Here is a 230,686-nt window from a genome sequence, read left to right as displayed (position 1 = left end):
GTTCCAGAAGATCGCAAAGACGAGTTTGGTGTGGCTCAGCGCCAGATCGCCCATATTCAGGCAGATTTGCAACGCACACTCAAAGAACAGAAACATCTTGCTGATTTGGGTCTCGCCGTTTCCAAGATCAACCATGACATGCGCAATATTCTGGCATCCGCACAGCTCATGTCTGACAGGCTTGCCGACACGGAAGACCCCGCAGTCAAACGATTTGCGCCAAAGCTCATTCATACATTAAGCCGTGCTATCAGCTATTCCGAGAGCGTGATGGCTTATGGGCGCTCACAGGAACTGCCGCCCGCGCCGCGCCGCGTGAAGCTGCACACTATCATTGAGGATGTGCGTGAGACACTGAACGTCGACAAAGAAAACGGCATTGAGTTTGAGAATCTGGTTACCGAAGATTTTGAGCTCAATGTCGATTCCGAACAGCTCTTTCGTGTTCTCTGCAACCTATGCCGTAATTCGGTACAGGCCATGGAACGTGACAGACCAAGCGACGTATCAACCGTCAAGCGGCTAACCCTTTCCGCAGGGCGTATTGGGACCACAGCGATCATCGGTGTTGAGGACACCGGCCCCGGCCTACCACAGAAAGCACGCGACAACCTTTTCACTGCATTCAAGGGATCGACCCGCAGCGATGGGACGGGCCTTGGTCTGGCCATTGCTCAGGAACTGGTTCGCGCGCATGGCGGAACCATTGAGTTACGCGAAGATCGGCCTATTGGAGCGCATTTCGAGATTCGTCTGCCTGACTTGTCCAATTGGCATGACAAAAAGCATAGCCGATCTGAGGGCAACTTAGCCTAATTTTGCCATTCTCCAAAAAAATACATGTGAAATCATAATGTTGAACCAACTGATTCCCGTCAGAAATCATTGGCATGCGAATCTCTGGCGGGGTTTCTTCCATTATTAGCTAGTTTTCCACATTCTAAAGCACCAATGAAAAGCCCGGAAAACCGGGCTTTGACAAAAAAACTTCACAGAACTTCATTTTTTTCCAAGAAGGCGCTTGCATTTAGCAATGGGGCCGATTATCAACCGCCCATCGCCGCAGACGACGCGGCACACAGGCATGCACCCGTAGCTCAGCTGGATAGAGCACCAGACTACGAATCTGGGGGTCAGAGGTTCGAATCCTTTCGGGTGCGCCATTCTTTTCAATAGGTTACGTGGATGAACGGTAGACACTGCCTCAGCGGCTGTCGGCTATTATGCGCTAGCTTTATTGTTTAAAATCACAATCCTCATCGAACAAATGAACCATACTATTTTTTATGGTTGAAGCCTACGCGATTGAAAAAACAAAAAAGCCAGAGTGCTTTCACACTCCGGCCTCTCAAACTGATTCCGCTTTCGCAGATCAGATAATCAATGATGCATCATGTCGTGCGCGATATCTTTGCCGCTTGATGACGACGGATAATAAGTCGGCCAGTTGGTAACTTCTTTGAGCAGAGCCGCACGATCATTACCCCAATAGAGATGGTAGTGATCGGCCTTTTCCGGCGCTATGCGGTGATCGCTGAACTGCATATATTCAGGCGCAGAACTATCGCCCTCAACCTTCTTAAAGATGAAACGAACGCCGCGATTTCCCTTGGCATAGGTCAGAATTTCATGGCCATCGCTGGCGTATTTGCCGGTAGACGCTTTATCGCCTTTATAAAATGACACTTCGTCACCCTTAATGACGATACGGTCCACATCCGTTCGATAACCAATCTCATAATAGTCAGTATATTCCTTGGCACTCTTATCGCCATGCTCCGCCTTGTGCGCGAAAACAGCATCAAGCGTTCCGTCTTTCAAATATGGATAAACTGACTGCCAATCACCCGCCCAATCGGAAAGCTGACGGTCCTTGACCTGATTGTCCTCGAAATAACCGTTTGCAGCGGTTTTTTCGTCTTTGTGCGCGTGGCCATGCGAATGCGAATGAGTGTGACTGGACACAGATTTTTCCTTTGTCTCCGCCAGAGCCTGCCCTGCGAAAGCCAGAGCCGCGCACAGACTAACCGAAGCCAGCAATTTTACCATATCTGATATCTCCTGATATTTAAGTTATGTAATATCGTTACGTTCAGGGAGATAGACGTTCACAGGACATTTGACAAGAAGAACTATCATCATGAGCAATTTATTAAGTGCCAGCGCGTGAAAAATGGGCGCACTTGCCTCAGCCATGTTTTCGGCAAGCAGGCGCTCCACGGCGAGCCCTGAGTGCCTGAGGGCCATATACTAGGCATACAGAGCCCACATGATAACGGGCTTCGGATTATTGCGATTTTGGACTCCGTCTGCATCACGGAAATTACGGCCGAGACGAACAAGATCGCGCTCACGCTCCCAGATAAGCTCTGCGCAAGCCTTAATACCCACAGCGTCTAATTGGACAATAGATTTAGGGGTAATGGGACAGAGTTGTATTTCGTCGCAACAACCCTGCCTATGCGATTATCAACTTTAAGACCTTTTTAGCTTTCTGGAACTTCACCAAATCATGCGGAAACAAAGGCGCACCATCCGGAAATTTTGCAATGCAAACATCCCACATTTCAACATAGCTGTTTGAAATTGCCCAAGCCTTCTGACGGTCTTTCTTTTCCAATCGCCTAAAATTAATCTTTAATGCGCTGTCTTCACGCAGCGGAAAATGGCTCAGTTTCTCAACAAATGGATATTTTTCATCACAGAGTTCTTCGAGAACTTTCTCCGCCGAATTCTGCAAAACCAAACTATAAATTTTATGAGCCTGTTCTTCAAAGAAACACAAGTGCCGCTCAAGCCATTGCCAAGCTTCTTGCTCTAGCCTAAGTCGCTCGGCCTTCTGGTCCCGTGCACGACCAGTGATAAAACTGATGATCAATCTAAATATGCTAATCAAATCTGACATATTATTACCCCGACGATAATTCTATGCCCTACTCATAGTAACAAAAAGGGGCGTTGAAACGCCCCTTAAAATGCTCGCTAAAATTGGGATCAATCATCACCCATCTTGAGTGCCTGAATAAAGGCCTCTTGCGGGATTTCCACCTTGCCGAACTGGCGCATGCGCTTCTTGCCTTCCTTCTGCTTGTCCAGAAGTTTGCGCTTACGCGAAATATCGCCGCCGTAACACTTAGCCGTCACGTCCTTGCGCAGAGCTGAAATGGTTTCACGCGCCACGATGCGTCCGCCAATCGCTGCCTGAATAGGAATTTTGAACATATGCTGTGGGATCAGCTCTTTGAGCTTTTCGCAAAGCACACGGCCACGCTTTTCAGCAGCCGAACGGTGCACCAGCATCGAAAGCGCATCCACCGGCTCTTCATTGACGAGGATCGACATCTTAACCAGATCACCTTCGCGGTAATCCGAAAGATTATAGTCGAAAGAGGCATAGCCCTTCGAGATCGACTTCAGACGGTCGTAGAAATCGAACACGACTTCGTTGAGCGGCAGATCATAGGTGATCATCGCACGCGGGCCAACATAAGTGAGATCGATCTGGAGACCGCGACGCTCCTGACAGAGCTTCATGATCGTACCAAGATAATCATCTGGCGTCATGATAGTGGCGCGAATCCACGGTTCTTCAATCGCTTCGATCTTCACAACATCCGGCATATCAGCCGGGTTGTGCAGTTCTTTCTGCGAGCCGTCCTGCATGTTCAGGCGATAGACAACCGAAGGCGCTGTCGTGATGAGATCGAGATCAAACTCACGCTCAAGACGTTCCTGAATGATTTCAAGATGCAGAAGCCCCAAGAAGCCGCAGCGGAAACCGAAACCAAGTGCAGCCGACGTTTCCATTTCAAAGGAGAACGACGCATCATTGAGGCGCAGTTTGCCCATGGCAGAGCGCAGATCTTCAAAGTCTGCCGCATCAACCGGAAACAGTCCGCAGAACACAACTGGCTGTGCAGGCTTAAAGCCAGTCAAAGGCTTTTCCGTCGGGCGACGATCTTCGGTGATGGTATCACCAACGCGCGTATCAGCCACTTCTTTAATAGAAGCAGTAATAAAGCCGAGTTCGCCCGGTCCGAGCTCATCCATCTGAACCATCTTCGGCGTAAACACGCCGGTGCGTTCAACTGGATATTTCGCGCCTGTACCCATCATGCGGATGGTCTGGCCTTTTTTCAGCACGCCATCAATCACACGGACCAGAACGATCACGCCCAAGTAACTGTCATACCAGCTGTCAACCAGCATGGCCTTCAATGGGGCATTGCGGTCGCCCCCTTTCGGAGGCGGCAGCTGCTCAACAATCGCTTCCAGCACATCAGGAATACCAAGACCAGTTTTTGCCGAGATCATCACGGCCTTGCTCGCGTCAATGCCGATCACTTCTTCGATCTGGTTCTGAACGCGCTCAGGCTCTGCTGCCGGAAGATCAACCTTGTTCAGCACCACCACGATGTCGTGGTTGTTGTCGATGGCCTGATAGACATTGGCCAGCGTCTGCGCTTCAACGCCCTGCGAAGCATCCACCACCAGGAGCGAACCTTCGCACGCAGCCAGCGAACGCGAGACTTCGTATGCGAAGTCGACGTGTCCGGGGGTGTCGATAAGGTTCAGCACATAGTCCTCGCCGTTCTTCGCCTTATAGTTAAGACGAACGGTCTGGGCTTTGATGGTGATGCCGCGCTCGCGCTCGATATCCATCGAGTCGAGGACCTGGTCCTTCATCTCACGCGTGTCCAGCCCGCCCGTCAATTGAATGAGGCGGTCGGCCAGCGTCGATTTGCCGTGGTCGATATGGGCGACGATCGAAAAATTGCGAATATGGTCTAGTGGTGTGCTCATGCGCGCGATTTACCAGTAAGCCGCGAAATCTCAAAGCGGTATTGCATGTTTAATACGGGAAAAGCGGCCTTTGTCGCAGTCGTGACAACAAGTCCCCTTTGCGTTGTTGCCAAAAGGCGATAAATCAGCGCCAGAAAACATGCCGCAATGATCAACTCGGGCATCATATCCGGCGATATAATCAGGCTTTCATGCAGGAGTTCAGGATGAAGACCGAACCAAACGAAGTTCACAACAAGCCGAAACTGGTCACCGTTTTTGGCGGCTCTGGCTTTGTTGGACGCGCGGTCGTAGCAAGCCTCACCAAGCGCGGCTATCGTGTGCGCGTTGCAGTGCGCAAGCCAGATGCTGCTTATTATATGGCACCACTCGGCAATGTCGGTCAGATCCAGATGCTTCAGGCGAATGTTCGCAATCGCGCATCGGTAGAACGCGCGATCATCGGCGCCGATCACGTCATCAACCTTGTCGGCATTCTTTCGGAAAGCGGCAAGCAGCGTTTCAACGCCGTTCAGGTGCTTGGTGCAAAGAACATCGCTGAAGCCACCAAAGCTGCTGGCCTGAAGCTCACGCATCTTTCGTCGCTTGCAGCAGATGCAAATTCGGCATCTGACTATGCTCGCACGAAAGCGGAAGGTGAAAAGGCTGTTCTGAGTGTACTGCCCGATACAGTCATCCTGCGTCCATCGATCATTTTCGGCCATGAAGATCGTTTCTTCAACCGCTTTGCCAATATGGCACGCTTCTCGCCATTCCTGCCGGTTATCGGTGGCGGCGAAACCAAGCTTCAGCCAGTTTATGTTGGTGATGTTGCCGAAGCTGTTGCACGCGCCGTCGATGGCGATCTTACCGCTGGCACGATTTATGAATTGGGCGGGCCAGACGTACAGCCGTTCAAGCATTGGATGAAAGATATGCTCGGCGTCATCGCACGCAAGCGTATTATTATCTCCATGCCTTTCTGGGTTGCACGCATTCAGGCAGCGGTTTTGGGCCTTTTGCCAAATCCCCTGCTCACCAATGATCAGGTGACATTGCTGAAATCCGATAATGTTGTTTCCGATGAAGCAACAAAACAGGGCCGCACGTTGCAGGGCATCGGCATTAAGCCTGAAGCCGTCGATGCAATTCTGCCAGCCTATCTCTGGCGCTACCGCGTCGCTGGTCAGTACACCAAGACCGGATTTGCGTGAGATTAAAACATAAATGAATTAAAGGGGCCGAAAGGCCCCTTTTCTTTTGCATACTGTTTGCGGGTTAGCCCCAAATCAGAAGTGCTGCCATTCCGAGTGAGCCGACGATCAGACGCCACCAAGCAAACAGCTTGAAGCCATGACGCGAGACATAATCAAGCAAATGCTTGACGACAAAAACGCCTGAAATAAACGCCATGATAAAGCCCACGACGATCAGCGCTGTGTCATTCATCGACAGCGAGCTGTGGCTTTTATAAAGATCATAGGTAAAGGCACCGGCCATTGTTGGCATGGCGAGGAAGAACGAAAACTCTGCCGCCGAACGCTTATCAGCCCCAAGCAAAAGTGCGCCAACAATCGTGGAACCTGAGCGCGAGACGCCGGGGATCATGGCAAGGCACTGCACAAAACCAATCGCCAGACAAATCGGCAATGGATAATCCATCACATTATTATAGCGCGGCTTAAGATCGAGCTGATCGACCCAAAGCAGAATAAAACCGCCAAGGATCAGCATAATGCACACCAGCATCGGCGTTTCAAACAACACGCTCTTGATAAAGCCATGCGCCATTGCGCCGATAACGGCAGCAGGTAAAAAAGCCAACAGAATGCCGAAAACAAAGCGCCGTGTGCGGGCATCACGCGGAAAATCGGTCAGAATTTTAATGAGTTTTGACGAATAAACCGTCAGGATCGCGAGGATCGCACCAAGCTGAATGAGCACCTCGAAGGTCTTGCCGTTGGATTCAAAGCCCAGAAAATGGCCGATCAGCAGCAAGTGACCCGTCGACGAAACAGGGATGAATTCCGTCAAACCTTCGACCAGACCGAGAAAAGCGGCTTCCAGAAGATTATAAATTTCCATGAAGTCAGTACCTTAGAAGGTGGCAGGATAAAAATGGCGCATCTTGACGAGCTGTTAAGCATGAAAGTGCTACAATTAGCGCCTACAGCGATTGCTTGTCTCCATCAAGCTTAGCACCTATAACCTAAACATTCCGTTGAGGTGGCTTAAATCTCCTGACAGCAGAAAAACCTGCTGCCGGTGCAAATGCCAGCCACAATTCCTGAGCGGAATTCAATCAGAGCTTTTTTAGTCGAGAGTACCGCGTCGATTATGCTTACGCTTTTTCATCATCCTATGTCTTCAGGCTCGCGCTATGTGCGGCTTATTCTCGGCGAGTACGATGTTGAAGCGGAAATGATCGAGGAGCGTCCGTGGTCGCGCCGCAAGGAATTCCTTGCGCTTAACCCGGCAGCAACGCTTCCTGTGCTTTTGGCCGAACGTGACCTGCCGGTCGTCGGCGCAACCGTCATTGCCGAATATCTTGACGAGACACGCGGTGCCTTGAAGCGCAGCCGTCGTCTTCTGCCGGAAAGCCCAATGGAGCGCGCCGAAGTGCGCCGCTTGGTTGATTGGTTTCTGCTCAAGCTCGAAAATGAAGTCACGCGCCATATCGCGCGTGAACGCGTGTTCAAGCTTCAGATGGCCGACGAAATGGGCGGCAGTGCACCTGATTCGACCGCCATTCGTGCCGCGCGCACCAATATTCGCCAGCATATGCGCTATATTGACTGGCTTGCAGCCACCCGCGACTGGCTTGCCGGTGGTCATCCAAGTTATGCGGATATGGCAGCGGCGGCATCTATTTCCGTCCTCGACTATCTTGGTGAAATCGAATGGGGCGAGACAAAAGCTGCGCGCGACTGGTATGCTCGCATGAAATCGCGTCCTGCTTTCCGTCCGCTCCTGGCTGATCGTGTGCGCGGACTGGCTCCAGTGGCTCATTATGGCGACCTCGATTTCTGACAATAATCAAGCTGCGGAAAAAGCACTCAAGCTCAAGCGGTTTCTGATCGAAGAGGCGAAAGCTGTCGGCTTCGATGCCGTGGCTTTCACTGGCCCTGATTCCATCCCGCAAGCGCCCCAGCGTCTGCGGCAATACATTGCTGACGGCCATCATGCCGATATGCTCTGGATGGAAGAAACCGAAGAACGCCGCGGCAATCCGAGCGTTTTATGGCCGGAAGTCCGGTCAATCATGGTGCTTGCCATGAATTACGGCCCGGACAGCAACCCGCTCGAAATTCTCAAACACAAAGACCGCGCAGCAATCTCGGTCTATGCGCAGAATCGCGATTATCACGACATCATCAAAGGCAAGCTCAAGCATGTAGCGAGCCGTTTTGCTGCGCGCGCAGGTCAGGATGTCAAAGTCTTTGTTGATACGGCACCCGTGATGGAAAAGCCGCTAGCGCAGGCCGCAGGGCTTGGCTGGCAGGGCAAACACACCAATCTGGTCAGCCGCGAACTCGGTTCATGGCTGTTTCTCGGCTCAATTTTTACCACCGCTGACATCCCGCCCGATCAGCCGGATCGCGATCATTGCGGCTCGTGCCGTGCATGTCTCGACGCCTGCCCGACCAAGGCCTTCCCCTCGCCATACAGGATCGATGCGCGGCGCTGCATCTCCTATCTCAGTATTGAGAACAAAGGCCCGATCCCGCTCGAATTTCGCAAAGCAATGGGCAATCGCATCTATGGTTGCGATGATTGCTTGTCGGTTTGCCCCTGGAACAAATTTGCGCAAGCAACCAGGGAGATGAAGCTGAGAGCGCGCGATGAGCTCAAGGCGCCAAGGCTTGCTGATTTTCTGGCCCTTGATGATCCGAGCTTCCGCACGCTGTTTTCCGGCTCCCCCGTCAAACGCATTGGACGCGACCGCTTTTTGCGCAATGTTTTGATTGCAACGGGTAACTCTGACGATCCTTCGCTGGTACCGCAAGTGGAAAGCCTACTCGAAGACCCTGCTGCTGTTGTGCGTGGAGCGGCGATCTGGGCATTCAAGCAACTCGCAGATGAAGAACATTTCGAAATTCTAAAAAATCGTCTGGCCTCTCTGGAAGAGGATGATACGGTGCGTGCAGAATGGAAATTGGAGGACTGTTAGAATGCGCATTTTTCTGTTTGGAGCCGGTTATTCTGCGAGAGCCTTTTCCCGCCTGATGACCGGAGAGGCAGAACGCATTGACGGTACCACCCGTAACGAACAAAATTTCCCGCTTCTCGAAAAATCCGGCATCGCACCGATCATTTTCGACGGTGAAACTGCTTCACCGGAACTCATTGACCGTCTCGCAAAATCAACCCACGTAGTTATCTCGATTTCACCGCGTGATAATGGCGATCCATCGCTTGCAATCGTTGAGGAAGCACTGCGTCGCCCCGGCAATACTGTTCGCTGGATCGGCTATCTTTCAACAGTCGGTGTCTATGGCAATTTTGATGGCAACTGGATTGACGAGACCGCGCAACGCCAGCCCGGTTCGCGACGTTCACTTGAACGCGTTGAGGCAGAAGATTCATGGGAAGCGCTGAGTGAGCGCCACGGCACGCCGGTTGCTCTTTTGCGCCTGTCAGGAATTTACGGCCCCGGCCGCAATGCTTTCATCAATCTTGAACGCGGCACCGCACGACGCGTTATCAAGGAAGATCAGGTCTTCAATCGTATCCATGTGGAAGATATTGCCGGATCATTGCGCTTTCTTGCAGGCACCAACACCGGCGGCGCATTCAACATCACCGATAATGAACCAGCGCCACCGCAAGACGTCGTCACCTATGCCGCAGAACTGATGGGCGTTGCCCCGCCGCCGGAAGTTCCGTTTAACGAAGCGGAAATGACGCCAATGGCACGCTCATTCTACGGCGAAAATAAACGCGTCTCCAACCAGCGCATCAAAGCTCTGGGCTATGAATTTATCTATCCCGATTACAAGACGGCCTTTAGCGCCATGTGGCGGGATGAGAACTGGCGCTAAAGCGTATCGCGTAAAAGTGGGAACCAACTTTGGCTAAAGACACGCGCAAAATAAGTGATTAATTGCCGTTTTGATCAACGCGAAGCATAATCCTAGCTATCCGTTCGAATGATTCGAGCAATATTTATTTGGAAACTGCCCATGGCTAAGAGATTTCTCTCCAAATTCTGGTCGCGTTTCGTCCTTGCAACCTGCCTTTCGGCGATGATTGCGCCGGAATTCGCTGCGCAAGCGCTTGCGCAGGATGCACCAGCAAAACAGGCATTCGGTAGCAAAAAGCTTCCAGTGGTAGCGCAGGAGGCCCAATCCATTGGCTTTTATGCCAAGGGCTGCCTTTCCGGTGGCGTTGCGCTCCCTTTGGATGGTCCAAACTGGCAAGTTATGCGCTTGTCGCGCAATCGCAATTGGGGGCACCCGCGCACAATCGGGCTCTTAGAAAAGCTTTCCCGCGATGCCGTAAAAGACGGCTGGCCGGGACTTCTAGTTGGAGATATTTCGCAGCCGCGTGGCGGGCCAATGCTGACCGGCCATGCCTCACATCAGGTCGGGCTTGATGCCGACATCTGGCTGACGCCCATGCCCAAAAAGCGCTTCACAGACGCCGAGCGCGAAAGCGTGTCTGCCGTATCAATGTTGAAAAGCGATTCACTTTACGTCGATCCGAAGAAATGGACGCCAGCGCGCACCGCACTCATCAAACATGCTGCCAGCTATCCAGAAGTTGAACGCATCTTCGTTCATCCTGGCATCAAGAAGCAACTTTGCGACACCGTCACAGGCGATCGAAAATGGCTTGGAAAAGTGCGCCCTTACTGGGGCCATTTCTATCATTTCCATGTGAGATTGCATTGCCAGCCGGGATCGCCGGATTGCACGCCGCAGCCGAAAGTCACAGGCGGCGATGGTTGCGATAAGTCGCTTGCGTGGTGGTTTACAGATGAGCCGTGGAAGCCAGCAAAGCCATCCAAAGAGCCGCCGAAAAAGCCAAAGCCAGTGATGGTTTCAGATCTACCAAAGGCTTGCGCTTCGGTGCTGAACGGTCCCTCGCCCGATTCCATCGCAGATGTGATCTATAATGCCAATTAAAGCGTGTATAGAAAACAAGCTTTTCACTGGCTTATGGCTTCGCTATAGCTTTCAAACGATTTAACTCAGAGCACATCCCGAAAAGTGGGAACCGGTTTTCGGAACAAGATGTGCGTAAAAAAACGTGTGACAAGGTTATCATTCTCATGTCCGACCGCCTGCGCATTGCATTGATTGCCCACGATCTGAAAAAGGACGAGATGGTTGCTTTCGCACGCAGCCACGAGAAGTCTTTGGCGCACTACGATATTGTGGCAACCGGCACGACTGGCGGGCTTATTCAGGAAGCGTGTCCTTCGCTCAATGTTTTGCGTGTTAAGAGCGGTCCATTGGGTGGTGATCAGCAAATTGGTGCAATGATCGCAGAAGGCACTGTGCAAGCATTGTTTTTCTTCATTGATCCGCTTTCGCCACTCCCGCATGACGTGGACGTGAAAGCCCTGACCCGTCTTGGCAGCGTCTACGACATTCCGATGGCACTCAACCCTGCAACGGCAGACAGACTTATAAAAGTGCTGGATTAATCCAGCACTCCGGTATCATCCGCCAATAATAAGAATAAACGAGACAGCAAGGCACACAATGATTAACGCTGACCAGAGTTTCAAGTTTCCCGTCCTCGTCGGCGACATCGGTGGCACCAATGCGCGTTTTGCACTGCTTGTTGATTCTCATGCCGAGCCTAAAGAATTTCCGGTCGTTCAAACGGCTGATTATGCAACGATTGATGATGCAATCGAGCAAACAGTGCTCAACCACACATCCATTCGTCCGCGCTCGGCAATTCTTGCGGTTGCAGGTCCAGTCGATGGCGACGAAATTGATCTCACCAATTGCGATTGGGTTGTGCGCCCAAAGCAGCTGATAGCCAATCTGGGCTTTGAAGACGTAACCGTTCTCAATGATTTTGAGGCACAAGCGCTCGCCGTTGTCTCAATTGATAAAGAATATTTGCATCAGATCGGTGGCAATGACGAAGAGATCGTCGCCACCCGCGTTGTGCTCGGACCAGGCACAGGCTTAGGCGTTGCCGGGCTTGTGCGCACCAGCAAAGCATGGGTTCCCGTCCCCGGCGAAGGCGGTCATATCGATATTGGCCCACGCAGCGCGCGTGACTATGAAGTGTTCCCGCATATCGAGACTATTGAAGGACGCGTTGCAGCGGAACAGATCCTATGCGGTCGCGGTCTACGCAATCTTTATCTTGCAATCTGCGCCGCCGACAAGGTGACTCCAGTTCTTGATACGCCACCGGATATTACCGCAGCCGGTCTTGATCGCAGCAATGCACAGGCTGTCGAAACGCTGGAACTTTTCGTGACCTATCTGGGACGCATTGCTGGTGATCTGGCGCTCGTTTTCAAAGCACATGGCGGCGTCTATTTGTCCGGCGGCATTCCACAGCGCATTCTCTCCGCGCTTCAGGCCGGATCGTTCCGTACAGCCTTTGAAGACAAGGCACCACACAGCCATTTCATGCGCGAAATTCCGGTACGCGTAGTGGTCCATCCGCTTGCCGCTTTAAGCGGATTATCCGCATTTGCGCGCGCGCCGACGCGGTTTGAAGTCGCTACCAAAGGCCGTCGCTGGCGCATTGACTGATGGGGCTTTTATTCTCAGGCATGGTCAAGCCACAAAGATAACGCTATAGAAGCGCTGCAAACAGACACCTATTGCGGCCTTTGGCTGCCAAATAAAAAGCACTTTGCCCGTGAGCTTATTCAAAAAGAAAAAGAAGAAGATCGACCCGAGCGAGGCCACGCGCGTCATTCGCCGCATGATGTCGGAGAATGTGCATCAGTATAAAAAGAGCTATGCGATTGCAATTTGCGCATCCCTGATCGTGGGTGGCTCAAATGCTGGTCTGGCTTATATGATGAAGCCGATGATCGACAAGATTTTCTATGAACAGCAAATCGGTCTCATCTGGATTATCTGCGGAGCTATCCTCAGCATTTTCGTCATGCGCGGTCTGTCGAGCTACGTTCAGGCGGTCGAGCTTGCCAAGATCGGCAACAATCTGGTTGCCCGCTATCAAAAGCGCATTTTCGACCATCTGATGAAGCTCGGGCTGGATTTTTATAACGATACGCGCTCTGGCCATTTGGCAGCGCAGATAAATCAGAACGTCAACGGCATCCGTGATCTTCTCAACATGACCATCACCTCGATCGCGCGCGATTTCGTGTCGCTGATCGGTCTGGTCGGCATGATGTTTTATACCGACCCATATATGTCGGCGGCAGTCTTTCTGATTGGTCCACCGCTGGTTCTTGCGGTCGCCTATATTTCGCGCCGCATCCGCACCGTTACCCGTGATCTGGTGCATCTAAACTCGCATCTGCTGGGTGCGATGCAGGAATCTGTTCAGGGTATTGCCATTGTGAAAGCCTTCACAATGGAAGAGCAGCTTCGTGGCAAAATCGATCTGCTCATCGATCAGACCGAAAACCGTAGCAACAAGATTGCCCGCGTTTCAGAACGCACGACCCCTATTTCAGAAATTCTCGCTGGCATCGCGATTGCGGGCGTTTTGGCCTATAGCGGATATAATGCAATTCTGAACCAGCAGCCTCCCGGCTCTATGTTCGCTTTCATCACAGCCCTGCTTCTGGCTTATGATCCTGCCCGCCGTCTGGCACGTCTGCAGGTTGGCCTTGAACGCGCACTCGTTAATGCGCGCATGATCTATGAAGTTCTGGATATTGAACCTAATCAGGGTGATGCGCCGGACGCAACAGAGCTTAAAGCTGGCACAGGCGAAATTGACTTCCAGAATGCGCATTTTTCCTATGCAAATAAAGTGCCTGTTTTGCACGGCATCAGCTTTACCGCAAAGGCAGGTGAAACCACCGCAATCGTTGGCGCATCAGGTGCTGGCAAATCAACGCTAATCAACCTTGTGCAGCGGTTTTACGATGTCACGGACGGGAAAATTCTGTTCGACGGACAGGATATTGCCAAAGTCACGAAACATTCGCTTCGCCATTCCGTGGCCTATGTCTCCCAGCAACCCTATCTGTTTGAAGGCACGATTGCCGATAATATCCGCTACGGACGCCCGGATGCGACACAGAATGATATTATCGAGGCTGCCAAGCTTGCCAACGCACATGAGTTCATTCTGCAACAACCACAGGGCTACGACACGCCCGTTGGTGAAAACGGCGTAACACTTTCAGGTGGTCAGCGTCAGCGGGTGTCGATTGCCCGTGCGATTGTGCGCAATGCGCCAGTTCTGCTGCTTGATGAAGCAACATCAGCACTCGATAACGAGTCGGAAAAGCGCGTTCAGCAGGCGCTCGATCACATCATGCATGACCGCACGACCATCGTCATCGCGCACCGACTTTCAACAGTTGTTAACGCGGACCGTATCGTCGTTATGGAAGCAGGACATGTTGTCGAAGAAGGTCGTCACGGCGATCTGATTAAGATACCCAACGGCGTCTATGCCCGTTTCTATGAACTGCAGAGCGGCAAAGACGAATTGCTTATCGGGAACAATGGCACGGAGGAAAAGTCCATTGGCTGAGAATGCTGAAATCGGATTGGTGGTTGTTGGTGCGAACGGTCGCATGGGACAAGCGCTCATCCGAGCTATCCATGCTATTGATGGGGCTCGCCTTGCGGGTGCCATTGCGCGTCCCGGCTCACCATTTCTTGGTAAAGATGCAGGCGAAGTCGCAGGCGTCGGCAATCTCGGTATCGCAATCACGGATGATCCGTTACCAGTGTTCGCAAAAGCGCAGGGCGTCCTTGATTTCACCACGCCCGCCACAAGCGTTGATTATGCCGGCCTCGCGGCTCAGGCGCGCATCGCGCATGTTATTGGCACAACGGGTTTTTCGAACGATGAGAACGAGAAGCTTCTGGCGGCAGCCCGCCACGCAACAATCGTCAAGTCTGGCAATATGAGCCTTGGCGTCAATCTTCTGTCCGGCCTTGTGAAAAAGGCTGCTCAAGCGCTTGGACCTGAAGACTTCGACATTGAAATTCTCGAAATGCATCACAAGCACAAGGTCGATGCGCCATCAGGCACCGCCCTTCTGCTGGGTGAAGCCGCTGCCCTCGGTCGCGCCATCCATCTTGAACAGAACAGCGTGCGTGTTCGCGATGGACATACCGGCCCGCGTGAGCAAGGCACTATCGGTTTTGCAACATTGCGCGGCGGTTCTGTCATTGGCGACCATGACGTCATTCTGGCTGGCGAAGGCGAGCGCATCACGCTCTCTCACCATGCGCAGGACCGTTCAATCTTTGCCCGTGGCGCTGTGAAAGCGGCACTTTGGGCGCATGGCAAAAAGCCCGGCCTTTATTCCATGCTCGATGTTCTTGGACTTAACGACTAACTAATAATTATCCCAACGGAGTGCTGCGATGTCTCGTACCCTCGTCCTGGTCCGCCACGGCCAAAGCGAATGGAACCTCAAGAACCTGTTTACCGGCTGGCGCGATCCGGGCCTCACCGAACAGGGCCACGCTGAAGCTAAAGCTGCTGGTCAGCGCCTGAAGGCTGCTGGCCTTAAGTTCGACCTCGCTTATACATCGGGCCTTTCGCGCGCGCAGGTTACGTGCCAGCACATCCTCGACGAACTCGGCCAGTCCGATCTCGAAACCATCCGCGATCAGGCTTTGAACGAACGCGACTATGGCGATCTGTCTGGCCTCAATAAAGACGACGCACGCGAAAAATGGGGCGAAGAGCAGGTTCACATCTGGCGCCGTTCCTATGACGTCCCTCCTCCGGGTGGCGAAAGCCTGAAAGACACCGGTGCGCGCGTCTGGCCTTATTACCTGCACACCATCCAGCCACACGTTCTGCGTGGCGAAACCATTCTGGTTGCCGCACACGGCAATTCGCTGCGCGCGCTGATTATGGCGCTTGATGGCCTGACACCGGAAGAAATCCTCAAGCAGGAACTCAATACCGGCGTTCCGATCATCTACAAGCTGAATGCCGATTCGACTGTCGCTTCCAAGGAAGTGCTTTCTGCATAAGGATTTTTCGGGCGCGGAAGCTCTAACGCCCCGCGCCCGATCTGCGTTTTCCTGCCTTTTTGATTGCTTCAATCCGCAATGTGAAAAAAAGCTGATAGAAGTAAGAAATCACGATTGACAGAAGCAGGCTGACCCCTTAGATCGGTCCTCGTCGCCCAGATGGCGGAATTGGTAGACGCACCAGCTTCAGGTGCTGGCGCTCGCAAGGGCGTGGAGGTTCGAGTCCTCTTCTGGGCACCATTTCCAAGTCTTCAGACCACTACCAAGGTCCAGAAGCACCCCAAAAAGCCCGCGCAAGCGGGCTTTTTTGTATCTTACGGTTGAATGTGGTTCTCAAAAATTCAAGACGCAGTTACCCGTAAGGGGCGCCGCCACCGCTCTTTCAAGGCAATACGGCGGCTGCAAACAGCCGCCGTATTCCAGCACAATTTAGACGTGACGAAAGCAGCGCCCATCTGTTTCACACCGTACGCGCCGGAGCTTCGGTTAGAGTATTGCCACCCAGTTTTCGCAAAATGAAGTAGGTTAAGGTGATCCCGAGCAGCGACAGCACAGTTGCAAGCATAAAGAGATCTGCATAGCCTAACTTGTCTGCCAGATAACCTGCCACTGAAGATCCAATCAGATAGATCAGCAGTTCTGCACAAGCAAGAATCGTAAAGTCCGTTCCGGGCTGATCGGACGAAGAAAACTTCATGAAAAACGAATAAATCGCGACCAGCTCCATATATCGCAGAAAGGTTTGAAAAGCCGAGGCAGCCATTGCAATCTCTACACCGGGCCAAATTTCACCTGCATTGAAGGTAAGCGCCAGAAAACATACAGTTCGCGCCAATCCAAGAATAATAAGCGTAGAAAAAAGCCCGGTCGAGCGGATCAGGATCGCTGCCATAACGGCACCAACCAGCCCGGCTGTTGCCGCGGAAGCACCTGAAAGATAGCCGATCCACGACAGCGGCAAGCCAATATCAACCAGATATGAGCCCTCCATCCCCCTGACCATCCCTTCGCTTGCACGATAGGTCAGTGCAAAACCCAAGATATACCAGGCGCTCGGCTGCTTAAAGAAACGCTTCAAACTGGGACACGGTGCTGTTTCACTTGTTGTATTATCTGGTTTCTCATCCATGCCAAATGCGGCAAGCAATGGTAATAGCGAAAGGGCCGCTACGATCAGGATGGTCGGCCGCCAGCCAATCTTATGGAAGAGCACGAGCGCAAGCGTGCCGCCTATGATAACGCCAAGAGCCACAGCACCTGCCTGAATTGCATTGCCTGTAGCACGCGTCTGATCATTAAGGCGACGCACCGCATAACCATCCGTCGCAATGTCCTGCAAAGACGACAGGAGCGTAATGCAGAAACAGATTGCAAATAGAGCCCCCGCCTGTTGCGGCTGAACCAGCGCCATACTGGCAATGCCGAGAGAGACAATAATCTGAGTGACAATGACCCAGCTTCTGCGATGCCCCCAGCGCTGAATAAGCGGATGTCGATCCACGAAAGGCGCAATAGCAAACTTGGCAATGAGCGGAATCATCAAAAGATAGAACAGCCCTATTGCGGTACGCGAAGCGCCCTGTTCGCGCATCAATGGCGGAAGAGCAACGAGTAACAGATAGGTCGGTATCCCCTGCGCGAGATAGAGACCACCAAGAACGGCATAAAGGCGCGCATACGCGCCTTTTGGCTCCTCAATAGACGGCAGCTGTCGTTCAGTCATCAGAATTTCTTGCTCACAGACAGCGCAAAGGTACGGCCACGACCTTTGTAGTCAAAGATTTCTTCAGGTGCCAATGCACCATAAAGAGCCTTGGCGCGCGAGCCCCAAACCGTATTATATTCCTTATTGAACAGGTTCAGGACACCGAAATTAAGCGTCGTATCGATTTTCTCAACGCGATAAGAGCCCATCATATCGAACAGGGTATAGCCTTCGATTTTATACCCGGCATAGTCATCAAGATTGAATACGTGCTGCCCCTGCAAACGAAGGTTAAGCTGGTCATTGCCCCAACCAATATGGCCACCAAGTTTGGATACGCTGGCGCTGCCAATCGTATCTTTGACCCAGTCACCATCATTCTTAACCTCGGTGCGCACCCACTGCCCTAAAGCGCCAATGTCAAAACCATGGCTGAGCTTCATGCCAGCCTTACCCTCAAAGCCATAAACCCTTCGGTCATTATCCTGCAATTCAACGGCAAGCGTAGTACGGTTGAGCACAATCGAACGGTCAGAGGTGGAGTAAAATCCAGCTCCCTCCAGGTTGTAAGTTCCGTCATCAAGGCGATAGCCAATTTCGAATGAATTGGTTTTGATCGCTTCAAGCGCCGAGTCTGATACATTGACGCTGCTAAGCAAATTGTAATGCCCGCCGGACAGGGCATATACACCAGCGCCGTAATATTTTGCGGGATCAGGAAGCTCAAAGCCCTGACTGAAATTCGCATAGACTTGCTGCGTATCAGTCAGACTGTAAGTAGCACCGGCATTAAACAGAAAAGCGTCATAATCTACGTCTCCTCCTGACATCGAATCCGCCGAAGACGCCAGACCATTCAGAATAGCGATCTGCTGTGCCGCGCCGACGAAATCGCCAACTTTTGTCTTTGTGTACTGATAACGAACGCCGCCGCTGAACGTCAGCTTATCGGTCGCCTTATAAGAACCTTCAACAAATCCTGCCAGATTTGTCACATCGATCTTAGGGTAAAGACCTGTAACGCCCATTGTTTCAAAATTCATTGCCCCAGAAGCAAGTGCTGTCCTCATATCGAAGATATTCTGGCTGGATGAAAGCGAGTCTCTGTCGGCATCAATGCCGTAAGTGATGTTGATTTTTTCTGTCGGCTCGGAAATGACAGCAGCTTTCATACCATAATAATCAGTATCCTGAGAGCTGCCATAGAAATAGGTTGAACTCGGGAACGGATGAAAATTCATCTGTTCACTGCGATAGAACCCTTGCACCAACAGCTGCTGACCGAAAAGTCATTGTCGGTATAGGTTGCATTGACCATAGCGCGACGGGTGCGCGGATTGAAATCCGACGTATAATTATCGCGCGTTTCAATGAGGCTCGGATTGCGCAACCCGGCGAGATTCTGGCCGAAGTAAACACTATAATCGGACTTCTGTTCAGAGTTGAAAAGCTGGCCAGTGACTTCAAGCCTGCGATCAGCATCAATCTGGAAGCCAACATTGCCCATAAAATCAATACGCTGATTGAAGGCTGTTGAAGTCTGAGTAATGTCAGGCACAATCATGGTCCCGTCAGCATCATAGAATGCTCCGGTCCGATTGCCTGCTAAAGAGAGACGCGCATCCCAGGCTTCACTGTTATACGTGACTGCGGCGCCGCCATTCCGGTCAAAGTCCTGACTGGTCCTGAAACCGCTCTCGATACCAGCAGTGACTTCGGCATGCACACCTTCAGGCGCGTCTTTGCCTTTTTTGGTGATGATATTGATGATACCGCCAGTTGCATTGCCGCCGTACAGCGACGTTGCACCGGACAGAACCTCAATTCGCTCAATGTTGAATGGATCAATTGAATCAAACTGGCGGCTTAAGCCACGAGCGGAATTCATCGATATGCCATCAATCAACACAAGTGCCGTGCGTCCGCGAAGGTTTTGACCATAGGATGTGCGTGCACCTTGACTGGCAGGGTCAAAGCTTGGAATTTCCTGTGCAAGAATTTGCTGAATGGTTTCGCCCGAACGCGCACGCATTTCGATTTGCTGAGCATCTACGACATAGATGGTGCGGGCAGTTTCAGAAATCTGCTGTCCACCACGGCTGCCTGTCACTGCAATAGTATCCAGAACCATAACGCCATTGGTTTTAGCAGCAGGTTTTTCAGCCTGAACCAATTCCTGCTTTTTGTCCTGCGCCATCGCATTGCCAACGATGCTTCCAATTGCAATGAGCGTGAGAAGCGAAACGCCGTGATATTTACTGTGCATTATTCTCTCCGAAGAAGCGAAGACGCATTGCCTCGCTTATATGCGCGATTGTCAAACAAGACCATTGCAGTCATATTTAAATAATCTATAGGAACCTTGCTTGGAGAAAAGCGAACCTGAAGGGGACTAAAGTGAACCTCGAAGGCTGTAGAGAGTTGAAATGACAGAAGCGATTATGCCGCAAAAACTCGGAAATATAGCTTCAAGGGTGCCTGATGGTTTGCAACCTTGCCTTCAGATCCTGCGCGATATGATGGGCACCCCCTTGATAACCCAAGCGAACGGCGATCTTTCATCCGTGCGCGGACTATTCTGGAAACACCCTCTGTTGTCTTTGACGACGATCTACTTCCCGCTCAATCGAACCTTTTTATCCGCACCGGGGTCACGAGAAGCAGGCATTTTAATTTTAAGAGCGATGAGCTGTCCTGTCTCGGTAGAACAAAAGGATAGCCGGATAAATATGGCGCGTGGTGACGTTGTTTTTGTTCCGTCAGACGCTCCGCTTTTGCTAACGTTACCGACAGGTGGACGCCTTGATTGCGCATATATTCCGCGAAAGGCAGCGACACATGAGATTCCGGACATTGGTAAACTGTTCGGCAAGCCCCTGCCTTTCACACATCTGCCTTTACAGCTACTGGTGACCTATGCAGGTTATCTGCTGCAAAATGAGCATCAAAACGAACGCGATGCTGCAACAATGGTTCAACATTTTTATCAGCTATTGCCAATGTTGGTTGAGAATCTGCAGGCCATAAATAAACAGGTTTCACCAATCAGGCGCATCGAAACTATTAAAGAACAAATTGAAGAGCAAATTTCCAATAGCGATTTCTCTTTAATACAATTAGCGCAATCCGAGGGCATTACATCTCGCGCTATTCAAAAATTATTCAAGCGAGAGAACACCACCTTCTCGCGCTATCTACTACAACGGCGACTCGAGGTTGCGCGCTCAGTAATTGTGCGTGGTGATCAATCCGGCATTGCACAGATTGCTTATAATGCGGGCTTCGACGACCCTGCGTATTTTAGCCGGGCATTTCGAAACCTGTATGGTTTTACGCCCTCAGTATTGCGTCAACAAGTCAGCCAGTATTTCAAGAGCAGTGCTTAGCATTCTCAGGTGACTAAGGCTTAGCGATCAACCCATGTTGATGCAAAACCAGCGCAACTGCACCCAGCACGGTATCGTCATTACGTAGAAACTTACCAATGATGAAGTTTGGTTTGCGAACATGCGGTGCATGTGTCGGCGGCCGCACAGCATGTTTCTCGAAATTCTGCTCAACCAAACGCAGAAAGCTTGGTCCGATGGCCGCAATCTTTCCAGCAATGATAATATCAGGCGGGCTCAATATGGTAGAGGTGATGCCAATCGCCCAGCCCGCCATTTCAGCAGAATCCTGTATTAGCCGGTCATAAGGTGAAACACCTGTTTGTGCCTGTCTGATAAAGTCATCAAAGGTAAGCTTTTCGCCTGTGGCCTGCTCAGCCATCTGCATCAAATTAAAGCCACCCGCATAGGTTTCCAGACACCCACGATTGCCGCATTTACAAAGGGGCCCGTGCGGGTTGAGTGAAATATGACCAAACTCTGCAGCATTGCCATAAGCACCGCGCTGAACCGTCCCATCAATAACAATCGCACCGCCAATACCAAGATCGAATTTGTATAGAACGAAATTACTCAGACCAATGGCAGCACCCCAGGTCATTTCAGCCAGCGCGCCACAATGACTTTCGTTTTCTGCAAACAGTGGGCAGTCGATATGAGCGGAAAATATCTCCGCAATATCAATGCCACACCAGGTCGGCAGGATAGAACCGTTCAACACGGTACCTTCGTAAGAAACCGGGGCCGAAATCGCTAAACCGACGCCGAGCAAATCACGAATTGCAATATTAAGCTTCGCACATTCAACAGCCAGTTGGTCTCGAACGCAGATCGCAGCTTCTTGCGGGGTGTAATCTTCGCTCATCTCGAACCAGATATCAGCAATGACATTATGGCCCAGATCACAGACCGCGATACGTATTTCCGCGAGCCCGAACAAAACTCCCGCACAATAAGCTTGGGAAGGGTTGAGCGATATAATTTTGGTAGGGCGACCAAAACCGCTGCTTCGCGTTTCCGTCTCGAGAACGGCCTCGTTGATTTTAAGTTCCGTCAGGATTGTAGAGACTGTCGAGCGTGCAAGTCCCGTCTTCTTTACAAGATCCGTTGCACTTGCTGAACCAAGGCTGGCGACCGTCCGGAGAATTTTTCCAACGGGAGATTCGTGATCATCAAATATCTCTTTAAAGCCAACCATTAATCCTCCAGCCGTATCCATGACGCGAATTACTCACAGGTGCAACTTATTTCGTTTTTGAATAAATGTGCGAAATTAATGCACTTTATAACCTAACAAGCCGCTATTTTCATCATACTTTTTTCGTGTACGAAATAAGTATTGACAGGTTTAGACAGTTTAGCGAAATTAGATGGGAGGTCGGGCCGATGGAGGAGAACCAATGGGCCCTGATTTCGACATCGAATGTTTGGTGATGTGCAGTTATGGGACGGGTGGAAACCACCCGTTGCGAGGAGGAACCGAGTGCAAAATCTATCCGCAATTCTGAAGTCTATAAGCCTGACCAGTGTGCTTGCTCTTGGCGTCGCAACAGCGCCCGCTCATGCCGAGAAGCTGACGATCTGGACGCTTAATTTTGATAACAATGCCGCCAATGTCGCACTGAAAAAGGTAGCGACTGATTTTGAAGCGGCAAATCCTGACGTGCAGGTCGAGATTGTGCAGCGTGCCATTGATGAGCACAAAACAGCGCTTCGTGTGGCAGCAGGCTCCAATCGCGGACCTGATATTTATTTCAGCTGGGCGGGTCTCGGACTTGGCGGCGAATATGTGAAAGCTGGCTTATCGCTGCCGCTCGATAAATATTACACTGAATATAAATGGAAAGACGAGCTGCTCCCGGCCTCAGCGGCCTTTGCTGACCTGTATCCAGGTGGCAAACACGGCGTTCCTTTCACCTTCAAGGGTGAAGCAGTTTACTACAATAAGAAATTGTTTGAGCAAGCTGGCATCACAGAAGAGCCGAAAACCTATGACGAACTGCTGGCTGCCGCGCAAAAACTCAAGGATGCCGGCATTCCCGCCTTTACATTTGGTGGATCGGTCAATTGGCATGTTATGCGTCTGATGGACGTCATTCTGGAAACAAAGTGTGGTGCTGAAAAGCATGATGCTTTGAAGGCAATGCAGGCAGACTGGTCTGGGGAGCCTTGTGCAAAGGATGCCTTTGAGGAATTCGGTAAATGGACGAAGGATTATACGCTTCAGCCATTCATGGGCATTGATAACAAGCAATCTTACAGCCTCTTCACCGCAGGGCGAGCAGCTATGATGCTGGAGGGAGACTGGCTGGTAAGTCAGTTGAACGGTACCGGCGTCAATCTGGATGATTATGGTATTTTCACATTCCCGACCGACACCGGCCGCCTCTATGGCTTTGGTGAGTATAATTACATCAGCTCAAAAAGCAAAAACCCTGATATTGCAGCGAAATTCCTGGATTATTTCCTGTCTACTGAAGTCCAGCAGGATCTCGTCGGGCAGATCAGCGCAGTCTCTGTCAATAAGAACGTAAAATACGAAAATCAAATTCCGCTCGAAGCTGAATGGCTTGATATTTTTAACAAATACGGCACCGTTTATATGAACGGCGATCAGGCATTCCCGCTGGATGTGACGACCGAATACTTCCGCGTTATCAACAGTGTTGCTGCCGGTGACATGACCTCCGATGACGCCGCAAAACAAATGCAAACGTTCATCACGGCCCGAAACTAATCCTCCCCGGATGCGGGCTGCCTGAGCATATTGTTCAGGCAGCTCGCAGGACCACAATCATCAAGGCGGCTTATTGCTGCCTGGAGGAAAGCATGTCGCTGAAAGCAATCATTCAGACACCACGTAGCCAAGCGTCAATATTGCTGATCCCCGCATTAGCAATATACGGCGTGTTCGCGCTCTATCCAATGCTCGACGTCATTATCATGAGCTTCCAGAAATGGAATGGGCTTGATCCTGAGCGCCGGTTTGTTGGTTTCTCCAACTATTCTGCAATATTTACCAATGACCCTGTGTTCTGGGTTGCTTTCAAAAATACCATCATCTGGACATTGTTGAGCCTCGTCATTCCTCCTGTCGTCGGCTTGTTGCTGGCATTGAGCCTCAACCAGAAAATATTCGGCCGAAACAGCCTGCGTGCGATATTTTACCTCCCGGTTATCATCGCACCGATCGCTGTCGCGACGATGTGGAAATGGATGTACGATCCGTTCTTCGGGCTGTTTAACCAGTTGCTGACCAATTGGGGATTGCAATCCTGGATTCAGGATTGGCTCGGTAACAAGAGCATCGCGCTTTACTCAGTCTTTGTTGCCTATGTCTGGCAAACCGTTGGTTTTTCGATGGTCTTGTTCCTTGCCGGACTTCAAAACGTGTCACAAACGCTTATTGAAGCCGCAAGAATAGATGGCGCCGGGCGTTGGGCAGTCTTTAAGCATGTGACATTGCCCGCACTTCGACCAACGATGACCGTCGTTCTGGTGCTTTCCATCATTTCATCACTCAAAGCATTCGATATTGTTTATGGCCTCACCGGTGGTGGCCCAGCGCAAGGCACGCAGATGCTGGCACTTTGGGCCTTCACACAAGCTATGCAGATTTTCGACTTTGGGCGTGGCGCAGCAATTTCCGTCGTCCTGCTCCTGATCACGATGACAATTGTAGTTCCGTACCTGCGCTGGATGCAGAAAAACGAGGAGTTGGAATCGTGACCGCCACTTCGCTCTCTCAAGCTCCGTCTAAGATACAACGTGACCCGGTGCTGATCGGCTTGTGGATCAGCTTGTTCGTGATCGCTGTCATCTGGGTCGCCCCTTTTGTTTTCATTGTGTTTACATCATTGAAGACACCTGCCGCCGTAACAAGTACCGGGGCATTCATGCCACCTGTCGAATGGGCATGGGGTAATTATTCAAGCGCATGGAACCGTGGCAGCTTTGCCAGTTCGTTCTTCAACAGCGTGATCATCACGGCGATCAAGGTTCCAATCGGACTGCTGGTGTCTGCCATGGCCGCCTATGCCCTGGCCAAGATAAAGCTACGATTCAATAAGCTACTGCTTCTGATCGTTGTTTTTGGAACGATGATTCCGTTTCAGGTCATGCTCGCTCCGCTGTTCACGCTCGTAAACTCTTTCGGGCTGATTGATACCTATATTGGCGTCATTCTGCCTTACATTGCGTTCGGCGTCCCTTATCAGGTCTTCATCCTGCATGGCTTCTTCAAAGGAATTCCAAAGGAGTTGTCCGAAGCAGCTCTGATTGATGGTGCAAGCCACTTTACCATCTTCCGCCGTATTTTTCTGCCGGTTTGCCTGCCTGTTCTCGCAGCGCTTTTCATTCTGGACTTCGTGTCGACGTGGAATGAATTTGCGATGGCACTTGTGCTTTTGCAAGATCAGGGCATGTGGACACTTCCGCTGGGACTGATGTCATTTCAGGGGCAATTCTCCAGTGATTACGGGCAGTTAAATGCGGCAATCGTGATGACCGTCCTTCCCGCCACGATCGTCTATCTGATCTTCCAACGTTATTTCGTTTCTGGCCTGACCTCTGGCGCGGTCAAAGGCTAACGAGCATTCAGTAAATTCTGAGGAGAAAACGCATGTCTGGTGCAACCGTCGAAAAATGGGGTGTTTTTGAAGCATCCTTTGCTGGACCTTCCGCTGGCAATCCCTATCTCGACGTGGCCTTTGATGCCATTTTCAAACATAAAAGCCGTGAAGTTCGCGTTCCAGGTTTCTATGACGGCAATGGGACTTATCGTCTTCGATTTATGCCGGACCTTGAAGGCGAATGGACATTTACCACACGCTCCGCAACAAAGGAGCTTGAGGGTAAAACTGGCTCCCTTCAGGCAGCGCAGCCTTCAGCCAATAATCACGGACCGGTTCGCGTGCGTAACAAGTTCCATTTCGCCTATGCGGATGGCACGCCGTTCTTTTCGTTTGGTACGACCTGCTATGCCTGGACACATCAGCCGCTCGACATGCAGGACGAGACACTGGAAACGCTTGCAAACGCGCGCTTCAATAAGATCCGTATGGGTGTTTTCCCGAAAGACTATCCTTATAATACCAACGAACCTCTGCATCTCTGCTTTGAGAAAGATGCCGACGGCAAAGAGAACTTTGACAGACCAAATCCCGAGCATTTCAGGCATTTTGAAAAGCAGGTTGCAGCGCTATGTGAACTAGGCATTGAAGCCGATATTATCATGTTCCACCCTTATGATCGGTGGGGCTATGCAGACATGAGCGCTGAGCAGGATTATCGCTATGTCGAATATCTCGCTGCCCGCCTGTCCGCCTATCGCAATGTATGGTGGTCGCTCGCCAATGAGTATGACTTCTTGCTCGACACAAAGCCGATGGAACAGTGGGATCGATATTTCCAGATTCTGGAAGAGAACGACCCCTATCAGCATCTGCGCTCTATCCATAATGGCGATGTCAATTCAAACTATGACCACCGCAAACCTTGGGTCACGCATATCTGCATTCAGAACCCAGATGTGAAAAAGACACAGGAATGGCGTGACACATACGGCAAGCCAGTCGTGAACGACGAACCCGAATATGAAGGCGACATTCTCGAATCCTGGGGTAATTTGACCCCACAGGAACTGGTACACCGTTATTGGATCTCAATGGCGCGCGGTGGCTATGTCGGTCACGGTGAAACCTATTCCGATGCCAATGATCTTATCTGGTGGGCAAAGGGCGGTAAGCTGCACGGCGAAGCATGGAAGCGCATCGGCTTTCTTCGCGATCTTCTGGAAGCGGATGTCAAACATGGGCTGGAGCCCATTGCGCCTGCAAAACAGTGGCCCTGGTCACGCGTTTCAGGTGCACGCGATGGCGACGGTGATTTCAGGCTGATTTACCTTGGTGAACACCAGCCTGTTGTGTGGTCATCCGGGCTTCCTATGGATAGTGACGACTATGAAGTTGATCTGATCGACACATGGGAAATGACGATAGAGCCGGCGAAAAAGATCGCTGCTCCTATCACCCATCCAGTGCGACATGGCGCAATCGTGCGTGGTGGAAAACCGGACGCTGCCTTTGGTGTATCGCTGCCGCGCAAGCCATATCAGGCACTGCGTGTACGGCGTAAGAAATAAATCAGGAAGGTTTGCATATGTCTGAGTTGAGCATTGCGAATGTCAAGAAATCTTATGGGACAGTTGACATCATCCATGGTGTCGATGTCGAGATTAACGATGGCGAGTTTGTCATTCTTGTTGGCCCTTCTGGCTGCGGAAAGTCGACACTGCTGCGCATGATTGCAGGCCTTGAAGACATCACATCAGGAGAGATCAGCATTGGCGGGCGCGTTGTAAATAATCTTCAGCCCAAGGACCGCGACATTGCGATGGTTTTCCAGAACTATGCGCTCTATCCGCAAATGACTGTTGCCCAGAATATGGGCTTCGCGCTGGAGCTTGCAGGCTCCAGCAAGCAAGACATAGCCACGAAGGTCAATGAAGCGGCAGAGATTTTAGGGCTTCAGCCGCTCCTTGATCGAAAGCCTGCACAATTGTCGGGTGGACAGCGTCAGCGTGTTGCAATGGGGCGCGCAATCGTACGCAACCCAAAAGTGTTTTTGTTTGACGAGCCACTGTCTAACCTTGATGCAAAGCTTCGCGTAAAAATGCGTGCCGAAATTAAGGCCCTGCATCAGCGGCTGAAAACGACCATTGTCTATGTCACGCATGATCAGATCGAAGCCATGACAATGGCCGACAAAATCGTGGTGCTGAACGCTGGCAAAGTTGAGCAAATTGGCTCGCCGTTAGAACTATACGACCGCCCGAAGAACGTTTTCGTTGCAGGCTTTCTTGGATCCCCCGCAATGAACTTCTTTAGCGGAACGCTCAAAGATGCAAACCAGCTAAACTTGGAAAGCGGCCTGATTATAAATGTCGCTGGTGCACCGTCTGATGCTGTTGGTAAAAAGGTTGTTTTCGGCATCAGACCTGAAGATATTTCAATTGGCAGTGCTGACGACATTGAAGCAGTTGTGAAGGTTGTGGAACCAACCGGATCTGAAACGCACGTTGTCCTGGATATTCAGGGCCAGGAACTTACCTGGGTCGTGCGGGAGCGCATTGCATTGGAAGTGGGCCAGCCGGTGCATGTTTCATTCTCAACACCGAAATGCCATTTCTTCGACGATGCGTCCAAGCAACGTTTATGAGAAACAATACACAGTAAACACAAAAAAGCCCGGCCAAACCGGGCTTTTTTCTTTGTCGACAGTGCTGGTACATCCGCAGTCACCGCAACAGTTATGTCCTCATAGTGAAAGCGAATGGTTAATAAAACGTTAACCCGCCAGGCTTTCTAGCATCGCAAAGCTTTGGGCCTTGCCACATGCAGCAACTCCGCGCATCCTGCCTGAAAGTGATTGCAAGTTGAGGACCAAATCAGATGGTGCAGCCTACCTATGATCTTGAGTTCGGCGAGATTATTCGCTGGCTCAAAGAGCATGGCCTCATTCTACAATCTGATCTCGAAGGAAACAGCGAACTTTCCACGCGTGCCGAGCGCATGGGTCGTAAACGTCGGCGTGAGGCAGAAAAGCAAAGCAAGCAGTAAGCCACATAGAAGGCCTCAGAAAAACAAGGGAACGGCCTGACAAAAGCAATGGGGGAGCAAAATGCGACACAAGAAGCTGTTCGACTTTGAACGCCATAGTGTGTTTTTCAAACTGTTTTTCATCTGTGCTGCCTGTGCGATTTTAGGCAGTCTCATGGGCCAAAATGATGATTCAGCTTTCTGGCGCTGGCTTCACTATCTCACAAAGCCCACGGCAACATTGCTGCTGCTCTGCGCTATTCTGGCAGCCCCGCGCCTGATCTCCAAAACCTATGGCTTCACGATTGCCTTTGGTCTTTTATTTGCAGCTGCGGGTGACTTATTTCTGATGCTGCCGGGCGATTATTTTCTGGCAGGACTCATCTGTTTTCTGATCACCCATTGCATCTATATCTATGCGCTGTGTCGCAATACGAAATTCGCAGGCAACAAGCTTGTCTTTGTAATATTTACCGTTTTTGCAATTGCGATTATAGCGGGCCTTTGGACCAGCCTGCCCAATGCCATGAAAATTCCGGTTGTTATCTATGCGATTGCGCTTGCAGTTATGGCAGCGCAGGCTTTCAGCCGCGCAATCTCAATGCCGCCCGAAACCACATCGCGTTATAGCGCATGGCTTGCTGCCGCTGGTGGCCTATTTTCCATGGCAAGCGACACGTTGCTGGCCTTCAACCGCTTCCACACGCCAATCCCGTTGGCTGGATTTTGGGTCTTAAGCACGTATTATGCAGCACAATTCCTCTTTGCCCGATCAACCGAGAACTTTGCCTATGAGCGCTGATACTCAGCTTCGCACGACCTTTCAGCGTTTACGGCAAAGCTGGCTCGACGACCGCCCCTCCTATGAGCAGCGTGTCGATGATCTGCGGCGTTTGCGTAAGCTGCTGCATGAGCGCCTTGAGGATATGGCAAAGGCGATCAATGCGGATTTTGGCAATCGCTCGATCCATGAAACACTGCTGGGTGAAGCCAGTGTCGTTTTTGCCGAAATCGACCACACGCTGCATCATCTCAAACGCTGGATGAAGCCGCAGCGCCGCAAGGCTGGCTGGAAGCTTTGGCCTGCGAAGGCCGAAGTGCGTTTTGTGCCGCTTGGTGTTGTCGGCATTATTTCGCCGTGGAATTATCCGGTCAATCTCGCACTTGCTCCACTCGTTGCTGCAATCGCCGCCGGAAACCACGTTTTCTTGAAACCTTCCGAGCATACACCGCATACGTCCGAATTTCTGCGTAAGCTGATTGCCGATGTGTTTCCAGAAGACCGTGCCACGGTTGCGCTGGGTGATGCCGAACTGTCAGCTGAATTTTCCGCCCTGCCCTTTGATCATCTGTTCTTCACAGGATCAACTGCCGTAGGTCGCAAGATCATGAAAGCAGCAGCTGAAAACCTTACGCCCGTCACACTGGAACTTGGTGGAAAGTCACCTGCCATTGTCAGTGAAAGCGCCGACATAAAGCGTGCTGCTGCATCCATTGCGACGGGCAAATATTTCAACTCTGGCCAGACCTGTATTGCGCCAGATTATGTGCTTATCCATCACAGCAAGCGCGATGCATTTGTGGGCTTGTTAAGAGAAGAAACGCAAAAGCGTTATAGCGGCGAGACGGCTCAAGCAGACCGCACGACGATCATCAATGAGATGCAGCATTCACGTCTTGCTGGATTGCTTGATGACGCAAGAAGCAAAAGCGAAGCCGTCATGCCTTTATTGGACGAAGCCGCAACGCCGAGCCATCCACGGCTAATGACACCGACGCTTATTCTTGAACCAACGCCGACCAGCGCAATCATGAATGAGGAGATTTTCGGCCCGCTGCTGCCGGTCATCAGCTATCGGTCGATTGATGAGGCAATTGCCTCTATTCTGAACCATGAGCGGCCCTTGGCGCTTTATTGCTTCAGCGATAATTCGGCAGAAATTGAAACCGTGCTTTCGCAAGTCGTGGCCGGTGGCGTATGCATCAATGATACCCTCTATCATTTTGCCTGCGGTGATCTGCCCTTTGGCGGCGTCGGGCAAAGTGGCATGGGGCATTATCACGGACATGACGGCTTTCTGACATTCTCCAAAGCCATGCCGGTACTGAACAAATATACGCCCGCCTCAACGGATATGATCAAGCCGCCCTATACCGGCCTGACTGATCGGATCATCCGTTTCATCACGAAATAGAATATAAATACTGTTCAAACTGCAAAATGCCCTATTTAAGAGTAACGATACTCTTCGGATCATAATACGAGGCAGCAACGCGTGCAGAAGAAGAAAACACCGGGTCGGATTTCAACAAAGATACTGACTGCAATCCGTAACCGGCCCGGCTTCCGACCACATCATCCCGATACGCCAGAAGGCGATATTACGATTGCGTCGTATAATGTGCATAAATGCATTGGCGTGGATAAAAAATTCGACCCGCAGCGCACCGCCGATGTCATCAGTGAGATCGATGCGGATGTGATCGCGCTACAAGAAGCCGACAAGCGCTTTGGTGAGCGTTCCGGTCTGCTTGATCTCGGTTTGCTGGAAAAGCGCCACGGTCTCGTGCCTGTGCCGATCACTTCAACCATGCCGAAGGGCCATGGCTGGCACGGTAATATATTGCTGTTTCGCGAAGGCGTGGTGCGCAATGTTCGCCAGCTTTCCTTACCCGGCGTTGAGCCTCGCGGCGCGCTTGTGGCAGACCTGCAATTTTCATCTGGCCTTTTGCGAGTGATCGCCGCCCATCTTGGGCTTTTAAAGCGCTCGCGTCAGCAGCAAGCCGAAAGCATCCTTTCAGCCTTGGAAGAAGCCGATACGTTGCCAACCCTCTTGATCGGTGATCTCAACGAATGGCGCATAGGCAAAAACTCGTCGCTGGCTTCGCTGATGCCGACTTTCAACCATGTCGCAACGGCAGTGCCAAGCTTCCCGTCACGCTTTCCGGTCTTCGCGCTTGATCGCGTTCTCGGCACACCACATAATCTGATAACGGCAGTCGAAGTGCATAACACGCCGCTCGCGCGTATGGCGTCGGATCATTTGCCTATCAAAGCGCATCTTGATCTCAGAACTGCTTCGCAGCTTTTGGAAGAGTTCAATCCATCGCTGCTGACCAGCAACTCTACCATTGAGAATTAAAGATAAGGCGATCCGAGCCAGATAATCCGGTCGATAAGCCGCTCATGGAATGGGCGGTTTTTAAGCCGTGTGAGGTTGACTTCACGGCTGGTTTCAATCGCCTTGCCGATGCGTTCTTCCACCTGAAGCGCCACGTCCCGATCCAGAATTTCAAGATCAATCTCAAAGTTCAGTCGAAGCGATCGCGCATCCAGATTGGATGAGCCGACATAGGACCATGCGCCGTCGATAGTCATCAGCTTGGAGTGGTTAAAGGCACCACCGGCCCGCCAGATGCGGCAACCGCCTTTGAGCAACTGATCGAACTGCGCACGCATGGCGCGATCCACCAGCTTGAGATTGTTAACGCCCGGAATAACCACATCGACGGAAACCCCGCGCCGCGCTGCTGTGATCAGCGCACTGATGAACTCACGGTCCGGCAGCAGATAGGGCGACATAATCAGGATATGCTCCTGCGCAATCGAAAACGCGCCCATCATCATGCGGTGGTTGGTTTCGATATTCTTATCCGGCCCAGAACCAACGACACGGATCAGCTTCCCTGTTCCCGGTGGATCGTTTGGTGCAACGATGCTCCACGCATCGCCCGTCAAAAGCTCGCCCGTTGCAAAGCGCCAGTCTTCAGACGCCACATGAAACAGATCCGCAACCGCCGGGCCTTCGATATGAAAATGCGTGTCAAATGCTACCGCATCACCAGCGATTGCTTTCACAAAAGCGCCGCGAATGTTCATGCCCCCGGTAAAAGCGAGCTTGCCATCAACGATCAGAATCTTTCGGTGGGTGCGCAGATTGGCATAGGGCAGACGCAGACCCATGATGATATTACCGTTGAAGACATCAACGATAATGCCTTTTTCCTTCAACAGCCCGACGATGCTCGGAATGGAATAGCGTGCGCCCACGGCATCGACCAGCACGCGCACTTCAACACCGCGCTTAACTGCTGCTTCCAGAGCATCGGCAAATTTCTGACCAATCGCATCACGATCAAAAATATAGGTTTCGAGCATGATGCTGCGTTCAGCCTTAGCAATGGCTTCCAGCATTTGATCATAGGCTTCGTCGCCGGTTTGCAGCATTTGGATATTGTTGCCGCTGGTGAAATCATAAAGGCTGACAGTGTCGCCGAGGATTTTCATCGCGCCAAACTGTCGGCCAAAGGCTGCGCGCACCCGATCATTGGTCGTGTCGAAATGAGACAGATGATAGAGTGCTATATTGCCAAGATTTTCGCGTTGATGACTGAGCGTATTGCGTCTGATCCGGTTAACGCCAGCCAGACCATAAACCACGGCCCCAACGATAGGCGACAGCACGATGACGCCAACCCAGCCAAGTGCGGTGCGGACTTCGTCTTTCGTCATTGTGGCGTGAATTGCAGCTACTGCACCCAGAATGATCGACAGGACTGCGAGGATATGCGGCCAATAATGTGAAAGAATATCAAACATAAACCGACCTTATCCTGAAACGCACTGCAACAGCTTAGAGATATAATGGAAAGCCCCCTACGCCAACACTCATTTACCAAATAAACCAAACTTATAGAGTTCACTGGTCAAATCTGTGATCTACTTTATATTAGCCGCGGGACTTGCAATCAGAGGGACATCTCATGGCAACAACGCAAAGTAATTTTAACCGGTCTAATCTTCCGACAGAAGTCACAACAAAATGGGGCTGGTTTGTCGCTCTTGGCGTGGCGCTACTGATTCTAGGCGGCATTGCGTTCGGTAATCTCGTGCTCGCCACCGTGGTTTCGGTTTACTATGTCGGCATCATGATGCTGGTCGCAGGCATCATCGAAATCATTCATGCATTCGGCGTGAAAACATGGGGCGGTTTCTTCTTCTGGCTGCTCAGCGGCCTTCTCTATTCAGCCGCAGGTATCGTCGCATTCACCAATCCAATTTTGGCCGCTGGCGTTCTGACCTTCCTTCTCGCAGCAGCACTAATTGGTGCGGGCATTTTCCGCGTCTGGCTTGGCTTTCATTCGAAGCCAGCAGCTGGCTGGGGCTGGATTGTTGCAGCAGGTGTTATCACCGCACTCGCGGGCCTCGTCATCGCAATGCAATGGCCAGTCAACAGCCTGTTCATTCTCGGCCTGTTCTTGGCAATCGATCTAATCTTTCAAGGCTGGTCGTTTATTGCATTTGGCCTTGGCATCAAGCGCTAATACAGCTCTTCAGACGACACAAAGCGGCGTTCACACGCCGCTTTTTTCATTTCAACTCGACCTTTTGCCCAATGACTGCTAGATGCAGCGCAACATCTTCGCGGCGCGCGTTTTGCGCAGCCCATCCTTTCGCAATTACGAGTTTCTTTTATGTCCGCTCAAGACCATCCAGTTTCAAAGCGCCGCACCTTCGCGATCATCGCGCACCCGGATGCCGGTAAAACCACACTCACCGAAAAGCTGCTGCTATTCGGCGGCGCTATTCAGCTTGCCGGTGAAGTTAAGGCCAAGAAAGACCGCATCCAGACCCGTTCCGACTGGATGAACATCGAACGCGATCGCGGTATCTCCGTCGTCACTTCCGTGATGACGTTTGAGTATAAGGATTGCATCTTCAACCTACTCGATACACCAGGCCACGAAGACTTTGCGGACGATACTTATCGCACGCTGACCGCTGTGGATTCCGCCGTCATGGTTATCGATGCCGCAAAGGGTATCGAGCCACGGACGCTGAAGCTCTTTGAAGTCTGTCGTATGCGCGATATCCCAATCGTGACCTTCATCAACAAGATGGACCGCGAAGCCCGCGACCCACTCGAAATTCTTGATGAGATCGAAGAAAAGCTGGCGCTAGATACAGCACCCATCACATGGCCAATCGGCTCTGGCAAAAGCTTTGCTGGCACCTACGACCTGCGCAACAATACCGTGCGCCAGAAGGATGCCGAAGAGAAGCCGACCAAGGTCAGCGGACCAGAAGAAGCGGCAAAGCTTCTGCCTGAAAATGAACGCCAGGCTTGGATTGAAAGCCTGGAACTGGCACAGGGCGTTTGCCGCCCGTTCGATCTCGCATCCTTTCAGGAAGGCCATATGACGCCGGTTTATTTCGGCTCGGCACTCAAGAATTACGGCGTGCGCGATCTGATCGAAGCTTTCTGTGATTTTGGCCCAAGCCCACGCGACCAGAAGGCAGATGCCCGTATGGTTGGCGCAACCGAAGCCAAGATGACCGGCTTCGTATTCAAGATTCAGGCCAATATGGACCCGAACCATCGTGACCGTATTGCGTTCCTGCGCGTCTGCTCGGGCACACTTTCGCGCGGCATGAAGGCCAAACTGGTTCGCACCGGCAAGCCAATGAGCTTGTCTGCGCCGCAATTCTTCTTTGCACGCTCCCGCCAGATTGCCGATGAAGCCTTTGCAGGTGACGTGGTCGGAATCCCCAACCACGGCACATTGCGTATCGGTGACACGCTGACCGAGGGTGAAGACATCCTGTTCCGTGGCGTGCCAAACTTCGCACCGGAAATCCTGCGGCGTGTGCGGCTTGATGATGCAATGAAGGCGAAGAAGCTGCGTGAAGCGCTTCAACAGATGGCGGAAGAAGGCGTTGTTCAGCTTTTCGTGCCGGATGATGGTTCTCCGGCGATTGTCGGTGTCGTCGGCGCTCTCCAGATCGACGTTTTGACCGAACGCCTGAAGATCGAATATTCGCTGCCCGTCGGCTTTGAAATGTCGCGCTTCTCTGTTTGTCGTTGGATTACGGCGGATGAACCAGCCGAGCTTGACCGCTTCATCGCTTCGCATCGCGCCGATATTGCGCATGATCTCGACAATGATCCGGTGTTCCTCGCGCAGAATGGCTTCTCGCTCAACTATGAAGCTGAGCGCTGGAAGGCAATCCGCTTCGCCACGATCAAGGATTATCAGGTCCGCGATAAGGCCTGATAAAGCGTATCCCGAAAAGTGGGAACCGGTTTTCGGATAAGATACGCGTTAAAACAGAGATTTAGTGCTGATTAGCCCATCCGCAGATGCGTAAGCTTCTGCGGATTGCGGATGAGATAGACCGCTGCGATAAGTCCATCCTGCACATCCAAGGCCACCACTTGCGGCAGTCCATCTGCCTCTAAGCTCATATGGCCGGGTAGCCCGTCGAACAACGCAAAATGGCGAATGTCCGGCACCAGACCGTCCGTCTTGCGCGCGATACCCTCATAAAAACGCATAATCTTGTCACGCCCGTAAATCGGGTTGAGAGCGGCATTGCGGATACCGCCACCATCAGAATACATCACAACATCTTCCGCGAGCAGCCCTTTCAGCGCCGTCATGTCCCCGCTGCGGGACGCCTGAAAGAAAGCCTCGGCAATTGTTCGTCCACGATCTTCAGGCATGGAAAACCGCATCTTTTCCTGCCGAACATGGCTGCGCGCGCGGCTCGCCAGCTGGCGACAGGCCACAGCATCGCGATCAAGCACGCGCCCAACCTCATCAAAGCCCATATCAAACACGTCATGCAAAAGAAATGCCGCCCGCTCCAGCGGCGACAGACGGTCAAGCGCGAGCATCAGTGTCAGCGTAATGTCGTCACTGCGATCTTCTTCGTCCTCGACAAGTGGTTCAGGCAACCAAGTTCCGGGATAGGTTTCGCGTCTCACGCGCGCTGATTTCAGATGGTCGAGCGCAAGACGGCTAACCACACGGGTGAGCCAGCCCTGCGGCTCACGGATGGTTTCACGATCCACAGCGCTCCAGCGTAGCCATGCATCCTGCACGATGTCTTCGGCTTCGGCATGCGTGCCCACCATGCGATAAGCAATGCGGATGAGCCGAGGCCGCAAGGCCTCGAATACACCCGCTTCATTCATGTTTGGCTCAAGCGGCAGCTGCATCGGCTTTGACCGGATGAACAAGGCGCAGGCCGACAGCAATGCGGTTCCATGCATTGATGGTGGTAATCAGCATGGTCAGATTGACGATCTCTTCGTCTGAGAAATGTGCCTTCAAAGCATCAAAATCCTTATCCGGTGCGCCAGTCTGTGCCAGCAGGGTCAACGCCTCGGTCCAGCCGAGTGCCGCCCGTTCTCGCGCAGTATAAAGCGGTGATTCACGCCATGCAGCAACCAGATAGAGGCGCTCTTCGGTTTCGCCAGCCTTCCGCGCATCAGCCGTATGCATATAGATGCAATAGGCACAGCCATTGATCTGCGAGGCTCGGATTTTCACCAACTCATAAAGGCTATATTCAAGCCCGCAAGCGGCAACACGCTTTTCCAGCTCCACCATTGCCTGCATGATCTGCGGTGCGAACGTATAAGGGGCAAGTCTTAGTTCCATGATCTCTTCTCCTTGATGTTGACCCGTATTGGTCGTTCATCATCAAGACGAGATAGCTTCATCGGAATGTGACATGCCCCGCATAAAAAATCAGCTTTTTATTTCGAGAAGTGCGGCTGCAATTTTTTCTGCAAGCTTTTCAGCAACTTGCTCCTTGCTCATTTCCGGCCATTCTTCGATGCCAGCATGACTTAAAATACGCACGCGATTGCGATCGCCGCCCATCACGTCACCCGACACATCATTGGCAACGATCCAGTCGGCACCCTTTCGCTCAAGCTTGCGTCCAGCATTGGCCAGCACGTCCTGCGTTTCCGCAGCAAAGCCCACCACAAGACCGGGACGCTTCTCACTATGTCCAACACCGGCCAGAATATCAGGGTTTTCGACCATGCTGAGCATCGGCGCGCCCTCGCCCGGCTGTTTCTTGATCTTCTGATCGGCTGAATTGGCGGTTCGCCAATCGGCAACGGCTGCAACCATCACAGCCACATCAGCAGGCAAATGGCTCTCAACGGCTGCCTGCATCTCCCGCGCGGTTTCAACACGGATAACGTTCACACCTTCAGGATCAGGGATCGTGACCGGACCGGACACCAGATGCACCGTTGCACCTAAGCGCGCGAGGGAGGCCGCGATGGCATGGCCCTGCTTGCCCGAGGACCGATTAGCAATATAGCGCACCGGATCAATCGGCTCGTGGGTCGGGCCGGATGTCATGACGATCACTTTGCCTGCAAGCGGTTTTACTTGTGGTGCGAGTAAGCTTTCAATGGCTGCAACAATTGCAAGCGGCTCACTCATGCGACCTGTGCCCGCCTCTCCGCTTTCCGCCATCTCGCCCTTTTCAGGGCCAATGAAATGCACGCCGTCTTTTTCTAGTGTCAGACGATTGCGCTTGGTTGCCGGGTTATCCCACATGGCAGGATTCATTGCGGGAGCCACCAAGACCGGAATCTTGCGCGCAAGAAGAACCGCACTCGCAAGATCATCGGCAATTCCATTGGCCATTTTGGCCATCAGGCCAGCCGTCGCAGGTGCCACAACGATCAGATCGGCATCACGCGCAAGGCGAATGTGGCCGACATCCTGCTCATCTTCGCGCGAGAAAAGGTCGGTAAACACATGATCGGCAGCCACCGCGCCAATGGTCAGCGGTGTCACGAATTGCTGTGCTGCAGCCGTCATCAGCGGACGTACATGCGCACCACGCTCACGCAATCGCCGGATAAGATCAGGTGCTTTATAGGCCGCAATTCCACCACTGATAATGAGAAGAACGCGCTTGCCTTGCAATGAACCTGAAACCGACGGCGAAGCTTTGGCAGTGGACTTTGGCTCTTCAAGACCGCCAAGTAGAAGCCTTGCTTCTTCTTCCATGGAGCGTCCGTTTTGAGCGGCTCTTACGCGAAGCCGTTCTTTTGCAGCGTCATCAAGATTGCGGATGGTAATGCTGGCCATTTGATTGCACCGGATCGTTTCTGATGCAATCAATGAAATCACTCTTTTGTCGAATAATCAACAAACAGATACATTAAAGCTCAATATAGAGCTTAATTGCAATCGCAGCGAGTGAGATTGCAATCACGATCTGCGCAATACGACCCCATCGCGTATGCCGCGCTTCCGCCTTGCCAATGGCCTCCGCTGTCTCTGCATCGAAATGCAAACCCTTGACCGCCATCGCGTCCATCGCAGCCGTAGCGCGATCCATCCGTGCAACCATTTCTGGCGTTTTACGAGCGAAATGCAGCAGCGCATATGCACTGTCTTTTGCATCGAGCAACATGCCCTGCGGTCCAAGATTCTTGCGAATCCATCCGCCGACCACGGGTTCTGCCGCTTTCCACATGTTGAAATGCGGGTCGAGCGTGCGCGAAACGCCTTCAACCACGACCATCGTCTTCTGAAGCATCAGAAGTTCTGGCCGCGTTTCCATGTCGAACAGCTCCGTCACTTCAAACAACAATGTGAGAAGCTTGGCCATCGAAATGGTTTCGGCTGGCTGGCCATGGATCGGCTCGCCAATAGCGCGGATTGCCTGCGCAAAGCTCGCCACATCATGCGTATGCGGCACATAGCCTGCTTCAAAATGCACTTCCGCCACACGCAGATAATCACGCGTAATAAAGCCATATAGAATTTCTGCAAGAAAGCGCCGTTGATCCTTGTTGAGCCGCCCGGTAATACCGAAATCAACGGCAACAATGACACCCTGCGGATCAACGAACAAATTGCCCGGATGCATATCCGCATGGAAAAAACCATCGCGCAGAGTATGGCGCAGGAAAGACTGGATCAGTGTTTCCGAAAGCTTTTTCAGATCAAAGCCTGCCGCTCTCAAGCCATCGATATCCGACATTTTAATGCCGTCAATCCATTCAAGCGTCAGAACATCGCGACCCGTGCGCTCCCAATCCACATTGGGGACGCGAAAGCCCTCATCGTCCTTGATATTCTCGGCAATCTCGGACAGCGCTGCCGCTTCAAGCCGCAGATCCATCTCGATACGCGTGGTCTGATGTAGTGTTTCCACCATCTCGACCGGGCGCAAGCGCCGCGTAAACGGTATATGCCGCTCCTGCATGCGAGCGACCATGAAGAAGCTTTCAAGATCACGCGCGAAACGCTGACGAACACCCGGACGGATGACTTTAACCGCAACCTTATGCGGTGCGCCATCCTTCATCACATAGGCAGGATGCACCTGCGCCATGGATGCGGCTGCAATCGGCGCTTCGAAACTCACATAGAGATCATCAATCTTGCGGCCAAGAGAACTCTCGATAGCCGCAACGGCCTCAGTCTGCGGGAAGAAATCAAGGCGATCCTGCAAAAGCTCGAGATCAGCGGCAACGTCCTTGCCCACAATATCAGGACGGGTTGCAAGAAACTGACCGAGCTTCACATAGGAAGGCCCAAGCTTGTTCATCGCCCTCGAAATACGCTCGGAGCGAGGCGCATCTTTCGCACGCTTACGCGCAAGAAGCTTCGCAGCCTTGTGCCCTAAGGCTGGCAATCCAGCCGCATCATCAACAGGCAGCGAACTCAACACGCCTTCGCGCGCCATAATCCAGCCAGCATGCATCAATCTCAAAGCCGCAGAAATATTGCTCATACTGATCTCAGAGCTTCCAGCCAGAATGAAGGGCTGCGATACCACCTGTGAAATTGCGGTAGCTCACGCGCTCAAAACCCGCCTCGCGGATCATGCGTGCAAAATCTTCCTGCTTAGGGAATTTGCGGATCGATTCCACAAGATAGCTGTAGGATTCAGCATCACCCGTAATCATTTTACCAATCTGCGGAATAGCGTTGAACGACCACTGGTCATAAATCTTATCAAGTAATGGCAGTTCGACTTCGGAGAATTCAAGGCACATAAAACGGCCACCGGGCTTTAACACGCGATAGGCTTCGGACAGCGCCTTGTCGATATGTGGCACATTACGAATGCCAAACGAAATTGTGTAAGCATCAAAGCTCGCATCTTCAAAGGGTAGCTCTTCGGCGCTCGCTTCAACAAATTCGAGATTATCGGCTAAGCCCTTCTTGATCGCACGTTCACGCCCAACACCGAGCATTGAGCCGTTAATATCGAGAATAGTTACATGCGCCTGACGGTTCGAGGCTTCAACAATACGGAAAGCAATATCGCCCGTACCACCAGCCACATCGAGCGATTTGAAGCCCGGACGCTTGGATGGTGCCAGCCAGCCGATCATCGCATCTTTCCAGACACGATGCAGACCACCCGACATGAGATCATTCATCACATCGTAGCGCTTCGCAACCTTATGGAAAACGTCGTTGACCAGCCCCTGCTTTTCGCTTTCATCGACTGCCTTGAAGCCGAATGAATGCTCCATGCCACCTTGTGCGCCCACGCGGTCTGCATTGCCGTTCTGCTGGCTCATAACTATCCTGCCGGTTCATGTGCGAAACGAAGCCGATCTCCGTTTTCCGTTTGCTTGATGCATATAAAGCTTGTACCGGACGATACAAGCACAGACCGCAAGCCGATACCCCTTTTGTGATCTCCACTTGCGCATCTGTGCAAAATGTTCAAAGAAATAGAAAACTGTGCGTGCGCGCCTGCCACGCGTTTTCTCCGGCTTAATTAGCCGTTACAGTCGATAAAGATAACAAGAAAAGTGGAAACAACATGGGCGTTAATGTCGTCAGCCATCCGCTTGTCCAGCACAAGCTCACCATTATGCGCAAGCGCGAAACTTCAACCGCCAGCTTCCGTCGTTTGCTGAAAGAAATTTCGCTGTTGCTTTGCTATGAAGTGACACGCGATCTCGAACTAACCACCATGCATATCGAAACGCCAATGATGCCAATGGAAGCGCCAACGCTTGAAGGCAAGAAGCTGGTTTTCGCTTCGATCCTGCGCGCTGGCAACGGTCTTCTGGAAGGTATGCTGGATCTGGTGCCAGCAGCACGCGTGGCCCATATCGGTCTTTATCGCGATCACGACACGCTTCAGCCAGTCGAATATTACTTCAAAGCACCGGAAGACATCGTCAACCGCCTCATCATCGTGGTCGATCCGATGCTTGCAACCGGCCATTCGGCAATCGCAGCGATCGACAAGCTGAAGGAACGCGGCGCGACCAATATCAAGTTCCTGTGCCTGCTGGCAGCACCGGAAGGCATTGAGCGCTTCACGGCGGCTCATCCAGATGTTGATGTCTTCACCGCCTCCATTGATGATAGCCTTGATGAAAAAGGTTACATCATTCCGGGTCTCGGTGATGCTGGTGACCGCATGTACGGCACGAAGTAAGTTTCAAACCTTACGATAAGCACTATACTAATCCGCGTATTGGCCGCTCGATAATCGATATTGAGCTGCCAGCGCGGATTTTTTATCTCTTCAATATCAACTGGTATGGAACATCGCTCATGTCTACCGAAGCCCGCCTGACAGAACTTGAAATCCGGGTTGCTCAACAGGAACAGACGATTGAAGAGCTTTCTGCCGTCATTGCGGAGCAGTGGAAAACGATAGACCGTCTCGACAAAAAACATTCGGCCCTGACGGATCGCTTTTTGACGCTCGAAGGGCAAACCGCACCCGAAATTCCCATCACAAAGCCACCGCACTGGTAATGCAATGATTGAAATCATCACCCTTGAGCATCGAAAAGATCTCGCAGCAATTTGCGCAAAATGGAACCATGCCGAATGGGGACAGGCAGCGGGCGCAACTGAAGAAGAAGTCGCCTCAGCCTTACAGGATATTATCCATTCAAATGATGGTCAGGCAGCGCGTGCCGCGCTTTGGAATGGCGAACTGGCAGGCTTTGTTCTTCTGATTCATAGTGACCTCGACAGCCACCCTCACCTCAAGCCATGGGTTGCGAGTGTGCTGGTTGCACCGGAGTTTCGCGGGCGTGGTATTGCTAAGGCGCTCATGACAGCGATTGAAACGGCTGCTCATGATCTCGGTTATAGCGAGGCTTATCTCTACACCTATAAGCCTGATCTTTACCGCAAAATGGCATGGGGTGATTTTGAAGAACTGACCGGCGAGAATGAAGGCATGCTGATCTTAAATAAGAAAATCGCGCGGGGCTAACCGCGCGATTTTTTGCTTCTTATGATGCCGCCGGTATTGGGCAGCTCACACCTGTTCCGCGCAAACCGCAATAGCCATTCGGATTCTTGGCCAGATACTGCTGGTGATAATCTTCCGCGTAATAAAACGCCGGAGCATCAGCAATTTCCGTCGTGACCGGACCCAGACCACGCGATGCCAGCGCGGCCTGGTAAGCGTCCCTGCTCTTTTCAACCGCTTCACGATCCAGCTCATCAAAGGTGTAGATCACCGAACGATAAGTCGTGCCGATATCATTGCCCTGTCGCATGCCCTGCGTCGGATCATGCTCTTCCCAGAAGAGCGTCAGCAATTCATCAAGACTAACAACCTTTGGATCATAAACGACCAGCACCACCTCGGCGTGGCCAGTCAGACCCGTGCAGGTTTCCTCATAGGTCGGATTGGGCGTGATGCCGCCAGCATAGCCAACGGCAGTTACATAAACACCCGGCACCTGCCAGAACAGCCGCTCTGCGCCCCAGAAACAACCCATGCCGAACATGACCTGCTTCATGCCTTCCGGCCATGGCCCCTTAAGCGGCTTACCCGATACATAATGCGATGCTGCCGTCGGAAGCGCCGCAGCGCGACCCGGTAAAGCGTCCTGATGTGAAGGCATTTCTACCTTTTTGCGATAGCTGTCTAGGAAACTCATTTAACACCTCCTGAAGAGCTGAGAATATGCACATACTGCGCAACGCTCTTGGACAAACCGATCTTATGTAACTTCCGAAGATAGCGCCCGGAGACCAATGCTAACGCGCGCTAAAATTACCAAAGCGCTTTTCGCGACGATGGCCAGCCAGATAAAACAAGAGTGCGAGTATGCCGAACACCAGCCAGCCCGGCTGCTCCAGCAAAGGAACCAACACCCTGTCCCAAGCCGCTATGCCTATATAGTGCGTCACAAATGCTTCTGCATCCCCCAGCAGTTCTGGTGCACCAACAGCCCACATATCCAGAAATGGCTTCACGACGAATTCTTGCGCTCCGACCGAGCGCGCGCCATCCAAAACTGCAAAAACGACTGCCAGCGCCAGACACACAACCGCAAAACTGCGCAATACAAAACGAAACACGATTCTCTGCCTTCGATTTCACCCATGCAAATCGTGCCAAAATGCACGATCCATGCCATCTAGCCTCTGCCTAACTCATCACTAAATCATACCATAAGGCAGATGCAGCATGCATCATCGAATAAAGCACAAGTTTTTCAATATATTTTCCATTTAAAAAACAATTATTTAGCTCTTAAAAAGCCACAGGGCCGTGACTTGATACAAATTAAATAGAAAACTGACAAATAGCAGTTGAACATATGCGCATTCTGGCTATATTGCGCGCCGCAGCACCTGTTTTGGCAACTAACCAATGCCTGATTTGAAGCGGTGTCGTGTTTGCGAGAGTTCTGACCGCGCTTGCGGATTTCAAGACAGCAAATGAGTGGAGAGGTGGCCGAGTGGTTGAAGGCGCACGCCTGGAAAGTGTGTATACGGGGAACCGTATCGCGGGTTCGAATCCCGCTCTCTCCGCCAGACAATTCAAATAAGCATTTAGTCTGTTGAATTAAGTGGGTTAAAGCCCCAAAATTATATGACGACCTTTAGAAAATCAGCAGCAAACAGCCTGCCAAGTTTACCGCGCAACGCTATCACTCTCGAGGCCGCTATTTGAATAGAACGCGCAGCATCGCTTCCAATGTTGAATGACGATAGCGAATATAGATGCGCGGAATGCCAAACGCATCGTCGGTCGATTTGGCACGTTTACTCACTGTCGTTGTAGCGTTGAGATATCCAGCTTCCTTAACAATCTGCCTGTGGACCGGATCATTTCCACCGTAAGGATAGCAGAAGCTGGTGACTTCCGATCCGAGCACGTCTTCTATTTTTCTTTTGCAATCAGCAATTTGACGCTGCGCCTCCTGGTGGGAAACTTGAGGGAGAAGGCAATGATCCAATGTGTGGGCACCGACCTCATGCCCTAATCTAGCCCATTCACGTAATTCACTGGCATTCATACACGGCGACTGCGGTATGCCTTCTTTTGCATCCCAGACATTACTGCCACCAATTTGATTAGCGACAAAATAATTGGTCGCAGTGAAGCCAACTTCCGCCAGCGCAGGAGCTGCATGTTCAAGTGTATTCAAAAATCCATCATCAAAAGTAATGACGACGACTTTACCCTTCTTGTCACCTCGCAAATAAGGCCAAGCATCACGAACTGAGAGTCCTTTATAACCCAATGACTTCAGCCATTTCATCTGAGAACGGAAACTCTCAGGCCGAACGAAAAGTCCTTTGTATGGAACTTTAGGATCAGGCAGCCGTGCTATCTGGTGATAAAGAAGAACAGGTACTGACATTATTAATTAGCCTCAGATAAAACACTAACAATTAGGGGGCAATCAATATGCAGTGCTATATTATTAATCTTGACCGCGCACCAGAACGAATGCATCGCATATCTGAGTTGTTACAATCTTATTCGGCAAACTTCATTCGTCACCCTGCTACTGATGGCGCGCATTTTACAAAAGATGAAATCGCCCTTTACAGAAGCAAACGCACTCAAGGCAAGCCACTCACTACTGGTGAGATCGCTTGCTCTGAATCGCATCTAGCTATTTACCGGCAGATAATAGCATCCGCCGATGACTACGCTATTGTTATGGAAGACGACTTGCACCTATCCAATGATGCGGGTGATTTCATCAACTCTACAGACTGGATCCCCAGAGGGGCCGAAATTATTAAGCTAGAGACCGTTGATGAACCTACACTCATATCGACGCGAACAATAACAACCAAAAACAATCGTGAATTGGGCCAGCTATATTACAAGCATTGGGGGTCTGGAGCTTATGTAATAAGCAAATCAGCCGCTCGAAAAATGCTGGATCAATATATACCGGGTTCGACACCAATCGACGATTATCTTTTTGATCCCAGCGTGGCTCAATTCTCGCTATGGCAACTTCAACCCGCAATCGCTATTCAAGACGTCATTCTTACACGATTCAGCACGGCGAATGCCCCCTATTTAACCAGTGAAATTGAGATCGAGCGCCAAAAAGAACCGCGGTCCAAGCGCCGAAAAATTGGTTTACGCGCACTTGCTAAAAGAGAAACCATTCGCCTCGTACGCAAGAGCAGCAATCGTCTAAAATTCTTCTGGGGTATTTATATTTCCAATAAAATTATCAAGAAAAAAATATCCTTCCGATTGTAAAAATAACCCACAATAAATTGGATACTGGACTAAATAACATTTTATAGTTTACATTTGTTTGTTTACCAATACACATCAAACATGATTTAATATTTCAAAATATATTTTTGTTAAGTTTTAATAAATAGCGAATTTTAATAACGAAAATAACGATACTTAAGAAAATATTATTAAGGAAATTTTATGGCTCTTAATGACGAGACGACATGCAAAACCAATGAAACTAGCTGGCGTAAAGCCTTCTTGTCAGTGCAGAGCATGCGTATAGGCGTCGTGCCGCTTCCAATATATTTACTCATAACGCTGCTGATCGTTGGCTTCGTATTGATTGGCAAGGTGCCCTCAGATTTGACGATGTCTATCGGCATTCTGTCTGTGGGTGGCTTTCTTTTTATGGAGCTCGGTAAGCGCTTTCGAATACTGGGGCTGATGGGTGGAGCTGCAATTATGGCATTCGTAGTGCCGTCGGCTGCCGTCTTCTATGGCATTATTCCAGCATCGGTTGCGACATCCGTGACAACCTTCAGCAAACAATCCAACTTTCTCTATCTCTACATTGCAGCCATCATCGTCGGCAGCATAGTGAGTATGGACCGCCGCGTTCTGATAAACGGCTTTTTCCGAATTTTTGTGCCTCTTGCCGCAGGATCAATTGTTGCGTTGATCACGGGAACTCTTGTGGGCGTAGCAATGGGACTAACGGCCATCCATAGTCTCTTCTTCATCGTGGTGCCCATTATGGCTGGAGGATTAGGAGAAGGCGCAATTCCACTCTCTATGGGATATTCGCTCATTCTTCATCAGCCGCAAGATGTTCTGTTCGCTCAGATTATACCGGTTGTTATGCTCGGCAGTTTTACAGCCGTTTTCCTATGTGGACTGCTCAATTTGCTGGGAAAGCACTATCCGCATCTCACCGGCGAAGGGCGACTACAGCCAGACGACGAAAACACAGCATCCTCAACTGACAAAGCCTTCGAAGCTATCGCAATCACAGATATTGCAGCAGCAGGCGTTACGATTGTCAGCCTATATTTGCTAGGCGTCTATGTTCAGGACTTAACAGACTTTCCGGCGCCGATATGCATGCTATTCTTGGCTGTTGCAGCCAAAGTTGGCAAACTATTCGAGCCGCGTATCGAAAGCGGATGTCATCATGTCTACAAGTTTTTCTCAACTATTGTGACATGGCCGCTACTGTTTGCAATGGGAGTGGCTTATACGCCTTGGGCGAAATTTATTGCGGTATTTAACTTACCCACTGTCGTGACAGTCTTCGCAACGGTTTTCTCTCTGATCACGACAGGTTTCTTCGTTGCCCGGTTTGTTAAACTTTACCCAATCGACACCGCGATTGTGACCGGGTGCCACAGTGGACAAGGTGGGACTGGTGACATTGCAATTTTGACCGCTGCCAACCGTGTGGCTTTGATGCCTTTCGCACAAATAACAACGCGCATTGGCGGAGCAATTACAGTTTCAATCGCGATTATAACATTAAGATATATTGTCTAAATTCCAGACCAGTAGCGTCCCGCATTATAGCGAGAACAATGCAGATCAACGCACCACTCCATATCTATGGAGGAGGCTACATTACGACTGATATTTTATGAGAGTTAGAGCAATTCATTGAAGGACTGGTGCTGCGAGAGAGGATTGAACTCTCGACCTCTCCATTACCAATGGAGTGCTCTACCACTGAGCTACCGCAGCATTCTCTTGAACGCGGCGGACTTCTGACACATCATTACGCAAATCGCAAGCAACCAAATGCAATTATTTTGACATAATGTGGAAATCACCCTCACGTCGCTATAAAACCCACTTTCCGCAGGCGATACACCATAGTACACAGATCTGATGAGCGAAAAAGACATCGAAAACAACAAACAGAACCAGCCTGACCCGCGTGAAAAACGGCGTGCAGAGCAGCTACGGGCGAATCTGATGCGCCGCAAAGTGCAATCACGTTCACGACGTGCGGGCGATGCAGACGAACGCAACGACGGCATTACAGCCGGCAAACAGGATCAGGATTGAAATCCGTTGCCTTTGATCAGCTGCTACGATTTTAAAAACTGCCTTTTTAGCGAATAAGTATGTTGTGAAGCCTTCCTTGAAGATAGGGAAGAGCTGTTATAAAAGCGCAATTAATCTCTTGCTGGCGTCACCGCACGACTATGATTCGTGATCGACGTAATTTCGCCGCAGGATCAGTCAATTTCATATTGCAATACTGCGAGTCCCAAGACCGCAGAATTTGCAAATATCGATTACCGGGCAACGGCTTCGGCCCAGAAGGTGAAACAGCATGGATCGCATCAAAATCGTCGGCGGCAATAAGCTTAATGGCGTCATTCCTATTTCTGGCGCAAAAAATGCCGCTCTGCCGCTGATGATTGCTTCGCTTCTCACCGACGATACGCTGACGCTTGAGAACGTACCGCATCTCGCCGATGTCGAGCAATTGATCCGCATTTTGGGCAATCACGGCGTTGATTATTCAGTTAATGGCCGCCGTGAACATCAGGACGGTTCTTATTCGCGCACCATCCATTTTACGGCCCGCACGATTGTAGATACCGTTGCTCCTTATGAACTGGTTTCCAAGATGCGTGCGAGCTTCTGGGTTATCGGACCACTTCTGGCGCGTATGGGCGAAGCAACTGTATCGCTGCCAGGTGGTTGCGCGATTGGTACGCGCCCGGTTGATTTGCTGCTTGAGTGCCTTCAGGCGCTGGGTGCACAGATCGACATTGAAAACGGCTATGCCAAAGCACGCGCACCAAAAGGCGGTCTTGTTGGCGCACGTTATCGCTTCCCGAAGGTTTCGGTTGGCGCAACCCATGTCATGCTGATGGCAGCGGTGCTTGCCAAGGGCGAAACCATTATCGAAAACCCTGCACGCGAACCAGAAGTCGTCAATCTTGCCGACTGCCTGAACGCAATGGGTGCAAAAATCACAGGTGCTGGCACCGAGACAATCCACATTCAAGGCGTAACCAGCCTGTCAGGCGCACGCGTTCGCGTCATTCCTGACCGCATCGAAACCGGCACCTATGCCATGGTTGTCGCGATGACCGGCGGTGATGTTGTGCTCGAAGGTGCTGAAGCAAGCCAATTGACTGCCGCGCTTGATGTCCTTCGCAAGGCCGGTGCGGAAATCACCGAAACCAATAGCGGTCTTCGCGTTGTGCGCAACGGCCATGGTATTCATCCAGTTGATGTGACGACTGATCCATTCCCCGGCTTCCCAACCGATCTTCAGGCACAGTTTATGGGCCTGATGACGATGGCCAAGGGTACATCGCATATTACTGAAACGATTTTCGAAAACCGCTTCATGCATGTGCAGGAACTGGCACGTCTTGGCGCCAAGATTTCGCTGTCGGGCCAGACTGCTACCGTTGAAGGCGTCGAGCGCCTCAAGGGTGCACAGGTTATGGCAACAGATCTGCGCGCTTCGGTTTCGCTGGTTATCGCTGGCCTTGCAGCCGAAGGCGAAACCATTGTCAACCGCGTTTATCATCTTGATCGCGGCTTTGAACGTCTGGAAGAAAAGCTTTCGCGTTGCGGTGCCAACGTCGAACGTATCAGCGGATAAAAATTCAAAAGCCGGATTTGCTAACAGCATTCCGGCTTTTCTTTTATTCCTAAAGCGTGTCGCAATTTATCGTATTCAATCGACACGCTTTATCTTTTTGTTTTTACGCATGTCGTTATCGGAAAACCGGTTCCCACTTTTCCGCGACATGCTTTAGCTTATTAATCAACAGGCTGAAAAGTCTGTCGATTTTTTTGTGGCTACATGTAAAGTTGCTTCCAACATCATTTGAGAATAGCAGGGAATGATACCAGATATGGAAATGTTGAAGCTTGTGGCGCTGGATGAGGAAGATTTGCAGGTCCTGTCCGCCCATCTTCAGGATGCGGTTCTGAAAGTATCAGACCTGCAATATCTGGCGGCGGATAAGCGCTTTGTACTCACGCTGAACCGTTTTGCGTGGGAAGAAGCCAAGCCAAAGCTGTTCCGCAAGCCGCAATATCAGCGTCGCCGCACCGCTTTGCATTTTAACCGTGTCACGGCGGTCAAAGGCAGCGGTATCGACCGGCAGAAGTCGGAAGAGGTTCTTTCGCTGCTGGCTATCCGTTTTATCGCCAGTGAAGCACCAGCCGGAACTTTGGAACTGACATTCTCGGCAAATGCCGCTATCCGTCTCGATGTAGAATGCATTGAAGCGCAGCTGACAGATCTTGGCCCCGCATGGGAAACCGCTTCGGTGCCAAAACACGAAGCCTGATTGCCGCTTTGACTTAAGGGCTTTGCCCAGAATAAAAATTAAAGGAATACCAGCGTGGCCACGACGCTCAGACAAAACGATCCCGATTTTGAACAGCAATTTGCAGCTTTCCTCACAGGCAAGCGCGAGGTTTCTGAAGATGTTGATCGTGCTGCGCGCGAAATCGTTGATCGTGTGCGCCGCGAAGGCGATGCTGCGCTGATCGAATATTCGCTTCGTTTCGACCGCATTGATCTGAACAAAACCGGCATTCGTATAACGGAAGCTGAAGTCGATGCGGCTTTTGACGAAGCCCCTGCCTCGACCATCGAAGCATTGAAGCTTGCGCATGAGCGCATTGAAAAGCACCATGCGCGTCAGCTACCGAAAGATGACCGCTATACCGATGCGCTTGGCGTTGAACTCGGTTCACGCTGGACTGCAATTGAAGCGGTCGGCCTTTATGTTCCGGGCGGCACAGCAAGCTATCCAAGCTCGGTTCTAATGAATGCCGTGCCTGCAAAGGTTGCAGGTTGCGAGCGCATCGTGATGGTCGTCCCCTCGCCTGATGGTAAGCTCAATCCGCTGGTCCTGGTGGCAGCGCGTCTTGCCGGTGTTTCGGAAATCTATCGTGTTGGTGGTGCGCAGGCTGTTGCGGCACTCGCCTATGGCACAGAGACCATCGCCCCGGTTGCAAAGATCGTTGGCCCCGGCAACGCATTCGTGGCCGCAGCCAAGCGCATCGTATTTGGCACTGTCGGCATCGACATGATTGCCGGACCATCGGAAGTTCTGGTGATTGCCGACAAGGATAACAATCCAGACTGGCTGGCTGCTGACATTCTGGCGCAGGCTGAACATGACACGGCTGCGCAATCTATCCTGATGACCAATGATGAGCCTTTCGCAAAGGCTGTCGAAGAAGCCGTCGAACGTCAGCTCAAAACTTTGCCGCGCGCTGAAACAGCCGCCGCTAGCTGGCGCGATTTTGGTGCGGTCATTCTGGTTGATGATTTTGAAGCGGCCATTCCACTAGCCAACCGGATTGCTGCCGAGCATTTGGAGATCGCCACCGCTGACCCCGAAACGCTTTTGCCAAAAATCCGCAATGCCGGTTCAATCTTTATCGGCGCTTATACGCCAGAAGTGATCGGCGATTATGTCGGCGGATGTAACCACGTTCTGCCAACCGCACGTTCGGCACGGTTCTCGTCTGGTCTGTCGGTTCTGGATTATATGAAGCGCACCTCGCTTCTAAAACTCGGCCCCGATCAGCTGCGCGCACTCGGGCCAGCAGCCATCGAAATCGCCCGTGCCGAAGGCCTTGATGCTCACGCACAATCCGTCGCCATACGGCTTAATCTATGAGGGATCATGACCGCTGGCGTTCCTAATGCCCGATTGATCGACATCGAGCTGGATGAGTCCATCGGCCGCTCGACGCCTGATGTCGAGCATGAACGCGCGGTCGCGATTTTTGATCTGGTTGAAGAAAACGCATTCTGCCCAGTCGGCGACGATTTAGGCGGACCCTACAAGCTCAAACTGTCGCTGATGGAATCACGTCTGATTTTTTTGATCATGCGCGAAAGCGGCGACACTGTCGCGACTCACATTCTATCGCTCACTCCGCTTCGCCGTGTAGTGCGAGATTATTTCATGGTCTGCGAAAGCTATTATGAAGCGATCCGTTCCGCCAGCCCCAGCAAGATTGAAGCCATCGATATGGGACGGCGCGGTCTGCACAATGAAGGATCGCAAGTTCTGCAAACCCGCTTGAACGGCAAAATCGAAGTCGACTTCACAACCGCACGGCGGCTTTTCACGCTCGTCTGCGTGCTGCACTGGCGGGGCTGATCCTTGATGCCGATTGAGGACATGATTACAGCACCGGAAGAGATTGAGGCCGCCAAACGACCAACTTCAGTGCTTTTTGTCTGCGGAAAAAACGCGATCCGCTCGCCGATTGCTGAACTTCTTGCCAGAAAACTGTTGCCGTCCAATATGTTCATTGCTTCCGCAGGTGTGCAGCGCGGGGAACGTGATCCCTTTGTCGATGCGGTGCTTGTTGAAGAAGGTCTGTCACTGGATGATCGTCAGCCACGCGGGCTTGAAGAACTGGCAGATGGTTATTTCGACCTGATCATTACACTGACCCCGCTTGCACATCACACGGTGCTTGAAAAAATGCGTGGCTTTTCAGTCGATGTGGAATATTGGCCCACACCTGACCCAACGCTTGTGACAGGCAGCCGCGAGCAGATCATGAATGCTTATCGCGATGTTAGGGACCGCTTAAAGCGCCAAATTACACAGCGTTTGGCCCCAAATTAACAGCGCCCGAGGCTAATCCAATTCCGTTGTTCACAAATGCCGTCTAATCATATAGGTTCCGGCCAAATTTAAAGCTATGGCCCGGTTTTGGGCCAATTTATCGTAGAAAGAAATAGGTATCGTATGCCGAAAGAAGAAGTCCTAGAGTTTCCAGGTGTTGTTACGGAACTGCTGCCAAACGCAATGTTCCGCGTAAAGCTCGAAAACGACCACGAAATTATTGCTCACACGGCTGGCCGTATGCGTAAGAACCGCATCCGCGTTCTCGCAGGCGACAAGGTTCTGGTTGAAATGACCCCTTACGACCTGACCAAAGGCCGTATTACCTATCGCTTCAAGTAAGTCTCAACTCGCTTTTCAGGAAAACTGGTGTCTATGAGCGCGCAACATAAGCTGGTTCTTGCCTCCGGCTCTCCCCGCAGGATTGAGCTTCTGGGGCAAGTCGGCATTGAGCCAGATCATATTCAGCCGGCTGACATTGACGAAACGCCTGAGCGCGCGGAACATCCGCGTTCGCTCGCGCGTCGTCTTGCGCGTGAGAAGGCAAAGGCGGCACAGGCACAATTGCAGGGTGATGAAAACCTCGCCAATGCTTTTGTTCTGGCAGCTGATACGGTTGTAGCTGTAGGACGTCGCGTTCTGCCAAAAGCGGAAATCACCGACGAGGCGCGGGAATGCCTGCGTCTTCTGTCGGGGCGCACGCATAAGGTGTTTACCGGGGTCTGCGTAATCCTGCCCAATGGTAACCTACGCCAGACGCTTGTTGAAACGCGCCTGCGTTTTGAACGTCTGACGCGCAAACAGATCGACGCCTATCTCGCCTCTGGCGAATGGCGCGGCAAGGCTGGCGGCTATGCCATTCAGGGGCTTGCTGGCAGCTTCGTGGTCAAGCTGGTTGGCTCTTACAGCAATGTTGTGGGACTGCCGCTTCAGGAAGTTGTAAGCCTGCTGGCTGACGGTGACTATCCGGTTTATGCAAACTGGGAAAGCGGCAAGGTCTGAGATTTCTATGAGTGATAAGAAAGACATATCAACAGCACCGGACGCGCGCGTAACACCGTTGCGCCCGACACGCCCCTGCCCTGAATGCAGCAAGCCGTCGGCTCGCGATTCTTATCCGTTCTGTTCGCCGCGTTGTAAAAGCATTGATCTCAATCGTTGGCTTTCGGGAAGCTATGTCATTCCCGGAAAAACGATTGAGGAAGAAGAAGAAAACGACAACTGATACTTTTCTATGAGTGATTTCCACAATCAAATCGGTGCTTTAGCGCGTTTATAAGAAATCTTATAAAAAGTGCGATAGGGTGCTGGACAGCGCGAAATTTAATGCTATAACGCACCCACTTCCGGCGGACACCAACACCGCCACTAAGTGAGAGATCACTGACAGGATGCCCGGATAGCTCAGTTGGTAGAGCAGCGGATTGAAAATCCGCGTGTCGGCGGTTCAAATCCGTCTCCGGGCACCACTAAGCTCTTCAAAAATAAGAGTTTTCTTTCTTCTCTTTGATCTGGCAAACTATGGAAATATGTTAGCACAGTGCTAGCACAGTGTCCTAAATTGCTCTTTCCTTTCAATGCAGCCCGTGCTGACCCCATCCGGCGTTAGCACAGTTTTAGTGCATCCCTGCTAGCAGCGTAACGCATGTTCTCGGGGGCGTATCATGAAGCAATCTAAACTACCATTTACTCTATTCCAGCGATACGGTTCGCGCAGTTGGAACGTCCGCTTTTCGCTGGGCGGCAAGCAGATTCGAAAATCGCTTGAAACAGACAACGAGCATGAAGCGCAGCGTCGTGCTTACGAGATTTGGGGCGAAGCAAGCTATCGTGTGAAGAACGGGCTTACAGCGAGTGTAAAGACATTTTCTGCATTCGCAGAGGAGTTTATCGAACTCATCAAACAAGAATCAGAGCGCGGTGAGCGAAGCCAATATCACCCACGCGACTGGCCTCCGGTTATTAATCGTTATCTTGTCGGTTTCTTTGGTGACAAGCCAATCGACACCATCAAAGAACCAGATATCGAACGCTACAAGGAATGGCGTCGCACCTATTGGATAACGGGCCCCGGCAAGGATACTCAGTACATTCACTATGAGCGAAATGGCAGACTTTTGCGCCGTTCCGCACGGCATGAAGTTCCCAGCGTCAGTAGGCAGCGCGGTGAATTGGTGATTGTACGCGCACTGTTTGAGCAATCCATGAAGTTGGGGTATTCGCCCAAGCTTGAAATCACGGACATCAAAGTGCGGAAAACTGTTGACAACAATCGTCCCAGTTTCACGCCGGAAGAATATGCGCGCCTCATCGAAACGAGTCTGACACGCATTTGTCCTGACCCTAGCAGCAAATCCCGCCAAAATATGCACGTCATTGCAGACCGGGTAAAACTGCATTCATACATGGAGATCGCCGCAGGTTCAGGGCTTCGCCCAACCGAAATGAAGAACCTTAACTGGGGGCATGTTGTAGGTTTCAAAGAAGTTCGCTCAAAAGCTCTGGAGGAGCAGGACGTACGTTTACAGGTTCAAGGTAAGAGCAAATATGGGAATGTCGTGCCACATCTGACAATCATCCCATCGCTGCACATGCTTTGGGACTTATTTGAACGCGAAGTTGGCAGATCGCCGATAGATAGCGATCCCGTCTTCGCTGATGCAAAAGGTGTTCGCGTTGCCTCGTTTAAAAAGGGGTTTGCCGAACTTTTGAAAGCATGCGGTCTTGAGGAAGACTATCGTGGTGTCGCACGCACTACTTACTCTTTACGCCACTATTATATCTCTGAAATGATTGCGAAGGGCGTCAAAGTATATGACGTAGCGAGAAACACCCGCACATCAATTACCATGATCGACAAACACTATGGGCAAGTTAATGTTGAACGCCTTAAAGATAAGCTGAGACCGGACCACGCCAAATGGTAAAAGGGGGTGCCTACACGCATGGACATGCCAGCATTGGTCGGGCGAAACTTCGCCCGCATTCGGCAGGTAAAAGGACTGACGCAAAAGCAAATCGCGCTGCAATCAGGGTTTAGCGTCCAATACCTTAGCGGCCTTGAACAAGGACGCAAAAACCCGACCATTGAAAGCGTTTATGCGCTAGCGCAAGCTCTCGGCGTTAGCCATGTAGACTTGTTAATGCCGACGGATTTTTGATGGAAGCGCGGGTATGAAGCTAATCGTTTAATCGAAATTCGCTTATTTGCCTAAGTGTACTGCCTCATCATCAGGTAAGACAAGATCAACGTGACTGACGCCAAGCGCTTGAGCGAGTTCATACAAGGTCACAATCGTTGGGTTGCGCCGCCCGCGCTCCAAGTCACTCAAATATTGTTGGCTAAAGCCGGAACGCTCCTCAACTTGTTCTTGCGTAAGGTTTTTCTCCCGACGAAGACGAGCAAAGTTCCGACCGACAAGTGTGCGCATATCCATGCGTTCATCGTTGCCACTTTACATACTTTAAGAGTATCAACTATAGTATGTGAGTCGAATTTGAGGCGTTTGTTTGGCGATGTGGAACATGCGGCCTGTGAAACGCATATTGAGCAAGCAGGGCAACGAGCAAACAAATGTATGATCCCGACGAGCCGCAAAGCCCATTTTCGATATACGAGGACTGCTCGTTTCCCGCCAGAACTTACGCCGATCTTGAAGCGTCCGTGAGCCTTCTTTTGCTGGATCCAGGCTGCACAACTGCAGATATTCTCGCCACTGTATATTCGGCCTTGTCTGAGCCGACAGGGCCTATGCTTGCTGCCGGAGCAGAATATATGAAGAGCGATAAAACACTCACAGGTCATAAGTGCTGGCAAATTATGCTGGAGAAATCACCAATCATTCGTACGCACCACCGTTATTAGGTTTGATGCGACAAGGACGATCCCAAGCAAATCGACTTGTGTCGTATCGACCATCAAACGAATTCTTCGCTCGCCCTTTTGGCACGCGGCTGTATCCGGGACGAAACAACTTGGTTTCGGAAAGGATTACAGAATGTCCCATCTCAAGGCGCTTAAGCTTGTAACTGCGGCTCCCGCACGAACGAACGACCCTGTTTTGCGATCACGAGAAAAAATGATCGCGGCACTCTCCGAGCAGAAACTAATGGTCGCTGCAACACTTGAAGGTCGCAAGTATCACACCTTCCGCAAAGTTTGGCGCACGAATGCGGAAGGGCAGAAGGTTCAGACGGAAGCACTGCGCCGCGTACGTCAGGGCTGGTTTGAAGACCTGATGGGCAAGACATTTTTCGTTCTGCGCTATGCAGGCAAGACGATTGAAATCGCCAAGGACAAAAATGCTATCGAGGTCAGCGAGTTGAAGGCACTGCCTGCGATCCTCGATACCTTGATCGAAGCTGTTCGCGCCGGTGAGCTTGACACGCAACTGGCTGCTGCATCGGCAGAACGCAAGAAGCAGTTACACAAAGTCGAATAACAGCGCAGATAACTTTGCTGTTTTCAAACCCCATGGGATCAGTATGATCCCATGGGGTTTGTCTTTTCAGCGATCACCACAGAGCGCCAACGGCAAGCGTTTATCTTCGGGTGCAGCCTTGTGTTTACATGGCCTTCTTCGCACTCCTTGACGCCTCTCTGCTTCGTAACGATAGCAATGAAGCAGCTCCGCAAAAGTTTGTTCAAACAAACTTTTATCAACGCCTCATACTGCCGGTCGAAACGCCATCGCGCTGAGCGAGAGCAATGCTATTCAGACGCTCTTTCAGACTTATGACATTTCCGGCAAATTTAGATGACCGGCCAACATCAAATGCTTCTTGGTTCCAAAATTCTTCACTCTCGTCTTTTGTCCAGTTAGTATCCTGTAGTATATTATTATACACAACACTTCCCACATATATCCCATGAGCATTATCCAATTGAACACCAACGGCATATTGCTCTTCACAGACAGACAAATCCCTATCCATATCCCTTTGAGTATATGTGACTTTCTCTTCGTTCTCTTGCTTTTCACCTGTGGAGCCAATTCGAAAGCGGAGCGACTGAAAGCCTGATCTTTCCTCACATAACCAAACTACGTATGCGCGAATATCTTCTGGCGACCACCAGTTACGTGTAATAGATGCCTCTTGATCGGCTTCAATGAAGTCTTGTGCATCGGGCTTTTTATAGTCGGCCTCAATGCGAAATTTCAGGCAATAGCGAACGATATTCTGAATATTCGTACCCACACTGCGGCTGTCTCTAAAAGGCTGAATATCCACCTGATATTTCGCTGTATGCGTTTCTTTGCGTAATGCGCTGGCTACTTCTTCCGTTGTCAGCTTTCCCTTGCGAATTATCGCATGGAGATGAGGGCGCCAGATTGTTTTGGACGGTGTTTCAATCAAAGGAAAGTCGAGTCCCTCGAGAGCAATGCGAGTATTGCGACCGCTGCGTTCAAAATCGTCGAAGCTCATGCGGTCTATTTCCCACCAGCCCAGCAATTCAAACTCTGCCCAGCGCTCATCTTTCTTACGTTGACGATCAACAAATGTCCGAAGGCGACGCTTTTCGTTTTCCAACAACCGCGTCATGTCGCTGAAATCCAGCTGGACCGGCAGCAATATGGTCGCGAACGCCAAGTCGTCATTGTTCGCACCGACGAATATCTTCTTGATCGCCTTAGCTGTTTGTGCTGTGCGCTCTCGCATATGACAACGCGGGCACAGAGGAACACCGCAATAATAGAGATTGTGCGACTGACTGACTTCACCACAGCAATCCATCCGCGCGCGAAGTCCATGCCTTTCGGGAAGAGCCGCTTTCACCATTTGCCGTTGCGCCTCATTTCCCGGGCTTAGATATTTTATCAGTCGGCGTTCATGACGAGTGAACGCGCCTTTTGTCATCATGTCTGCACGAAGTTGTTCCATTTCTGTTTTCATTGAAAATTCCTTTCTTAAATATCCTGCTATTTATAAAGCACCATTTTAACACAGCGGCTCCTTTGAATTAAATATAATTTTCAATAGGATAGTCATAATGAAGCTCGTACAAATTTACTCAGCCATGCACCGTGCTGGCCATACAACGTCGCAAATGGAATTCTCAAAAATCTGGCTCGGCCGCAGTCCGCGCTACTATTCGCATTTGCTGGCAACCCACCGAGAGCCGGGGCTGGCAACACTTTGCGGTATCGTGTGGCGATTAGAACGATTTGCCGAGGGACTGCCAACGGAGCAAGCGATAAAACTGCTAGAACTCAAGCATGCGATCAACGCGCATATTGCACATCGATCTATTGTTGATGTTCGTGGTCGGAAATTCCGATAGTTGCCACAGAACCTAATTTGGGAACAGAAAAAACCCGGATTGCTGTTAGGAAACAATCCGGGCTCAAATGGAACCGTGTGCTTAATGCTGTCGTGTTGAGAAGGGCGTCTCCTCCCTTAAACAGCATCTTGCACACATTCTATTTATGCCTTCATGCCCTAAGGGTATGGTAAAGCTTCCCGCCATCAAAAAACCTGTCACCGATATTCGTTGCGATATTGGGCGCGTCTACCTGCCACTGATCTGTTTCTGCGCGATTCAAGGCGACACGCAAGAATGCAACCAATTGCGATTTATGCTGCAAATAACAGTCCCAGTTGCTGGTCCATTCAGATGGATACAAACAATCTTCGGGGTACATTTCCGAATAAGAAAGTCGGTTGGGAGCAATCGGGATTGCGCCGCAAACAAGCCCTTCGTAGAGGCCGATTCCAAGGGTTTCCTGCAAGCTTGCCGAAAACACGGCCACCGCTTCACCAAGCAATCTATGATATTCCGGCTTGGTTAGTTTTTGCTCCTGACAGACACGAAACTCGTAGTCTGGAAACTCAGTTGCCAGATCGCGGAAAATATCGACTTGTTTTTCCGGTGCAATGCGGTGCGGAAAGAGGACGAGTTTGCGCTTTAGCCGGTTTTCGTATGTTGCAAGCATTCCCGGCATGTACTCCATCGGCCAGCCAGTTCTTAAAATTCGGCTATCATCCTGTATCTTGTGAACGTTCTTGAAGAGATCGACATGGAACTGGGTTGCAAACACATTCGCATCAATCGCCTCGTACAACGACCGCTCGAAATGCCGCGCCCATGTAACGTCGGGAATCCGGCCGAGGAAATCATGTGGATCATGGCTGGCAGCGTGCCAGAGAGCAACGGATCGGACAGGAATTTGCAGAAGATCGCTCATATAACGCAGGGCTGTAATTCCGTAATGCCATGCGTCCGTAAATAGAAAGCAATCACCGGCTTTGACTGCCCTTCTTTCAAAGAGGCCTGCAATCTCGGCAATTTGCTGCGACTTGAATATATTCGTCGCTGCAAAATTCAAGAAAGCTCCCGGCGTCGTTTCTTGCCAGTTAGCTGCGCCTTCTATTATGCACACTTGCTCATTTTTAAGCGCATGACGGATTTGCTGCGGTAAATAGTGCGCCCATTCGCCCGTATAGCGCTGCTCATGCCCTTCCAGACCGACAACATATATGGTCATGCTGCCTGTCCTGCTGGCTGCGCACGAAACGTCAGATAGATCCAGAAAATACCTGTACCAATCATCTTGATAACGATGCCCATAACCAACGATGGTACGTCCAGAATGCCAAGTGCATAAAAAAATACGCCTGTATCGACGGGAACGCTGACCAATGATGACAGTAGTATGCGTTGTGCAAATGGGCGCTTGGTGATCGTAAACACCGCCCAATCAGCAAGCTCCGACACAAGAAACGCTGTTGTGCTAGCCACGGCAATGGCGGGACCGGCCAGCCAATAGGTCGCCACGGCGGCAAATGCCATGAAAATTAGCACATAATGGCCAATTGCACGCTGCGCGTAATCCCGGAAAACAAAGACGAAGCCGAACACGAAAATTGCGGGAGGGATGCCTATGCCGGAAATAGAAATTATTGGCAGCCAAACCATCATGAGGTTGCTGAATACAATTGCCACAAAATAGACGGCGGGCCAGAACAAGCGACCACCTACATAGTCAATGGACGATCCAAAGTGATTTTTTGATATCATTATCAAACTCGGTAAAACAAAAACGGATGGAAGATAGAAACGCTTGAATCAATCCTGCGCAAAAGAATCGAGAATGTAAGCGTTCTCTCTGACCAAGCCACGCGGATCGACCATCAAATGCGTATTGGCACTACCCAGCAAAACGGTCTCGATCACCTCGCGTGCAATGCGGAGTCTTGGTGGAACATGGTCTTGAAATCGGTTTTCAGTAAATCCGTGATTAAGTTCTGCAAACGCGTTCAAGTAGGCCTGTACATTGTGGTTCATCAGGATTGAATAGCTGTCACTATCGAGCGCTGAAGCTTTATTAGAGCTAATGCATAGTTCACTGACTTTGACATGATTGCCGACCGCCGTTTGCGCGACGGTATGGTCTTTAGAAACAGGATCGCTCATATAGTCCCGCTTCACGTTAGTCGGACGAACAATTGCTGCACAGAGCTCATTGAGTGTGCGGTGATCGCTCGCTGAACCAGTCTCGGAAATAGACTGGGTTTGGATGCTCACCCCATACTTGTCGATGCGATGGCTGGTGCAAAATTGAAGATTTGCAGCTGAGCGAAATGGACCTGCTGTATCAAAGCTGAGTTCGATTTCCGGATTGATATTACGGATACAATGCAAGAGCACTGTAAATAGATAGGCATTTGCAAGCTTCGATACGCCAAGCACATGTATCCACTTGGCGCGTTCCAGCAATCCATCGTTTTTCATGTCGATCAAACGATTTAGTAGCATGGTGAATGAGCTTTGGTGTACCCCTGCGAAAGCCCAGCCTTCAAGGTCGTAGCCCTTCACTGCATCGTACCACACTTTGCTTTCATGCTCGTTTCGACCTTGAATGACATTCAGTAAGTTCGTCGCTCCCGACTTTCTATGCTTTTTGAAATAATTCAGATTGGTAAGAGATTGTTGTAGGCAAGCGTTGAAGTCGATTGACAGACGGTTTCTCTTCGACGGCCCTGTTAGGTCGTAACCTTCCCTTATCAAGCGCTTCGAATGCGGGGCCATTTTTCCAGTGCTGATGCCTCCAGTCGGAAAATCAAGCGTCATCGAAAAATCAGCATGATCTTCTAACCAACGTAGCATGCGCTCCGTTGTTTTATCTCCTTCGAAGCGAATCGTGCCTTCCTGTATCTGAAAGCCGCCGCTATCTCCGATAATCGTTGTGCCATTACGATCCCGCTCACTAACCGTGCTTTTCTGAAGAGCGGCCCCTTCAGTATCCGCAGCTTGACCCGCGCTATAGAGCGCATACGGATAGTGGAACAGAGAGCTCGCCGGGTTAAGGAAATCGAGATCCGCTTCGGTGAATGAAAAGGATCGTTTCAGCTGCGAGCTATGACCGAACTTCGCAAAGCTTGCAGATAGCGCCGGCATGTAAATTGCATAAGGAGATTGTTTAGAAAGCATCGATAAGCCCGCCCCAAGGTTGTTCGATGAAACCGATTCGGTTCAGAAATTGGGGGCGATAAATTGTCGAAATCTATTAAGAAATCATCCAATACGGATCGCATCATCTATTACAAAAATAAATTTGCAGAAGTTGCAGAGGCGGCGGGTCATTTCGAGGCCCACGATGCGAAGAACGAAAACCTGCAATTTGCCGCGCTTGAAGCCATTTTTAATTTTGGCCAGCAGATTCGTGCTGAACCAGAAATATTGGAAGAATTTGTCCGCGTGCATGAGCTTCCTTGGAACAAGATCTCACGAGAGAACCCGTACAATGCGCTCATCCGCCTTGCTTTGCCGAAGAGTACGAAAAAAGCGTGGGCCAGCCAGTGCAGTAAGGTTCTTCATTTTGCTCATGATCAGAAAATCAATGAGCATTTGAGCGATTGGCTGAAAGATGGCGGCATATCAGGCCGCTACGAAAATGCTGTCGAACATTTTACCCGCCGCACGACCGGAAAGTCTGGTCGTTCTAAAGAACTTAGATTGGAAACGGCGAAGCGACAGCTGATAGATGCACCGCTGACAGATGCGCTTTCGGGTCTCGATCTGAATGGAGAGAAACCCGGCTTCTTCCGCTCACTTGTCTATTATGATGGTACGACGACACGCCTCGTTCATGTTCGCGACACACCAGACGATACCGCAACTGAAAAATATTTACTTGATCTGGTGGCACTTACAGAAATTACAACGCATCCGCTTGCAGACAAACCACTGTTTTCATTTTTCCGTGCTGTTGATTTGATCACTGGCAGCTGCGGCGCGCCCAGCAAGAATGAAGAACGCTATATCCTCATATGGAACGAAACTGATGAGGCAAAAGCTAAATCAATCACACGCTTAAAACTGGTTTCGGATGCATACACGTTCGCCCATGCGAGTGCTACTCTGGCGCAAGCTGTTTCCGAGTTTGATGGTAAAGGACCACTGCTTTTCAGCTATGTAAATGCGCAAGCGTTTGCCAGAGACTTCCAACTGGATGACAAATGGCAAATTGAGGCCGACGCAACAGGCACCCATCTGGCGAATAACGCGAAGTCACCATTGAAATTTGCGTTAGCGCCACTTGGTGCGCGTAATTCGGCTGCCCCGCTTCGTGCTGGGTCAAAACCTACGCGGCGACACAAGCATTTTCAGTGTTCGATTGAACAAATGCGATCGCTCATTGCAAACACAAAGCGTTTCAGAAAGATGTTCGATAAGCAAAACACTGATGGTTTGACATCTTATCCGAAGCTAAAGAGATACCAGCTAGCTTGCGAAGGTGACGAAGTTTACTTGGAATTGCTGGAGCTGCCAAACGTTCGAACTTCATTTCTAACCTTCGCAAAACCCGGCGCCACTTTTGAACGTCATCGCGATCTCTCCATCGAAGATGCATTGCAAATCTGTGCGACGTTGCTGCCTTACGGCGATGATGTCACAGGATATGTCGCGAACAGCGATGTGGAGGACGCAGCCATTTGCATTGATCACAGTTTTGTGGACGGCGACCGCTTTGAATGTGCAACACCTCTCGTAATAAGCGTGAAAATGGACCGCACGCAAATCTGCGACGATTTAGACTTAGAGTCATTACCAACGCAGGTAACAGACCTATCGCTCTCGGCGAATATTGTAGCGCCGATGCGTAAGCACGATTATGAGAAAATCAAACAGGACAGATTAAAGAATACGGCATTCCCTCATATGCCATATTCATGCGCTGGCATGTTCGGAGCATTTATTACAAGCTATTTGCCTGACGACCCGCACCATAGAGCAGAACGAAAGTTTGACTTTGAATGGCAGCTCGAATGGTGGCGACGCATGACAGACATTCCGGTCCATGTCATAGCTTCGAACTGGACTGACGTGGAAATTTCCCAATCCGACGAGTTGCAACGCGTGAAAGAAGGTGGCGGTCGCATCATTCGTGAACCTGCGCAGGGAATCACGTTGAACCGCAATCGGTCGCTGACAGCATTCTATGCCAGCGATTTTGATTGGGGAATTATTATGGATGATGATGCCGCTCTTATGCATGGCCCGACATACAATAGCGGTGCAGCCTTTTTTACGGAAATAACCAAGAACCCATCTGCTTATGATGCAATTGATGTTTTCTATCCAATCAATCCGCAGAAAGCGAATAGCCAAGGTCCGCTCTGGAAAGCAGCGCCAGAGCTATTCGTAGACAACCATGTATTCGATCCGGAATACGATCTGAAAGGAAGCATGTACGTTGTTCGAAATTTCCGAAAAGGCGGGCGTCCGGAAATATTGCTGCCGTCGGATTTCGATATGCATGGGGAAGATACGCTTTTCGCGATTGAGGCTATCAGCAAGGGCGCATCCGTCTATCGTTGCGGAAACATGGTTCTTCAAGAATTAGGCATTGGCTCATCCCACTTCCCCAATCGAAAAGAGGGCATGAAGATGGGAAATGCGCGAATAGTAGAGTTATACAAGGACATGGACTTGAAGATGAGCATCCGCAAAGGGAGCGAACATCTCTTGGACCGTTCGGACATGCTTCGCAAAGTCGGACGCTCCGAAGACAAGCGCATCATTATTGAAAAGGCCAAAAGCGAAGTGGTGTGAGTTGAAAAATTTGTTTAACAAACTTTTTCGCGCTTACAGCAAGTCGACTGCGGCTTTCATCATTTCATCGCGCACATCGATGTAACGTTGCGTGGTCGTCAGGTTACGATGACCTGCCAATGTCATGATGACTTTCGGGCTAACCCCGGAATGTGCAAGGCGGGTAATAAACCAGCGGCGACCGCTATGCGACGTTGCACCATCAAGACCAGCTTGCTGATATAGCTGGCCCATCAACTGACAAAGCGTATTGGCAGAAAATGCAGTGCGCTTTTGCGTCAAAAGCAATGGCGCATCCGGTAAACGCTCATGCTGCGCCCCTCCACAATAGCGCTCAATCTCCCGGCGCAGCTTTTCGTTCACAAAGATCACTCTCGCATGACCACCCTTGGTAATTTCAGCACGCAATCGGAGTTGCTCGCGGACATTCCCCTCGCCGTCGATGACATCTTGTATAATAAGGGCCGCAATCTCTCCTACACGCAATCCAGCCATATGTGAGAGCATCAACGCCAGCCGATTACGCCCTGCGTGTCGGGATTGTGCGACCACTGCGAGCAGCCGCTTGAATTCCGCGTCCGTCAGCACACGCGCTTGTTTCACGACAACCTCACAAAAAGCAGAGTTTCCATGCCTTTGGTTATGTTACCATTCGATGCAAAGGGCGAGCGCGGAAACGCCGCTAAAATTGTTCAATGGATGCAATGGGTTAGGGCGGAGGAAGCCATAAACCTAAGAAAATGCGTATTTTATTAGATTCCGGATTGGAGTCCTAAGAATACGAGATGTACGAGGCCGTGAAATTCGAATGTGATAAGCGAAATTTTCCCTTAACTCGCATCGCCAGCGATATCGATAGCTGAGTATGTAGCCTATTGGAAAGTAAAGCCTACGAGACATGTCACCATCCACTTGTGGACAACGCAAGCCACAGCAGATTAGGTACATTAATAAGAATCGTTGTTGCAAACCGATACTATCGTAGGTTGGGGGCCTGCATTATGAAAATTCTTCCAACTGCATTGAAGCTCGATCAGTTATTTGGGTCTTCAAACGAGCAGTTCATCATTCCGCCATATCAACGCCGATATTCGTGGAGAGAGCGGCAAGTTTTTGAACTTCTAGAGGATATCGACCTCCTAGACGACACTGATGTTCACTTGCTAGGAAGCATTGTCTGCCTAACAGGTCACCATACAGCGGGGATCAATGGTCTTGAGTTAGTTGACGGCCAGCAACGTCTGACGACAATCTGCATCCTATTTGAGTGTCTTCGGGAACGTTTCGATCAAGCCGGTGACGAGGAGCAATTACGTGAATTAACACGCTTGCTGCTAGCCAAAGCTCCAGGCGGCAAAGTTGTACCAAAAGTCGCGCTGAATACTCTGGATGGCGATGAGTTTCGCGACCTATCGTCAGCGGATAAAATTGATTACGATAAGTTTGAAAACTATCATCTATCTAGCGCCTTCTGGACAATCCGGAACTGGCTTTCCGATAAAACCATAGAACAGCTTGGTACTTTTGCATTCAAACTTCAGAATCAAACGCTGGTTGTTCGTCTAGACATTAATGATGCAAAAGATGCCTTCAAGCTATTCGAGACCATTAACAATCGCGGCCTCAAACTAAGCCCAACAGACATCATCAAGAATTTTGTTTTGGGCAACGCAGCTCGATTTGGTTCGGCTCCGCTGGAAACAGCGCGAAAAAAGTGGGCGACACTAATCTCCCATCTGGACGGCACTGATACGGACGGGTTTTTTAGATACTTTCTTATTTCATCGTCTCACCGGCGCATAACGACAAATCAAGTTGTCCGTGAATTTAAGTCACTTTTCATGAACGAGGTGCGGGAGGCAAAAACATTACCCGATCGCCATCTCTATGCTGATGAAGAATATTCGAGGGATAATCTGGATCTCGAAATAGAACCCGAAATCAATGATATTGAGATACAGCAACGGCGAACCGAACAGGTTTCGTTCGTTGATTTCTTAGAACGCATAGTTGATAGCGCAAGAGTATTTGGACAGCTGGTCTTAGTAAAAACAGGTCACAAACAGATTGATCGGCATCTGCGAAATCTTCGTATGATAAAGTCCGCGCAGACCTATGGGTTCCTAATGCATCTCCGTCTAGGAGGTGTTGATGACAAAACATTCATTCAGATTCTCCAACTTACGGAAAGTTTTGTGCTGCGTCGTCATATATGTCGAGAGCGAGCGAACGAGACGGAAGGGTTGTTTGCTCGGTTATGCGATACAGATCCAAAGAACCCTCTCGCTGTGACAAAGAGAGCCTACCGAGATGCATGCCCAACCGATGACAAATTTAAACTTGAGTTCGCTGCTGCAACCTTCACTGCCAACATCATTGATCGTGCAAGGTACTGCCTCGAGCAGATTGAGATGCGTGGTCGTGGAAAGCACGCTGAACTGGCGGTATTGGGCGCCGAAGACGTGCACGTTGAGCATATAATTCCCCAGAAGATAAACACAGCTAAATCTAAACGGGACTATGGAGACTGGAGCAAATATTTAGGTAGCGGAGTAGACGCTCTTCATCCGCGATTAGTGTCTCGGATAGGCAATCTGACCTTGTTCGCTGGAGAGCTCAACATCAGTGCGTCAAACAATCCCTTCGCTGCGAAGAGGCAAGTATATAAGCAATCGGCGATAATGCTTACACAGGAGCTGGCCTCTATGTCAGTTTTTAAGTTCAAGCAGGTGGAGGCGAGATCATTGCAACTTGCTGAGCTCGCAGTGGATTATTGGCGTCGCCCATGAAAGAAACCCAGCCACAATCAGTCCAATATAGTCTTTCCTTCGCCAACGTTTTGTACTCAAGCCCTACCTAGGATGGACATCAACAATCCGTTATGTTGACGCCAGTAGCATTAAATCCGCCCGCAGAACCTCAAAAAATACATATTTTCTCAGGTTTATGGCACATGTATGCGGGCAAAATTGCCGACTGCATCGCATCGTTCTCAGTTTATGCTAAATATGCATTATGTGAACACACTCTCGGCCAGAGAAGGCACGTAGATCCTCTTCAGCGGTAGTAACGCTTGATAACGAGGGTCAAAATTTTGGTAATGTTCGAAAATCAGCCCTACTAGCTGATCCCCATCTACTAGGCGCAGGTTGGACTTTAAGCGACCGTACTCCCGCGCATCTTTCGTGTAACTGCCAAGCGTCACGTACAAGCCGTATTCCCTGCTCTCGACATTGCCTAAGAGTTGCGTCACTTCTGGGCGACCAACCGGATTGGTGATCTGCTTGCATTGAACCTTTATCACTGGAGGTTCGAAACCAAGTTCATCCTTGTGCGCGATCACGTCAACGCCACCATCGCCGGATTTAGGTGTAACGCGGGCGTGATAGCCCATGCATTCCAACAGATGAGCCACGAACTGTTCAAACTGATAGGCGTCGATGGCTGTTTTCAGCTGCCGGATCACGAAGTCCTGTGTCGTTTCCTCAGCTTGTGATGCTACAGCTTTTGATACCGTTGCATCGTCGCGTCGCTCTTCCGTGGCGTTTTCGGTGGGATTTGGTAACGGAGAGCCGTCGAGAGCGGCCAAGAACTCGTATCGATAGTTTTTCACGGCAAAGAGCGTGATAAACGAGCCGATTTCGTAAAGCGCATCTTGCGAGAAGTCTTCACGGGGAAGATGCTTTAGCCATTTCACCGGTAACATATTGGGGTAGGTCGGGTTCTTTAGGGGCTGGTATTGATATGGCCCTGCGACCTCACCCAAATTGACCATCCGATCAACTTTTGACGGATACACAACGAGATCGCCCGGCTTCACTTCATGAAGGAAGCGGAACAGCACACCGGCTTGTACCGGGATGGAGCCTGGTTTGGCGTCAGTATAAGCAACTTTGATCGCAGCTTTGAAGGCTTCTCGATTGGCTGACAGCTTGGAAAGGTCCCCGAGCTGCGGCCAGCCGATCCCGACGAAGCCCTCATCCGTCGGCTTGGTGCCGACGCTGATGTCCATGTGAACACCCCACAGCGGGGAACTTCTCTTTCTCGCATCGCTCATGGTTCGACTGCCTTTTCATCTAGTCCGAAGTAGATCGATATCTGACGCTTGACGGCTTCCCGCAAGTCGTTGGTATCGCTTGAACGAAGCTGCTTAATCCCTGCGAGGTTGAACCGGATATCCTTTTGTGCATCACCAATTGAGCTGTTGTGCACCAGCAAAAAATTTTGGTGAGGTAAGCCGTGGCCTTGGTTCAATCCCATGAGGTAGCCGATTTCATGATAGACGTTCGGATTACCCTTAGTTAAATCGGCGATGAGATAACCAGAATCCTCTATCAACCGTAGGATTTCATCATTGATAACGTAGGAAAAGCCAGTATCGAATTGATCTATTCGGAGTGGCCGAATGGCGATATCCAGATTGTGTTTGACGTTTAAGTCGTCGATTGCACTTTTGATCGCCACAAAGTTAGGTTTTGTATCTTCGCTAAACTGCATAGATACGAAGACTTGGCGTTTGCGAGACTGTGCGATCTTGCTAAAAATCTTGATGAGATCAGCCGCGTTGATTGAACGCAATTCGTACTGGTGCGTTCGCAGCGCCCAATTGGTGAACTGATCGTAAGTGCCCCCGCTTCGATCCGAGGATAGCTGGAAGTAGAGAAAGGCGGCGAATAACCCTTGGGCGGTCGAGGCTTGCAGCCGCTTATCGCCATAGGTGTCGTTGATGCGCCTAATCGCATCAAAAACGGCGTCCGTATCGAGCGTTGTATTTGGGTCGATCTGCCCGCGCACATCTTGCAAAGATTGGATCAACACTGAACGCGAGCATTCATCCTGACCCTTGTTCCTGCCAAATACGCACTTCAGGTTGGAAAGGTATGAAAAATCGAGCCTATCCTTGAGCAGGCGGCATTGCAAATATTCTGGCCCGAAGCGGTCGCTCAGGTCGCTGTCGGAGAAATCCTCCGGAGCATCGACTATCCCTTTGTAGACCTCCTCCGAAGTGAGCGGCATGGCTTTGGAGTTGATATTGTGAAAGAGCGCCTTTTCGTTGCGGCGGGCGTCCTTTGCGGAGCCGAAGAACACCAGACAAAACGGTGCAACGTACCGATCGAACTCGACATCCCTCAACGCCTCGAAGGCGCTCAAACGGTGGTTGCCGTCAATGCGTTTGAAGAGCTTCTGGTCGTCCGGCACAGTGATCTCGTAGCGCGTTAGGTCGCTAGCGGACCTCATCTTGCGCGGCTTGATGTCTAGCCCGTTGGTGTTCGACTTGAAGGGCTCGCCGTCACGGATCAGTTGAAACGGGTCGGCAGGGGGGGCTCCGGTCTTTTCATAATCGACGTCCAGTTGGACCGAGAGGATGATTTCAGGGAAGAACAGGTATTCACCAGCATTGAAGAATTTTTTGATGTCGTCTACATGCGCTGGCTTCAAGTCGCGCTGGTAAGCCTCGTCTGCATAAGAACATCGGGCGATGTCAGTCAGGCGGGCATATCCCCTCACGGTAAGAAAGCCGCCGATCGAGGGGGCGAAAGCGCCATTGAAAACCGTGGTCATACTGCTTCTCCCAACAGGATCGCTTCGATGTCTCTCTTGGCTTGTTCAAGCTCTGCGTTGGCCTCCTCTTCAAGCTGAACCGCCTTCGCGACGCGTAAGCGCGCTTCTTCTGCTAGTTTTTTCTGAACGCCAAGGGGAGGAACTGGGAGCTCCAATGTTCGCAGGAAGTCAGCATCCACGCGCTGATGGCCCGAGGCACCAGTGAAAAACCGAACAGCGGCTTTGCGGACCCGCTTCATTCGCAAGAGCGCGTGCAAGTATCCCATGTCCAGCGATCCGTCGGGCGACCGCAAGACGTGATACTCCGTAGATCCATAACCGAAACCATTGCATAGGCTTTCGGCCACGGCGGACTTTCCATTCTCCATGCATGGGGTGATCTTCGCCCAAAGCAGGTCACCCTCGCGGAAGAAGGTGTATCCGACATTTTCCGTCAGCACCCGCGTTTTAGGCTTTTCGATAATGCCGAGTCGATCGGATATCGTATCCATCGGGACAAAGCTGACGGCATCCTTATCGGTGAGCCCACGAAAGACAGTTTTCGGGTTAATCGCGCAAATTGTGCCAAGCTTGGCATTCGGGTGGGTAGCTGAGACCAAGTTGAAATCATACTGGTGTACCCGAGGGTCAAACCGCCAGCCGCCGAGGTCACTTGCCTCGGCGCGGAACATGCGCTTGTCGATTGTGTTCTCCGGCTCTGGCGGCAGGGTGATGCCAAGTTCAGTCAGCAGATAATCGTCGATCGACACCAACAGCGCGTCGGCTTCTGCGATGCTTGCAGCTCTTTTAGCAAGCCCGGAATTCCAAACCGCAGATATCTTCGACTGTATCTCCTGCGGCGGCGTTGGGATGAGAAGCCGCCGGATGTCGTCCGTTTGAAGCCGCGGTAGTGTTGTACCTGTCATTAGGCGACTGGTTTGACGGACGATAAAGCTACTACGAAGAAAAATCGCAAGAAACTCTGGCGTTAATGCAGTGCGGGCTGTCAAAACATGAAATTCCGATGAGCACATTCCGTCCCTGTCAGCCAGCCAAACCTTGTTGAGATAGGGCCGAAGCTTGGGGAAAAGGACGTCACCACTAAGGAATCCAACACCGGCAGCCATCTTTTCCGCGTCGGCAAATTCACAGGCTACGCCCGTTCCAGAACTAATGTGCTCTAATCCAACATATGTTTGGCCTCCAGGTACACGTTTCTCGAACTTGGCCTGTGTCTGAAGGGGATGAACGTCGAATGGCATTTTGCTGATAGCATCTCGGGCCGCTTCACAATCAGGATGATATGCCGATGGATCGATTCTGCTGATCGATTTGCCCCAACTTACCATGAAGAAGTGTTCTTCATTCAAGCCGGGGCTTAGACAAAAGGGCGCGGCGCTCCCTTCTCGATATGTTGAATGAAGCGGCTCAGCTCGGTGGCCACGATGTCGAGTTCATTGCCGCTGGTTGGGCGCCCAGTGGCGTCGTAGCCAATGTCCTCGGCGATCGCCATGAAGATCTCGTAATCCGCGACCTCGTTCTTCACCTTGGCCAAAAATTCGTCATTCAGTGTCTCGCGCAGAGTAACGATCCGTTCGTTGTAATCCTCGGACGTCGCGGCCCTCCATTGCTGGAAATCCTCCGTCTCTTCATGCGCCTTTTTGGCCTGATCCGCTGCGCTCTTGAGGCGACGCTTTGTCTCCGGTGTCAAAGTGCCTTGCGACGCAAGCGCATCCAGCTTGTCGACTAGTTGCTGGTCGATATGCTGGATGACGGCGTCACCCTTCTTTAGCTTTGCGGCTTTCTCCTTGATCAGGTTTTCGAGTGCCTTACCACCGTCTTTACGTGCGTGGATCGTGTCCTGTGCCTTCTCCTTGGCGCGCTGAATGGCAATCGTGGTTGCGCCATCGAATTTCTTTAAGAAAAGGACAGAGCTTTTCACGCCCGCACCGTTGGCCGCAAAAGCAAATTGCGGCAACGAAACGACGCTGACAATACGCCAATGCTCTTCGATCCAGTCACGGACATATTGCATGCTGGAATTAGTCAGAATGCTGTCCGGAATGACCATCGCAAGGTAGCCCCCCGGCTTGAGGAAGCGGTGACACTGCTCAATGAATAGAACTTCGGTCGTCTGCTGATCTCTTGCCTTCTCAAGAAAAGTGCGTCGGATTAGGTCGTTCGCGCCGACCTCCTTCTGCTTGACGGTGATGTTTTTCAGCTTGGCGTCGATCCAATCAACATCCTTGCAACCGAGGTCGTAGTCTTCCAGATACCGTTTCTCGTTAAGTTTGACTTTCGCCCCAAAAGGTGGATTTGTAATGATGAAATCAAAACGGCTTGGCTTGAAACCTTGGTTCTTGGTTCGCTCTCGCATGGTATCGATAGACTCGAGGCCATCGAAAGCAATGACATTGGTGTGCCCGTCATCATGAATGATCATGTTCATTTTGGCCGTGCGAGCAATACCTTCCGAAATCTCGATACCGTAAAGATTATTCTCTGCAAAGTCGTGCCAATGTTTATGGTGCTGAACCGAAGACTGCTCAAAGTAGCCTTCTTCGGCCATGCGATCAGCTTCACGGCGAACCTTGTCGAGAGCGTGCAGCAAGAAGCCCCCGCTGCCACACGAGGTGTCAATGACGACGGAATCATGCGTGATGGGTAACGCGTCAACGATGAACTTAACGATGTTACGCGGCGTGAAATATTGACCGAACTCTCCCCTGAAGAAGCCTGTCATGAAAGTTTCGAAGGCGCGTCCCTTACTGTCGAGATCGGTTTTTCCGAGGTTCGTTCCAGCGAGATAGCCGACCACGGTTTGTAGCTCAAAATTTGATAGACGAATGTCTTCTTTGAAGACTTCGGGGTCCTTCTCCCGACCCTTGTGATAGAGCGCCTGAATGCGCTTTTTAAGGTCATCTCCCTTGTCATCGGAAAAGACTTGGAAATCATAAGGCTCGCCCGGCTTCCTGTTTGTCCGTTCGTCCCAGATTTTACAGAAGATCAGCTTGTCTAGCTCATCGAAAGCTTCAGATGGGTTCCGCTTGCCGCCCGCCCAAAGTGCATCATGAGCCTGCTTGAACTTGCGGGTGAGTTCGTTTTCCTCCACCACTTCAAGCTCAAAGCCACCTTGGCCGCCTTTGGTGTATTTCGCGCGAGATGCTTCCTTCTGGCCGATCTTTGGTAGATCGGCGATCCGGTTCTCAATGCGCTCGGCACCGCCGAACCCGGATACCTTGAAATAGTCGTTTCGGATGCCAGAAGTCATCCAAAGGAAGTCGGCACTGAGGGAATTTGCGTAACCGAAGCCTTGCTCGACCGCTTGATCCAACTCGCCTTGGCTTGCTTCCTGACGCTTGCACTCAATGACAATATAAGGCCACTTCTTCGACGCATCCTTGAACACAACCATATCTGCATGGATGTTTGGAACGCGGTGAGGTACCGGGTACTCAAGGGCAATCTGACCTGCCGGGTAACCATAGTCGAGGATAAGAGACACGTACGCCTCGGCACGAACAATCTCTTCTGCATCGCTCAATCGATATTTTTTGTTTTGGGCTATGTAGATAACGTTTCTGTTCTCTTCATCGAACGCAATGATGCGCCGTTCGATGCCACGATCTATCGTATCCGAAACTGCCATTTTTATATCCCATACGCTCACTGATTCGTGCGCTCGGATATTATGAAGTTGATTGCTGTTTGACCAATTGCAATGTAGTGGTGGTGGCACTTAGGAGAATATTGCAAGCTGGATAACTTAGAAGGGTGATTAGGTTTCTAAAATTTTCCTAAGCCACTATACTTCTTGGAAAGGTCAAACAAAGTTCAATATCACAGGAGATTTCGGAGAAAACCTAGTACAGCGTGGTGATACTTGCAATGCCATTCAGACTAGCACAATTATAGCACATAATAAAAAATATCTTTTATTAACAATGAAATACAGATTACAATATCAATTGAAAATCCGCGTGTCGGCGGTTCAAATCCGTCTCCGGGCACCACTCTTTCGTCCCAAAAATAACAATGATGTTTTACAGGTTTTGAGTCTCGCTACGAGAGCACTATGCTTTCTGCCTCCACTGCGCATCAAACCCTACCGCTAACTCAGCATCGACCGATTACGCCCGGCATTTTTTGCGGCATATAAAGCTTTATCAGCAGCCACCAGAAAAGCCTTGCGATCCCCACGTTGATACTCGGCAATACCGGCTGAGAACGTAACTTCAATAGACTCACTGCTCAATCGCATCTCAGCGAGTTGGCCACGCAACCTCTCAACCACGGCCAAAGCTGCATGTGCGTTTGTACGCGGCATAATGATCAGAATCTCTTCGCCTCCATAGCGGACGGCAGAATCGCCCTCTCTGATCCCATTGATGATCATCTCTGAAATCTCGCGCAAAACCTCGTCACCAACCACATGTCCGTAAAGATCGTTGATCCTTTTAAAGTAATCCACATCGATAAACGCGACCGAGAGAGGCTCAAGCCGCACTCTCGATAAGGCAATTGCTTTTGACACACGATCAAGACCGGCTCTGCGATTGAGCAGAGCCGTCAGCTCATCGCGCGTTGCATGAAATTCAAGCTTTCGATTTGCGCGCAACAATTTGTCTTCGGCAATCTTCTGCTGCGTAATATCAGTGACGAATGTTGCCTTGTTGCGGCTTCCATCTTTGCCCAGCAGCAGAACGGCATTTGCGATGATGAAAAGCTCGTTGCCATGCCGATCCAGCACAGTCCATTCCATCTGAAGCTCAGTCAGGGATTTGCTATCACCTTCCGAGTAATCGTTGATGAAACTGTTATGCAATGCGGTAAGCTTATCCTTGTTTGCATCCGGAACCAGAATAGTAAAATCCTGACCAATCAGTTCATCTGCTTCATAGCCATAAAGATTGCAAAACGCTCTGTTGACGAAAATGAAAAGACCTTGTTCATCAGTAATGCAAACACCGAGAGGACTTTCTGTGACCAAAGAAAGAATATTCTTCGAGGAAACAAAGGGATTCTTCTGATCGTGTATGTGCATATATTCGCATCCTCTTCCTGACGTCACATATAACGTCTCAAGACGATTTTCCGCTCATAAACTGAATAAAGATTTTTAACACAGGTTTGGAAATTTTGAAGAATATCATTCATAAAAATCAAATACTAAGCTTTATGGATATTATAATGATATTCACGGTTTTGTAGAAAATCTGTGCTCTCTTATAGGCTGTTACAACTGATAATTGCGCATTGGATGACCACACCTCATTCTGACAGATTTGTTAGTTGATTGAAGCAATCCAATTTGCTTAATGAGGCCCATGCTTTTACACGACAAACACCGCCTCGCTGTTCTCACTTCCTACAACACGATCGAGATGGGCCAGGACCGTACACTGGATGCGCTCTGCAATCTCGTGTTGTCGACGTTTGGCGTGCCAATGGCTGCAGTTTCACTTGTTGACGAGCATACCACGCATCACATTGGCATGGCTGGATGTGTGTTTGGCGATGTGCCAAACGAGAACACTTTCTGTTCGCATGCCATTGAAGGAACTGACCCGTTTCTCATTGAAGATGCAACGAGCGACTACCGCTTTGCGACCAATCCGTTTGTGAAAGAAGCTCCGGGTATCCGGTTTTATCTCGGTGCTCCACTCATTGCGCCAGATGGATCGACGCTTGGCGCGATTTGCGCGCTTGATACTAAGATCAGACAATGCACAGCGGAAGAGAAGATCAAGCTTGCTGGCCTTGCCAGCACGGCTGTCGAAATTCTCAATATGCGCCGCGTTTTGCGTGAAGCGCGCAAGCTCGCTCTTGTTGATGGGCTAACCGGCATTGCCAATCGAACCGGCATTGAGCTGGAAATCGAAAAAGCCATCATGGCTTCGCGCAATCACGGCCTGCCATTCTCACTTCTCTATTTCGACGTCGATCATTTTAAGCAAGTCAATGATCAGCGTGGTCACTCTGCGGGTGATGAATTGTTGCGGCTGATCGGTGAAACACTTGCCGAGCGCAATCGTCCCGATGAAATTAGCGCACGGCCCGGTGGCGACGAGTTTATCGTATTGCGATTGGGCGGCACCAAAGCCAGCGACCTCGCAGAAGCACACAATATCAAAGCATTGCTGGACGATGCTGTTTCGCGTGCTGGTTTTCCGGTTAGCTTCTCAATGGGGCTTGTCAGCTTCAGTGCTGCCCCCAATGATGTAGCCGCAGCACTTTATGCGGCAGACGCTCTTCTTTATGATGCCAAGCGTCGCGGCAAAAATATGATCTCCGCGGGCGAACAGAAGTGACAACCGACGCCGTCACTTTTGAGTGAAACTCTCAATACGCGTAATCGCGGCGGTTGATCTTGTGTCAGTTCCGGCTATTTTCGTGCAGTTTCCGCATAAATTGGCGAGGATTCTTCATGATCTGGACTCTGTTCGGCATTCTTTCTGGCGCATGTATCGCAATACAGGCACCAATCAATGCAGCGCTGGCGCGTGGCCTTGGCTCACCTGTGACGGCTGCCGCCATCTCATTTTTGTCAGGTGCCGTCATTCTTGGAATGATTGCCGCGATAACCGCACGCGCAACAGGTGCTATGCCAAACTTCAACGTGCCTGCGGGCTGGTTGTTTGTGGCTGGTGGTGCGCTGGGCTGCATCTATGTGACAACATCAGTTCTGCTCACGCCTCGCATCGGGGCCGCCGCCGTGATGGGGCTTGCTGTGGCCGGACAATTGCTGGCTGGGCTTGCCGCAGACCGTATCGGCTTTATGGGTATCGCTGTTCGCGAAATCACTGCCGGGCGTATTGCGGGAGCTGTCTTGCTGCTGACCGGCGCGCTGATGATCCGCTTTCTTTAGAGCCCATTTTAGGCGCATCTTGTTCCGAAAACCGTTTCACACTTTTCGGGATGCTCTTATATAAAAAGCGCGCCATTAATCTGACGCGCTTTTGTCTTTTACGAAAATGCAGGCTTATTGCTGAACATATTCCAGCGTCAGCGTTTCAACACCAGCTGACAGTGCAGTGCCCTTTTCGGTGTCTACAGCCAGCGGCTGAAGCGTGAAAGCCTGACCAGTTCCACCAACCAGAACCTGAACACCTGCGCCAAGACCAAGGCTTGCATCCGCTTCTGCACCAGCATAGGTGCCAGCAAGTGCGCCCGGCTCAATGGTGGTGGTTGCGGCGAGAACAGTCCAGGTCATCTGGCCGCCAGTGGTTTCACCGAGCTCCAGACCATACTGATCGATCGATCCGTTATACTGCTGCGACAGGCCATTGCCATTCGACAGCGTGCAGCTAACCTTCTGCTTCTGCTCAATGATCAGGCCAATGCCAGCCGACACATCACAGGAGAGCACACCAACTTCGGCGCTGACCTGCGCAGAACCGGAAGTCGTTGCAGCCATAAGAATAGAAGCACCAAGCACCCAAATTGCTTTTTTCATCATGAACTCTTCCCAAAAAATCTGCGCAGTTATTCCACGCAACCATGTCTTCGTAAGGGAACAATACTTAAGATTGCGCTTAAAAATGAATTATCTTTTGGTATGGGTCTGACTATCTGAATAGCTTCGCATGAACTTATAAGAAAAACCCCGGCTTGCGTAAACAAGCCGGGGTTTTGCGCTTAACCTTTGAAGGTATATTCCGTAATCGACTGCGGCTTCATTTCAATCGAGAAGCCTGGCAGCGATGGCGGCATATAGGCCGCATCCTTGATGATGCACGGCTCGATGAAATGCTCGTGCAAATGATCGACATATTCGATCACACGACCGTCCATGGTGCCAGACACGGCAACATAATCGATCATCGACAGATGCTGCACATATTCACAGAGGCCAACACCGCCTGCATGTGGCCAGACCGGCTTGTTATATTTCGCAGCAATCAATAGAACGGCCAGCACTTCGTTCAGACCGCCCATGCGACATGAATCGATCTGAACAATGTCAATCGCGCCTTCTGCGATGAACTGCTTGAAAATGATGCGGTTCTGGCACATTTCACCCGTCGCAACCTTCACGTCGCCAATGGCTTCACGAATTTTACGATGACCTGCAACATCATCCGGGCTGGTTGGTTCTTCGATGAAGAACGGCTTGGAGAAGGCAAGCTTGTTGACCCATTCGATTGCCTGCTCGACTTCCCAGACCTGATTGGCGTCGATCATCAGATAACGATCCGGACCGATAACCTCACGCGCAATGGTGAGACGACGAATATCGTCTTCGAGATCGCGGCCAACCTTCATCTTGATGTGGTTGAAGCCTTCATCAATGGCTTCCTGACACAGGCGACGCAGCTTGTCGTCGCCATAGCCGAGCCAGCCAGCCGAAGTCGTGTAGCAAGGATAGCCAGTGGCTTCGAGCTTCGCGATACGCTCAGCCTTCCCACTTTCCGCCTTGCGCAGAATCTCAACCGCTTCGTCGCGGGTCAACACATCGGTCAGATAGCGATAATCGACAATGTCCGCGATTTCTTCTGCTGACATTTCCGACACCAGACGCCAGACCGGCTTTCCGGACTGCTTTGCCAGCAAATCCCAGAATGCATTGACCACGGCACCCGTTGCCAGATGCATCGCACCCTTTTCAGGACCGATCCAGCGCAGCTGGCTGTCGCTGGTCAGATGACGCCAGAACTTGCCCGGAGCCTCGCGCACCACATCGAGATCAACGCCGACCACCAAATGGCGCATGGCAAGAATTGCCTGACAGCAGATGTCGTTGCCGCGACCGATGGTGAAAGTGAGACCATGGCCTTTCAGCGCCTCATCATCCGTATCGAGGATAACATAGGCTGCCGAGTAATCCGGGTCAGGGTTCATTGCGTCAGAGCCGTCCAGACTTTGCGAAGTCGGGAAACGGAGATCGAAGACGCGCAGATCAGTAATTTTCGTCATGATTTATCCGTGATCAGACCATGCTCCCCACCCATAAAAACGGGCTTCGGGGAGCATGTTCAAAAGAATTAAACGTCAGCGCGCACGTTCTGTTTCTGCGTGCCGAGACCTTCGATGCCGAGCTCGACAACGTCACCAGCCTTGAGGTAGCGTGGTGGCTTCATGCCCATGCCAACGCCGGGAGGCGTGCCGGTGGAGATGATATCGCCCGGCTGCAAAGACATGAACTGTGACAGGTATGAAACCAGATGACGCACGCCATAGACCATGGTCTTGGTCGAGCCGTCTTGCATGGTTTCGCCGTTGACTTTGAGCCACATGCCAAGGTTTTGCGGGTCGGCAACTTCGTCCTTCGTCACCAGCCATGGACCGGTTGGGCCAAATGTGTCGCAAGACTTGCCTTTGGTCCACTGACCGGCACGTTCGATCTGGAAAGCGCGTTCCGAGACGTCATGCAGCGTGCAGTAGCCAGCGACATAATCAAGCGCGTCGTCTTCCGAAACGTATTTCGCGGTCTTGCCGATAACGATGCCAAGCTCTACTTCCCAATCGGTCTTTTCAGAACCGCGCGGGATGAGCAGATCGTCGTTCGGGCCAACGATGGCCGAAGTCGCTTTCATGAAAATGACTGGCTCTGGCGGAACAGCCATGCCGGATTCTGCTGCGTGATCGGCATAGTTGAGGCCGATGCAGATGAACTTGCCAGTGCCTGCAACGCATGGGCCGAGGCGTGGGTTGCCTTCGACCTTTGGTAGTACATTCACATCGAGCGAGCCAAGCTTTGCAAGGGTTTCAGGGCTGAGAACGGCACCCGATAGATCGCTGACATGCGCCGACAAATCACGGATATTGCCGTCTGCATCAAGAAGGCCTGGCTTTTCCTGACCCGTTTCGCCATAGCGAAGAAATTTCATGAGTTTACTCCTTGTGGGGATTTTCGGCAGCGAACTTAAATCGTCCAGCCACCATCGATGTTGTACGCCTGACCAGTCGTGTAAGTGGCACCCGCGAGATAGACCGCGAGATCGGCAATTTCTTCCGGCTGGCCGATACGGCCTATTGGCTGACGCGCGATGAAGGCTGCACGCTGCTCTTCATAATCGCCCTGCGCACGCAGGCGATCCTGCAGTGAAGGACTTTCAACCGTACCGGGGCAGATGGCGTTGCAACGGATGCCCTTGGCAACATAATCGGCAGCAACAGCCTTGGTCAGACCGATGACAGCTGCCTTGGTGACGCCATAGGCAAAACGGTTCGGCACGCCCTTCACACTTGAAGCGACCGACGCCATGTTGACGATGGCACCGTCTTTGCGCTCCAGCATACCCGGCAGCACGGCCTGAATGGTGCGGATCATCGCCTTGATGTTGAGATTGATCGCGAAGTCGAGGTCTTCGTCCTTCATTTCCAAAATCGAACCGCCATGGACGACGCCCGCGCAGTTGAACAGAATATCGATCTGACCGATCTCGGCCACGAGCGCCTTCACTTCTGCTTCGTCAAGCACGTTGAGTTTGCGGGTGATGATACCCGAAACGCCTTCGAGTTCCTTCAGCGCTGCTTCGTTGATATCGGTCGCATAGACCTTGGCGCCTGCTTCTGCAAAAGCCAGCGCACTCGCACGGCCAATGCCCTGAGCCGCCGCCGTGATCAGTGCGGTTTTTCCATCAAATCGTATCGTCATAGTCATGCCTTCCGTTCAACAAGCAGGATGTGGTCACAAGCAAGCACCACTTCATCCCGCTGATTAAGCACTTCGCACCGCTCATTCACGCGGCCCATATTTGCCCGTTTCGGATCGTCTTCCTTAGCGCTGATCGTCACGCGCGTGCGGATCGTATCGCCAATATGCACCGGGCGCACGAAGCGAAGGCGATCATAGCCATAAGAAAACGCAACAGGGTTAATCAGCGTGGCGGTCAGGCCGACGCCGATTGCAAAGACCATCGTGCCATGGGCAATTCGCTGACCGCCCGGCAAGGTCTTTGCAAATTCCGCATCCATGTGGTGCGGAAAGAAATCGCCCGTATGCCCGGCATGAACTACGAAATCGGTTTCGGTGATCGTGCGGCCATAGGTGATGCGCTGATGGCCCAGTTCGTAATCTTCAAAATAGATCGTCTGTTCAGACATGATCAAAACTCCGGTTTTGCAGCAAGCGTCGTGGCGGGCGCAGCGCTTGACTGATAAGCGGCTTCGACCAGTGCCATCGTGTGCCATGCATCTTCGACCGAGCCGATCAGTTCTGCATCTTCACCAGTGGCGAAACGCTGCAACTGCGCCATGCGGTTTAAGAATGCGTCCGGAAACCATGCGCCTTGAAGTGCGACCTGCACCCAATCGCCTCCGCCCTTTGGCTTGATCCAGAGCTCGTCCGGTTCACCACGCGGATAGTCAAGATTGACGCCGAGTTTCACGTAAGCAGCGCCCTCGGTGCCGCAGATACGGAATTCGCAAGCCTGAAACTTACGGCCAAAATCATGGTCGTGATTGATCGACAGCGCACAGCGCACGCGGTTGCCATAATCAAGAATTGCAGCGGTGCGGGTCTGGGCGACCTCGTGGTTCGGATGCCCGATGGTCTTGGCATGAACACCTTGCGGATTACCAAGCAAACCGCGTACGAAATCCAGATAATGGATCGAATGCATTGCTATCTCGATACGTGGCAGACCTTTGAGGAACGGCCACAGACCCCAAGGGGTCGCAAGCGCCAGCCATGCGTCGAAATCCACCACTTCGCCGAGCAAGCCCTTATCTACGGCGTCGTAAAGAGCGAGCATCATCGGCGCGAAACGCAGCTGGAAATTCACCGCAGCTTTCAGATTACGCGCGCGGCAAACTTTCAGAATTTCCGTAGCTCGCTCAAGATCGCTGCCCATCGGCTTCTGGATCAGAACAGCCGCGCCTTCTGGCAATTGCGCGAGGATCGAAGCATGAGCGGAAGGCGGCGTTGCCAGATCGAAGATCGCGTCTTCAACCGCAATTGCTTCCTCAAGACTTGCAAAAGCCTTCACGCCCCATTTGTCGGCGAGTTCTTTGACCTTATCAAAATTTGGGTCGAAAATGCCAGCAACCGGAAAACCGCCCTGCTTATAGGCTGGCAAATGCGCGTCGCCGACAATGCTGCCCGCGCCGAAAATCACGATTGGTTTCGGTAAGCTCGGCTTCGGCCACCATTGGCGCAGGGCTTTCGGATCAAACGCTTCAGTCATGATGGAAAACCTCCTCCATCATCGCCCACCATTCACCCTCTTTTCGGGTTTCAAGCGGCTTCTGGCATGGCATACAGACTGACCACCATTCCTGATTTTTCGGATTATCGGCCATCTTCTTCATGTCGGCTTCAAAGTCGGTGCCGACATAGTCCCATGTGCCAAACAACAGGTTTTCAGGCTCTTTGAAAAAGATCGTGTAATTGGTGATGTTGCAGTCGGTAATGAGTGAGAGAATTTCCGGCCACACGCTCGCGTGCAGCTTTTTATATTCTGCGATCCTCTCAGGCTTCAGCCCGATCACCATGCCCATTCTTTCAGCCATTATGATCTCACGATCTCGCGGGTGAATTCAGAAACCGAGCGCGCACGCACGGCATCCCAATCCCACGAAATGCCAATGCCCGGCTCGGAAGGTGCAATGGCGTGGCCATCACGAATTTCCATGCCCTTGGTGGTCAGGTCATCAAGCTGCGGAATATATTCGACATAGCGCCCGTTCTGCACGGCACAGGTGAGGCTGACATGCAGTTCCATCAGGAAGTGCGGGCAAACCGGAATATCGAAGGCTTCTGCGGTGTGCGCAACCTTCAGCCAAGGCGTGATGCCGCCAATACGCGCCACATCCACCTGCACGATGGAGCAAGCGCCCTTCTGCATATATTCGCGGAAATGACGAATGGAATAGATCGATTCACCAACCGCAATCGGTGTCGGGGTGGAACGGGTCAGGCGGATATGACCATCAAGATCATCCGCCGGAAGCGGCTCTTCAATCCATGCCAGATCAAGCTCTTTCAGGCGCTCGGCACGACGGATCGCTTCATCCACGCTAAAGCCCTGATTGCAGTCGGTCATGATTTCAAAGCCATCGCCTACAGCTGCACGCACCGCCGAAAGACGCGCATAGTCTTCCGAACCATGTGGCTTGCCGATCTTCACCTTAGAGCCGGAAAACCCCTTGGCTTTGGCTTGCAAAGCATCCTCGACCAGCGCTTCTTTTTCGATATGCAGCCAGCCGCCTTCGGTCGTGTAAAGCGGACAACGATCCTTGGCACCGCCTGCAAGCTTCCACAGCGGCAGGTTCTGCTTTTTCGCACGCAAATCCCAAAGGGCGGTATCAACGGCGGCGAGAGCCAAAGCCGTTATTGCGCCAATGGTTGTGGCATGGGTCGCAAATTCGAGCTTACGCCAGATCGCTTCGATGCGATCAGCGTCTTCATTCAAGATAAGCGGAACCAGATGATCGCTCAACAACCGCATGACGGATGAGCCGCCGGTGCCAATGGTGTAGCTGTAGCCCGTACCGACCGCACCATCACTATCAGTGATAGTAACAATCGGCGTTTCCTGACTGACAAAGCTCTGGATCGCATCGGTGCGTTTGACCTTCGGCGGAAGGTCAGCCATGCGCAGTTCAACTTTTTCAATCCGTGCCATGTTTAAACCGCCAAGCTCTTGCCGCTCGCCGCATCAAACAGATGCGCCTGCGACAGATCAAACTGCATCGGAATAACCTCGCCCGGATGCAAATTGCGCGGGTTCAACATGCGCGCAACCCATTCCTTGCCTGCAAATTCAGCAAAGACCAGCGTTTCGTTGCCGAGCGGTTCGGTGATGGAAACGGTGAGATCCGTTTCATGCACGGCATCACCCGAATAAAGGCCATGACCTTTCGGGAAAAGATCATCCGGGCGTAGGCCGAATGTGACCTTAGCGCCTTCGGTAACCTTTGCCTTGAACTGTGCAGGTACCGGCAGACGCTGACCATTGGCAAAGACCAGTTCCGAACCCTGCACGGTTGCTTCCGCCATATTCATCGGTGGTGAGCCGATAAAGCCCGCAACAAACTGCGTATCCGGGCGCTTAAACACTTCGTCCGGCGTGCCGACCTGCTCAATATGACCATCACGCATGATGACGATACGGTCAGCCAGCGTCATGGCTTCGACCTGATCATGCGTCACATAAACGACTGTCGACTGCACTTTGGCGTGAAGCTTCTTGATCTCGGTGCGCATCTGCGTGCGCAGCTTCGCATCGAGGTTAGAAAGCGGTTCGTCGAACAAAAACACTTCCGGATTGCGCACGATGGCGCGGCCCATGGCAACGCGCTGACGCTGACCGCCCGAAAGCTGTGCCGGACGGCGTTCCATCAGCGCTTCAAGCCCAAGAATGGCTGATGCTTCATTGACGCGACGGTCAATTTCCGTCTGCGGCTGCTTTGCTATTTTCAGCGAGAAACCCATGTTTTCGCGCACCGACATATGCGGATAAAGCGCATAGGACTGGAACACCATGGAGATGTTGCGATCACGCGGCGGCAGATCATTGACCACCTTGCCGCCGATTTCGAGCGCACCATCCGAGATGCTCTCAAGACCTGCGATCATGCGCAGCGTCGTGGACTTGCCACAGCCCGACGGGCCAACAAGCGCTACAAATTCCTTGTCGGCGATTTCGAGATTAATGCCATGCACCACTTCGACAGTGCCATAACGCTTAACGAGATTTTTAATGGAAAGCTGAGCCATTTTATATCAACCTTTAACCGCGCCGAACGTCAGACCAGCAACAAGGTGCTTCTGAACGATGAATGTGAGGGTCAGCGCCGGAATAATCATCACAACCGCCAGCGCGCACATGCCACGCCAGTCGATGGTGAATTCAGCGGTGTAATCGAGAAGACCGACAGGAAGGGTCTTGGAATTGACCGAGCGGGTAAGCTGGGAAGCCAGCGCATATTCGTTCCATGAGGTGAGGAAGGCGAAGATGCCTGCGGTGGCAATGCCGGGACCAGCCAGCGGAAACTCCACCTGCCAAAAGGCCTGCCAGCGCGTGCAGCCGTCAATCTGGGCTGCTTCCGCCAGATCCTTCGGCACCTGACGGAAAAAGCCATCGATCAGCCAGATCGTAAACGGCACATTGAGCGCCACGTAGGTGACGATGAGACCAAAATGCGTGTCGATGATGCCGATGCGCGAATAGAGCATGAAGAGCGGTAGCGACAACGCAATGCCCGGCACCGAGCGCGTCAGCATGAGACCTAAGAATGTCGTTGACTTGCCCCAGAAGCGGAAGCGCGCAAAGGCATAGCCACCCGAAATGCCGACAACCAGCGCGATAATGGTGGATGTGACCGAAATAATCAGCGAGTTTCGGAAATAATCCCAAACTGGAATGCCGCCGCCGCCTGCACCCGAAAGCATCGCATAATAAGCATCAAGCGTGATTTCCTGCGGAATCCAAACCGGCGGCTTTGCCATGATTTCGACCGGCGGTCGCAGTGAGGACAGCACGATCCACAGACCCGGCAAGCAGATGATTGTCATCGCTAAGAACAGGCCGATGAGATAGGCGACTTTCTTAACGCGGCGCAGCAGGCGATGCTGTTGGTTACTGAGTGTCTTGTGAGCCATGATTACCACTCCGCTCCGATTTGCGCGCGTGCGGCAGCAAGCTTGCGGAAGAACATTACGGTGAAGATGATCGAAAGCAGGATCGCGACATAGGCCATGGCATTGGCCAGTCCCATTTGCGCATCCGAATAGGCGGTGCGTCCAACCAGTGTCCAGATCAGCTCGGTTCGCCGTGCCGGTCCACCATCGGTCATGATCTTCACGATGTCATAAGCGCGTGCCACATCAAGCGAACGAATAGTCATCGCTATGAAGGCAAAAGGCATCAGATAAGGCCAGATCACATAGCGGAATGTCTGCCATGGCGTGCAGCCGTCAACGCGGGCTGCTTCCACCGGGTCTTGCGGCATGGACAGAAGACCGCCCAGAATGAGAATCGCGAATACCGAGGTCGACATCCAGACTTCTGCCATCAGAATAGCAAACAGTGCCAGATTGCCGTCGATCAGCCACGGAATAGCCTGACTGGTAATGCCAAGCGATTGCAGCGCATTGTTCACTAGACCAATATTGTCGTTGAACATGAACTTGAACTGGAAGCCGACCAGAACCGGCGAAAACATCATCGGGAACATCATCAGCGTGCGCAAAACGCGCTGGCCATGCGTGGCTTTGTTGATGAGCAGCGCCAGCCCAAGGCCGAGCAGCATTTCCAGATTAAGCGCAATGGTGAGGAAGATCACCGTGCGAATGAATGCAGCCCAGAACACCCAGTCGGTCATGATGCGCTCATAATTGCGCAAGCCGATAAAGGTGAACAAGCTGTCGGGACGCGTCAGCCGGAACGGCGTGAAGCTTGAATAAAGCGAAAGCGCAAGGGGAAACAGAACCACCGCTGCGAGAATGATGAAGGCCGGAAGCAAAAGCAGAACCGGCGGGGAAATTCGTTTAAACATTGTTCTTCCGAAGCGATTGTAAGCGCATCAAGGCACACGCGCATCCTATCCGAAAACCGCTACGCGCTTTTTGGGATGCACTTGAAATGGCCCGCCCGTTAAGAGCGGACCATGAAGTCACAGGTTTAAAATCACAAGGCGAAATCAGAGTTCGCCAGCGTCCTCAAGGATCTGCGTTGCCTTCTTGGCTGCATCGTCAAGAGCCTGCTGCGAGGTCTTGTCGCCAAGAATTGCAGCCTGAAGCTCAGGATAAACAGCGTTGGAAATCTCGATCCATGATGGCGTCTGCGGAACCGGGAAAGCGGTCTTTGCCGTTTCCTGGAACACCTGAAGAACTTCCTTCTTATATGGATCAGACGCAGCCTGTTCGATAACGTAATCCCAGACAGCTGTGCGGGTAGGCAATGTGCCAGCCGACGATTCTTGCTTCTGTGAATCTTCATTGGTCAGGAACCAGACAAGCGATGCGGCAGCATCTTTGTTGTCGCAGGATTCTGTAACCGAGAAGCCGTGATGACCAGACCAGCCAGTGCGTTTGCCGGAAGAGCCTTCCGGTGCAACAGTCACACCGACATTACCAGCGACCTTTGACGACTTTGGATCGTTGAAATAAGTCGCCCAGCCCGGCCAATCCAGATTGAGGGCGATGGTGCCGGACGCGAAACCTGCGCCGAGTTCATCCCAGAGATAGTTGGTGGTGCCAGCAGGAACGGCCTTCGCCTTGTAGACGTTTACGAACCAATCAAGCGCACGCGCACCGGCTTCCGAATTAAAAGCTGGCTTGCCGTCTTTGTCGAGATATTCGCCGCCTTCAGCGACCAGCATTTCATAGAAGCGGCCATTGATGGCTTCTTCCTTGCCTGCAAACTGCGTGCCGTAGAAATTTGGCGGATCAGCAAAGAACACAGCCTGATCGGAAACTTCTTTCCATGTCTTAGGCGGTGCGAGATCGTAGCCGTATTTTGCCTTGAATTCTGTCTTCTTGGCGTCGTCCTCATAGAGGCTCTTCTGATAGTAGAGCGCCGACACGTCATATTGCGCGCGCGGCAGCATGATCAGCTTGTCGTTGAGCGTCGAAGCCTTGATCACCGATGGCACAAAGCCTTCGATTTCTTCTTTCGGAACCAGAGCGTTCAGATCGGCATAGAGATCAGGATATTGTGGCGCGAAAGACGAGTGATTGGAACCAACACACCAATTGATCGAACGCGAAGCGATGTCGGATTTGATTTCCTTATCCAGCTCGAAGTGATTCTTCTTGGACAGGATATTGACCTTAGCACCAGTCGCCTTTTCCCATTCCGCAATGCGCGAATAAAGCGCTTCGTATTGCTGACCGCCGATCAGCTTGGCGTTGATGGTAACGCCTTCAAATTTGCCCGGAAGGTCAGCTGCCCCCGCAGAAACCATACCCAACGCAAGCAGAACAGAACCTGCCAGCACGGATGTCGTAAAATTCCTCATGCTTTCCTCCTCATGACGGACATCTCCCGTGTCCACACCCAATTGTAAATTGTGTATTTATATGCAAACATAATATTCACAGCCGGTCAAGGCGCTTTCGATGTAATCCTATCTTTCATCGCGCAAGATATTCGTATATGAAGCAAGCCATTCATGAGGGGAAGAGACTTGGAAACAGACGATCGCTACCGCGCACCCGCACTGGACAAAGGGCTGGATATTCTTGAATTACTGGCCAGCGTCGATGGTGGATTGAGCCAGGCCGAGATTGCTAAATATCTCGACCGTAGCCCGAATGAATTTTACCGTATGCTCGACCGCCTGGTGAAGCGTGGTTATGTGACCAAGCTTGAAGGCGACCGCTATTCGCTCACGCTCAAGCTGTTTGGTCTTGCGCATCTGCATGCGCCCGTGCGCAGGCTAGCATCGTTCGCCACGCCCTTTATGCGCGAGCTTGCCGACCGCTCGAAACAGGCCAACCAACTGGCCGTATTTGATCGCGGCTCAGTTGTCGTGATCGCGCAGCAGGAGGCGCCGGATTACTGGGGAATTTCGATCCGTGTTGGCTCTCATATCAGTCTGTTTGACACCGGCTCGGGTCACACTTTGCTGGCATTCCGCTCACCGGAAGAACGCAAAATGATGATTGCCGAATATGTGAAAGGCAGCGAAAGCGCACAGCTCGATGAAAGCTTCTACGAGCGCCTCGATCAGATTCGCGAACGCGGCTATGAAATGATGCCCAGTGCGCAGGTGGCTGGAGTTTACAATCTGTCCGCACCGATTCTGGGACCGGACGGCACATGCATTGCAGCCCTCACCTGTCCTTATGTCACGCTCGTGAACTCCGCATCCGCACCTGACATCACACAGACGATCAATCTCCTGCAAAAGACCGTCAAAGAACTGTCCAAACTCGTTGGTTCAGACATCGGAACAACAGAATAATCGAGATTGATAATTCTTATTTGAAAACTCTCTTCGTTTTTGAAAGAATGACATTGGAGGAGAGTTTTCTATGATTATCGATACCCATCTGCACCTGATCGACAAAAGTGCGCTCAATTATCCATGGCTTGGCGACGTTCCAACGCTCAACCGCGACTTCCTTTTTCAAACCTACAGGCAGCAGGCCGAACGTTGCGGGATCAAAGCCGCATTGCATATGGAAGTGGACGTTGCGGCGGATAATATTCAGGCCGAAACTGATCATGTTCAGAATGTTTCAATCACCAATGGCGGCTTCATTAAAGGTGCAATTGCATCCTGCCGCCCGGAAGAACCGGACTTTGCCGCGTACTTGGAACAGAGCCGCAGCAATCCTTTCATCAAAGGTTTTCGCCGCGTGTTGCATGTTGTGCCGGACGATCTGTCTGAAGGTGCATTGTTTCGCGAAAATATCAAACGACTTGCAGGCACTGGCCTGACCTTTGATCTCTGCACACTCCCACACCAGATCGACAAAGTGCTGGCACTTGCAGACCTCGCTCCAGACCTGCAATTCGTGCTCGATCATTGCGGCGTTCCGGACATCAAATCGGGTGCGCTGGAAGTCTGGAAGAAGGGCATCACCGAGATTGCGCAACGCGACAATGTGGTCGCTAAAATCTCTGGCGTTGTCGCCTATGCCGATTCTGAAAGCTGGACCGTCGACACGCTGCGCCCCTATGTCGAGCATGTGATCGCTTCATTTGGCTGGGAGCGGATTGTCTGGGGCAGCGACTGGCCGGTCTGCACACTAGCAAGCAATGTTGATGCCGGGCTTTCGACATGGGTGGCGACAACCCATGCGCTTCTTGAAGGATGCAGCGAAGACGAAAAAGCGTTGCTTCTCTGTGAGAATGCAACGCGTCTCTGGAAACTGTAAATTTGATCAGGCTGGCGGTAAACCGCCAGCCGAGCATTATTGATCAGAAGCTTTCGCGGAAAAGCCGATTGAGATCGGCGACGACGACTTCCGCCTTCTCCTTGTCAAGCAAGGCCCTGTTGATCCGTTCGGAAGCAGCTTCCTGAAATGGCATGTAGCCATCGTGACGCGGACGCACCCATGCACCTTCCAGCGTCGCGCGCGTATCGCGATAAAAATCGGACGTCGCTTTATTCACAACATCATCTTCCCATGCATCCGCATGTCCGGGCTGGCCGTTAGAAGCCGCATAGAGCCCCTGCTGCACATCACCGCTGGCAATCCAATAAGCGAAGTCGATTGCTGCTTCGGGATGCTTGCTGAAGGCTGACACCGCAATGCCAGTACCGCCCAGAGCAGAGCCAGCAACGCCCGCCGCACCCGCTGGAATATCCGCAAAGCGGATCAGACGTTCACGAAAACCTGGCATTGCATAATTCACATAGCCATAGATAAGCGGGGAACACGCAATGTCGGAATCAGGCTTTGCCATTTCCTCAAACACTGCAATTGGGTCCATGCCGAAACATTCCGGCTTCACCAGCGACGCAATTTCGCGCAACTGCTCAAAAGCTTTGGCACCATCTTCAACCGAGATCAGCTCGCCTTCAACCGCGCAAGGCGTTCCGGCATTGGCAACGAGTGTATAAAAACACATCAGCGAATGCGGTGAACGCAGTGGCAGCAGAACTTTCCCGGCGCGTGCCAGACGCAGCACCTCGCCCCATGAAGTGGCTGGCTTGTCCATCAGGTCAGGACGCCATGCCTGAACCTGTGTTGCAGCATCCAACGGAAACGCCCATTGCCGCCCCTGCCAGTTATAGCTTGGGAACGACCGGCCCACAGAGCCATCGGCCAGCTCTTTGAGTTCCGCTTCACGCCCCGGCACATCAAGCGGCACAAGGCAACTTTCCTTGGTGATCTGGCCGACATGCGGATGGTCGATCACGATCATATCGAAATTGCGTGCCAATTCCTCAACCGGAAAGGTCTCGAAATCCTGGAGCGACCGCTTTTCCCATTCGATCTCGACGCCCTTGTCCGTAAGCCATTGTTCGGCCCCCGCAACCATCGGATCATAGCCGCGCGGGTGGCTCCAGGTCATGCCTTTAAGCTTGATCGTGCTCATAGACCGAACTCCTCACGGATTGCTTTGCTGTTCTCGCCAATGCGTGGTGCGGCACGTGCCACTTTCGGGCGCTGTCCGTTGATGCGCAGTGGGGAACGTGTGGTGGTGATGGAAACATCATCTTCACGCGTTACCGTCTGGAGCATGTCGAGGGTTGAGAAACCTTCGCTTGCGAGCAGTTCTTCCCAATTGAGAACGCGGGCACACCAGATATCAGCTGGTTCCAGAATGGAGAGCCATTCATCGACAGTCTTCGTGGCAATACAATCAGCGATCAGCCGCTTGATTTCATCGCGCTTGGCAAAGGCGAGTTTTGCATCCTCAATGAAAGGCGAAAGTGTATCAGTTGCAAGCAGTGGTGCGAGTTTCGCAATCGGCATCATGGCGATAGCCAGATAACCGTCCGCTGCCGGATAAACACCATAAGGTGCTGCAAGATAGGCATGGGCACTGCGGAAATCTGACCGTTTTGGTAGGCGGCGACCATCATTTAGATGCGTGGTCAGCACTTCAAATTGGAAATCGACCAGCGCTTCAAGAAGGCTGGTTTCGACATGCGAGCCTTTGTTGGTGATGCCACGGCGAACCAGTGCTGCGAGAATGCCCTGCGCTGCCGCAGCGCCTGCCAGCATATCCGCAACCGCCAGACCGAATGGCACCGGCCCCTGCCCTTCATCACCATTGAGCCACATCAGGCCAGAGCGCGCCTGTGCAAGCAGATCCTGCCCCGGACGCCCGACCCATGGCCCTTCTTCGCCATAACCACTGATCGATGCATAGACGAGACGCGGATTGATCTGCTGAACGGCTTCATAATCAAGGCCAAGACGCTTGATGACACCGGGCCGGAAATTCTGGATGACCACATCGGCCTGCGTGAGAAGCTTCTTCAACGCCGCCAGATCGTCGGGATTTTTGAGGTCAATCGCGAGGCTGTCTTTGCCACGATTGATGGCATGAAAAATCGTGGAATCGCCACCGATTTCCGTATCGCTCAGATAAAGCCTGCGCGAGAGATCGCCACCATCGGGCCGTTCAATCTTGATGACGCGTGCGCCCAGATCCATCAAACGCAACGAGCAATAAGGCCCCGACAAAAACTGGCTCATATCGACAACGACAAGCCCGCTCAGCGGCAGTTCGCTTTCCGACATCGGGAAATTCCCTCCTCATGAATTTCTTATGTGAATATAGTCTTCACATATGGATTTATAGAAGGCAAGGCTGAAATTGGTCTCTTAGAGCGCATTTCGATCTGATTGAATCAGATCGGCGCTCTGACCTCTTATTTTGACGCGCATCTTTTTCCGAAAACCGTTTCACACTTTTCGGGATGCGCTCAATACAAAAACGCCGCCCGGTGGGGCGGCGTTTTGTAAGGAAATAGGCTGACGATCAAACTTCGTTGCTAACCTGCTCCAGCAATGTCCACACGTGGTCAGCGAACGAGTTCCACACTTCGATGCGGTAATGATCAGCGTCCCATTTCAACAATATGATCTGGGCATGATCAAAGATGGTGCGCGTAGCACCCGGATGCTGCATCTCAGAAAGATTGAGCGGCGATGCTGCATTAAGCAGCCACTCCGCTTGAGGACCGGAAATATCGATCCCGGTTTCGCGGTGACTGACTTCCGTCAGGCTATGAACCTCTGTCTCATAGAGCTTGGCAAAAGCCTGCGTGATCGCTACGCCCTTGCTTTCATCAGCCCAGATATACCATTCATCCGGGCCAAGGCAGGCAACGGCAGTATCATCCGTGCGGATCAGATCACCGATTTTCGTCGGGATTTTTGCACCGAGCGCCTTTTCAGCTTGCGCGAGCTTTGCAGGTGCAATGCGCAGGACAAAGCGAGCGGCATCTTCTGCCGCGTGGATTTCCACACGGCCGGAAATGACGACCTTGCGGTTCGAATAAGGTTTTGTCTCAACAAGCATGGTTCAATCCTTATCCGTTCAGTTTCTTACCTTCAGGGTCATAGAAGACCATGCCCGACACGATCGCTTCATGCACACTGCCATCCGGCATCGGCATATAAAGCGTTTCACCCATCCGATCCTTGCCGCCCGACACAACCGCCATTGCAATCGACCGGCCAAGCGCCTCGCTCCAATAAGAAGACGTAACATGACCAAGCATGGTCATTGGCACAGCCTGTTTCGGATCGGCAACGATCTGCGCGCCCTCTTCCAGCACCAGCTTCGGATCGTTGGTTAACAGACCAACCAGATGCTTGCGATCCGATTTCAGCATGTCCGGGCGCGTCAGCGAACGCTTGCCGACAAAGTCCAGCTTCTGCTTGCCGACGGCCCAGCCTAGGCTTGCATCATCTGGCGTGATCGTGCCGTCCGTATCCTGACCGACAATAATATAGCCTTTTTCCGCGCGCAAAACGTGCATGGTTTCGGTGCCATAAGGCGTAATGTCATATTGCTGACCGGCCTCGTAAAGCGCCTTCCAGAGCGACAGACCATAACGGGCGGGTACGTTGATTTCATAGCCCAGCTCGCCCGTGAAGCTCATACGGAACAAACGCGAAGGCACGCCCAGGAATTTACATTCCGCGACCGACATATGCGGGAAGGCTTCATCGGAAATATCCAGACCTTCAACCATTGGCTCGATGAGCTTACGCGCATTCGGGCCATTGATTGCGACCACTGCCCACTGCTCAGTGGTCGAGGTGAGCGAGACTTTCAGGTCAGGCCATTCGGTCTGGAGATAATCTTCCATCATGTTCAACACACGCGCGGCACCGCCGGTTGTGGTCGTCACATGGAAACGATCCTGCGTCAGACGACCAACAACACCGTCATCGCGGATGAAACCATCTTCGCCAAGCAGCAAGCCATAACGGCAGCGCCCGACACCAAGCTTTGTCCATGGGTTGGTGTACATGCGGTTCATGAATTCCGCAGCATCCGGGCCAACCACTTCGATCTTGCCGAGCGTTGATGCGTCGAACATGCCGAGCGACTGACGGGTTGCCTTGCATTCACGCGTCACGGCCTGATGCATGTCTTCGCCAGTTTTTGGAAAGTACCATGCGCGACGCCACAGCGAGACCGGCTCGAAAGCAGCGCCATGCTGTTCAGCCCAGCTATCAATGGGCGTCTTGCGCGTGACATCAAACAGTTTGCCGCGATTATAACCGCAGAAGGAACCAAAGGTCGTCGGCGTATAAGGCGGGCGGAAGGTCGTGAGACCGACTTGCGGCGTTGGGCGCTTGAGAGCATCGGCTGCAACCGCCAGACCGTTGATGTTGGACGTCTTGCCCTGATCTGTCGCCATGCCGTTGGTGGTATAGCGCTTGACGTGCTCGATGGAATGGAAGCCTTCGCGCACGGCCAGACGAATATCCTTAGCGGTCACATCGTTCTGGAAATCGACAAAAGCCTTGGCCTTGCCCGGATCGCGATCCGTTGGCAGTTCACGAACACTGACACCATCGCAGACAAAATCGCCAGCTACGGCATATTCCGACGCCTTGGCCTTGTGACCGGCATCAGAGGCCGCAGCAGCTCCCGCTTGAGCACCCTCACGCAAGGCAGCCTGCAAATCGAAATTGCCATTGCCCGCACCAGCACAGCGGCTTTCTTCAGTGCGTTCGCCCGGCAGATAAATCTGGCGGGTCTCGTCCCAAACCAGCGAGCCCTTTGTGTGCGAGAAAAGATGCACGCTCGGATTCCAGCCACCCGACATCAGCAACACATCGCAGGCAATCGTGCGCGCAGCACCGACCGAGCCGTTAGAAACCGGATTAGCGCGGACCGACGACACACGATGGCGTCCGCCTGTGTCCGTCACAGTCCAGCCAGTGAGCGTTTCAATACCAAGCATTTTGGCGCGGTTGATAAGGCTGTCGGCAACGTGTGAACGCACATCGATAATGGCTGGAACTTTGACGCCAGCGACTGCGAGATCAAAAGCGGTAAGCCAAGCGCTGTCATGCGAGGTGACGACGACAGCCTGATTGCCGACCTTAACGCCATAGCGATTGAGATAGGTGCGTGCGCTCGATGCCAGCATCACGCCGGGACGGTCATTGCCTGCAAAGACCAGCGGCTTTTCGATTGCACCCTGCGCCAGCACCACTTGCTTAGCACGCACACGCCACATGCGTTCGCGCGGCGCATTGGTGTCAGGCTTAGCCTGATGATCGGTCAGGCGCTCACAAAGCCCGACCATGTTCTGATGGTAATAGCCAATGGCTGTGGTGCGCGGCAAAAGCGTGACATTCGGATTGGCTTTGAGTGCAGCGATGGTCTCGTCCAGCCAATCCCAGCTTGCGCGACCATTGATGACCGGCTCTGGTTCCGACAGAAGCGAGCCGCCAAATTCGGACTGCTCATCAACGAGGATAACTTTTGCGCCACTCTTAGCAGCTTCTAACGCTGCTGCCAGACCGGCAGGTCCACCACCGGCAATCAGCACATCGCAGAAAGCATAGCGGCTGGCATAGGTGTCTGGGTCCGGTTCAGACGGCGATTTTCCAAGACCGGCGGCACCACGGATGAAAGGCTCATAGACCTTGTTCCAGAAGCTCTTCGGCCACATGAAGGTCTTGTAGTAAAAGCCTGCCGAGAAGAACATGTAAAACGCATCATTGATCGCGCCGACATCATGCTTCAGCGATGGCCAATGGTTTTGGCTCTCAGCCTTAAGACCGTCGTAGAGTTCCAGCACCGTTGCGCGAGTGTTCGGCTCGTAGCGGCCCGGTCCGCGAGAAACGCCCATCAGCGCGTTTGGCTCTTCGGAACCTGCCGACAGAATGCCGCGCGGGCGGTGATATTTAAACGAACGACCGGCCAGATGTTCGCCATTGGCAAGCAGTGCGGATGCCAGCGTGTCACCTTCAAAACCGGAATAGGTCTTGCCGTTAAAGCTGAACCGCACGGACTTGGCCTTGTTGACACGGCCTTTATTATTCAAACGCATATCGGTCATTATTTTATCTCCGCAGCCGGAGTTTCTGCCAAAGCAGGACGAGGCTCACCGGCCTTGTAGGTGGTGACAAACTTGTCGCTTACCGTGTCGCGCACCGCATTGAAGAAGCGACCGCAGCCATTGATATGCCGCCAGCGTTCAAAATGCTTGCCGCGTGGATTTGAGCGTGTGAACAGGAAATCGCGCCATTCTTCATCAGAAAGCTGGGATGGATCGGCAGGACGCGCAATATGCGCTTCGCCTCCATAGGCGAATTCCAGTTCCGGGCGTTCCATCTCGCAATAAGGGCAACGGATTAAAAGCATTTTGTGTTCCCCTATTCCTTAGTGAGCAACTGCGGCGGCAGCCGCTTCGTCGATCAAACGACCAGTCGCGAAACGTTCCAACGTGAACGGCGCGTTGATCCAATGCGGCTCATCTCGTGCGATGGTATGCGCAAACACATTGGCCGAACCCGGCGTTGCCTTAAAGCCGCCCGTACCCCAGCCGCAATTGACATAAAGACCCGGCACCGGCGTCTTGCCGATGATCGGCGAACGATCAGGCGTGACATCAACAATACCGCCCCATTTACGCAACATACGCATACGCGTGAAAATCGGGAAGATTTCGCAAATCGCCGCCAGTGTGTGTTCAATCAGCGGCAGACCACCGCGCTGGCTGTAAGACGTGTACTGATCAGTACCCGAACCAATGACCAGCTCGCCCTTGTCCGACTGGCTGATATAAGCATGAACGCTGTTCGACATGATAACGCATGGAACAATCGGCTTCACCGGTTCAGACACCAGCGCCTGAAGCGGGAAGCTTTCCAGTGGCATCCGCACACCAGCCATATCCATAACAATCGACGTGCTGCCCGCAGCCGACACTGCAACTTTCTTGGCTTTGATAAAGCCGCGTGGTGTTTCAACACCCGTTACACGGCCCGATGCATCGCGACGGATACCCGTCACCGGACAGTTCTGAATAATATCCACGCCACGCTCAGTCGCGCCGCGCGCATAACCCCACGCAACCGCATCGTGACGAGCCACGCCACCGCGCCGCTGCAACGTAGCGCCAACAACTGGATAGCGGGCAGTGGGGGAAATATCGAGCGGCGGGCAATATTCCTTCGCCTGCTCTTTCGTCAGCCATTCATTGTCGATGCCATTGAGGCGATTGGCATGAATATGACGCTTGAAGCTCTGCACATCATGCACCGTATGCGCCAGCATCATTACGCCGCGCTGCGAGAACATAACATTGTAGTTGAGGTCCTGGCTCAAACCTTCCCAAAGCTTCATCGAATGTTCGTAGAGATGCGCGCTCTCATCATAGAGATAATTGGAGCGGATAATGGTGGTGTTGCGTCCCGTATTGCCGCCGCCAAGCCAGCCTTTTTCGATGACTGCGACATTGGTAATGCCATGTTCTTTGGCCAGATAATAGGCAGCACCCAGACCATGACCACCAGCGCCGACGATGATCACATCATATTCGGCCTTAGGCTCTGCATTGGGCCATTGTGGCTTCCAGTTCTTGTTGCCGGATAGCGCGTTGCCAACGATAGAAGCTAACGAAAAGCGGGACATATACAAACCACCAGTCTTACGGTTCACGCTCCCATGTGGCGCATGAAAAACCTCTGGCGATATTTGTATTGGTTCAAGCGGAGAATGGAAAGCAGACTTGCGTCATAAGACGTCATAAATACGACATTACCACCATTTCGCGACATACCCGCAGACGCCTTTTGAGAGTTGCTATTATCGCGATAGCCAGACAGTAATGGAATGAATTTGACATTATACGCCTAACGCTTTGATCGGATTGCCAATGACTGACGCGCTGCCACTTAAGCCACTCAACCTATCTGAAAGCGATTTCACAAGTCTTGTTCCGAACGCCAGATTGCGACAGCAGTTCCAGTTTATTCTTGAAGTCGAAAAGCTGAAGCAGGTCATTCGTCGGACACCGCTGCTGGATGGGTCGCGTCGCGAAAACGATGCCGAACACACCTGGGAACTGGTGCTGATGGCGATGGTTTTGCAGGAACATGCGAATGAGAGCGTTGATCTGTTGCGCGTGCTCAAGATGCTGATCATTCATGATATCGTGGAAATCGATGCTGGCGACACTTTCATCTATGACGATGCCGGGATTGTTGATCAGGAAGAGCGCGAAATACAGGCAGCCAACCGGATATTCGGCATTTTACCCAATGATCAGGCGCTGGAGTTCCGCGCTCTTTGGGATGAGTTTGAGGCGCGCAAAACGGCAGAAGCGCAGTTTGCTCGCGCGATGGATCGACTGCAACCGCTCCTACATAACTTCTTCACAAGCGGTGGCACCTGGCATACGCCGGGCGTGACCGCGCCTGTTGTGCTTGACCGGAAGTCACCAATCTCCCATGCATCCGACACGCTTTGGGAGGCTGCTCAGCGGATTATCGCGGAAGGCGTTGAGCGCGGCTATCTGAAACAATGATAAGCTCCGCCTTTATAATATTAGCATTAAGTAATATTAGAACAAATCCAAAACATTTTTTGGAAATAGGACAATAATATTGTCCTTTTCTCTTTTCTTTTATTGCGTGAAAAGGTACTCAGACTTGCGCAAAATCGCATTTAAAAACACTTAAGCGCAAGAAAGGTGATTTCGTGACTAGGGAAAATCTACTTGAAAGTGCACTGGTTCGTCTTGATGAAGCCGCAAGCCACATCAATATTGATCCGGATGTTATCGAAAAACTGAAATACGCCCGCGAAACCATGAAAGTGCGACTGATGATCCGCATGGATGACGGTTCGCGTAAATCCTTTCTTGCATGGCGCTGCCGTTACGACGACACGCGCGGACCAACCAAGGGCGGCATCCGCTATCACCCGGAAGCAACGGCTGAAGAAGTCGAAACACTCGCTTTCTGGATGACGTTTAAATGTGCGGTCATGAACCTGCCTTATGGCGGCGGCAAGGGTGCCATTCAGGTTGACCCACGTCAGCTTTCGAAGGCTGAACTTGAGCGCCTTTCGCGCGCTTATATTCAGGCTTTCTCCGGCATTATCGGCCCGGATCGCGATATCCCAGCACCGGACGTTTACACCAACTCCATGATCATGGGCTGGATGGCAGACGAATATTCGCAGATCGTTGGCCAGTCTTCGCCTGCTGTTATTACTGGCAAGCCATTAGCACTCGGCGGTTCATTGGGCCGTAACGATGCGACTGCACGCGGTGGCTTCTATCTCGTGCGCCACCTGTCGGAAGACCTTGGCCTGGCATCTCAGCTTCGCGTCACGGTTCAGGGCTTCGGCAATGCCGGTCAGTTCATCGCAAAGCTGATGGCAAGCGACGGCCATAAGATCGTTGCCGTATCGGATTCGTCCGGCGCTGTTTATTGCGCTGATGGACTTGATCTTGATGCGCTTCTCGAAGCCAAGAATGCGAATAAGTCAGTAGTTTCCACCGCTGGCAAAAATGGCCATGAAGCCATTACGCCGGATCAGCTGATTGCCGCCGAATGCGATGTTCTTGTACCAAGTGCTATGGAAAACATGATCCATGCCGACAATGCAGCTTCGGTCAAAGCGAAGCTGATTGTTGAGCTGGCAAATGGTCCGATCACACCGGAAGCCGACGAAATTCTCGTGAAAAACGGCGTTATCGTCCTTCCGGACATTTTGGCTAATGCTGGCGGCGTGACTGTTTCCTATTTCGAATGGGTACAGAATCGTCAGGGCTACTACTGGACGCTTGAAGAAATCCATGAGCGTCTCAAGACCATCATGGAACGCGAAGGCCGCGCCATCTGGAACCATGCCAAAGCACACAATGTAACCGTTCGCTCGGCAGCTTATGTCCATGCGCTTCAGCGCCTTGCGCAGGCAATTGAAGCACACGGCACCCAGAGCGATTTCACCGCCTGATTGTCGTAATAATTGCGGTTTTCGCCGGGTTTTCCGGCGAAAACCTCTTTGAAACCTGTTCCACCATTCCTATATGCCAGACTTATTAGTTTGTGAGGAATGGGATGAATATCGGCCAGGCAGCGACCGCATCGGGCATATCGGCGAAGATGATCCGCCATTATGAAACCATCGGACTTATCGAAGCTGCTGACAGAACCAGTTCCGGCTATCGCGTCTATACGCAAAGAGATGTCGAAACGCTGCGCTTCATCCGTTCAAGCCGCGACCTTGGCTTTTCCGTCGATCAAATCAAAGCATTGCTCGCACTCTGGCGCGACCGCAATCGCGCATCGTCCGATGTGAAGAAAGTTGCGCTGGTTCATGTCGAAGAGTTAGAAGCCAAGATGAAGCAGTTGCAGAACATGGCCGATACGCTGCGCCATCTCGCGCATAATTGCCATGGCGATGATCGCCCGGATTGCCCGATCATACATGAGCTTGCAAATACCAATGCGGAGCAGCTTCATCATACAGCACCGCGCAAAGGCGAATTGCTGCACGGCAAAATCTAACACACCCACATAATAAAAACGCCGGGAATTTCCCGGCGTTTTTTTACTTTTATGCGCCCTATTTCGGCAGCGTATAGGCGATCACATAATCGCCGGGCTTGGTGCCCACCGAACCATGACCACCGGCAACCATCAGCACGAATTGCTGATCACCGACCGTATAGGTCATGGGTGTAGACTGACCGCCCGCAGGCAGGCGTGCTTGCCAAAGCACCTTACCATTGGTGAGGTCGTAAGCGCGCAGATAATCATCCACGGCTGCACCAAGGAACACAACGCCACCAGCAGTAATCATTGGCCCGCCAATGCCCGGAACGCCAACTTTGAGCGGTAGCGGAACAGGTGCCATATCCTCAATAGTGCCATTGCGATGCTTATATGCGATCTTGCCTGTACGCAGATCAACACCAGCCACAAAGCCCCATGGCGGTGTCTGGCATGGAATGCCAAGCGGGCTAACGAATGGGCCCATGAACACGCCATAAGGTGCGCCGTCATTGCGGTTCAGACCCTGCTCACTGCCCTTTTCATCCTGACCACGTGGCGGAATATCGGCACGAGGTACAAGCTGCGAGGTGAAAGCAAGATAGGTCGGCATGCCGAACATAACCTGACGCACCGGATCAACAGCCACACTGCCCCAGTTGAACACACCAAAATTGCCCGGATAGACAATGGTGCCTTTCAGTGAAGGCGGCGTGTAACGACCCTCATAGAAGTGCTTACGGAAAGCAATACGACATGCCAGCTGATCAAACAGGGTCACACCCCACATGCTGCTTTCAGTCAGTGGTGCGGGACTGAATGTCAGATCAGAAATCGGCTGCGTCGGCGATGTGTGATCTTCCGGGATCGCACCCGTCGGCGCAGGGATTTCACGAACCGGGATAATCGGCTCACCCGTGCGGCGATCAAGCACATAAATATCGCCCTGCTTGGTTGGTCCAACCAGCGCAGGCACGCCATTGATGTCCAGAAGAACCGGCTGGGCTGGAACGTCCATATCCCACAGATCGTGATGCACCGTCTGGCGCACCCATTTCGGCTGTCCGGTATTCACATCCAGCGCAACGATGGACGACGAATATTTTTCGACATTATCGCTGCGGTTCATGCCCAACTGATCTGGCACCTGATTGCCAAGCGGAATGAAAATCAGGCCAAGCCCTTCATCAACACTCGATACCGACCAGCTGTTTGGCGAATTGGTCGTATAATGTTCACCTTCTGGCAACGGCGTCGTGACGTCCGGATTGCCCGAATCCCAGTTCCACAGCAGATCGCCGGTGCGAATATCAAAGGCGCGGATAACGCCCGACTGTTCTTCGGTCGAATAGTTATCATTGACCGCACCGCCAACGATGATCTTGTCACCCACCACGGCTGGCGGCGAAGTCGAATAGTAATAGCCAGCTGGGTTGTATTTCATGCCATGACTGAGATCGAGCGTGCCGCCATTGGCAAAATCGGTGCAGATTTCGCCGGTCTGGGTATCAAGTGCAATCAGACGTGCATCCGATGTTGGCAGATAAACGCGTTCAGAACACTTGGCCCCAGCCGTTGCAGTTGTGTCTTTCCAATAGCTGACACCGCGGCAGGTCTGGTGCTGGCGATCCGTATTGAAGCCGACTTTCGGGTCAAACTTCCACTTTTCCTTGCCCGTTGCTGCATCGAGCGCAATGGCCCAATTGTGCGGCGTGCAAAGATAAAGCGAGTCACCAATTTTAAGTGGCGTGACCTGATAGGTCGTTTCGCCCACATCTTCCGGCTGTTTCACATCGCCGGTCTGATATTGCCATGCGACTTGCAATTTCGAGACGTTTTCCGGCGTGATCCCGGTCAGAGGCGAATAACGCTGGCCATAAGGCGTGCGGCCATATTGATGCCATTCGCCATCGGGAACATTGCCACCGAGATCAGGCGTTGCTGCCACCTTGTCGGTTGGCAGATCACCCGCAATATTCCACGGGTCCTGCGTCATGGAGTAACCCGCAACCACAAGCGCCGCGAGCGTCGCAATGGTCAATGGTAAACCACCACCATTGAGAGGCCTTCTGATCCATGGGGTCAGCAGCCACAGGCCAAGCAGCACGATCACGCCGCCTGTCGAACCCAGTCCCCACCAGTCGAAACCGACTTCAGAGACCGCCCAGCCAAGTGAGCCAAGGACGACAAGTGCGTAAATCCAGAGCGCAACTGCGCTTCTTTTGAAGAGGAAAAAGCCTGTCAGCAAAAAGCCAATAGCAGCGATGACGAAGAACCAGCTGCCGCCCAGCGTGACGAGATAGATGCCCGCGGCACCCAGCCCCAGGCCGATCAATATCAAAACAATTGAAGTCAGAGAAACAAGCAAGACGTTACCCCCTTAAAGCTGTAACTGCCATCCCACCGTGCACTGCTGTTCGACTGAAAGAGCTGCACGGATAAAGAAAATTCGAGGTATTCCTGATTGGTGGAAGTGTTGCAGCAAAAGACCTTGCACGCAACACAACACTGCCTGCCCTGAAAGATAGGCGGCAAAATGAAAAATCCAGAGGCATTTATGCAAAAGAAATAAAGAATTACCGGCGACCAGAAAGGCCGCCGATCTTTGCGTAATCTATCAGGCCAGCGGGCTTTTAAATGCCCGCAGCCGAAGCGCATTGCTGAGCACGAAAATGCTCGAAAGCGCCATAGCACCCGCCGCTAACACCGGCGACAGAAGCGTTCCCGTAATCGGATAAAGAACACCGGCAGCAACTGGGATCAGCGCCACATTGTAAGCAAAAGCCCAGAACAGGTTTTCACCGATATTGCGGATCGTGGCTTTCGAGATTGCAATCGCATTGACCACACCGCGCAGATCGCCCGACATCAGCACCACGTCGGCACTTTCAATCGCGATATCCGTACCAGTGCCAATGGCAATTCCAACATCGGCAGCCGCAAGTGCTGGTGCATCATTGATGCCGTCACCCACAAATGCAATGCGTTTTCCACCAGCCGAAAGGCGCTTCAAAGCCTCAACCTTGCCATCAGGCAGCACTTCCGCAACCACCTCGTCAATGCCAAGGCGTTTGGCAATGGCTTGCGCGGTGCGACGGTTATCGCCGGTGATCATTGCAACTTTCAAGCCCTGCTCGTGCATGGCAGCGATTGCCGCAGGCGTGGTTTCCTTCATCGGATCGGCAACAGTAATAATCGCAGCCAGCTTGCCATCAATTGCCGCATAAAGCGGGGTCTGGCCTTCATCACCCAGACGGCTGGCATCATCAGCAAAGATCGCCACATCAAGCCCAAGCTTCGCCATGTAACGATCTGCGCCAATGGCAACTTCATGACCCGCAACCTCGGCTTTCAGGCCAAAACCCGGAACCGATTCAAAAGCCGATACATCACCAAGTTTAAGGTTTTTTTCCTTTGCGGCGGTTACAATCGCATCGGCAATGGGATGCTCCGAACGGGCCTCGACAGCAGCTATCAGCGCCAGTGCTTCGTCCTTATCAATACCATCGACAACGTCAAAATGTGCCAAAGCGGGCTTGCCCTGAGTCAGTGTTCCGGTCTTATCAACCGCAATCACCGATGCATCGCGCAAGGTTTGCAGTGCATCACCACGGCGGAACAGCACGCCAAATTCGGCAGCGCGGCCTGTGCCAACCATGATCGAGGTCGGCGTTGCAAGCCCCATAGCGCAGGGGCAAGCGATGATAACAACCGCGATGGCATTGACCAGCGCAAAGCCCATCATCGCCGTGCCGCCAATGATCAACCAAGCGATAAATGTAAGAAGCGCTGCGCCCAGAACCGCTGGCACAAACCAGCCCGTCACCTTATCGACTTTAGCCTGAATGGGCAGCTTATCGACCTGCGCATCTTCAACCATTCGCACAATCTGCGAGATGACCATATCGCGACCAACCTTGGTTGCGCGGAAGGTAAAAGCGCCAGTCTTGTTGATCGTTCCGCCGACAACTTCAGCACCTGTTTCCTTGACGACGGGGATAGGCTCGCCGGTGATCATCGATTCATCCACATAGGACGAGCCTTCCGTCACTTCGCCATCGACAGGCACTTTTTCACCCGGACGCACCTGCACAATGTCGCCCGCACGCACCTCTTCAAGTGGCACATCCAGCGTTTCACCATCGCGCACCACGCGCGCAGACTTTGCCTGCAAACCCACCAGGCGACTGATTGCGGCCGAAGTACGCCCCTTGGCGCGCGCTTCAAGATAACGGCCAATCAGGATCAGCGTGACGATAACGGCAGCCGCTTCAAAATAAACATTAGCCGTTCCATCCGGCAGAATATCCGGCCAGAAGGTAGCAACAACTGAAAAGCCCCATGCGGCCGTTGTACCAACAACCACCAGCGAATTCATATCGGGTGCGGCACGCAGCAGAGCGGGAATGCCCTTTTTGAAAAAGCGCATACCGGGGCCGAACAACACAAGCGTTGTCAGCACAAACTGGAAATACCAGCTGTTCTGCATCCTAATTGTATCCATGACGAACATGTGCACAGCAGGAATGAGGTGGGAGCCCATTTCCAGAATGAACACTGGAAGCGTGAGAACGGCTGCCAGAATAACATTCTTTTTCAGCTCAACCGCTTCAGCGTCGCGCTTGTCGGATTGTGTTTCCTGCTTGGCATCGCTGCGTGTCTCATCAAGCGAACGCGCTTCATAACCCGCCTTTTCAACCGCCTTGATAAGATCAGCGACTGCGACCTGTCCTGCAAGCTCAACATGCGCGCGCTCAGTTGCGAGGTTGACGCTGGCGCGAGACACGCCCGGAACCGCGTTCAAAGCTTTTTCGACATTGCTCACGCAAGACGCGCAGCTCATACCCTCAATAGCGAGTTCGGCGGCAAGATCAGCACTGCCCGACGGCACATCATAGCCAGCCTTGCGGATTGCATCGATGACAGCAGGCATATCGGGCGCTGACTTGAAGGTGACATCAGCCCGTTCTGTTGCGAGGTTGACGGACACTTTTTCTACGCCCGGAACCTTTGCGACGGCCTTCTCAACCGATGATACGCAGGACGCGCAACTCATCCCTTCAACAGGAATGGCAAAACTTGTGGCATCGGATTTTACAGGCTTGTTCATGGCAATCCCTTTTAAAGCGCATCCTGCTTTCCAAAAATCGTTTCCGACTTTTGGGCGGATGCTACTTCGCTCTGTTTGAAGAGCGATTTAATGAGTTGCATGATAGATAACCCTTCCCACCGTTGGAAGGTCAAGCCCTATCAGATAGCCAATTCGTTTTGCGGTTCGATCATTGCAAGGATAGATCCGCAGCGGGTCTGAATGAAATCGGCCACATCAATGGCGGGCATTGGGCGCCCCATCAAAAAGCCCTGCACTTCGCCGAAATTCTGCGCGCGCAAACATTCCAGCTGTTGAGTGGTTTCCACACCTTCGGCAGTTGTGACGATCTTGAAACCCGCACCAAGGGTTGCAACGGCCTGAATGATCGCAAGATCGCGCGTGTCCACCTCAATGCCAGACACAAAGCTGCGATCCACCTTGATCTTGTCAAACGGAAACGAACGCAGATAGCTCAGCGATGAATAGCCGGTTCCGAAATCATCCATCGCAATGCGAACGCCTAAGCGACGCAGTTCAAACAGCAATTCAATGTTGTGCTTGCTGTTTTGCAGGAACACTGATTCCGTGATTTCCAGTTCCAGCCTGTCAGGCGACAAGGATGCCGCAGCCAGTGCATCGGTGACTGAATCAAGAAGCGCCGTTTGCTGGAACTGCACAGGCGAGAGATTAACTGAAACCTTAATGCCATGCGGCCAAGAAGCCGCTTCAAGGCAAGCCTGTTTCAACACCCAATCGCCAATCGGTCCAATGAGACCGGCTTCTTCGGCAATTGGAATGAACTCAACGGGCGATACCATGCCAAGCACAGGATGACGCCAGCGCAGCAAGGCTTCAAAACCAGAGATGTGGCCGGTTTGAAGGTTAAAAATTGGCTGATAATGCAGTTCAAGCTGCTGTGCTGCCAAAGCCAGCCGTAAATCCGTGGTCATGGCATGACGTTTCTCGACAGCCAGCCGCAGCGAATGTTGATAAAAGCGGAATGTGCGTCGCCCATCGGCCTTGGCAGCGTATAGCGCCAGATCAACATTACGCATCAGCACGTCAAGATCATCGCCATGCAATGGCGCCTGCGCGATCCCAATGCTACATGAGACAAATTCCAGCGTATCGCCAAGATCGAACGGATCCTGAAAAACAGAAAGGAGCTGATCGGCAAACATGGCAATCTGCGAAACGGCAGCGCAACGATAAATGATCGCAAACTCATCGCCACCAAGACGTGCCAGAAAATGATCGCAAACGATGTTTTTAAGGCGCTCTGCAACCTGTTGCAGCAAGCGATCCCCGATCTGGTGCCCACGGCTGTCATTGATGTTTTTGAAGTGATCAATATCGAGATAGAAAAGCGCAAAAGCCGGTGCGCTTTCACGCTTTTTCAGCACGGCTTCAATATGCTGAGAGAAATAAGCGCGATTAGGCAAGTCCGTCAGATTGTCATGCATCGCAATATGCGTCATGCGTTGTTCGATCAAACGACGCTCGGTAATATCTTCAACAAGCCCAATGAGATAGCGCGATTCATCGCCTTCCACCGGCGGAATAGAGCGCTTGATGATCCGCATTCTGCGCGGAGTTCCGTCGGCACAGCGAATATCGCGCTCAATTGTCAGCACGCTGCCGCGACGCATCGCAAGACTATCTTGCTGGGTCAGAAGCTTGGCTTCCTCAGCGGGGAAGATTTGCGTATCCACAGAGCCAACGACATGATCGATCTTGTGGCCGCTGATAGTTGATGCAGCCTGATTATAGAGCAGGTAACGCCCCTCGTCCTGCATATCTTTGACGAAGACACCAAGCGGCATGTTGTTGATGAGGCTATCGAGCAATGTCTGCGCATGACTTGCCTGACGATTGGCTTCCTCAAGCTCCGTCATGTCCTGCACAATTGCCAATATGGCCTGCCGGCCATCGAAAACCACCTCACGGCCATAGGTCAAAACATCAATGATCTGACCATTGGCTTTCAGATGCTTCCAGCGCTCAGGACGCTCAAGATCACTTCTGTCACGAACCGCAATCGACATCCGGTCACGTTCCGTTTGCGGACGAATATCGAGAACAGTCATGCCCGGCACTTCATCAGCCGAATAGCCATAAAGCGCGTGGGCCGCTTCATTCATGATGATGAAGCGCAATGTATCGGGATCGTAAACCCACATCGGCGTGGGATGAGTGGTGAACAGAATGCGGAAATCCGCGTCAGATGTGCGCTCCAGCGCATCATCCGAGTGAGCCTGACCGGCTTCCCGCTTCCTCATCATTGTCCCCTCATCAGACTGATCCTGACCCGATATTTCATGTCCTCAAAAAGGACCGTGCCCAAAAATCAGATATTCGTCTGTAGCAGGACGAAGCTTTTCCCAAGCTGGATTAACGCATGGTCATTAAAAATTAATATATAAACTTGGGGAGAATATAATTTTATTCGCAAATTGTAATAATCGCGAGCGCTTGACCGGCTCTTCGTTCCGGCCTATGCCTAAAGCACAAAATTCGTTGGGGTGCCTTCGAAGCAAGATCAGGAAAAGTGCATTGCGGTTTTCCAATCGATCCTGCGACACAAAAGGCTGAGAGACGCTGATCGCGTTAACCCATTGAACCTGATCCGGGTAATACCTGCGTAGGGAACGGAGTTTGGCGCGTCGCGAACAAGGAGGATTCTATCCTCCGTGGGGCAAAGCCCCAAAACCCGTTCATGACGTCTCAATTTTCCGTTCGGAATGAGAGACGACATGATGGACTTAAGACAAAGCCTCTCCCGAACCAAAACGACCGCCAGCAATGGTGCATCTGTGCCTATTTGCGTGACGATTGCGGGTTCTGATAGCGGCGGAGGCGCTGGCATTCAGGCCGACCTCAAAAGCTTTTCGGCACTCAATGTCTATGGCGCAAGCGTGATCACTGCGATCACTGCGCAGAACACATTAGCCGTTACAGCCGTTCACGACATCCCGTCTGAAATCGTTGCTGCACAGATTGATGCGGTCTTCAGCGATCTCAATGTGGCAGCAGTCAAAATCGGCATGGTATCGGTACCGGAAACCATTCAGGCAATCGCCAAGGGCCTCGCGCATTTCTCAGGACCAGTCGTCCTTGATCCGGTGATGGTGGCAAAATCCGGCGATAGGCTGTTAAGCGAGGCCGCGATCTCAACGTTACGCGATAAACTGATCCCACTTGCATGCATTCTGACGCCGAACCGACCAGAGGCAGCCTGCCTGCTCGATTGTTCAATCGCCCGCAACGATGATGAGGCAGAGGAACAAGGGCGCGCTTTGCTCAAGCTCGGTGCAAAGGCCGTGCTGATGAAAGGTGGACATGCCGATGGCGACATCTGCACCGATCTTCTCATCCGCGCCAACCTGCCAACCATCCGTCTGGAAGCGCAGCGCATCTACACACGAAACACCCATGGCACCGGCTGCACGCTTTCATCCGCAATTGCAGCGGGATTTGGCAAAGGCCTTTCGCTGGAACAGGCACTTCGTGAAGCGCACAGCTATCTGCAAGCGGCCATCCGCTCTGCCAACACATTGCAGGTCGGAAGCGGGCACGGCCCCGTGCATCATTTCCACGCTTTGTGGGAGATTGCATAATGCACGTCACCATCATTGGTGCAGGCGTTGCCGGCCTTGCCTGTGCCGCAGAATTTAGCGATCAAGGCCACGCCGTGACCGTGATTGCGAAAAGCACCGCAATCGGTTCTGACAGCTGTTCGTGGTTTGCGGGCGGAATGCTGGCCCCTTGGTGCGAAGGCGAGAGTGCGGAAGAACCTGTCGTCAGGCTGGGGAAGCAAGCGATTGGCTGGTGGGAACGGCATGTGTCGACAGTCCACCGCAAAGGCACGCTCGTCATTTCCCACACACGCGACACGACTGAACTGCGCCGCTTCGCCCGTCGCACGGAAGCCTTCAACACAATTGATTCCGAACAGATCGATGCACTGGAGCCAGACCTTGCAGGCCGTTTCCGGCAGGGGCTTTTCTTTGCTGAAGAAGGCCACCTCAACCCACGCAATACACTGATCGAACTTGCCGAAAATCTGCAAAAGAAAGGCGTCGTCTTTCATCTCGGGCAAGATGCGAAAGATGTAAAAATCGACACCGATATTACCGTCGATGCACGCGGTCTTGCGGCTCGTGATCAGTTGCAGGATCTGCGCGGCGTGAAGGGCGAAATGCTGGTGGTTCGTTCCCGCGACATCAATCTTTCGCGCCCTGTGCGTCTGCTGCATCCGCGTATTCCGCTCTACATCGTGCCACGCGGTGACGGCATTCATATGATCGGCGCGACCATGATTGAGAGCGATGAGAGAGGCGGCATCAGCGTTCGCTCGACGCTGGAAATGTTGAGTGCCGCCTATGCGCTGCATCCGGCATTTGGCGAGGCGGAAATTCTGGAAACCGGCGTCGATGCCCGCCCCGCCTTCCCCGACAATCTGCCGCGTGTGCGTAAACGCGGCCAGACCATCTATGTCAACGGGCTTTACCGGCACGGCTTTCTGCTCTCGCCTGCGGTTGCACGCATGGCGGTTGCGGCAGCAACCGAGGCCGAACAACAACCTGAACTTCTGGAGAACCTGGCATGACCATCGTTTTAAATGGCGAGGTCTTTGAGACCAAAAGCGCCAATCTTTTGGCTCTGCTTGCAGAAATCGAACTTGATGAGGCCGTGGTGGCAACCGCGCTCAATGGCGAATTCATTGCAGGCGATGAACGCGAGGAAACGTTGATCGGCGAAGGCGATCGCATCGAAGTACTCGCACCCATGCAGGGAGGCTAAGATGCTGGATTTTTACGGAAAAACCTTTGAAAGCCGCCTGCTATTGGGAACGGCGCAATATCCATCCCCCTCTATTCTTGCTGACAGCGTTCGCTCGTCAAAGACCGAAATCGTGACAGTCTCGCTGCGGCGCGAGAGCGGGAATATGCGCGCCGGACAAGACTTCTGGACACTGATCAAGGATTTGGGTGTTTCGGTTTTGCCCAATACTGCCGGGTGCCATACCGCACGCGAAGCAGTCACCACGGCAAAAATGGCGCGTGACGTTTTCGGCACCAACTGGATCAAGCTTGAAGTCATCGGCGATCACGACACGTTGCAGCCGGACCCTTTTGGGCTGGTCGAAGCAGCCCGTATTCTCTGCGACGAAGGCTTCGACGTCTTTCCTTATATGAATGACGATCTGGTGGTTGCGGAAAAACTGATTGAGGCAGGCTGCAAGGTGTTGATGCCATGGGGTGCGCCGATTGGTTCAGGTCGCGGCCTCAACAATCCCTATGCGCTTAAAACCATGCGCGCGCATTTCCCCGATATTCCACTGGTCGTCGATGCTGGTATTGGCGTGCCATCGCACGCTGCAACCGCCATGGAACTTGGCTTTGATGCCGTGCTGATCAACACAGCCGTTGCCAAAGCAGGTGATCCATCCGCTATCGCCCGCGCTTTTGCACTCGCTGTTGAAGCTGGTCGCATCGCCTATGAGGCCGATCCGATTGAAGCCCGCGACATGGCTACCCCCTCCACTCCACTACTCGGAAAGGCATTTTTGTAATGGCCCTTGATCCGTTCTACCCGATCTTTGATAGCGCCAGCTGGTGTGAGCGCTTGGTGCCGCTTTGCATCAAACTCGTGCAGCTGCGCATCAAGGATAAGAACGACGCTGAACTGCGTGCAGAAATTCGCGCAGCCCGCGAAATTTGCGCGCGATATGACTGTCAGCTCATCGTCAATGACTACTGGCAACTGGCGATTGAGGAAGGCTGTGACTTCATACATCTCGGTCAAGAAGACCTTGATGATGCCGATCTTGATGCAATCCACGCAAGCGGCGTGAAGCTCGGTGTATCCAGCCATGATGAGGCTGAACTTGATCGCGCATTAGCACTAAAGCCAGCCTATATCGCGCTCGGCCCTGTCTATCCGACCATTCTCAAAAAGATGAAATGGCATGAACAGGGATTGGACCGCGTCAGCCAATGGAAAGCCACACTTGGCGATATTCCGCTTGTTGGCATTGGCGGCATGAATGTCGATCGCGCGCCCGGCGTCTTTAAAGCCGGAGCTGACATTGTATCCGTCGTCACCGACATCACTCTCAATCCTGATCCGGAAGCCCGCGTGCGGCAATGGATCGAAGTTACTAGACCTCATGTAATTTAGTTTCTGGAGGAAACATTGAAAAAACTGATTTTTGCTGCGCTTTTCAGCGCCACGGCTTCGTTCGCCCTGATGTCAGCTCAGGCGGCTCAGGCGAACGACAAATTCAAACTCATACTCGACTGGTATGTGAACCCGGATCATGGCCCAATCATCGTGGCCGACAAGCTCGGTTACTTCAAAGATGCGGGTCTCGATGTGGAAATCATCGCACCGGCGGATGCATCCGTGCCGCCCAAAATGGTTGCGGCTGGACAGGCTGATCTGGCAATTTCCTATCAGCAGCAGGTGCATCTCGATGTTCATGCCGATATTCCGCTGATCCGCGTCGGCACTCTGATCGATTCTCCGCTCAATTGCCTGATGGTGCGTGACGATGGTTCGATCAATTCAATTGCCGATCTCAAAGGCAAGAAGATCGGCTTCTCTGTCGCTGGTGTTGAAGAAACGGTGCTTGGCACCATTCTCAAACGCCACGACATTCCGCTTTCAGATGTCGAACTTATCAATGTGAACTTCTCGCTCGCACCATCGCTGATGTCGAAACAGGTTGATGCAGTGATGGGTGCCTATCGCAATGTTGAACTCAACCAGATGGCGGTTGAAGGGGTTGCGGGCAAATGCTTCTTCGTCGAGGAGGAAGGCGTGCCGGTCTATGACGAGCTGGTTTATGTCGCCAACTCAAACAAGCTGGATGCGAACGAAAAGGAGCGAATTTCGCGCTTTCTAGCAGCCACTGAAAAAGCCGCGCAATATATCGTCAATCATCCAGAGCAAAGCTACGACCTGTTTGCGTCTTATAGTTCTGAACTCAAAGACGAGCTGAACCAGCGCGCCTGGAAAGACACGGTTGCCCGTTTCTCGCGCTCGCCCGCAAGCCTCGATTATGGACGCTGGAGCCGCTACGAAACCTATCTCAAGGATAACGGCCTCGTGCCTTCGATCCTGCCTGTCGAAAAATTCGCAATTGATGTGAATGCAGAAGGCGACAAGTCATGAGTGACACGCTTTATTCATCCGAATTATTCACTCGCCTGCGTGCCGCAACGCTTAATGACTGGAACCCCTATATCGATCATGAATTTGTGCGCGGACTGGGCAACGGCACGCTGCCGAAATCGGCATTCCTGCATTATCTCAGGCAGGACTACGTCTATCTGCATCACTATGCTCGCGCCTTTGCGCTGGGCGTCGTGAAGGCCGGGAGCTTGCAGGAAACGCGGCTCTGCGCCGAGATTATGCATGGGCTGGCGGTCACAGAACTGCCGCTGCATGTCGGAATCTGCGCACGCGAAGGCATAACCGAAGACGATCTTTACAGCACAAAAGAAGAGCCAGAAAACCTCGCCTATACGCGTTATGTGCTTGATTGCGGGCAGGCAGGCGATTTCCTCGACCTGCTGACCGCACTGGTTCCCTGCGCGCATGGCTATGGCGAAATCGGGGTCAATCTCGCAGCCAACGCGAAACCCGGAACACCCTATCAGGAGTGGATCGACACCTATGCGGGCGCTGAGTATCAGGAGATGTGCCACACCGTTGGAAAGCTTTTTGATCAGGCCGCAAAAACCCGCATCGGCACGGATTTCGAGAGCAGCCCACGCTGGCCAAAGCTCTGCCAGATTTTTGCGACCGCAAGCAGGCTTGAAGCGAACTTCTGGTCAATGGGTATTTCTGGGGGTCTCAAAGGAGCATGACGAGCATCGCTCCTCGCTCACGCAAAAAACGCATCGCCGACGGGTTTCTGTCGGCGTTTGCTGTGCTGGCACTTTGGCAGGCTGTGGTGAGCATCTGGCAGATGCCGCGCTTCATCCTGCCCGGCCCGATCGACGTCGTGCAATCGCTTATCACCAATGCACAGTTGATCGCCGATAATGCTGTCGTGACATTTGGTGAAGTGCTGGGCGGGCTGTTTCTCGGCTCTGCCATTGGTATGCTTACAGCGATAGGGCTAATGCTGTCGCCGCTTGTACAACGTCTGGTCATGCCAGTGATTGTGTTCTCTCAGGCGATTCCGATATTTGCGCTCGCTCCGATCTTGACGCTCTGGCTCGGCTATGGACCGGCATCAAAAATCGCCGTCACCATTCTGATGATCTTCTTTCCAGTCGTCTCCACCTTTCTGGATGGAATGCAAAGGACGGATCAGACGCTGATTAATGCCGCCGAAAATCTCGGCGCCAAGCCAATGCAAATTCTATTTCGTGTGCGCATTCCCGCAGCTTTCCCGTCACTCGCTTCGGGGTTAAGTCTTGCTGCCGTCTATGCACCCATCGGTGCCGTGGTGGGCGAATGGGTCGGAGCATCCAAAGGGCTTGGTTATCTGATGCTCCTTGCCAATGGTCGCGCCAAAGTCGATCTGATGTTCGCAAGCCTGTTTGTGCTGGCGGCCTTCACCATGCTTTTACATGCAACAATCTCGCATTTTTCGCGCAAGCTCGCAGTTTGGCCCCAAAAGCTGTAAGGCAGCATTTTTGCCACAGTGACCGAAATGAAATTAAGTTTCTGCATTTTGCCACTTGGCAAATAGATTTGCTCATTTATTGTGCACCCATCTGAAACACTGGCAAGAGGTATGAGATGCGATCCTATCCATTTCCGTCGGTGCCCGGTGTTTGCGCGGGCGCTTTCAAGCTTTAAGTTCTTGGCCCGTACAAGAGGCTAAGGCCTCACCGCCCTCCCTCAAAGGGCATATTCCTAAACACTTCCAAATTTGCCGCAGCTATTTTCAGCTGTTTGTTTTGTCTTCGTTTTCAAACATCGTCCGACGCGAAGCCGCTTCGTGCTTTTAATGAAAATGATTTTAAAGGAACCAGAATCCGTCTTAGTGCGGCCTGGTATAATTCATATGACTCGGTTTCGTATCAATTTCCGGGGACCTGCTTTCCGCAATGTCCTCGGCTACACCGTCAGCCACTGGCGAAGTCAGCCTCTGCGGCTGACGCTGATCATTATCAGCATGCTGCTTGCAACAGCCGCAGACGTCCTCACACCTCTCTATTCAGGGAAGCTGGTTGATGCGCTTTCGCTTGGACAGGATGGCGCATGGGATGCAGCCATTCACGCGCTGATCATTCTGCTTGTCTTAGGCGCAGTTGCTTTGATCACACGTCAGCTCACCTTCTATGTCATCACGGATTTCACGTTGAAAATCATGAGCGACATGGCTGCGAGCGCGTTTCACAAGCTACAGCGTTTTTCAACCGACTGGCACGCAAATGCCTTTGCCGGATCGACCGTGCGTAAGGTTTCGCGTGGCATGTGGGCGCTTGATCTGCTCAATGATACGTTGCTGCTTGCGCTGCTGCCGTCGATCTTGATGCTGCTCGGATCAGTCGCACTTCTCGCATGGTACTGGCCGATGATGGGTCTGCTGGTATTCATTGGTTCAGTGCTGTTCATCGTCTGCACGATTGTGATTTCGCTTGGCTTTGTTGCGCCTGCCGCAACTCTTGCCAACAGCTGGGACACACGCATGGGCGGCGCTTTGGCTGATGCGATTTCTTGCAATGCGGTTGTGAAAGCATTCGGTGCTGAAACCCGCGAAGATGGACGTCTTGCCAAGGTCGTCACCAAATGGCGCGGACGCACACGTCGCACATGGCTGATCGGCACGCTCAACGGCTTCATTCAGGGTGCAAACCTGTTGATCATGCGTGGCGTGGTCATTGGCTTTGCGCTTTATCTCTGGAGCCAGGGCAAAGCGACCGCAGGTGACATTACGTTTGTTCTGACCGCCTTCTTCATGTTGCAGGGCTATCTGCGCGATGTGGGTATGCATATCCGCAACCTGCAACGCTCGGTCAACGACATGGAAGAGCTGGTTCAGATCGAAGCCGAACCTTACGGTATTGCTGATAGGTCGGGTGCTGGTGCAATCCAGATTGGAAATGGCGAGATCACGTTTGATAACGTCACCTTCCATTATGGCAGCCACGACACGCCGCTTTATCGCGACTTCTCGGTTAGGATCGAAGCTGGCGAGCGCGTTGGTCTGGTCGGCCATTCGGGTTCGGGCAAGACGACATTCGTTAAGCTCATCCAGCGTCTCTATGATGTGAGTGGCGGTGCCATCAAAATCGATGGACAGAACATTGCCGAAGTCACGCAGGCTTCGCTCAGATCGCAGATTGCTATCGTGCAGCAGGAACCAATCCTGTTTCACCGCACGCTGGCTGAAAACATCGCCTATGCTCGCCCCGGCGCAACACAAGCCCAGATCGAGCATGCAGCGATGCTTGCCAGTGCGCATGAGTTTATCATGCGCTTGCCAAAGGGCTATGCAACGCTTGTCGGTGAACGTGGTGTGAAACTTTCGGGTGGTGAACGTCAGCGTGTGGCGATTGCCCGTGCATTTCTGGCGGATGCGCCAATTCTTATTCTGGACGAGGCAACATCGAGCCTTGATTCAGAATCGGAAGTGCTGATCCAGCAAGCGATGGAACGGCTGATGATCGGTCGTACCACACTTGTGATTGCACATAGGCTTTCAACGGTTCGTGCACTCGATCGGCTGTTGGTCTTTGACAGAGGCAATATCGTCGAAGAAGGCGATCATGATGCGCTTATCCGTAAGCCTGGTGGTATCTATCGTCGTATGTTCGAACGGCAGGCCTTGGAACTGACCAAAGGTCTTGATTTATCTTAAGATGGAATGGGCCGGGAAACCGGCCCATTTTATTTGGAAACCTTGCCGGATGATTGGCGAATAATCAGCTTGTAATCGATATGCCGCGACGGCGATGCCTCGCTGGTTTCTATCTGGCTCAAAAGCATATCCACCGCATCATAGGTCATTTCGCGGATCGGCTGATGCACGGTGGTGATCTGCGGCGATACCATGCTCGAAATCGCACTATCATCGAACCCAACAATGGTCAGCTCATTTGGCACGTCGATCTTATGATCATAGGCTATTTGCAGAACGGCTGCCGCCATATCGTCATTCGATGCAAAAATCGCAGTGGGTCTGTTCTTCAGCGACAAGAGTTTGCGGCCAGCCTCCAGACCGCTTGCAAAGCTAAAACCACCCTCCGCCTCATAATCAGGATTATGCGCAATTCCCGCCTGGTCGAGCATTTTGCGGTAACCCTCGACGCGCAATTGCGCTGAGCGGTGCGTCAGATCTCCGATCACAATTGCAATCTTACGGTGCCCCAGATCGAGCAAATATTGCATCAGATCGCAAGCCGCTTTCTCGTCATCAATGGCAATGCTATCTGTCGGATGCACACCAAAATCACCAGCCACGCGCGTAAAAGGCATCGCGGATGCAATCAGTTCCTGCAAAATCTCAGGATCATCCGACATCGGCGGTGTTACGATAATTCCATCAAGACCCGACGCATGGGCGGTCTCAATCAGCGATCCGCGAATATCTGCACGGTTCTCGACCGGAAATATCAAAAGCCGGTAGCGCGTGCCGCGCAAACGATCCAGCGCGCCTATCTGTAGTTCGGTTACATAGCTTTGGCTCGGATTTTCAAAGAAAAGTCCGATCAGATGCGAGCGGCGTTCGACCAGATTACGCGCCGCAGCATTGGGGCGATAGCGCAGCTCGGCGCCTGCCAGTTTGACCTTTTCGCGGATCGTATCGCGGACATTCGGCTCGTCATTATAAACACGCGAAACTGTCTTGATAGACACGCCTGCCAAACGCGCCACATCGTGGATCGTCGCTCTCTTATTGGATGCGGCCATGGCCGTTATGCACTCTCCCCAGTGATATGGCCAATTTAGTATCTGCTTTGCAGATCAACGCAAAGAGTTAAATGGAGCATATCTTGGAACGGGTGAGAAAGCGCTTTTCGCGACCATTATCGAGTGAGAACATACCGCCGCGCCCTGGAATGACATCGATGATGAGTTCGGTATGTTTCCACGCTTCATATTGCGCACCGCTGATATAAAACGGCGCACCGCCGATTTCACCGAGCTTCACATCGGCATCCGATAGTAACAAATCGCCCTGCGGATAACACATCGGTGACGATCCATCGCAACAACCGCCCGACTGGTGAAACATGATCGGACCATATTCGGCCTGCAACTCGGCGATCAGCTCCAGCGCTGCGTCAGTGGCAGTGACCTGCTCTTGTTCAGAGACTTGTGGCATGGTTCCTCCTCCTTTAGAGCGCATTTCGATCTGATCAAATCAAATCGGCGCTCTACAGTCTTTTACTTGAAGCATAATCTTATCGATCTTCGTTGAACGAAGGTCGGATTATGCTCTAACAAAGCCGCCGCATCACTACGGCGGCTTTACTTCTTTGTATCTGCGCATGTCTTTTGCCCCAAAACCGGTTCCCACTTTTGGGAGACATGCTTTATTATCGCAGCATTACTGCGTCAGGTCCATCACGACGCGGCCTTCGATCTGGCCAGCGCGCATTTCATCAAAGATCACATTGATATTATCGATCTTGTCGGTGCGGATGGTGGCCTTAACCTTGCCTTCAGCGGCAAAGTCAATCGACTCCTGCAAATCAAGACGTGTGCCGACGATGGAACCGCGAACGGTGACGCCATTGAGCACCATATTGAAGATCGAAAGCGGAAATTCACCGGCTGGCAGGCCGTTCAAGGCGATCGTGCCACCGCGAGCCGCCATGCCAATGGCCTGTTCAAAAGCCTTTGGTGAAACCGCTGTCACCAGAACGCCCTGCGCGCCGCCGTCGGTCTCTTTCTTGATATAGGCTGCCGGATCATTATGCGTCTTGGCATTGACGGTAACCGTTGCGCCCAACTTGCGCGCAAGATCAAGTTTCTTGTCGTCAATATCCACAGCAGCAACATTCAGACCCATAGCCTTAGCATATTGCACCGCCATATGGCCAAGACCGCCAATACCAGAAATCACCACCCAATCGCCCGGTTTTGTATCTGTGACCTTGAGGCCCTTATAGACAGTCACACCGGCACAGAGGATCGGCGCAATCTCGTTAAACGAGATGTTTTTTGGCAGATGACCGACGAAATTCGGATCAGCAACAACATAATCGGCAAAGCCGCCATTGACCGAATAGCCAGTGTTTTGCTGCTCTTCGCAAAGGGTTTCCCAACCGCCAAGACAATGCACGCAATGACCGCAAGCCGTGTAAAGCCAGGGAATACCGACGCGGTCGCCTTCCTTCACATGCTTGACGCCACGACCAACCGCCGAGACAAAACCAACGCCTTCATGGCCCGGAATAAATGGCGGATTTGGCTTTACCGGCCAATCGCCTTCGGCAGCATGAAGATCGGTGTGGCACACGCCCGATGCCTGAATTGCTACCTGAATCTGGCCATCGCCCGGCACCGGAATTGGTACTTCATCAATGGTTAGTGGTTTGCCGAATTCGCGAACCACGGCAGCTTTCATTGTCTTAGCCATTACGAGAACATCCTTCTAAATTTTGGGTCGGATAGACAGGCACAAAGTCCTGCCGACCCGACCCTTTCCTGGGAGGAAACAGGGGGGAGCGGCTTCAAAATTATTTCTTTGAAGCCGCACTGAATCAGTGAAATTGCAAAGGCGACGACCCGCGGCTGATATACCGCGGATCGCTTTCATTCTTAGAAGAAGCCAAGCTTCTTCGGGCTGTAGCTCACAAGCATGTTCTTGGTCTGCTGGTAATGATCGAGCATTTTGAGGTGGTTTTCGCGACCGATACCCGACTGCTTGTAGCCACCGAATGCAGCATGGGCCGGATAGGCGTGGTAGCAGTTTGTCCAGACACGACCTGCCTGAATGGCGCGACCAAAGCGATAAGCGCGTGTGCCATCACGTGTCCAGACACCGGCACCAAGGCCATAAAGCGTGTCGTTGGCAATCGCGAGCGCTTCAGCATCGTCCTTAAACGTGGTGACCGAAACAACAGGGCCGAAGATTTCCTCCTGGAAAATCCGCATCTTGTTGGTGCCCTTGAACACGGTCGGCTTAACGTAATAGCCGCCTGCCAGATCACCAGCCAGTTCATTACGCCCGCCGCCGGTCAGCACTTCCGCGCCTTCCTGCTTGCCGATGTCGATATAGCTCAGGATTTTTTCGAGCTGTTCGCTGGATGCCTGCGCACCGATCATGGTTGCCGGATCAAGCGGATCACCCTGAACGATAGCTTCAACGCGCTTCAATGCCCGTTCCATGAACTTATCGTAGATTTTTTCATGGATCAGCGCACGGCTTGGGCAAGTACAGACTTCGCCCTGATTGAGCGCAAACATAACAAAGCCTTCGATTGCCTTGTCGAAGTAATCATCATCTTCAGCGGTTACGTCCGAGAAGAAGATATTTGGCGACTTGCCACCCAGTTCCAGCGTCACCGGAATAAGGTTCTGACTGGCATATTGCATGATCAAACGACCGGTTGTCGTTTCACCAGTGAAAGCGATCTTGGCAATGCGCGGGCTTGATGCAAGCGGCTTGCCAGCTTCTAGGCCAAAACCATTGACCACATTCAGCACGCCCGCTGGCAGAAGATCGCCGATCACTTCCATCAGAACGAGGATGGAAGCCGGTGTCTGTTCAGCAGGCTTCAACACCACGCAGTTACCTGCAGCAAGTGCTGGTGCGAGCTTCCACACAGCCATCAACAGTGGGAAGTTCCACGGAATAATTTGGCCGACAACGCCCAGCGGTTCGTGGAAGTGATAGGCAACCGTATCGTGATCGATTTCGGAAATACCGCCTTCCTGCGCACGGATTGCACCAGCGAAATAGCGGAAGTGATCGATTGCCAGCGGCAAATCGGCATGGGTGGTTTCACGGATCGGCTTGCCGTTATCCCATGTTTCTGCCGCTGCCAGCTTTGGCAGATTGGCTTCAATCCGATCGGCGATCTTATTGAGGATTACAGCGCGTTCAGCCGGACTTGTTTTCCCCCAAGCTTCTTTGGCTGCGTGTGCTGCATCAAGTGCTGCGTCGATATCTGCCGCATCAGAACGAGCGACTTCGCAAAGCACCTGACCATTGACCGGCGATGTATTTTCAAAATAGCGGCCCGACTTGGGTTCAACCCATTTGCCGCCGATGAAATTGCCATAACGTTTGGCAAACTCCGGCTTTACGGAGCGATGAAATTCAACCTTGTTCATTATTTCCTCCCAAAATTCAACGCCGCTCCTACGGCGTTTCAGACACAATGTGGCGCGGCTCTTGGGAGGAGTCATCCAGCGCTGGATAGTATGCTGTATCAATGTGTCTCAATAATGCGACACAATTCAAAAACTAATTGGGTCTTATGATTTTCAGGCGATTAAGCTTGCGATGAAGCGTGGCGCGGCTGATGCCCAGAAGCTTTGCAGCCGATGAGACATTGCCTTCTGAACGTGCAATGGCGCGCAAAATAACGCTACGCTCAGACTCTGCCATATCCTCACGCGGATCGGCATTCCAGCCAAGCAGGTCGGCAGCAGGCAGCGCGGTCGAAAGCGCTTCATCGGTCAGATCAAGCGAAAGACGCGCCGCACGTGTGGCACCAATGACGAGGTCATCCTTATCGACCGCAATCAATGCGCCGCCAGTTCTGTCGGCACTTGGCGCAAGCACGATACGCGCATCTGGAAAAGCCTGGCGGAAATTCTCGGCCTCAATGCGGCGCGCCGCATCAATTACCGCAACAGAAATCAGCTGCACGAAGGCTTCCGTCAAATCGCTGCGGCAGGACGAAACATCAAGCGCTGCCATAATGCGTCCCTGATGGTCATGGATTGGCGCGACTGTGCAGGAAAGCCCGATATTGCGGGTGTGAAAATGCTGGTCGCGATGGATGGTCAGCGCGCGCTGTTCAGCAATGCAGGTGCCAATGCCATTGGTGCCTTCAACGGCTTCGCTCCACACGGCACCCGTCCACAGACCCCAATCGTAAAACGTATCGTCATCACCCGCAGCACCGCGACGTTCGACCGGCACACCTTGGCTATCAGCCAGAAGCACACAGCAGCCAACGCCGCCAACCGCCATGTAAAGCCGGTCCATGCTGGCTTGTGCGATACTGATCACACGTTCCATGCGCTGACGTGTCGTGCGTAATTCATTATCGGATAGCGTTTGAACAGACCCTACCTGCGAGGGATCAAGCCCATAAAGGCGGGAGGAGCGTCGCCACGAGGCGACAAGTGCTGAGCGCGCCGCACCGCCCGTATCAATTGCGGACTGAATACGGTCAGCATGAATCCTGTCTTGCGGTGCACCCATGTTTTCCTCCCAGAAAGGCTGGAAACCGCCTAATGAGTGGATAATGACTTTTTATCGGACGGGTTGCAAGCGAACCGTTACACGACTTTCGCAGGTTCGACGAAAGTCTCAAGGGCTGCGACTTCCATCGCATTCATCCGCAGGCCAAGTTTGGTCCGGCGCCAGAGAATATCTTCTGCCGTATGCGCCCATTCATGCTCGATGAGATAGCGCACTTCCGCTTCATAAAGGTCGGCACCCAAATGTCGGCCAAGCTCGGCAAGTGATGTGGCGTTACCAAGCAAAACACGTGCGCGCGTTCCGTAAAGCTTGAACAGACGGCGGGCGTGGATCGCTGACAAAAACGGATAATCGGCTTTCAGCTTTTCCAATTCGCGATCAAAAGCCGTTGCTTCGAAATCACCTCCCGGCAGAGATGCGGCGTGGGTCCATGGCGCACCCTTTTTGCCCAAGTGATGCTCGATCTTCTCCAGCATATGTTCGGCCAGCCTGCGCGCGGTGGTCAACTTGCCGCCGAACACATTGATCAGCGGGGCAGCGCCCTGCGGCGCATCTTCTTTGAGCACATAATCGCGGGTTGCTTCCTGTGCCTTGCTGGCACCATCATCATAAAGCGGACGCACGCCGGAATAGGTCCAGACAATATCTTCAATGCGCACAGGCTCACGGAAATATTCGCTGGCACAGGCACAAAGATAATCGGTTTCCTTGTCGCTGATCGCAACCTTCGCCGGATCACCTTTATAATCCTGATCAGTCGTGCCGATCAGCGTGAAATCATCCTCATAAGGGATTGCGAAGATGATGCGTCCATCATTGTTCTGGAAGAAATAGGAGCGCGGATCGGAAAACTTCTTGCGCACAACGATGTGACTGCCCTGCACCAACCGCACATTGTGCAACTGACGTTCACCTTCGACACCTTCCAGTACCTTGTCCGCCCATGGACCTGCGGCATTGACCAAAAGGCGCGCGCGAAATTCTTCGCGAAGACCCGTATCGATGTTTTCCAGCGTCACTGTCCAGGCTTCATGGTCGCGACGGGCAGAGATAACCTTAGTGCGCGTGCGGATCATCGCACCGCGATCAGCGGCGTCACGTGCGGTGAGTGCTGTAAAACGCGCATCATCCACCCAGCAATCCGAATATTCGAAAGCCTTGGTGAAAAGCGGCTTGAGTGGTGCGGCGACCGGATCGGTCCGCATATCCAGCGTGCGGGTTGCAGGCAGCATTTTGCGGCCACCCAGATGATCATAGAGAAACAACCCAAGGCGCAGCAGCCATGCCGGACGCACACCGCCCTTATGAAAAGGCAGCACAAAACGCATAGGATGAATGATGTGAGGGGCATTTGCCCAAAGCACTTCGCGCTCCATCAGCGCTTCGCGTACCAGACGAAACTCGTAATGCTCCAGATAGCGCAAACCGCCATGGATAAGCTTGGTGGCCCGCGATGAAGTGCCGCTCGCCAGATCATTCATCTCGGCAAGACCGACGGAAAAGCCGCGCCCTATAGCATCGCGGGCAATGCCGCAGCCATTGATGCCGCCACCGATTACGAAAATGTCGAATATTTCATGCTGCGCCATGGTGAACCCTGAAGATCATCTCCAACCACCAAAACGAATATAATTTATTTAATACGAAAGCAAAACGAAAATGAAACGAAACTACGATTCTTTCTCTTCGGAAGAGCTAAGCGGGGCGGTTTCAATCATCTCAACCTCATTCTCGCGGCATAAATCACGCAATTGCCGCGACGGGCAGCGGTCAGTTATAAACGTATGGACCTGCGATATGTGGCCAAGGCGCACAGGTGCTGTGCGTTCGAGCTTGGTTGAGTCGCTTACCAGAATAACGTGACGCGCATTGGCGATGATCGCCTGCGCGACTTTCACTTCGCGGAAATCAAAATCCAGCAGCGCACCATCCTCATCCATCGCCGATGCGCCGATGATTGCGTAATCCACCTTGAACTGGCGGATGAAATCCACTGCCGCCTCACCCACGATGCCGCCATCAGAAGCGCGCACAACACCACCTGCAATCACCACTTCGATTTCAGGGTAAACGCGCAGCGTATTGGCAACATTGATGTTGTTGGTGATGACCATCAAGTTGTTGTGGTCGATCAGCGCATGACTGACGGCCTCGGTGGTCGTACCGATATTGATAAACAGCGATGCCCCATCGGGAATCATTTCGGCTGCCGCACGCCCAATCAATTCCTTTTCATTGGCTGCAATACGGCGGCGCGCTTCATATTCCATATTCTCTACGCCCGACGGATAAAGCGCGCCACCATGAATGCGGCGCAGCAATCGTGCCTTGCAAAGATCGTTGAGATCTTTACGCACCGTCTGCGGCGTTACGTCGAAAGCGACTGCCAAATCATCCACCAGAACTTGCCCCTGTCGGCGCGCGATATCCAAAATTGCATTGTGACGAGGGGTAAGCTGCATGGTGTTCCCGGCATGGAATTATTCTAACAATTAATTCGTAATTTCGCTGTTTTGCAAAAGAAAGCAACCACCTGATGACAAAACAGGCGGAAACTCACCATCTCTGCCCCTCATTGGAGGTATCGCCAAATAAACCTCCGTTTATTTCGAATCCGAAAGTTTTTCATTTCAGAAAGATACCGTTCAAAAGATAGCAAAAAGCCTCACGATCTTTGAGTGAACCTACACCTTCCGAATATAAATAAGCCAAACAAACATATTTCCCAGATCGTTAATTTAAATATTATTCAGATAATCCTTATTTCTTTGAGAAAAGGACCACAGATAAAATTGGTAATGGCGCCTTTATCCTATCAGTAAATGTGAAACATATATTCTTATCTGAAGGGGTTAGCTATGTCTAAACTGGGTATCTTTTTCATTTCCGTCGCACTTGTTCTTTTCAGTGGCAGTGCGTTTGCTCAAAGCGTGAATGTAGACAACAATACAAACTCGTCATCGCAAGCCGGAGCGACAGCTATTGCTGTTGGCGGCGGCGGAAATTCACCGAGCAAAATCAAAACAACGGTACCGGCTTTTGCACCGGGCCTCGTGGCCGCAGGTGTCCATTCCTGCGCGGGTTCAACAAGCGTGGGTGTCGGCGCAACCGGCTGGGGGTTGGGCTTTGGCAGCACTTATGAAATGCGTGAATGTAACCGCCGTGCCTATGCAGCAGCACTTCTAGGCATGGGTCAAAACAGAGCCGCACTCGATCTGATTTGTCTGAACAAGGAAGTCAGAGCGTCGCTGAATGCAACGGGCGTGGTCTGCCCTTCACAAGGCATAGCGACAGCACAAGCAACACCGCGCCGGGCACGACAGGCACCGCTTTTTGCATCTGTATCGAATGAAGAACCAGCTGCAATTCCAGCCAGTGCCCGTACAAGAACTGCACCGTCGCAGCCGATAACAGGAAAGCGAACTTATTCTGCCAAAGCGCTCGGGCTGAGTTCTGATCAGCTGCGCGCCAAGGGATGTGTTCTGCGCAATACAGCAAACAATGGACAAGCCTGGCACTGCTCGCGCCCTCTGATGTGAAGATCAGCACATATGCCCGGCCCAAAGAGGCTTTCAAAGAAGCTTTGGGCCGGCAACTCTGCGGTATAGCCCCTTGAGCATAAAGCCTGGCAGCAAGCGGATGGGCAGCGGGGTGTATCGTCAGGATATGCCGACCGAAACAAGATCGGGAACTCATTCAACACGTGGAGGACATCTCATCATGAAGAAAATTCTTATTGCTTCTCTCACACTTCTTGCAGCCGGCGCTCTGCCAGCAGCCGCGCAGACGGTAAACTGGAATGGTAGCTTTGGCGGTGCAAGTGGTGCTGGTTCTGCTGTTACCGGCGGTTTTGCGTTCGGCGCAGGCTCTACTGCGGCAGGTCAGGCAGCCACCACCGGCTGGGCAGAGGGCAAAGGCACAGTTGTCGGCATTGGCGGCAAGGTCGGACATTATGGCGGTAGTGCAGGAATAGGCTCCGGCTATTTCACCTCCGGCTCAGGCGGTCAGTCCGCTGCCATGGCGCAATCTGGCACAGGCTTTCTTGGCGGGAGTTCCGCAGGCACAGCCTTTGGCACCACATCCGGAGGATCTTCCGGCAGCATCAGCCTTCGTCGTTAACCAAAATCAGGCTGGCTGGAACTGGAGCGGTTATCTGTTGAGAGAAAGCCATCGACCCAAAGGCTCGACAGACAATTTTTCCAGAGCAAAAAACAGAAGCGGAACCGCATCAGGCGTCCATCCGCTCAGAAAAGAATGAGAGCCCCCTCAAAGGATACCCACTCTCATTCTGTAGGGGCAGGTGAAAATCTGCCCCTACCCCCTCATCTCAGAAGATCAGATGAGGCTCTACCTGCATTCCAAAAGCTAAGAAGCGCCGGCTGTTCAATTCAGGCGACGCTTCATAGTTTTTGGTATTGATAATGTTAGCATGTAAAAAACTTCATTCCTCACCAAACTTGTTGCCGTACATTTTATGCAGCTTACAAGCGACCTCCGTGCGATTGGCGGCGCCAATCTTGCGCATGATATTATGAACATGCGCCTTGACGGTACCTTCGCTCATGCCAAGTTCAAATGCGATGATCTTATTGGATTTTCCGACGCGAATGGCGTGAACAACTTCAATCTCACGCATTGTCAGTAATTCACCAAGTACATCGTCAGTCATTTCCTCAGACGGCGGCTTCATAAGCATAGAAGCAGGCACATACATACCACCTGCAAGCGCCAGATGGATGGCTTCCACACAAATCCGAATGTCCACGGATGTCGGAATGTAGCCACGCACACCAATTTCCATTGCCCGCATAACCTGTGACCATTCTTCACGTTCTGCCAGTAACACGAGCGGTATCGGATGCCACGCCTTCACCGCAGCTTCCACTTCATCAGAGAAAAACGGATCTGCCAGCCGTCTGGAACCCACATGCATGAGAACGACAATGGCTCCGTTCAGCGGCATATTTTTATAAGTTGCCGCGTAGCTTATAACGGGAAGCTTCAGCCCATTCATCATCAGGCCATTAAAGAGACATTCCCGCTCCAGATTGCTTTTACAGACGAGCATAAGATGAGGCTCATTCTGAACAGGCAAGCCAGTTGCAATTTCTTCACTCTTTTTTCTTTCCCCGAAGACAGCAAAAGCACCCTCGCGACTGCCATCAGGTGCTGCCCATAAGTAAGGCTCTCTTATTTGAAGCATTGCTTAGTTTCCTCTACTACTCATGTTTTTACTCGATACAAAACACTAGTTACGATAAAAACTTCGGCACTTTATTGGTATTTTCATTGCCAACCCAGCTGAAGACTGGTCTAAATATTGATACCAGCAAATAAACGTGTCATTAACTTATGTTAGCGGTTTATAAAAAAATGTGCTCGCCATAAGAACGACTTCGGGAACATAAAGTTATAAATTCTATAACTTTCGTTGAGCATGGGCAGCGGATGCATAGTGGGAACCAACACACCACCGCTTTACTGATCGACGGCTTGGTCAACTTATTGGAATCGCCTCCAATTCTTGCCAAGCTGGATTCGCGCGAAAAAGAGGCCATGCAGGCCCTTGCCATTTCAGAGCACAGCTATCCCGCCGATGCCGTTATCATTGATCAAGGTGCATCTATCCGCAGCATTCATATGGTCCGCACCGGATGGGGCTGCGTTTATCGAGATCTTTCAAGTGGAGAGCGGCAGATTATCGACTTTCCAATGCGGTGCGACTTCGTTGGATTAAGAACTGCTGGCGGCTACAGCTACAATACGATCAAAACACTGACGCCGATGTCTGTTTATGAAATACCGCTGGTGTCACTTGAACAAACAATCAAACAAGTGCCCCGTCTGGGCTTACTCTTCATTGAGATGCTTGCGCGACAGCGAGCGATGCTCGTTGAGCATCTAACCAATGTTGGCTGCCGCAGCGGTTTTGTCCGCACCGCGCATTTCTTGCTGGAATTGTCTGATCGCGTAAAATCCTGCGGCATGGACGAGCCGGATTCATTTTACTGTCCGCTCACGCAATATCAATTGGCCGATGCTCTGGGCCTTACCCCTATCCATCTCAACCGCATGATGAGGGAGTTGCGCGAGGAAGGGCTGGTCGTGTTCAAATCGTATAGAGTTGAAATTCTCAATCGATCAAGGCTTGTCGAAATTGCCGAGTATGACGGCGCATTTATGCGCATGTCTGTTTTCGACAGATCTATTTAAGCATTCACTTCTGGGAGAAAATGGTCGGAGTGGAGAGATTCGAACTCCCGACCCTCTGGTCCCAAACCAGATGCGCTACCAGGCTGCGCTACACTCCGTAACCATATTAGCGAGACTCGAACGTCTTGCTGTGAGCGGCTTATAGCGCCGCTCTTTTGAACCTGCAAGGGGATGCAACAGCTTTTTTTCAGCTATTTTTTTCAACCGCATAATTAGCTGGCTTATTTAGTTAAAAACTGGTGGTTTTCCCGCCCCAAAAGCCACAAAATCCGGGTTGGCAAAGCCTCTCGCGCTTCCATCAGAACGCGCACCATAGATCATCGGCTTTCCGTCGAAAGTCGTGGTCATGCCGCCTGCTGCGCGCAAAACTGCGTCTCCTGCCGCCGTATCCCACTCCATTGTCGGGCCAAATCGCGGATAAAGATCAGCATCGCCGCGCGCAATCATGCAGAATTTAAGCGACGATCCCACCGAAACACATTTACCGCTGTGATTGAGTTTAAGGAACTCTTCTGTTTCAGGCGTAAGATGAGAACGGCTGCACACAACGGTCTTTTCATCTGGCGCAATGCGAGCGGTAATCGGACGCCTGCTTACGATGTGATGGTCGGCAGACGTCGTCACTTCCTGCGCACCTTCACGCGAACCCACATAAAGCAGGTTACGCACCGGAGCATAAACTAGCCCTAGCACTGGCGCTCCACCTTCGATAAGCGCGATATTCACTGTGAAATCGCCATTGCGCAGAAGAAACTCCCGCGTTCCATCAAGTGGATCAATCAGGAAAAAATGTCTCCCCAATTGCGCTGGCAGTCGACCTGCCGCCGCTTCCTCTTCAGCCACAACCGGAATATCCGACGCAACAGATGCAAGGGCCGCAAGAATAATCGCCTCTGCCGCGTGATCGGCTTCGGTTACTGGCGACTGATCTTTCTTGGAATGAACGGCGCAGCCATCCGTGTAGTGTTTGATAATGACACGACCAGCCTCAAGTGCTGCATTCTCCAGCACAGTGAGCAACGCTTTGCTATCTGGGTCGGCTTTAGGGAAGGCTGCTGTTGTCATTTCTCAAATCGACCAGGAATCACTGCCATAACTGCCGATAACACCTCGCTCGGCAAGATATCTTTCCACTTCCGCGACGAGTTCGTCAATGTCACGCGCTGCGGTGTGAAGATGTACTTCCGGCGAATGCGGCGCTTCATAGGGCGAATCAATACCCGTGAACGCTTTGATCTCGCCACGTAGAGCCTGCGTATAAAGCCCTTTCGGATCACGCGCCATACATTCCTCAATCGGCGTATCAACGAAGATTTCAATGAACTCACCCTCCGACAGCCGCGACCGCACGCGATCGCGTTCGGAACGGAACGGCGAGATGAACGAGACCAGCGTAATCAGCCCGGCATCGGCCATAAGACCTGCTACCTCTCCAACGCGGCGGATATTCTCGGCCCGGTCTTCGTCCGAGAAGCCAAGATCGCTATTGAGGCCATGACGGACATTATCGCCATCAAGCAGATAGGTGTGTTTGCCAAGCGCATGAAGCCGCTGTTCAAGCCTGTTCGCGATGGTGGATTTACCCGATGCTGACAAGCCCGTGAACCAGAGCACCGCTGGCTTCTGGAATTTCTGCGACGCGCGTGCCTGCTTATCCAGATCGAAAGCCTGTAAATGCACATTGGTTGCCTGACGCAATGCGCCATCAATCATGCCTGCGCCCACCGTTGCATTGGTTACACGATCAATCAGCACAAAAGCGCCGGTCACGCGGTTATCCGAATAGGGATCAAACACGATCTGATCCGCCGTCTGAAGATGACAATGCCCGACTTCATTCAGATCAAGCTGCGTCGCCTCTTCCCGCGCAAATGTATTAACGTCGGTACGGTATTTAATCTCGCTGATTGTTACCGGAGTCTGGTCGGTCTCGGTGCGCAGCAGATAGGAACGCCCTGGCTGTAACGCCTCTTCACCGAACCACACAATGTTGGCGCTGAAACGATCCGCCACTTCAGGCCGCGTTTCTGCACCCACCAGCATATTACCGCGCGAGACTTCAATCTCGTCTTCGAGAACCAGCGTTACCGCCTGCCCTTCGCTGGCGCGGGGCAGACCACCGTCATAGGTGGCGATGCGTTTCACCTTCGATTGCTTGCCCGACTTAGCAACGACGACCGTGTCGCCTTCGGCAATCGAACCTGATGCAACAGTGCCGGAGAAGCCACGGAAATCGAGATTAGGCCGGTTCACATATTGCACGGGGAAGCGGAACGGCTTGCCGATACTATCCGCTTCAAGACGTACGGTTTCCAGATGTTCCAGCAGATACGGTCCCTGATACCAGCCGATACGTGGCGAAAGGCTGGTAACATTATCGCCAAAGCGTGCAGACAGTGGGATTGCCTGAATGCTGGCAAAACCCAAATCTTTGGCAAAACTCATATAATCAGCGACTATACTGTCAAAAACATCCTGCGAGAAATCAACCAGATCGATTTTGTTGACGGCAACGACAATGTGCCGGATGCCCAACAGCGAAGCGATAAAGCTATGGCGGCGCGTTTGTGTCAACACGCCCTGCCGCGCATCGATCAGCACCACCGCAAGATCAGCAGTCGAAGCACCTGTCGCCATATTGCGCGTATATTGCGCATGGCCCGGCGTGTCGGCCACGATAAATTTACGACGCGGCGTTGAGAAAAAGCGATAAGCCACATCAATAGTGATGCCCTGCTCGCGTTCGGCTTCTAGGCCATCAACCAGCAGCGCGAAGTCGAAATCATCATCCGTGGTGCCGAATTTGCGGCTGTCATTTTTCAGTGTGGCAAGCTGGTCCTCAAAGATCAGCTTCGTGTCATAGAGCAAACGTCCGATCAGCGTGGATTTTCCGTCATCGACCGAACCGCAAGTGAGAAAGCGGAGCAGCGTCTTGCGTTCCTGATCGGCGAGAAAGTCGCTGACGGCTGCACTTGTTACAGAAGGCTTCAATATGGCGTTCATCAGAAATAGCCCTCCCGCTTCTTCTTTTCCATCGAGCCTGCTTCATCGCGATCAATGGCGCGGCCCTGACGCTCGGAGGTGCGGGCGATCAGCATTTCTTCGACAATGTCAGAAAGATTGGTGGCACTGGATTCAATAGCACCTGTCAGTGGATAGCAGCCAAGCGTGCGAAAACGCACCAGCCGCTCTTCCACCTTTTCACCGGGACGCAACGTCATGCGATCATCATCGAGTTTGATCAACATGCCGTCGCGCTCGACCACCGGACGAGGCGCTGCAAAATAAAGCGGCACAATCGGGATATTTTCCTGAAGGATATACTGCCAAATATCCAATTCGGTCCAATTTGAGAGCGGGAAAACGCGGATCGATTCACCAGCTGCAACGCGGGTATTATAAACCTTCCACATTTCCGGACGCTGGTTCTTCGGGTCCCAGCCATGCTGCGCATTGCGGAATGAAAAAATGCGCTCCTTGGCGCGGGATTTCTCCTCATCGCGACGCGCACCACCAAAGGCAGCATCGAACTTGTATTTATCAAGCGCCTGCCGCAATCCTACTGTCTTCATGACATGAGTATGGACGTTTGAGCCATGCGTGAACGGACCAACACCATCGCGCACACCGTCTTCATTGATGTGAACCAGCAGTTCAAAGCCCTTTTCGCGGGCTTGCGCATCGCGAAACTCGATCATCTCGCGGAATTTCCAGGTCGTATCGACGTGCAGAAACGGAAATGGAGGCGGAGCCGGATAGAACGCTTTCATTGCCAAATGCATCATGACGGAGGAATCTTTGCCCACCGAATAAAGCATCACCGGATTGGAGAAGGTTGCGGCAACCTCGCGGAAAATATGAATTGCTTCTGCTTCCAGACGCTCAAGATGCGTCAGGTTTTTGCTCAGGGATGCGTGATGCACGTCTGTCTCTCCCGGAAACCGGCTGGATAATTAATATTCGCGGGAGGGTGGCGAGAGCCTTGATCCGGCGCAGATGTGGCAAAAACCACTCTTCGCGCATTGTCGTGAAAGGCAGAGCAAAAGGAAAAGTATGCTATCGCGTATTGTGACGGGGTTAAGCGAAAACGTGCCTGTTTTGACACGATAACAGAAACAAACTTGCGCCAGATTGAAAAGTGCAATTTTTGGTCAAGTTGCGGAAAATACTACTAAATTTGTGGTATTAAGTCGATTTTTGAGGGGTAAATTGTCCTTCGGGCTAAACCGCCAAAGGATCAAACGTCGTTAGAGAAGGCCAAATGTACGCGCCTTGGCAACAGCCTGTACCTTGTTCACCGCAACAAGTTTGGTGAGAACATTGCTGATGTGAAAGTTCACCGTGCGCGTCGAAATGCTGAGGATTGTTCCAATAATCTCGGCGGTCTTACCTTCACTTGTCCAGCGCAGGATTTCACGCTCGCGCGCAGTCAGGTTCACTTCTGATACGCAATTGATTTTCGGAACATTGAGATGCTCATACATGGCGAGATGCAAAAGATTGGTCACAATCTGCATTTGGCGACGCAAGATTGAGATTTCGCCTTCTGATAAAGCTGGCTTGTCCCGCAGAAATGTGAGAATGCCAAAAACACCTTGTGCTGCCCAACATGGCTGGGAAATACCAACACGAAGCCCCAAATTCTGCGCATCCGCCCAAATTTGCGGAGTCTCGGCAAAAAGCCTCTGTGACCATACGAGAGGCTCGATGCTATTTACGCCACGCCGCACAACAGGGTCGATTTCAACATATTTTTTTGCCGCATATTGTTTCTGCCACGCATCGGGCGTGGTCTCAAAGCGTATCCAGCGTGAGACACTATCCAGCGACGGAACACACATGGAATAAGACACATAGGCAAAGCCTAGTTTTGCGGCATAGGTCTTAATCTGCTCGAACAGGACTTCGGCATTATCGGATGATTGAATGGTCTCGTAAAAATCTTCCCATTTCATAACTTGAATCCCAATATTGTTTCGATGAACCAAAAACTTCTGAGAAATATCAGTTAAAGAGCCGCACTCCGGCCAAAATTAAAAAGCCAGACAAGCGAATAATAATGTTGAGGATTCGATGGCGCCGGAATCCGAATTTATTTATCGACCACAAGACCGTGAGCCACCTGTATTACATACCATATGATTTACAGGTCATCTAGCTATATTGATTTGAATATTGTTATAATTTTCAAAAAACAGTACTTATTTTAACTGCATAAAACTTAAGTAAAATAAAATAGATAAGCCCCGCAATGCGGGACTTATGATTTTCAGATGCGCTTTACGGTTATGCAGCAGCTTCAACCGGCTCCGGGGTTTGGCCGGGAATGTAATTGAGAACCGGGCCAAGCCAGCGCTCGACCTCCTCAACGCTCATGCCCTTACGGGCGGCATAATCTTCGACTTGATCACGCTCCACCTTAGCGACGCCAAAGTAATAGCTTTCTGGGTGGCCAATGTAGAGACCCGATACGGACGAACCCGGCCACATGGAATAGCTTTCCGTCAGTTCGACCCCGGTTTGAGCCGTTGCATCCAGTATTTCAAACAGGGTCTTCTTTTCGGTGTGATCTGGCTGTGCAGGATAACCCGGCGCTGGACGGATGCCTGCATAACGCTCATGGATCAGATCGTCGTTGGACAGATCTTCACCCGGCGCATAGCCCCAGAACTCATTGCGCACGCGCTGATGCATCAGTTCAGCAAAGGCTTCGGCAAAGCGGTCAGCGAGAGCCTTCACGAGAATGGACGAATAATCATCATTTGCGCGCTCGAAGCGTTCAGCAATTGCTACTTCTTCGATGCCAGCAGTCACGACGAAGCCACCAACATAATCCTGCTTGCCACTCTCGTTTGGAGCCACAAAATCGGACATGGCGACATTCGGACGACCATCACGCTTGGACAATTGCTGACGCAGAGTGAAGAAGGTGGCAAGCTCCTGTTTCCGGCTTTCATCGGTAAAGAGACGAATATCATCGCCCACCGTGTTTGCAGGCCAGAAGCCAATGACAGCACGCGGTGCAAACCACTTCTCTTCGATGATTTTTGCAAGCATAGCCTGCGCATCACTCCAGAGCGCACGCGCCGCCTCGCCTTGCTTTTCATCTTCGAGAATAGCCGGATAGCGGCCCTTCATCTCCCATGTCTGGAAGAAAGGGGTCCAATCGATATAACGCGCAATCTCTGCGAGATCGTAGTTCTCGAATGTTTTGGTGCCAAGGAATGTCGGCTTAGGCGGCGTATAAGCATCCCAGTCGATCTTTTGGGCGTTTTCGCGCGCACGAGCCAGTGGCAGACGCTTCTTGTCTGCCTCATTACGGGCGTGAGCCGCCGCAACTTTGGCATATTCCTCACGGATGCCCTCGACATAAGCGCCCTTGTTTTCAGGCGACAACAGATTGGAAACCACGCCCACCGCACGGCTGGCATCGATCACATAGACCGCCTGCCCTTGCTCATAACGCGGGTGAATTTTCACCGCCGTATGCACACGGCTGGTCGTCGCACCACCGATCAACAGCGGAACGTTGAAGCCTTCGCGTTCCATTTCAGCAGCCACATGCACCATCTCATCAAGCGACGGCGTGATAAGTCCTGAAAGACCGATCACATCGACATTTTCAGCGCGGGCCGTATCAAGAATTTTCTGCGTTGGCACCATCACGCCAAGATCGATGATCTCGTAATTGTTACAAGCGAGAACCACGCCGACAATATTCTTGCCAATGTCGTGCACGTCGCCCTTCACAGTTGCCATCAGCACCTTACCGGCACTCTGGCGACCTTCGCCGCCATTCAGTCGCTTTTCTTCTTCCATAAATGGCAGAAGCACAGCCACGGCCTGTTTCATGACGCGTGCGGATTTAACCACCTGCGGCAGGAACATTTTACCCGCGCCAAACAGATCGCCCACCACATTCATGCCCGCCATCAGCGGACCTTCGATAACATGCAGTGGACGTGCCGCAGCAAGACGCGCTTCTTCAGTGTCGGCTTCGATATATTCAGTAATGCCATTGACCAGCGCATGCGAAAGACGTTGCTCCACCGGCCATTCGCGCCAGCTCAGATCCTGCGTCTTGGCTTCTCTTGTGCCGCTATCGCGAAAACGCTCAGCGATTTCGAGCAGCCGTTCCGTCGCATCATCACGACGGTTCAGCACCACATCTTCGCAGGCTTCACGCAGTTCCGTATCAATTGTGTCGTAAACCGCCAGCTGACCAGCATTGACGATACCCATATCCATGCCAACCTGAATGGCGTGATACAGGAACACAGCATGCATGGCTTCGCGCACCGGCTCATTGCCACGGAACGAAAACGACAAGTTTGATATGCCGCCAGAAATATGCGCATGCGGCAGTGTTTGCGTAATTTTGCGCGTGGCTTCGATGAAATCGACGCCGTAATTGTTATGCTCGTCAATGCCAGTTGCGACGGCAAACACGTTCGGATCGAAAATGATGTCTTCTGGTGGGAAGCCAACCTGCTCGGTCAGAATCTTGTAAGCGCGGGTACAGATTTCGACCTTGCGCTGTTCAGTGTCGGCTTGACCCGTTTCATCAAACGCCATGACCACAACTGCTGCACCATAGGAACGCACCAGACGCGCATGATGCAGGAAGGCTTCTTCGCCTTCTTTTAACGAGATCGAATTGACGATCGGCTTGCCCTGAACGCATTTCAGACCAGCTTCGATCACCTCCCACTTGGAGCTGTCGATCATGACCGGAACGCGCGCGATATCCGGCTCCGCCGCGATCAGGTTGAGATATTCAACCATGATCTTCTGGCTGTCGATCAGACCTTCATCCATATTAATGTCGATGATCTGCGCGCCGTTTTCGACCTGATCACGCGCCACAACAAGCGCCGCCGAATAATCGCCAGCCTTAATGAGCTTACGGAAACGGGCGGAGCCGGTAACGTTCGTCCGTTCGCCGACATTGACGAAGGGAATATCCTTGGTCAGCGTGAAAGGCTCAAGGCCCGACAGGCGCATCAGCGGCGGCACGTTGACCGGCTTGCGTGGCGGATGCTTGGCCACAGCAGCTGCTATCGCACGGATATGGTCAGGCGTCGAACCACAGCAGCCGCCCACTACGTTGACGAGGCCTTCGCGTGCGAAATCCTCGATTTGGGCTGCCATGGCTTCCGGGCTTTCGTCATACTGACCAAATTCGTTTGGAAGGCCAGCATTCGGATAGGCGCAGACAAATGTATCGGCAATGCCAGCGATTTCGGCGAGATGTTCGCGCATTGCATTGGCACCGAGCGCGCAATTAAGCCCGATGGTGAACGGCTTGGCATGGCGCAGTGAATACCAGAATGCCGTCGGTGTCTGACCGGAAAGTGTGCGGCCTGAAAGATCGGTGATCGTGCCGGAAATCATCACCGGCAGATGCACGCCCTTTTCAAGAAATACTTCTTCAGCCGCAAAAACAGCGGCCTTTGCGTTCAGCGTATCGAAGATGGTTTCGATCAGAATAATGTCGGAGCCGCCATCGATCAGCCCGCGGATCTGATCGGCATAGGCAATACGGAGATCATCAAAAGTGACGGCGCGGTAGCCCGGATTATTCACGTCCGGCGAAAGAGAAGCGGTGCGGTTTGTTGGCCCCAACGCGCCTGCAACAAAGCGGCGGCGACCATCTTTTTGCTGCGCGCGGATTGCTGCGCGACGCGCCAGACGCGCGCCATCACGGTTCAGCTCATAGACGGCATCTTCCATGCCGTAATCGGCCTGCGCGATGGTGGTCGACGAGAAGGTGTTGGTTTCCAGAATATCAGCGCCAGCAATCGCATAGGCATAATGAATTTCTTCAATCGCCTTTGGCTGGGTCAGTGTTAGAAGATCGTTGTTTCCTTGAAGCTGGCAATCGCAGGAACCGAAACGCTCACCGCGAAAATGCTCTTCGTGAAAGCCAAGCCCCTGAATCTGCGTACCCATGGCACCGTCGAGAATCAGAATGCGTTCACTTGCGGCTTTGGTCAGTGCTGCAAGCACTTCCGAACCATCCGGCTTAGCTGCCGTTGAACCAAAAAGATTATCGAGGGAAGACGTCATAGGGGATTACCGCCTGTATTCTAATACGCAAAATCGCAGTGGGTTGCTTAATGACATAAACATATCTTTATGTCAATTCAGAAGCAGTTTTCTAAGTAGCCGCGCAACCCTTCACCAATCTGTTGCTACAGCAAAGAAAAAGTGAGTTTTCCCAGCCACCTACCCGCCACATTGCAGGAGCAAAATCGCATCAGGGACGTTGAAGATAAAGCTCATATAATCGAGGAGATAACGATGAAGAGACTTGCATCATCCTTCTTCGCAGCGTGTCTGTCACTTGGCATCGGTGTGCCTGCGATAACCGCAAGTGCAAATGCGGCACAGCCAACATCGCTTATTGCACCCGCTGTTTCACATGGCGCACAGGCACCGGTCGAGACCATTCAGTATTACGAACGTCGCGGAGATCGACGTCATTGGCGTGACGGTTACAGGCATCACCGCCCCCATTACAGACCACACTATCGGCCGCATTACCGGGATTGGGGTCCGCCACCACGCTACCGTCATCACCCGCCGCGCTATCGCCCAGCCCCAGTATATCGTGGCGGTGGCAACGCGCATGTCCGCTGGTGCTTCAATCGTTATCGGTCATACCGGGCTTATGACAATACGTTCCAGCCCAATTATGGCCCACGCCGCCAGTGTTATTCGCCATATATCTGAATAAAAAAAGCCCCGGACAAACCGGGGCTTTTTCATAAGACTATTTAATTCAGAGATCAGGTGACGAAAGCACCGATGGACGCGGCGACCAGTCCAATGGCAACAGCAATCATCACGCCATAAACGCGCGGCTTATCGAAAAGCACCGCAAAAGCAGAAAACCAGCCCACAACCGCCGCACCGAGCGCGAAAAGAAAACCGGGCTTATCGCCATGATAAAGATTGGCCGCCATCAGCGCGCCAACGATCAGCGCACCAAAAACGATCATCAGCCCTGTGGCATAGCGTTCGTAATCGTCCATTTAAACTTCCTCGTTCCGATCACATTCAACACGTGCCGGAAGGTATCGCTCTGTTATTTGGCCATAAAAAGTCATGACTCACGATCATGCCTATGGCGGTTGTCCCCACACAATCACTATTTGCTGCGTTCTTCAACCATTTCGCATCACCATCCGCAGCAATTGTTGTAAATTATGCTATATCAATGCTCATGGATTCGACCGGCATCAACATATTTGACACGCCTATCGGCCCTTGCGGGATTGCATGGGACGCCGGTAAAATCATCGGCGTGGAAATTGGTGACGCCGATGAAAGCGAAACGCGTTACCGGCTTCAGTCACGCTTTAATAATGCAGAAACATCATCTGCACCTGATTATGTCAGCGAAGCTATCAACAAAGTTTGCGTGTTGCTTGATGGTGGCGATCCGGATTTTTCACAGACACCGCTGGCACTTGATCAGGTGCCGGACCTCAACCGCAAAGTCTATGAAATTCTTCTGGAACTTAAAGCCGGTGAGACCATCACCTATGGCACAATCGCGCGCAGGCTGGGCGATGTTAGTCTTTCGCAGGCAGTGGGCTATGCACTTGGCAAAAACCCGTTTCCGATCATTGTGCCCTGCCATCGGGTTTTAGGCTCCAATGGCAAGGTCGGCGGTTTTTCAGCTGCGGGTGGAACAGTGACCAAGCTGCGCCTGCTGAATATCGAGCGTGCCAGAACATCAACAGAGCCCGACTTATTTGGCGGCCTACCACTTCAGGCACCACCACAGGCGGATTAACCCTTCTCGGTCACGACATCGGCAGAAAAACGTAGCTCACGCATAGGTCGCACATATTGCGTGGACGCATCATATGTCGGATGGTTTTTATACGCAAAAAGCGCTTCTTCATCCTTGAACTCAGCATAGACAACGAGATCAATCGCATTGCCCATCGGGTCGACTTTGGAATTTGGCAGAACTTCAAACACGTCGGAATAAGGAATAGTACCCAACTGCTCCAAACCCTTGCGGACAACATCGATGTCCTGATCGGGCTTGACGCTGAAGAAAACAATGTGGCGGATCACGTCTCGTCTCCAAATCCAGAGCGGCCCGGTTCTAAATGAACCCATGCGAACCGCTCTATCTTTTTGTTTTGACGCATTATCCTACGCAAAACCGCTTCGCACTTTTGCTGGAAATGCTTTTATGAGGGTATCTACCCCATCAAGCAGACAAGCAAAACCACAAAAAGGTGATCGCTACGATTTAACTGGCTTTAATACGCCGCCACGCATAGCCGCTCTCCTGCTGAACCGACCCGCGACCAGGCTGATAATAGCCGGGCGTATCGACCAGGCGCTGCTCGCCAAGACGCGATTGCGCGACTTTATTGGTCACTTGCAGGCTATCAAAACCCGTGCGCAGCATAAGAGCGGCCTGATCGATCAGCACATCGCCTGTTGCCCGCAACTCGCCTTCAAAGCCAGCGCGACGCAGAACTTCAGCTTTCGAATAAGAACGGCCATCATTGAAGGCTGGAAACTCCAAAGCAATCAATGGCAGGCTTTCCAGATGATCGAGCAATGGCTCGATTTTTTCACCCGGCGCCACCGACACACCAATGCGGCGATTGGAGGCACGGCGTAGCTCGTCATCCAGCCCCAGCCAGACAGCCAAAGGTATGATGATCGCCGGTGCATCACCTGCGGTTTCCAGATCATCCGCAAAGATATAGTCATCTTCGTGAAAGCCCTGCTCGGACCAAAGTTTTGTTTCACTCATTTCTGGTCCAAAGCTCCATGATTTTTCAGGCTATCGGCGAGTCCGGTCAGATGGATGCCGCATTCGGTCTTTTCCGATCCCGACCAGCGTCCGGCGCGCTGATCTTCACCGTCGCTCACGGGCCGCGTGCAGGGCATGCAGCCGATCGAGCGATAGCCTTGTTCTGTCAGCGGATGGACAGGCAGATCGTGTTTTCGCGCATAGTTTCGCAAATCGTCCGCACTCATACGTGCCAGCGGATTGATACGAACGCGAGGGCCGACCGATTCAAAAACTGGGAGCGCATTGCGGGTCGAGGCCTGAAACTGCTTCCGGCCAGTCATCCATGCACGATAAGGCGAAACCGCACGCGCCATTGGCTCAACCTTGCGGATGAAGCAGCAGCGGTCCTTGTCGGTCATCGACAAAGCGCCAAACGGATCATCGGCTTTCACGCTTTCCTCAAGCGGCAGAATATCCTGCACGTCGAGAAGCCCCAGCCGGTCAACCAGATCGTAGCGATAATCCAGCGTTGCGCGGAAATGCTTGCCCGTATCAAGAAATAGAACTGGTGTTGCCGGATTAATCTCAGAGATCATGTGCAGCAGGATAGCGGATTCCGCACCAAACGACGAAACGACTGCAATGCGCCCGTCAAAAATCTCGCGCACGCTCAGCGCAATCACCTCCTGCGGAGAGGACGCGCCATGGCTTCCCTCCAGCAGACGGGCTTGTGCCTCTGCGATTTGGTCTGAATTTGGATCAGAGTCAGGCAGCACGGCTTACCTCTCCGTAAAGCGCGCGTTTGAACGGCTCCATACCAACCCGGCGATAGGCATTGAGGAATGTCTCTTCACCGTTTTCTCGAAGACCAAGATAGGTATCGACCACAGTTTCAATTGCGTCGACCACTTCTTCGGATGAAAAGCCACGACCGGTAATGTCACCAATCGACGTATGCTCGTCGCCAGACCCGCCAAGCGTGATCTGATAGAGTTCCTCGCCCTTTTTCTCGACGCCAAGAATACCAATGTGGCCAACATGGTGATGGCCGCAGGCGTTGATGCAGCCAGAAATCTTGATCTTGAGATCACCGATTTCAAGCTGGCGCTGCTGATCGCCAAAGCGCTCCGAAATACGCTGCGCGACCGGGATTGAGCGTGCATTGGCCAGCGCGCAGTAATCAAGACCGGGGCATGCGATAATATCCGTGATGAGACCAGCATTGGCTGTCACTAATCCATCCGATTGCAACAGATCATAGACCGCCGGAAGATCGGCCTTCGCCACATGCGGCAGAACCAGATTCTGTTCATGGCTGACGCGGATTTCATCAGAGGAATAGGTCTGCGCAATATCCGCCACCAGTTCCATTTGCTCTGCACTGGCATCACCGGGAATACCGCCAATGGGCTTGAGCGAAATCGTGACAACGGCATAATCCGGGTTCTTGTGCGGCGTCACATTGCGCTGGGTCCATGCTGCAAAATCGCTATCTGTCTTCTGCGTGACAGCCAGAATTTCCCAGCCTTCAGGACGCTGCGCCAAATCCGGCATGCGGAAATAGCTTTCAATCGCATCGATGTCGCGCTGCGGCAGTTGCAGATCGCTGTAACGAATCTGTTCCCATTCTGCGTCAATTTCCTGCACCAGCGGCTCGACGCCCGTTTCATGCACGAGGATTTTGATGCGTGCCTTGTACTTATTATCGCGGCGTCCGTGGAGATTATAAACGCGAACAATTGCCGTCACGTAGGTTAGCATGTCTTCAAGCGGCAGAAAATCACGGATTTTCTTGGCAACCATCGGCGTGCGCCCCTGCCCGCCGCCGATATAGACGGCAAGGCCCAGTTCGCCTGCTTCGTTCTTTTTAAGCTGCAAGCCGATGTCATGCACCTGAATGGCCGCACGGTCATGCTCGGAGCCGACAATTGCAATCTTGAACTTGCGCGGCAAATAGGAAAATTCCGGGTGCAGCGACGACCACTGACGCAGAATTTCTGCCAGTGGGCGCGGATCGGCCACTTCATCAGCAGCCGCCCCTGCAAAGTGATCAGCGGTCACATTGCGAATGCAATTACCCGACGTCTGGATCGCATGCATTTCGACTTCTGCAAGCTCTTCAAGAATACGTGGTACATCTTTCAGCGCTGGCCAGTTATATTGAACATTCTGACGCGTCGTGAAATGTGCAAAACCCCGATCATAATCGCGCGCAATAGTGCCAAGCCTGCGTAACTGGCGGCTCGATAAAGTGCCATAAGGGATCGCAACACGCAGCATATAGGCGTGCAATTGCAGATAAAGGCCATTCATCAAGCGCAGCGGTTTGAACTGATCTTCCGTCATTTCACCCGAAAGACGGCGCTCAACCTGATCCTTGAACTGTGCAACGCGGGCCGCAACAAAATCGCGGTCAAATTCATCATAACGATACATATTTAATTCCGATATTCAGATCAGGAAGCTTGCTTCAGGAGCTTTTCTTCACGCATGGCTTTATCCCAAAACCGGTTCCCACTTTTGGGCGCCATGCGATTGACCAAGCGTAACGATGGTGGGTCCGGAAAGCCGGATGCGCTCGCGCAGGCGAATGGGATAGAGCCCTTCATCACGCTCTTCGACGTCAATCACGTTTACATCGACCACCAGATTGGCTTTGGCAGCAACCTTGCCCGCGTCTTCAAGAGCGCTAACTGCTTCGGCATGACGGGCAACCAGTGCACCATTAATCGTTTCCTGCCATGAACCATCAGCGCCAAGCCACACGGCCTGACCATCAATGAGCCGGTTTGCGGTGAGAACTTTTACAACCATTTTTCCGACTCCTGATTTAAGCAGCGACTGCAACGGGTCTAACCGCCAGCGCTTGCGCTTTATCGATAGCGGCACCTGCAACAGCATCGCCGATGATGACCATGACCGGACCCGCAAGCTCTTTGCGCTCTTCCAGCGATGGCAGATCTTTCAATGTTCCATGAAACAGCCGCTTATCCTTACGGCTGGCATTCTCAACAACTGCGACAGCCGTATCTTCGTGAAGACCCGCAGAAATCAGACGGCTTGCAACGGATGCCGCAACGCTTGAGCCCATATAGACAGCGATTGTTGCACCAGAGACGGCCAGCTTGGCCCAGCCCGGCAACACATCACCTGCCATGTCGTGACCTGTCGTGAACACCAGCGAGGATGCCACGCCACGCAAGGTTAGTGGCAGTTCCATATCGGCAGCAGCAGCGAAAGCGGACGTGATGCCCGGCACAATTTCAAAACCGATACCGGCTGACCGCAATGCAGCCATTTCTTCGCCCGCACGGCCAAAGACCAGCGGATCGCCCGCTTTCAGACGCACCACGCGCTTGCCTTCGCGACCAAGGCTGACGAGCAGATCGTTAATCTCGTTCTGGCTTTTGGAATGGCAACCCTTGCGCTTACCAACCGAAAGACGCTCCGCATCGCGACGCCCCATGGCGATAACGCCTTCTGGCACCAGCGCGTCATGCACAATCACATCGGCTTCCATCAGCACACGATGCGCACGCAGGGTCAGCAGATCTTCGGCACCCGGACCAGCACCAACCAGCCAGACATAACCGGCAGCATTCTGCGGCTCGGCAATCAATTCGTTCGCTGCTCTATACGCTTCCTCACGGTCGCCGTTTTCAACGCTACGGGCAACGGAGCCAGAAAAGAAGCCGCGCCAAAAACTGCGCCGCGCCAAACCTTTTGGTAGTAGTTTTTCAACCAGCGGACGCCAGCTTTCGGCATAATGCGCCAGTTCGCCAAGGCGTGGCGAGAAAGCCGCATCAATGCGCGCGCGTACCATCTGCGCCAGCACAGGGGCCGAACCTTCTGTGCCAATCGCAATTGCAATCGGTGCACGGTTGACGATAGCCGGCGTCAGGAAATCGCAAAGTGCGGGACGGTCAACCACATTGACAGGAATTTTATGCGCTTTGGCAATCGCTGCAATTGCGCGATCCTGTTGCTCATCGCCGGTCGCGACAAAAACCAGCTTCGCACCTTCAAGATGTTTCGGTTCAAAAGCTTCGTAAATCTGCTCTACACCATGGCTTTCGATGAAGCTCGCCAAAGCTGGCTCATACTCTTCCGCAACGATGCGCAAACGAGCCGACGTCTGGGCCACAAGACGGGCTTTGTTGAGCGCTTCTTCGCCGCCGCCAACAATAACCACCACCTCTTCCGAAACACGAAAGAAGGCAGGAAAATCAGCAAGAAGTCGTTGGGACGCGAGAGCCACAGCAGTATCCTTTTTTAGACTGCTGTTATTATTCCCGTACCGATGAAATTTTATAAGAAACGGGCTTGCGCGCGCAAATCGCACGGAGCATCACTTTTCCTTTAAAAAGGTGTTTTGAGGATTTTAATTCCTGCTTGCCTTAAATTATATCCCATAATTTTTGTAGGATTTACATCAGCTTAGCGATAATTTTCAGAAGTGAAGAATGCAGGAAAATGCTTTGGCCAGCGGCGCGGCAGAACAGCCACGAGGTCAAAGCGCAGTGATAATTGTGCGTAATCCTTTTGGCGTTGCAGCCACATATCGGCGGCCGCCTCGATACGGCGCATAGCTTGTGGGGTGACGGCAAGATGTGCCGCTTCCACAGTGGTCCGCGCTTTAACTTCAACGATGAGGATAAGATTGCCGCGCCGGGCAATGAGATCAATTTCGCCTAACCGTGTGCGATAGCGGCGAGCGACGATACGATAACCTTTGAGCATGAGCGCAAACGCGGCCAGCCGCTCGGCGCTATGTCCGCGAAAGAAAGCAACTCGCTTTTTCTCGCGGAAATCACTCATCAGCCTTGTGCCTTCAACTGCATCAGACGCTGATAAAGCACCGACTTCTGCCCGCCGGTCATCTTTGCGGCCTCGCCTGCCGCCTTGGACGGAGACAATTCCTGCGAGAGTGACAGCAGCAGCTTGTCGATGTCTTCTTCGCTCTGCGGACCGGCTTCCCCTGTTGGCGGACCAACCAGCAACACGACTTCACCGCGAATACGATTTTCGCCATCAAATTGCTGTTTCAACTCACCCAGAGTGGAAGTGACAATGGTTTCATAAGCCTTGGTCAGTTCGCGGCACAGGGCCGCTTCACGCGCGTCGCCAAAAACCTCCGCCATATCGGCAAGAGTTGTCGCCGTACGATTGGGCGATTCATAAAACACCAGCGTTGCTTCGATATTCTTGAGGCTTTCGAGCTTGGAGGTTTTCTGTCCATGTTTAACCGGCAGAAAGCCGCAAAACATGAAAGCATCGGTCGGAAGCCCTGAAGCGGCAAGGGCTGCAAGAAGTGCGGAAGCACCTGGAATTGGCACCACGCGAATGCCTGCCTCGCGTGCTTCACCGACGAGCCGAAAACCTGGATCAGACACAAGTGGCGTACCCGCGTCGGAAACAAGCGCTACGCTTTTGCCAGTCTGCAAAGCGGCAATCAACTTTGCGCCGGCTTCAGCAGCATTATGCTCATGATAGCTGATCGGGCGACGCGCAATTCCATAGCGATCCAGCAACACGCGGGTTACGCGGGTATCTTCACAGGCAACAATGTCGGCACTTGCCAGTGTTTCCAGCCCACGCAGCGTCATGTCGCCAAGATTACCGATAGGGGTCGAGACGATATAAAGCGCGGGTTCAATCGGGCGCGCACGCTGAGCGGTGCCACCGACAACAAATTCGCGTTTCTGCTCGTCCAAAAATTCGCTCATCTAAATTCCTTATTGACGCATGTCGTTATCGGAAAACCGGTTCCCACCTTTCCGCGACATGCGCTAAGCAGCCAGATCAGCCACCAGCGCATCAAGCACCAGCGAACCATCCGGCGTTGCACGGATGAAAGTTCCATCCATCTTTTCAATCATGCCCGATGCAATCAACCGTTCAAGACGCTTGCGATCAATATCGTGCCCGGTCAAGCGTTGATAACGCGCAAGATCGATGCCTTCGCGCAACCGTAGCCCCATCATCAGGAACTCATCGCCTTCCTGATTGCCATTGAGATATTCTTCTTCAATGATGCCGTGACCGTTGGTTTCGACCTTTTCGAGCCAGGTTTCCGGGTGCTTTTCGGTCATTGTGACCGTGCGTGTGCCGTTCTCAACAAAACGACCATGCGCGCCGGGACCAATGCCGACATATTGCCCATAACGCCAATAAACCAGATTGTGCTGCGACTCGCGCCCCGGCATAGCATGGTTTGAAATCTCATAAGCAGGCAGGCCGTGTTCTGCAGTAATCTTTTGCGTCTCTTCATAAAGAGCCGCCGCATGATCCGGCTCTGGCGTAGTCAGCTTGCCAGCCTTCCAAAGATTATAGAACTGCGTGCCTTCTTCAATCGTCAGCTGATAGAGTGACAGATGATCGGCAGCCAGATCAATGGCTTCTTTCAGCTCTTCGCGCCATGCTTCAATCGTCTGATTGGGCCGCGCATAGATCAAATCAAACGACAGCCGTGGGAAAATCTCACGCGCCAGCCGGATTGCGGCCTTTGCTTCATCAACGGAATGCATGCGACCCAGACGACGCAGATCAGGGGCATTGAGCGCCTGAATGCCGAGCGAGACGCGGTTGACACCGGCGGCGCGATAGCCGCGAAACCGATCTGCTTCCACGCTTGTCGGGTTGGCTTCCAGCGTCACTTCAATATCGGGTGCAACAGACCAGCGCGACGCAATGCCATCAAGTAAGCTGCCAACGGTTGAAGGCTGCATCAGCGATGGTGTCCCGCCGCCTAAAAAGATGCTGGTGACGGTACGCGGACCTGTGCGCTCACGCAGTGTCTCCATCTCGCGGTTGAAGGCGGATGCAAAGCGATCCTGATCAACCGGCTGATGACGCACATGGCTGTTGAAGTCGCAATATGGGCATTTGGCCAGACAAAATGGCCAATGCACATAAACGCCAAACGCACTCTCTCCATCCGCTCGCGCAATCGGCAGAATATCAACACTTCCAGCGGGTGGAGAAAAGTGGTGGTTCATTCAGCAGCATCCGAAACAACACCGAGCGCTTTTTCAGCAAACAGCTTGAAAGCACGCGCACGGTGCGAAAGTGCGGACGCATCGCCCGGCTTCCAGCCATGCTTTTCGTCAGCAGTCATTTCGCCAAAGGTCTTCTCATAGCCTTCCGGCTTGAAAACCGGATCATAACCAAAGCCAATATCACCACGAGGAGGCCAGATCAGCGTGCCTTCCACTTCACCGCGATAATATTGTGCTTCACCATCCGGCCATGCAAGGCAGATCACCGAAACAAAACGCGCCTTACGCTGGTCAGGTGCAACAGCGCCTTTTTCCTGCAAAAGATCTTCGACCTTCTGCATTGCCATATTGAAATCACGCGTTCCGTCTTCGGTTTCGGCCCAATCCGCGGTGTAAACACCCGGATTACCATCCAACGCGTCAACCATCATGCCGGAGTCGTCAGACAGCGAAGGCAAACCAGTGGCTTTGGCTGCGGCCAGCGCCTTAATGTAAGCATTCTGCTCAAATGTCGTGCCGGTTTCTTCCGGCTCAGGCAGACCGAGAGCTGCAACGGAACTGACCTCAAAGCCAAACGGCGCAATCAGCCCATCGAACTCACGCAATTTGCCTGCATTGTGCGATGCGACGATCAGTTTGCCTTTTTCAAGCGCCTTCATTTAAGTTCTACCTTTTTACGCATGATCTTATCCGAAAACCGGTTCCCACTTTTCGGGATCATGCTTTAACTCCAAAGTTTCGGCTCAGCGAATTCCAGCGAATTACCGGAAGGATCGCGAAAATAAATCGAACGCGCACCATTAGGCCATTCGAAATCAGACTCGATAGCAATGTCGTGCTTTTCGAGATAGATGCGCCAGTCGTCAATTTCATGACGTGTGGCGGCAAAACAAACATGTCCCGGACCCGCAGCGCCATGTGGTGGCACCGGTAACGACCCGAGCAGAGGTGGTTTCAGTGTTTCTTCCGCTTTGAACAAAAGCAATATGCCATCGCCACAGCGGAAGAATGCATTGCGTTCGCTCACCTTGCCCACCGGCTCAAGCCCGATAATGTCGCGATAAAACGCAATCGCTTCAGCAACATCACGGACATAGAGCGCAGTTTCAAGAATGCGGGATGCTTGCATAGTCTGGCCCCCATTAGAGCGCGTTTCGATCTGATTTTATCAGATCTGCGCTCCAATCACTTACTTTAACGCGCATCCCGAAAACTGTTTCACACTTTTCGGGATGCGCTTTAATCAAGAAGGCCCTAACTATCAGGCAAGTGCTGCCTTCTGCAACTCAACCAGCTGATTGATGCCGCCGCGAGCAAGCTTCATAAGCGCTGCAAACTCTTCTTCCGAGAACGGCGCGCCTTCAGCTGTACCCTGAATTTCGACAATGCCGCCCTTGCCGGTCATGACGAAATTGCTGTCGGTTTCAGCCGCCGAATCTTCAACATAGTCAAGATCAAGCACAGGCTGGCCTTCATAGATGCCGCAAGAGATCGCAGCGATATGATCCTTGAGCACTTTTTCGATGCGGATCATCTGACGCGCTTCCATCCAGCGCAGACAATCATGCAGCGCGATAAAGCCGCCGGTAATCGCCGCGGTACGCGTGCCGCCATCAGCCTGAATGACGTCGCAGTCAACGGTGATCTGGTATTCGCCCAATGCCTGAAGATCAACAACAGCGCGCAGCGAACGGCCAATAAGACGCTGGATTTCCTGCGTGCGGCCACCCTGTTTGCCAGCTGCTGCTTCGCGGCGCATACGGTCGCCGGTTGAACGTGGCAGCATGCCATATTCTGCTGTGACCCAGCCCTTGCCGGAATTGCGCATCCAGCCCGGAACTTTTTCCTCTAAGCTTGCGGTGCAAAGAACGTGGGTGTCACCGAACTTTACGAGGCACGAGCCTTCCGCATGTTTGGAGACGCCGCGCTCAAAAGAGACGGCACGCATTTCATCAGCAGCGCGCTTAGATGGACGCATTGTATTTCCTCAATTCGTTTTTCGTTGCGGCTTTTTAGGCTTGTCGTGCAGGAATGGAAAGGAATTTCGCATGATCCGGCAAGAGAGATGTTAAGAGAACTGTCATTATTGGCGCAAAGCCTTTGACGGCTTGGGTTGCGCGCTTATATTTATAGCATGCAATTCAGAGGCTTCGCTCTAAGACCATGATCAAATCACCGGAACATCAGCTACTTAATTCGCTCGACCAGCGGTCGCGCGATATTTTCAGGCTGATCGTCGATAGCTACCTCAATGATGGCGATCCGGTCGGTTCGCGCAATCTGTCGCGTCTGCTGCCGCACAGTCTTTCGCCTGCCACCATCCGCAATGTGATGAGCGATCTGGAACAACTCGGCCTCATTTACGCACCGCATATTTCTGCCGGACGCCTGCCAACGCAGATCGGCCTGCGTTTCTTTGTCGATGCTTTCATGGAAGTGGGCGATCTGCGCCCCGATGAACGCACGTCGATTGAAGCGCAGGTTCGCTCGGCGGGTATGAACAATTCAGTCGAAAGTGTTTTGACCGAAGCCAGTCAGGTACTTTCTGGCCTATCGCGTGGCGCGGGTCTTGTGCTTGCAACCAAGGCCGAAGGCGCACTCAAACATATCGAATTTGTGCGGCTTGAACCAACGCGCGCGCTAGCCGTTCTGGTGATGCAGAATGGCGATGTGGAAAACCGCGTCATCAATCTGCCTGCCGGGATTTCGGCTTCGCAACTTGTGGAAGCTTCAAACTTCCTCAATGCGCATATTCATGGCCACACGCTTTCGGAAGCAAAGTCGGAACTGGAAAAACTCTCGCAGGAAACCAGACAGGAGCTTGATCAGCTTTCGCAAGAACTGGTCGAACAGGGCATAGCGGTCTGGAGTGGCGCAGGTTCTGACCAGCCCGCGCGTTTGATTGTTCGTGGCCGCGCCAATCTGCTTGAAAACATTCATGCGCAAGAAGATATTGAGCGCCTGCGCCATCTGTTTGATGATTTAGAGACCAAGGATGGCATGATCCAGCTGCTTGATCTGGCTGAATCGGGTTCGGGCGTACGAATATTCATCGGCTCCGAAAACAAACTGTTTTCTCTGTCCGGTTCATCGCTGGTAGTGGCACCTTATCGCGACAGCGAACAGCGCGTTGTTGGCGCGCTTGGCGTGATAGGACCAACCCGCCTTAACTATGCGCGTATTGTGCCGATGGTCGATTATACCGCTCAAATCGTGTCTCGATTGCTGCGTTAAGTTGTCAGTCTTAACAAGGGCAACAAATTAGACCTTGATTTTAACGCCGCGAAACTCGATATCCGCCCTAAACATACTTCAAGACGGAAGACAAAAAATGGCTGATGAAAAAAACACACCTGAAACCGCCGATCTTGAGCAGCGCGATATCAACAATCCTCGTGATCGTGATGCGCTGAAGCGTGCTGCCGATGATTTTTTGAAAAGCCGCAAGGCTGAGGCACGCGCTGAAGCTGCCGAAGACGAAGTTGATTCCGAAAGCCTTGCTGCAAACACGATTGCTGCTCTGGAAGCTGACAACGCAGAATTGAAAGATCAGATGCTGCGTCTGGTTGCTGAAATGGAAAACCTGCGCAAGCGCACCCAGCGCGATGTTCAGGACGCCCGTACCTATGCGGTGACAAACTTCGCACGCGACATGCTCTCGGTTTCCGACAATTTGAGCCGCGCACATGAATCGATTCCAGCAGAAGCGCTGGAAAGCGATGCGAACCTTAAGTCGCTGGCCGAAGGCGTGGAAATGACTGAACGCGCCATGTTGCAGGCTTTGGAACGTCATGGCGTGACCAAGCTCAACCCTGAAGGAGAAAAGTTCGACCCGAACTTCCATCAGGCGATTTTTGAAGTGCCAAATCCTGAACTGCCAGCCAACACAGTCGTTCAAGTTATGCAGGCAGGCTTTGCCATTGGTGATCGCGTGTTGCGTCCGGCCATGGTCGGCGTTTCCAAGGGTGGTCCGAAGGCTGCTGCGGAAACAGCACCCGAAGGCAATGCATAAGCATATAAACTGCTGAACATATTTGAGAGAAAGAGCGGCGCGTTAATCGCCGCTCTTTCTTTTTGCCGGCATCCGTTGGAATATCGACAGACAATTGCTGGGAGGCGCGCTTGACGATTATCGACTTTGCCAATTTTGCAGGCGTTTTCATCTTCGCTGCCACCGGCGCACTTGCGGCCTCACGTCGACAGCTCGACATTATCGGCTTTATTTTCCTCGCCAACATCACCGGCATTGGTGGCGGCACCATCCGCGACTTGCTTCTCGGCGCGCCTGTTTTCTGGGTAATCGAGCCATTCTATTTGCTGGCCGGCACATCAGCCGCAATCATTGTTTATTTCACAGCCCATCTCGTTGAATCGCGCTATCGGCTTTTGTTGTGGTTTGATGCCATTGGTATGGCCGCATATACGGTGGTGGGGGCCGCGAAGGGGCTGGCGCTTGGCTTTGGGCCGTCAGTCGCGATTGTGACCGGAATTTTCACCGCAACACTGGGCGGCATTTTGCGCGACATGGTGGCAGGCGAACCATCGGTGCTGATGCGGCGCGAAATCTATGTCAGCGCAGCGCTTGTCGGAGCATGTCTCTATGTGATCCTGGAGCGCTTCGGGATCAATCCGCTCTTTGCCGGGCTTTCATCAGCACTGATCGCCTTTGTCGTGCGCGGCGGTGCGCTTTACTTTGGCTGGAACCTGCCCGTTTATAAAAGCCGTCCCGGTCGCACCGAAGAAGAACTCAAGCGCGACCGGATCGTACCCTAATTAAATAAGCTTGGCCTGTGTTGCCACAGCCTTGAGATCGACCAGCGGACGCGGGCCCATCTGCTGGATAATCATACCAGCGGCGAGTGAACCAAGACGTGCGCAATCCTCAAGCGAGCGATCCTTCGTGTAACCATAAAGGAAGCCAGCCGCATAAAGGTCACCGGCGCCGGTGGTGTCGATCAGTTCTTCAATCTCGATAGCCGGTACTTCAATCGTCTGATCAGGCGTTACGACAACCGCACCTTTTTCAGACCGTGTGATTATCGACAATTCACAATCCTTGCGGATAGCTTCGATTGCCTCATCAAGTGTTTTGGTTTGATAAAGCGACTTGGCTTCATCTTCATTCGCAAACACAATATCGACCGTGCGGCTGCGCATCAGATCGAGAAACTCTTCGCGATAGCGATCAACGCAGAATGGATCAGACAGAGTCATCGCGACCTTGCGGCCATGTTCATGCGCGATTTTGGATGCCAGAACGATTGCTTCCTTGGCGCGTGGCGGATCCCACAGATAGCCTTCAAAATAGGTCACACGTGCATCTGCAACCTTGGAAGTCTCAACATCTTCCGGTCCAAGCTCAACGCAAGCACCGAGATAAGTATTCATCGAACGCTCACCGTCAGGAGTCACGAAAATCGTGCAGCGTGCAGTTGGCGATCCCTTTTCAAGCGGGCGCGTATCGAAAGCGACGCCCTGCGCGCGAATGTCATGTGCAAAAACCCGGCCCAGATGATCCGTTGCAACCTTGCCGAAATAGGCAGCACGCCCACCAAGGCTTGCAATGCCCGCCGCCGTATTGCCTGCGCTGCCGCCCGACATTTCCGTAACCTGACCTTTGATACGGCTATAGAGCAGCTCGGCCCTATCCGCATCAATCAGGTTCATAGCACCTTTTATGATGCCGTTTGTTTCGAGAAATGCGTCTTCGGTACGCGAAATAATATCGACAATGGCATTGCCAATGCAAAGAACGTCGAATGTAGCCATGAGCTGGTCTGGGCTCCCCTTTGATCTGCTGCCAGTCGTTGTCTGACGTTTTCAGACTGGAACCGGCGACAGCAATGTGGGGCGGGTTTAACCGTTTGCAAGTGCTTTGACCACCCTGTCCGCCGCCTATTAGACCTTTGGACTGTGGGTATGGGATATTGCGCAGACCTATCCCGCTTCCTACTTTCATGCGGTAAGATCGAGAAAAGTGGACAAAAATGATCCTTGAAGCCGCAGCAAAAGCCCTCAAACGCCTTCCAACACCTGAGTTTCGCTCGGTTTTGTTGAAAACGCTGGGTTTGACACTATTGCTGCTCGTCGGGCTCTGGGTCGCAATTCGTCAATTATTTTTTACCTTAGCCTGGCCGTGGATGGAGCAGATCCTGCCCGGAATGCCCGAATGGGCTGGCTGGCTTGGAATTGTGGCAGCTATTGTTGCTGGCCTTGGGCTGGCACTCGTGCTCGCGCTAATGATCGCTCCCGTCACAGCGCTTGTCGCCGGTATTTTCCTTGATGACGTGGCCGATGTGGTTGAGCGCGAGGATTATCCGGGTGAGCCAAAAGGCACACCCTTGCCATTAGGGCGTTCAATGATTGTGTCACTGAAATTCTTAGGCGTCGTTATTCTCGGCAATATCGTGGCGCTGTTTTTGCTGTTCATACCGGGGATCAATCTAATCGCCTTTTTTGTAATCAACGCCTATCTGCTTGGCCGGGAATTCTTTGAATTTGCCGCAATGCGCTATCGTTCAGAAGCGGAAGCGAAGGCGCTACGCTCGCAATATGGAGTAACGGTCTTTCTCGCAGGACTGTTGATTGCAGGCTTCCTCGCAATCCCAATCGTTAACCTGCTGACACCGCTTTTTGCCGCCGCGATGATGATTCATCTGCACAAAGCGATCTCTGCAAAGGAGATGTTAAAACTGCGGCGGTAGCGGAATAAGCGCTGCCGGAACATCGCAGGTTTTGCCCGGATATTTGCAAATATCGGCGACAACGCATTTCTCGCATTCAGGCTTGCGCGCCTTGCACGTATAGCGCCCATGCAGAATGAGCCAGTGATGGGCGTGGAACAGATATTCCTTTGGGATCACCCGCATCAGAATAGCTTCCACCGCCTCTGGCGTTTTACCTGGCGCAAGCCCCATGCGGTTACCGATGCGCAAAACATGCGTGTCGACCGCCATGGTAGAATGCCCGAACGCCATGCTTAACACCACATTGGCAGTCTTGCGACCAACACCCGGCAGCTCAACCAATGCATTCAAATCGTCCGGCACCTCGCCACCATGCTCGCGGATTAACGCTTCTGATAAAAGAATGACGTTTTTGGCCTTGTTGCGCCAAAGCCCGATGGTCCGGATATAATTACCAACCGTCTCTTCCCCAAGCGCAAGCATCTTTTGCGGCGTATCAGCAATGGCGAAAAGAGCGCGGGTCGCTTTGTTGACGCCCGCATCGGTTGCCTGTGCCGAGAGAACCACTGCCACCAGCAGCGTAAAAGCATTCACATGCTCGAGTTCGCCCTTCGGTTCGGGGCGTAGAATGGAAAAGCGGCGGAAAATCTCATGAATCTCATCCACTGTGTAAAGCGTACCAGCCACCCGGCGCGGACGGCGAGCGGGTGTTGCAACATTCACAGGGGATTTGATTTTGGCGTTTTCCATTTTGTCTCTATACTGGCACTTGGCTTTGGAAAAAACTTAGCAGCTTGACGCAGCCCCCACAGGACGTCGAATCCATGCAGCATCCAGACGGCGCAAATCCGGATAATTTTGACGAACCAATTTTCAGCGCATTACTGACGCCCTATCGATCACTGGGACGAACGGGATTTCGCGTGCTGATGGGCGCGCTCATCGCCTGCTGGCTTTTTGTGTGCTTACTGTTCTGGTCAATTGGCGCATGGCCGATCATCGGATTTTTCGGTCTTGATGTCCTGCTGATCTATCTGGCTTTTCGCTGGAATTACCGCGCGGCCAATGCACGAGAAGAAATATCCGTCTCCCGTTCAGCACTGCATATTCGCAAATATGAGCCGTCCGGCAAAGTGAGTAGCCACGAGTTTCATCCGTTTTGGTCGCGGTTTAAAGTAGCCCGTAAACCTGAGTTCGGCATCACATCCATGCATGTCGAAAGCCGCGAAAACCGCGTGCTTGTCGGTGGTTTTCTTAATCCCGATGATCGCGAAAGTTTCGCAACCGCTTTTCGCGATGCGCTTTCAAAAGCGAAAAGATAGATTTTTCCACATAAGTTGACGGCTTTTGCCTCTAACGCATCTGATTTACGGTGTGACATCAGGAATCGGTTTTCGGCTCTTGAAGTCGGGCTTTTCACAAGCCATATCAGTTGGGTGAAAGATACGCCGCAAGGGTGCTTTCCATAACCGGTCGCTTCGATAAGGACTGATGCAATGACACGAATGACACCGTTTTCGAGCCCGCTATTGCTCGGATTCGACACAATGGAAAAGACGCTGGAACGGATTGCCAAATCCGGCGAAGGTTACCCGCCCTATAATATCGAGCGACTGCGCGGCGAGACCGGTTCTGAACGGCTGCGTATCACGCTGGCTGTTGCGGGTTTTGCCAGCGACGACCTCGAAGTCATGACGGAAGACAACCAGCTTGTTATCCGCGGACGCCAGACCGACGACACAGAACGCGAATTTCTGCACCGCGGCATCGCTGCCCGACAGTTTCAGCGCGTGTTTGTTTTGGCGGATGGAATGCGGGTTGTCGCCTGCGATCTGAAAAACGGCCTACTAGCGATTGATCTTGATCGTCCTGAACCAGAACGGCTGATCAAACGTATTAATATAGCAGTTAAAGATTGAACCGGGTTCACCTTAGGTTCAGATCAAAACCGCTATAAAGAATTATTAAGCTCTTAAGCGCCATGATCGCAAATGATATGCCGCTAGAACGGAGGCTACGATGATGAACAGACACATTCTTACTGATCATGAATTCGCGCATCTGGGTGAAGGCGAACTGGCCTATGTGCGCAAGATCAGGTCCGATGACCTTTCCCGCACCTTTCCTGCGCTGCCACCGATTGCTCCAGGTTTAGAAATCTGGGCGCTGTTTGGCGCGAGCGGCGAGCCGATTGTGCTCTCCGATGTCCGAGCCACAGCGCTTCAGGGCGCACATGAACATGAACTGCGCACAGTGACGCTGCAGTAAGCTTAACCAGTAATGTCGATCCATAACATGGCTCGACATTACGGCTTCGCAGAGAATTGCATCTTTTCCTTTTATACAGAGATAAAACGCCTGAATACATCATTCAAGTAAGCCTGATCTTGAATGCGGAAGTTTGTAGTTCCGACTTTTTCAAAACCCTGTTTAACATAAAATGCTATCGCGGGACTATTCTCAGAATTGGTCGTCAGCCAGACTGAAGGGCTTCCAGCAGCTCGCGCGTATTTCAACCCTTCCTGCAATAATAGCCTTCCAAGCCCTTTACCGTGATGACGAGGCTGAACATACAGGGTAGAAATCTCCATAGACGAACAGCCGATAACTGGAGCAGGTTTCCCGTCACTCATACGAATGAACGCATCTATGCCATCTTCATTCTCTGAAACGACGATATGTTCGTTGGGATCATCAATTAGTTTGTCGAAGTTGTGGGCAGTAAATTCAGTTAGTGCATAATCAGCAAAAAAAGCATTTACCCCACGCTTGATGTAAGTCCCCAACCAAACTTCAATTGAGATAGCGGCCAATACTGGCGCGTCGGACGCATGGGCAATACGAAACTTCATGTGCAGGTTCCAGCATACAGGTTGAAATGCTTCTTACAATTATGAGGGCATTGGAATTCAGAAACTCTCTGGAGAGGCAGACTAAAAAAATACTGGAGCTTATCAAGCTTATACGTGTTCACGGTGCGTTATATCGCGTTGCGAAACCTAGTTAAACGTTCCGTCCACTGTTTAAAATCGAAAGAATGAGGGACTAACTTCCAGCCCGCAAATGCCAGAACAAACAAAGCCGCCGTTCTCCCCGAAACGGCGGCTTTTTTAATTCTTATTCGCCAAACTCAGGCAGCGTTGGTGGCTGGCTGTGCTTTGAGGAATGAATAAAGCGCCTGCGCATCATGTGTGCCGCGCAACTTTGCAACTGTATCAGCATCGCGCAGCATACGCGCAATCCGTGATAGGGCTTTCAGGTGGTCAGCGCCCGCGTTTTCCGGTGCCAGAAGCAGGAAAACAAGATCAACAGGCTGATCGTCCAGTGCTTCAAAATCCACTGGCGTTTCAAGGCGCGCAAAAATTCCGGCAATCTTATTAATACTCGCCAGCTTACCGTGCGGAATGGCGATGCCATTACCAACGCCAGTCGAACCAAGACGTTCGCGCTGGAGAATTGTTTCAAAAACTTCACGCTCAGGGAGACCGGTCAGTTCCGCAGCCTTTTCAGACAGAATCTGCAAAAGCTGCTTTTTGGAGCTGGCTTTCAACGCAGGGATAATCGCCCCTGGCTGAATCAGATCACTAAGATCCATTCTCTCCGTTCCTTCTTCAATCAAGCCATTTAAGGCCCTGTTTAGGGAAGCGCACGACAGCATCCACTGCGTGCGCTCCAGGTTTGCCGTCAGGCGCGTGGCGCGGACTGGCGGGTTACCGTTGACGGATCAACCCAGCCAATGTTTCCGTCCGCACGACGGTAGACGATATTAACTTCATCATTTCCTGCATTGCGGAACACCAGAACCGGATTTTCAATCAGGTCAAGTTCCACAACTGCCGACGCGACCGAGAGGGTGCGAAGAGCAACAGACGATTCCGCAACAATAGTTGGCGCGTAATCCACCGGAAGATCCTCCTCTTCCTCCGGCAGCGGTGCCATAACACGATATGTCACATCATCATAGATCGCATTTGGTGCAGTGGCAGGACGAGATTTCAGCCGGCGCTTGTAACGACGCAACCGGGTTTCAATCTTATCAGCCGCCGCATCGAACGCCAATTGCGGGTCCTGCGCATCTCCGGTGCTCTGAAGAGTGGCACCACTATCGAGATGCAAGGTACAATCTGCGCTATAGCGCGATCCGGACTTGGTGACCGTTACCTGCCCGGAAAAGCCATGATCAAAATATTTGCCGACTGCATCATTAACCCGATCAACGATCCGAGTCGTAAAAGCTTCGCCGACGTCCATATGCTTTCCAGATACACGCAGAGTCATTTGGTACACCTCATTTGCGTTACACAACAGGACGTAGTCTAACCACATGGTGAGCGAAGCGCAAAGCGAACCAGCATCAATTTTGCTTTTCGTCCTGTGCTTATTTTAGCCTCGTTTCACATATTCCAGAGAAGCAGAGCTTGCTTTCTGGAATGCGCTCATTTTCACGGCTATTCGAGTAATTTCCCCATTCATCGTCAGGGATGGCTCACTGCACATCGTTCTCTTATGTAACGCAGAAAACGCAGAAGCGTTTCCTGAAATATTACCTAGCCTTCCATTCAAACAATCGGTCAGTGTGAAACCGACTTTTGCAGGTTCATATCGTTATGCGAGCCGGGCTTCTATTGACTGAAACGTCAATTGTCAATCGCAGCGAATACCAGTCATTTTCGAATGCAATGCGTGCTGCTTGTTAGAAATTGAGCAAATTCTTATAAAATCAGAGTTCAGTCGTCTCAAAGTTTCAGAGCAATTCCATGATGTTACAAACGTATTTCGTTGCTGCTTCCTGACGCCAGATGCCACCTGTCATCGTGCAGATAATCTGGCTTTTTTCTCGCGTCTGCGTTGAACCGATGAAGCAATATTCATCGATTCCCTGTATTTTGCGACTGTACGGCGTGCGATATCCACTCCGTCTTTTTTCAATGCATCAACGATTGCATCATCGGAAAGCACGTCATCGGGCTTTTCCGCGTCAATCATCTGGCGGATACGATGACGCACACTTTCCGATGAATGAGCATCTCCACCTTCTGACGAGGCGATAGAAGCGTTAAAGAAATAGCGCAATTCAAAAACACCGCGCGAGGTTGCCATGAATTTATTGGCCGTCACGCGACTAATGGTTGATTCATGCATACCGACCGCATCAGCTACAGTACGCAGGTTCAGAGGTTTGAGATGTGTGACACCGTCGCGAAGAAAGCCGTCCTGCTGACGCACGATTTCCTGTGTGACTTTAAGAATCGTTCGCGCCCGCTGATCAAGACTGCGCACCAGCCAGCTTGCCGACTGCATACAATCAGACAGAAATGCTTTCTCTTCCGCTTTCACAGAAGGACTGACTTCCGCGTAATATTCATTATTCACGATCAGGCGCGGCATCGCATCAGGGTTAAGCTCAATCGCCCAGCCGCCATCGCGGGTGGGCGACACCAACACATCGGGCGTGATTACATCAGCAACCGAAACCTCAAACTGCGTGCCGGGCTTCGGATCAAGCGCTCTGATTTCACCCAGCATATCGAGAAGATCGGATTGATCGACACCACAAAGCTTTTTGAGCGCGACAAAATCCCGACGCGCAAGCAAATCAAGATTATCAATAAGCGCGGCCATTGCCGGATCATACCGATCTTTTAATCGAAGCTGAATGGCCAGACATTCGCGCAAATCACGGGCAAAAATGCCTGCCGGATCAAAACCTTGCACGGCATGCAACACACGCTCAACATGCGCTGTTTCAACGCCAAGATTTTGCGCAAGCAATGACGTATCAGCGCGCAAATAGCCACTTTCGTCGAGCGCATCAGCAAGTGCAGTGGCGATAAAACGATCAGCGGGATTGCTGAATGAGAGGGCAATTTGCTCGGCAACATGCTCACTCAAAGACGGACGGTTCGCTGTGAGTTGATCAATATCATAGCTGCCACCGCTGCCCGCACTCTCGACGCCGGTGGTTTTCCACTGGGGATCAAGCATGGCCCCAGCATCATCTGAGCGACCAGGATCATCGGGAAAAATATTTTCTAACGAGCTATCAAAGGTGGACGAAAGATTTTGCGCGTCGGCGACATTATCCGTCTTGAACCAGTCTTCATCGGATGAAGCATCCGACGTGTCACCGCTATCGCTCGCAGTTTCAGGCTCTGCAAAATCGTCGTTTGCAGCTTCTATTCTATCCAGAAGCGGGTTTTTCTCGATCTCTATGTCGATAAATTGCTCCAGCTCGATATGCGTCATCTGCAACAGCTTGATGGACTGCATCAACTGCGGAGTCATCACCAGCGATTGCGATTGACGAAAATCTAGCCTCGGCGACAGAGCCATATGACGCGCAACTCCCCCATTTCCTTTACAGCAAGTTAGCTGGCAAACCGCTTGTTCCCGAATTGTTTTCAATTAAAGCGTGCAGTTCATCAAAACTGGTATGAACCTTGCTTGTCAATTCTGAATGTGCGTATTTTCCAGAAAAAGGAAAAATAGTCGCAGCAATGAGGCGACTGTCGAAGCAGTCGTCGCGTTATACACGGGAAGAAGGGAAGCGGTTTCCACGTGTTTGTGGAAACCTGAAATAATTAGAGCGTGAACTGGTCGCCGAGATAAAGCCTTCGCACGTCAGGATTGGCGACGATTTCCGCGGGGCGGCCATGGGTCAGCACCTGACCCGCATGGATAATATAGGCACGGTCAATCAGACCAAGCGTTTCGCGCACATTGTGGTCGGTAATCAGAACGCCAATGCCACGGCTGGTCAGATGGCGCACGAGCTGCTGGATATCGGAAACCGCAATCGGATCAACACCCGCAAACGGCTCATCCAACAACATGAAATTTGGACGCGATGCGAGAGCGCGGGCAATTTCGAGACGGCGTCGTTCACCACCCGATAATGAAATTGCGGCAGCCTTACGCAAATGCGAAATGTGAAACTCTTCAAGAAGAGCATCGAGTTCCATAGCACGCTTCTTGCGGTCCTTTTCGACCACTTCCAGCACAGCCTTAATATTGTTCTCGACCGAAAGGCCACGGAAAATCGACGCTTCCTGCGGCAGATAACCGATGCCAAGACGCGAACGGCGATACATCGGCATCGAAGTTACGTCGTAACCATCAATTTCAATTGAACCTGCGTCAGCGGGAACGAGACCCGTCACCATATAGAAGCACGTCGTCTTACCGGCACCGTTTGGGCCAAGAATACCAACAGCTTCACCAGCGCGAACACCAAAAGACACGCCGTTGACAACCTGACGTCCGCGATAACTTTTGCAAAGTCCACGCGCCACCAACGTTCCCTTGAGGCGTGTTTCTTTGCCCGGCTGCGCAGGCATCATGCCATCAACAGCAGATGAAGGTGCAGCACTTTCAGAAACGGCCATAGACTCGTCGGCTTTCTTATTCCAGAACAATCCCACGCGTGCTCCGGTTAATTCGATTTGGGCGCAGCGCCGCCCTGCTGTTGATCCTTGGGCGACATGATGATCGAAACACGACCCTTGCTCTGGCCCTTGCAGCTTTCAAGGAAAGCTTTGCCGGTGCCCATATTGGCCGTTAGTTTGCAGCCAGTGGCCACATTGTCACCATCGGTGAGGACAACTTTCTGACCCTGCAACACCATGACCTGACTTTTGCCGTCATAAGTGCCGGTATCGCCAGTGGCGACCTGCGTGCCGGATTTCAGATAAACTTTTTCGCTGATTTCCAGACGATCAATGCCAGAACCACTCAAGCCAGCAGTACCGCCAGCGGGTTTGCCATCCGCGCCCTGCGCATCTTTATTATAAAAGACAATCATCTTGCCGGACTTCAGAAGTGCATCGCCCTGCATCACAGAAACATTGCCTGTGAAAATGGCCTTGCCTTCTTTGTCGAGCATTTCGAGCTTGTCGGCATCGATCTTGATCGGGTTTTTGCCATCAGAAAGCTTGAGGCTGCCGAATGGAACCTGCTGGCTATCCTGAGCCATAGCCGAAATCGGTACAACAATGAGACCGAGCGCCAAAGCCGCAAATCCCATCCGCAGCGTGCGGGTCTTCAAGATCTTGTTCATTGTGCCCGTCTCACGTTCCATCGCTTATACTTCCCCTAAAGACCCCTGCGGGATCAGGTCCAGCGCAATTCATAACTGTCTGACGCTTAAACGGTTATGAAAAGTCGATCAACCTTCCACAACCACATCTTAGGCCAGAATATCAGTCTTAATCTTAAACATAACGCAGCCAGATAGAAATATCTGACTGCGCATAAACCCAATCACAACCACCTAAAAAGCGCGGCAAATACATGCGCTGCTTTTCGGCAATTATCCTGCCCGATCATTTTCAGGCGTTTTGTCACCCGAAACTTCACCACCGTCAATGACGACACGCACTTTGTTTTCAAAGATCAGCACCTTGCCGCTCTCTTTAATCTGCATGCTGTCAGCACTGATCTGCGTGCTGCCATTGCGAATATCAACCGGCTTATCTGTCGTCACCTGTCCGCTCTTCAGATTGACATCTGCGTTGCGCATGACGGCATGAAGTCCTTCATCAGTGGTAACAGTAAAATCCTTATCAAGTTGCAAACGGCCATTCGCATTATCGTAAACGCCGGACGCAGCTTCGATTTTAGCATTACCCTTTTCGCCAACAGGCAGCTCTGCCGAAATACCTTCAAGTGCAATCGAGCCACTATTCTTGGCATCCTGCACAGCTTTTGCTGCCACCATCGAATAAGGACGATTATCCTTGGTATAACCATTGAGCTGCGGATTGCTCATCACAAGCTTACCCGGCTCTCCGCCATTATTGACTTCAACTTTAACAGGCGAAGCAGGCGTAGCAAGAAATGTGTACCACGAAAAAACAGCTGCCAGTGCAATTGCAGCGACAGGCAAAGCGGTCTTCAGTACCCGCACGCGGACCGAATGGCGCTGTGCTGATCGAAAAATCGAGGCTGCCTTTTCAGACGCTCCAAAATGCATGCCAACGCCTTCAGAAACTGCAGTGGCAGCTCCTCGCGAAACATGAATATGTGGTGTGTCAGCGCTCATCGTGTCTTTCAATCGTTCCAGATTTTCGTCAGCTTTTAATGTTGCTTTATTGCTCAACAGTTTACGAAAGCATTAGGATCAACATTTTTCGTCGAATGCTATCTTCGTTCAATGCGGCTTATTTGGGGTTCAATAGCCTGCTACTCAAGTCTGATACAGACCACAAAACAACGCACCTGCCATGCAAACCGGGCATAGGCTCTATAAATTCGCAGAAAATACCGCGTATTCCGGCTTTTCACTGCTGATAAAAGCCCGATCAATTCCTTGTTAACATAAAACTAAATTTCATTATAGTCTCCAGCCTGAGCAGAAGGGAAGCGCACCACCTTCCCCAATTGCGAACCATATATTAAAAGGCATCAATTATTATTTATCTTGTTTGTTGAATGGATGGGACCGACCGAATGGCTCAAGATGCCGAAGCCCTGATCGAAAGACGCAAGCTGCGCCGTAAATTGACTGTCTGGCGTGTGGCGTTTCTCCTTCTGCTGGCTCTATTGATCGCCGGCATCGCCTCTTATTCCCTGCGCGGAACGAATTTTGCGACACCGCATGTTGCGAAAGTGCGCATCGAAGGCACTATTTTTGAGAATGAAGAACTTCTCAAGCGTCTTAACAAGATTGCCGATGACGATGCCGTCAAAGCTGTGATCCTCATTCTTGATTCTCCCGGCGGCACCACCGTTGGCGGCGAAACGATTTATGAAGCTGTGCGGAGAATCGCCAAAAAGAAGCCGGTCGTGACACAAGTTGGCACACTTGCGGCTTCCGCGGGCTATATGATTGCCGCTGGCTCAGACCACATTATTGCGCATCAGACCTCTATCGTTGGTTCAATCGGCGTGCTGTTCCAGTATCCGGATCTGTCGAAGCTGCTCGACACAATTGGCGTAAAGGTCGAAACCATCAAATCTTCGCCACTCAAAGCCGAGCCTAATTATTTCAGCCCAGCAAGCGAAGAAGCCAAAGCCATGATCCGCAGCATGATCATGGATTCCTATGACTGGTTTGTCGGCATTGTACAGGAACGTCGCTCTTTCACGCATGAAGAAGCGCTGGCGCTTGCCAACGGTGCAGTTTTCACGGGCCGTCAGGCGCTTGAGAAAAAGCTGATTGACGGGTTGGGTGGAGAGCAAGAAGCGATTGATTGGCTGACGAGCAAAGGTATTTCCAAAGATCTGCCGAAACTTGAATGGAAGCCGGTCAGCGCAGATACCGGATTTTCGCTCCGCGATCTCATTATTCATGCTGGTGCCAAACTTCTGGGCTTGCCTCAGGAAGCCAATGGATTACTTAATGAAATCGCTAAAGATCGTATCTTCCTTGACGGACTTCTCTCCGTTTGGCACGTTGACGGTCAGTCGGGCAACAACCCGGCAAATAATTGAGTCCTTTCATCGGACAACATAAACACAGGGGTTAAAAGCCGTGATCAAATCGGAACTCGTTCAGATTATCGCCAGCCGTAATCCGCATCTTTTCCAGCGCGATGTTGAAAACATCGTTGGAGCGGTTTTTGATGAGATCACAACCGCCCTTGCTGAAGGCAATCGCGTTGAGCTTCGCGGCTTTGGCGCGTTTTCGGTGAAAAACCGTCCTGCACGCAGTGGCCGTAATCCACGCACCGGCGACACGGTGGACGTCGAAGAAAAGTGGGTTCCTTTCTTCAAGACGGGTAAAGAATTGCGCGACCGTCTCAACGGCGCCATCTGATCTGTCATGGTGGCAAAGCGCGTCGTAACAATTGTCATTCTTGTGCCGCTGGCGATCATTCTAATCGCTTTGTCGGTGGCCAATCGTCAAACGATTGGCCTGACAATTGATCCGTTCAATCCCGGCAATCCAGCGCTGACCTATCAGGCTCCTTTGTTTATCTGGCTGTTTGGTGCGCTCATCCTTGGCGCTTTCATTGGCGCTGCGGTGACTTGGCTCACCCAAGGAAAGCACCGCCGCCGTGGTCGCCACTATAAAAAAGAGGCCTCACAGCTTCTCGAACGTGCCGAATCTGCTGAAAAACGCCACACGTCTCACACTCTCACCAAGGTCTGATCGCGTCTTTTCGTTTTTTCACTTTCGTTCCGGCGACATTTGCCCTACCTAAACCCAAAATAATAAACGGAGTTTCGGGTGAAGGCGCCAAAAGGAAAAGGCAAAAAGCCAACAGGTGGTAAAGAGCAGCGCGGTTCAGGCCGCGTAAAGCATGAAGAACCACGTTCGGCTTCAAGACAAGGGAACAAGGCCGACGACAAGGGCACGTTCTTTAAAAAGCCGCGCCCGCAATTCGCTAAGGCACCTGTTAAGCCAGCCGAAGAAAAGCACGTTGCAGCTAGCCCTCTACGCGAAATCAAAGCGTATCAAGGCGAGCGTCCCGGCGAACGCGCACCGGTCATCCTCGAAACAGAGCCATCAAACGATTATGCGCTGCTTGATAGCGGCGATGGTCTCAAGCTCGAACAATATGGCCCCTATCGCATCATCCGCCCGGAAGGTCAGGCCATCTGGCTTCCAAGCCTCGGCAAAGGCGAATGGGATAAGGCCGACGCAGTCTTTACCGGCAATACCGATGAAGAAGGTATGGGCCGCTGGGCATTTCCAAAGCTGCCGATTGGTGAGCAGCTCGGCGAAACATGGCCGATGCAGCATGACGGCATTTCGTTTCATGGCCGTTTCACATCGTTCCGCCATGTCGGCGTGTTCCCGGAACAGGCCGCACACTGGTCCTATATGGGCAAGCTTATTCGTGATGCAGCCAAATCGGGCCGCACTGTAAAAGTGCTCAATCTGTTTGGTTACACAGGTGTAGCTTCGCTTGTTGCAGCACGCGCAGGCGCTGAAGTCACCCATGTCGATGCTTCGAAGAAAGCAATCGTCTGGGCGCGCGAAAATCAGGAAATGGCCGGACTTTCCGACAAACCAATCCGCTGGATTTGCGAAGACGCGATGAAATTCGTGCAGCGCGAAGAGCGTCGCGGCAGCACCTATGACATTATCCTGCTTGATCCGCCTGCCTATGGCCGTGGCCCGAACGGCGAAGTCTGGCAGTTGTTCGAACATCTGCCTGCAATGGTCGATACCTGCCGTGCGATCCTTTCGCCCAAAGCTTTGGCCGTCATTCTGACCGCCTATTCAATCCGCGCTTCCTTCTTCGCCATCCATGAACTGGTCCGCGACCGCTTTACCGGACTTGGCGGAACGGTCGAATCGGGCGAACTTATTCTTCGCGAACGTGCCTCAAAGCGTGCGCTTTCCACCTCCATGTTCAGCCGCTGGGTAGCAAAATGAGCCGAGACGACGATTTTTCTAAAAGCGGCAACACACATTCTGGCCAGCATTCGGGCCAGCGGGTCGGTCAGGTGAAAGAAGTCACCAGCCTGACAAATCCGATTGTTAAAGACCTTCGCTCGCTCGCACTGAAAAAATTCCGCGACCAGCAGGGCGTGTTTCTGGCCGAAGGTCTGAAGCTCGTTATTGATGCCTTCGAACAGGATTGGCGCATTAAGACGCTTGTTTTTGCCAAGTCCGGCAAGGGTAACAAGATGGTCGAGCAGGTTGCAGCGCGCACGTTTGCCAAGGGCGGACTGGTGCTGGAAGTGACCGAGAAGATCATGGCAGCCATCACCCGTCGCGATAATCCGCAGATGGTGGTTGGCGTTTTCGAGCAGCAGTATCAGCAGCTTTCAAGCCTCAAGCCAAAGGGCAATGATGTTTACATCGCGCTTGACCGTGTGCGCGATCCCGGTAATCTTGGCACCGTCATCCGCACAGCCGATGCGGTTGGTGCCAAGGGCATTATCCTGATCGGCGACACCACCGATCCTTATTCGCTTGAAACCGTGCGCGCCACCATGGGCTCGGTCTTCTCGTTGCCGCTCTATAAGACAACGGAATCCGATTTTCTCAACTGGCGCAAAGGCTTTTCGGGGCTTCTCGTCGGTACGCATTTGAAAGGTGCCGTCGATTACCGCACTATTCCTTATGCCAAAAAGCCGGTCATTCTGATGATGGGCAATGAGCAACAGGGACTGCCGGATAATCTGGCAGAAAGCTGCGATAAGCTCGCACGTATTCCGCAAGCTGGTCGCGCCGATTCGCTTAATCTGGCGATTGCCACCGGCGTGATGCTCTATGAAATTCGCCGCGACGCGCTCACCCTTGATGAAAGGACCAGCGGATGAAGCGTCATGCCGTCCTGTCATCGTTTTTCGTTGTCTTCTTTGCGGTTCTGATCGATCAGGGCATCAAATATCTCGTTGAAACCCGGATGGGCTATCACGAGCAGATTGATATTCTGCCGTTTCTTGCGCTGTTTCGCACGCATAATGAAGGCATCGCATTCTCGATGCTGGCATGGCTGCACGACTGGGGACTGGTTGCGATTACCGCAGCCGTCATTGTTTTCGTGCTTTATCTCTGGTGGACCAATCCGTCCAATCGCGTCTTTGCGCGTTATGGCTTTGCGCTCGTTGTCGGCGGTGCGATTGGCAATCTGATCGACCGCGTCATGCACGGTTATGTGGTCGACTATATTCTGTTCCATCTGCCGACGTGGTCGTTCGCTGTTTTCAATCTGGCGGACACGTTTATCACCATCGGAGCAGCGCTGATTATTCTGGAAGAATTCCTCGGCTGGCGACGCGAACGCGCCACTCGCTAACCATTATTGCTAGTTGTTTTTTGCAGCCCGAGCGAAAGTCTTGATTGCACAGGGGCTTTCGCTTAGTTTGAATTCAAATTTAACAGTTTTTTGAAGGGGATAAGCTCGACCCACTCCAATTGACACATTGGTGACACGCTTCTGTCATCCTCGCGTAGCACTGAACGACTATTGCTTTGGCAAATACGGAACAAATCATCCGTTGCCGGGGCAAGCCATTCGGGACTGCGCGGAAACGGAATTAGGAGCGAATCATCATGTCAACACTGCTTGGAATGAGCCAGCAAATCATCGATGATACGGTCATGTCGGGTATAGAAGCACAACAGGCACTTTTTGAGACAAACGGCGCTCCCATCGTTTTGGGACGCATTGGTTCACTCGAAGTGCGACTTGCAAATTCTCGCGAGGCGATTGAAGCCGCGCAGGAGCTGCGGTTTCGTGTGTTCTTTGAAGAGTTAGGCGCCCGCAAGGAAAGTATTGAAGAAGTTGAATTGCGAGACGCCGACCGTTTCGACGCAATCTGCGATCACCTTCTGGTTTACGACACCGCCCTGCCCGTGCCTGAGCACAAGCAGATTGTCGGCACCTATCGCCTGATGCGCAGCGAACAGGCAGAAAAGGCACTCGGCTTTTATTCGGCTGATGAATATGACGTGCAGCGTCTGGCGCTTTCGCGTCCTGATCTGAGACTTCTCGAGCTTGGTCGCTCTTGCGTCAAAGCTGAATATCGCTCCAAGCGTACGGTCGAACTGCTCTGGCAGGGTGCGTGGGCTTATTGCCGCCGCCATTCGATTGATGTGATGTTTGGCTGTGCATCCTTCCATGGTGCCGTGCCTGCTGCACATGCGCTGGGACTATCGTTCTTGCATCAAAATTGCCGTGCAACGCCTGACTGGGATGTGCGCGCGCTACCACATCGCTATCAGCCAATGGATTTGATGCCGAAGGAAGCCATCAACACCAAGGTTGCGCTGTTTTCGATGCCACCACTGGTGAAGGGCTATCTGCGCCTTGGTGCCATGATCGGTGACGGCGCAGTGATCGATGAAGCTTTCGGCACGACCGATGTATTCATCATCCTGCCAATCGAGCGTATTTCCAGCCGGTACATCACGTATTACGGCGCGGACGCAAACCGCTTTGTTTAGTCTGTAGATATTCTGGTTCTGGTGGCCTGCAAATGGCTTTTTTCTGCGCTTCCGGTGCTCATGTACCTTAAGTACACTGCGCTCCGGTTCTCGAAAAACACCATTTTCGGCATACCATAACCAGAATCTCAAACAGACTGGGCAGTGCCCTTATCCCCTGCCCGCCAATTCCTTCAGCTTATAAATCAGCTCAAGTGCTTCACGCGGTGTCAGCTCATCCGGGCTGATATCCGCAACAGCCTTGGACAACTCGCTGTCCTTTGCGTTCACCTGCGGCTTTGGCTTTTCCTGTTTCAGCACGACTGAGAACAGCGGCAGATCATCGATCAGCTTGTCAGCCTTCCCCGATGTTTCGCCAGCTTCGAGCTGATGGAGCACATCACGCGCACGATTGACGACAGCTTCCGGAAGACCGGCAAGGCGCGCAACCTGTACGCCATAGGAACGATCAGCCGCGCCCTTTGCCACCTCATGCAGGAACACGACATCATTGTCCCATTCCTTGACCCGCATGGTGACATTCGACAACCGGTCGAGCTTTTCAGAAAGTGCCGTCATTTCATGAAAATGCGTGGCAAACAATGCGCGGCAGCGGTTCTTTTCGTGCAAATATTCAACCGCAGCCCATGCAATCGAAAGCCCGTCAAAGGTTGCCGTACCGCGACCAATCTCATCGAGAATGACCAGCGAGCGTTCGCCCGCCTGATTGAGAATAGCGGCTGTTTCAACCATTTCCACCATGAAGGTCGAACGGCCGCGCGCCAGATCATCAGACGCGCCAACGCGGCTGAACAAGCGGTCCACCACACCGATCTGCGCCGAACCCGCAGGCACAAACGAACCCATCTGTGCCATGATCGCAATCAGCGCATTTTGACGAAGGAAGGTCGATTTACCGCCCATATTCGGGCCTGTGAGCAGCCAGATAGCGCCATTCCCGCCGTCTTTCTGTGGTGAAAGATCACAATCATTGGCCACAAACGGATTGGCCGCCTGACGGCGCAGCGCCTGCTCCACCACCGGATGACGGCCAGCGACGATGTTGAATGACAGACTGTCATCGACCAGCGGACGACAATAGCCCTGCTCATCGGCAAGTATTGCAAGTGCTGCTGAAACATCGAAAACGGAAAGTGCAGCAGCAGCAGCACGAATACTATCGGCATGGCTGACCGCTTCGGCTGTTAGTTCTTCAAAGATTGCAAGTTCAATAGAAAGCGCACGATCAGCCGCATTGGCGATTTTGCTTTCCAGCTCGGCCAGTTCCGTTGTGGTAAAACGCATGGCATTGGCCATTGTCTGGCGATGGATGAAGCGGCCCTTTGCTTCAACCGTATCGGTCATAGTGCCGGAATTATTGGCTGTAACTTCAATGAAATAACCAAGCACATTGTTGTGCTTGATTTTCAGCGTCTTAATACCGGTTTCCTCGATATAGTCGGCCTGAAGTCCGGCAATCACGCGGCGCGACTGATCACGCAGCGCACGCATTTCATCGAGTTCTGTGTTGTAGCCTTCACGCACGAACCCGCCATCGCGCTTTAGCAGCGGCATTTCGTCAGCAAGCGCACGATCAATGTGCGCCGCAAAGCTGACCGGCAATGCCTCAATGGCCTCACGCGCCGCTGCCAGTTCATCGGGCAGAATTGTACCTTCAAGTATAGAAGCAATGCCGTTGGAGGCTTCAAAACCACGCTGCAAAGCACCCAAATCACGCGGACCACCACGACCAACCGCCAGACGCGACAGTGCGCGCGGCATATCCGGCACACCTTTCAGCTCCAGCCGCAGCCCTTCGCAAAGCGATTGCTCGCTTAAAAACCATGAAACGGCATCAAGACGCAGCGCAATCGCCTTCGGATCTGTCAAAGGTGCTGTCAGACGCTCGGCAATCAGCCGCGCACCACCGCCCGTTACCGTGCGGTCAATGGCCTTGAGCAGACTGCCCTCGCGATTGCCGGACATGGTGCGGGCAAGTTCAAGGCTTGCACGGGTGGCAGGATCGATGAAAATCGTGCCGCCTTCCTGCTCGCGTTCAGGCCGCATCAGCGGCGGACGCTCGGCAATCTGCGTCTTTTCAATATAGGCAATGGCACCGGAAATGGCGGAAAGCTCAGAGCGGCTGAATTGTCCGAACCCATCCAGTGTCGCCACATTGAAATAGCGCTGAATGCGATTTTCAGCGGCCGCACTGTCAAACAGAGTTGCAGGCTGCGGGATAACCGCCTTGCCGATAAGATCAAAAGTCGGACGCAGCTCGGCATCATGAAATGCCGTGTCCGCCACGATCAGCTCTCGCGGATCGACACGCGCCACATCGGCAAAAAGCCGGTCTTCGCTCGTCTCCGACACACGGAATGTGCCGGTGGAAATATCGATCCAGGCAAGAGCCAGCGCGCCGTCGCCTTTGGTGCGGCCAAGCGCCATCAGATAATTAGCTTCTGACGGATCAAGCAGCTTTTCCTCAGTGATTGTGCCGGGCGTTACCAGCCGGATAACATCGCGGCGAACCACTGATTTCGAGCCACGTTTCTTGGCCTCTGCCGGGTCTTCAATCTGCTCGCAAACCGCAACGCGATAGCCTTTGGCAATCAGTCTTTGCAGATAATCATCGGAAGCATGAACCGGCACGCCGCACATCGGAATGTCTTCGCCAAGATGCTTGCCACGCTTGGTCAGCGTGATGCCCAGTGCCTTGGAAGCCTCGACCGCATCGTCGAAAAACAGCTCGTAAAAGTCGCCCATGCGGTAGAAAAGCAGCGAATCAACATTCGCAGCTTTGATCTCAATATACTGTTCCATCATGGGCGTGAGGCGAACAACGGTTTCCTGCGTGTTATTTTCATCCGCATCAACCTGTTTCTCTTCGACCTTCGCTTCCATGCCAAACCTTCATTTATTGCGATTTAAATCCATTTAAAGACATAATACGTTCAATATCATGCTTTTTAGGATCCATATCTATTCCAAAATGCGCTGTTTACACTCCTACGGACTGACGCTATCGAATTCGTCCCGCAGAAGAAACCGGAGGGAACATGCCAGTCTCGACGCCGAAGGGCAACACGCCAGAACGCACACCCACAGCCAGTGAGAAGGAAGCGCTCGACTTTCACGCGCATGGCCGTCCGGGAAAGCTGGAAATCAATCCCACCAAGCCGATGATGACGCAGCGCGACCTGTCGCTGGCCTATTCGCCGGGCGTCGCAGTGCCAGTCAAGGCAATCGCCGAAAACCCTGCCACCGCCTATGATTATACGGCCAAGGGCAATCTGGTTGCGGTCATTTCCAACGGTACAGCCATTCTTGGCCTTGGCAATCTCGGCGCACTGGCTTCCAAACCTGTGATGGAAGGCAAGGCCGTCCTCTTCAAGCGCTTTGCGGATGTGGATTCCATCGATTTGGAAGTCGATACGACCAACATTGATGAATTTATCAATGCCGTGCGCTATCTCGGCCCATCCTTTGGCGGCATCAATCTCGAAGACATCAAAGCACCGGATTGCTTCATCATCGAACAGCGTCTGCGCGAAGTGATGGATATTCCGGTTTTCCACGATGACCAGCATGGCACAGCAATCATTGCTGCAGCAGGCATGATCAATGCGCTGCTTTTGACGGGTCGTGACATCAAAAATACCAAGCTCGTCTGCAATGGCGCGGGCTCTGCAGGCATTGCCTGTATCGAACTCATCAAGGCCATCGGTTTCCCGTCTGAAAACGTCACGCTCTGCGACACCAAAGGTGTCGTTTATCAGGGCCGCGAAGAAGGCATGAACCAGTGGAAGTCGGCGCATGCCATCAAAACGTCCAAGCGCTCGCTTGAAGACGCCATGAAAGATGCCGACATCTTCTTCGGCGTTTCGGCAAAGGGCGCGCTGACCAAGGAAATGGTGCGTTCAATGGCACCAAATCCGATCATCTTCGCCATGGCCAATCCCGACCCGGAAGTGACCCCGGAAGACGTTGCCGAAGTGCGCGACGATGCAATTGTTGCCACAGGCCGCTCGGACTATCCAAATCAGGTCAACAACGTTCTCGGCTTCCCGTATATTTTCCGTGGTGCGCTTGATGTGCGTGCAACCACGATCAATGACGAGATGAAGATCGCAGCGGTTTACGCGATTGCGGATCTGGCACGCGAAGACGTGCCGGACGATGTGGTTGCCGCCTATCAGGGCAGCCGTCCGCGCTTTGGTCCGCAGTATATCATTCCGGTGCCATTCGATCCGCGCTTGCTGGCAACCGTTTCCGCAGCCGTTGCCAAGGCCGCGATGGAAACGGGTGTGGCCGGTCGCGCCATCGAAGACATTGAAGGCTACAAGCAGGAACTGCTTGCGCGTCGTGATCCAATTGCTTCGACATTACGAGGCATTTATGAGCGCGTGCGCCGTCAGCCAAAGCGCATCGTCTTTGCCGAAGGCGAAGAAGAGCCAACAATGCGCGCCGCTGTTTCCTATGTTAATCAGGGCCTTGGCACTGCCATTCTGGTTGGCCGCGAAGAGCGTGTTGCAGAAACGGCCAAGGAAGCGGGTCTTGATCTCAACCGTCCGGGCATTGAAATCATCAATGCGCGCTTGTCGAGCCGCAACGCGGCCTATGCTGATTATCTCTATGAGAAGCTTCAGCGCAAAGGCTATCTGACGCGCGATTGCCATCGCCTGATCAACAATGATCGCAATCATTTCGCGGCTTGCATGGTTGCACTTGGCGATGCGGATGGCATGGTAACGGGCATCACCCGTAATTACGCCACGGGCCTTGAAGACGTGCGCCGCGTTATCGACTCAAAGCCGGGCCATCGTCTGGTTGGTGTTTCCATTGCGCTTTGCCGTGGTCGCACTGTGTTCATCGCCGATACTGCCGTTCACGAAAAGCCAACCGCTGAAGAACTCGCCGATATTGCGGTGGAAGCCGCAGGCATGGCGCGTCGCATGGGCTATGTGCCACGCGTGGCACTCACTGCGTTTTCGACATTTGGTCATATGGGCGGCGAAAGCTCGGCGCGCATTCAGGAAGCCGTGCGTATTCTCAACACGCGTCATGTCGATTTCGAGTTTGACGGCGAAATGAGCGCAGACGTGGCGCTGAACCCAAAGCTGATGGAGCGGTATCCGTTCATCCGCCTGTCGGGTCCGGCCAATGTCATCGTCACACCGGATAATCATTCGGCATCAATTGCAGCCAATATGCTCCAGGAACTGGGCGGGGCGACCATTATCGGCCCGCTGCTCGTTGGTCTCGACAAACCAGCACAGATCGTCAGCATCGGTGCGAAAGATACCGACATTGTCAATATGGCGGCAATCGCTGCCTATAATGCTGGCAACTGAAAAGACGAATGAAATGCTAAACAGCCGGGCAATGCCCGGCTGTTTCTTTTGAATATTCATACAATTTAAAACCGGCTATAGGATAGTTCCGTCAGTTCCCTCCCAAAACGCCGGACATACAAGCCGCATGAGCGCACACGACCTGAAGCTTGAAGAAATCGTCAATCCCGAAACGCTGCGTCGCAAGATCAACGAACTCGCGGATTCAGCCGACGAAAGCTATACGAGCCTGCCTGTCCGCAAGGTGGTTTTGCATGCGCTGAAAGATGCGCTCGTTCGCGGTCGTGGCGTTGCGGAAAACATGCTGATGAAAGATGGCGGCGGCTCGCTTTGCGTGCGACGTCTTTCCTATCTCATGGATACGCTGATCAGCGCTCTTTTTGAATTTGCCAGCACCAAGGCTTATCCGGCGCTCAATCCATCCAAAGCCGAGAACATGGCGATTGTTGCTGTCGGCGGATATGGTCGCGGCGGACTGGCTCCCGGCTCAGACATCGATCTGCTGTTTTTGCTACCTTACAAGCAAACGCCGTGGGGCGAGCAAGTCGCTGAATATATGCTCTATATGCTCTGGGATATGGGGCTGAAGGTCGGCCATTCCACGCGCAATATCGACGAATGCATCCGCCTTTCGCGCGAAGATATGACGATCCGAACCGCCATTCTCGATGCGCGTTTTATCATCGGCAATCGCGATCTGTTTAATTCGCTCGTCGCGCGTTTTGACGAGGAAGTGGTCAAGAATACAGGTCCGGAATTCATTCAGGCCAAGCTTGCCGAGCGTGATAACCGTCACCGTAAGGCAGGCGAAACCCGCTATCTGGTCGAGCCCAATGTCAAAGAAGGCAAAGGCGGCCAGCGCGATCTGCATACTCTGTTCTGGATTGCCAAATATTTCTATCGCGTCAAAAGCAAGGAAGAGCTGGTCAAGCTTGGCGTGTTGTCACGCGCGGAACTGAGGCTTTTCAATAAGGCTGAAGATTTTCTCTGGGCTGTACGCTGCCACATGCATTTTGCAACGCTGAAAGCCGAAGAGCGTCTGTCTTTCGACATTCAGCCGGAAATTGCGCAGCGTCTGGGTTACACAGCCCATCCCGGCCAGAACTACGTCGAACGCTTCATGAAGCATTACTTCCTCGTCGCCAAAGACGTTGGCGATCTGACGCGCATTCTTTGTGCAGCATTGGAAGAAGAGCAGGCCAAGCATGTGCCGGGCTTCAACCGTATCTTCCTCACATTCTCCAACCGCAAGCGCAAACTTGCGGGCACCAATGATTTCATCTCCGAAAATCATCGTATCAACATTGCCGATGCCGATGTGTTCAAGCGCGATCCGGTCAATATAATTCGTGTTTTCCAGCTCGCTGATAAGCTTGGGTTAGAATTTCACCCCGATGTGATGCAGCAGCTCACTCGCTCGCTCAAACTCATCAATACGGAGCTGCGTGAGAACCCGGAAGCCAACAAGCTGTTTCTGGAAGTGCTGACCTCGCCACGCAACCCCGAACTCATTCTCAGGCGCATGAATGAATCGGGTGTGCTGGGCAAATTCATCCCGGATTTTGGCAAGATCGTCGCGATGATGCAGTTCAATATGTATCATCATTACACGGTTGATGAGCATCTGCTGCGCTGCATTGCTGTGCTTTCCGAGATTGAGCATGGCGATCTTGAAAACGAGCATCCGCTCGCCAATCACCTCGTCGGCACCATCAAGCGTGATCGCAATTTGCTCTATGTCGCCATGCTTTTGCATGACATTGCCAAAGGTCGCCCTGAAGATCATTCGATTGCTGGCGCACGTATTGCGAAAAAGCTTTGCCCGCGTTTTGGGCTTTCGCCATCAGAAACCAAAACCGTCGAATGGCTGGTGCGTGAGCATTTGACCATGAGCATGGTTGCGCAATCACGCGATCTCAACGACCGTAAAACCATCGTTGATTTTGCCGATACCGTGCAGACGATGGAGCGGCTTAAGCTGCTGCTGATCCTGACGGTTTGCGACATTAAAGGCGTTGGCCCCGGCGTTTGGAATGGCTGGAAAGGCCAGCTTCTGCGCACGCTTTTTTATGAAACCGAGCTGGTGCTAACAGGCGGCTTCTCCAAGCTGCCACGTGCTGATCGCGACCGACAGGCCCGTGCAGACTTGGCTGAAAAATTGAGCGACTGGCCGGAAGCCGAGCGCGAAGCATATCTTGGCCTGCATTACACCAATTATTTCCTGACCGTCAGTCTTGAGGATCAGGTTCGCCACGCGCATTTCATCCGTGAAACGGACCGTAATGGGCGTGTGCTCGCCACCATGGCAAAACCCCATACATTTGAAGCTGTCACGGAAATAACCGTGCTTGCGCCCGATCATCCGCGTCTTTTGTCGATCATCACCGGCGCTTGCGCTGCTGCTGGCGGCAACATTGTCGACGCGCAGATCTTCACTACAGGCGACGGTCGTGCGCTCGATACAATTCTCATCAACCGCGAATTTGACACAGACGAAGACGAACGCCGTCGTGCAGAGCGTGTCGGCAAGGTGATCGAAGATGTACTCTCGGGCAAATCACATCTGCCGGATGTGCTTGCCAAACGCACCAAGCCCAAACGTGGCGCAAAGGCTTTCAAGGTCGAGCCGCGCGTTGAAATCAACAACACTTTATCCGATAAGTTCACCGTCATTGAAGTGGAAGGTTTGGATCGTCCCGGCCTTTTGTCAGAATTGACTGGCCTTATTTCTGACTTGTCACTGGATATTGCTTCGGCGCATATCACGACTTTCGGCGAGAAAGTGATCGACAGTTTCTATGTCACTGATCTGGTCGGGCACAAGATTTCAAACGCGACGCGTCAGGGTAATATCAGGCGCAAACTTACTGCCGTCCTTAGCGGCGAAAATACTGCTAAGACCAATGGCCGCGCAGCAGCATAATATAGGTATTTCAATTCAATGAGTTTGGTCAAAAAGTTCGCTACCGTTGCATCTGGCACGCTAATGAGCCGCATTTTCGGTTTCACGCGTGAAATGTTTATGGCAGCGGCTCTCGGTACTGGTCCGGTTGCGGATGCGTTCAATGCGGCGTTCCGGTTCCCGAATACTTTCCGCAGACTGTTTGCCGAAGGCGCGTTCAATACTGCCTTCGTGCCTCTATTTTCAAAAGAGATCGAGAAGAACGGCATGGACGGTGCCCGTCGCTTTTCGGAAGAAGTGTTTGGCGTACTCTTCACGGTTCTGATGTTCATTACGATTGTCATGGAACTGTCAATGCCGTTTATCGTGCGCACCGTCATTGCGCCGGGCTTCACCGATGATCCGGTGAAGTTTGACAATACGGTTCGGCTCGCCGTGATCATGTTCCCCTATCTTGCCTGTATGTCGCTGGCGTCAATGATGGCGGGAATGCTCAATTCGCTGCATCGCTATTTCGCAGCAGCAGTGGCGCCAGTCTTTCTCAACATCATCCTCATTGCAGTTCTCGCCTTCAGCTGGTGGCAGGGATATGACGCGCTTGCCGTCGGCTATGCGCTGTCATGGGGTGTGATGGCCGCGGGTCTGGTTCAGCTTGCTATCGTCTGGATCGACGTGCGCGTTGCAGGCATTAAAATCGGTTTTCGGCGTCCGCGTCTGACGCCCGGCGTCAAACGGCTGCTCGTTCTGGCATTTCCAGCAGCGATCACCGGTGGCATCACGCAGATTAATCTGCTGATCAACACCAATATTGCGTCGGGTATGGAGGGTGCAGTTTCCTCGCTTGTTTATGCCGACCGCATTTACCAGTTGCCACTAGGCGTAGTGGGGATTGCGGTTGCGACCGTACTTCTGCCGGAACTCTCACGCGCTTTGCGCGGCGGGCATATGAAAGAAGCATCGAACCTGCAAAACCGCTCGGTTGAATTCACACTGTTTCTCACCCTTCCGGCTGCGGCTGCTCTTTTGGTCATGTCAGAGCCGATTGTTCGACTGTTGTTTGAGCGCGGACAGTTCAGCGCAGAATCAACGCTCGTTGTTTCCAGCATTCTGGCAATTTACGGCATCGGCCTGCCAGCTTATGTGCTGATCAAAGCTTTTCTTCCGGGCTTTTTTGCCCGTGAAGACACCCGCACACCAATGATCTTTGCAGCCATTTCGGTTGCGGTGAATATAACACTAGCCCTCACCCTGTTTCCGCGTATGGGACCGACCGGCATCGCCATTGCAGAAATCACAGCGGGCTGGATCAATGCGGCACTGCTGTTTGTAATGCTGATAAAGCGTGGGCATTGGGGCAATGATATTCCATTGCTCACCCGCATTCCGCGCCTGCTGATTGCCGCTGGCGTTATGGCTATCGGCATTCATTTTGCCATTGGCTATTTTTCGCATGAGCTTTCATCAGCATCATCCTTTGGTGTGCGCGCCGGAACTCTAGCGGCCATGGTTTTGGCGGCGATGGTTGTCTATTTTGCGCTGGCCTTTGGGCTTGGTGGTGCAAATACGGCGATGATACGTCGCGGCATCAAGCGCGGTGCCACCAAGAAAGAGCCCGAGAGCGAAGTATAATAGACCTTGAAAGGTACTCGCAGCTCTGCGAAAACACCGCATCAAAATTAGTGCCCTTCGCTCTCCACCGGCGAAGGCCAACATCAGGATATAATCATGAGCACGTTCAAACCGCTTGTCTTCTCCGGCGTTCAACCGACCGGAAACCTTCACCTTGGAAATTATCTGGGTGCGATCAAGCGGTGGGTCGAAGTGCAGGAGACGCAGGAATGCATCTACTGTGTTGTCGATATGCATGCGCTGACCGTTTCGCCCGATCCGGCTGAACTGATGCAGTCAACCCGCGAAGTGACAGCTGCATTTATTGCGGCAGGCATCGACCCTAAACGCAGCATCGTGTTCAATCAGAGCCGCGTGCGTCAGCATGCCGAACTCGCTTGGGTTTTCAACTGTGTGGCGCGCATGGGCTGGATGAGCCGCATGACGCAGTTTAAAGACAAGGCTGGTAAAGACCGCGAAAATGCATCGCTGGGCCTCTTCGCCTATCCAAGCCTGATGGCTGCAGACATTCTGCTTTATCGCGCAACCCATGTGCCGGTCGGAGAAGATCAGAAGCAGCATCTGGAACTGACCCGCGACATCGCACAGAAGTTCAACAACGACTATTCCGACCGTATTGCTGCCCTTGGTATCGGCGTGGATATGCAGGTGGGCGACGAACAGGTTTCGGGTTTCTTCCCGCTGACCGAGCCGATGATTTCAGGCCCGGCTATGCGTATTATGTCACTGCGTGATGGCACTAAGAAAATGTCGAAGTCCGATCCATCTGACCTGTCGCGCATCAATCTGATCGACGATGAAGACACCATTAACAAAAAGATCCGCAAGGCAAAAACCGATTCGGATGGCTTGCCAACGGAACTCGATGGCCTCACAGGTCGCCCGGAAGCTGACAATCTTGTTGGAATCTATGCAGCCCTTTCGTCCAAGTCGAAGGAAGACATTCTGGCTGAATTTGGCGGACGCCAATTCTCAGAATTCAAAACGGCGCTTGCCGATCTGGCAGTCGCGAAACTCTCGCCAATCACCCATGAAATGCGCCGTTTGGTGGCTGATCCTGCCTATATCGACAGCGTTTTGAAGGATGGTGGCGAACGTGCAAGCGCGATTGCAGAGACCAATATGCGCCATGTACGCGACATTATCGGCTGGCTGCAAGACTAGATTCCAGCTCTAGCGGCCTGGAAATTGCGATCTTCTGTGCTCCGGTGCTCATGTACCTTTAAGTACACTGCGCTCCGGTGCTCGATGATCACAATTTTCGGCACGCTATAACCGGAATCTCAAAAGGTCCTAATCAAATTCGAAGGCTACCAGCTTGCAGGTAGCCTTCGAGAATGCCACATTATCGCCATGGTATCAAAACGACTTAGCCGGGAAACCGGACATCGACGCAAGTTTCTTGCCGTTATCGACGAGACGCCCGAATGCGGGCGTGCTGTTGCCTATGCTGCACGCCGCGCTAAAAACTCCAATGGCGCGCTCGTCATGCTTTTCGTCATCGACAATTCAGATTTCCAGCAAATCCTTGGCGTTGGCGAGATCATGCGTGCCGAGGCAGAAGAACGTGCGCGTTCAACGCTTGAGAAGTTTGCTGCAAAAGTTCGCGAAGAACAGGGCATTGATCCCGAACTGATCATTCGTGAAGGCCGGATAACAGAAGAGCTGCCGAGCCTGATTGAGGAAGATCAGGATATTGCTATCCTCGTTCTGGCGGCAGGTTCGGGCAACGAAGGCCCCGGCCCTCTTGTGCAATCTCTTGCCAATCGTGCGCAATTCCAGATTCCGGTGACCGTCATTCCGGCAGGTCTTTCCGATGAAGACATTGATGCGGTGACATAATCACCCTATATTGATCGTAACGCGCATGCGCCTTTTGAGATGAGGCTTGCTTAAACGCGCATCCATGCTTACGAAAAGCTTCTGATATTGAAAGCGGAGAACGGACATGTTCATCCAGACCGAGACCACGCCAAACCCGGCAACCCTCAAGTTCCTGCCCGGCAAGGTCGTTATGCCTGAAGGCACCGCCGATTTTCGCGATGCAGCCAGCGCTGGCAACACTTCGCCACTCGCAGCCAAGCTGTTTGCCGTTCCGGGCGTAACCGGCGTCTTCTTTGGCTTTGATTTTATCACGGTGACCAAAGAAGACGGCGAATGGCAGCATTTGAAGCCTGCTATCCTTGGCACCATCATGGAACATTTCATGTCGGGCGCTCCTGTCATGGCAGGCAACACTGGCGTTGATGCTGCCAAGACCGATGAAGAAGAAGAATTCTTCGATAAGGCCGACACTGAAATCGTTGATACTATCAAGGAACTGATCGAAACACGCGTCCGCCCAGCTGTGGCTCAGGACGGTGGTGACATCACATTCCGCGGTTTCGAAAACGGCACTGTGTTTCTGCACATGAAGGGTGCCTGCTCTGGCTGCCCATCATCGACCGCAACACTCAAGCACGGCATTCAGAATCTTCTGCGTCATTTTGTGCCGGAAGTTCAGCAGGTTGAGCAGATCTGATCTTATAGAAATCGCAATAAAAAGGCCGCTTTTCAGCGGCCTTTTTCATATCGTCTGTTATCGGACTATAACTTTGGCACCCTGCTCGGTGCGCTCGTAAAGATCAATGATATCCTGATTCATCATGCGAACGCATCCCGATGACATGGCCTTGCCAATCGACCACCATTCTGGTGTTCCATGAATACGATAGCCGGTGTCGCCGCCCTTATTGTAGAGATAGAGCGCGCGTGCACCCAAAGGATTCTTGAGGCCCGGTCCCATACCATTGCGGTATTTTGCCAGTTCAGGCTGACGCTTGATCATTGCAGATGGAGGTGTCCATGTCGGCCATTCACGCTTCATCGCAACGCGTGCCGTCCCGTTCCAGCCGAAACCTTCACGACCTACACCGATACCGTAGCGCATCGCCTTTCCGTCTGGCTGCACCAGATAAAGAAACTTTTCGCCGGTTTCCACAATGATTGTGCCCGGCACCTCATTGGTCTGATACTTGACGATCTGACGGCGATATTGCTGCGGGATCTTCTCATTCGGAATAGCTGGAATTGTGTAGCCAGCGTCGCTGACCGAAGAATAGGACGCGGTGTAGAAGGTGCCGCCGACTGTGGAGCAGCCAGTAAGGGCGCCACCAAGAAGAAGGGCTGCGGTCAACTGCAAGACGCGAGACTTCATGAAAATTCCCCAGATTGAAAAGACCATCATCAGGAGCGAATCGCTCATTCATACGCAAAGATGAGGGAGTATTGTTAACCAAGCGTTAACCGTAAATTGAAAATTCATTATTTAGCCATAATCTCGCCATTGGTTTCACAATCTCGTACTAGGTTTGCCGCTGGTTTTTGAGTGTTTTTCAATTGTTTTGGACGTTTTTCACGCGCAAAATGCACTCATGCCAATCGTGATTCCCAACAAAACACACCCACTTTCCGACGGTCGCCAATCCGAAAATGCCATGCTTGTGCGGCGCGGTGTTCAGCGTCTTTTTTTGGAAATGGGACTGGCAACTTTGCCGGAGCTGTCTCTCGCTTCAGGCAGGCGCGCAGACCTTATTGCGGTTAGCCGCAAAGGCGAAATCTGGATCGTCGAAATCAAGTCGTCCATTGAAGACTGGAAGGCCGATCGCAAATGGCCAGACTATCGCGCCTATTGCGATCGTCTGTTTTTTGCGACGCATCCGAGCGTGCCAAGCGAAATATTTCCAGAAGACTGCGGGTTTATTTTATCGGATGGGTATGGCGCGGAAATCCTGCGCGATGCACCGGAACACAAACTGCCGGGCGCTACCCGCAAAGCGCTGATGTTACGCTTTGCGAGATCAAGTGCGGCAAGGCTGACAATTGCTGAATTAGCAGGTTTAGACGTGCCTGAAACCGATATTGATTAACTCTTTGTTTTTAGGCATATCGTGATCGGAAAATCGGTTCCCACTTTTCCGCGATATGCTTTAACGAGGCGCGCGCTTTGCCAGAATGCGCTGCAAAGTACGGCGGTGCATATTGAGACGACGCGCGGTTTCAGAAACATTGCGCTCGCACATTTCATAAACCCGCTGAATATGCTCCCAGCGAACCCGGTCGGCAGACATTGGGTTTTCCGGCGGTGCAATCTTTTCGCCCGGGCGACGGGTAAGTGCTGCAAAAACTTCATCCGCATCGGCTGGCTTGGACAGATAATCAATCGCGCCAAGCTTCACCGCGTTTACTGCTGTCGCAATATTTCCGTAGCCGGTGAGTACAATCGCACGGGTATCGGTACGGCGGGTGCGGATGGCTTCGATCACATCAAGGCCGTTTCCGTCACCAAGGCGCATATCGACCACAGCATAAGCGGGGGCCGCGGCTTTCGCAGCGGCAATGCCTTCTTCAACGGATTCCGCAGTGGTCACCTGAAAGCCCCGACCTTCCATGGCGCGGGCAAGGCGCTGCAAGAAAGGCTTATCGTCATCAACCAGAAGAAGGGTTGGATCGTTGCCAATGGCTTCGGTGTCTTCCTGCTTCAAGTCTTCCATGGGGTGCTTCCTGCCTGTATTTTTGTTCCTTTATTGATACCCCTGCGTCAAAAAGTCAAATAGCCATTGAATTGTTGAAGCAATCCTTGCAAAAAATTGACAAACAGAAACAAGGCAAACTGTTGTTTTCGCAAAGTCTTTTTTAGGTTTTCCATATAAAAATGATTTTATATTTGGGCATTATAGCTCGCCAATGTCACCCATAATCTAATAAAGATTATCGAGCATATTCATTAGCTTAGTGCAAATGCAGAGCGTGGCCAAACCACCTTTACCTCGGCTCCCTGACCAGGATTTTTGCGATTTTTGAAACTGATCTGTGCACCAGAGCGTTCGAGCAAGGTTTTTGCGATAAAAAGTCCCAGACCAAGCCCACCGCCGCCATTTTGACTGCCGTCGCGACTGCTCATGTAAGGTTCACCGATTCGGTCAAGAATTTCCGGTTTGAAGCCTTCGCCATCATCCTGAATAAGAACGGTCACATTGGTGTCCGTCCATCCCCATGTCACGCTGACCTCTTCACGCGCAAAATCGACGGCGTTTTCAATGAGATTACCAAGGCCGTACAGCAAGCCTGGATTGCGCCGCACAACAGGTTCGGGCTTTGGCCCATCGAGCTTGGAAACATCAAGCACGACACCAAAGTTGCGATGCGGCTCAATCACTTCTTCAATCAGTGAAGAGAACGGCAAGCGTGACATATGCTCTTCGTTTTCCGAAGAAAGGCTGGTCAGACGTTGCAGGATTTCACGACACCGCGCCGCCTGCGACTGCAGAAGCGCAATGTCTTCCGCCAATGCGGGATCACTATCCGGCTTTTTAGCGTAAGTGCGCTGCATTTCTTTGACCACCAGCGTGATGGTGGCAAGCGGGGTGCCCAGCTCATGGGCAGCAGCAGCGGCAAGACCATCAAGGGCAGTCAAATGCTGTTCGCGCTGCAATATCAGTTCGGTGGCGGTTAATGCATCACCCAGCTGACGCGTTTCCTCAGCGATACGATAGGCATAAACGCCAGTAAAGCCGAGCGCCGAAACGATTGCACACCAGATACCGGCCACAAAGAGGAATGGGAGAACCAGCATCTCGCCCGGATACCAAGGCAAAGGCCGGTGATAAAATATCAGAAACGAAGTGCAGAACACCGCAAGCAAAGCCAGAGCCAGCGTGTGCCGTACCGAAAGCGATGTTGCAGAGATAATTACAGGTGCAATCACCAGAATGATAAACGGGTTTTGTACGCCGCCGGTTAGATAAAGCAGGCCTGCGAGTTGCAAAATATCAAAGGCAAGCACCAGACTTGCCGCTTCGGGATTAAGTCGGTGAGTGTTTGGAAAGCGAAACGCCAGATAGAGATTAAGCCACGCGGACGATGCTATCAGTGCGAGGCAAATGCTGATGGAAAAGCTGAATTGCAGATAAAGCGCCACAAACATCACGGCTGCCGTCTGTCCGGCAATCGCCAACCAGCGCAAACGTACCAATGTGGTAAGACGCGGCCTGCGTGAGAGATTGGAAGCGCGATTATCGAATTCTGCGTGCATGGCCACTCCCAAAAATTCCACCAAATTTCAAGACAGCCTCGCTTTAAGAAAAGCATATCCATTGCGCTGGATAAAGCGAAGCCACCTTCGGCTCCTTATGCGACAGCGCAAATATTCATGCAAGTAGAACTGTGTCATCCAGTCGCAGCTTAACAAGCAATAGGCCATAACCCCGCATTTACGGGGATTTGGGCTGCAATCACATTGCCGTCAGGGTGGACGTGATTAAATTGTGTCAATTTTGTGAATAATTTATGATGCCCTCTACACGCGTAGGAGGGCACGCATGGTTATCTTCAGGGGGAAGATATCTTCGGGGCTTGGGAGGCATTCCGAGCTGATCATTCCGGGAAAACAAAATTTGGCCGATTCACCCGTTGATTGGCCGGAAGAATTTGCGGCTGGATCACTCAATGTTCAAATCGTCGAATTTCCCGAGGCACTGAAAAGCCGCCGCAGCAGATTGAAGGCGCTGGACCGTGGTTTGGTTCCGCCAACCTTGGTGATCCCGCAAGATAGGATTGAAAATAACAGCCTTAGGCGCAAGCTTTTCAAGCCACGTCGAGGCATGGGACAAGCATGGCGAGCCACACTTTACGCCAAGTCGCGGTCGATGCCAGTTTGGGTTTTCCGGCGTGTGGGATCACACATGCATGACTGTCTGGAACTGATCTCAGATAAGCGGATACGCAATCATCTTGACATTCGCGATGAAGACGAAGTGAGCGTCGTTCTGCATGCTTAAGTGCCGCGAGGCTTAGCGCGGCTGGTAGCTTGCGCATTGGCCGGATCTTCCGGCCAGACATGGCGCGGATAGCGGCCACGCATATCCGTGCGCACATCGGCCCATGAACCTTGCCAAAAGCCCGGCAGGTCACGCGTGATCTGGATCGGGCGGTGGGCGGGGGAAAGCAGTTCCAGCAAAAGGGGTACTTTGCCATTGGCAATTGCCGGGTGAATGCCAAGGCCGAACAGCTCCTGTACACGCACGGCAAGGATCGGCTCCTCCGCATCGTATCGAATGGGAATATTGGAGCCAGTCGGCACTTCGAAATGTGTCGGGGCCAGTCTATCGACGCTGCGCTGCATGTCGAATGGCACAAGGCTCATCAGACCGTTTTTCAGCACATGCGCCGGGATACGGTTGAGTTGTGACTCACCCGTAAGAAATGGCAAAAGCCAGTCATCAAGACGCTCGATCAGATGCTCATCATCCATTGACGGCCACGGATCACCAAGGCCGCGATAGAGCCAGCCCAGACGACGACGCAGGATTTCTGCCTCTTTGCCCCATGGAAGGATTTGCAGTCCGTGCTCGCGCACGGCAGCGATCACGCCTTCATCGGCGCTCACGCCGGAAGGGGCGGCAAGCGGTTTTTCCGACAAGGCGATGGCGCCAATGCGAACAGCTTCACGCGCACGCAGCGCGTTCTTTTCTGCGTCATAGACGACTTGGCGGCCGCTTTCGATCTTGTTGCCAAGAGCAGTGCGGATTTCGGTTTCTGAGACTTCAGCCGCAGAAAGTACGCGTGCGCGGCCTGCCTTGCCCGACATATCTGCCACCACAAGCCATGGCGCACGGCTAAGGCTGATCGCCGGATCGACCTCACCGCCGCGGCCATTGGCCAGCAGAAATTGCCCCGTTGCTCCACGCGCCTTGGCGATACGGTCTGGATAGGCGTCGATGAGCATACGGCCAACACTGGAACCTGCTGCTTCGCCTTTGTTAGGCACATTTGCAGCCAGACGTTTCGCTAGTCCTTTGGCGCGTTGCGCACGATCGGATCGATCATTGCGGAAGCGCGACATGCGCGTGTCGAGGTCGGTTTCATTGCCGCCAAGGCCGCGCTCAGTCAAAAGCACTGCAAGCTCTGCTGCCCGCGAAGCCTCACCGCGTTTGCCCGCTTCCGCCACCATATGCGCCAAACGTGCAGGAAGTGCGAGTGACCGCATCGCCTCGCCGTCCGATGTCAGTCGCCCTGTTTCATCAAGCGCACCGAGCCGCATGAGCAGCGCTTTGGCTTCTTTCAATGCCGGTGCCGGGGGCTTGTCGAGCAGTGATAAGGTTGCGGGATCAGTGACACCCCATGCCGCCGCATCGAGCACGAGGCCGGAAAGATCGGCTTCAAGAATTTCGGGTGGAGAGAACGCGGGAAGTGCTGCGGTCTGTCCCTGATGCCAGAGGCGGATTGCGATACCCGGCTCAGTACGTCCGGCACGACCAGCGCGTTGATCTGCACTCGCACGCGAAGTGCGCACGGTTTCGAGGCGGGTCAGGCCGGTGGCGGGTTCATATTTTGGCAGGCGGGCAAGACCTGAATCGATCACCACCCGAACGCCATCAATTGTGATGGAGGTCTCGGCAATCGAGGTCGCCAGCACGACCTTGCGATGGCCTGCGGGCGCTGGCTTGATTGCCGCATCCTGATCACGGCCTTCCATCGCGCCATAAAGCGGGGCCAAAATGATATTGGCAGGAAGAAATTTCTCTAGAACGCCAGCCGTGCGTTCAATCTCGCCCTGACCGGGAAGAAAGGCAAGAATGCTGCCGGTTTCGTCGGCCAGCGCTTCGCGAATGGCTTTCACCATCGCATCTTCAATGCGTTCGTCAGGCTTGCGTTCGCGATGACGAATATCGACGGGGAAAGCGCGGCCTTCGCTCTCGATAATGGGTGCATCGCCCAAAAGTGAGGCCACACGCGCACCATCCAGCGTTGCCGACATGACGAGAATTTTTAAATCGTCGCGCAAAGCGGCCTGCACATCGAGCGTCAGCGCCAGACCAAAATCGGCATCAAGGCTGCGTTCATGAAACTCATCGAACAGAACGGCGGCAATGCCATTGAGGTCGGGATCATCAAGAATCATGCGTGCAAAAACGCCCTCAGTGACAACAAGAATTTTGGTCTTGGCCGAGACCTTGCTTTCAAGGCGCATACGATAGCCGACCGTTTCGCCCGGCTCTTCGCCCAAGAGCTGCGCCATGCGGCGGGCCGCTGCGCGGGCGGCGAGACGACGCGGTTCGAGCAGCACAATCATGCCGTCGCCGCGCCAGCTGGCATTTAAAAAATGCAGCGGCACCAGCGTCGTCTTACCCGCGCCGGGAGGTGCAACCAGAACCGCACTTGCATGGCTGTTCATGGCAGCGTCGAGTTCCGGCAGAATGCGGGTAACGGGGAGATCGGGTAGGCTCGTCAAATGAAATTCCGTATTATAAAGGCGTTGCTTTGCTGCTTATCACACAGGGAACCGAGATGATCCATATCCGAAAATCCAATCCGGCGGATGCCCCAGCCCTTACCGCTATCTGGCGCGCAAGTGTGCTGGCAACGCATCACTTTCTAAGCCGCGAAGATTTCGCTGAAATCGAAAAGCTGGTCGGTGAGCAATATCTGCCGAATGTGGAAGTGGATGTCATTGAGGATGACGGCAAACCGGTAGGTTTTATGGGCATGACCGATAACAATATCGACAGCCTATTTATTTCACCTGTTCAGCGCGGCAAGGGTATTGGCAAGCATATGATTGCGCATGCGAAAAAGCAGGGCACGCTGACCGTTGATGTGAATGAGCAGAACACACAAGGCGTCGGCTTTTATAAGCATATGGGTTTTGTCGAGACAGGCAGCTCGGAAACGGATGATCAGGGACGCCCTTATCCGCTGCTGCATTTTAAGCTTGAGGCATAAAATCCAGCCTGTAAGATTTGCTCGCAAAACTATTCTCGCAAAAGCTATTTTAGGAGCAATTGACATACTCCCCTAGAGTATATAGATTTTGTGAAAATCGGGAGATTCCATGCCGCATTCACCGGAAGACAAAAAGCGTGCTTTAACGCGTCTGCGCCGCATCAAAGGCCAGGCCGAAGCGCTTGAGCGCGCAGTGGAAGCAGGCACGGAATGCGCTGCCTTGTTGCAGCAGATTGCGGCTTTGCGTGGGGCGACCAACGGATTGATGGCGGAAGTGCTGGAAAGCCATTTTCGCGAGACATTTGGCCAAGCGCGTGAGACCATAGCGCAAAATGCAGCGGCTGATCCCGATACACAAATCGACGAAATCATGCGGATTTTGCGTACCTATCTGAAATAGGGCGCACGGACAAAAGGATTGCAAACATGAAGTCACGCGCAGCCGTTGCCTGGGAGGCAAAGAAGCCGCTCACCATCGAAACTATCGAAATCGGCGGTCCACGCGCTGGCGAAGTGCTGGTCGAAATCATGGCGACCGGCGTTTGCCACACGGATGCCTACACGCTTTCCGGCCTTGATTCCGAAGGCAAATTCCCGGCCATTCTCGGCCATGAAGGTGCGGGTATCGTGCGTGAAGTCGGCGCTGGTGTGACTTCGGTAAAGCCCGGCGATCATGTGATCCCGCTTTACACGCCGGAATGCCGCTCATGCAAAACCTGCCTGTCGCAGCGCTCAAACCTCTGCACCTCGATCCGCGCAACGCAGGGTCAGGGTCTGATGCCTGACAAAACTTCGCGCTTTTCGTGCGATGGCGGCGAAGTGTTCCATTATATGGGCTGCTCGACCTTCTCGAACTTCACTGTATTGCCGGAAATTGCTGTCGCCAAGGTCCGCGAAGACGCGCCTTTCGACAAGATTTGCTACATTGGCTGCGGTGTGACCACCGGCATTGGCGCGGTTATTTACACGGCTAAGGTTCGTCCAGGTTCTAATGTTGTCGTGTTTGGTCTGGGCGGCATTGGTCTTAATGTCATTCAGGGCGCACGCATGGTTGGCGCCGATAAGATCATCGGCGTCGACATCAATCCATCCAAGGTGGAAATGGCAAAGAAGTTCGGCATGACTGACTTCGTCAACCCGCGCGAAATCGGTAATGACAAGGTTGTTCAGGCCATTCAGGATCTGACCGATGGCGGCGCGGACTATTCGTTCGATGCCACCGGCAACACCGATGTCATGCGTCAGGCGCTCGAATGCACCCATCGCGGCTGGGGTGAATCGATCATCATCGGCGTCGCGGAAGCGGGCAAGGAAATCGCTACGCGTCCATTCCAGCTCGTCACCGGACGCGTCTGGAAGGGTACAGCCTTTGGCGGCGCACGCGGTCGTACCGATGTGCCAAAGATTGTTGATTGGTACATGGAAGGCAAGATCGACATCGACAGCCTGATCACCCACACCATGCCGCTTGATGAAATCAACACCGCCTTCGATCTGATGCATGAAGGCAAGTCGATCCGCTCGGTGATTGTCTACTGATGAGTGAGAAGCTTTTCACCTCCCATTGGGATGAAATCGACAACCTGACCCCGCGCGCACTTTATGCGATGCTGAAGCTGCGCGTGGATGTTTTCGTGGTGGAGCAGAATTGCCCCTACCCTGAAATCGACGGCAAGGATTATGACGCGTTTCATCTACGCATTCTCGATGGTGAAGAACTCGCAGCAAGTCTGCGGGTTCTGCCACCAGAGAAGGATGGTAAGCCGGTGAAGATCGGTCGCGTTGTCGTGGCGGCCGATTATCGCGGTTACAAACTTGGTCAGCGCCTCATGAAAGAGGCGATTGCCTTTGCTGAGACACGCTTTCCGGGCATCGCCATGGAGCTAGGCGGGCAGAGCCATTTGCAGAAATTCTATGGCTCGTTTGGCTTTGTTGCGGTTTCAGACGAATATCTTGAAGACGGTATTCCGCATGTCGATATGCGGTTAGAGCCGCAGGAAAGCGCTGCCTGATGTTTTTGCTGCGCCGCCATATGTCGTTTTATCTCGCGGCCATTGGCGGCGCACTCGCATTCATCATCACTTGGGTTCTCAAAACCCCGCTTGCGCCAGTTATTGGGGCGAATGTTTTCTTCGTGCTTTATCTGGCGCTCGCATTGTGCGCCTTGCCAAAACTGACAGCGCCTTATCTCAAAAAACATGCAGCTACGGCAGATGAACCGATGTGGATCATCTTTCTGGTCACATTTGCCACGGTGGTGGTTGCGGTTGTGTCGCTGTTTGTACTGGTCAATCAAAAGCCGGAAGCAGATATGTTTTCGCTTATTGTGACGCTGGCGTCTGTGCCGCTTGGCTGGTGCACCATCCACATGATGACGGCGATCCACTATGCGCATTTATACTGGCAACCAACGGAGCCAGCTGGAAAAGATGCGGCGCATGCCAGTCGTTACCGGGGCGGATTTGCGTTTCCTGAAACGCCACAACCTTCGGGCTGGGATTTTGCCTATTATGCCTTCATCATCGGCATGACAGCGCAGACCTCTGACACCAATGTGACCACGACCGCGATGCGAAAAATGACGCTTCTGCACAGCGTCGTCTCATTCTTCTTCAATACTGTCCTCGTGGCTGCAACCGTCAATGTCGCGGTTGCCCTTGGAAGTTAAAGTATCCGGGAGTTAGGATTTAATCATGGAAACGATTTCGACCGCGAAATGCTTTGGTGGAACGCAGGGCGTCTATCGCCATAAGAGCGAGACCACTCAATGCGAAATGACATTTGCCGTTTTCCTGCCGCCACAAGCAAAGAACGGTCCCGTTCCGGTGCTGTGGTATCTTTCCGGCCTGACCTGCACGCATCAAAATGTGATGGATAAAGGCGAGTATCGGCAAATGGCCGCAGAATTAGGAATTGCCGTTATTTGCCCCGATACCAGCCCGCGCGGTGAAGATGTTCCAGACGAGACGCAGAACTGGAAGTTCGGCAAAGGTGCAGGCTTCTATGTTGATGCGACGCAGGAACCATTCGCCAAAAACTATCAGATGTATAGCTACATCACCAAGGAACTGACCGATCTGGTGGCGGCTGAGTTCCCACTTGATATGTCGCGTCAGGGCATCACCGGCCACTCCATGGGTGGTCATGGTGCACTGACCATCGCACTGAAAAACCCCGACCGCTTCAAATCGGCATCGGCTTTCGCGCCGATTGTGCAGCCTTCAACAGCCGACTGGTCGAAGCCTGCGCTGGAAAAATATCTCGGTTCCGAAGAACGCGCATGGCGCGCCTATGACGCGACGCTGCTTATTGAGGATGGCGCACGCTTTTCGGAATTTTTGGTCGATCAGGGCGAAGCCGATGTGTTCCTTGAGGAAGGACTATGTCCGTGGTTGCTGGAGAAAGCTTGCCAAAAGGCTGGTATTCCGCTCACGCTCAACATGCGCGAAGGCTATGACCATTCCTATTTCTTCATCTCATCTTTCATGGGTGAACATCTCCAGTGGCATGCGGAGCGTCTTGCTAGGTAAAAGCCTTGCTAATTAAAAAGTGGTGATGTGCGTTTGTGGACTTAGCAGTAAGCTTATTCGCAAACGCATCAACATGACGGGACCCTCATGGCGAAGAAGAAGAAAGTTGTCACCGTCGGTGCCTTGCTGGTGAACGGCGACAAAAAAGTCCTGATGGGGCTGCGCTCACCATGGAAAAAGGCGTGGCCCGAACATTGGGACACGCCCGGTGGTCATGTTGAGCGTGGGGAAACTCTGGAAGATGCGCTGGTGCGGGAAATGGGCGAGGAACTCGGCATTCGCCCGATCAAGTTTCGTGAGATCGCTGCCATCGATGAGAAAAAGCCTGAGCTCTATGGCGATTCCATCTGCCATATTTTTCAGGTCACTGCATGGGGCGGTGGCGAACCGCGCAATGTCTGCGATGAACATTCTGAGCTTGCATGGTACAGCCCTAGCGAGCTCGAAACCATCAGCAATCTGGCCGACCCCGAATATCCGCGTCTTGCGCGGATCGCCATTGGTGCGGCAACCGATTAACGTTTCATAACCTTCATAGGCAGACCGCCCTGCGGCTGGGTGGTGAGTTTCTGCACCGGCCATGGCTTTGTGGTCTCCAGCACATCAAAGCGACGACCATCGAGCAAGATTGCAAGCGCAATGACAGCTTCCTGAAGCGCGAAGCTCGCACCGATGCAGACACGCGGGCCTGCGCCAAATGGCAGATATTGAAAACGATCCAGCTTGTCGCGATTTTCCGGCCAGAAGCGTTCCGGCATGAAGGCATCCGGCTGATCCCAATAAAGCCTGTGCCGATGGATCACCCATGGCATCACCAGAACAGCGGTTCCTTTGGCAATTTTCAGATCACCATAAGTGTCATCCGTTGCGGCCTCGCGATTGATGGACGGCGCTGGCGGATAAAGCCGCATCGCCTCTTCAAAGGCAGCGCGTGTGAAAGGGAGTTTCGCCAGCCATTCCTGCGGCGGCAGATCATGTCCGCCATCAGCAAAAAACCCATCGATTTCGGCCTCAACACGCTCGCGCTCCTGCGGTGCTTTGGCCAGCAGATAGAGCGTCCAGCCAAGCGCGCGTGCTGTTGTCTCATGCCCCGCGCCGATGAAGGTGATGATGTTATCTTCAATCTCGGCACGGCTCAAACCATCCGGTCCTTCGGCGCGCAAAAGCAAGGTCAGAAAATCATTGGGGACGTCTTCGCCCTTATCCATCCGCGCTTTTCGCAGAGCGATGGTCTCGGAGACCAGTTCACGGAAGAAGCCAAGCGATTGATTACCACGAAGGCGCGTGAAGCGCGGCAGCCAATCTGGCAGGCCGAGCAAATCAAACGGATCGACGCGACCCATGGTCTCGAAAAGCTTGTCGATCTGGCGCGCAAAGTCGTTGGGATCACCGGCGATCTCACCCGAAAACAGGGTTTCCGCGAGAATATCATAGGTGAGCAGCGTCATATCGTGGGCTACATCGGTGATGATGCCGCTTGTCTTGTAACGCTCGACAAACTGGCGCGAGCGATCGCGCATCGCTTCCGCAAAGCCGCCGATGTGGCGCGGCGTGAACACGGGTGCCATGGCCTTGCGCGAGCGCTTCCAGACCTGACCCTCAGCGGTCAGCAATCCATCGCGTAAAAGCGGACGCAAAACCCGCTGGCGAATGGCAGACATCGGATAGTTTGCGGCATTATCGACCAGCACATGCCGGATGAGGCCGGGATCGTTGGCAATAATGGTTTTGATACCAAGCCAACTCACCGAAACCCATGGCTCATTGTAAGAAGGCTCACCCCACAATTCGAGCGGGTTTTTATAAACCACACGCATCATCTCGAAGCGGCCAACCGGCTTTTCGCGCGGGCGTGGTGCCGGTGGGATGAATGGTTGCGCGGCTTCGTTGATCGCCATTGTGGTATCCATAAAGTGCTCCTCGGTGTCGAGAATGCCCCTGCTGAAAACCAATATAAGCGCCAATTGTGGCAGTTCCAAAGACTGACGGGGCCAAAGCCCCGTTTGGTCAATGTTAAGGCTTGTCCGCGTTTTTCAAAGTGGCTTGCAGAAGCGCTGAAATTACATTGGAAAGCTCTGCATGAATATCGCTACGTGAACGCTTTGTCGGCGCACAGATTGGGTCGGGTTCATTGATTGATTTCAGGAAAGCTTCCGCATCTGGTTTGCATTCGGGCAGAAAGCTAAAGTGGTCAGATTCCTGAACGCTCACATAGCTGCCATTGGGCGTTATCTCCGCCAGCTGACTTGCCTCTGTCGCCAGTGGCACCGTGCCTTCACTGCCCAAATTGATGAAATTCATCGGGATTTCAGTCTTCGCAAGGCTCTCTGGCACATAGGCACGGGCCATTCCGGGATCAACAATAATAGCCGTGCGAAGACGCGGATCGCGGTTTGATTGTTCAAACAATTGCCGGTCTACGTTGCGCAGATCATAAGTCCCGACTTTGACTTCCTCATTGTCACGAAAGCCAATGCCATTGGCATACCATGCGCAATCCCATTGCTTATAACCATCGCAATAGTGCGCATAAGCCTCAAGATTGTTTCGCGCACCAGACATTCTCATAACTGTGGTGCCACCCAGCGAAAAGCCAACGGCACCGATGCGATCCACATTGATATGCTGCTGCCACTCTGCGTCCTTGCTCATGAAATCGATCACGGCTGAGAGGTCGCCCACACGCTGCCAGACTTTGGGTGTTTCTGCAGGTAAGGAATCGCCCGACGTCGTGCCCGGGTGATTGGGGCCTGCCACAATAAAACCGGCCTTCACCAGAATATTGGCAAGCCAGCCCATTGCCTCGACATTGCCCCCAGACCCGTGCGAAAACAGCACCAGAGGATATACTCCTGCACTCAAAGGTGCATTTTCAAACGCCTCTGCACCTTGAAAAACACGGTTTTCACCCATCGAAGCAGGTTTGCCGCCCTTTTGTGCCGGATACCAGATGCGCAGTTTAAGATCGCTTCCACGCGTAGGCGATGGAATATCGACCGCACGCACGCCGACCTCTGTGGCCAACGCGCCAGACGCCGAAGACAGGATCACCCCAAAAGTGAGACCGAGGACCAGTTTGCAAAGTTTCATGTCTTTCTCCATGCATGTTCGATTCAGATGACGATGCGTTGGAGGTTTCTGCTAAATCTTGGCGTCTCGCGTTCTCAATCGTGTTTCAGGTCGCCCAAAATCGCGATAAAGGACAAAATGCGACAAAAGCCAAACATAGTTCGTGCCAATGGCAAGCTGAGGTGCCCTTGATTTTCATTCCCCTGCCCTTTGTCGCAGCGCTTGCATTGTTGGCTTTGCTTATTCCAACGCTGCGCAATCAGGAACTTGCACGCCAACATTGGCCGTTCATTCTGGTGATCTTTCTCAGCGCTATTCAATCAGCACTTGTTGGCTTGCGATGGGGCTATGACATCACCGCTTTGCGCATGGTGTCGCCCGTCATTGCATCTTGTCTGCCGCCACTGGTTTACTTGGGCTTTTGCAACCTTATTCAGCGGGAAAAACCATCAAAAAACCCAACTTTCTGGTCGGCACTATTGCTACCTTGCCTGATGGTAACATTGCTGCTTTTTGCGCCCGAATTGCTCGACGCAGCGCTGTTTGTCATTTTTATTTTCTTTGCGTCCGCACTACTTTTTATGGGCGGGGCCGGACCAGACCGGCTGGAGGAAGCGCGCTTTGATGCTGCAATTTCAGCCCATCGCGCTTTGATTATTGCTGCCATTTCGCTTTATTTTTCAGCATTTTTTGATGTTGCCGTTCTTGTTGATGCAGGATGGAGCGGTGGCCAGCACACGGCCTTCATTATCGGCAATGCCAATCTCATCGGCCTATTTCTGATCGGCGTCACAGCGCTCATTGCAAGCAATGCGATTGCTGCTCCAATGCCCGAAAATCGCGAGGATATTTCCGATGTATCCGCGCAGGATCACGACGTTCTTCTCAGGATAAAAACGTTACTTAATGAGACACGGCTTTATCAGAACGAGAGCCTCAATCTGACGCGGTTAGCGCGCAAGTCCGGTATTCCATCGCGGCAGATTTCAGCCGCAGTCAACCGGGTGAGTGGAGAGAATGTCTCGCGCTTCATCAACAATTATCGGATCCATGAAGCCTGCCGGTTGCTCACCGAAACCGACCTGCCTGTGACCACGATCATGCTGGATGCTGGCTTTCAAACTAAGTCGAATTTCAACAAGGAGTTCAGGCGTGTTACCGCTACGAGCCCTTCACTTTGGCGCGAAAACAACCGTGAGAAGATAAGCATATCCAAATAAGCGCAATCCCCGGCAATTTTGGCCGCTAAATTTGGAAAAATCACCGTTAACGCCTATATTAAAGCCATGTTTGTCGAGTGATTCGACATAAGATTTTATGCTGGATAAGCAGCAGGATTTCAGGCCGCATTCGCGGCACATTTGCGAAAGATTTTCATGACCGAGACTCCAGAGATGAATTCCGAAGCCCCTGCCGAATACGGCGCGGATTCCATTCGTGTTCTGAAAGGCCTCGACGCAGTCCGCAAGCGTCCGGGCATGTATATCGGCGATACGGATGATGGCTCTGGCCTGCATCACATGGTCTACGAAGTCGTCGACAACGCAATCGATGAGGCGCTTGCAGGCCACGCCACGCTGGTCACCGTTACGCTCAACGCTGACGGCTCCTGCACCGTGACCGACAATGGCCGTGGCATTCCGACCGACATCCACAAGGAAGAAGGCGTCTCGGCTGCCGAAGTCATCATGACCCAGCTTCACGCTGGCGGCAAATTTGACCAGAATTCCTATAAGGTTTCCGGTGGTCTGCATGGCGTGGGCGTTTCGGTTGTGAATGCGCTTTCGGTCTGGCTGCGACTGAAAGTTCGTCGCGCGGGAAAAATTCACGAGATCGCGTTTACGCATGGCGTCGCCGATGCTCCGCTCGTTGTAACAGGTGATGCTGGCAGCGAAACCGGCACCGAGGTTAGCTTCCTGCCTTCGACCGACACATTCACTATGGTTGAATTCGACTATGACACGCTGGAGCGCCGTTTGCGCGAACTGGCGTTTTTGAATTCCGGCGTCCGTATTCTGCTAAGCGACCGCCGCCATGCGGATGTGCGGGAGCACGAGTTGCATTATGATGGCGGTGTCGTTGAGTTCGTAAAATACATCGACCAGAGCAAAAAAGCCCTTCTGGATGCACCGATCTACATCAAGAGCGAAAAAGACGGCATGACCGTTGAAGTCGCCATGTGGTGGAACGATTCCTACCACGAGAAGGTGCTTTGCTTCACTAACAACATTCCGCAGCGCGATGGCGGTACGCATCTGGCCGGTTTCCGTGGCGCGCTAACGCGTCAGGTTACGGGCTATGCTGACGCATCCGGCATGACCAAAAAAGAAAAGGTCAGCCTCACCGGTGATGATTGCCGTGAAGGACTGACGGCCGTGCTTTCGGTCAAGGTTCCTGATCCGAAATTCTCGTCGCAGACAAAGGACAAGCTGGTTTCCTCGGAAGTGCGTCCTGTCGTCGAAAGCCTCGTCAATGAAGCGCTCTCAACTTGGCTGGAAGAACATCCTGCTGGCGGCAAGACCATCGTTGAAAAGGTCATTCAGGCAGCCGCCGCGCGTGAGGCAGCGCGCAAGGCGCGCGACATCACCCGCAAGAGCAATCTGAGCGTTACATCGCTTCCCGGTAAGCTTGCTGATTGCCAGGAACGCGATCCTGCAAAATCAGAAATCTTCATCGTCGAGGGTGATTCTGCTGGCGGTTCCGCCAAGAGCGGTCGTTCGCGTCAGAATCAGGCAATTCTGCCGCTGCGCGGTAAGATCCTCAATGTGGAACGTGTTCGTTTTGACCGCATGATCTCGTCTGATCAGGTCGGCACATTGATTACCGCACTTGGTACATCGATTGGCAAGGATGAAGCTTATGGCTTCAACCCTGACAAGCTGCGCTATCACAAGATCATCATCATGACCGATGCTGACGTCGACGGCGCGCATATTCGCACATTGCTGTTGACCTTCTTCTTCCGTCAAATGCCGGAACTGATTGAACGCGGCCATATCTATATTGCACAGCCGCCGCTTTATAAGGTCGTGCGCGGAAAATCCTCGCAATATATCAAGAATGAAGCAGCCTTTGAGGATTTCCTCATCGAGACTGGCCTTGATGAAGCGGCTCTTGAAATGGCAAGCGGAGAAGTGCGCGCCGGACCTGACCTTCGTTCTGTTGTCGATGATGCCCGCACGCTGCGTCAGCTTCTGGGTGGCCTGCATACACGTTATGATCGCCGTGTTGTCGAACAGGCCGCAATTGCCGGACTGCTTAATCCCGGTTCTACCGCCAATGACGCGACAGCACAGACATCGGCTGCAACGGTTTCCAAACGTCTTGATATGATCTCGGAAGAAACCGAGCGTGGCTGGACAGCACATGTGACGGATGACGGCGGCTATCGTTTCGAGCGCATGGTGCGTGGCGTGAAGGATGTTGCTATTCTCGATATGGCACTGCTCGGTTCTGCTGATGCACGACAGATCGACCGCGTGGCCTCACGCCTTGCAGAAGTGTTTGCCGAGCCTCCAGTGCTGCGCCGCAAGGATAAGAGCGATACGCTTTCTGGCCCGATGGCGTTGCTTGATGCAATTTTCGCGACGGGTCGCAAGGGCCTGACGCTACAGCGTTATAAAGGCTTGGGCGAAATGAACGCTGAACAGCTTTGGGAAACCACGCTAGACCCGAATGTGCGCACGCTTTTGCAAGTTAAGGTCAACGATGCGACGGATGCTGACTCGCTGTTCTCGCGCCTGATGGGTGATGAAGTTGAACCGCGCCGTGAGTTCATTCAGGAAAACGCGCTCAGCGTTGCCAATCTCGACGTTTAGACCAGATTTACTGCACGGATAACAAAGCCCCGGAAGACCAAAATCTTCCGGGGCTTTTTCTGTTTTGGAGTTTTGACAAAAAAAAGCCCGCCAATTGGCGGGCTTTTTTTAATCTATGGAGCGATTACTCGCCGCGTGGCTTTTTCGAATAGCCATCGTTGGATTTCTTGCCGTCCTTCTTGAAACCATCTTTCTTGAAGTCGCCTTTCGGCTTCGACCAGCCACCCTTAGCGCCGTCGCGATTATTATCGCGTGGGCCGTCACGGAAATCGCCTCTTGGCTTATCACTGCGTGGCTTGAAATCGCGCTTACCTTCGCGAGGCGCAGCATCGCCACCGGCGCCTGCAACGGCAGTGCGGATCACGAGACCCTTTTCGCCAGTGCCGCGTTCTTCAACCGAACGACGGAATTCATCAGCCTTGGAAGCGACGATTTCAAAGCGGGATTCATTGTCGAAAATCTTAATCGAGCCAACATCGCGCTTGGTAATATCGCCAGCCTTACAGATCAGCGGCAGCAACCACTTTGGATCGGCACGGTGCTTACGACCAGCCGAAACCGAGAACCAGACGCCGTCAAAACGAGCATTACGGTCAAAGCGTTCGCCCTGATCAGCACGATCAAAACGTTCGCCACCACGTTCCGGACGATCACCACGCTCTGAACGCTCACGCGGCTTCTTGCTGGAAATCGGGTGAACAGGTGCGTCCGAAATATCTTCCGCAGCTGGCAATGCTGCCAGTTCGCGATTGAGGAACGCAGCCGCAATCTGTTCCGGCGTATAACGCTCGGTCAGTGCCTTCAACAGATCCTGATGCTCTTCATCAATCGGCTGGCTGAAAGCTTCACCATTGAGAATGCGCTCATTGTTCTTGGCCTGAACGGCAGCAATGCCCGGAGCTGGTACTGTCTGCGCATCAAGCTTTGCGAGGCTCAGAAGGCGCTCGGCAATACGGCGACGCGAGAACGGAACCACCAGAACGCAAGTACCCTTGCGGCCTGCGCGACCGGTACGGCCCGAACGGTGCAGCATGGTATCTGGATTGTTTGGCAGGTCTGCGTGGATAACCAGATCAAGGTTTGGCAGATCGATACCGCGTGCAGCAACGTCGGTTGCAACGCAAACACGCGCACGTCCATCACGCATCGACTGAAGCGCATTGTTACGCTCGGCCTGGCTCAATTCACCCGACAGCGCCACAACCGCAAAACCGCGATTGGAAAGGCGGCTTGCCATGTGCTTAACCGCTTCACGCGTCGAGCAGAAAATGATCGAGTTCTGCGCATCGTAATAAAGCAGGGTGTTGATGATTGCATGATCGCGTTCCTGTGGCGGAACCGGCATCGCAAAATAATCAATATCGGCGTGCTGACCGGCTTCGCCAGCAGCTGTAATGCGCAGCGCATCTTTCTGGAAGCGCTTGGCAAGCTGGGCAATCGGCTTTGGTACGGTTGCCGAGAACATCAATGTGCGGCGATCTTCCGGTGCTTCACCAAGAATGAATTCGAGGTCTTCACGGAAGCCCATATCGAGCATTTCGTCAGCTTCATCGAGCACAACAACGCGCAGTTCCGACATATCAAGCGCACGACGCGAAATATGATCACGCAGACGACCCGGTGTGCCGACAACGATATGCGATCCACGTTCGAGCACACGGCGCTCGGAACGAATGTCCATACCACCAACGCAAGAAGCAATCACAGCACCCGTATCAGCATAGAGCCATTCGAGTTCGCGGCGAACCTGCAAAGCAAGTTCGCGCGTTGGTGCAATAATCATCGCAAATGGATTTTGCGCACGATCAAAGCGCAGGTCGTCACCAAGAATGGTGGATGCCATGGAAAGACCAAAGGCAACAGTCTTGCCGGAGCCTGTCTGCGCGGAAACAAGCAAATCGCCATGAAGTGTTTCAGGCGCCAAAACGGCATTCTGAACAGCGGTGAGTGTGTTGTAACCACGAGCGGCTAATGCTCCGGAAAGAGCCGGAGCGATCGTATCAGGTAGGGACATGAGTGACTTTCAAAAAAGCTTCACAAGCCGCATACCCATCGGTTGTGAACCTTTTTGTTCACAACTCTCCTGACGACTACCGAAGCACCATAATTAGCGCCTACCTATAGGTTTGTGCCTCTCAGGTCAACAGGGTGAGACGCTAGAGCGCAATTCGATCCGATTAACCCGGAACGGCGCTCTAGTCTTTTTTGACGCGCATTTAACCCGAAAACCGTTTCACACTTTTCGGAATGCGCTTTTAATGCGCCTCATCCCAGTTATGCGCAGCACGCGCATCGACCTTTAATGGCACGGAAAGCGACACAGCTGGCATCGCCGCGTTTTCCATAACGTCACGCACCAGCGTAATCGTCTTTTCGACTTCATTTTCAGGCACTTCGAAAATCAATTCGTCGTGGACTTGCAACAGCATACGGGCGGCAAGCTTCTCTTTTGCAAGCGCATCTTCCATGCGGATCATGGCGCGACGAATAATATCAGCTGCAGCGCCCTGAATAGGCGCATTGATTGCAGCGCGTTCATTAAATGCGCGCACCTGTGGATTGGATGCTTTGATGTCGGGATAATGCGCGCGACGGCCAAAAATGGTTTCGACATAGCCATGCTCGCGGGCAAAAGCCTTGGTCGCTTCCATATAATCTTTGATGCCCGGAAAACGCTCAAAATAGGTGCGGATATATTGCCCTGCTTCTTCGCGTGGAATGGACAGCTGATTGGCGAGACCAAAGGCCGAAATACCGTAAATGATGCCGAAGTTGATCGCCTTGGCGCGGCGGCGCACCTCTGACGGCATGCCTTCGACAGGCACACCAAACATTTCAGACGCGGTCATGGCATGAATATCGATACCGTCGGCAAATGCTTGTTTTAGCTGCGGAATATCCGCGACATGCGCCAGAACGCGCAATTCGATCTGGCTGTAATCGGCAGAGACCAGCTTATTGCCGGGTTCGGCAATGAAGGCGGTTCTGATCTTGCGGCCTTCGGCGGTACGCACCGGAATATTCTGCAAATTAGGCTCAGACGAAGACAAGCGCCCCGTTGAGGTGGAAGCCATCGAATATGACGTATGCACACGCTTGGTCTGGGAATGAATAAAGCCCGGCAGAGCATCGGTATAGGTGGATTTCAGCTTCGTCAGCTGACGCCAGTCGACAATCTTGCGCGGCAAAGGCAAACCTTCAGCGGCTAGATCTTCCAGCACTTGCGCAGAGGTCGACCATTGACCGGTCTTGGTCTTTGAAGCGCCCGGAAGTCCCATTTTGCCAAACAAAATATCGCCAAGCTGCTTGGGCGAACCAATGTTGAATTTTTCACCGGCAAGCTCGTAGATTTCGTCTTCATTGCGCGCAGCGGACTGTGCGAGATCACCAGACAGGCGCGAGAGAACCTGACGATCAACTGAAACGCCACGTTCTTCCATACGCGCCAGCACATCGACTAGCGGACGCTCAAGGCGTTCATAAACCGAGGCCAGACCTTCTGCCGCAAGACGCGGTTTCAGCACCTGCCAGAGACGCAATGTCACATCAGCATCTTCGGCTGCATAGGCGGTGGCGCGATCAATATCGACCATATCGAAGGTGACAGCGCTCTTACCACTGCCTGCCACATCCTTATAGGCGATTGGCGTATGACCCAGCCAACGCTCGGACAACGGGTCCATGCCGTGGCCGCCGGGGCCAGCATCAAGCGCGTAGGAAATCAGCATCGTATCGTCAAAAGACACAGTGTCGATGCCGTGGCGGCGCATGACCAGCCAGTCATATTTCATGTTCTGTGCGATTTTGAGGACGGATTTGTCCTCAAGAACGCTCTTCAATGCCGCAAGCGCCTTATCGAGCGGAATCTGCTCTTCGACGATTCCGCCGCCCAAGAGATCATTTACGCCAGACTTGTGTTGGAGCGGGATATAGGCAGCTTTGCCGGGCGCAAGCGCCAGCGAGAAACCAATCAGTTCCGCCTGCATTGGATCAAGCGAGTTGGTTTCTGTATCGAAGGCAACCAGACCCGTCTCAACAGCTTCCGCGAGCCACTTGTTCAGCGTTTCAATATCGCGAATGCAGGTATAGGCCGTGGTGTCGATTTTCTGCGCCAAAGCATCAGATGCACGCTTTGCAGCGAGCGCTTTTGGCGTATAGCCGCTTGCGTCGGACGTTTCAGCAGCAATGGGAGCCGAGCCAGTTGGCGCAGCATCTGTCTTCGCAGGCACATCAACGTCTGGTCCGTGGGCATCTGCCCCCCATTCCGTCTCGATGTGGCAAGGCTCAACCGCCGATGCATCTGTGTCGGTTGCTTCCGCCACGCGGCGCGTCAGTGACGTGAAATCCAGCGCTTTCAGGAAGCCGATCAGCTTCGGGCCGTTCTGCGGCTCAAGCACCAGACCATCAAGGTCAACATCCAGCGGCACATCGACTTTAAGTGTGACCAGCTCACGCGCGATCTTGGTCTGATCAGCATAAGCAATGATATTTTCGCGGCGCTTATTCTGCTTGATCTCGGACGCCCGTGCGAGCAGCGTATCAAGATCGCCAAACTCTTCCAGCAATTGCGCTGCAGTCTTTGGGCCGATGCCGGGAATGCCCGGAACATTATCGGTGCTGTCGCCAGTCAGCGATTGCAGATCAATCATCTTCTCCGGCGGCACACCCCATTTTTCGATCACTTCCGGGATCGAAATCTGTTTATCCTTCATGCCGTCATACATCGACACTTGCGTTGTCACGAGCTGCATCAAGTCTTTGTCAGACGATACAATAGTGACATCGGCCCCGGCTTCTGCCGCAATGCGGGCATAGGTTGCGATCAGATCGTCAGCCTCAAAGCCTTCTTTTTCGATGCAGGGCAGATTGAAGGCACGAGTTGCCTGACGGATCAGGCCGAATTGCGGGATCAGATCTTCCGGCGGCGCGGTGCGGTTGGCCTTATATTCGGGATAAATCTCTTTGCGGAATGTCTGCGATGAATAGTCGAAAATGACCGCAAAATGCGTCGGCACCACGCCCACATCAGTATTGCGCGCATCTTTCAGCAGCTTCCACAGCATGTTGCAGAAACCAGACACCGCGCCCACTGGCAAGCCGTCCGACTTGCGGGTCAGCGGTGGAAGAGCGTGATAGGCGCGGAAAATATAGCCCGAGCCGTCGATGAGGAAGAGATGATCGCCTTTTTTCATGGCTTAGGATTAAATCAAACAAAGCACAAAGAAAACCGGCCTTGTGTCAGGAGAAACATGTGTCCACCGTTGGATCGCTTCCCGACCTGTTTTGATAAGCGAAACTACTCCAAGTCTTCCTGAATGAAGGTGCTTGAGACGTGAACATCAATCGTTTCCAGCAGTCCGGGCCCGAGGTTCACATATTTGTGCGCAATGTTGGCCGCACCAAACACAACGCTGCCTTCTTCCGCTTCAAATTGCTTTTCGCCAACGGTGAATAAAGCCCGACCTTTGCGCACGATAAAAATCTCATCGTAAGGATGGCGATGCAGTCGCGGCCCGCGGCCAATCTCCTCAGTCGAATAGAATATGATCGACGTGCCCGCGCCGAACACATTGCCTTCAAATTCGCCGTGCCACTTACCTGGCGTCTTCTCCCAGTCGGCCTTGCTGAGTATGATAGGCTTTTCCATAAGTGCCTCCGTGCATATGCAATTTCAGGTTATTACAGATATCGGATTGCTCACGAAAAGGTAACGTTTATGTTACGAATTTGTAATCTAAAATGCCACCAAATGCCCTTGAATAGCCACAGTTGAAGGGCCATTTCTAGGTCATCGACAGTACGTTGATCGCCGGTTTACTGACCCGTCCCCCGTTGGAAACCGGTTGTGAGCGACAGCCTAAATCCCCTCTCCGGGCTGTCGTTTGTGAGTGTAGTGATATGGCCGTTGTGGTAACCCCCTCACCACGACGGCCAATTCATTTTGAGGCAACTTTCCTTCATCAAATTGCGCCCCTGTCAAATTGGGTTTCTTCTTGAGCTTCGCAGTTGTACTGTGCGCGCAGTATTTCGACTCGTCAGGAAGTGTTCATGTCCGCGCAATCACTCGATAAAGTCCTCAACCATCTCGACGCAAATCTCGACAAGAGCATCGATCATCTGTTCGATCTTCTGCGGATTAAGTCGATTTCGACCGATCCGGCTTACAAAGCCGATTGCCGCAAGGCTGCCGAATGGCTGGTCGAGGATTTGAAGTCCATTGGTTTTGACGCAAGCGTGCGCGAAACACCCGGTCATCCAATGGTTGTCGCCCATCATGACGGCGCCACCGCCGATGCGCCGCATGTGCTATTCTATGGTCATTATGATGTGCAGCCGGTTGACCCGCTCAACCTTTGGGAAAACGATCCGTTTGAACCGGCGATCAAAGACGTTGGCAATGGCCGCAAAATTCTGACCGGTCGCGGAACTTCTGACGACAAGGGCCAGCTGATGACCTTTGTCGAAGCCTGCCGCGCTTACAAAGCCGTCAACGGCAACCTGCCTGTCAAAGTGACCTTGCTGTTTGAAGGCGAAGAAGAATCCGGCTCACCATCGCTCAAGCCATTCCTCGATGCGCATAAGGAAGAGCTGAAAGCAGACGTCGCGCTCGTCTGTGACACCTCAATGTGGGACACAGAAACGCCAGCGATCAGCGTTGGTCTGCGCGGTCTGGTTGGCGAAGAAATCGTTATCAAGGCCGCTGACCGCGATCTGCATTCTGGCTTCTTCGGTGGCGCTGCTGCAAACCCGATCCATATTCTCGCAAAAATTCTCGCTGACCTGCATGACGAAACCGGACGCGTCACGGTTCCGGGCTTCTATGAAGGTGTGGAAGAAACGCCGTCACAGATTTTGCAATCATGGGAAAACCTTGGCCGTACCGCTGAAAGCTTCCTCGGCCCGATTGGCCTTTCGATCCCATCTGGCGAACAAGGCCGCAGCGTTTTAGAGCTGACATGGGCGCGCCCGACAGCCGAAGTCAACGGCATCATCGGCGGCTATACCGGAGAAGGCTTCAAGACAGTTATCGCAGCGGAAGCTTCAGCCAAGGTTTCGTTCCGTCTCGTGCACAAACAAGACCCGGTCAAAATCCGCGAAGCTTTCCGCGCATTTGTTCAGGAACGCCTGCCAGCTGACTGCTCTGTCGAGTTTCATCCGCATGGCGGCTCGCCAGCGATTCAGCTGCCTTATGATTCACCGCTGGTTTCAAAGGCCAAGGACGCATTGTCCGACGAATGGCCAAAGCCAGCCGTGCTGATCGCCATGGGTGGATCAATCCCGATTGTCGGTGATTTCGACAAGTTCCTCGGCATGGAATCGCTGCTTGTTGGCTTCGGCCTCGAAGATGACCGCATCCATTCGCCCAATGAAAAATATGAACTGAACTCTTTCCATAAGGGCCAGCGCTCTTGGGCACGCATTATGGCAGCCATCGCTGCTCAATAAGGAAGACTAAATGACTATTCGTTTTCATAAAAACGATTTGCCTGATCTCGAGCATTATCAGGTGGATTCGGTTGCTATCGATACCGAGACGCTGGGCCTCAACCCACATCGCGACCGTCTTTGCGTGGTGCAGATTTCACCGGGCGACGGCACCGCAGATGTGATCCAGATTGAAGCAGGCCAGAAAACTGCGCCTAATCTGGTCAAGCTTTTGCAAGACAAAGCGATCACCAAGATCTTTCATTTTGGCCGCTTTGATCTGGCTGTGCTGGCGCATGCTTTTGGCACCATGCCGGAGCCGGTATTCTGCACCAAGATCGCATCCAAGCTCACCCGCACCTATACGGATCGCCATGGCCTGAAGGAAATCTGCGGCGAACTGCTTGAGGTTTCGATCTCCAAGCAGCAGCAGTCATCCGATTGGGCGGCAGAAGTTCTGTCACAGGCACAGCTTGAATATGCAGCGTCTGACGTTCTTTACTTGCACCGCCTGAAGGCCGTGTTTGAACAGCGCCTTGAACGTGATGGCCGCACCAAGCAAGCCGAAGCCTGCTTCAAGTTTCTGCCAACCCGCTCAGAGCTTGATCTGATGGGTTGGCCTGAGGCGGATATTTTCGCTCACGCGTAAATTAATACCAATATTTAAGGAGCGCCCAAACAGAGCGCTCCTTAAATTTTCTGATAGATACCTGTTCTGATTGTAAATAGCTTTATAAGCACTTCAACTTCAAAATAATCGATAATTTAACCATTTGATAACCAACAATACCGGCTTTTTCGCGTAAATGCCCGGAAATACGTGGTTTTTCCTGCCAGATATTCACTGTGGTATTCTTGCTACAGACTTTATCAGTGGAAGGATTATATTGGGGGCAACAAATGAGTTTCCCCAATTTCTCCACCGGAGGTTTTATTATGACACTTAAGTCCCTTCTTCTCGCATCAACTGTTGCTCTTCTTGCTACCACTGGCGCAAAAGCCGCTGACGCTATCGTTTACGAAGAACCAGCACCAGTTATCTCCGCTCCAGTATTCAGCTGGAACGGTGCTTACCTCGGTGGACAGATCGGCTACGGCTGGGGCAAGTCGCAGTTCAGCGATATCGATGGCTCCGCTAACTTGAAGCCAGATGGCTTCCTCGGTGGCCTCTACGCTGGTTATAACTTCGACCTCGGCAACAGTGTTGTCCTCGGTGTTGACGGTGACGTAACCTACAACAATCTCAAGAAGCGTTTTTCTGAGACCGACGCAGACGGTGATTTCGATAGCGTAGAAACAAAGCTGCGTTGGTCGGGTGCTGTGCGTGCACGTGCAGGTTATGCAGTTGACCGCTTCCTGCCTTACATCGCTGGTGGTGTAGCGTTCGGCCAGATCAAGAATTCTGCAACCTCTATCGTTGGCGGTGTGGAAGACAGCTTCTCCTCCAGCAAGACCCACACCGGCTGGACAGCTGGCGCTGGTGTTGATTACGCTGCAACCGACAACGTAATTCTGCGTCTTGAATATCGCTATACCGATTACGGTCACAAGAACTTTGACGTTGACGGTGTAGATACCCGCAACAAGTTCAAGACCAACGAAATTCGTCTTGGCGTTGCATACAAGTTCTAATCTGACTTGATAAAACTACGGAAAAGGCCTCGCATTTGCGGGGCCTTTTCTTTTTGAGCTGCTGGAAGGTTGTTTTTTGTGAATGCTGAGTTTACGCCCCTTTAAACTGCCGCATTTACACTTCAGGCGATAAACAACGTAAAAAATATACAGGCGGGTGGATTTAAGCAGATATGGCATCGCGAGACGGTAGAAACGGACGTATCGAACCTTCCTTCGGCAATGCGCCGAAAAAGGAAGAGGAAGAAGACGTGTTTCGCGTCGATGATGAGGAGCGCATGGCCAGAACGCAGCGCGGCGGCAAGCAGCCAAAAGAGCGTGAACCACGTGGTTCACGCCGTAAGACGAAAAAGCGCGGCGGCTTTTTTGGCTTTGTTCGCCGTGCCTTTTACTGGTTCCTGGTACTCGGCCTATGGGGAGGCATCGCCTTCGCCGGTATGCTCGTTTATTTCGCAGCAAAAATGCCGCCGACAACCGATTGGTCCATTCCTGATCGTCCGCCAAATGTGCGTATTGTCGATGTGCAAGGCAGTTTGATTGCCAATCGCGGCACGACAGGCGGCGAAGCTGTCGGTCTGCATGAAATGTCGCCTTTTATTCCGCAAGCGGTTATGGCCATTGAAGATCGCCGCTTCATGTCGCATTTCGGCATTGATCCAATCGGTCTTGCGCGTGCTGTTGTTACCAACATCACTTCAGGCCGTGCCGTTCAGGGTGGCTCAACGCTCACGCAGCAGCTGGCTAAAAATCTGTTCCTGTCACCAGACCGCACGCTGGAACGTAAGGTGCAGGAAGTGATGCTCGCCCTCTGGCTAGAGCATAAATACACCAAAGAGCAGATATTGGAGATGTATCTGAACCGCGTTTATCTCGGTTCCGGTGCTTATGGTGTCGATGCTGCCTCACGCCGCTATTTCAACAAATCCGCAAAAGAACTCAACCTGATGGAAGCGGCAACAATCGCCGGCCTTCTGAAAGCGCCTTCGCGCCTTTCACCAGCACGCGATCCGGAAGCAGCCGCCACCCGCGCGCGGCTGGTTCTCGGTGCCATGCGTGAAGAAGGTATGATCGATGACCGTCAGGTCGCGATCGCGGAAAGCGAGCCGCCAGCACGAGCTGCCTCTTATTGGCAGGGTTCGGAAAACTATTTTGCCGACCGCGTGGTTGCTGAAATTCCGTCCCTGATTGGCGAGACAAAGACAGATATAGTTGTTGAAACGACCGTTGATCTTAATCTTCAACGCGCAGGCGAAGAAGCAATCAAAGACCAGATTTCCGCGAACGGCAAGAAGATGAATGTAAGCCAAGGCGCGCTTGTCTCCATTGATGGCACGGGTGCAGTGCGCGCTTTGGTTGGCGGTTATGACTACGCGGCCAGCCAGTTTGACCGCGTGACCGATGCACGCCGTCAGCCAGCATCGTCGTTTAAGCCATTTGTCTATCTGACTGCATTGGAACAGGGCCGCACACCGGATTCCGTTCGTAACGATGCGCCGGTGCGGATCGGCAAATGGACGCCAAGCAACGACAACGGCAAATATATGGGCGAAGTGACGCTTGCGACCGCGCTGTCTCACTCGCTCAATTCCGTCTCTGCGCAGCTTGTGATGGAAGTCGGGCCGCAGACCGTTATCGACACCGCACATCGTTTGGGCGTTCAGTCCAAGTTAGAGCCCAATGCTTCGCTGGCATTGGGAACTTCGGAAGTATCGCTTCTGGAATTGACCGATTCCTATGTGCCATTTGCCAATGGTGGCTATCGCGCGCCGGTCTATTTCATCACCAAGATCACGGATTCCGAAGGCAAGGTTCTCTATCAGCGGGAAGATGGCATTGGTCCGCGCGTCATTGATGAGCGCAATGTCGGCATGATGAACGCTATGCTGCGCAAGACAGTGGAAGACGGCACGGCAAAACGCGCGGCCTTCGGCTGGCCAGCGGCAGGCAAAACCGGAACCAGCCAGAATTTCCGCGATGCATGGTTTGTCGGCTACACCGCCAATCTCACCACTGGCGTGTGGTTCGGCAATGATGATGGCAAGGGCATGAAGCGCGTGTTCGGCTCGACACTGCCCGTCGCCGCTTGGAAAGCATACATGAAGGAAGCGCATAAGGGCGTGCCGATTGCCGAGCTTCCCGGCCATTACGACATTCAGAATATCATTCCCGGCGGCAGCGACGGTATTGATCCGAACAATCCGTATGAACCGGGTATGATTCCGCAGGGCGGCTATGGCGAACAGCCACTGGCTGGCAATGGCGATGACGGCTATTGGCCGCCAGCACCTGACTCGCCCGCCCGTAACAATGTTCAACAGGGCCAGCAATCGGGCGTACCTGCCAATTACCCGGCCAATGACAATGGCGCACCATTGCCTCCCGGTGATGTCGGCGGACAGCCACAGCAGAGCCGTGATTCAACCACGCTTCTCGATATCATTATGGGCAATACGCAGTGATCTTCGCATAGGGCCGGTTAATACCGGCCCTTATCGCGATCAAGTGAAGCAGATAGCGCTAATAGATATGAAATCCGCTCGAAATCCTGAGTGACTTAGTCTATTCAAGGATTGAGAGTGAGGTTTTCATGTCCACAGTTTCCCAAACAGATGCGGCCCGGTCTGAAGCTCCCAAGCCAGACACGGAACGCAAAACGATCGTTTTGACAGGCGCAAGCCGAGGTATCGGTCATGCGACGGTCAAGCGTTTTTCGCGCGCTGGCTGGCGTGTCATCACCTGCTCGCGTCAGGATTTCGCTGAGAATTGCCCATGGCCAGCAGGGCCGGAAGACCACATCAAGGTTGACCTTGCCGATCAGGAAGACGTCGGCAAGGCAATCGCTGAAATCCGCCGCCGACTGGAAGCCAATGGCAGCAAGCTGCATGCCCTCGTCAACAACGCCGGTATTTCACCAAAGGCAGAAGGTGGTCGCCGCTTGAATTCCATCGAAACGCCGATGGCCGTTTGGCGCGATGTGTTTCAGGTGAACTTCATGGCACCGATCATGCTTGCACGTGGTTTGTTCAAAGAACTGGAATCCGCGCAAGGCTCAGTGGTCAATGTGACCTCCATTGCCGGATCCCGCGTACACCCTTTTGCAGGTACGGCCTATGCAACTTCCAAGGCAGCGCTTGCAGCATTGACCCGCGAAATGGCTTCCGATTTTGGCCCGCATGGAATTCGTGTGAATGCGATTGCGCCGGGCGAAATCGACACCGCAATCCTTTCTCCCGGCACAGAAAAGCTTGTCGAGCAACTACCAATGCGTCGTCTTGGCAAGACCTCAGAAGTTGCAGAGACGATCTATTATCTCTGCTCCGAAGCCTCATCTTATGTGACGGGTTCAGAAATCCACATCAATGGCGGTCAGCACGTCTGATCGATTTTCAAAAGCGCGGCATTGATCAACGCTGCGCTTTTGTGTTTACCTTGCTCGTTTTGTAATCTTCAATCGATTTAACAGCTGAGTTGAAACCATGATCCTATGCTGCGGCGAAGCCCTGATCGACATGCTGCCACGCGAAACTGCGTCAGGTGAAACAGCATTTTTGCCGCTCGCTGGCGGGTCGGTTTTCAACACGGCGATTGCGCTTGGGCGTCTTGACGTTCCAACGGGTTTCTTCTCCGGACTTTCATCAGACTTTTTCGGCGAAGTGCTGCGCGATACACTCGCACGATCCAAGGTCGATTATTCATTTTCGGCCACTTCGGATCGTCCCACGACACTGGCTTTTGTCCGCCTCGTTGATGGTCAGGCGCGCTATGCTTTCTATGACGAAAACACAGCCCTGCGGATGCTCTCCGAAAGCGATATTCCGCCGATTGATGATGCAATTAAAGCCATGCTGTTTGGCTGTATCAGTCTGATTTCCGAGCCATGCGGCAGCGTTTATGAAGCGCTGATGACCCGCGAAGCGTCACAGCGCGTCATGTTCCTTGATCCGAATATCCGCACAGGCTTCATCAAAGATCGTGAAATCCATCTTGCCCGGATGAAACGCATGATTGCGCTTGCGGATATTGTGAAGCTTTCGGACGAAGATCTTGAATGGTTCGGTGAAAAGGGCAATCACGATGAGATTGCTGCCCGATGGCTTAAGCTCGGGCCGAAGCTGATTGTCATAACCAAAGGCGCACATGGCGCTGATGCCTACAGCGCAAACGCCACCGTTCGGGTGCCCGGCGTGAAGGTTGACGTGTTGGATACGGTTGGCGCCGGCGATACGGTCAATGCCGGTATTCTTGCGAGCCTGCAAAATCAGGGGCTTCTCGACAAAGAAGCTATCTCCAAACTCGATGAAGACCAAATTCATGCAGCTGTAGCGCTTGGCGTGCGCGCTGCCGCAGTGACAGTTTCGCGCGCGGGTGCAAATCCGCCATGGGCGACGGAAATGAAAGACTAGAGCATGTCGCGGAAAAGTGGGAACCGGTTTTCCGATAACGACATGCGTAAAAAACAAGGAGTTAGAGCGAGCGCTATGGATACGAATAAGCGCGACACGCTCTAAATCAAAACACGTTCCAAACTTGCATGTGAACGAATGCCCCCTGCCCTTGACCTGACTCATTTAGCGCCTTCTATTGAAGAAGGTGGGAACGAATCGAAAGTTGGCAAAGGACATGTCATTGAACGTCTTGCGTATAGCTGCCTTCTCGCAAGGTAATCAGGGCGGAAATCCTGCCGGTGTACTGATTTCTGAAAAACTGCCTTCAACCGAAGACATGCAGAAAATTGCCAAAGATGTTGGCTTTTCCGAAACGGCCTTTGCAATGCCGGAAGCCGGAGGCTTTCGCGTGCGATATTTTGCGCCGGAAACAGAAATTCCTTTCTGCGGCCATGCGACCATAGCACTGGGCGCAGCGCTCGCCATGCGCGACGGCGATGGACGCTTCGCATTGAAGCTCAACAATGCAGAAATCAGCGTAGAAGGCCGCAAAGAAGGCGAGCTTTTTGCCGCCAGCCTGCAATCGCCGGGAACGCGCAACCGCGCCGCATCGGAAATTGAAATTGAGCAAGCGCTGGCTTTGTTCAACTACGAACAGGACGATCTGGCGCCGGGCATTCCGCCAGCACTCATTCACGCCGGTGCTGACCATATCGTGCTGGCATTGCGCTCACGCGAGAAGCTAGCGGCCATGCATTATGACCTGCAACGTGGTCGCGTGTTGATGAACCGTCAGGGTTGGACCACAATCCTTTTGGTTCACGCAGAAACGCCCACGCGTTTTCATAGCCGCAATCCATTCGCCTCTGGCGGTGTTTATGAAGACCCGGCAACGGGCGCTTCGACAGCCGCATTTGCAGCCTATCTCCGTGATCTCGGTTGGCCACATGGTGGCGCCATTGAAGTATTTCAGGGCGAGGATATGGGTGTACCATCACACCTTCGCGCAGAGATCGGCCATATACGTGGCGAATCTATCCGATTGTCGGGCACTGCACGACTGATGGAATAATTGACGCAGCTCATTAAAACGCCGATCTGATTAAATCAGATCGGCGTTTTAATTGTTTGTCTTAACGCGCATCTTTTCCGATCGTAGCGGGATCAGAAATCAGTCCAGTGGACTGATTTCCCCGCGTAGGCGTTTCACACTTTTCGGGATGCGCTCTATACTTTAACGAGCTGCTCGACGCGCTCTTCGTTGCCGAAGAATTTCAGATAGCGCTCGACTTCCTTAGGATCACCCGTCGCCTTCTGCGGATTATCCGAAAGCTTGACCGCCGGACGTCCATTGGCATCAATCACCTTGCAGACCAGCGAAATAGCCTTGAGGCCATGAATGGTTGTTGGTGCGCAACCGGCGAAGTCATTGGTGAGGTTGGTGCCCCAACCAAAGCTCATGCGGACGCGGCCTTCAAAATGGCGATAGGTTTCCTCAATCGTATCGACATCAAGCGCATCCGAGAAAATCAGCAGCTTTTCGCGTGGGTCTTTGCCACGTGATTTCCACCATTCGATGATGCGTTCGCCGCCTTCAATCGGCGGAGCGCTGTCCGGGCGGAAGCCGGTCCAGTCCGCAACCCAATCCGGCGCATTGCGCAGGAAGGCAGCGGTGCCGAAAGCATCCGGCAACACGATCAGAAGATTGCCACCATAATAGCGGTTCCAGTCCTGCAACACACGGTAAGGTGCGGTTTGCAGTTCCTCATCCGTATTGGCCAACGCCGCCAGCACCATCGGCAGTTCATGCGCATTAGTGCCGAGCGCTTCCAGATCATTATCCATCGCGAGAAGCACATTGCTGGTGCCGGTAAAGGAATTGCCGATGCCTTCTTTCAGCGCCTCAACACACCAGCGCTGCCACAGGAACGAATGGCGGCGACGTGTGCCAAAATCTGAAATCTTCAAGTCAGGTAGTTCGCGCAGTCGCTCGACCTTGCTCCACATCTTGGCCTTGGCGCGAGCATAAAGCACATCAAGCGAGAACGGCCCCAAGTTCTTCATCGCAGCGCGCGAACGAAGCTCATTGATAATGGCGAGTGCTGGAATTTCCCACATCGTTGTGTGCGACCACGGACCATGGAAATGCAGCTCATATTGCCCGTCTTTGCGGCTCAGTTCATATTCCGGCAGCTGGAAGTCAGGCAGCCAGTGGAGGAACTCCGGCTGGAAAATCTGCTTGCGGCCATAAAAGCTGTTACCCGCCAGCCAGATCATTTCTTTCTTGGTAAAGCGCAGGGTACGCGCATGATCAAGCTGCGCGCGTAGCTCACCTTCATCAATTTCATCGGCAAGGCGCACGGATGTCGTGCGATTGATCAGCGAAAAGGTGGCGTCTACCTTGGGGTAAAGTCCCCAGATCATCTGCAACATCAGAAGTTTGTAGAAATCGGTATCCAGCAGGCTGCGAACAATCGGATCGAGCTTCCATGCGTGGTTAAAGACGCGCCGCGCGATATCGGTTTTGGCCATAACGGCCTCCATTCCATGAGCATATACCGCTGCCTAGCCAAATGCTTGGCAGCAAAAAGAAAGGCGGGTTTTCACCCGCCTTTTTAAATGCTTCATTCAGATTTGGGAAGCTCTACTATGATTTCATGTTCGCCATCCGGCTTGATGATTACACCGTCTTCCGGCTTGGTGACTTTACGACCATCAAGCTTGATGGCCTTCGTCTTGGCGCCCGTAACAACCTTCACACGATAGAGCGCTTCACCGAAGCGAAGTTCTGCCTCATAGCCATCCCACTCAGGCGGCAAGGCCGGATCGAGATGCAGACGATCACCGCGCTTGGTCACACCCAGAATGCCCTCAGTCGCTACGCGATAGAACCAGCCGGCAGAACCTGTATACCATGTCCAGCCGCCTTGTCCGCGACGTGGCTCGACCGAATAGATGTCAGCTGCAATCACGTAAGGCTCAACGCGGTAGGTATCCGGGTTGCGGCCATGATTGACCGGGCTGATCAGCGAGAACAGTTTCCATGCTTCCGCTGCCTTGCCCATGCGGGCGAGCGCCAGAATGGCCCATGTTGCACCATGGGTGTACTGACCGCCGTTCTCACGAACACCCGGCGGGTAGCCCTTGATGTAACCCGGTTCCTGCACCGTTTTGTCGAATGGCGGCGTGAATAGCCGCAACAATTCACCTTCATCGTCAAGCAGATGCTTTTCGAGCGAAGCCATGGCCTGTTCCGAACGCTTCGGATCGGCAACGCCAGACAACACACTCCAAGACTGTGCAATGGCATCAATCTGGCATTCGTCGCTGTCTTTTGAACCAAGCGGCGAACCATTGTCGTAGAAGCCACGACGATACCATTCGCCATCCCAGCCATCGCGATCAAGCGCTGCGGTCAGGCTTTCAAGATGTGCGGCCCAAGCGTTTGCCCGGGCATCCTTGCGGGATTGCGCAATCGGAATGAACTGACGCAAGGTGTAGGCGAGGAACCAGCCCAGCCAAACGCTTTCGCCCTCGCCTTTCACGCCGACAAGGTTCATGCCGTCGTTCCAGTCGCCGCCGAGCATCAGCGGTAGCCCATGCTTGCCAGTGCGTTTGATTGCGAGATCAAGCGCCAGCGCACAATGCTCATAAAGGCTTACGGTTTGATCGGAAATCTCCGGCTCAAAGAATGCGTCATGTTCACCTTCTTCCAGCATGCGTCCCTTCAGGAACGCCAGCTTTTCATCGAGGATTGCATGATCGCCGGTGGTTTGCACATAAAGCGAGGTGCCATAGCCGAGCCAGACCACATCGTCGGAGATCAGCGTGCGAACACCCGCACCCGTCGCGGGCAACCACCAATGCTGGACATCACCTTCAGGGAACTGACGCGAAGCGGCGTTAAGAATCTGCGCACGGGCCAGTGACGGATCAATCAACAACAGAGAGAGTGTATCCTGCAACTGGTCGCGGAAACCAAAAGCACCGCTGGCCTGATAGAAAGCAGCACGCGCCCAGATACGGCAGGCAATCGCCTGATAAGGCAACCAGCCATTGATCAGCAAATCAAATGCCGGATCAGGTGTTTTGACCTGCACGCGGTTGAAGAGACCTTCCCAATGCTTGCGAGATGCATTGAGCTTCTCGTCAAAGGAAGCCTTGCGGCTTTCTGTGACCAGCGCCTTTGCTTGCTGCTGATCGGCAGCATTGCCAAGCAGAAACACCACTTCGCGGCTTTCGCCGGGGCCGACCTCAACGTCAATTGCGAGGGCGGCACACGGATCGCGTCCCGCTTCAACCGTGTTGGACAGCGCTTTGCCAGCCAGCACGATTTCAGGACGATCAACCGAGCCGGTCGAGCCGATGAACTCGCCCCGGTCAGCCGTTACCGATTGCGGCTTTTCCGTTGCCGCAAAGAACGCCACCTGACCAGACTTGTCCGGATGATATGGATTGCCTCCAAAGAGCGCGCCGAGTTCTTCATCCTGCGATGGCACGATGAACGGCACATTCTTAGAGCGGGCATTGCCCAGCACCCATTCAGCATAGCCATAGACGCGCAGCTTGCGCTTGGAACGACCCTTATTGGTGATCGTGAGGCGTGAAAGCTTAACTGGCTTTTCCGCATCGACAATATGGGTCAACTCCAGTGCCAGTTCGCCATGCTGGGCAGCAAACGTGCTATAGCCATGGCTGTGACGCGCTTCATAGGTCACGGCCTCATCACGAAGCACACTTGCCGTTGGGGCAAAGCTGCGTCCCGTTTCTCGGTCGAGAATATAAATCGCCTCACCCGGACGGTTGGTGACCGGATCGTTCGCCCAAGGGGTGAGCTGATAATCGCGACTGTTGCCAGCCCATGTGAAGGCCGAACCTTCTGCCGAGACATGGAAGCCGAAATTCGGATTAGCGATCACGTTGATCCAAGGATGCGGCGTGGTTGTGCGGTTGTTGACACGCACGACATAGCTGCCGTCGTCAGCAAAGCCACCATAGCCATTCCAGAACTGGAGATCATCGCCGGTTGGTGCCGGGCGCAGAACAGGCTTAGGCTTGGCGACCATGCGGCGCTCTTCAGTGCCGCGTTCGATTGTCGTCGGTGCAAGACCAGCAGCACCCAGACCCTGCTGTGAAGCTGGCGTCTTGCCGTCACCGCGTGCAGCCATATCGACAGTGAGTTCTTCACTGCGGCGAAGCTGTTCGGCCAACGAGCCGTTCTGCGCATGCATCACGATACGAGCGGAAGCAAGCAGCGTGTTGTAGCTCTCTTCGCTCATCTGATCGCGACGAACCGCAAAGATATGCGGCTGACCACCACCGCGGGCGCGGAAGCCCTCAATGATCCAGTCAATCGCCCGCTGTGTATCCTGCGCATAGGAGAAGGCGCGTTCATTGACTGCAACCACATCCACAGTCAGGCCCTTGCTGCGCCAGTATTCCTGGGCGCGCAAAACGCCGCGCAGCACGTCAAGATCGACTTCGTTATCAATGCGAAGCGCAAAGATCGGATAGTCGCCCGAGATCGACATTGGCCAAAGGTTCGACTGCTTGCCAAGGCCCGCTGCAATGGTTTCCGGCGGCTGGCGCATAGTCCGCTCTGGATAGAGCAGATAGGCCGCAACCTTTTGATAGTCGGCTGCTTCCGCTGGCTTGATGCCGATATGGTAGAGCTGTACCTGCGAGCTTGTCCAAGACAATGAATATTCGCGAACGAAAGTTTCCGGATGACGATGGGTTGCAACAGCGTGCTCCACCGCATCGCGGCTACCGCCGGCGAATGTCCAGAAGACGAGGCTCACCTTCTTGTGTGCGGGAACGCGGACACGCGTGCGCACCGATGCAATCGGATCGAGCACACAACCCTGACTTCCGGTAAACTTTGCACCGTCATCAAAGGCCGCTGCATCGCGTAGTGAACGGCCACGCCCGATGAAGGCACGACGGTCTGTTTCGACTTCCGTTTCACGGACTGAACCAGACAGGTCGGTCACAAAGTGTGCGACGTGAATATCCGGATCGGACGGCGCACGTTTGCGACGCTTCGCATAAATGGTCGAGCCATTATCTGCGATTTCCGTTTCAACGAACATCTTGGCGAAGGCCGGATGCGCTGCATCGCTATCGCTGTCCGTCAACACCAGTTCGGAATAGGACGTCACTTCAATCACGCGGTCACGCGCAGAGGTGTTGATGATGTCGAGCCTGCGGCCTTCACCATCCGATTCCGACGAGACAATCACTTCCATGACCGTCTTGATGTCACCGGCGGTTTTGTAGAATTCCGCCTTGTCTTCAGTGAAGACAGTCTTGGTTTCTTCGTCTGGATTGCGCACCGGCTCACCGGTTGCCGACCACCAATAACCACTTTCCATATCACGCAGGAACAGGAAGCTGCCCTGAAGATCTTCCGACGCATCGGCATGGAAACGCGTGATGTCCCAATTGTGCCAGCGGCTGTAGCCAGAACCATTGGCCGTAACCATCAGCGCATATTGACCATTCGACATCATATGCGTGGTGCGTGGTGCCTTGAACGGCACATCGATGATGCGCATTGGTGCATCGTCGAAGCCGCCCGAATCCACGCGCATCGGATTTTCCGTCTTCGCATAGATCATCGGGATTTCGCGTGGTGCCTTTTCCTGCAACAGAAGTTCTGCTGCTTCGATCACCGGATCGGAGTGGAAACGCTCACGCATACGACCTTCGAAAATCACGTTGTTGACCGCGATAATCGCCATGCCATGATGGTGGGCATAGTAGTTTTTCACCACGGCATATTGTTCGCCTTCGCGAACACGCGATGGAGTGAAATCAACTGAATCGTGGAAGCCATAGCGACCAAGCGCACCAAGCTTTGCGAGACGCTTCAAGTTGGCAACTGCTGCCGCTGGCTGATACTGCGCTGCAAGCAAGCTTGCATAAGGCGCAATAACCGCATTACGCGAGAGACCACGCTGGAGACCGAGGTTCGGCACGCCAAAGTTAGAATACTGGTAATTCATATGCGCATCGCGCGCATTGAATGCCGCTTCCGAAATACCCCATGGCAGGCCGCGCGAGGTCGCATAATCAATCTGGCGCTGCACCACAAGTTTATTGGTCTGATCAAGCAGCGAACCGAGCGGCTCGGACATGACCAGCGGCGGCATCAGATATTCGAACATCGAGCCGGACCAGGAGAGCAGAGCGCCCTTCCAGCCAACCGGCACCAGAAGGCGACCAAGCTTGAACCAATGTTCAACTGGCACATCGCCCTTGGCTATTGCGAACAAGCTGGCCAGACGTGCTTCGGACGCCAGAAGATCGTAACAGCTTTCGTCCAGTTCGTTTTCCTGCACGCGGAAACCGATGGAGAGAAGGCGACGCTCTTTGCGCTCCAGGAAGCCAAACTGCATATCAAAGGCCAACTGACGCGCGCGCCCTGCCAGATCTTGCAGACGTTCACGCAGCTCGTCGGTGTTGTGCTCACCAACGGAATCATCGGTGTGTGCCTTACAGGTATCGACCAGAATATTGGCCCATTCCTTGGCTTCAGCACTTGCCGCTGTTTCGATTTCGCTATCCAGTTCTTCCATCAGGCGCACAATGTCGGTCGCGAAAAGCGACAGATTGATCGTGCGGAAGGTTGCCGATTCTGGCTCTTCCTTGATGGTGCGAACGGCGCGGCGGAAATTGGCAATCCGCTCTTCCAGACGACGACGAAGCGGACGCAGAATGCGGCGATCATCCGGGATCTGCGCAATGCTTTCCTCAAGGATGTCGTTGACATCAAGAATGCCATCGAGATCGGCCTGAAGATATACACTTGGCGCTTCCGCCCATTCTTCGAGTGCCGAAGAAAGCGTCACAAGATGGCCAGCCAAATTGCCACTATCAACCGCAGAAACATAGAGCGGACGCATCGGCGTCAGCGTGTTGGTTTCGTACCAATTGTAGAGATGGCCCTGATATTTCTCCATCTTTTCGAGCGTTGTGATGGTCGACGAAAGGCGGTTAAGCGTTTCATCAAAGCCGATCCAGCCAAAATCGCGGGCCGCGACTACGGATAGTACATAGACACCGATATTGGTTGGCGACGTGCGCTGAGCGACAATCGGGGCCGGGTCTCCCTGAAAGTTATCCGGCGGCAGATGGTTGTTTTCCTCATTGGAAAACTCGGCGAAATAGCGCCATGTGCGACGCGCATAACGGCGCAAATCAGCCTTATCGGAGGAGAGAACTTCCAGCGTATCCTGCGGCTTGGCTGAACGACTGACGAGCCAGGCGATCAGTGGCGACGCAAACCAGATCACAGCAAACGGTGCCGCAATCAGGGCAGCATGGCTATCAGCACCAAGCGGGATAAACACCGCAAGGCCAGCAATGATAATGGCAGGCCACATCAGCTGGAAATAATAGAGCAGCGTATCCGGCGATGATTTCGCCTGTGCAGCCGTCTTCCATTCGAGCAGATCGCGATGCGATACAAACAGACGATAAATCGTGCGCACAATTGCATCGGCCATCAGGAACGCCGAATGCGCGATAAAGGTTGTGCGAAGGGCGACATCCGCTGTGCCGAGCGCAATATCAGTCAGAACCGACTGTGCATGGCCTTTCAGTGAATAATCCATATTCGACGGAATGAGATTGGTCAGAATACCAAAAGTCGGCGCCACGAACATGCTGACGATCAGGAATGCCTGCCAGACGGAGGCAACGCCAATCGGCAGAATGGTCCAGCCAACAACCGATGCAATCAACCACATGATTGGGTTTAATGAGCGACGCAGATTATCGACCATCTTCCAGCGGGTGATTGCGCTCACACCACGACTTGTTGAGAACAGCCATGGCAGAAGCTGCCAGTCACCACGCGCCCAGCGATGATGACGCGATACGTCAACATTATAGCCAGTCGGATAATCTTCAACGACTTCGACGTCACTAACGAGCGCCGCACGTGCATAGCCACCTTCGAGAAGATCGTGGCTGAGCAGCGTATTTTCCGGCACACGATTTTTAAGCGCCGTTTCAAAAGCATCAATGTCGTAAAGGCCCTTACCCGTGAAGGAACCTTCGCCCAACAAATCCTGATAGGTGTCGGAAACAGCAAACACATAAGGATCAATGCCGCGATTGACCGAGAACACGCGTTGCAGAAACGATGCTTCGTCGCCTGTTGTCAGCGATGGTGTAACGCGGGGCTGCAAAATGCCGTAACCGCGCACAACGCGGCCTGTTTTGTCATCAAATACCGGACGATTGAGCGGATGGCTGAGCTTACCGACCAGATTGGTGACAGATTCAGGCGTCAGACGCGTATCCGCATCGAGCGTCATCACATATTTTATGTCTTTTGGCAGACGGGCATCCGGAGCAAAATAGCTCGTATCCTGATCGCCACGCAACAGCAGGTTCAGCTCATGCAGCTTACCGCGCTTGCGCTCCCAGCCCATCCAGCAGCCCTGCTTCTCATTGTAAAGCCGGCGACGGTGCATAAGGAAGAAACGCGGCTGTTCATCGCCGGTATAATGCTCATTGAGCTTGGCTATTTCTTCGCGCGCGTATTCGTAGATTTCCATATCCGCAGGCGTGATTTCCTGCTTGGCATCCGTCCAATCGCTCACCAGCGAGAAATAAATCTCGCCGCGCGGATTGGTCAGATAATGGACTTCAAGATTGCGGATCTGCTCATCGATGGAGTCACGCGAGGTGATCAGCGTCGGCACAGCAACCAGCGTGCGCGCCTCAGCAGGCAGACCTTCCTTATATTCAAACCCGATCAAACGTGTTGGCTGCACAAAGCGCGGCACGAGCGCGTTGAATAGCGAGTAAGATGCATCCATCGCCGGGAAGAGTGCCAGTATGGTGAAGAGCGCGCGCCAATCAGCCGAGAGGCCAGCCTTCATCATACAGTAATGCACGATTGCCAGAATAATGACCGTGAAGATCGCAGTCGGAATAAATAGACCAAACAGGCCAAGACTACGATAAAAGCGCAGGACTTGGGTTCCGAATGGCGCTTTATAACCGCAAAGCTGCTCAAGCTCTGTTCGACCATCACCGGAAAGGTAATAGGCAATCGAGCCTTTGCCTTCGGGCTGGTTGTCATCAACCTTGCTGTCGTCAGCAAGTTTGAGCGCCGCCCATGTGATGTCAATTTCGCTCATGTTTGAAAAGCGAGCGAGCTTTTCAATTGTCACACGATACGCATTGCGCGAGCGAAAATCGAGCAGTTCAAAATCGCTGTGATCGCGCAGAATCGCATCGACTTCATTGACGGTTTCAAACCATGTTTCCCAGTCAATATCGTCAATGCGCTTGAGACTGCTGATCGCATTGCCCATGGTCACGCCGCCGGTAGACTGGCGTGCATGCTCCTCGACAATAGCGTCTTCGGCGTTGCTGCCTTCCTGGTCGAGAATACGTTCAAGCCAGCTTGATGCAGCAGATGTATCAGTGGAGGCACTGCGCAGACGATAAAGCAAATGCGTGGCAAAGGTACTGTCGCGCGCAGCCTTTGAGTATTGTGCGAGAACCGCCTCCAGCTCATGCTCATTGGCAGCAATGACGATGCGGTCAGCCGCCGTATTGGCGAGATTGCGCATGTCGCGTGCGCGATCAACGCGAAGCGCTAGACGACGCACATTCTCTATCAGGAAAAAGCGCACGGCCGAAGGCAGCGCCCACAATTCACCAATCTTGAGCGGCTCGACAGTCTGGAAACCCTGCACAAGTGCTGTCAGTGACTTCAGCGAAAAATTGCTGTCCGTATGCGCAACATAAAGCCAAGCCAGCGCGAAAATGCGTGGCATGTCTTTCTGCGCTGCATAAGTTGGCAGTTGGCGAATGAACTTGCGCGGCAAATCCCTGCGGGTCTGCTGGACTGTCTTATCAACCTGATAATGATTGTCGAGCAGCCATTGTGCGGCTGGCGTGATGGTCTCGCCTGCACGCGATGCAGCGTCCGATGAGCGATAAGCATGAAGGATGAGCTTGCCGTTTTCAGACAGGCGCTCATCAAAAACAAAAGACTGATAGCCGGGCAGTGCCAGCTCATCTCCACGCGCAACAGATGCTGCGAGTTCACGCAGCTCATCGTCACTTTTGTAGAGAGCGCGTATTGGAGAAGGTTGTTCGGGCGGAATCTGATCCGAAGTCTTGCGATCGACGATGGACGATTTTGACGGCGAAGAAGTCGATTCCGGCATGTGCCTTAACAGCCTTTCCGAAGGGAATGAGTTGAATGCGGCGGGTGAATACGAGTTAGAATTTCAATTCAGAAAAACGACAGTATTCGTAATCGGTTCCCTGAATGTCGATATCATTTGTCTAAAATGCGACGACGGGTTGTGCTGATATTCAAATCGTTTAAATCGCAACGCACAAATCTTTCCCGGTAGTAATGTTGCGTTATGAAATGTGCGGTTTCCACAACCCTAACATACTGAAAATAAAAATAATACCACCCAGAGTCTAGCTTCATTGTAATACTTACCGAGCAAGCAAACCTTCATGCGACACAAAAAATCCGCACCCCGGTTAGGATGCGGATGATGTTTTGAGAGAGTAAATCCGCTGTGCAGCAGATTTATGAAGCTTTATCGAGCGCAGTCGATGCATTTTCGGCATCTTCGCGACCAAAAACCTTCCAATAACGCGGACGAAAAGCGATGCGGCTTTTTTCCGACGCAGGATGTTCGGCAGGGATTTCTATTTCGACGCGCTCCCGCGAACCACCGATTTCAAGTTCGACACGGCGCTTGCCGCCTGATCTGCGGCTCGCAACAACCGTGCCCGCGATACAGCCACCGCAACCATCAAGCAGTTCAACCTCATGCGGGCGGAAGAACAACTTTGCTTCACCGTCAGCCGTGTTCTCGACAGTGAGGCCGATATTGCGATCTGCAAGCCAGACTTCGCCATTCTCTATGCGCACAGGCAGCGTGCTCGATTCCCCAATGAAGCCATAGACAAACGGTGAATTGGGATTGTCATAAACTTCATCCGGCGTACCGATCTGCTCGATACGCCCCTGGCTCATCACCACCACGCGGTCAGCGAGCTCCAGTGCTTCGTCCTGATCATGCGTTACGAAAACGGTGGTATGGCCGGTTTTGTCGTGAATTTCGCGCAACCAGCGGCGCAATTCCTTTCGCACCTGCGCATCAAGCGCGCCAAAAGGCTCATCCAGCAGCAAAACTTTTGGCTCAATCGCCATGGCGCGGGCAAGAGCGACGCGCTGACGCTGACCACCGGAGAGCTGGGATGGATAGCGGCTTTCAAGTCCCTTCAACTGTACCAGATCGAGCAATTCGAGCGCACGGCGGCGGATTTCTGCACTTTCAGGGCGTGTGCGACTTGGACGAACCTTGAGGCCAAAGCCGATATTATCAGCGACTGTCATATGGCGAAACAGCGCATAATGCTGAAACACGAAACCGACATTACGCTCCTGCACGCTTTTGTGCGAAGCATCTTCATCACCAAAATAAATGGCACCATCTGTTGGCTTTTCCAGGCCAGCAATCAGGCGCAGCAAGGTTGTCTTGCCGGATCCTGACGGTCCAAGCAAAGCAATCAACTCGGATGAGCGAATATCAAGCGACACATTATGCAATGCCGGAAAGCGAGCAAACTCTTTACGCACACCGGCGACACGAACTTCCATTCCAGATCCTTTCCCCTACCGCCACTGGTCCACAAAACCGGGCGGCTTATTCTCTTATATCTAATCTAAGTGTTAATGCCCGTTACTGCCAGCCAGTTCATCGCCATAGCGCAATTCCAGAAACGCTTTGACCGCCAGTGTCACGAGAGCCAACAGCGCCAGCAGCGATGCCACAGCAAAAGCCGCAACGAAATTATACTCATTATAGAGGATTTCGACATGCAACGGCATGGTGTTGGTCAGGCCGCGAATATGCCCGGACACCACGGAAACCGCACCAAATTCGCCCATCGCACGCGCATTACAAAGCAGCACACCGTAGAGAAGGCCCCATTTGATATTGGGCAGCGTAACATAGCGAAATGTTTGCCAGCCATTTGCACCCAGCGAAATGGCCGCTTCTTCGTCACCGCTTCCCTGCTCCTGCATCAACGGAATCAGTTCACGCGCCACAAAGGGAAATGTCACAAACAAAGTCGCCAGCACAATGCCGGGCACTGCGAACAGAATTTGAATGTTATGGCTTTCAAGCCAAGGGCCGATCAGGCCATGGCTTGCAAAAAGCAGCACGAACACCAGACCGGAAATAACCGGAGAGATCGAAAACGGCAGATCAATCAGCGTGGTTAGAAGCGCCTTGCCCTTGAACTCGAACTTGGCAATTGCCCATGCAGCAGCGACACCAAAAACCAGATTGACCGGAACCGAAATCACCGCCACCAGAAGCGTGAGCTTGATGGCTGCAACGGCATCCGGTTCAACCAATGCTGCCAGATATTCGCCAGTGCCTTTGCGAAAAGCTTCCACAAAAACGGCAACAACCGGGAGGATCAGAAACAGCGCGAGAAATACCAGTGCTATGCCGATCAGGATGATCCGCGTCGGCAGGCTTTCAGTCACAGCGCTGCGCGTGGAAGAACTAGACGCCATAGCCGTACTTCTTTCTCGTCCACGACTGGATCAGATTGATGAACAGCAACATGGCAAATGACAGCGCCAGCATGACAGTGGCAAGCGCAGTTGCACCGGCATAATCATATTCTTCCAACCGGATCACGATCAGAAGCGGCGCAATTTCTGAGACATAAGGCGTATTGCCAGCAATGAAGATGACTGAGCCATATTCCCCAACGCCGCGCGCAAAAGCCAGCGCAAAACCTGTGAGAATGGCGGGCTGAAGGCTTGGTAAAAGCACACGCCAAATGGTCTGAAAACGCGATGCACCAAGAGTTGCAGCAGCTTCTTCAACTTCGCGGCTGATCTCTTCCATGATCGGTTGCACCGTGCGCACCACAAATGGCAGACCGATAAAGATCAGCGCCACGATGATGCCAGCACGCGAAAAAGCAATTCTGATATCAAAAGGGGTCAGCAGGCTGCCAATCCAGCCATTGGGCGCATAGATAGACGCCAGCGCGATACCGGCGACAGCTGTCGGAAGTGCAAAGGGAATATCGACAATTGCATCGATAAACCGGCGTCCCGGAAAACGATAGCGCACCAGAACCCACGCAAGAATAACACCGAAGACCACATTCACCAGTGCTGCGATGAAAGCCGTACCGAAGCTCGTTTCAAGCGCCGCCACTGTGCGCGCATCTGTGACGATCTTCCAGAATCCCGCAAAGCCAACATCAGTGGAACGCAGCACAAGTGCCGCCAGCGGAATAAGAATAAGCAGAGTCAAATAGGCGACACTAAAACCGAGTGTCAGTCCAAAGCCTGGAATGACGCTCGGTTTTCTGAAATGCCACCCTGCTCTGACCGGTGCAGGGTGAGAAGACATTGTTATGTTCCCTTTTATTGGTCGTACTGACTCGTAAGCAAGAGCAGCTTATTTTGCTGGCTTGTAGATCTGATCAAATGTTCCACCATCACCGAAGTGATAAGGCTGAGCCTTGGCCCATCCGCCGAAGATTGGATCATCAATCGTCACAAGCTGCAACTGCGGGAAATCGCGCTTCTGGTCAGCTGGCACCACATCGGGCTTCGATGGGCGATAGAAATGCTTGGATGCCAGACCCTGACCTTCTGGCGAATAAAGATATTCAAGGTAAGCTTCCGCCACTTTCCGGGTTCCATTGTCATCGGCATTCTTGTCGACGAGGGCTACTGGCGGCTCAGCGAGGATCGACTGAGGTGGCACAACAATGTCAAAAGCATCGTCGCCAAACTCAGCGATGGAAAGATAGGCTTCGTTTTCCCACGCCAGCAACACGTCACCCAACTGACGCTGCACAAAGGTTGTGGTGGAACCACGCGCACCCGTATCAAGCACCGGCACATGACGGAACAGTTCGCCGATATATTCCTTTATCTTGGCATCATCGCCACCATATTCTTTGTGCGCCCATGCCCATGCAGCCAGATAGTTCCAGCGGGCACCGCCGGATGTCTTCGGATTTGGCGTGATGACTTCAACGCCATCCTTGACCAGATCACCCCAATCTTTGAGGCCTTTTGGATTGCCCTTGCGCACAAGGAAAACAATCGTCGAGGTGTAAGGCGATGAATTGTCTGGAAGGCGCTTGCGCCAATCCTTATCGATCTTGCCGGAATGCTCGACGATAGCATCAATGTCGCTTTCCAGTGCCAGCGTTACGACGTCAGCCTTTACACCATCAATAACCGAACGCGCCTGCTTGCCTGATCCGCCATGCGATGCGCGAATAGTGACCGTCTCGCCGGTTTCATCTTTCCAGTGCTTGGCAAACGCTGCGTTATAATCCTTGTAAAGCTCTCGTGTCGGATCATAGGACACGTTGAGCAATGTCTGATCAGCGTGACTTGCCTGAATCCCACCGGCAAGTGCTGCGGCCGCAACAAAAGTTGCAAGCGCGAACGAAAATTTCGATATTTTCTTCGACATGTTCAGGTCCACCTCTCCGCGTTTCATTCCTCAAAGAGTATCAGAGGACAGTGATCACAGGATGCCACAAGGTTTCTGTTATTTAAACGCTGTACGAAAATTATAAGCGATCAGAGCTAATTTTAAGGAATAAATTTTCTAACACCCTCTTTTAAAACTGAGAGAGAGGTAAGAATTATCAATGTGAGGATGAGAAGAAACCAGTTCTTTAACTGGCTGAACCTTGAAAAGGTGGGACCCGGATTGGGATTGCGGGGGCAAATTTAGTCCGGGTCCCGGCCGATCTAACGACCAGCACACACACAACGGATTATCATGATTTCGGTTCCATTAGAATATTGAAAATTCTTAAGATTTTTTATGACCAAAAAATTGCCCCTTAATCATAAGAGCATTTGATGCTTTGAAGTGAATAGCTGCCACATTACAATGTGATGAGTTCCAAAACATGCCAATAGAGAGGCCGCCATGCGAAGCAAAACTCAGACTATGGTCATCGCACTCACTGCGGCTTTTCTGGTGACTGGGCCAGCATTAGCCCAATCGATCAGCCGTGATTCAGTCATTCGCACAGATTATATATGCGAACGGGGTGTTGTCGTTCCTGTCACCTATATCCATGCGGGAGAAGAGCCAGCTTTTGCAGTGCTTGATGCCGAAGGAAAAATGGTCGCGCTGCAATGGCACGACGCATTAAAAAAATACGTCGCTATGGATGAGCAGGATAGCTATCGCTGGAATGAGAAAGACGGCAAGGCTGTTTTAACCCATCTTGAAGCTGATGATTCAGCGAAGGAAATTACGATACTTGCAGCCTGCCGCGCGGACGGTAATGAAGAGTAAAATCTAATCAGGGGACGAGGTAATGCTTGTCCCACTGATCCTGCGGAACTTCATCGCCGATTTCATAATCAAATGAGGTGACGCTGATGTGGTCATCAGCAGTCTTGCAGACAAATGCGAGCTTATACCAATGCTCACCGCTGCGAAACGCAGCGCCATCAGCCTTTATACTGTTTTTTCCAGCGCGCGGGTCGGAAAACGCATAGGCCAAAACCTTGTCGACGGAGAACTTGCGGACATCGCGGCTAATCTGTTCCATTGCCTCGACATCACAGCGCTGCTCAAGGCGCGTTGCAGGATCAAGCTTCTCAAGTTGCGCCTTTTCAAGCGCAGTCATGGCCGAGGCTGGTGAATTGAAAGCAACGAGAACAGTCCCAAATGTGACCGCTAAAGCGCGGACAACAAACGATAAGGAAAACAGACGATATAAAAACTTCATTGGATTTTGGAAAACTCGCTGAGAAAGATTTTAAATTAGTGCTTTAATAACACACTCTTTATGCCAGCTTGTCGACCTTCACGGCAATGTTATTGATTGTGATCCCCACAAGAATTGGCTGCACCCAACAAGCTGGTCTGGCTATCAAAATCAGCTACCAAAGAACGTCCGGTTCCGCCCGGCTTTTTTAGCAGCATACAAAATCTTATCAGCTGCTTCGACAGTTTTCCAGAAATCCCCGTGGCTTTCGAGCTTAGCCGCGCCAAAGCTACAAGTAACCTGCTGACCTTCCGACAAACGTGCAAACTGTCGATCATTCACAGTTTCCCGAATTGTCTCGACCAGAACCAGCGCCTCGTCGGAGGGCATATCGTCGAGATAAAGAATAAACTCCTCCCCTCCGATACGGGCTGTCAAATTGCGATCACCGGAATACGACTGAAGAATATCAGAAAACTCCCTCAAAACAGCATCGCCCGCCGCATGGCCATGGAGGTCATTGATGGTTTTGAAGTGATCAATGTCACAAGCGACAATCCACCCGGAGAGATTGCTGCGCTCTGTTTCAACAATGCGCGTTTCCAGCCCGCGTCGGTTCAACAGCCCTGTCAGAGGATCTCTATCGCGCTCGTGTTCCAACTCACTTAACCGATCGGCACCGGCAGCGGCAAATAACACAAGCCCAGCAATAACGCCTGCCACCGCAGTCGAAAACACCGTCCATTGCCAAAACGGTGTAAAAGAAAAATCGATGCCGGTATCGTCGCCGACAATAGTTTGTGCGGTTAACAATGTTCGTGGGAAGAATTGTATCGATACGAGTAACAACATACCGAGAATGAGTTTGTCAGCGACAGAGCCATAAACCAACCCGCGCAAATACCAGACAAACGCCAAAATCATGAATGCGAGGCCAAAATTTACAACGTAAATACGGCCAATCGCATTGGGTTGGGGGTAAAGAAACCAAAGAACGCCACCCATGATCAACACGATGCTGACAATAGAGAACCCAACAGACAGGCTAAGACCTGATCTTCTAAGTATGCCCTGTCCACCCGCCAAAGCACCCAACACATAAATGCCAGTGGTTAGCAGCGTATTATTTTCATCATCCGCCGGTATATCGACAAGTTGGCTAAGCATGGCAAAGCCAATGCAGATAAAACAAACAGCACACCACAAAAGATGGCGACGCAGTTTATCTATGACCCCGACGATAACAAAGGCCAATGAAAACAGGATAAAAACGGCAGGCAGTACATAAAGCATAGATTGATTATCTTATTTCTAATTTTAAGCTGTGTTATCGCCTTCCTTAATTGAAAATACAATTCAGTAAATTAAACCGAAGGCAGAAACACGCGCAGTGATCAAACGCTCTTGATTTAGCGCCTCTGACCGTGCTTGAAACAGCCAAGACAATCGGCAATTCAGTCATAAAGCTTTAAAGCTAATTATGGCGAAAGGAACAAATATGAAGCCCGTTTTTCTGCAACTGCAATGTGCGCCCGGCAAGACCTATGAGGTTGCCGACACACTTTATCAGCGCGAGATCGTTTCAGAGCTTTATTCAACGAGCGGTGAATATGATCTGCTTGCAAAAATCTATGTGAAAGAAGGCGACGACATTGGCAAGTTTATCAACGAGAACGTGCTGAATATTCCGAATATTGTCCGGTCTCTGACCACGTTGACATTCACGGCATTCTAAAAGAGCAATTGACTATCCGATATACAATGATTGCAGCCGTTCTTGAGACGCAACCGAAATAAAGATTTGATTTACCATTATTCTATTATCCTGTTGGCCATGGAACCTCTTCGCGTCCTCGCGCATTGACTCGGCGGCACACCCAAAAAGGGTTTACCAAAGAGTATAACAATAGCGATAATGGAAAGACGATGGATAATCTTGAACATAGACGAATACTTGTTGTGGAGGACGAAGTTTTCGTTGCTCTCGACGTAGC

General features: G+C 52.5%; 206 protein-coding genes, 6 tRNA genes, 1 pseudogene and 1 riboswitch (2 of these 214 cut by a window edge). Of the genes and pseudogenes, 110 read left to right on the top strand and 103 right to left on the bottom strand.

The features are described from left to right. A protein-coding gene (locus WH356_RS07095) for a sensor histidine kinase (RefSeq protein WP_421565394.1) crosses the window boundary here: on the top strand, positions 1-816 show its 3' portion. It extends 732 nt beyond the left edge of the window; 816 of the gene's 1,548 nt are visible here — the last part of the coding sequence; the start codon falls outside the window, past its left edge; its stop codon occupies positions 814-816. A gap of 270 nt (positions 817-1,086) precedes the next feature. Beyond that, positions 1,087-1,163 (top strand) — tRNA-Arg (locus WH356_RS07090). 217 nt (positions 1,164-1,380) lie between these two features. Here WH356_RS07090 and WH356_RS07085 read toward each other — a convergent pair. From WH356_RS07085 to lepA, 3 genes are all read right to left on the bottom strand, one after another. Beyond that, positions 1,381-2,049, bottom strand: coding sequence for a metal-binding protein ZinT (locus tag WH356_RS07085; protein ID WP_339509466.1), 669 nt, complete (start codon positions 2,047-2,049; stop codon positions 1,381-1,383). A 409-nt stretch (positions 2,050-2,458) separates the two neighbouring features. Continuing rightward, complete coding sequence (locus tag WH356_RS07080; protein ID WP_339509465.1) at positions 2,459-2,905, bottom strand: hypothetical protein; 447 nt, start codon at positions 2,903-2,905, stop codon at positions 2,459-2,461. Positions 2,906-2,994: 89 nt separating this feature from the next. After that, entirely contained in the window at positions 2,995-4,803 is a 1,809-nt protein-coding gene (gene lepA, locus WH356_RS07075) for a translation elongation factor 4 (RefSeq protein ID WP_339509464.1), read from the bottom strand. Positions 4,804-5,009: 206 nt separating this feature from the next. Between lepA and WH356_RS07070 the strand changes: the two genes are divergently transcribed. Then, the gene (locus tag WH356_RS07070; protein ID WP_339509463.1) at positions 5,010-5,996 is read left to right on the top strand and encodes a complex I NDUFA9 subunit family protein; all 987 of its coding nucleotides are present in this window, start codon (positions 5,010-5,012) and stop codon (positions 5,994-5,996) included. A 64-nt stretch (positions 5,997-6,060) separates the two neighbouring features. Here the strand turns inward: WH356_RS07070 and WH356_RS07065 are convergent, their stop codons facing one another. Beyond that, positions 6,061-6,867 (bottom strand): undecaprenyl-diphosphate phosphatase, encoded by an 807-nt coding sequence (locus tag WH356_RS07065; RefSeq protein ID WP_339509462.1) that lies wholly within the window; start codon positions 6,865-6,867, stop codon positions 6,061-6,063. 252 nt (positions 6,868-7,119) lie between these two features. Between WH356_RS07065 and WH356_RS07060 the strand changes: the two genes are divergently transcribed. The 10 genes from WH356_RS07060 (at position 7,120) to WH356_RS07015 (ending at position 16,151) form a co-directional block, all read left to right on the top strand. Continuing rightward, positions 7,120-7,812, top strand: coding sequence for a glutathione S-transferase family protein (locus WH356_RS07060; RefSeq protein ID WP_094506302.1), 693 nt, complete (start codon positions 7,120-7,122; stop codon positions 7,810-7,812). Beyond that, positions 7,793-8,953, top strand: a complete 1,161-nt coding sequence (gene queG, locus WH356_RS07055; RefSeq protein ID WP_339509461.1) for a tRNA epoxyqueuosine(34) reductase QueG — start codon at positions 7,793-7,795, stop codon at positions 8,951-8,953. Before WH356_RS07060 ends, queG begins: the two co-directional genes overlap by 20 nt. A gap of 1 nt (position 8,954) precedes the next feature. Continuing rightward, a complete protein-coding gene (locus WH356_RS07050; RefSeq protein WP_339509460.1) occupies positions 8,955-9,824 on the top strand; it encodes an SDR family oxidoreductase in 870 nt (289 codons plus the stop codon). Positions 9,825-9,965: 141 nt separating this feature from the next. Then, on the top strand, positions 9,966-10,910 hold the full coding sequence (gene mepA / locus WH356_RS07045) for a penicillin-insensitive murein endopeptidase (protein ID WP_339509459.1): 945 nt from the start codon (positions 9,966-9,968) through the stop codon (positions 10,908-10,910). A 146-nt stretch (positions 10,911-11,056) separates the two neighbouring features. Then, entirely contained in the window at positions 11,057-11,434 is a 378-nt protein-coding gene (locus WH356_RS07040) for a methylglyoxal synthase (RefSeq protein WP_339509527.1), read from the top strand. Between the two features lie 58 nt (positions 11,435-11,492). After that, a complete protein-coding gene (locus tag WH356_RS07035) occupies positions 11,493-12,512 on the top strand; it encodes a glucokinase (RefSeq protein ID WP_339509458.1) in 1,020 nt (339 codons plus the stop codon). A gap of 109 nt (positions 12,513-12,621) precedes the next feature. Then, positions 12,622-14,445 (top strand): ABC transporter ATP-binding protein, encoded by a 1,824-nt coding sequence (locus tag WH356_RS07030; protein ID WP_339509457.1) that lies wholly within the window; start codon positions 12,622-12,624, stop codon positions 14,443-14,445. Further along, positions 14,438-15,262: a 4-hydroxy-tetrahydrodipicolinate reductase gene (dapB, locus tag WH356_RS07025; RefSeq protein ID WP_445253642.1), complete on the top strand. Its 825-nt coding sequence runs from the start codon at positions 14,438-14,440 to the stop codon at positions 15,260-15,262. The genes WH356_RS07030 and dapB overlap by 8 nt, the downstream gene beginning before the upstream one ends. A gap of 28 nt (positions 15,263-15,290) precedes the next feature. Next, positions 15,291-15,911 (top strand): 2,3-bisphosphoglycerate-dependent phosphoglycerate mutase, encoded by a 621-nt coding sequence (locus WH356_RS07020; protein ID WP_064321000.1) that lies wholly within the window; start codon positions 15,291-15,293, stop codon positions 15,909-15,911. Positions 15,912-16,064: 153 nt separating this feature from the next. Next, a tRNA-Leu gene (locus WH356_RS07015) sits at positions 16,065-16,151 on the top strand. Between the two features lie 220 nt (positions 16,152-16,371). Here the strand turns inward: WH356_RS07015 and WH356_RS07010 are convergent. Continuing rightward, positions 16,372-17,634, bottom strand: a complete 1,263-nt coding sequence (locus WH356_RS07010) for a RhtX/FptX family siderophore transporter (protein WP_339509455.1) — start codon at positions 17,632-17,634, stop codon at positions 16,372-16,374. Continuing rightward, positions 17,634-19,882: pseudogene (locus WH356_RS07005) on the bottom strand (TonB-dependent receptor). The gene WH356_RS07010 and the pseudogene WH356_RS07005 overlap by 1 nt, the downstream one beginning before the upstream one ends. Before the next feature lie 160 nt (positions 19,883-20,042). On the opposite strand from WH356_RS07005, the gene WH356_RS07000 reads away from it, so the two are divergent. Then, entirely contained in the window at positions 20,043-21,002 is a 960-nt protein-coding gene (locus WH356_RS07000) for an AraC family transcriptional regulator (RefSeq protein ID WP_339509454.1), read from the top strand. Between the two features lie 13 nt (positions 21,003-21,015). Here WH356_RS07000 and WH356_RS06995 read toward each other — a convergent pair whose 3' ends face one another. Further along, positions 21,016-22,200 (bottom strand): ROK family transcriptional regulator, encoded by a 1,185-nt coding sequence (locus WH356_RS06995; RefSeq protein ID WP_339509453.1) that lies wholly within the window; start codon positions 22,198-22,200, stop codon positions 21,016-21,018. A 285-nt stretch (positions 22,201-22,485) separates the two neighbouring features. Here WH356_RS06995 and WH356_RS06990 point away from each other — a divergent pair, with 285 nt between their 5' ends. The 9 genes from WH356_RS06990 (at position 22,486) to WH356_RS06950 (ending at position 31,743) form a co-directional block, all read left to right on the top strand. Further along, positions 22,486-23,739 carry an ABC transporter substrate-binding protein gene (locus WH356_RS06990; RefSeq protein WP_339509452.1) on the top strand — a complete coding sequence of 418 codons (1,254 nt, stop codon included), beginning with the start codon at positions 22,486-22,488 and terminating at the stop codon, positions 23,737-23,739. Between the two features lie 92 nt (positions 23,740-23,831). Then, positions 23,832-24,731 (top strand): carbohydrate ABC transporter permease, encoded by a 900-nt coding sequence (locus WH356_RS06985; protein WP_339509451.1) that lies wholly within the window; start codon positions 23,832-23,834, stop codon positions 24,729-24,731. After that, positions 24,728-25,591, top strand: a complete 864-nt coding sequence (locus WH356_RS06980; RefSeq protein ID WP_339509450.1) for a carbohydrate ABC transporter permease — start codon at positions 24,728-24,730, stop codon at positions 25,589-25,591. The genes WH356_RS06985 and WH356_RS06980 overlap by 4 nt, the downstream gene beginning before the upstream one ends. A 32-nt stretch (positions 25,592-25,623) precedes the next feature. Then, a complete protein-coding gene (locus WH356_RS06975) occupies positions 25,624-27,144 on the top strand; it encodes a DUF5060 domain-containing protein (protein WP_339509449.1) in 1,521 nt (506 codons plus the stop codon). Between the two features lie 17 nt (positions 27,145-27,161). Next, a complete protein-coding gene (locus WH356_RS06970; RefSeq protein ID WP_339509448.1) occupies positions 27,162-28,220 on the top strand; it encodes an ABC transporter ATP-binding protein in 1,059 nt (352 codons plus the stop codon). A 233-nt stretch (positions 28,221-28,453) separates the two neighbouring features. Further along, a complete protein-coding gene (locus WH356_RS06965; protein ID WP_339509447.1) occupies positions 28,454-28,621 on the top strand; it encodes a hypothetical protein in 168 nt (55 codons plus the stop codon). A 61-nt stretch (positions 28,622-28,682) separates the two neighbouring features. Beyond that, a complete protein-coding gene (locus WH356_RS06960; protein WP_339509446.1) occupies positions 28,683-29,402 on the top strand; it encodes a lysoplasmalogenase in 720 nt (239 codons plus the stop codon). Next, the gene (locus WH356_RS06955; protein ID WP_339509445.1) at positions 29,392-30,795 is read left to right on the top strand and encodes a coniferyl aldehyde dehydrogenase; all 1,404 of its coding nucleotides are present in this window, start codon (positions 29,392-29,394) and stop codon (positions 30,793-30,795) included. Before WH356_RS06960 ends, WH356_RS06955 begins: the two co-directional genes overlap by 11 nt. Before the next feature lie 81 nt (positions 30,796-30,876). Beyond that, positions 30,877-31,743, top strand: a complete 867-nt coding sequence (locus WH356_RS06950) for an endonuclease/exonuclease/phosphatase family protein (RefSeq protein WP_339509444.1) — start codon at positions 30,877-30,879, stop codon at positions 31,741-31,743. Here WH356_RS06950 and cls read toward each other — a convergent pair. After that, positions 31,740-33,200 (bottom strand): cardiolipin synthase, encoded by a 1,461-nt coding sequence (gene cls / locus WH356_RS06945; protein ID WP_339509443.1) that lies wholly within the window; start codon positions 33,198-33,200, stop codon positions 31,740-31,742. The two genes, WH356_RS06950 and cls, sit on opposite strands and share 4 nt — an antisense overlap. Before the next feature lie 164 nt (positions 33,201-33,364). Between cls and WH356_RS06940 the strand changes: the two genes are divergently transcribed. Next, a complete protein-coding gene (locus WH356_RS06940) occupies positions 33,365-33,925 on the top strand; it encodes an HdeD family acid-resistance protein (protein WP_339509442.1) in 561 nt (186 codons plus the stop codon). Positions 33,926-34,075: 150 nt separating this feature from the next. Beyond that, positions 34,076-35,656, top strand: coding sequence for a peptide chain release factor 3 (locus WH356_RS06935; protein ID WP_339509441.1), 1,581 nt, complete (start codon positions 34,076-34,078; stop codon positions 35,654-35,656). Positions 35,657-35,727: 71 nt separating this feature from the next. Here WH356_RS06935 and WH356_RS06930 read toward each other — a convergent pair whose 3' ends face one another. From WH356_RS06930 to ubiE, 5 genes are all read right to left on the bottom strand, one after another. Further along, positions 35,728-36,603 (bottom strand): sigma-70 family RNA polymerase sigma factor, encoded by an 876-nt coding sequence (locus WH356_RS06930; protein WP_339509440.1) that lies wholly within the window; start codon positions 36,601-36,603, stop codon positions 35,728-35,730. Next, complete coding sequence (locus WH356_RS06925; RefSeq protein WP_339509439.1) at positions 36,587-37,048, bottom strand: carboxymuconolactone decarboxylase family protein; 462 nt, start codon at positions 37,046-37,048, stop codon at positions 36,587-36,589. Before WH356_RS06925 ends, WH356_RS06930 begins: the two co-directional genes overlap by 17 nt. 90 nt (positions 37,049-37,138) lie before the next feature. Further along, positions 37,139-38,509 (bottom strand): bifunctional phosphopantothenoylcysteine decarboxylase/phosphopantothenate--cysteine ligase CoaBC, encoded by a 1,371-nt coding sequence (gene coaBC / locus WH356_RS06920; protein WP_339509438.1) that lies wholly within the window; start codon positions 38,507-38,509, stop codon positions 37,139-37,141. A 73-nt stretch (positions 38,510-38,582) separates the two neighbouring features. Further along, positions 38,583-40,166: a 2-polyprenylphenol 6-hydroxylase gene (gene ubiB / locus WH356_RS06915; protein ID WP_339509437.1), complete on the bottom strand. Its 1,584-nt coding sequence runs from the start codon at positions 40,164-40,166 to the stop codon at positions 38,583-38,585. A gap of 7 nt (positions 40,167-40,173) precedes the next feature. Continuing rightward, positions 40,174-40,965 carry a bifunctional demethylmenaquinone methyltransferase/2-methoxy-6-polyprenyl-1,4-benzoquinol methylase UbiE gene (ubiE, locus tag WH356_RS06910; RefSeq protein ID WP_339509436.1) on the bottom strand — a complete coding sequence of 264 codons (792 nt, stop codon included), beginning with the start codon at positions 40,963-40,965 and terminating at the stop codon, positions 40,174-40,176. Positions 40,966-41,213: 248 nt separating this feature from the next. On the opposite strand from ubiE, the gene upp reads away from it, so the two are divergent. The 3 genes from upp to WH356_RS06895 all read left to right on the top strand — a co-directional run bounded on the left by upp (position 41,214) and on the right by WH356_RS06895 (position 42,635). Next, positions 41,214-41,840 carry a uracil phosphoribosyltransferase gene (upp, locus tag WH356_RS06905; RefSeq protein ID WP_339509435.1) on the top strand — a complete coding sequence of 209 codons (627 nt, stop codon included), beginning with the start codon at positions 41,214-41,216 and terminating at the stop codon, positions 41,838-41,840. 119 nt (positions 41,841-41,959) lie between these two features. Next, a complete protein-coding gene (locus tag WH356_RS06900) occupies positions 41,960-42,166 on the top strand; it encodes a SlyX family protein (RefSeq protein ID WP_094506284.1) in 207 nt (68 codons plus the stop codon). A gap of 4 nt (positions 42,167-42,170) precedes the next feature. After that, entirely contained in the window at positions 42,171-42,635 is a 465-nt protein-coding gene (locus WH356_RS06895) for a GNAT family N-acetyltransferase (RefSeq protein WP_339509434.1), read from the top strand. Between the two features lie 19 nt (positions 42,636-42,654). Here the strand turns inward: WH356_RS06895 and msrA are convergent, their stop codons facing one another. Next, positions 42,655-43,311 (bottom strand): peptide-methionine (S)-S-oxide reductase MsrA, encoded by a 657-nt coding sequence (gene msrA / locus WH356_RS06890; protein ID WP_339509433.1) that lies wholly within the window; start codon positions 43,309-43,311, stop codon positions 42,655-42,657. Positions 43,312-43,411: 100 nt separating this feature from the next. After that, positions 43,412-43,735, bottom strand: coding sequence for a hypothetical protein (locus tag WH356_RS06885; RefSeq protein ID WP_339509432.1), 324 nt, complete (start codon positions 43,733-43,735; stop codon positions 43,412-43,414). A gap of 369 nt (positions 43,736-44,104) precedes the next feature. On the opposite strand from WH356_RS06885, the gene WH356_RS06880 reads away from it, so the two are divergent. Continuing rightward, positions 44,105-44,194 (top strand) — tRNA-Ser (locus WH356_RS06880). 131 nt (positions 44,195-44,325) lie between these two features. On the opposite strand, the gene WH356_RS06875 is transcribed toward WH356_RS06880, so the two are convergent. Beyond that, complete coding sequence (locus WH356_RS06875; RefSeq protein WP_339509431.1) at positions 44,326-45,027, bottom strand: polysaccharide deacetylase family protein; 702 nt, start codon at positions 45,025-45,027, stop codon at positions 44,326-44,328. A gap of 47 nt (positions 45,028-45,074) precedes the next feature. On the opposite strand from WH356_RS06875, the gene WH356_RS06870 reads away from it, so the two are divergent. Both WH356_RS06870 and WH356_RS06865 read left to right on the top strand, forming a co-directional pair. Then, complete coding sequence (locus tag WH356_RS06870; RefSeq protein ID WP_339509430.1) at positions 45,075-45,893, top strand: glycosyltransferase family 25 protein; 819 nt, start codon at positions 45,075-45,077, stop codon at positions 45,891-45,893. Between the two features lie 183 nt (positions 45,894-46,076). Then, complete coding sequence (locus tag WH356_RS06865) at positions 46,077-47,408, top strand: 2-hydroxycarboxylate transporter family protein (RefSeq protein WP_339509429.1); 1,332 nt, start codon at positions 46,077-46,079, stop codon at positions 47,406-47,408. Between the two features lie 126 nt (positions 47,409-47,534). Here WH356_RS06865 and WH356_RS06860 read toward each other — a convergent pair. Then, positions 47,535-47,609, bottom strand: a tRNA-Thr gene (locus WH356_RS06860). 147 nt (positions 47,610-47,756) lie between these two features. Here WH356_RS06860 and WH356_RS06855 point away from each other — a divergent pair. From WH356_RS06855 to WH356_RS06800, 12 genes are all read left to right on the top strand, one after another. Further along, positions 47,757-47,936: a hypothetical protein gene (locus WH356_RS06855; protein ID WP_339509428.1), complete on the top strand. Its 180-nt coding sequence runs from the start codon at positions 47,757-47,759 to the stop codon at positions 47,934-47,936. Positions 47,937-48,207: 271 nt separating this feature from the next. Then, positions 48,208-49,500 carry a UDP-N-acetylglucosamine 1-carboxyvinyltransferase gene (gene murA, locus WH356_RS06850; RefSeq protein WP_250039032.1) on the top strand — a complete coding sequence of 431 codons (1,293 nt, stop codon included), beginning with the start codon at positions 48,208-48,210 and terminating at the stop codon, positions 49,498-49,500. Positions 49,501-49,756: 256 nt separating this feature from the next. Beyond that, a complete protein-coding gene (locus WH356_RS06845; RefSeq protein ID WP_339509427.1) occupies positions 49,757-50,197 on the top strand; it encodes a DUF2948 family protein in 441 nt (146 codons plus the stop codon). A 54-nt stretch (positions 50,198-50,251) separates the two neighbouring features. Next, a complete protein-coding gene (hisD, locus tag WH356_RS06840; RefSeq protein ID WP_339509426.1) occupies positions 50,252-51,544 on the top strand; it encodes a histidinol dehydrogenase in 1,293 nt (430 codons plus the stop codon). Between the two features lie 6 nt (positions 51,545-51,550). Then, positions 51,551-52,033, top strand: a complete 483-nt coding sequence (locus tag WH356_RS06835) for a UPF0262 family protein (protein WP_339509425.1) — start codon at positions 51,551-51,553, stop codon at positions 52,031-52,033. 6 nt (positions 52,034-52,039) lie between these two features. Next, on the top strand, positions 52,040-52,510 hold the full coding sequence (locus tag WH356_RS06830; protein WP_339509526.1) for an arsenate-mycothiol transferase ArsC: 471 nt from the start codon (positions 52,040-52,042) through the stop codon (positions 52,508-52,510). 123 nt (positions 52,511-52,633) lie between these two features. Then, positions 52,634-52,852: a translation initiation factor IF-1 gene (gene infA / locus WH356_RS06825; protein ID WP_007873428.1), complete on the top strand. Its 219-nt coding sequence runs from the start codon at positions 52,634-52,636 to the stop codon at positions 52,850-52,852. Positions 52,853-52,885: 33 nt separating this feature from the next. After that, complete coding sequence (locus WH356_RS06820; protein WP_339509424.1) at positions 52,886-53,512, top strand: Maf-like protein; 627 nt, start codon at positions 52,886-52,888, stop codon at positions 53,510-53,512. Between the two features lie 7 nt (positions 53,513-53,519). Beyond that, a complete protein-coding gene (yacG, locus tag WH356_RS06815) occupies positions 53,520-53,735 on the top strand; it encodes a DNA gyrase inhibitor YacG (RefSeq protein ID WP_339509423.1) in 216 nt (71 codons plus the stop codon). A 168-nt stretch (positions 53,736-53,903) separates the two neighbouring features. Continuing rightward, a tRNA-Phe gene (locus WH356_RS06810) sits at positions 53,904-53,979 on the top strand. A 195-nt stretch (positions 53,980-54,174) separates the two neighbouring features. Beyond that, the gene (locus WH356_RS06805) at positions 54,175-55,437 is read left to right on the top strand and encodes a tyrosine-type recombinase/integrase (RefSeq protein WP_339509422.1); all 1,263 of its coding nucleotides are present in this window, start codon (positions 54,175-54,177) and stop codon (positions 55,435-55,437) included. 18 nt (positions 55,438-55,455) lie between these two features. Beyond that, positions 55,456-55,671, top strand: coding sequence for a helix-turn-helix domain-containing protein (locus WH356_RS06800; protein ID WP_339509421.1), 216 nt, complete (start codon positions 55,456-55,458; stop codon positions 55,669-55,671). A gap of 42 nt (positions 55,672-55,713) precedes the next feature. On the opposite strand, the gene WH356_RS06795 is transcribed toward WH356_RS06800, so the two are convergent. Further along, complete coding sequence (locus WH356_RS06795) at positions 55,714-55,947, bottom strand: helix-turn-helix domain-containing protein (protein ID WP_339509420.1); 234 nt, start codon at positions 55,945-55,947, stop codon at positions 55,714-55,716. Between the two features lie 137 nt (positions 55,948-56,084). On the opposite strand from WH356_RS06795, the gene WH356_RS06790 reads away from it, so the two are divergent. Both WH356_RS06790 and WH356_RS06785 read left to right on the top strand, forming a co-directional pair. Further along, on the top strand, positions 56,085-56,375 hold the full coding sequence (locus WH356_RS06790) for a hypothetical protein (RefSeq protein WP_339509419.1): 291 nt from the start codon (positions 56,085-56,087) through the stop codon (positions 56,373-56,375). Positions 56,376-56,508: 133 nt separating this feature from the next. After that, entirely contained in the window at positions 56,509-56,952 is a 444-nt protein-coding gene (locus WH356_RS06785) for a DUF6641 family protein (protein WP_339509418.1), read from the top strand. 217 nt (positions 56,953-57,169) lie between these two features. Here the strand turns inward: WH356_RS06785 and WH356_RS06780 are convergent, their stop codons facing one another. Further along, positions 57,170-58,405, bottom strand: a complete 1,236-nt coding sequence (locus WH356_RS06780) for a hypothetical protein (protein ID WP_339509417.1) — start codon at positions 58,403-58,405, stop codon at positions 57,170-57,172. Positions 58,406-58,502: 97 nt separating this feature from the next. Between WH356_RS06780 and WH356_RS06775 the strand changes: the two genes are divergently transcribed. Continuing rightward, positions 58,503-58,793: a DUF6626 family protein gene (locus tag WH356_RS06775; RefSeq protein ID WP_339509416.1), complete on the top strand. Its 291-nt coding sequence runs from the start codon at positions 58,503-58,505 to the stop codon at positions 58,791-58,793. Positions 58,794-58,944: 151 nt separating this feature from the next. Here WH356_RS06775 and WH356_RS06770 read toward each other — a convergent pair whose 3' ends face one another. The 3 genes from WH356_RS06770 to WH356_RS06760 are packed head-to-tail and all read right to left on the bottom strand — an operon-like array spanning position 58,945 to position 61,943. Further along, the gene (locus tag WH356_RS06770) at positions 58,945-59,997 is read right to left on the bottom strand and encodes a hypothetical protein (RefSeq protein ID WP_339509415.1); all 1,053 of its coding nucleotides are present in this window, start codon (positions 59,995-59,997) and stop codon (positions 58,945-58,947) included. After that, positions 59,994-60,530, bottom strand: coding sequence for a hypothetical protein (locus tag WH356_RS06765; RefSeq protein ID WP_339509414.1), 537 nt, complete (start codon positions 60,528-60,530; stop codon positions 59,994-59,996). Before WH356_RS06765 ends, WH356_RS06770 begins: the two co-directional genes overlap by 4 nt. 48 nt (positions 60,531-60,578) lie before the next feature. After that, the gene (locus tag WH356_RS06760; RefSeq protein WP_339509413.1) at positions 60,579-61,943 is read right to left on the bottom strand and encodes a hypothetical protein; all 1,365 of its coding nucleotides are present in this window, start codon (positions 61,941-61,943) and stop codon (positions 60,579-60,581) included. A gap of 63 nt (positions 61,944-62,006) precedes the next feature. Between WH356_RS06760 and WH356_RS06755 the strand changes: the two genes are divergently transcribed. Further along, positions 62,007-64,568: a hypothetical protein gene (locus WH356_RS06755; protein WP_339509412.1), complete on the top strand. Its 2,562-nt coding sequence runs from the start codon at positions 62,007-62,009 to the stop codon at positions 64,566-64,568. A gap of 33 nt (positions 64,569-64,601) precedes the next feature. Here WH356_RS06755 and WH356_RS06750 read toward each other — a convergent pair whose 3' ends face one another. Next, entirely contained in the window at positions 64,602-65,171 is a 570-nt protein-coding gene (locus WH356_RS06750) for a tyrosine-type recombinase/integrase (protein WP_339509411.1), read from the bottom strand. A gap of 398 nt (positions 65,172-65,569) precedes the next feature. Between WH356_RS06750 and WH356_RS06745 the strand changes: the two genes are divergently transcribed. Further along, positions 65,570-67,357, top strand: coding sequence for a DUF262 domain-containing protein (locus tag WH356_RS06745; protein ID WP_339509410.1), 1,788 nt, complete (start codon positions 65,570-65,572; stop codon positions 67,355-67,357). 224 nt (positions 67,358-67,581) lie between these two features. On the opposite strand, the gene WH356_RS06740 is transcribed toward WH356_RS06745, so the two are convergent. From WH356_RS06740 to WH356_RS06720, 5 genes are all read right to left on the bottom strand, one after another. Then, a complete protein-coding gene (locus tag WH356_RS06740; protein WP_339509409.1) occupies positions 67,582-68,580 on the bottom strand; it encodes a restriction endonuclease in 999 nt (332 codons plus the stop codon). Between the two features lie 41 nt (positions 68,581-68,621). After that, the gene (locus WH356_RS06735) at positions 68,622-70,130 is read right to left on the bottom strand and encodes a hypothetical protein (protein ID WP_339509408.1); all 1,509 of its coding nucleotides are present in this window, start codon (positions 70,128-70,130) and stop codon (positions 68,622-68,624) included. Then, positions 70,127-71,479 carry a restriction endonuclease subunit S gene (locus tag WH356_RS06730; RefSeq protein WP_339509407.1) on the bottom strand — a complete coding sequence of 451 codons (1,353 nt, stop codon included), beginning with the start codon at positions 71,477-71,479 and terminating at the stop codon, positions 70,127-70,129. The genes WH356_RS06735 and WH356_RS06730 overlap by 4 nt, the downstream gene beginning before the upstream one ends. A gap of 8 nt (positions 71,480-71,487) precedes the next feature. Continuing rightward, positions 71,488-73,758: a restriction endonuclease subunit M gene (locus tag WH356_RS06725; RefSeq protein WP_339509406.1), complete on the bottom strand. Its 2,271-nt coding sequence runs from the start codon at positions 73,756-73,758 to the stop codon at positions 71,488-71,490. 462 nt (positions 73,759-74,220) lie between these two features. Next, positions 74,221-75,153 carry a sensor domain-containing diguanylate cyclase gene (locus WH356_RS06720; protein ID WP_339509405.1) on the bottom strand — a complete coding sequence of 311 codons (933 nt, stop codon included), beginning with the start codon at positions 75,151-75,153 and terminating at the stop codon, positions 74,221-74,223. A gap of 283 nt (positions 75,154-75,436) precedes the next feature. On the opposite strand from WH356_RS06720, the gene WH356_RS06715 reads away from it, so the two are divergent. Both WH356_RS06715 and WH356_RS06710 read left to right on the top strand, forming a co-directional pair. Beyond that, a complete protein-coding gene (locus WH356_RS06715; protein WP_339509404.1) occupies positions 75,437-76,420 on the top strand; it encodes a sensor domain-containing diguanylate cyclase in 984 nt (327 codons plus the stop codon). A gap of 116 nt (positions 76,421-76,536) precedes the next feature. After that, positions 76,537-76,977 carry a DMT family transporter gene (locus WH356_RS06710; protein WP_339509403.1) on the top strand — a complete coding sequence of 147 codons (441 nt, stop codon included), beginning with the start codon at positions 76,537-76,539 and terminating at the stop codon, positions 76,975-76,977. 114 nt (positions 76,978-77,091) lie between these two features. Here WH356_RS06710 and WH356_RS06705 read toward each other — a convergent pair whose 3' ends face one another. The 12 genes from WH356_RS06705 to WH356_RS06650 all read right to left on the bottom strand — a co-directional run bounded on the left by WH356_RS06705 (position 77,092) and on the right by WH356_RS06650 (position 88,019). After that, the gene (locus tag WH356_RS06705; protein ID WP_339509402.1) at positions 77,092-77,568 is read right to left on the bottom strand and encodes a DUF992 domain-containing protein; all 477 of its coding nucleotides are present in this window, start codon (positions 77,566-77,568) and stop codon (positions 77,092-77,094) included. Positions 77,569-77,747: 179 nt separating this feature from the next. Next, a complete protein-coding gene (locus WH356_RS06700) occupies positions 77,748-79,025 on the bottom strand; it encodes an L-fuconate dehydratase (RefSeq protein WP_339509401.1) in 1,278 nt (425 codons plus the stop codon). 68 nt (positions 79,026-79,093) lie between these two features. Next, a complete protein-coding gene (locus WH356_RS06695) occupies positions 79,094-79,939 on the bottom strand; it encodes a fumarylacetoacetate hydrolase family protein (protein WP_339509400.1) in 846 nt (281 codons plus the stop codon). A 35-nt stretch (positions 79,940-79,974) separates the two neighbouring features. Next, positions 79,975-80,709, bottom strand: a complete 735-nt coding sequence (locus WH356_RS06690) for an SDR family oxidoreductase (protein ID WP_339509399.1) — start codon at positions 80,707-80,709, stop codon at positions 79,975-79,977. A gap of 2 nt (positions 80,710-80,711) precedes the next feature. Beyond that, entirely contained in the window at positions 80,712-81,158 is a 447-nt protein-coding gene (locus WH356_RS06685) for a MaoC/PaaZ C-terminal domain-containing protein (protein WP_339509398.1), read from the bottom strand. 2 nt (positions 81,159-81,160) lie between these two features. Next, positions 81,161-82,240 (bottom strand): Gfo/Idh/MocA family protein, encoded by a 1,080-nt coding sequence (locus WH356_RS06680; protein ID WP_339509397.1) that lies wholly within the window; start codon positions 82,238-82,240, stop codon positions 81,161-81,163. Further along, positions 82,233-82,565: an L-rhamnose mutarotase gene (locus WH356_RS06675; protein WP_339509396.1), complete on the bottom strand. Its 333-nt coding sequence runs from the start codon at positions 82,563-82,565 to the stop codon at positions 82,233-82,235. Before WH356_RS06675 ends, WH356_RS06680 begins: the two co-directional genes overlap by 8 nt. Further along, complete coding sequence (locus WH356_RS06670) at positions 82,565-83,680, bottom strand: mandelate racemase/muconate lactonizing enzyme family protein (protein WP_339509395.1); 1,116 nt, start codon at positions 83,678-83,680, stop codon at positions 82,565-82,567. The genes WH356_RS06675 and WH356_RS06670 overlap by 1 nt, the downstream gene beginning before the upstream one ends. Before the next feature lie 2 nt (positions 83,681-83,682). Continuing rightward, positions 83,683-84,774, bottom strand: coding sequence for an ABC transporter ATP-binding protein (locus tag WH356_RS06665; protein ID WP_339509394.1), 1,092 nt, complete (start codon positions 84,772-84,774; stop codon positions 83,683-83,685). A gap of 6 nt (positions 84,775-84,780) precedes the next feature. Then, positions 84,781-85,659 carry a carbohydrate ABC transporter permease gene (locus WH356_RS06660; protein WP_339509393.1) on the bottom strand — a complete coding sequence of 293 codons (879 nt, stop codon included), beginning with the start codon at positions 85,657-85,659 and terminating at the stop codon, positions 84,781-84,783. Between the two features lie 2 nt (positions 85,660-85,661). Beyond that, a complete protein-coding gene (locus WH356_RS06655) occupies positions 85,662-86,555 on the bottom strand; it encodes a carbohydrate ABC transporter permease (RefSeq protein ID WP_339509392.1) in 894 nt (297 codons plus the stop codon). Between the two features lie 144 nt (positions 86,556-86,699). Continuing rightward, complete coding sequence (locus WH356_RS06650; protein WP_339509391.1) at positions 86,700-88,019, bottom strand: ABC transporter substrate-binding protein; 1,320 nt, start codon at positions 88,017-88,019, stop codon at positions 86,700-86,702. Between the two features lie 153 nt (positions 88,020-88,172). Here WH356_RS06650 and WH356_RS06645 point away from each other — a divergent pair, with 153 nt between their 5' ends. Together WH356_RS06645 and WH356_RS06640 are read left to right on the top strand one after the other, a co-directional pair. Next, positions 88,173-88,967, top strand: coding sequence for an IclR family transcriptional regulator (locus WH356_RS06645; RefSeq protein ID WP_250039054.1), 795 nt, complete (start codon positions 88,173-88,175; stop codon positions 88,965-88,967). 70 nt (positions 88,968-89,037) lie between these two features. Further along, on the top strand, positions 89,038-89,886 hold the full coding sequence (locus WH356_RS06640; protein WP_339509390.1) for an amidohydrolase family protein: 849 nt from the start codon (positions 89,038-89,040) through the stop codon (positions 89,884-89,886). 43 nt (positions 89,887-89,929) lie between these two features. Here WH356_RS06640 and WH356_RS06635 read toward each other — a convergent pair whose 3' ends face one another. The 6 genes from WH356_RS06635 to WH356_RS06610 all read right to left on the bottom strand — a co-directional run bounded on the left by WH356_RS06635 (position 89,930) and on the right by WH356_RS06610 (position 97,579). Beyond that, positions 89,930-91,054, bottom strand: a complete 1,125-nt coding sequence (locus WH356_RS06635; protein ID WP_339509389.1) for an extracellular solute-binding protein — start codon at positions 91,052-91,054, stop codon at positions 89,930-89,932. Then, positions 91,051-92,208, bottom strand: coding sequence for a CaiB/BaiF CoA transferase family protein (locus WH356_RS06630; RefSeq protein WP_339509388.1), 1,158 nt, complete (start codon positions 92,206-92,208; stop codon positions 91,051-91,053). Before WH356_RS06630 ends, WH356_RS06635 begins: the two co-directional genes overlap by 4 nt. A gap of 241 nt (positions 92,209-92,449) precedes the next feature. Next, positions 92,450-92,992 (bottom strand): sarcosine oxidase subunit gamma, encoded by a 543-nt coding sequence (locus WH356_RS06625; RefSeq protein ID WP_339509387.1) that lies wholly within the window; start codon positions 92,990-92,992, stop codon positions 92,450-92,452. Positions 92,993-93,002: 10 nt separating this feature from the next. Further along, positions 93,003-96,002 (bottom strand): sarcosine oxidase subunit alpha, encoded by a 3,000-nt coding sequence (locus WH356_RS06620; protein ID WP_339509386.1) that lies wholly within the window; start codon positions 96,000-96,002, stop codon positions 93,003-93,005. Beyond that, positions 96,002-96,307, bottom strand: a complete 306-nt coding sequence (locus WH356_RS06615; protein WP_339509385.1) for a sarcosine oxidase subunit delta — start codon at positions 96,305-96,307, stop codon at positions 96,002-96,004. The genes WH356_RS06620 and WH356_RS06615 overlap by 1 nt, the downstream gene beginning before the upstream one ends. 18 nt (positions 96,308-96,325) lie before the next feature. After that, the gene (locus WH356_RS06610; RefSeq protein ID WP_310012373.1) at positions 96,326-97,579 is read right to left on the bottom strand and encodes a sarcosine oxidase subunit beta family protein; all 1,254 of its coding nucleotides are present in this window, start codon (positions 97,577-97,579) and stop codon (positions 96,326-96,328) included. A 244-nt stretch (positions 97,580-97,823) separates the two neighbouring features. Here WH356_RS06610 and WH356_RS06605 point away from each other — a divergent pair, with 244 nt between their 5' ends. The 3 genes from WH356_RS06605 (at position 97,824) to cueR (ending at position 100,467) form a co-directional block, all read left to right on the top strand. Further along, on the top strand, positions 97,824-98,474 hold the full coding sequence (locus WH356_RS06605; RefSeq protein WP_339509384.1) for an HD domain-containing protein: 651 nt from the start codon (positions 97,824-97,826) through the stop codon (positions 98,472-98,474). Positions 98,475-98,647: 173 nt separating this feature from the next. Next, positions 98,648-99,913 (top strand): Glu/Leu/Phe/Val family dehydrogenase, encoded by a 1,266-nt coding sequence (locus WH356_RS06600; RefSeq protein ID WP_339509383.1) that lies wholly within the window; start codon positions 98,648-98,650, stop codon positions 99,911-99,913. Between the two features lie 104 nt (positions 99,914-100,017). Then, positions 100,018-100,467 carry a Cu(I)-responsive transcriptional regulator gene (cueR, locus tag WH356_RS06595; protein WP_339509382.1) on the top strand — a complete coding sequence of 150 codons (450 nt, stop codon included), beginning with the start codon at positions 100,018-100,020 and terminating at the stop codon, positions 100,465-100,467. A 58-nt stretch (positions 100,468-100,525) separates the two neighbouring features. On the opposite strand, the gene WH356_RS06590 is transcribed toward cueR, so the two are convergent. The 3 genes from WH356_RS06590 to WH356_RS06580 all read right to left on the bottom strand — a co-directional run bounded on the left by WH356_RS06590 (position 100,526) and on the right by WH356_RS06580 (position 107,823). Further along, entirely contained in the window at positions 100,526-102,820 is a 2,295-nt protein-coding gene (locus WH356_RS06590) for a glucose/quinate/shikimate family membrane-bound PQQ-dependent dehydrogenase (RefSeq protein ID WP_339509381.1), read from the bottom strand. 249 nt (positions 102,821-103,069) lie between these two features. Then, positions 103,070-105,562, bottom strand: a complete 2,493-nt coding sequence (locus WH356_RS06585; protein ID WP_339509380.1) for a heavy metal translocating P-type ATPase — start codon at positions 105,560-105,562, stop codon at positions 103,070-103,072. A 140-nt stretch (positions 105,563-105,702) separates the two neighbouring features. Beyond that, positions 105,703-107,823: a putative bifunctional diguanylate cyclase/phosphodiesterase gene (locus tag WH356_RS06580; RefSeq protein ID WP_339509525.1), complete on the bottom strand. Its 2,121-nt coding sequence runs from the start codon at positions 107,821-107,823 to the stop codon at positions 105,703-105,705. 229 nt (positions 107,824-108,052) lie between these two features. Beyond that, positions 108,053-108,209: riboswitch (TPP riboswitch) on the top strand. A 91-nt stretch (positions 108,210-108,300) separates the two neighbouring features. Here WH356_RS06580 and thiD point away from each other — a divergent pair. The 9 genes from thiD (at position 108,301) to WH356_RS06535 (ending at position 116,372) form a co-directional block, all read left to right on the top strand. Next, positions 108,301-109,161 carry a bifunctional hydroxymethylpyrimidine kinase/phosphomethylpyrimidine kinase gene (gene thiD, locus WH356_RS06575; RefSeq protein WP_339509524.1) on the top strand — a complete coding sequence of 287 codons (861 nt, stop codon included), beginning with the start codon at positions 108,301-108,303 and terminating at the stop codon, positions 109,159-109,161. Beyond that, positions 109,161-110,153 (top strand): glycine oxidase ThiO, encoded by a 993-nt coding sequence (gene thiO / locus WH356_RS06570; RefSeq protein WP_339509379.1) that lies wholly within the window; start codon positions 109,161-109,163, stop codon positions 110,151-110,153. Before thiD ends, thiO begins: the two co-directional genes overlap by 1 nt. Beyond that, entirely contained in the window at positions 110,150-110,347 is a 198-nt protein-coding gene (gene thiS / locus WH356_RS06565) for a sulfur carrier protein ThiS (RefSeq protein WP_113487427.1), read from the top strand. Before thiO ends, thiS begins: the two co-directional genes overlap by 4 nt. A 1-nt stretch (position 110,348) precedes the next feature. Then, positions 110,349-111,119 carry a thiazole synthase gene (locus WH356_RS06560; protein WP_339509378.1) on the top strand — a complete coding sequence of 257 codons (771 nt, stop codon included), beginning with the start codon at positions 110,349-110,351 and terminating at the stop codon, positions 111,117-111,119. Next, positions 111,119-111,727, top strand: a complete 609-nt coding sequence (locus tag WH356_RS06555) for a thiamine phosphate synthase (protein ID WP_339509377.1) — start codon at positions 111,119-111,121, stop codon at positions 111,725-111,727. Before WH356_RS06560 ends, WH356_RS06555 begins: the two co-directional genes overlap by 1 nt. Positions 111,728-111,742: 15 nt before the next feature. Beyond that, positions 111,743-112,723, top strand: a complete 981-nt coding sequence (locus WH356_RS06550; RefSeq protein ID WP_339509376.1) for an ABC transporter substrate-binding protein — start codon at positions 111,743-111,745, stop codon at positions 112,721-112,723. Beyond that, positions 112,720-113,421, top strand: coding sequence for a thiaminase II (gene tenA / locus WH356_RS06545; protein ID WP_339509375.1), 702 nt, complete (start codon positions 112,720-112,722; stop codon positions 113,419-113,421). The genes WH356_RS06550 and tenA overlap by 4 nt, the downstream gene beginning before the upstream one ends. Further along, complete coding sequence (locus tag WH356_RS06540) at positions 113,418-114,188, top strand: ABC transporter permease (RefSeq protein ID WP_339509374.1); 771 nt, start codon at positions 113,418-113,420, stop codon at positions 114,186-114,188. Before tenA ends, WH356_RS06540 begins: the two co-directional genes overlap by 4 nt. 384 nt (positions 114,189-114,572) lie before the next feature. Continuing rightward, positions 114,573-116,372 carry an ABC transporter ATP-binding protein gene (locus WH356_RS06535; protein WP_339509373.1) on the top strand — a complete coding sequence of 600 codons (1,800 nt, stop codon included), beginning with the start codon at positions 114,573-114,575 and terminating at the stop codon, positions 116,370-116,372. A 29-nt stretch (positions 116,373-116,401) separates the two neighbouring features. Here WH356_RS06535 and WH356_RS06530 read toward each other — a convergent pair whose 3' ends face one another. From WH356_RS06530 to WH356_RS06500, 7 genes are all read right to left on the bottom strand, one after another. Then, positions 116,402-117,424, bottom strand: coding sequence for a LacI family DNA-binding transcriptional regulator (locus tag WH356_RS06530; RefSeq protein WP_310012399.1), 1,023 nt, complete (start codon positions 117,422-117,424; stop codon positions 116,402-116,404). A gap of 67 nt (positions 117,425-117,491) precedes the next feature. After that, on the bottom strand, positions 117,492-117,839 hold the full coding sequence (locus WH356_RS06525) for a DUF779 domain-containing protein (RefSeq protein WP_339509372.1): 348 nt from the start codon (positions 117,837-117,839) through the stop codon (positions 117,492-117,494). A gap of 225 nt (positions 117,840-118,064) precedes the next feature. Beyond that, positions 118,065-119,099 (bottom strand): alcohol dehydrogenase AdhP, encoded by a 1,035-nt coding sequence (gene adhP, locus WH356_RS06520; protein WP_339509371.1) that lies wholly within the window; start codon positions 119,097-119,099, stop codon positions 118,065-118,067. A gap of 182 nt (positions 119,100-119,281) precedes the next feature. Then, a complete protein-coding gene (gene adh / locus WH356_RS06515) occupies positions 119,282-120,799 on the bottom strand; it encodes an aldehyde dehydrogenase (protein WP_339509370.1) in 1,518 nt (505 codons plus the stop codon). Positions 120,800-120,932: 133 nt separating this feature from the next. Further along, positions 120,933-121,901: a GAF domain-containing protein gene (locus WH356_RS06510; protein WP_339509369.1), complete on the bottom strand. Its 969-nt coding sequence runs from the start codon at positions 121,899-121,901 to the stop codon at positions 120,933-120,935. A gap of 77 nt (positions 121,902-121,978) precedes the next feature. Continuing rightward, positions 121,979-123,490, bottom strand: coding sequence for a glycerol-3-phosphate dehydrogenase (gene glpD / locus WH356_RS06505; protein WP_339509368.1), 1,512 nt, complete (start codon positions 123,488-123,490; stop codon positions 121,979-121,981). Between the two features lie 81 nt (positions 123,491-123,571). Continuing rightward, entirely contained in the window at positions 123,572-124,363 is a 792-nt protein-coding gene (locus tag WH356_RS06500) for a DeoR/GlpR family DNA-binding transcription regulator (RefSeq protein WP_339509367.1), read from the bottom strand. Positions 124,364-124,759: 396 nt separating this feature from the next. Between WH356_RS06500 and WH356_RS06495 the strand changes: the two genes are divergently transcribed. Then, positions 124,760-125,440, top strand: coding sequence for a hypothetical protein (locus WH356_RS06495; protein ID WP_339509366.1), 681 nt, complete (start codon positions 124,760-124,762; stop codon positions 125,438-125,440). A gap of 181 nt (positions 125,441-125,621) precedes the next feature. Then, positions 125,622-126,020: a hypothetical protein gene (locus WH356_RS06490; protein WP_339509365.1), complete on the top strand. Its 399-nt coding sequence runs from the start codon at positions 125,622-125,624 to the stop codon at positions 126,018-126,020. A gap of 322 nt (positions 126,021-126,342) precedes the next feature. On the opposite strand, the gene WH356_RS06485 is transcribed toward WH356_RS06490, so the two are convergent. Beyond that, positions 126,343-127,104 carry a helix-turn-helix transcriptional regulator gene (locus tag WH356_RS06485; RefSeq protein WP_339509364.1) on the bottom strand — a complete coding sequence of 254 codons (762 nt, stop codon included), beginning with the start codon at positions 127,102-127,104 and terminating at the stop codon, positions 126,343-126,345. Between the two features lie 245 nt (positions 127,105-127,349). Between WH356_RS06485 and WH356_RS06480 the strand changes: the two genes are divergently transcribed. After that, positions 127,350-128,114 carry a Crp/Fnr family transcriptional regulator gene (locus WH356_RS06480; RefSeq protein ID WP_339509363.1) on the top strand — a complete coding sequence of 255 codons (765 nt, stop codon included), beginning with the start codon at positions 127,350-127,352 and terminating at the stop codon, positions 128,112-128,114. A gap of 21 nt (positions 128,115-128,135) precedes the next feature. On the opposite strand, the gene WH356_RS06475 is transcribed toward WH356_RS06480, so the two are convergent. The 6 genes from WH356_RS06475 to metH all read right to left on the bottom strand — a co-directional run bounded on the left by WH356_RS06475 (position 128,136) and on the right by metH (position 137,183). Continuing rightward, positions 128,136-128,212, bottom strand: a tRNA-Pro gene (locus tag WH356_RS06475). Between the two features lie 127 nt (positions 128,213-128,339). Then, positions 128,340-129,179: a 3'(2'),5'-bisphosphate nucleotidase CysQ gene (gene cysQ / locus WH356_RS06470; RefSeq protein ID WP_339509362.1), complete on the bottom strand. Its 840-nt coding sequence runs from the start codon at positions 129,177-129,179 to the stop codon at positions 128,340-128,342. 3 nt (positions 129,180-129,182) lie between these two features. After that, positions 129,183-131,117 (bottom strand): sulfate adenylyltransferase subunit CysN, encoded by a 1,935-nt coding sequence (gene cysN / locus WH356_RS06465; protein WP_339509361.1) that lies wholly within the window; start codon positions 131,115-131,117, stop codon positions 129,183-129,185. Continuing rightward, positions 131,117-132,037, bottom strand: coding sequence for a sulfate adenylyltransferase subunit CysD (gene cysD / locus WH356_RS06460; RefSeq protein ID WP_339509360.1), 921 nt, complete (start codon positions 132,035-132,037; stop codon positions 131,117-131,119). The genes cysN and cysD overlap by 1 nt, the downstream gene beginning before the upstream one ends. A gap of 324 nt (positions 132,038-132,361) precedes the next feature. Further along, positions 132,362-133,069 (bottom strand): LuxR family transcriptional regulator, encoded by a 708-nt coding sequence (locus WH356_RS06455; RefSeq protein ID WP_339509359.1) that lies wholly within the window; start codon positions 133,067-133,069, stop codon positions 132,362-132,364. Between the two features lie 331 nt (positions 133,070-133,400). Next, on the bottom strand, positions 133,401-137,183 hold the full coding sequence (metH, locus tag WH356_RS06450) for a methionine synthase (RefSeq protein ID WP_339509358.1): 3,783 nt from the start codon (positions 137,181-137,183) through the stop codon (positions 133,401-133,403). A gap of 234 nt (positions 137,184-137,417) precedes the next feature. Here metH and WH356_RS06445 point away from each other — a divergent pair, with 234 nt between their 5' ends. Beyond that, positions 137,418-137,849: a BA14K family protein gene (locus WH356_RS06445; RefSeq protein ID WP_339509357.1), complete on the top strand. Its 432-nt coding sequence runs from the start codon at positions 137,418-137,420 to the stop codon at positions 137,847-137,849. A gap of 56 nt (positions 137,850-137,905) precedes the next feature. Here WH356_RS06445 and WH356_RS06440 read toward each other — a convergent pair whose 3' ends face one another. Next, complete coding sequence (locus tag WH356_RS06440; RefSeq protein WP_007873334.1) at positions 137,906-138,151, bottom strand: hypothetical protein; 246 nt, start codon at positions 138,149-138,151, stop codon at positions 137,906-137,908. Positions 138,152-138,342: 191 nt separating this feature from the next. On the opposite strand from WH356_RS06440, the gene WH356_RS06435 reads away from it, so the two are divergent. Continuing rightward, positions 138,343-138,918 (top strand): methylated-DNA--[protein]-cysteine S-methyltransferase, encoded by a 576-nt coding sequence (locus tag WH356_RS06435; RefSeq protein ID WP_339509523.1) that lies wholly within the window; start codon positions 138,343-138,345, stop codon positions 138,916-138,918. Here WH356_RS06435 and WH356_RS06430 read toward each other — a convergent pair. The 12 genes from WH356_RS06430 to rph form a co-directional block, all read right to left on the bottom strand. After that, positions 138,915-139,208: a Dabb family protein gene (locus tag WH356_RS06430; protein ID WP_339509356.1), complete on the bottom strand. Its 294-nt coding sequence runs from the start codon at positions 139,206-139,208 to the stop codon at positions 138,915-138,917. The genes WH356_RS06435 and WH356_RS06430 overlap by 4 nt on opposite strands. 181 nt (positions 139,209-139,389) lie before the next feature. After that, positions 139,390-139,905 (bottom strand): DUF934 domain-containing protein, encoded by a 516-nt coding sequence (locus tag WH356_RS06425; RefSeq protein WP_339509355.1) that lies wholly within the window; start codon positions 139,903-139,905, stop codon positions 139,390-139,392. After that, complete coding sequence (locus WH356_RS06420) at positions 139,902-140,663, bottom strand: phosphoadenylyl-sulfate reductase (protein ID WP_339509354.1); 762 nt, start codon at positions 140,661-140,663, stop codon at positions 139,902-139,904. The genes WH356_RS06425 and WH356_RS06420 overlap by 4 nt, the downstream gene beginning before the upstream one ends. Beyond that, positions 140,653-142,323: a nitrite/sulfite reductase gene (locus WH356_RS06415; RefSeq protein ID WP_339509353.1), complete on the bottom strand. Its 1,671-nt coding sequence runs from the start codon at positions 142,321-142,323 to the stop codon at positions 140,653-140,655. The genes WH356_RS06420 and WH356_RS06415 overlap by 11 nt, the downstream gene beginning before the upstream one ends. Positions 142,324-142,383: 60 nt before the next feature. Then, on the bottom strand, positions 142,384-142,701 hold the full coding sequence (locus WH356_RS06410; RefSeq protein WP_339509352.1) for a DUF2849 domain-containing protein: 318 nt from the start codon (positions 142,699-142,701) through the stop codon (positions 142,384-142,386). 16 nt (positions 142,702-142,717) lie between these two features. Beyond that, entirely contained in the window at positions 142,718-144,145 is a 1,428-nt protein-coding gene (gene cysG, locus WH356_RS06405; protein WP_339509351.1) for a siroheme synthase CysG, read from the bottom strand. Between the two features lie 179 nt (positions 144,146-144,324). Continuing rightward, a complete protein-coding gene (locus WH356_RS06400) occupies positions 144,325-144,705 on the bottom strand; it encodes a YraN family protein (protein WP_339509350.1) in 381 nt (126 codons plus the stop codon). Further along, positions 144,705-145,613: a 16S rRNA (cytidine(1402)-2'-O)-methyltransferase gene (gene rsmI, locus WH356_RS06395; RefSeq protein ID WP_339509349.1), complete on the bottom strand. Its 909-nt coding sequence runs from the start codon at positions 145,611-145,613 to the stop codon at positions 144,705-144,707. Before rsmI ends, WH356_RS06400 begins: the two co-directional genes overlap by 1 nt. A 63-nt stretch (positions 145,614-145,676) precedes the next feature. Then, on the bottom strand, positions 145,677-146,885 hold the full coding sequence (gene hemW / locus WH356_RS06390; RefSeq protein ID WP_339509348.1) for a radical SAM family heme chaperone HemW: 1,209 nt from the start codon (positions 146,883-146,885) through the stop codon (positions 145,677-145,679). Beyond that, the gene (gene rdgB / locus WH356_RS06385; protein WP_339509347.1) at positions 146,882-147,544 is read right to left on the bottom strand and encodes an RdgB/HAM1 family non-canonical purine NTP pyrophosphatase; all 663 of its coding nucleotides are present in this window, start codon (positions 147,542-147,544) and stop codon (positions 146,882-146,884) included. The genes hemW and rdgB overlap by 4 nt, the downstream gene beginning before the upstream one ends. Positions 147,545-147,609: 65 nt before the next feature. Then, positions 147,610-148,014 (bottom strand): VOC family protein, encoded by a 405-nt coding sequence (locus tag WH356_RS06380; RefSeq protein ID WP_339509346.1) that lies wholly within the window; start codon positions 148,012-148,014, stop codon positions 147,610-147,612. A 132-nt stretch (positions 148,015-148,146) separates the two neighbouring features. Further along, positions 148,147-148,863, bottom strand: coding sequence for a ribonuclease PH (gene rph / locus WH356_RS06375; RefSeq protein WP_339509345.1), 717 nt, complete (start codon positions 148,861-148,863; stop codon positions 148,147-148,149). A gap of 185 nt (positions 148,864-149,048) precedes the next feature. Here rph and hrcA point away from each other — a divergent pair, with 185 nt between their 5' ends. From hrcA to WH356_RS06360, 3 genes are all read left to right on the top strand, one after another. Then, on the top strand, positions 149,049-150,119 hold the full coding sequence (gene hrcA / locus WH356_RS06370; RefSeq protein WP_339509344.1) for a heat-inducible transcriptional repressor HrcA: 1,071 nt from the start codon (positions 149,049-149,051) through the stop codon (positions 150,117-150,119). 97 nt (positions 150,120-150,216) lie between these two features. Beyond that, positions 150,217-150,897 carry a nucleotide exchange factor GrpE gene (grpE, locus tag WH356_RS06365; RefSeq protein WP_339509343.1) on the top strand — a complete coding sequence of 227 codons (681 nt, stop codon included), beginning with the start codon at positions 150,217-150,219 and terminating at the stop codon, positions 150,895-150,897. 110 nt (positions 150,898-151,007) lie between these two features. Beyond that, positions 151,008-151,658, top strand: a complete 651-nt coding sequence (locus tag WH356_RS06360; protein ID WP_339509342.1) for a trimeric intracellular cation channel family protein — start codon at positions 151,008-151,010, stop codon at positions 151,656-151,658. On the opposite strand, the gene WH356_RS06355 is transcribed toward WH356_RS06360, so the two are convergent. Continuing rightward, on the bottom strand, positions 151,659-152,654 hold the full coding sequence (locus WH356_RS06355) for an adenosine kinase (protein ID WP_339509341.1): 996 nt from the start codon (positions 152,652-152,654) through the stop codon (positions 151,659-151,661). Between the two features lie 218 nt (positions 152,655-152,872). Here WH356_RS06355 and WH356_RS06350 point away from each other — a divergent pair, with 218 nt between their 5' ends. Next, positions 152,873-153,589: a sulfate transporter family protein gene (locus WH356_RS06350; RefSeq protein WP_339509340.1), complete on the top strand. Its 717-nt coding sequence runs from the start codon at positions 152,873-152,875 to the stop codon at positions 153,587-153,589. Here WH356_RS06350 and nth read toward each other — a convergent pair. After that, positions 153,572-154,321: an endonuclease III gene (gene nth, locus WH356_RS06345; protein ID WP_339509339.1), complete on the bottom strand. Its 750-nt coding sequence runs from the start codon at positions 154,319-154,321 to the stop codon at positions 153,572-153,574. The genes WH356_RS06350 and nth overlap by 18 nt on opposite strands. A gap of 74 nt (positions 154,322-154,395) precedes the next feature. Here nth and WH356_RS06340 point away from each other — a divergent pair, with 74 nt between their 5' ends. The 3 genes from WH356_RS06340 to WH356_RS06330 all read left to right on the top strand — a co-directional run bounded on the left by WH356_RS06340 (position 154,396) and on the right by WH356_RS06330 (position 155,839). After that, the gene (locus tag WH356_RS06340; protein WP_339509338.1) at positions 154,396-154,893 is read left to right on the top strand and encodes a DUF2244 domain-containing protein; all 498 of its coding nucleotides are present in this window, start codon (positions 154,396-154,398) and stop codon (positions 154,891-154,893) included. 174 nt (positions 154,894-155,067) lie between these two features. Further along, positions 155,068-155,490: an Hsp20 family protein gene (locus WH356_RS06335; RefSeq protein ID WP_250039117.1), complete on the top strand. Its 423-nt coding sequence runs from the start codon at positions 155,068-155,070 to the stop codon at positions 155,488-155,490. A gap of 103 nt (positions 155,491-155,593) precedes the next feature. After that, positions 155,594-155,839: a DUF1150 family protein gene (locus tag WH356_RS06330; RefSeq protein WP_339509522.1), complete on the top strand. Its 246-nt coding sequence runs from the start codon at positions 155,594-155,596 to the stop codon at positions 155,837-155,839. A gap of 71 nt (positions 155,840-155,910) precedes the next feature. Here WH356_RS06330 and WH356_RS06325 read toward each other — a convergent pair whose 3' ends face one another. From WH356_RS06325 to lptC, 7 genes are all read right to left on the bottom strand, one after another. After that, positions 155,911-156,423, bottom strand: coding sequence for a GNAT family N-acetyltransferase (locus tag WH356_RS06325; RefSeq protein ID WP_339509337.1), 513 nt, complete (start codon positions 156,421-156,423; stop codon positions 155,911-155,913). A gap of 278 nt (positions 156,424-156,701) precedes the next feature. Further along, positions 156,702-157,166: a PTS IIA-like nitrogen regulatory protein PtsN gene (gene ptsN / locus WH356_RS06320; protein ID WP_339509336.1), complete on the bottom strand. Its 465-nt coding sequence runs from the start codon at positions 157,164-157,166 to the stop codon at positions 156,702-156,704. Between the two features lie 89 nt (positions 157,167-157,255). Then, the gene (gene hpf, locus WH356_RS06315; RefSeq protein WP_339509335.1) at positions 157,256-157,849 is read right to left on the bottom strand and encodes a ribosome hibernation-promoting factor, HPF/YfiA family; all 594 of its coding nucleotides are present in this window, start codon (positions 157,847-157,849) and stop codon (positions 157,256-157,258) included. A gap of 531 nt (positions 157,850-158,380) precedes the next feature. Beyond that, entirely contained in the window at positions 158,381-159,904 is a 1,524-nt protein-coding gene (rpoN, locus tag WH356_RS06310) for an RNA polymerase factor sigma-54 (RefSeq protein ID WP_339509334.1), read from the bottom strand. 248 nt (positions 159,905-160,152) lie between these two features. Then, entirely contained in the window at positions 160,153-160,992 is an 840-nt protein-coding gene (lptB, locus tag WH356_RS06305; protein ID WP_310012475.1) for an LPS export ABC transporter ATP-binding protein, read from the bottom strand. A gap of 11 nt (positions 160,993-161,003) precedes the next feature. Continuing rightward, positions 161,004-161,648: an LptA/OstA family protein gene (locus WH356_RS06300; RefSeq protein WP_339509333.1), complete on the bottom strand. Its 645-nt coding sequence runs from the start codon at positions 161,646-161,648 to the stop codon at positions 161,004-161,006. 231 nt (positions 161,649-161,879) lie between these two features. After that, positions 161,880-162,611: an LPS export ABC transporter periplasmic protein LptC gene (lptC, locus tag WH356_RS06295; protein WP_339509332.1), complete on the bottom strand. Its 732-nt coding sequence runs from the start codon at positions 162,609-162,611 to the stop codon at positions 161,880-161,882. A gap of 407 nt (positions 162,612-163,018) precedes the next feature. Between lptC and sppA the strand changes: the two genes are divergently transcribed. The 7 genes from sppA (at position 163,019) to WH356_RS06260 (ending at position 168,419) form a co-directional block, all read left to right on the top strand. Continuing rightward, complete coding sequence (sppA, locus tag WH356_RS06290) at positions 163,019-164,002, top strand: signal peptide peptidase SppA (protein ID WP_339509331.1); 984 nt, start codon at positions 163,019-163,021, stop codon at positions 164,000-164,002. Positions 164,003-164,042: 40 nt separating this feature from the next. Further along, positions 164,043-164,327: an integration host factor subunit beta gene (locus WH356_RS06285; RefSeq protein ID WP_250039129.1), complete on the top strand. Its 285-nt coding sequence runs from the start codon at positions 164,043-164,045 to the stop codon at positions 164,325-164,327. 6 nt (positions 164,328-164,333) lie between these two features. Next, on the top strand, positions 164,334-164,663 hold the full coding sequence (locus WH356_RS06280) for a LapA family protein (protein ID WP_339509330.1): 330 nt from the start codon (positions 164,334-164,336) through the stop codon (positions 164,661-164,663). Between the two features lie 78 nt (positions 164,664-164,741). Then, on the top strand, positions 164,742-165,896 hold the full coding sequence (locus WH356_RS06275; RefSeq protein WP_339509329.1) for a class I SAM-dependent methyltransferase: 1,155 nt from the start codon (positions 164,742-164,744) through the stop codon (positions 165,894-165,896). Further along, a complete protein-coding gene (locus WH356_RS06270) occupies positions 165,893-166,789 on the top strand; it encodes a TrmH family RNA methyltransferase (protein WP_339509328.1) in 897 nt (298 codons plus the stop codon). The genes WH356_RS06275 and WH356_RS06270 overlap by 4 nt, the downstream gene beginning before the upstream one ends. Continuing rightward, positions 166,786-167,268, top strand: coding sequence for a signal peptidase II (gene lspA, locus WH356_RS06265; protein WP_339509327.1), 483 nt, complete (start codon positions 166,786-166,788; stop codon positions 167,266-167,268). Before WH356_RS06270 ends, lspA begins: the two co-directional genes overlap by 4 nt. Positions 167,269-167,525: 257 nt before the next feature. After that, complete coding sequence (locus WH356_RS06260; RefSeq protein WP_339509326.1) at positions 167,526-168,419, top strand: GNAT family N-acetyltransferase; 894 nt, start codon at positions 167,526-167,528, stop codon at positions 168,417-168,419. A gap of 150 nt (positions 168,420-168,569) precedes the next feature. On the opposite strand, the gene mutS is transcribed toward WH356_RS06260, so the two are convergent. Then, a complete protein-coding gene (mutS, locus tag WH356_RS06255; RefSeq protein ID WP_339509325.1) occupies positions 168,570-171,302 on the bottom strand; it encodes a DNA mismatch repair protein MutS in 2,733 nt (910 codons plus the stop codon). A 155-nt stretch (positions 171,303-171,457) separates the two neighbouring features. On the opposite strand from mutS, the gene WH356_RS06250 reads away from it, so the two are divergent. The 6 genes from WH356_RS06250 (at position 171,458) to WH356_RS06225 (ending at position 180,804) form a co-directional block, all read left to right on the top strand. Continuing rightward, positions 171,458-173,752, top strand: a complete 2,295-nt coding sequence (locus WH356_RS06250; protein WP_339509324.1) for an NADP-dependent malic enzyme — start codon at positions 171,458-171,460, stop codon at positions 173,750-173,752. A 127-nt stretch (positions 173,753-173,879) separates the two neighbouring features. Continuing rightward, positions 173,880-176,675, top strand: a complete 2,796-nt coding sequence (locus WH356_RS06245) for a [protein-PII] uridylyltransferase (RefSeq protein ID WP_339509323.1) — start codon at positions 173,880-173,882, stop codon at positions 176,673-176,675. A gap of 18 nt (positions 176,676-176,693) precedes the next feature. After that, the gene (gene murJ, locus WH356_RS06240; protein WP_339509322.1) at positions 176,694-178,283 is read left to right on the top strand and encodes a murein biosynthesis integral membrane protein MurJ; all 1,590 of its coding nucleotides are present in this window, start codon (positions 176,694-176,696) and stop codon (positions 178,281-178,283) included. Between the two features lie 96 nt (positions 178,284-178,379). Continuing rightward, a complete protein-coding gene (gene trpS, locus WH356_RS06235; RefSeq protein ID WP_339509321.1) occupies positions 178,380-179,447 on the top strand; it encodes a tryptophan--tRNA ligase in 1,068 nt (355 codons plus the stop codon). Between the two features lie 189 nt (positions 179,448-179,636). Next, positions 179,637-180,125, top strand: a complete 489-nt coding sequence (locus tag WH356_RS06230; protein WP_339509320.1) for a universal stress protein — start codon at positions 179,637-179,639, stop codon at positions 180,123-180,125. Between the two features lie 106 nt (positions 180,126-180,231). Further along, the gene (locus WH356_RS06225; protein ID WP_339509319.1) at positions 180,232-180,804 is read left to right on the top strand and encodes a NifU family protein; all 573 of its coding nucleotides are present in this window, start codon (positions 180,232-180,234) and stop codon (positions 180,802-180,804) included. Positions 180,805-180,861: 57 nt separating this feature from the next. On the opposite strand, the gene WH356_RS06220 is transcribed toward WH356_RS06225, so the two are convergent. Further along, the gene (locus tag WH356_RS06220; RefSeq protein WP_339509318.1) at positions 180,862-181,479 is read right to left on the bottom strand and encodes a L,D-transpeptidase; all 618 of its coding nucleotides are present in this window, start codon (positions 181,477-181,479) and stop codon (positions 180,862-180,864) included. Between the two features lie 217 nt (positions 181,480-181,696). Here WH356_RS06220 and WH356_RS06215 point away from each other — a divergent pair, with 217 nt between their 5' ends. Next, positions 181,697-182,191: an MmcB family DNA repair protein gene (locus tag WH356_RS06215; protein ID WP_339509317.1), complete on the top strand. Its 495-nt coding sequence runs from the start codon at positions 181,697-181,699 to the stop codon at positions 182,189-182,191. Between the two features lie 60 nt (positions 182,192-182,251). On the opposite strand, the gene regA is transcribed toward WH356_RS06215, so the two are convergent. Further along, positions 182,252-182,815 carry a global response regulator transcription factor RegA gene (regA, locus tag WH356_RS06210; RefSeq protein WP_250039154.1) on the bottom strand — a complete coding sequence of 188 codons (564 nt, stop codon included), beginning with the start codon at positions 182,813-182,815 and terminating at the stop codon, positions 182,252-182,254. A 233-nt stretch (positions 182,816-183,048) separates the two neighbouring features. Continuing rightward, complete coding sequence (locus tag WH356_RS06205; protein ID WP_339509316.1) at positions 183,049-184,356, bottom strand: ActS/PrrB/RegB family redox-sensitive histidine kinase; 1,308 nt, start codon at positions 184,354-184,356, stop codon at positions 183,049-183,051. A 361-nt stretch (positions 184,357-184,717) separates the two neighbouring features. Here WH356_RS06205 and WH356_RS06200 point away from each other — a divergent pair, with 361 nt between their 5' ends. Continuing rightward, entirely contained in the window at positions 184,718-185,101 is a 384-nt protein-coding gene (locus tag WH356_RS06200) for a hypothetical protein (RefSeq protein WP_339509315.1), read from the top strand. Here the strand turns inward: WH356_RS06200 and hrpB are convergent. Continuing rightward, entirely contained in the window at positions 185,098-187,554 is a 2,457-nt protein-coding gene (gene hrpB / locus WH356_RS06195; protein WP_339509314.1) for an ATP-dependent helicase HrpB, read from the bottom strand. The two genes, WH356_RS06200 and hrpB, sit on opposite strands and share 4 nt — an antisense overlap. 56 nt (positions 187,555-187,610) lie before the next feature. Here hrpB and WH356_RS06190 point away from each other — a divergent pair, with 56 nt between their 5' ends. The 7 genes from WH356_RS06190 to WH356_RS06160 all read left to right on the top strand — a co-directional run bounded on the left by WH356_RS06190 (position 187,611) and on the right by WH356_RS06160 (position 192,094). Continuing rightward, on the top strand, positions 187,611-188,045 hold the full coding sequence (locus tag WH356_RS06190) for an acetyltransferase (protein WP_339509313.1): 435 nt from the start codon (positions 187,611-187,613) through the stop codon (positions 188,043-188,045). A gap of 109 nt (positions 188,046-188,154) precedes the next feature. Beyond that, positions 188,155-188,445, top strand: a complete 291-nt coding sequence (locus WH356_RS06185) for a metal/formaldehyde-sensitive transcriptional repressor (RefSeq protein WP_339509312.1) — start codon at positions 188,155-188,157, stop codon at positions 188,443-188,445. 26 nt (positions 188,446-188,471) lie between these two features. Then, positions 188,472-189,584, top strand: a complete 1,113-nt coding sequence (locus tag WH356_RS06180; RefSeq protein WP_339509311.1) for an S-(hydroxymethyl)glutathione dehydrogenase/class III alcohol dehydrogenase — start codon at positions 188,472-188,474, stop codon at positions 189,582-189,584. Then, positions 189,584-190,057 carry a GNAT family N-acetyltransferase gene (locus WH356_RS06175; RefSeq protein WP_339509310.1) on the top strand — a complete coding sequence of 158 codons (474 nt, stop codon included), beginning with the start codon at positions 189,584-189,586 and terminating at the stop codon, positions 190,055-190,057. Before WH356_RS06180 ends, WH356_RS06175 begins: the two co-directional genes overlap by 1 nt. Then, entirely contained in the window at positions 190,057-190,713 is a 657-nt protein-coding gene (locus WH356_RS06170) for a DUF1345 domain-containing protein (RefSeq protein WP_339509309.1), read from the top strand. The genes WH356_RS06175 and WH356_RS06170 overlap by 1 nt, the downstream gene beginning before the upstream one ends. 25 nt (positions 190,714-190,738) lie before the next feature. Continuing rightward, positions 190,739-191,575, top strand: a complete 837-nt coding sequence (gene fghA, locus WH356_RS06165; RefSeq protein WP_339509308.1) for an S-formylglutathione hydrolase — start codon at positions 190,739-190,741, stop codon at positions 191,573-191,575. 87 nt (positions 191,576-191,662) lie between these two features. Continuing rightward, on the top strand, positions 191,663-192,094 hold the full coding sequence (locus tag WH356_RS06160) for an NUDIX hydrolase (protein WP_339509307.1): 432 nt from the start codon (positions 191,663-191,665) through the stop codon (positions 192,092-192,094). Here the strand turns inward: WH356_RS06160 and WH356_RS06155 are convergent. Then, positions 192,091-193,485 (bottom strand): cytochrome P450, encoded by a 1,395-nt coding sequence (locus tag WH356_RS06155; RefSeq protein ID WP_339509306.1) that lies wholly within the window; start codon positions 193,483-193,485, stop codon positions 192,091-192,093. The two genes, WH356_RS06160 and WH356_RS06155, sit on opposite strands and share 4 nt — an antisense overlap. A 103-nt stretch (positions 193,486-193,588) precedes the next feature. Then, on the bottom strand, positions 193,589-194,665 hold the full coding sequence (locus WH356_RS06150) for an alpha/beta hydrolase family protein (RefSeq protein ID WP_339509305.1): 1,077 nt from the start codon (positions 194,663-194,665) through the stop codon (positions 193,589-193,591). Between the two features lie 167 nt (positions 194,666-194,832). On the opposite strand from WH356_RS06150, the gene WH356_RS06145 reads away from it, so the two are divergent. Next, positions 194,833-195,864 carry a helix-turn-helix domain-containing protein gene (locus WH356_RS06145; protein WP_339509304.1) on the top strand — a complete coding sequence of 344 codons (1,032 nt, stop codon included), beginning with the start codon at positions 194,833-194,835 and terminating at the stop codon, positions 195,862-195,864. A gap of 156 nt (positions 195,865-196,020) precedes the next feature. Further along, complete coding sequence (gyrB, locus tag WH356_RS06140) at positions 196,021-198,462, top strand: DNA topoisomerase (ATP-hydrolyzing) subunit B (RefSeq protein ID WP_339509303.1); 2,442 nt, start codon at positions 196,021-196,023, stop codon at positions 198,460-198,462. Between the two features lie 124 nt (positions 198,463-198,586). On the opposite strand, the gene WH356_RS06135 is transcribed toward gyrB, so the two are convergent. From WH356_RS06135 to WH356_RS06125, 3 genes are all read right to left on the bottom strand, one after another. Continuing rightward, on the bottom strand, positions 198,587-200,476 hold the full coding sequence (locus WH356_RS06135; RefSeq protein ID WP_339509302.1) for a DEAD/DEAH box helicase: 1,890 nt from the start codon (positions 200,474-200,476) through the stop codon (positions 198,587-198,589). A gap of 241 nt (positions 200,477-200,717) precedes the next feature. After that, entirely contained in the window at positions 200,718-203,654 is a 2,937-nt protein-coding gene (gene polA, locus WH356_RS06130; RefSeq protein WP_339509301.1) for a DNA polymerase I, read from the bottom strand. A 104-nt stretch (positions 203,655-203,758) separates the two neighbouring features. Then, on the bottom strand, positions 203,759-204,109 hold the full coding sequence (locus WH356_RS06125) for a cupin domain-containing protein (RefSeq protein ID WP_339509300.1): 351 nt from the start codon (positions 204,107-204,109) through the stop codon (positions 203,759-203,761). 401 nt (positions 204,110-204,510) lie between these two features. Between WH356_RS06125 and WH356_RS06120 the strand changes: the two genes are divergently transcribed. From WH356_RS06120 to WH356_RS06090, 7 genes are all read left to right on the top strand, one after another. Beyond that, complete coding sequence (locus WH356_RS06120; RefSeq protein WP_339509299.1) at positions 204,511-205,908, top strand: dipeptidase; 1,398 nt, start codon at positions 204,511-204,513, stop codon at positions 205,906-205,908. Positions 205,909-205,918: 10 nt separating this feature from the next. Next, entirely contained in the window at positions 205,919-206,536 is a 618-nt protein-coding gene (locus tag WH356_RS06115) for a ribonuclease D (protein ID WP_339509298.1), read from the top strand. 287 nt (positions 206,537-206,823) lie between these two features. Beyond that, the gene (locus WH356_RS06110) at positions 206,824-207,519 is read left to right on the top strand and encodes an outer membrane protein (protein WP_339509297.1); all 696 of its coding nucleotides are present in this window, start codon (positions 206,824-206,826) and stop codon (positions 207,517-207,519) included. Positions 207,520-207,692: 173 nt separating this feature from the next. Then, complete coding sequence (locus WH356_RS06105; protein ID WP_339509296.1) at positions 207,693-209,978, top strand: transglycosylase domain-containing protein; 2,286 nt, start codon at positions 207,693-207,695, stop codon at positions 209,976-209,978. A gap of 128 nt (positions 209,979-210,106) precedes the next feature. Further along, a complete protein-coding gene (locus WH356_RS06100; RefSeq protein ID WP_339509295.1) occupies positions 210,107-210,898 on the top strand; it encodes an SDR family NAD(P)-dependent oxidoreductase in 792 nt (263 codons plus the stop codon). A gap of 97 nt (positions 210,899-210,995) precedes the next feature. Then, positions 210,996-211,922: a carbohydrate kinase family protein gene (locus WH356_RS06095; protein WP_339509294.1), complete on the top strand. Its 927-nt coding sequence runs from the start codon at positions 210,996-210,998 to the stop codon at positions 211,920-211,922. Between the two features lie 223 nt (positions 211,923-212,145). Beyond that, on the top strand, positions 212,146-212,976 hold the full coding sequence (locus tag WH356_RS06090) for a PhzF family phenazine biosynthesis protein (RefSeq protein ID WP_339509521.1): 831 nt from the start codon (positions 212,146-212,148) through the stop codon (positions 212,974-212,976). Between the two features lie 155 nt (positions 212,977-213,131). Here the strand turns inward: WH356_RS06090 and pncB are convergent, their stop codons facing one another. The 6 genes from pncB to WH356_RS06060 all read right to left on the bottom strand — a co-directional run bounded on the left by pncB (position 213,132) and on the right by WH356_RS06060 (position 227,431). Continuing rightward, positions 213,132-214,436, bottom strand: coding sequence for a nicotinate phosphoribosyltransferase (pncB, locus tag WH356_RS06085; protein WP_339509293.1), 1,305 nt, complete (start codon positions 214,434-214,436; stop codon positions 213,132-213,134). Positions 214,437-214,528: 92 nt separating this feature from the next. After that, complete coding sequence (locus WH356_RS06080) at positions 214,529-223,102, bottom strand: GH36-type glycosyl hydrolase domain-containing protein (protein WP_339509292.1); 8,574 nt, start codon at positions 223,100-223,102, stop codon at positions 214,529-214,531. 380 nt (positions 223,103-223,482) lie between these two features. After that, on the bottom strand, positions 223,483-224,562 hold the full coding sequence (locus WH356_RS06075; RefSeq protein WP_339509291.1) for a sulfate/molybdate ABC transporter ATP-binding protein: 1,080 nt from the start codon (positions 224,560-224,562) through the stop codon (positions 223,483-223,485). A 72-nt stretch (positions 224,563-224,634) separates the two neighbouring features. Beyond that, the gene (cysW, locus tag WH356_RS06070) at positions 224,635-225,492 is read right to left on the bottom strand and encodes a sulfate ABC transporter permease subunit CysW (RefSeq protein ID WP_339509290.1); all 858 of its coding nucleotides are present in this window, start codon (positions 225,490-225,492) and stop codon (positions 224,635-224,637) included. Continuing rightward, positions 225,482-226,348 carry a sulfate ABC transporter permease subunit CysT gene (gene cysT, locus WH356_RS06065; RefSeq protein WP_339509289.1) on the bottom strand — a complete coding sequence of 289 codons (867 nt, stop codon included), beginning with the start codon at positions 226,346-226,348 and terminating at the stop codon, positions 225,482-225,484. Before cysT ends, cysW begins: the two co-directional genes overlap by 11 nt. A 48-nt stretch (positions 226,349-226,396) precedes the next feature. Then, positions 226,397-227,431, bottom strand: a complete 1,035-nt coding sequence (locus WH356_RS06060; RefSeq protein ID WP_339509288.1) for a sulfate ABC transporter substrate-binding protein — start codon at positions 227,429-227,431, stop codon at positions 226,397-226,399. Between the two features lie 468 nt (positions 227,432-227,899). On the opposite strand from WH356_RS06060, the gene WH356_RS06055 reads away from it, so the two are divergent. After that, entirely contained in the window at positions 227,900-228,274 is a 375-nt protein-coding gene (locus WH356_RS06055; RefSeq protein ID WP_339509287.1) for a lysozyme inhibitor, read from the top strand. 7 nt (positions 228,275-228,281) lie between these two features. On the opposite strand, the gene WH356_RS06050 is transcribed toward WH356_RS06055, so the two are convergent. Further along, the gene (locus tag WH356_RS06050; RefSeq protein ID WP_421565348.1) at positions 228,282-228,713 is read right to left on the bottom strand and encodes a DUF930 domain-containing protein; all 432 of its coding nucleotides are present in this window, start codon (positions 228,711-228,713) and stop codon (positions 228,282-228,284) included. 150 nt (positions 228,714-228,863) lie between these two features. Further along, positions 228,864-229,985 (bottom strand): GGDEF domain-containing protein, encoded by a 1,122-nt coding sequence (locus tag WH356_RS06045; RefSeq protein WP_339509286.1) that lies wholly within the window; start codon positions 229,983-229,985, stop codon positions 228,864-228,866. A gap of 205 nt (positions 229,986-230,190) precedes the next feature. Between WH356_RS06045 and WH356_RS06040 the strand changes: the two genes are divergently transcribed. Together WH356_RS06040 and WH356_RS06035 are read left to right on the top strand one after the other, a co-directional pair. Next, positions 230,191-230,427 (top strand): Lrp/AsnC ligand binding domain-containing protein, encoded by a 237-nt coding sequence (locus WH356_RS06040; protein WP_140904866.1) that lies wholly within the window; start codon positions 230,191-230,193, stop codon positions 230,425-230,427. 191 nt (positions 230,428-230,618) lie between these two features. Further along, on the top strand, positions 230,619-230,686 hold the start of the coding sequence (locus WH356_RS06035) for a response regulator (protein ID WP_339509285.1). 316 nt of this gene lie beyond the right edge of the window; only the first 68 of its 384 coding nucleotides appear in the window; its start codon is at positions 230,619-230,621; its stop codon lies beyond the right edge, outside the window.

This window comes from Ochrobactrum sp. MYb379 (assembly GCF_037479515.1).
GTDB lineage: Bacteria > Pseudomonadota > Alphaproteobacteria > Rhizobiales > Rhizobiaceae > Brucella.
This window is presented reverse-complemented; position numbering and strand designations above follow the sequence as displayed.

Excerpts from the sequence above, each read along its gene's own strand:
- WH356_RS07085 (WP_339509466.1), bottom strand. The coding sequence starts at position 2,049 with ATGGTAAAATTGCTGGCTTCGGTTAGTCTGTGCGCGGCTCTGGCTTTC.
- WH356_RS07080 (WP_339509465.1), bottom strand. The coding sequence starts at position 2,905 with ATGTCAGATTTGATTAGCATATTTAGATTGATCATCAGTTTTATCACT.
- lepA (WP_339509464.1), bottom strand. The coding sequence starts at position 4,803 with ATGAGCACACCACTAGACCATATTCGCAATTTTTCGATCGTCGCCCAT.
- WH356_RS07070 (WP_339509463.1), top strand. The coding sequence starts at position 5,010 with ATGAAGACCGAACCAAACGAAGTTCACAACAAGCCGAAACTGGTCACC.
- WH356_RS07065 (WP_339509462.1), bottom strand. The coding sequence starts at position 6,867 with ATGGAAATTTATAATCTTCTGGAAGCCGCTTTTCTCGGTCTGGTCGAA.
- WH356_RS07060 (WP_094506302.1), top strand. The coding sequence starts at position 7,120 with ATGCTTACGCTTTTTCATCATCCTATGTCTTCAGGCTCGCGCTATGTG.
- queG (WP_339509461.1), top strand. The coding sequence starts at position 7,793 with ATGGCGACCTCGATTTCTGACAATAATCAAGCTGCGGAAAAAGCACTC.
- WH356_RS07050 (WP_339509460.1), top strand. The coding sequence starts at position 8,955 with ATGCGCATTTTTCTGTTTGGAGCCGGTTATTCTGCGAGAGCCTTTTCC.
- mepA (WP_339509459.1), top strand. The coding sequence starts at position 9,966 with ATGGCTAAGAGATTTCTCTCCAAATTCTGGTCGCGTTTCGTCCTTGCA.
- WH356_RS07040 (WP_339509527.1), top strand. The coding sequence starts at position 11,057 with ATGTCCGACCGCCTGCGCATTGCATTGATTGCCCACGATCTGAAAAAG.
- WH356_RS07035 (WP_339509458.1), top strand. The coding sequence starts at position 11,493 with ATGATTAACGCTGACCAGAGTTTCAAGTTTCCCGTCCTCGTCGGCGAC.
- WH356_RS07020 (WP_064321000.1), top strand. The coding sequence starts at position 15,291 with ATGTCTCGTACCCTCGTCCTGGTCCGCCACGGCCAAAGCGAATGGAAC.
- WH356_RS07010 (WP_339509455.1), bottom strand. The coding sequence starts at position 17,634 with ATGACTGAACGACAGCTGCCGTCTATTGAGGAGCCAAAAGGCGCGTAT.
- WH356_RS07000 (WP_339509454.1), top strand. The coding sequence starts at position 20,043 with ATGACAGAAGCGATTATGCCGCAAAAACTCGGAAATATAGCTTCAAGG.
- WH356_RS06995 (WP_339509453.1), bottom strand. The coding sequence starts at position 22,200 with ATGGTTGGCTTTAAAGAGATATTTGATGATCACGAATCTCCCGTTGGA.
- WH356_RS06985 (WP_339509451.1), top strand. The coding sequence starts at position 23,832 with ATGTCGCTGAAAGCAATCATTCAGACACCACGTAGCCAAGCGTCAATA.
- WH356_RS06975 (WP_339509449.1), top strand. The coding sequence starts at position 25,624 with ATGTCTGGTGCAACCGTCGAAAAATGGGGTGTTTTTGAAGCATCCTTT.
- WH356_RS06970 (WP_339509448.1), top strand. The coding sequence starts at position 27,162 with ATGTCTGAGTTGAGCATTGCGAATGTCAAGAAATCTTATGGGACAGTT.
- WH356_RS06965 (WP_339509447.1), top strand. The coding sequence starts at position 28,454 with ATGGTGCAGCCTACCTATGATCTTGAGTTCGGCGAGATTATTCGCTGG.
- WH356_RS06960 (WP_339509446.1), top strand. The coding sequence starts at position 28,683 with ATGCGACACAAGAAGCTGTTCGACTTTGAACGCCATAGTGTGTTTTTC.
- WH356_RS06955 (WP_339509445.1), top strand. The coding sequence starts at position 29,392 with ATGAGCGCTGATACTCAGCTTCGCACGACCTTTCAGCGTTTACGGCAA.
- cls (WP_339509443.1), bottom strand. The coding sequence starts at position 33,200 with ATGTTTGATATTCTTTCACATTATTGGCCGCATATCCTCGCAGTCCTG.
- WH356_RS06940 (WP_339509442.1), top strand. The coding sequence starts at position 33,365 with ATGGCAACAACGCAAAGTAATTTTAACCGGTCTAATCTTCCGACAGAA.
- WH356_RS06935 (WP_339509441.1), top strand. The coding sequence starts at position 34,076 with ATGTCCGCTCAAGACCATCCAGTTTCAAAGCGCCGCACCTTCGCGATC.
- WH356_RS06930 (WP_339509440.1), bottom strand. The coding sequence starts at position 36,603 with ATGCAGCTGCCGCTTGAGCCAAACATGAATGAAGCGGGTGTATTCGAG.
- WH356_RS06925 (WP_339509439.1), bottom strand. The coding sequence starts at position 37,048 with ATGGAACTAAGACTTGCCCCTTATACGTTCGCACCGCAGATCATGCAG.
- coaBC (WP_339509438.1), bottom strand. The coding sequence starts at position 38,509 with ATGGCCAGCATTACCATCCGCAATCTTGATGACGCTGCAAAAGAACGG.
- ubiB (WP_339509437.1), bottom strand. The coding sequence starts at position 40,166 with ATGAGCAATATTTCTGCGGCTTTGAGATTGATGCATGCTGGCTGGATT.
- ubiE (WP_339509436.1), bottom strand. The coding sequence starts at position 40,965 with ATGAGCCAGCAGAACGGCAATGCAGACCGCGTGGGCGCACAAGGTGGC.
- upp (WP_339509435.1), top strand. The coding sequence starts at position 41,214 with ATGGGCGTTAATGTCGTCAGCCATCCGCTTGTCCAGCACAAGCTCACC.
- WH356_RS06900 (WP_094506284.1), top strand. The coding sequence starts at position 41,960 with ATGTCTACCGAAGCCCGCCTGACAGAACTTGAAATCCGGGTTGCTCAA.
- WH356_RS06895 (WP_339509434.1), top strand. The coding sequence starts at position 42,171 with ATGATTGAAATCATCACCCTTGAGCATCGAAAAGATCTCGCAGCAATT.
- msrA (WP_339509433.1), bottom strand. The coding sequence starts at position 43,311 with ATGAGTTTCCTAGACAGCTATCGCAAAAAGGTAGAAATGCCTTCACAT.
- WH356_RS06875 (WP_339509431.1), bottom strand. The coding sequence starts at position 45,027 with ATGTCAGTACCTGTTCTTCTTTATCACCAGATAGCACGGCTGCCTGAT.
- WH356_RS06870 (WP_339509430.1), top strand. The coding sequence starts at position 45,075 with ATGCAGTGCTATATTATTAATCTTGACCGCGCACCAGAACGAATGCAT.
- WH356_RS06865 (WP_339509429.1), top strand. The coding sequence starts at position 46,077 with ATGGCTCTTAATGACGAGACGACATGCAAAACCAATGAAACTAGCTGG.
- WH356_RS06855 (WP_339509428.1), top strand. The coding sequence starts at position 47,757 with ATGAGCGAAAAAGACATCGAAAACAACAAACAGAACCAGCCTGACCCG.
- murA (WP_250039032.1), top strand. The coding sequence starts at position 48,208 with ATGGATCGCATCAAAATCGTCGGCGGCAATAAGCTTAATGGCGTCATT.
- WH356_RS06845 (WP_339509427.1), top strand. The coding sequence starts at position 49,757 with ATGGAAATGTTGAAGCTTGTGGCGCTGGATGAGGAAGATTTGCAGGTC.
- WH356_RS06835 (WP_339509425.1), top strand. The coding sequence starts at position 51,551 with ATGACCGCTGGCGTTCCTAATGCCCGATTGATCGACATCGAGCTGGAT.
- WH356_RS06830 (WP_339509526.1), top strand. The coding sequence starts at position 52,040 with ATGCCGATTGAGGACATGATTACAGCACCGGAAGAGATTGAGGCCGCC.
- infA (WP_007873428.1), top strand. The coding sequence starts at position 52,634 with ATGCCGAAAGAAGAAGTCCTAGAGTTTCCAGGTGTTGTTACGGAACTG.
- WH356_RS06820 (WP_339509424.1), top strand. The coding sequence starts at position 52,886 with ATGAGCGCGCAACATAAGCTGGTTCTTGCCTCCGGCTCTCCCCGCAGG.
- yacG (WP_339509423.1), top strand. The coding sequence starts at position 53,520 with ATGAGTGATAAGAAAGACATATCAACAGCACCGGACGCGCGCGTAACA.
- WH356_RS06805 (WP_339509422.1), top strand. The coding sequence starts at position 54,175 with ATGAAGCAATCTAAACTACCATTTACTCTATTCCAGCGATACGGTTCG.
- WH356_RS06800 (WP_339509421.1), top strand. The coding sequence starts at position 55,456 with ATGGACATGCCAGCATTGGTCGGGCGAAACTTCGCCCGCATTCGGCAG.
- WH356_RS06795 (WP_339509420.1), bottom strand. The coding sequence starts at position 55,947 with ATGGATATGCGCACACTTGTCGGTCGGAACTTTGCTCGTCTTCGTCGG.
- WH356_RS06790 (WP_339509419.1), top strand. The coding sequence starts at position 56,085 with ATGTATGATCCCGACGAGCCGCAAAGCCCATTTTCGATATACGAGGAC.
- WH356_RS06785 (WP_339509418.1), top strand. The coding sequence starts at position 56,509 with ATGTCCCATCTCAAGGCGCTTAAGCTTGTAACTGCGGCTCCCGCACGA.
- WH356_RS06780 (WP_339509417.1), bottom strand. The coding sequence starts at position 58,405 with ATGAAAACAGAAATGGAACAACTTCGTGCAGACATGATGACAAAAGGC.
- WH356_RS06775 (WP_339509416.1), top strand. The coding sequence starts at position 58,503 with ATGAAGCTCGTACAAATTTACTCAGCCATGCACCGTGCTGGCCATACA.
- WH356_RS06770 (WP_339509415.1), bottom strand. The coding sequence starts at position 59,997 with ATGACCATATATGTTGTCGGTCTGGAAGGGCATGAGCAGCGCTATACG.
- WH356_RS06765 (WP_339509414.1), bottom strand. The coding sequence starts at position 60,530 with ATGATATCAAAAAATCACTTTGGATCGTCCATTGACTATGTAGGTGGT.
- WH356_RS06760 (WP_339509413.1), bottom strand. The coding sequence starts at position 61,943 with ATGCTTTCTAAACAATCTCCTTATGCAATTTACATGCCGGCGCTATCT.
- WH356_RS06745 (WP_339509410.1), top strand. The coding sequence starts at position 65,570 with ATGAAAATTCTTCCAACTGCATTGAAGCTCGATCAGTTATTTGGGTCT.
- WH356_RS06740 (WP_339509409.1), bottom strand. The coding sequence starts at position 68,580 with ATGGACATCAGCGTCGGCACCAAGCCGACGGATGAGGGCTTCGTCGGG.
- WH356_RS06735 (WP_339509408.1), bottom strand. The coding sequence starts at position 70,130 with ATGACCACGGTTTTCAATGGCGCTTTCGCCCCCTCGATCGGCGGCTTT.
- WH356_RS06725 (WP_339509406.1), bottom strand. The coding sequence starts at position 73,758 with ATGGCAGTTTCGGATACGATAGATCGTGGCATCGAACGGCGCATCATT.
- WH356_RS06720 (WP_339509405.1), bottom strand. The coding sequence starts at position 75,153 with ATGCACATACACGATCAGAAGAATCCCTTTGTTTCCTCGAAGAATATT.
- WH356_RS06715 (WP_339509404.1), top strand. The coding sequence starts at position 75,437 with ATGCTTTTACACGACAAACACCGCCTCGCTGTTCTCACTTCCTACAAC.
- WH356_RS06710 (WP_339509403.1), top strand. The coding sequence starts at position 76,537 with ATGATCTGGACTCTGTTCGGCATTCTTTCTGGCGCATGTATCGCAATA.
- WH356_RS06705 (WP_339509402.1), bottom strand. The coding sequence starts at position 77,568 with ATGATGAAAAAAGCAATTTGGGTGCTTGGTGCTTCTATTCTTATGGCT.
- WH356_RS06700 (WP_339509401.1), bottom strand. The coding sequence starts at position 79,025 with ATGACGAAAATTACTGATCTGCGCGTCTTCGATCTCCGTTTCCCGACT.
- WH356_RS06695 (WP_339509400.1), bottom strand. The coding sequence starts at position 79,939 with ATGAAATTTCTTCGCTATGGCGAAACGGGTCAGGAAAAGCCAGGCCTT.
- WH356_RS06690 (WP_339509399.1), bottom strand. The coding sequence starts at position 80,709 with ATGACGATACGATTTGATGGAAAAACCGCACTGATCACGGCGGCGGCT.
- WH356_RS06685 (WP_339509398.1), bottom strand. The coding sequence starts at position 81,158 with ATGTCTGAACAGACGATCTATTTTGAAGATTACGAACTGGGCCATCAG.
- WH356_RS06680 (WP_339509397.1), bottom strand. The coding sequence starts at position 82,240 with ATGACTGAAGCGTTTGATCCGAAAGCCCTGCGCCAATGGTGGCCGAAG.
- WH356_RS06675 (WP_339509396.1), bottom strand. The coding sequence starts at position 82,565 with ATGGCTGAAAGAATGGGCATGGTGATCGGGCTGAAGCCTGAGAGGATC.
- WH356_RS06670 (WP_339509395.1), bottom strand. The coding sequence starts at position 83,680 with ATGGCACGGATTGAAAAAGTTGAACTGCGCATGGCTGACCTTCCGCCG.
- WH356_RS06665 (WP_339509394.1), bottom strand. The coding sequence starts at position 84,774 with ATGGCTCAGCTTTCCATTAAAAATCTCGTTAAGCGTTATGGCACTGTC.
- WH356_RS06660 (WP_339509393.1), bottom strand. The coding sequence starts at position 85,659 with ATGGCTCACAAGACACTCAGTAACCAACAGCATCGCCTGCTGCGCCGC.
- WH356_RS06655 (WP_339509392.1), bottom strand. The coding sequence starts at position 86,555 with ATGTTTAAACGAATTTCCCCGCCGGTTCTGCTTTTGCTTCCGGCCTTC.
- WH356_RS06650 (WP_339509391.1), bottom strand. The coding sequence starts at position 88,019 with ATGAGGAATTTTACGACATCCGTGCTGGCAGGTTCTGTTCTGCTTGCG.
- WH356_RS06645 (WP_250039054.1), top strand. The coding sequence starts at position 88,173 with ATGAGGGGAAGAGACTTGGAAACAGACGATCGCTACCGCGCACCCGCA.
- WH356_RS06640 (WP_339509390.1), top strand. The coding sequence starts at position 89,038 with ATGATTATCGATACCCATCTGCACCTGATCGACAAAAGTGCGCTCAAT.
- WH356_RS06635 (WP_339509389.1), bottom strand. The coding sequence starts at position 91,054 with ATGAGCACGATCAAGCTTAAAGGCATGACCTGGAGCCACCCGCGCGGC.
- WH356_RS06630 (WP_339509388.1), bottom strand. The coding sequence starts at position 92,208 with ATGTCGGAAAGCGAACTGCCGCTGAGCGGGCTTGTCGTTGTCGATATG.
- WH356_RS06625 (WP_339509387.1), bottom strand. The coding sequence starts at position 92,992 with ATGCTTGTTGAGACAAAACCTTATTCGAACCGCAAGGTCGTCATTTCC.
- WH356_RS06620 (WP_339509386.1), bottom strand. The coding sequence starts at position 96,002 with ATGACCGATATGCGTTTGAATAATAAAGGCCGTGTCAACAAGGCCAAG.
- WH356_RS06615 (WP_339509385.1), bottom strand. The coding sequence starts at position 96,307 with ATGCTTTTAATCCGTTGCCCTTATTGCGAGATGGAACGCCCGGAACTG.
- WH356_RS06610 (WP_310012373.1), bottom strand. The coding sequence starts at position 97,579 with ATGTCCCGCTTTTCGTTAGCTTCTATCGTTGGCAACGCGCTATCCGGC.
- WH356_RS06605 (WP_339509384.1), top strand. The coding sequence starts at position 97,824 with ATGACTGACGCGCTGCCACTTAAGCCACTCAACCTATCTGAAAGCGAT.
- cueR (WP_339509382.1), top strand. The coding sequence starts at position 100,018 with ATGAATATCGGCCAGGCAGCGACCGCATCGGGCATATCGGCGAAGATG.
- WH356_RS06585 (WP_339509380.1), bottom strand. The coding sequence starts at position 105,562 with ATGAACAAGCCTGTAAAATCCGATGCCACAAGTTTTGCCATTCCTGTT.
- WH356_RS06580 (WP_339509525.1), bottom strand. The coding sequence starts at position 107,823 with ATGAGGAAGCGGGAAGCCGGTCAGGCTCACTCGGATGATGCGCTGGAG.
- thiD (WP_339509524.1), top strand. The coding sequence starts at position 108,301 with ATGGACTTAAGACAAAGCCTCTCCCGAACCAAAACGACCGCCAGCAAT.
- thiO (WP_339509379.1), top strand. The coding sequence starts at position 109,161 with ATGCACGTCACCATCATTGGTGCAGGCGTTGCCGGCCTTGCCTGTGCC.
- thiS (WP_113487427.1), top strand. The coding sequence starts at position 110,150 with ATGACCATCGTTTTAAATGGCGAGGTCTTTGAGACCAAAAGCGCCAAT.
- WH356_RS06560 (WP_339509378.1), top strand. The coding sequence starts at position 110,349 with ATGCTGGATTTTTACGGAAAAACCTTTGAAAGCCGCCTGCTATTGGGA.
- WH356_RS06555 (WP_339509377.1), top strand. The coding sequence starts at position 111,119 with ATGGCCCTTGATCCGTTCTACCCGATCTTTGATAGCGCCAGCTGGTGT.
- tenA (WP_339509375.1), top strand. The coding sequence starts at position 112,720 with ATGAGTGACACGCTTTATTCATCCGAATTATTCACTCGCCTGCGTGCC.
- WH356_RS06540 (WP_339509374.1), top strand. The coding sequence starts at position 113,418 with ATGACGAGCATCGCTCCTCGCTCACGCAAAAAACGCATCGCCGACGGG.
- WH356_RS06535 (WP_339509373.1), top strand. The coding sequence starts at position 114,573 with ATGACTCGGTTTCGTATCAATTTCCGGGGACCTGCTTTCCGCAATGTC.
- WH356_RS06530 (WP_310012399.1), bottom strand. The coding sequence starts at position 117,424 with ATGGCCGCATCCAATAAGAGAGCGACGATCCACGATGTGGCGCGTTTG.
- WH356_RS06525 (WP_339509372.1), bottom strand. The coding sequence starts at position 117,839 with ATGCCACAAGTCTCTGAACAAGAGCAGGTCACTGCCACTGACGCAGCG.
- adhP (WP_339509371.1), bottom strand. The coding sequence starts at position 119,099 with ATGGCTAAGACAATGAAAGCTGCCGTGGTTCGCGAATTCGGCAAACCA.
- adh (WP_339509370.1), bottom strand. The coding sequence starts at position 120,799 with ATGAACAAGGTTGAATTTCATCGCTCCGTAAAGCCGGAGTTTGCCAAA.
- WH356_RS06510 (WP_339509369.1), bottom strand. The coding sequence starts at position 121,901 with ATGGGTGCACCGCAAGACAGGATTCATGCTGACCGTATTCAGTCCGCA.
- glpD (WP_339509368.1), bottom strand. The coding sequence starts at position 123,490 with ATGGCGCAGCATGAAATATTCGACATTTTCGTAATCGGTGGCGGCATC.
- WH356_RS06500 (WP_339509367.1), bottom strand. The coding sequence starts at position 124,363 with ATGCAGCTTACCCCTCGTCACAATGCAATTTTGGATATCGCGCGCCGA.
- WH356_RS06495 (WP_339509366.1), top strand. The coding sequence starts at position 124,760 with ATGTCTAAACTGGGTATCTTTTTCATTTCCGTCGCACTTGTTCTTTTC.
- WH356_RS06490 (WP_339509365.1), top strand. The coding sequence starts at position 125,622 with ATGAAGAAAATTCTTATTGCTTCTCTCACACTTCTTGCAGCCGGCGCT.
- WH356_RS06485 (WP_339509364.1), bottom strand. The coding sequence starts at position 127,104 with ATGCTTCAAATAAGAGAGCCTTACTTATGGGCAGCACCTGATGGCAGT.
- WH356_RS06480 (WP_339509363.1), top strand. The coding sequence starts at position 127,350 with ATGCATAGTGGGAACCAACACACCACCGCTTTACTGATCGACGGCTTG.
- cysQ (WP_339509362.1), bottom strand. The coding sequence starts at position 129,179 with ATGACAACAGCAGCCTTCCCTAAAGCCGACCCAGATAGCAAAGCGTTG.
- cysN (WP_339509361.1), bottom strand. The coding sequence starts at position 131,117 with ATGAACGCCATATTGAAGCCTTCTGTAACAAGTGCAGCCGTCAGCGAC.
- WH356_RS06455 (WP_339509359.1), bottom strand. The coding sequence starts at position 133,069 with ATGAAATGGGAAGATTTTTACGAGACCATTCAATCATCCGATAATGCC.
- metH (WP_339509358.1), bottom strand. The coding sequence starts at position 137,183 with ATGACGTCTTCCCTCGATAATCTTTTTGGTTCAACGGCAGCTAAGCCG.
- WH356_RS06445 (WP_339509357.1), top strand. The coding sequence starts at position 137,418 with ATGAAGAGACTTGCATCATCCTTCTTCGCAGCGTGTCTGTCACTTGGC.
- WH356_RS06440 (WP_007873334.1), bottom strand. The coding sequence starts at position 138,151 with ATGGACGATTACGAACGCTATGCCACAGGGCTGATGATCGTTTTTGGT.
- WH356_RS06435 (WP_339509523.1), top strand. The coding sequence starts at position 138,343 with ATGGATTCGACCGGCATCAACATATTTGACACGCCTATCGGCCCTTGC.
- WH356_RS06425 (WP_339509355.1), bottom strand. The coding sequence starts at position 139,905 with ATGAGTGAAACAAAACTTTGGTCCGAGCAGGGCTTTCACGAAGATGAC.
- WH356_RS06415 (WP_339509353.1), bottom strand. The coding sequence starts at position 142,323 with ATGTATCGTTATGATGAATTTGACCGCGATTTTGTTGCGGCCCGCGTT.
- WH356_RS06410 (WP_339509352.1), bottom strand. The coding sequence starts at position 142,701 with ATGGTTGTAAAAGTTCTCACCGCAAACCGGCTCATTGATGGTCAGGCC.
- WH356_RS06400 (WP_339509350.1), bottom strand. The coding sequence starts at position 144,705 with ATGAGTGATTTCCGCGAGAAAAAGCGAGTTGCTTTCTTTCGCGGACAT.
- rsmI (WP_339509349.1), bottom strand. The coding sequence starts at position 145,613 with ATGAGCGAATTTTTGGACGAGCAGAAACGCGAATTTGTTGTCGGTGGC.
- hemW (WP_339509348.1), bottom strand. The coding sequence starts at position 146,885 with ATGAACCACCACTTTTCTCCACCCGCTGGAAGTGTTGATATTCTGCCG.
- rdgB (WP_339509347.1), bottom strand. The coding sequence starts at position 147,544 with ATGAAGGCGCTTGAAAAAGGCAAACTGATCGTCGCATCGCACAATGCA.
- WH356_RS06380 (WP_339509346.1), bottom strand. The coding sequence starts at position 148,014 with ATGCAAGCATCCCGCATTCTTGAAACTGCGCTCTATGTCCGTGATGTT.
- rph (WP_339509345.1), bottom strand. The coding sequence starts at position 148,863 with ATGCGTCCATCTAAGCGCGCTGCTGATGAAATGCGTGCCGTCTCTTTT.
- hrcA (WP_339509344.1), top strand. The coding sequence starts at position 149,049 with ATGATCAAATCACCGGAACATCAGCTACTTAATTCGCTCGACCAGCGG.
- grpE (WP_339509343.1), top strand. The coding sequence starts at position 150,217 with ATGGCTGATGAAAAAAACACACCTGAAACCGCCGATCTTGAGCAGCGC.
- WH356_RS06355 (WP_339509341.1), bottom strand. The coding sequence starts at position 152,654 with ATGGCTACATTCGACGTTCTTTGCATTGGCAATGCCATTGTCGATATT.
- WH356_RS06350 (WP_339509340.1), top strand. The coding sequence starts at position 152,873 with ATGATCCTTGAAGCCGCAGCAAAAGCCCTCAAACGCCTTCCAACACCT.
- nth (WP_339509339.1), bottom strand. The coding sequence starts at position 154,321 with ATGGAAAACGCCAAAATCAAATCCCCTGTGAATGTTGCAACACCCGCT.
- WH356_RS06340 (WP_339509338.1), top strand. The coding sequence starts at position 154,396 with ATGCAGCATCCAGACGGCGCAAATCCGGATAATTTTGACGAACCAATT.
- WH356_RS06335 (WP_250039117.1), top strand. The coding sequence starts at position 155,068 with ATGACACGAATGACACCGTTTTCGAGCCCGCTATTGCTCGGATTCGAC.
- WH356_RS06330 (WP_339509522.1), top strand. The coding sequence starts at position 155,594 with ATGAACAGACACATTCTTACTGATCATGAATTCGCGCATCTGGGTGAA.
- WH356_RS06325 (WP_339509337.1), bottom strand. The coding sequence starts at position 156,423 with ATGAAGTTTCGTATTGCCCATGCGTCCGACGCGCCAGTATTGGCCGCT.
- ptsN (WP_339509336.1), bottom strand. The coding sequence starts at position 157,166 with ATGGATCTTAGTGATCTGATTCAGCCAGGGGCGATTATCCCTGCGTTG.
- hpf (WP_339509335.1), bottom strand. The coding sequence starts at position 157,849 with ATGACTCTGCGTGTATCTGGAAAGCATATGGACGTCGGCGAAGCTTTT.
- rpoN (WP_339509334.1), bottom strand. The coding sequence starts at position 159,904 with ATGGCTCTGTCGCCGAGGCTAGATTTTCGTCAATCGCAATCGCTGGTG.
- WH356_RS06300 (WP_339509333.1), bottom strand. The coding sequence starts at position 161,648 with ATGGAACGTGAGACGGGCACAATGAACAAGATCTTGAAGACCCGCACG.
- lptC (WP_339509332.1), bottom strand. The coding sequence starts at position 162,611 with ATGAGCGCTGACACACCACATATTCATGTTTCGCGAGGAGCTGCCACT.
- sppA (WP_339509331.1), top strand. The coding sequence starts at position 163,019 with ATGGCTCAAGATGCCGAAGCCCTGATCGAAAGACGCAAGCTGCGCCGT.
- WH356_RS06280 (WP_339509330.1), top strand. The coding sequence starts at position 164,334 with ATGGTGGCAAAGCGCGTCGTAACAATTGTCATTCTTGTGCCGCTGGCG.
- WH356_RS06270 (WP_339509328.1), top strand. The coding sequence starts at position 165,893 with ATGAGCCGAGACGACGATTTTTCTAAAAGCGGCAACACACATTCTGGC.
- lspA (WP_339509327.1), top strand. The coding sequence starts at position 166,786 with ATGAAGCGTCATGCCGTCCTGTCATCGTTTTTCGTTGTCTTCTTTGCG.
- WH356_RS06260 (WP_339509326.1), top strand. The coding sequence starts at position 167,526 with ATGTCAACACTGCTTGGAATGAGCCAGCAAATCATCGATGATACGGTC.
- mutS (WP_339509325.1), bottom strand. The coding sequence starts at position 171,302 with ATGGAAGCGAAGGTCGAAGAGAAACAGGTTGATGCGGATGAAAATAAC.
- WH356_RS06250 (WP_339509324.1), top strand. The coding sequence starts at position 171,458 with ATGCCAGTCTCGACGCCGAAGGGCAACACGCCAGAACGCACACCCACA.
- WH356_RS06245 (WP_339509323.1), top strand. The coding sequence starts at position 173,880 with ATGAGCGCACACGACCTGAAGCTTGAAGAAATCGTCAATCCCGAAACG.
- murJ (WP_339509322.1), top strand. The coding sequence starts at position 176,694 with ATGAGTTTGGTCAAAAAGTTCGCTACCGTTGCATCTGGCACGCTAATG.
- trpS (WP_339509321.1), top strand. The coding sequence starts at position 178,380 with ATGAGCACGTTCAAACCGCTTGTCTTCTCCGGCGTTCAACCGACCGGA.
- WH356_RS06230 (WP_339509320.1), top strand. The coding sequence starts at position 179,637 with ATGGTATCAAAACGACTTAGCCGGGAAACCGGACATCGACGCAAGTTT.
- WH356_RS06225 (WP_339509319.1), top strand. The coding sequence starts at position 180,232 with ATGTTCATCCAGACCGAGACCACGCCAAACCCGGCAACCCTCAAGTTC.
- WH356_RS06220 (WP_339509318.1), bottom strand. The coding sequence starts at position 181,479 with ATGAAGTCTCGCGTCTTGCAGTTGACCGCAGCCCTTCTTCTTGGTGGC.
- WH356_RS06215 (WP_339509317.1), top strand. The coding sequence starts at position 181,697 with ATGCCAATCGTGATTCCCAACAAAACACACCCACTTTCCGACGGTCGC.
- regA (WP_250039154.1), bottom strand. The coding sequence starts at position 182,815 with ATGGAAGACTTGAAGCAGGAAGACACCGAAGCCATTGGCAACGATCCA.
- WH356_RS06205 (WP_339509316.1), bottom strand. The coding sequence starts at position 184,356 with ATGCACGCAGAATTCGATAATCGCGCTTCCAATCTCTCACGCAGGCCG.
- WH356_RS06190 (WP_339509313.1), top strand. The coding sequence starts at position 187,611 with ATGATCCATATCCGAAAATCCAATCCGGCGGATGCCCCAGCCCTTACC.
- WH356_RS06185 (WP_339509312.1), top strand. The coding sequence starts at position 188,155 with ATGCCGCATTCACCGGAAGACAAAAAGCGTGCTTTAACGCGTCTGCGC.
- WH356_RS06180 (WP_339509311.1), top strand. The coding sequence starts at position 188,472 with ATGAAGTCACGCGCAGCCGTTGCCTGGGAGGCAAAGAAGCCGCTCACC.
- WH356_RS06175 (WP_339509310.1), top strand. The coding sequence starts at position 189,584 with ATGAGTGAGAAGCTTTTCACCTCCCATTGGGATGAAATCGACAACCTG.
- WH356_RS06170 (WP_339509309.1), top strand. The coding sequence starts at position 190,057 with ATGTTTTTGCTGCGCCGCCATATGTCGTTTTATCTCGCGGCCATTGGC.
- fghA (WP_339509308.1), top strand. The coding sequence starts at position 190,739 with ATGGAAACGATTTCGACCGCGAAATGCTTTGGTGGAACGCAGGGCGTC.
- WH356_RS06160 (WP_339509307.1), top strand. The coding sequence starts at position 191,663 with ATGGCGAAGAAGAAGAAAGTTGTCACCGTCGGTGCCTTGCTGGTGAAC.
- WH356_RS06155 (WP_339509306.1), bottom strand. The coding sequence starts at position 193,485 with ATGGATACCACAATGGCGATCAACGAAGCCGCGCAACCATTCATCCCA.
- WH356_RS06150 (WP_339509305.1), bottom strand. The coding sequence starts at position 194,665 with ATGAAACTTTGCAAACTGGTCCTCGGTCTCACTTTTGGGGTGATCCTG.
- gyrB (WP_339509303.1), top strand. The coding sequence starts at position 196,021 with ATGACCGAGACTCCAGAGATGAATTCCGAAGCCCCTGCCGAATACGGC.
- WH356_RS06135 (WP_339509302.1), bottom strand. The coding sequence starts at position 200,476 with ATGTCCCTACCTGATACGATCGCTCCGGCTCTTTCCGGAGCATTAGCC.
- polA (WP_339509301.1), bottom strand. The coding sequence starts at position 203,654 with ATGAAAAAAGGCGATCATCTCTTCCTCATCGACGGCTCGGGCTATATT.
- WH356_RS06125 (WP_339509300.1), bottom strand. The coding sequence starts at position 204,109 with ATGGAAAAGCCTATCATACTCAGCAAGGCCGACTGGGAGAAGACGCCA.
- WH356_RS06120 (WP_339509299.1), top strand. The coding sequence starts at position 204,511 with ATGTCCGCGCAATCACTCGATAAAGTCCTCAACCATCTCGACGCAAAT.
- WH356_RS06115 (WP_339509298.1), top strand. The coding sequence starts at position 205,919 with ATGACTATTCGTTTTCATAAAAACGATTTGCCTGATCTCGAGCATTAT.
- WH356_RS06110 (WP_339509297.1), top strand. The coding sequence starts at position 206,824 with ATGACACTTAAGTCCCTTCTTCTCGCATCAACTGTTGCTCTTCTTGCT.
- WH356_RS06105 (WP_339509296.1), top strand. The coding sequence starts at position 207,693 with ATGGCATCGCGAGACGGTAGAAACGGACGTATCGAACCTTCCTTCGGC.
- WH356_RS06100 (WP_339509295.1), top strand. The coding sequence starts at position 210,107 with ATGTCCACAGTTTCCCAAACAGATGCGGCCCGGTCTGAAGCTCCCAAG.
- WH356_RS06095 (WP_339509294.1), top strand. The coding sequence starts at position 210,996 with ATGATCCTATGCTGCGGCGAAGCCCTGATCGACATGCTGCCACGCGAA.
- pncB (WP_339509293.1), bottom strand. The coding sequence starts at position 214,436 with ATGGCCAAAACCGATATCGCGCGGCGCGTCTTTAACCACGCATGGAAG.
- WH356_RS06080 (WP_339509292.1), bottom strand. The coding sequence starts at position 223,102 with ATGCCGGAATCGACTTCTTCGCCGTCAAAATCGTCCATCGTCGATCGC.
- WH356_RS06075 (WP_339509291.1), bottom strand. The coding sequence starts at position 224,562 with ATGGAAGTTCGTGTCGCCGGTGTGCGTAAAGAGTTTGCTCGCTTTCCG.
- cysW (WP_339509290.1), bottom strand. The coding sequence starts at position 225,492 with ATGGCGTCTAGTTCTTCCACGCGCAGCGCTGTGACTGAAAGCCTGCCG.
- cysT (WP_339509289.1), bottom strand. The coding sequence starts at position 226,348 with ATGTCTTCTCACCCTGCACCGGTCAGAGCAGGGTGGCATTTCAGAAAA.
- WH356_RS06060 (WP_339509288.1), bottom strand. The coding sequence starts at position 227,431 with ATGTCGAAGAAAATATCGAAATTTTCGTTCGCGCTTGCAACTTTTGTT.
- WH356_RS06055 (WP_339509287.1), top strand. The coding sequence starts at position 227,900 with ATGCGAAGCAAAACTCAGACTATGGTCATCGCACTCACTGCGGCTTTT.
- WH356_RS06050 (WP_421565348.1), bottom strand. The coding sequence starts at position 228,713 with ATGAAGTTTTTATATCGTCTGTTTTCCTTATCGTTTGTTGTCCGCGCT.
- WH356_RS06045 (WP_339509286.1), bottom strand. The coding sequence starts at position 229,985 with ATGCTTTATGTACTGCCTGCCGTTTTTATCCTGTTTTCATTGGCCTTT.
- WH356_RS06040 (WP_140904866.1), top strand. The coding sequence starts at position 230,191 with ATGAAGCCCGTTTTTCTGCAACTGCAATGTGCGCCCGGCAAGACCTAT.